This is a genomic window from Pleionea sp. WD8-19 (genome assembly GCF_055326765.1).
On the sequence record NZ_JBUZOU010000009.1, the window covers coordinates 1 to 167647 of the forward strand.

Genomic DNA, 167647 nt, shown 5'->3' on the forward strand with positions numbered 1-167647 from the left:
CACCGGTCAGCGCCTTACCTGATTGAAGTTGTTCTAATGCTTTATTAAAGTCGAATTCTTGAGTCATAGGTCATTCCTGTTTTTAACAGTTTACTGAAATGACACAGATTTCTAAACACTACCTTTATTAATTCAACTGATGGTAAAGATAAGTATAAACCAGCGCATTAACATAAGCTGCTTGGTTTAAGTTGGCTGCACCACCATGTCCGCCTTCTGTATTCTCGTAATACAAAACATCATGGCCAAGGGCTTTCATTCTCGCAACCATTTTTCGAGCATGGCCTGGATGTACTCGATCGTCACGAGTTGACGTTGTAAAAAAAGCGCGAGGGTATTCGTGTTCTTTTTTCACTTGGTGGTAAGGTGAATAAGACGCGAGGTATTCTCTTTCGTCCGCAACTTCAGGATTACCGTATTCGCCCATCCAGCTTGCTCCAGCGAGTAGCGTATGGAATCGCAGCATATCGAGTAAAGGTACTTGGCAAACAACGGCGTTAAATAGATCGGGGCGACGAGTTAGCATTGCACCCATCAACAAACCACCATTGCTCCCGCCTTGAATACCCAAATGTTTCGGTGATGTAATTTTACGTTTAATCAAATCTTCAGCAATGGCTTCAAAGTCTTCGTAAGCTTTATGCCGGTTCTTTTTTAATGCGGCTTGATGCCATGCCGGGCCGTATTCACCACCACCACGAATGTTAGCAAGCACATAAACGCCACCCATTTCTAACCAGTCCATTCCTACGGTTGCACTGTAACTCGGACGCAATGACACTTCGAAACCACCATAGCCGTAGAGCAAAGTTGGATTTTTACCATTCAGCTTTAAATCTTTTGCGCTTACCACAAAGTAGGGGACTTTGGTGCCATCTTTGGATATCGCGAAATACTGTTGTGACTGATAAGGTGAGGCGTCAAAAAAGGAAGGAAGTTGCTTTAGCTTCTCGATGGATAAATCATCACCCTTCACAAAATACAAACTGTCAGGTTGTAAAAAGTTCTCGTATGTGACCAAAAAGTCGTCTGAATCTTCGTTGACATCATTGATAGATATTCGGCCATTTTCAGGAAGTTTAACTTTTTCAACTTTAAAGTCGCCATCTTTAATGGGTGTATAGCGCTCTAAAACACTTTTTACATTGTCGAGCCAAGACACAAGAATACTTGACTGTGTAAAGCTAAGCCCTGCGACTGTTTTGGTCTCTGTGTTTTTTAAAAACAACTTGTACTTTGCTTTTCCAGCCAGCACATCGTTAATGGGTGCGTAAACGATTGAGCTTTTTTCAAAAGTTTGGCCATTAACTTTCCAATCTTCTTTTAAAGTGATGAACACATTCTTATTAAAATAACCGGAAAAGTTTGCCGTATCCGGCTTGTCAACCAATACCCATTTCCCGTCTTTTAAAATATGGGCTTTATTGGTAAAAAACGTCATAGCTTCTGTGACGAAATCGATATGCTCACCTTTACTGAACATGCGACCTGCCCAGGTACCGACCGATTCCAACTTTCCTTCAAATACCAGTTCCGCTTCCTTCAGTTCGGTTCCACGTTTCCAGCGATACGCTTTTCGAGGGTAACCACTGGTTGTCATGCTGTCCGCACCAATGTCCGAACCAATGAATAATGTATTTTCATCAATCCAAGACGCACTGTTTTTCGCTTCGGGTATATAAAAACCGTCTTTAACAAAGGATTTGCTCTTCATTGAAAATTCGCGAACAACCGTAGCGTCGGCACCTCCTCGTGATAAGTAAACCAAGCATAACTCTTGCTTGGGGTAAAGGCAGGTCATTTGTTTGTAAACCCAGTTCTCACCTTCTGCCTCAGCGAGTTTGTCGAAGTCGATCACCGTTTCCCATTTAGGCGCTTTTTTGCGATATTCTTTTAAAGAAGTTCGACGGTACAAACCTCTCTCATTCTTATCGTCCTGCCAAAAATTGTAGTAATACTCACCTCGCTTCGTGATAAATGGAATGCGATCCGTTGATTGATAGACTTTTAGGTTTTTATCGTATAACTGTTGGAACTCGGGATGAGCTTTCAACTCTTTCAAGGACATATCATTTTGTTGTTCGACCCACTGTAACGCTTTTTCACCTTCGACCTCTTCGAGCCATAAAAATGGGTCTTCTATATTATTGGCGGATAAATGTATTGGAACGACTAACGCAGCTACGAATAGCCTTAAATTTAAAGTAAACTTCATTTTTTCTCCAAATAAGCGGTTGCTTAGTTCTTTGACAGCACGACTAGTTTGATTGGTTTCAAATGGGCCTTAGTTTTCAATTGACTGGGCAGTATGTCAAGTAACAATCACCTATAAGCGATGAGTTGAGGAGCATCCGTTTTGATGGTGATAGGATAGCTTTTAATTGCTCCAAATGACTAAGAGTATTTAATGGAGATATGCAAATTTTCGACTGACGAGAATTTGTACAAAATAAGGTTTGTGTAAATTTAGATTTGATTCAACTAAAAGTCGGATTTGTTGTTAAGTTATGTTTTTCACTTAAAATGACTCCCAAATCTTTTTCTTTTCACTTTCGGGCTGTTCTTCATCTCGAAGTTTATGAATACGCCGATACTTCTCTTCTTCTGCTTTGCGGCTTTCCGAATGAGCTTCGGGCTTTTTATCAAACGCTTCTAAAAATTTATCAATTTCGCTGACGAAGTTACGATCGATTGACATGACCATTCTCAAAAGTGAGGGAGGATGCATAAGATTCTAATAGAGAATGCAAAGAATTGAAAACTTTAATCGTAACAGAAAGGCGCTGAAAGGTTGAGAAAGGCCTATCGCCCCAGCTCAGGCGATAGGTCAAGGAAATTACGCTTTCAACTTTGTAACGGTATCCACCAGTAGAGTAACAATTCGCCCAAGGTTTTGCTGGCGCTTTTCACTCACCAGCTCACCTTGCTCGTTAAAAGCTTCTGCGGCTTTGGGAATGGCGACTTGATCGGCAAGAACGGTAGTGCCTATACCACTTAACAAAATTCGCAAATGGTTCAAACTGCGTAAGCCGCCGAAAGCACCGGGTGAAGTAGCGAATATGGCAGCGTACTTGTTTTTAAAACTCTCTAAGACACTTTCTCCTTCCGCTTGTCGTGAGGCCCAGTCAACCATGTTTTTCAATACGCCAGAGTAGGAGCCATTGTATTCCGGTGAAGCGATCAAAAACCCATCGGCTTCATTCATCATTCGCTTTAATTCGAGAGCGTTGGGGTGTATGCCTTCGGAAGCTTCGTCATCTTCGTTAAACAATGGAAGAGGGTAGTCGTTTAACTCGACCAAATTAACTTCAGCGCCGGCTTGTTCAGCAGCCTTTGCTAAAATACGCGCCAATGTTTTGTTGTATGAGTTTTTACGTAAACTGCCTGCAAAAACCATGATTTTAGCTGTCATTTTATGACTCCTTAGAATTCTGCATTACCGGGTGTACGAGGGAAGGGAATCACGTCCCGAATGTTGGCAATGCCTGTGGCGTAAGCTACTGTACGCTCAAAGCCAAGGCCAAAACCGGAATGAGGCACTGTACCGTAACGACGTAAATCGCGATACCACCAGTAGTTTTCTTTTGGCAGTCCCATTTCATCAATACGCGCATCCAGTACATCGAGGCGCTCTTCACGCTGACTACCGCCAATGATTTCACCAATGCCAGGGGCTAATACATCCATCGCTGCAACGGTTTTACCATCGTCATTCATGCGCATATAAAAGGCTTTTATGTCTTTTGGATAGTTCATCAAAATGATCGGTTTGCCCACATGCTCTTCAGCCAAATAGCGCTCGTGTTCTGACTGTAGATCAACACCCCACTCCACGGGGAATTCGAATTTTTTGCCAGACTTTTTCAAAATGTCGATAGCAACGGTGTAATCCATGCGCTCAAAGTCTTGATTCACGATTTGCTCGAGGCGAGCAATTGCGGTTTTATCGACATGTTGATTAAAGAACGCCATATCATCGCCACGTTCATCCAATACGGCTTTAAATATGTATTTTAATAGCGCTTCTGATAGGTCAGCTGCGTCCGTGAGCTCAGCGAAAGCCACTTCGGGTTCAACCATCCAAAACTCGGCCAGGTGACGACTTGTATTTGAGTTTTCAGCTCGGAACGTTGGACCAAAGGTATAAACCTTAGTCATGGCTGAGCAATAGGTTTCTGCGGCTAATTGGCCGGAAACGGTGAGAAAGGCTTCTTTCCCAAAAAAGTCTTGGCTGTAATCAATACTTCCTTGCTCCGTTCTCGGTAAATTTTGCATGTCGAGGGTACTGACACGGAACATTTCTCCAGCCCCTTCACAATCTGAGGCAGTGATTACGGGGGTGTGTATCCAGTTAAACTCTCGCTCGTAATGAAAACGGTGGACGGCTTGTGCCAAACAGTTGCGAACTCTTGTCATGGCGCCAATCAGGTTGGTGCGAGGTCTAAGATGAGCATGCTCTCTCAAGTGTTCAACAGTGTGCCGTTTCGCAGCCATTGGGTAAGTAGCCGGATCGTCTACCCAACCCAAAACTTCAAGCTCGGTTGCTTTCATCTCGAAAGCCTGGCCTTTGCCTTGCGACTCAACAACTTCGCCAGTCACCGATGCAGAACAGCCAGTCGTTAGCTTTAAAACGTCACTGTCATAATTGGATAACTGATTATCGGCAACGACCTGAAGAGTATTAAAGCAGGAACCATCGTGCAGGTTGATGAACGAGAAACCACCTTTGGAATCTTTTTTGGTTCTTACCCAACCTTTTACGGTTACTTCTGAGCCAACAGGTGCTTTACCTGCCAAAAAGTCGGCGATGCTCAGTACTGTCATAACGTATTTTTCTCCAATAAATAAAATCAGTTAGCCGGGGTACTATCGTCAGTCGAGTGCTTTGAAGCTTGTAATCGATCCAGAACGTGCTGTTTTTCCGAATTGCTCATACTCGACCAGGCTGCAATTTCTGCTAACGTTCGCTGGCAACCCATGCACACATCTTGCCCCGACTCATCGGTAATCAGTCGACAAATGCCAATGCAGGGAGAGACTACTTGTTGTTGTTCTGTCATGGCTGATTTCAAGCTTAAAAACGCGCTATGTTACCTTGCCCATGGCCAATGTGCCAGTATCGGTATGCGCAGATACCCTACTTATTGAAAATCGAGTCGCTAACACCTATCCTAGCGACCGTTTTTCCATTTTTCGAGAGCGCTAATGTTCCAATCTGATGTGGATTTCAAATTGTATTATCAAGATAAACCTGGGTATTACCAAAGCCTAGCGAGTCAACTGCAAGGGTTATTATCGATCGATAAAGCTGTTGTAACCAATATGGCGCAAACGTCCGCTTTTATCTTTCAGTCGTTACCAGAATTAAATTGGGCGGGATTTTATGTGTTAGATTCAAATGAACGGCTAAAACTGGGACCTTTTCAAGGGAAAGTGGCCTGCGTTCACATTCCACTCGGTAGTGGAGTGTGTGGAAGCGCTGCAGCTCGAAAAGAGTCGATTCGCGTTGACAATGTTCATGAATTCGAGGGGCATATAGCCTGTGACAGTGCCTCTAATGCAGAAATTGTTGTACCTATCGTTGTAAACGGTCGATTGTTCGGTGTGTTGGATATAGACAGCCCAATAGTAAACCGTTTTGATGACGATGACGTTAAAGGATTTGAATTGTTGGTGGCTACTTTTCAAGAAGCCACCGATATTTAAAGGCTATCCGTTTTGTGGTTTGAAATAGAAGTTGAGTGCTTTATCCAGCGCCTCGGGAAGTTCGGGTAACGCAGAGCGAGGAATTAAAAACGTCGAAATATTGAACAAATCGCGAAAGAATCGGTTGTTTTCGGTGGTTTGACGCAAATAATCTGAACCGGAAGAGCCGCCCGTTCCAATTTTAGAACCGAGCATGCGTTGGACCATGATCACATGACGATAGCGCCAAGTAGTGAAGTGTTCATCGATTTCCAATAACGCGGTTAATAAACGAAACGGGAGTTGTAACATGGGTTCGTCTCGATAAAGATTGATAAATACGGCGCCTAACATTGCTTTTTGGCTGAAGCGAAACTTGTCTTCTTTTTTCAGTTCGTTGTATTGATTTTCATCCAAAAGAGCGTCGAAACTCGCGCGGGTGGTCGCTAGGTCTTTCAATTGAAACGCTCGGTCAGCGTCACTGAGGTATTCGTTGTTTTCGATAATGCTTTGGTCACTCTCCAGCATAGTATCGACGGCTTTACGGTAAGCATTCCAAAACTTGAACTCACCGAATTCAAAAAAGGGCATTCGCTCGAGCCACTTTTCAACACAATCGAATAAGCTTGGTTCATCTTCCAGCTTTTGCAAATGATTCCTATCTTTTTCATTCAACCGACTGTAGAAGGATTCTTTATCAAAGTTAATGCGAAACTTAGATTTCAAACCGAGTAATATTTCAATTTCTTTAAACTGAATACTTTGAAAGCCGGAAGCTGGAACCAAATAGTCTCGAAAGTCGAGAAAGTCCAATGGCGTCATGGTTTCCATTATTTGTATTTGATCGATGAGTAGCTTTTGAATTTGACCAATGCGATCCAGTCGCCCAACAATGCGTCCCAATGACTTCTCTGGGATATTGGGCTGGTTGAACTCTTTGTATACCGCATTCATTTCATGCAAAATTTGTTTAAACCAAAGCTCATAAGCTTGGTGTACTATAATAAAAAGCATTTCTTCATGGGCTTCCTTTCCATAGTTAGGGCTAACCGGGTGTTGACTGTCGAGCAGTTTATCCAACTGCAAATAGTCGTTGTAGTAGCAGGGCGTGGTATTACGTTGCATGGCACACATAGCGAATAATCTCTAAATGATATATGTCGGTTAATAAACAGTTTATCATAATGGAAGTTGTTGATTTATGGCAATTTACGACCGATTCTATATAATTCTAATACCCCTTCAATTAACCGCCAAAAAACACGGAATGGTTTAATGGTAAGAGTTTTTGGTCACTATATTCCTAGAGTATTGTTTCTACTGGTGGCGATAGAATTCATCGTTTTGTATCTGTCTGTGTACCTGGCCGCTGAAATTCGCTTGCAAGATCTTAGTGAGAGTCAGGAATTGGTGAAAAACTTTGACTTGAAAGCCATCGTATTTGCCATCACTCATGTACTCATCATGATTTCGGTAGGGCTGTATCAACGTAGCTCTCGCGACACTTTTGCCTCAGTTATCTCTCGACTGTTTTGGTCGGTGGTGATCGCTTTTTTTGTTATGTCGATTTTGTTTTACCTGTTTTCTGGGTTGTTTATCGGGCGTGGTGTGTTCGCTTTAAGTTTAGTATTAGGATTTGCCGGCTTAATTCTTGTTCGATACATCTATTTTGTGATTAATAGCAAGGAGCTGTTTCAAAATCGAATACTGGTGCTCGGAACAGGAAAGCGCGCTAAACAGATTTTAAGGTTGAAACGAAAAAGCGATTGGCAAGGGCTTAAACTGGTAGGTTTTGTGCATTTAAAAGGCGATAAAGACGAAGTTGATGATGAGTCATTAATCATTCGCTCAGATGATGGATTAAAAAGGATGGTGGATCAGTACGGTATTGATGAGCTGGTCGTAGCGGTTGATGATACGCGTAAAAACTATCCAGTAAATGACATTATTAATTTGAAGTTATCGGGTTTAAAAATAACCGATATCACTGAGTTTTTTGAGCGTCAAACCGGTCGTATGGAAATTGATACGTTATCACCCAGTCAAGTCATTTTTTTTAGCGGTTTTCATACCGATTATATTCGGGAAGTGTTAAAACGTATTTTTGATATCGTCGTAAGTAGCGTATTTTTAGTTGCTTCAATTCCGGTATGCGCAGTCTTATACATTTGCATCAAACGAGAATCGGGTTGGCGTCAACCGGTGATTTATAAACAAATCCGAACCGGTCAAAACGGTAAATCATTTACTATTTATAAGTTTCGCAGTATGGTGGTCGATGCTGAAAAGCATGGGCCTCAATACGCAGCTCAAAACGACGCACGCGTTACTAAAATTGGCGCAATTATGCGCAAAACACGGTTGGATGAAATTCCGCAGATGCTCAATGTGCTAAAGGGCGATATGAGTTTTGTGGGGCCCAGGCCGGAACGTCCAGAGTTTGTTGAACAACTCGCTGAGAAAATTCCTTATTATAATATGCGACACAGAGTAAAACCGGGGATCACAGGATGGGCCCAAATTTGTTATCCTTACGGTGATAATGATGAAGACGCTAAGCAAAAACTCCAGTTCGATCTTTATTACATTAAAAACTTTAGTTTATTTTTGGATTTGACGATTTTAATGCAAACGATTCAGATCATCGTTTGGCAAAAAGGTTCGCGCTAGAGCCTCAAGCAAGGAGAAGTAATGTACGACTCGTATTATCAATTGAAGGGGAAACCATTCCAACTGGCACCGGATCCCTTTTTCTTCTTTGGTAGTAGTACTCATAAACGCGCTTTGGCGTACTTACGTTATGGGCTGTCTCAGGGTGAAGGTTTTATTATTGTAACCGGTGATGTAGGAACCGGAAAAAGTACGCTGGTGCGTACTTTGTTTGGATCTCTAGACAATAAAAAAGAAATTGTAGCCGGTGAACTAATCAACACTCAACTTGACTCAACCGATATATTACGTATGGTTGCTGCGACTTTTGGTCTGGCGCATCAAAGCAGTGAAAAAACATCACTCATAAAAAACCTTGAAAACTTTTTTGTCGCTCGGCAAAGAGAGGATAAGCGCTGCATGCTCGTTGTTGACGAGGCACAAAACCTGCCACTGGAAAGTCTCGAAGAGTTGCGCATGCTTTCAAACCTACACTATGAAGGGAAAACATTGCTGCAAATATTTTTGCTTGGTCAGTCGGAATTTCGAGAAAACTTGGCAGTTCCACACATGGAACAGGTTCGCCAACGAATTACCGCATCTTATCATCTCGCACACTTAAGTGCTGAAGAAACACAGGCTTACATTGAACATCGATTGCGCAAAGTGGATTGGAGTGATGATCCTGTATTTACCGCTGAAGCTTACCAACAAATTTTCGAATTTTCAGAAGGGATACCGCGTCGTATTAACACAGTGTGTGACCGTCTATTGCTTTATGGCTTCTTAGAAGAAAAGCATCGTATTGACGGTGAAATCGTTAAAACGGTGGCTGATGAAATCGCGATTGAGCAGCCGGATGTCATGAAAAATCAAGTATTGTTGAAAAGGGATGAAGAAAAAGAAACCTTATCACATGCGATTGCCAACTCTACCGACTTGGAAAAGCGGGTCATGATGCTTGAAGCAGAACTCGATGCTATGAAAAAGCGATTTAGAAAAGAGCGCGAGTATATGCGTAAAATAGTACAAATCAGCTTGAACTTTGAAGATGAGGAAACGAAATAAAGGTTTCAGGCAGTTATTTGTCTTTAAATGGTTATATGAATAAAAAAGGGAGCTTGGCTCCCTTTATTACCGTGAAGAAAGTAGATTACCGGTCTTGTATTTTTATGTATTTGCGTTGTATCGGACCATTGTACATTTGTCTAGGGCGACCAATTTTTTGATTCGGTTCACTGATCATTTCACTCCATTGCGCAACCCAGCCAACAGTACGTGCTAGTGCAAATATAACCGTAAACATATTGGTTGGGATACCTATCGCAGACAAAATAATACCTGAGTAAAAGTCAACATTAGGGTAAAGTTTGCGTTGAATAAAGTACTCATCTTCAAGAGCAATTTTTTCTAATTCCATTGCTACTTTCAAAATGGGATCGTCTTTCGCACCTAATGCTTCCAGTACCTCGTGCGCGCTTTCTCGCATTACTTTGGCGCGAGGATCGAAGTTTTTATAAACACGATGACCAAAGCCCATCAATCGGAAAGGATCGTCTTTGTCTTTCGCGCGTTTAATAAACTCAGGAATATGTTTTACATCGCCAATCTCGTGCAGCATACGCAAACAGGCTTCGTTAGCACCGCCATGGGCAGGTCCCCATAAGCTGGCAATACCGGATGCGATACACGCGAATGGATTTGCACCAGAAGAACCGGCAAGACGTACAGTTGAGGTTGAACAGTTTTGCTCATGATCCGCGTGAAGGGTGAAAATGCGATCCATAGCACGAACCAGAACCGGGTCTGGAGTTTCGTCAGTTGATGGCATGGAGAACATTTGGTTCAAAAAGTTTTCCGCATAAGACATTTCATTACGTGGGTAAACGAACGGAAAACCCATTGAGTAGCGATAACACATCGCTGCAATGGTTGGTACTTTTGCAATTAATCGGAACGCACTTTTGCGACGATGTTCTGGATCATTAATATCCAGTGAGTCGTGATAAAAAGCAGAAAGTGCACCAACCACACCAACCATGACGGCCATGGGATGTGCATCGCGGCGAAAACCATTAAAGAAGTGGGTCAGTTGCTCATGCAACATGGTGTGGTTATTCAATTCTTCAAGAAAATCTTTCTTTTGTTGGCCATTGGGAAGTTCACCATTGAGCAATAAATAAGCAACCTCCATGAAGTCCGAATGGGTTGCCAAATCTTCAATGGGATAACCGCGATATAAAAGAAGGCCTTTTTCGCCATCGATAAACGTAATTTTAGACTCGCAGGATGCAGTAGACATAAATCCAGGGTCGTAAGTGAATACACCGTGTTTTACCAAAGAGGTGATATCTATTACATCGTTACCCATAGTCGGTTGATAAACCGGCAACTCAACTTCTTTTCCTGAATGAAGGGTGAGTTTGGCGGTATGTTGTGTCATTCGATGATTCCTCAGTCAAATTTATGTCGTGCTGCAATAATTTCGGGTGTAACTATAGGTGGCAGAAATATTTTGTCAATGCCACATTGTGTTTAAATATTCGAAAACGTTTAATATTTATACAAAATCGCAAAGTTTTATCGCAAAGCACAAATCCATTTGTAAACAAGCAGTTGCGGCTATATAATTTGCGCAAACTTGCGTGGGTGTTCAGCTCGCCTATAGTTAGTATAGCTTACATTATGCAGCTCACCGCTTCCTGAAAATAACCAAGAGGTTGAAATTCGAGTCTCGCAGTTGGCGTAAGTTATCTGGAACACGAAGGAGGGCGTTTGCTTTAATGCGGACGGCCTGTTTGGCTAATCATTAAAAAAGAAAGTTATCAGCCGTGAATAAGCAAAGACCTGTAAATCTCGATCTCACAACGATCAGTTTTCCGGTAACTGCTATCTCGTCGATTCTTCACCGAATTACCGGCGTATTTCTAGTTATCGGGATCCCCGTTCTACTTTGGCTTCTGGGTTTGTCACTCGAATCTAAAGAAGGTTTCAATCAAGCATCACACTATATTGCTTCTGGTTTCGGAAAATTTCTTTTCTGGGCCATATTATCCTCTCTTGCTTTCCATATTATTGCCGGTGTTCGACATTTGTTGATGGATGCAGGCATCGGAGAAACCTTAAAAGGTGGATCATTAGGGGCGACAATAGTAATTGCTCTTGGCGTAGTTGCCGCCGCAGGACTGGGAGTATGGCTATGGTAAATACAGTAACCAGCTTGGGTCGTAGCGGTCTGCACGACTGGTTTATTCAGCGACTGAGTGCGGTAGTCATGGCGGTATTCGCCATCTATTTAACTTGGTTTATTGCAAACAATCCATCGATGAGTTTTGAACTTTGGACTGCGTTTTTCCATCAGCCTTTGGTTAAAGCGTTTAGCATATTAACGCTGATACTCATGAGCTTGCATATCTGGGTGGGTATGTGGATTGTTTCTACCGATTATTTGAAACCACTCAGCATTCGTATGACTTTTCAGGCTTTGTTAATCATTTATTGCCTGATAGTTATTTTTTGGGGCATTCAGATTTTGTGGAGCGTATAAATGGGCATTCCGGTTTATACCTATGATGCAGTGATTGTTGGTGGAGGCGGAGCCGGTATGCGAGCTTCGTTACAACTGGCGCAATCCGGACAAAAAGTAGCACTCATTTCAAAAGTATTTCCGACTCGTTCACATACGGTATCGGCGCAAGGTGGTATTACCGTTGCATTGGGGAACTCTCACGAAGACGATTGGCGGTGGCACATGTACGACACTGTCAAAGGCTCAGACTACATTGGCGATCAAGACGCCATCGAATACATGTGTCAAAACGGACCGGCAACGGTTTATGAGTTAGAGCACATGGGGTTACCTTTTTCTCGACTCGATAACGGTAAAATTTATCAGCGTCCTTTTGGTGGACAATCGAAAAACTTTGGTGGTGAGCAAGCGGCTCGTACCGCCGCTGCGGCCGACAGAACCGGGCATGCATTGCTTCATACCTTGTATCAACAAAACCTCGCAGCGAACACTCAATTTTTTAATGAGTGGTTGGCGATTGATTTGGTGACTAACGATCAAGGTGATGTTGCTGGCGTCATTGCTATGTCGATTGAAACCGGTGAAACCGCCTTATTCAAAGCCCGAGCGACTGTATTTGCAACGGGTGGTTCGGGCCGTATCTACCAATCCACAACGAATGCTTTAATCAATACCGGTGATGGTGTTGGTATGGCGCTTCGTGCTGGCATTCCGGTTCAAGACATCGAAATGTGGCAGTTTCACCCAACCGGTATTGCCGGAGCGGGTGTTTTGGTCACCGAAGGTTGTCGCGGAGAAGGCGGCTACTTGATTAATAAAGATGGTGAGCGCTTTATGGAGCGTTATGCACCCAATGCCAAAGACTTAGCAAGCCGTGATGTTGTTGCTCGATCAATGACGAAAGAAATATTAGAAGGACGTGGTTGTGGACCCAAAGGCGATCACGTTTACTTGAAACTCGATCACCTAGGCGAAGAAACATTGAACAAGCGGCTGCCAGGTATTCTAGAGTTGTCACGCACTTTTGGCCATGCCGATCCAGTAAAAGAGCCGATTCCCGTAGTGCCTACCTGCCATTATATGATGGGCGGTATTCCAACCAATAAGTTTGGCCAAGTACTTAGCAAAACACCTAATGGCGAAGAAAAAGTTGTTAAAGGCTTTTATGCGGTAGGCGAGTGTGCCTGTGTTTCTGTTCACGGTGCTAACCGCTTGGGTGGAAACTCTCTGCTTGACTTGGTTGTGTTTGGTCGGGCTGCAGGTCTGCACTTAGAAGAAGCACTACGTGAAGGTTTATCTTTCAGCGACTTTTCAGATTCCGACGTTGAAAAGTCAATGTCGCGAATGAATCGCTGGGAAGAAAGTGAGTCTGGTGAAGATCCAGCGGTCATCAAAGCGGATATGCAAAAAACCATGCAAAACAGTTTTGGCGTTTTCCGTACTGGCGAGCTAATGAGTAAAGGATTGAAAGAACTCGAAGAGATTCGAGAGCGACTCAAGTCCGCTGTGTTGTCTGACAAATCCAAAGCTTATAACACGCAACGTGTTGAGTGTCTGGAACTGGATAATCTGATGGCAGTAGCCCATGCGACAGCAAAAGCGGCGGAATATCGCACCGAAAGTCGTGGTGCGCACAGTCGAGAAGATTTCCCCGATCGTGATGATGAGAACTGGTTAGTTCATACTATGTATTACCCAGAAACCGAAGAAATGGGTAAACGTGAGGTGAATATGAAACCCGTGACCATGGATCCTTTCCCTCCGAAAGTCAGAAGCTATTAACAGGCAGGTATCGAACACATGAAATTTTCAATCTACCGATACAATCCGGAAACGGATAACGCACCGAAAATGCAGGATTATGAGCTGGATATCCCAGCCGGTTCTGACATGATGTTGCTGGATGCCTTATTGCTTTTGAAAGAAAAAGACCCCACATTAACTTTTCGTCGTTCCTGTCGAGAAGGTGTTTGTGGCTCAGATGGTTTAAATATAAACGGTAAAAATGGATTAGCTTGTATTACTCCTATTTCTTCGCTGGGTAAGAAAGTCATTGTTCGTCCATTACCGGGATTGCCGGTTATTCGCGATCTGGTTGTCGATATGGCGCAATTCTACAAACAGTATGAAAAGGTTAAGCCGTTCTTGCAAAATCGAAATGAACCTCCTGCGAAAGAGCGACTTCAATCACCCGAAGACCGTGAAAAACTTGACGGACTTTATGAGTGTATTTTGTGTGCTTGTTGCTCTACTTCTTGCCCATCATTCTGGTGGAACCCAGATAAATTCGTTGGTCCAGCAGGCCTTTTACAAGCTTATCGCTTTTTGGCAGACAGTCGCGACACTGAACAAGATGAGCGATTGTCTATTTTGGATGACGCCTACAGTGTTTTTCGGTGTCGAGGCATCATGAATTGTGTCAGCGTTTGCCCTAAAGGCTTAAACCCGACACGCGCCATAGGTCACGTTCGCTCAATGCTGCTATCCAGAGGCGTATAAAAGCCGGTAATGATTCAAATTTCGGCTATTATTATTTAACAATCAACGCTTTGGAGTATTTGATACCCCAAAGCGTTTGTTATTTTACGGTTCACAACAACATTTAAAGTCTGCAAATCATGGAAAAGTCCCTTGAAGAACAGTTTGCTGCCTGTTTCTTAACTGGTGGAAGTGCTGCGTATCTCGAAGAGGTATATGAAAAGTACCTTGAAGATCCGTCATCTATTGATGACAGTTGGCGAAAGAAGTTTGATGATTTTGCCGCTCAAACTCCCGATGCCCATGAAGTCGCTCATTCTCAAATTCAAAATTATTTTCGTCAAATCGGATTAAACAAACATCGTATCGTTGACGCGTCCAGTTCTGGAGACAAATCCTTCGACGCTAAACAGGTGAATGTGCTTGAATTGATCCAATCTTACCGTGCGAATGGGCATCAATACGCCAGTCTCGATCCATTAGAGATCTGGAAGCAGGCTACTATCGATCATTTATCTCTCGAAAAGTTTGGACTGTCAAAGCTTGATTTCGATACCGAGTTTCGCACCGGTTCCATGTTTGGCGCGACGACCAAAAGTTTCAAGCAAATCGTCCATGAATTAGACACGACCTATTGCCGAACGATTGGATCCGAGTTCATGCACATTACCGATCCAGCTCAAAAAAACTGGATCCAAGAAAGGCTTGAAAGCTCTTTAGCAACACCACAATACAGCGCTGATTTTAAGAAACAAATTTTATCCGCGTTAACGGCTGCAGAAGGATTGGAAAAGTACCTGCATAATAAGTTTCCTGGTGCTAAACGATTTTCGTTAGAAGGCGGCGACAGTTTAATGCCAATGCTCGAAGAGTTGATCCAGCGAGCAGGAGGTGCAGGTGTTAAAGAAGTTGTTCTTGGTATGGCTCACAGAGGACGTTTAAACGTTCTTGTTAACCTAATGGGTAAAAAACCCGAAGAGTTATTCGCTGAATTTGCCGGTAAAAAAAGTATGGACAAAGGTTCCGGCGACGTGAAATATCATCAAGGATTTTCATCTGATATTAATACACCTGGTGGTGTAGTGCATGTCGCACTGGCCTTTAACCCATCACATCTTGAAATTGTTTCCCCAGTAATTCAGGGCTCAGTTCGTGCTCGGTTAGAGCGACGTCGAGATGAAACCTATTCGCAAGTATTGCCCATTGTTATTCATGGCGACTCGGCGTTTACCGGCCAGGGTGTGGTCATGGAAACCTTTAATATGTCTCAGGCTCGCGGGTACAAAACGGGCGGAACTGTGCATATTGTTATTAATAACCAAGTCGGCTTTACGACGAGCCGGCCCGAAGATACGCGTTCAACAACGTATTGTACGGATGTTGCAAAGATGATTGAGGCGCCTATCTTTCATGTGAATGGTGATGATCCGGAAGCCGTCGTTTTTGTGACTCAACTGGCGCTCGACTTCCGTACGACGTTCAAAAAGGATGTGGTTATTGATTTGGTTTGTTATCGACGTCATGGTCATAATGAAGCCGACGAGCCTCGAGCAACTCAACCATTGATGTACGAAAAAGTACGTAACCGTCCGACGCCTCGAAAAATTTACGCCGATCAATTAGCGAAAGAGGGCGTTGTCGACGACAGCTACGCCAATGCTTTGGCGAATGAATATCGCGATAAAATGGACGAAGGAAAAAATGTGGTGAGTAATTGGCTGCCTATGCAAACGCATGAGTTTACAGTCGATTGGCACCCTTATTTTGGGCATGATTGGCTTACTCCCGCCGTTACCTCTTTGACACGTGCTCACTTTGATACATTGGCCGAAAAAATATCAACGGTACCTGAAAATTTCGCTTTGCAGAGTCAGGTTAAGCGCTTGATGGCCGATCGAGTAAAAATGGCTAAAGGCGAGATTCCAATGGATTGGGGATTTGCTGAAACCATGGCTTATGCGTCTCTGTTAGACGATGGTTATCGAGTTAGAATTTCTGGCCAAGACAGTGGTCGTGGAACCTTTTTCCATCGCCATGCGGTTTTGCACGATCAAAAAAATGGTGAAACCTATCAACCGCTAAAGAACATTCGCAAAGATCAACCACCCTTCGTAGTTATTGACTCCGTATTGTCAGAAGAGGCCGTACTGGCCTATGAGTATGGATACTCAACGACCGAGCCTCGCTCTCTGGTTGTTTGGGAAGCTCAATTTGGTGACTTTGCCAATGGTGCACAGGTTGTAATCGATCAATTTATCAGCTCTGGCGAACACAAATGGGGGCGACTGTGCGGTTTAGTCATGTTGCTACCACATGGGTATGAAGGACAGGGACCAGAGCATTCGTCTGCGCGTCTTGAACGTTATTTACAATTATGTGCCGAGCATAATATGCAAGTTTGCGTCCCCAGCACTCCGGCTCAAGTGTTTCATATGTTACGTCGTCAGATGATCCGTAAATGGCGTACACCGTTAGTGGTTATGTCGCCTAAAAGTTTGCTACGTCACCGGTTGGCGACCAGTACAATTGAAGAAATTACTAACGGCAAGTTCGAAGCTGTAATCGATGAAATAGATGCTATTGATAAGTCCAAAGTAAAGCGCGTTGTACTTTGTTCAGGTAAAGTTTTCTACGATCTGTTAGAAAAGCGTCGAGCGGAAGAAAAGGACGACGTTGCCATCATTCGTATTGAACAGTTGTACCCATTCCCTAAGCACTTAAAAGAAGTTATTGCACAATACTCTAATGCGAGTGAATTTATCTGGTGTCAGGAAGAGCCAAAGAATCAAGGCGCCTGGTATTGCAGTCGACATAATTTTCAAGCTTCTGTGCCTAAGAGCGGCTACGTGGAGTATGCCGGACGTCCTGCTTCGGCGGCACCGGCGACAGGTCACGCTTCACAGCACGTTGAGGAACAGCGCAAACTGGTAGCGAAAGCTCTCGGTATAAAGCTTTAATTTTTTGAATTTGAAACTTGGTATAAAGGGTTAATAAACCATGTCCACAGAAATAAAAGTTCCAGTCTTACCCGAGTCGGTGGCCGATGCGACGATAGCTACCTGGCACAAACAACCGGGCGATGCATGTACACGCGATGAAAATTTGGTTGATATTGAAACGGATAAAGTAGTGCTTGAAGTCGTTGCACCCGATGACGGCGTGTTAGAAGAAATTATTAAAAACGAAGGCGATACCGTAACGGCAGAAGAACTAATTGCACGGTTTAAACCGGGTGCAACAGCTTCTGCTAAACCGGCGGCTGACAAAAATGAGAAAACGACAGCGGACAAAAATAAGTCGACCAGTGATGAAGGATCAGAAGACGTACTCAGTCCGGCTGTTCGCCGTCTTGTAAAAGAACATGGTTTAAATGTTGCCAATATTCCGGCTACCGGAAAAGGTGGTCGCATTACCAAAGAAGACGTTGAAAAGTTTATTAAGTCTGGTGGTGCCAAACCTGCTTCAGAAACGCCTGTTCACTCTGCACCTCAACTGTCAGCAGGACCTCGTGAAGAAAAGCGCGTTCCTATGACTCGCCTAAGAAAGCGTATTGCAGAGCGACTGGTTGATGCCCAACACACTGCCGCTATTTTAACGACATTTAATGATGTCAATATGAAACCAGTGATGGACATTCGCGCCAAATATAAAGAGCAATTTCAAAATACACACGGCGTAAAACTTGGGTTTATGTCGTTCTTTGTTAAGGCCGCTGTAGAAGCGTTAAAGCGTTTTCCTGCGGTGAATGCTTCTATCGATGGCGACGATATTGTTTATCACGGTTTCTTTGATGTGGGTATTGCGGTATCTGCACCACGCGGTTTAGTTGTGCCGGTCATTCGAGATGCGGATCAGTTGAGTATGGCCGAGATCGAAAAAACCATTATGGAGTTTGGGCAAAAAGCGCAGAATAACCAATTAACGGTTGATGATTTGTCGGGCGGAACTTTCACTGTTTCTAATGGCGGTACTTTCGGATCGTTATTATCAACACCGATTATTAATCCTCCACAAAGTGGAATCTTGGGCATGCATCGTACCGAGCAGCGTCCGGTGGTAGAAAACGGAGAAATTGTTATTCGCCCCATGATGTATCTGGCGTTCTCTTACGATCATCGTATTATCGACGGTCGTGAGTCGGTCGGCTTTTTAAAGACCATTAAAGAATACATTGAAGATCCAGCACGCATTTTACTGGCGTTATAAACCGTGCTGAAATGCAACGAATGTGTCGTTGCAATTGAAATTTTGTTTTACGTTTAACCCCTAACTTTGGAAGAGTACAATGAACCTTCATGAATATCAGGGCAAACAATTGTTCAGAGAATACGGATTGCCCGTCTCTGATGGAATTGCCTGCGAGACTCCTAAAGAAGCCGTTGAAGCTGCCGGTCAAATCGGTGGTGATAAATGGGTAGTGAAAGCACAAGTTCATGCCGGCGGTCGTGGTAAAGCCGGTGGCGTTAAACTGGTTTCTAATAAAGAAGAAGTTCGAGAGTTTGCCAGCAAGTGGCTGGGAAAAAATCTGGTCACTTACCAAACCGATGAGAATGGCCAACCAGTCAGCAAAATATTAGTTGAAAGTTGCACCGACATTGCCGACGAACTTTACCTAGGTGCTGTGGTTGATCGTGCAACTCGTCGCGTTGTGTTTATGGCTTCTTCAGAAGGTGGAGTAGAAATTGAAAAAGTCGCAGAAGAAACACCCGAGAAAATCCATAAAGCGATTATCGATCCCTTAGTGGGTCCACAACCTTATCAAGGCAGAGAGCTTGCCTTTAAATTGGGCTTAAACAAAGACCAGGTTAAACAGTTCACCAAGATCTTTATGGGGTTGGCGACCATGTTTACCGAAAAAGATCTGGCATTAATCGAAATCAATCCGTTGGTTGTTAAAACTGATGGTAACTTGCATTGCCTCGATGCAAAAATTGGTGTTGACGGAAATGCTTTGTATCGCCAATCAGCATTAAAAGAAATGCACGATCCTTCTCAAGAAGACGAACGAGAAGCGCATGCGGCGCAGTGGGAATTAAATTATGTAGCGCTCGATGGCAACATTGGTTGCATGGTTAACGGTGCTGGCCTAGCAATGGGGACCATGGATATCGTTGCCTTACACGGCGGCTTTCCAGCAAACTTTTTGGATGTTGGTGGTGGTGCAACAAAAGAGCGTGTTACCGAAGCGTTTAAAATCATTTTGTCTGACGACAAAGTAAAAGCTGTATTGGTTAATATTTTTGGCGGCATCGTTCGTTGCGACTTAATCGCTGAAGGTATTATTGGGGCTGTTGAAGAAGTTGGCGTTAAAGTTCCGGTTGTTGTTCGTCTCGAAGGTAACAATGCAGACAAAGGTGCCGAACTACTGGCAAAGAGTGGGTTAAATATCATTGCTGCAACCAGTTTGACCGATGCGGCTCAACAAGCAGTTAAAGCAGCAGGGGGGCAATAATGTCTATTTTAATTAACAAAGATACCAAAGTTATTTGCCAGGGCTTCACCGGTGGTCAAGGGACTTTCCATTCCGAACAAGCCATCGAGTACGGTACAAAAATGGTTGGTGGTGTGACACCTGGAAAAGGTGGTCAAACACATCTAGGACTGCCTGTTTTTAATACAGTAAAAGAAGCCGTAGAAGCAACTGGCGCGGAAGCCTCTGTAATCTACGTTCCTGCTCCGTTCTGTAAAGATTCCATTCTTGAAGCCGCAAACAGTGGTATCAAACTTATTGTTTGTATTACCGAAGGCATTCCGACACTCGACATGTTGGAAGCAAAAATTGCTTGTGACAATGCCGGCGTGCGATTGATTGGACCTAACTGTCCTGGTGTAATCACTCCTGGTGAATGCAAAATCGGTATTATGCCGGGTCACATTCATTTACCCGGAAAAGTCGGTATTGTTTCTCGCTCAGGCACATTAACTTACGAAGCCGTTAAGCAAACTACTGATGCTGGTTTTGGGCAATCCACTTGTGTCGGAATTGGTGGAGATCCCATTCCAGGCTCGAACTTTATCGACATTCTTGAAATGTTCCAAAAAGATCCTAAAACCGAAGCCATCGTGATGATTGGTGAAATTGGTGGAACGGCAGAAGAAGAGGCCGCAGCCTACATAAAAGCAAACGTTACCAAGCCCGTCGTTTCCTATATTGCAGGAGTGACTGCTCCTAAAGGTAAACGTATGGGACATGCGGGAGCGATTATTTCTGGTGGTAAAGGAACCGCTGATGAAAAATTTGCCGCGTTAGAAGACGCCGGTGTTAAAACGGTTCGTAGCCTAGCCGAAATTGGCGAAGCTTTAAAAGAAGTCACCGGTTGGTAACTTTTTAAAACAAAAAAAGCCGGAGTAAAACTCCGGCTTTTTTGTTTAACGAAAAAGTTTTTTATGCTAATAAAATGAACAAGTGTTATTTTTAATTGGTTTAAAAAATCTTTAAGTTACGGTCTTTAAGCACAACGAGTTAGGAGTTCTTTTTGTTAAGTGTACTTTTAATGAAACGAACTCACTCTTGATTGATAAGCTCTGCTAGTTAAATATACGTTCAGTAGCTTGTCAGAATGAAAGCTTAAGGAACAAACCGTAGACATCTTGGTTAACTTTGTAGTTCCAACTTCCAGTGATACCAATATTTTCCGTTACATTGTAAGTGATTTTAGCAATACCAATCGGTTCAGATTTCGTAGATTTATCAGGATATTCAATTTCAGAGTAACTGGCTTCTCCTAGTAACTCCCAGTCATGCCACAGCTTAATACTGTAACCCACACCGAGACTTTTAATTTTAGTGTAATAGTAAAGGTCTTGTGGGTGATCGTAGTTAACGTACTCTAATTTTTGCCAACGAAAGATACCGTACGCTGATGAGTTGTAAGTCACATCATAAACATAACCTACGCCATAGCCTTTATACGTGTAATTTTTAGGTAGCGGACGTTGCTCTTCTAACTCTTGTTTATCGATGGACAGGAGTAGGTTATTTTCAAGTTTATGGCTAAAACTAAACCCGATACCTTCAGCATCTTGTTCGGCTGAAGTATCATGCAAAGCGGCGGCATAGCCAATATCGATATAACTGAAGCTCGGAAGGTCTTTTTCCTTTGAAAACACGTTTAAAGCGCAGCCCCATAAAATAAGCAGGATAAAAGCTCGCATTTGTATCTCCATGAAATGTCTTTTTTAGTTCTTATTAATATACTACAAAGAGCTTAATGTACAATAAAGACTTTTATGATAGTTCTACTGTTCTTGCCTCTGATCAGACCGGGTAAATAAACATTCTCACATAATTAAAGAGTTGAAAAAGGCCTATAAAATTAATAATGAAGGGTGATAGCCAATCATAAACCTATGTCATCGAGCGTTTAAGTAAAAGATTCATTTTCTACGATGTTGGGTGTATTATTGTTGACAATAGTATATAAAATACTAAATTTTCAAGTACCTAATTAGCGAAAGGTGACGTATGTTCCTTGCTAGAAAGGAATTACAGTCGTTTTGGGGGATGAATGAAATATTTTACTTCTGCATTTTGGTTTTTCACTTTGGTAATTGTCACAGCGTGCAGTGATAGCAACGAAGATACTTTGAGCCGAGTGGAGCCCGACCGTATTGCACCTGTGGTCATTCTGCCTGAGTGGGGTTTGGCTGTTGGTGGAGAAACGTTTTCCATCACTGCAGAAGTTGAAGATTCTGATAGTTCAAATCACACTTTTTCCTGGCAGCAGCTGAGCGGAAATCCAATTACATTAAGTTCAACAAACACGGCAACGTTAAGTTTTACTCATCCAGTTGTAACAGAAACATTAATTTATACGTTTGAGCTAACGGTTACTGATCGTACTGGTGAGTCTGGGACGGCTGAAATTAATGTTGTGATCACACGATCCGATCGAGGGACGATCATTGGTAGAGTGGTGGATTTTGAAACGGGAAGTCCTATTGTTGGCGCCTCTGTAAGTAATGAGGGTGAAACGACAGAGTCTGACGCAAGCGGTTCATTTCTATTTTTTGACTTGGCTTTTAATCAGAGAACGATCGTTAACGCACAACACCCCAATTATGGCCCTCAATCTGAAATTTTTGCGGTGTCGGCCGAAGAGAAAGATTTGATTGTGACGGTGTTTATGTCTGCTTCTCAATTGTCAACGTTTGAAGCTGATGTAGGGGCAACTTTGACCGTTCCTAACACCTCCGCAACAGTTGAGATTTCCGCCAATTCGCTCGTAGACTTGAATGCCAACCCCTATGTTGGAACGGTGAATGCTAAACTGTCCGTTTACGATCCATCTCAAAACGTAAATTTACTACCCGGTGATTACAGCTCTACAGGACTCTTACCGATCGAAAGTTTTGGTGGACTCGATATTGAGTTAACGGATTCAAATGGTAATTTACTACAGCTTGGGGCTATGGATACCGCGACATTACGAGTTCCAGTCAACACGCTCAATACTGCACCGCCAGCCAATACTCCGATATACCAGTACGACTATGCAAATGGTTTATGGAGTAATCAAGCGAACGTGACCTTGGTCAATGATTATTATGAAGGAAGTATTAACCGTTTAGAAACTTATTCAACTGGGCTTCTGTACAATAATTTGTTAGTCAATGGGTGTATTAATGATCTGAACGGTGATCCTGTAAATAACATTACGGTGAAAACTCAAGGGTTGAGTTACAGTGGTACAGCGACCAATTTTTCCGATAATAATGGCAATTTTAGCGTATATGGTAAACAAAATGCTGACTTACTCGTGTACGCAAGCCGAGCTGGAACGCTTTCTAGCACTCAATTGATCAATACTGGCAGTTCCGATGTGACACTCGATGACTGTTTATTAATTGGTGATACATCAATTAAATTGACTTTGACCTGGGGTGTTGAGCCTAGTGATTTAGACACACATTTAGTTGGTCCGAATGGCGTACATGTGTATTACGCAAATAAAGGAAATTTAGCATCTTCACCGTTTGCAGAGCTTGATGTCGATGACACAACATCGTTTGGACCTGAAATCTTGACGATTACTCGGTTCGAACACGCTGGAACTTACACTTATTCCATTTATAACTTTAGTGAAGATGTTCCTCCGGGTATCAGTGGCTCACCTGCTGTGGTTGAGCTTAATGTCAATGGAGAAGTGACGGTGTTCCATCCTCCAGCAGGAGAAGGGACAAACCTTACTTGGAATGTTGTCGCATTTGATGTCGATTCATCGGGCAATTTTGTCGTGAGACCGCTTAACACTTGGAGCCCGAGCGCACCTTGAGCTTACTGTTAGCGGTTTTCGAAGCTATATAAATCTGAGATATGTGCCGCAGATTCAGGAATGCTGAACGCTTTATCAAATTTTAATAGAATTCGGTAGAAATGTTCAGCAAGCACTGTATCTCCAGATGCTTTCGCTTGATTAATATCATCTTCGAGCATTTGGTGTACTTTAAGACAACCTTCCTGCGAATTGATTAAAGACTGCGCTAACTCAATAGCAATAATAGGCGGTAAGTTTTCGTGTATGGCGATAGCTTCAACTTCTTCTTCATCTAACGAGCAAAAGCCATAACAGTCGTCTATGGTAATCATTTCCATCTCCTTGTCGCAGGTTAAATTCAGCTCACTTACCTTGCCTAAAGTTTAAACAATTCTGTCGTGTTTGCGATGAATTTTAATCGGGTATTTAATGTTGAGATGATAAATTGCGTATGACTTTATTGGGAACTGTGCCTTATAATTTTCGGGAAGTTATTCGCTGTATCTTGCGGTTATCAAAATCCTATATAGAATAGAAGCTTAATCGTTATAAAGAGTGCAAGTAACCGCGGGAATTAAATATGGTGCTGGCTAGCAAAATAAAGGTCGACTTTGGAAGAGTTTTGCATAAGTTAATTTTATCGCTTATTTTCTTGCCGTATTATGCGGTGGCAAAAAGTGTGATTTTGGTACCCGATCAATTCAATCTGTTAAAAGTTAATGATCGTCAATACGAACAAGGCCTGCTAGAAACCGAGAAACGCCTTGAAGTTGAGCCGGGAACTTATAAGTTAATTGTACAATACAATGATGTTATAGAACTGGTCGAAGGTGACTTTGAAACCGTTAACTCGAGAGAGCTAATCATTATTATTGAAGCTCAAGATAATTACTTATACCAAATCACTTCTGAGCGACCTAGCACATTAGAAAAAGCACGAGCTTTCGCTAACAGCCCTACTTATAACGTAGAGCGAATGAAAATAAGTGGCGACGATAAAGGAAAAGTCATAATCAGTGACTCGGAAATTTTGCAAAACTTGAAAGGGTTATGGCGTCAGGCGTCGGAAGAAGAAAGAAAGCTTTTCCGAGAATGGCTCAACAAACAATAGGTTGAGCCATTGATTTTCACTTTAACGAAGTGAAGCTACTTTTCCAAATATTGAAGCTTATCCGCTTTACCATCCCAGTCTTCCGCGTCTGGTAACGGGTCTTTTTTCTCAGCAATATTCGGCCACTTTTCGGCTAATTCAGCATTTAATTCAATAAAATGTTTTTGATTGCTGGGTACATCATCTTCTTCAAAAATGGCTTCTGCAGGGCATTCTGGCTCGCATAATGCGCAGTCGATACATTCGTCAGGATGTATGACCAGAAAATTTGGGCCCTCATAAAAGCAGTCGACTGGGCAAACTTCTACACAGTCTGTGTATTTACATTTTATGCAGTTTTCGGTTACCACAAAGGCCATGGTTTACTCCGTTATTTGAATGTTTTGTTGCCACTGGTAAATTAATTCGAGTGCTTCTCTGGGTGTAAGTCTATCAGTATCCAGTGACAGAATTTGCTGAAAGTATTGTTCTTTCTGTGCTGCTTTTAAGTTGCTTTTCAGTTGCTCTACCGGAGATTTGCCAAGCTGTGCATGATGCGATTGGTCCTCCAGTTGAGCCAATTGATAACGCGCCGCTTCCAAAACGACAGGAGGTAAGCCGGCTAATTTTGCAACCTGAATTCCGAAGCTTTGACTAGCGGGACCAGGTAATATTCGATGTTCTAAAATTAAATCGTCATTAAACTCTTGAGCACCAAAATGGAAATTTTCTGCTCCTTCAAATTGATCAGAAAATTCGGTCATTTCAAAATAATGGGTGGCAAAAAGTGTAAACGCACCTATTTGATTATGAATATACTCCGCGATCGCCCAAGCTAATGAAAGGCCATCGAAAGTACTCGTACCACGACCGATTTCGTCAAGCAAAATCAAGCTGTTCGGTGTTGCGTTATTAAGAATATAGGCGGTTTCGGTCATTTCCACCATAAAGGTTGATCGACCCGAAGCTAAATCGTCCGATGCTCCGATACGAGTAAATATACGGTCTACAGGGCCAATTTGAGCTCGACTGGCAGGAACAAAGCTACCAACGTGAGCCAACAACACAATTAAAGCGGTTTGCCTCATATAGGTGGACTTTCCACCCATATTGGGTCCAGTAATAATTTGAGTTCGTTGCGATTTATTTAACTGTACCGGATTTGATATAAAAGGTTGCGTGGTGTGCTCGACAACTGGGTGACGACCAGACTCTATGAGAATTTGTTTTTCTTCAATGAGCTCGGGCTTTACGTACTGGTAGGTCAGGGCATTATCAGCGAAACATTGTAAAACATCGAGTTCGGCGATAACTTTAGCGGTTTTGTGCAACAAAGAAACGTATGGTGTTATTTGCTCAATTAAAAGTGACCAGATTTCTTTTTCTAATGCTAGTGATTTTGATTTAGCACTCAACACCTGCTCTTCATATTGTTTTAACTCAGGTGTGATAAACCTTTCTACATTTTTCAATGTTTGACGACGAACAAAGTGCTCCGGGATTTGTTCACTTTGTGCTCGCGAAACTTCAATATAAAACCCATGTACCTTATTGAAACCGACTTTGAGCGTGTGCAATCCACTGGCTTCTTTTTCTTTTTGCTCCAGCTCAATTAAAAAGTTATCGGCATTACAGGAGAGATCTCTCAGTTTATCCAAGTCTTTATTATAGCCATCGGCGATGACTCCACCTTCTCGAATGGTTACGGGGGGATTCTCAACTAACGCTTGTCCCAATAGAGAAGTCAATTCGCTAAAATCTGAAACTTGCTCCATTAAGCTTGAAACTTCAGGGAGTAATTGACTTATTAACAGTGATTGTAGCTCGGCAATTGCGTATAAGCTTTGCTTCAATCGAATCAGATCACGCGGTCTGGCCGATGCGAGTGCAATTCGAGTCGAAATACGTTCAATATCGGAAATCGATTTTAACGGTTGCTTAATATCGCTTAAACCGAACTTAAGTAACTCTTCGACCATTTGGTGCCGTTGCTTCACAACTGAGCGTCGCGCCAAAGGTTGGTGCAACCAGCTTTTAAGCAGTCGTTTCCCCATTACGTTGCAGGTCGCATCAATGACAGAAAGTAAGGTATTGTCTTCGCCACCTTGCAAGTTTTGTGTTAATTCCAGGTTTTTTCGAGTGGCCGTATCAAGTCGAATACAGTCATAATTGAAGTAAGGCAGCAATTGTTTAATGTGAGGTAATGTTCCGCGTTGAGTTTCTTCAGCATACTGTAATACCGCACCAGCGGCCCCAATACCTTCATTAAATGTGTCGCAACCAAATGTGGCTAAGCTTTCAACGTTCAATTTACGGCATAAAGCTTCGCGGTTTTCATGAATATCAAAATAATAATCGGGTAATGTACGCTGACACCGATGTTGCCAAGACAGCTTTGCTTTTTCAGAAATCAAAAGCTCAGCCGGATTTAAGCGATTGACTTCGCTGATCAGCTCTTCTTCACTGCTATATTCACTTAACCAGAACTGCCCACCTGCCAAATCAAGCCAGGCCAGTCCGAATTGTTTTTTACCTTCAATCGTTGCCGCAAGAAATTGAACCGTATCGCCGGATAATAAGGACTCATCGCTTACCGTTCCGGGCGTAAGTATGCGTACTACTTTTCGTTCTACAGGACCTTTGCTGGTCGCTGGGTCACCAATTTGTTCACAAATTGCGACCGACTCTCCGAGTTTTAATAAACGCGATAAATAGTTATCGACGGCATGATAAGGTACGCCGGCCATTGGGATAGGCTCTCCCGCTGTTTGGCCACGTTTGGTTAGTGTAATATCGAGTAGGTCGGCTGCTTTGATTGCATCTTCAAAAAAAAGCTCGTAGAAGTCCCCCATACGATAGAACACCAATTGATCGGAATGGGCTGCTTTGATCGATAAATATTGGCGCATCATCGGAGTATGCGCTTTTAGATCATCTACTATAGAATGGGTCTGCGTTTTCATGGGCACGATTGTACTGAACCCACGAGGGCGAAATAAAGGAAATTCTCAACAGAAAATATAAACTTTTTGAGACTGATTAAATGACCAACGATTTTACAGCAACGCTTAATAAAATTGCCAAAGTGGCCATCCGTAAAAACCTTCAATTAGCGACAGCCGAATCTTGCACTGGCGGCTGGATTGCCAAAGTATTGACAGACTTACCGGGTAGCTCCACCTGGTTTGATTGTGGCTTTGTGACTTACAGCAACAAGGCTAAGCTACGAATGCTTGGCGTACCTGAAGATTTAATTAATGAATACGGTGCCGTTTCCAAAGCGGTCGTTGAAGCTATGTGTCATGGCGCAATTGAACATTCTGATGCTGATTTGGTAGCGGCAGTAACGGGTATAGCGGGGCCAGACGGCGGCTCTGATGCAAAGCCGGTTGGAACGGTATGGGTGGGTTGGCAGCTGCGAGGGAAAAAGGTCGTATCCCAATTGTGTCATTTTAAGGGCAGTCGTGAGCAAGTCAGAAATCAAACGGTTGCCTTTGTATTGGATAAGCTTTTGCAAACGTTGGAAGAGATGGCGGGTTAATTATTTAAAAGGACTATTCATTTGAGTAGTTATATGGAATAATCCTCCAAGATTAGAGTTGAACATTTCTGGAGATAAAAATGGACGATAGTAAAAAGAAAGCCCTCGGCGCCGCACTGTCTCAAATTGAGCGACAGTTTGGAAAAGGTTCGATTATGAGAATGGGAGATTCTCAGGCCACTCGCGACTTAGAGGTCATCTCTTCAGGCTCACTGGGTCTTGACCTAGCACTCGGCGTGGGTGGCTTTCCAAAAGGAAGAATTATTGAAGTGTATGGCCCAGAATCGTCAGGTAAAACCACAATAGCACTGCAAGCGGTTGCAAATTGTCAAAAAAACGGTGGAACAGCAGCTTTCGTCGATGCTGAGCATGCACTGGACCCCGTTTATGCAGAAAAGCTGGGGGTTAATTTAGACGATTTATTGGTTTCTCAACCCGATACCGGCGAACAAGCACTCGAAATTACGGATATGTTGGTGCGTTCCAGTGCGGTAGATATTATCGTGGTAGACTCAGTCGCAGCTTTAACACCTAAAGCTGAGATCGAAGGCGAAATGGGTGACTCTCACATGGGCTTACAAGCCCGACTTATGTCTCAAGCACTGCGTAAGCTGACCGCGAATATTCAGCGCGCCAACTGTACCGTTATTTTTATTAATCAGATCCGAATGAAAATTGGTGTGATGTTTGGTTCTCCTGAAACCACCACTGGCGGTAACGCGTTAAAGTTCTATTCGTCGATACGTCTTGATATTCGACGGACCGGCTCAATAAAACAAGGTGACGAAGTGGTTGGGAACGAAACTCGCGTTAAAGTTGTTAAAAATAAGGTTGCGCCTCCGTTTCGTCAGGCTGAGTTTCAAATTATGTACGGAGAAGGCAGTTCTTTAGAGGGTGAAATCATCGATTTAGGCGTAAAAGAAGGCTTGGTTGATAAATCGGGAGCTTGGTACAGTTATAACGGCGATCGTATTGGTCAAGGAAAAATGAATGTCATTAATTTTTTGAAAGAAAATCCGGAAATGGCTAAAGACATCGAACAAAAATTACGCGCAAAACTCCTACCCGGAAAGAAAGAAGAACAAACTACGGTAGCGGAAGAGGTTGAAAGCTAACAATACACCTAAAGACTCTGCGCGTGAACGGGCTGTTGGTCTGCTTGCGCGCCGTGAACATTCACGAAAAGAGCTCTCCTCGAAACTGTGTCAAAAAGGATTTCCTCTCGCTGAAGTTAATGCCGCTCTAGACGAACTCACCCAAAAAGGCTGGTTGAGCGATTATCGATTTACCGAAAGCTGGATTCGTCATAGAATTCACGGCGGCTACGGTCCGTACCGAATTGACCGAGAATTATTTGAAAAAGGTATTGACCGAGAACTGTCCCAGCAAATATTCAACGAGCTGGATATAGATTGGGGCGAACTGGCGTACAAAGCCTGGCAGAAAAAGTATAATAACCTGCCGAGCGATTGGTCCGAAAAGGCTAAGCAAATCCGTTTTTTACAATATCGCGGCTTCTTAAGTCAGCATATTGAAATAGTGTTTGAAACAGTTAAATCACAACAGGGTGAACCATGACGTTGATGACAAGCAACGAAATTCGTGAAGCTTTTCTGAAGTTTTTTGAGAGTAAACAGCATAATAGAGTCGATAGCAGTTCACTGGTACCTGCCAATGATCCTACACTGCTTTTTACAAATGCTGGCATGGTTCAGTTTAAAGACTGTTTTTTAGGTACCGACAAACGTGATTATGTTCGTGCTGCGAGCTCGCAGCGCTGTGTTCGAGCAGGAGGAAAACACAACGACCTGGAAAATGTAGGCTATACCGCACGCCATCATACCTTTTTTGAAATGCTCGGCAATTTCAGTTTTGGTGATTATTTCAAAGAAGACGCAATTCGATTCGCTTGGGAATTTTTAACCGAGGTACTGAACCTACCCGAAGAAAAACTCTGGGTCACCGTATATCACGAAGACAAAGAAGCAGAGGACATTTGGTTTAACAAAATAGGGATTAATCGAGAACGGTTTTCTCGGCTCGGCGAAAAAGACAATTTTTGGGCCATGGGCGATACCGGCCCGTGCGGCCCTTGCTCTGAGATATTTTATGACCATGGCGAAGGTGTTGCTGGGGGGCCTCCGGGATCACCCGATGAAGATGGTGACCGATATATTGAAATCTGGAACTTGGTGTTTATGCAGTTCAACCGCGATAAAGCGGGTAATATGACGCCCTTACCCAAACCTTCGGTCGATACAGGTATGGGGCTTGAGCGAATCGCAGCGGTCATGCAAAACGTTCACAGCAACTATGAAATTGATATATTCGTTGGTTTGATTCAATCGATCGCAGAGTTACTAAACGTCAAAGATTTAAGCCATAAATCGTTACGGGTTATCGCTGATCATATTCGGTCTTGTGCCTTTTTAATTGCCGACGGTGTTGTACCGAGTAATGAGGGAAGAGGTTATGTATTGCGCCGAATTATGCGTCGTGCCATTCGGCACGGTCATAAACTGGGAGCAGAACAGGCCTTTTTCTACAAACTAGTTAATGCCTTGAAAGTACAAATGGGTGATGCGTATCCGGAATTGAAAGATAAGCAGGCGCAGATTGAAGCTACTGTTTTACGAGAAGAAGAACAGTTTGCGCGAACCCTTGATAAAGGAATGAAAATCCTCGAACAGGACCTATCGAGCTTACAAGGAACAATCGTTTCTGGTGAAACCGTATTTACTTTATACGATACTTATGGCTTTCCGATGGATTTAACCGCAGATATCGCACGCGAGCGCGGTTTAACAATCGATGAAGCGAAGTTTGACCATTTAATGGAACAGCAGAAAGAACAATCAAAAGCAGCTGGGAAGTTTGGTGTGGATTACAACGATAATTTGGATATTCAAACCAGCACCCGTTTTGTGGGGTATGATTCTTTTGAGCACCAAAGCGAAGTTGATCAATTGTTGGCTGATGGCGAGTCAGTGCATCAGCTTGAGTCTGGGCAAGAGGGTTTGTTGATTACTGAAAGCACTGCATTTTATGCGGAGTCGGGCGGTCAGGTGGGTGACAAAGGATGGATAACATCAGCGTCTGCTAAAGCGGAAGTCATTGATACGGTAAAAATCAACAAAGCATTTGCTCATAAAGTTCGAGTGCAAGAAGGTACACTTAAAATTGGCGATCGAATTTCGTTAACGGTCGATATGGAAAAGCGAAAGGCAACTGCTATTCATCATTCGGCAACTCATCTATTGCATGCTGCATTACGAGAGGTTCTTGGTGAGCACGTTACACAAAAAGGATCGCTTGTAGATGAACTAAAACTGCGTTTCGACTTCTCTCACCCAGAAGCGGTGACAGCTGAGCAAATTGCAAAAATTGAACAACGGGTAAACGAAGAAATTCGCGACAACCACTCAGTGGTCGCAGAAATCATGTCGATGGATGCGGCAAAAGAAAAAGGCGCCATGGCACTTTTTGGTGAAAAGTACGGCAACGAAGTGCGTGTATTATCAATGGGTAAGTTCTCAACCGAATTGTGTGGCGGTACACATGTTTCACGAACCGGTGATATCGGCTATTTTAAAATTGTACAGGAGTCCGGTATCGCTGCAGGAGTACGGCGTATAGAAGCCGTAGCTGGAGATGTTGCCATAGAACAGCAGCAAGATTTAGAGAGGGCCATAAAGAGCATAAGCTTGCGATTAAAGACAGAGCCTGCAATGGTGTTGGAAAAAGTAGAACAGCTACAAGTTCGTAACCGCGAACTTGAAAAGCAGCTTGAGCAATTGAACGCAAAGCTCGCGTCATCGCAAGGAAATGATCTCGTTGGTGAAGCGCAAAGTATCAAAGGCGTTTCGGTCATCGCAAAACAGTTACAAGGCGTTGATGGAAAAGTTTTAAGAGACTTGATGGATCAGGTGAAGAATAAACTCGGATCAGGCATCGTCGTGTTTGGCGTGGAAAATCATGGAAAAGCCAATTTAATAGCCGGTGTGACCAAAGATTTAACACAGCGTATTAAAGCCGGTGATATCGTTAAATGTGCCGCGGCACATGTAGGAGGAAAAGGAGGGGGGCGACCCGATATGGCGCAAGCCGGGGGGCCAGAGCCGCAACATTTGCCAGAAGCGATTGCTTCTGTGATTCCTTTTGTTGAGAAACACCTTTAGCTAAAAGTCGTACAGAATGCCATGTTATTTCTGTGACCTCAGAGTTATCTATCCTCTAACGTGGCATTCTTATCTTATTTATTTGAGATATACCTCTTCCGAATGAATACAACTCATGCCACACTTTCAAAGATTGCAACTTGTGATTTGTCTATCTGTGAATTTAGCGCTATGTTACTGATTTAGTGAAAAAATGTATCCATTTTTTTGAGCTACTTACATATTGTATGCGGATAGACTAAACTTTAGGCAGAAAATGTACTGCGTTGTGTGCACTTTAACGATGGACATTGTATTCATGTGATTTTTCGACAGAATGGAAGCGAACAACGCACTTCTCTCGAAATAACTGCAACAATGTTCTCATTCATTCACATACAAACAGTAAACAATAATAAAACTTGCTGCTATAATGCGGCGCCTCATATCAAGTGCTGAAAAATTACCCTTTTGGAAAAGGGTATTAAAAAGGAGAAATTAGGATGCTTATATTAACTCGTCGAGTTGGTGAAACGCTTATGATTGGTGACGAAGTAACCGTTACCGTTTTGGGCGTAAAAGGCAATCAAGTTCGTATTGGTGTAAACGCACCTAAAGAAGTTTCTGTGCATCGCGAAGAAATTTATTTGCGTATCCAGCGTGAGAAAGAAATGTCTGGAAATTCAGCGGAATAAGTTTCACATATTACTTGCAATTTTAAATTATTGAGGTAATATTTGCGGCCGCTGAGAGGAGAGATGGCCGAGCGGCTGAAGGCGCTCCCCTGCTAAGGGAGTATACGGTTTGTCCCGTATCGAGGGTTCGAATCCCTCTCTCTCCGCCATTTACTTTTTAATAAAAAGTAAACTGATTTTAAATATAGAGCCGAGTCGCTCTAAATTCAAAATCAACAGCGGCATTGCTATTCGTTAATCGGCTTTAAACTTTTCGTTGACAAGCAACATTCAGATTAGCATAATAGCGCCCCTCTTAGGAGGTCAGGTTAAATCCTGATACACGACGCGCACGTAGCTCAGCTGGATAGAGTACCTGGCTACGAACCAGGCGGTCGGAGGTTCGAATCCTTCCGTGCGCGCCAAATTAAAAAAAGCCACTTCAATTGAAGTGGCTTTTTCGTATCCGATTCAAATATTTTTTCTTAATATCAACAGCGACCAATGATGAGCGTCTAATGGTTATAAAAACCGAAGAATGCTCTTATTCTTTTATTAAGCTGACGAACTGGCTCAATCAAACTCTCCGTTACAGAACTTGTCGGCTTCTATTTTCCATGTCAAAGTAAAAAGTGCGAAACGTAAGCCGCTAAAACCAGAATGATTAAAAGGTTTCGATACTAAACTTTCTTGTTCTAACTCAAGTCGCTTTGCAAAAGTTTCAAAAGTATAATCCATTTTTCATTAACGTAGCGACCAAACCTGTAAAACCTATCCGAACGCGATGTAGTTAAAGAAGAGAGCAGGCTTTTCTCCAATACATTCTGCTCACGTCCTATTCGTCAATCGTGTTGTGAATGTGGTATGCTGGCCAGCGATAAACAGTCATAGATAGCCTTAACTTCTGGGGATTACAATGAATCTCGCTCAATATCAGGACTCACTTATTATAGCCGCATTGATAGGTTTCCTTTTCCTATTGACTGTATTGATTGTACTGGTGATTAAAGTATCACGTCTTAAGCGCAATGAGTCTCAATTAACAGAACATTTGACTGAACAAATGGCTTCTATGAGAGAGTTCTATATAGAGAAATTCTCCGATGCCAGTTTAAAAAATGAAAAAGCCACTTTTGCCTCTAAGGAAGCTTTAGTTCAATCCATTAATGAGTTTCAAAGTTCTACGCAAAATAAACTTGGTGAATTAAAAGAATCTTTATTAAGGCAACAAAACCAGTTTCAATCGGTAATCGCTCAGCAGTTTGAAAATAACAAACAAGAAGTTGTCGATAGGATACATGATGGCAAGTTGGTACAACAACAATCCTTAACTGAATTTAAAGAAAGCTTGCTTTCATCTCTTTCACATATCAATGAAAGCACACGTAACAACTTGATTGAGCTTCGAGAAAAGCTTGCCACGGAACTGCGCGTTAATATTAAAGATATTCGAGAAGAGCTCAGCAAAACCTTAACGTCAAATTCAGACGCCATGTTAAAGGGTATGTCTGAATTAACGCAATCAACGGATGTCCGACTAAAAGAAATCAGTGGTCAGGTAGAAAAACGTCTTGCAGAGGGGTTCGAGAAAACCACGCAAACGTTTAACGATGTGTTAAAACGTTTGGCGTTGATTGACGACGCACAAAAAAAGATTACTGAGTTATCGACCAATGTCGTTAGCTTACAGCAAGTGTTGGCCGATAAGCGCTCGCGTGGTGCCTTTGGCGAGGTGCAGCTTAATGCACTGGTAAAAAATGTACTACCCGAGAATCACTTCGCACTCCAACATAAATTATCAAACGATAAAATCGCCGACTGTATTTTATTTTTGCCAGAGCCCACCGGTAACGTGGTGATTGACGCCAAATTTCCATTAGAAGCCTATCAAAAAATGACAGACTTTGAAGTGGGTGATTTGGAACGGCAAGCGGCTGCCAGACAGTTCAAACAAGACATTAAAAAGCATATCAAAGATATTCGAAGCAAATACATCATTGACGGTGAAACGGCTTCTGGGGCTATGATGTTTATTCCAGCAGAAGCGGTATTTGCAGAAATTCACGGACATTTTCCAGAATTAGTAGAAATTGCTTACAAGGAAAAAGTTTGGATGGTTTCGCCAACAACCATGATGGCTATACTTACTACTGCCAGTGCGGTAATAAAAGATGAGGCCACTCGTAAGCAGGTGCATATCATTCAAGAGCATTTGGGGTATCTGGCGGAAGACTTTGGGCGTTTTAAAACGAGAATGGACAGTCTGTCAAAACACATCGGCCAGGTCAGTAAAGACGTTGAACAAATCAATACTTCGGCCCAAAAAATTACCAGTCGCTTTTATAAAATCGAAAAAGTTGAGTTGCCTGATGAAGATAATCAGGAGTTATTAAATTAAACTCTTTTAGCGCACAATCAAATAAAGTGGTAAATAGTGTGAAGATTGTCATAAAAATCTCATAACTTTATCTTTACTCTTGAATCTTTGGCTATAGTTAAAGAAGTCAACAGGTCCTATTTTCGCAGATAAATTATTCATTTTATTGGATTGGAGCGGTGATGAATATACCAGCCTCTGTAACCGATTTTCTCTCTGAGCGAGAGATCCCTTATGAAGTGATTCATCACGAGCCGGAAACCACGCTCAGGCAAGTTTCCGAGCAACTATTATTACCCGAAGCGCAATTGCTGCGCTGCGTGCTTCTTCAAGGAAGTAAGTCACGAAGCCTCGCGATACTGCCCAATAGTTATTTACTCGACTTCGATGTGATTCGAAAGCTTAAAAACGATGATTTCAGTATTATAACGAGTCCTGCCTGCGATGACTTTTTTCCGAAATGTGAGACGGGGTGCCACCCACCTATCCCAGAGCTCATGGGATTGAGCGGATTGGTTGACGAAAGTGTTTTTCACCAAGAAGTCTGTTATCTCGAGTCAGGCGCTGCAGATTGTGTGTTAAAACTGGAACAACCTTCGATAGAAAAATTGTTTTCAACGTCTGAGCGCATGTCTTTCGCTTGTGGACCCGAAAAACTGCAGTCGACGCAAAGTGCCACCACAGACTTTACTGAAACGGTTAATCAATTCACACCCATTCGACTCAAACAACGCATTGATGAGACTTTTGATCTCCCCGCAATGCCAGAAATTGCTCAAGAAATCATGAAGTTACGCGTTGATCCCGGTGCAGATGCAAAGAAGCTCGGTGAAATCGTGGCGAAAGATCCCAGTCTTGCGGCTCAAATTATCAGTTGGGCCAGTTCCCCATATTATGGTTACAAGGGGACGATTGACTCTGTTGAAACGGCGATATCGCGAGTATTGGGCTTTGATTTGGTAATGAACCTCGCTTTGGGGATATCCATTGGAAAATCATTGAATGTCCCCGATGAGGGACCTTTAGGTGTTCATGCTTATTGGCGGCAATCGGTTTATTCAGCCAGCTTGGTGGAAAAGTTATGCCGAATGATCCCTGTTGCCCATCGACCAGAGCGCGGTTTAGCTTATTTATCGGGGCTTTTGCATAACTTTGGCCATTTACTTATGGGCCATTTGTTTCCTCCTCAATTTTATCTAATTAACCGCTACGTCGAAGCCAATCCCGGAATCCGAGTGGAAGATATTGAACACTTCGTGCTCGGTGTTACGCATCAGGAAATGGGGGCTTGGTTAATGAAAAACTGGCATATGCCAGAAGAGTTAATTGTCGCTGTACGTTGGCATCATCAAGAAGAGTTTTGGAGCAAACACGCCGCTTATTCTAACCTTGTTCTATTGGCCAGTCGGTTGCTTCGACGTATTGAGCTTGGCGATGCGGTGAATGAAACGTTACCTAAAAATACACTGGAGCAATTGGAGCTCGATGAAGACAAGGTTAATGAAAGTTTCAATCAATTATTGGAAGAACGTGAATCGCTTGACCTAATGTCCAAGCAATTAGTGGCTTAAGCTTTAAACGGCAGTTTTTGTTGTAAATACACCATGTAATTGTCCATTTTTTGCTGCTCATCGCTAAAATAGCGCGCGATAGATTGCTTGATTTCAGGATGAAAGTAAAAGTAAGCGCTGTGCGACCACTCCGGCTCAAAACCTCGAGTCACTTTATGTTCTCCCTGCACACCAGGGTTAAAGCCGCTCAATTGGTTATCAATGCAGTACTCAATACCTTGATAAAAACAGCATTCGAAGTGCAGTAATGCATCATCTGTAAAACTTCCCCAATAACGACCATACAATGTCGAGTTGTCTCTTAAAAACAGTGCGGCACCAACATCCTTATCCTGTTGTTGAGCCATAATAATGAGCGTTAAGTGCTTCACTGATTGCAACCATTGTAAAAAGCTGGAAAGTGAAAAATAGCCGTTATGTCCGGAGCGCTTTTGGTAAGTGCGACAATAAAACGGATAGAATCGTTGAATGACGGACTCGTCTATCTGTTCCCCCGTATATTGAATAAATCGAAAACCGGATTGATTGACTTTCCTGCGTTCTCGGCGAATTTCTTTTGCACGTTTACGGCTCAACTGACTAAGAAAATCATCAAAACTGCAATAATTTCTATTTTGCCAGCGAAAACTAATACTTTTTCTTAATAGACCACCTGACTCCATACAGGCTCGCTGAAATTTAGCGGGAATGTAGAGCATTTGAGCGGTGAAGATGGATTTGGATAGCAAAATTTCAACAAGAGATTCAATGTGTTTTGCCAAACAATCAAACAGTAAGGTGCTTTCGATTTCTAGCGGGCTAAAAGGCAGTTGCATTACCCATTTGGGGTAATAACGAATACCTGCATCCAACAAAGCATCGGCTATGGCCCAGTCGAATACATACTCTCCATAAGAATGAAACTTAAAGTAAGCAGGCGCAAATCCAGGCTCTTCCTGGTTGAGAACTAAATGAGCCGGTTGCCAACCGGTTGCTTGAGTGGTGCTGCCTCCTTGCTCAAGCGCATTAAAAAATGCGGCGTGATAAAAAGGAGAGGTCGATTGGCTCATGCACATTTGTACGTTCGATGGGCATTGAGTAAAGCTTTCGATTAAAGACAAATGTTCAGATTGCATTCAGTTATTCGATCCTAAAATTAACGACAGCATCATCTGACAAGGGGGTTGTATGAAACGACAAACTATAATCTTATTGACCATTGCCATACTACTGCCATGTCGTTCAGTCTTGGCCGAGAGCAAGTTCGAGTATGGAACGGTGCTTTCTGCAAAGCCGGTAATTGAGATTATCAAAGAATATCAACCAACTAAAGTGTGTTATGAACAGTTACCTAAAACGGAATCGAAAAGCTCTAAATCAGCACAAGTTGTCGGAGGAATTTTAGGTGCTGTCATTGGCAGCAAGCTCGGTAACAACCGAAACACCAAGTGGGTCGGAGCTACAACAGGAGCTGTAATTGGATCCAGTATAGGAAAAGAAGCGTCCAAAGAGCAGGTTAAGCAAGAGACACTGTATTGTCGCAAAGAAAACCGATTAACGGAGTACGAACGAATCGCTGGTTATCAGGTGATCTACTTGTATCAGGGAGAAAAATACAAAACGGAGTTGCCTTATGATCCAGGTGACGAAATAAAGCTAAAAGTTGAGTTTTCACCGGTAATTGACAATGACGATTAACTGTAGCAGGATCAGTAAGTTATAACATATTAATGAAGAATCCTATGAATTCCGGACAAAGATTTAGATGATAAAGCCATTAATATTCTTATTTGTAACACTGTGTCATTTGACTGCCATTTCGGCAGATGATCCGGTGCAGAACTGCAAAGTCATATCTAAAGCAAAAGCGATTTCTGCTGCGCAAAAGTCAATTAAAGGAAAAGCACTTTCCGCCACTCTTATTAAAAGCCGAGGTCCCGCGGTTTATAAAGTAAAAGTACTGCTTGATAACGGCCGAGTAAAAACCATTTTGGTTGACGGTTGTAGCGGCAGAGTGATCAATTTAAACGATTCATAGGATTTATAATGAAGATTCTGGTAGTAGAAGACGAACAGGCATTACAGGATCAACTTAAACAGGCCCTTAACAAAGAAGGTTATGCGGTCGACCAAGCATTTGATGGCGAAGACGGACTTTATTTTGCGACTGAATACCCGCTTGATTTAGCGATCATTGATTTAGGTTTGCCTAAATTAAATGGTTTGGATTTAATCAGTAAAATTCGTGAAAATGAAAAAGAGTTTCCGATTCTAATTCTCACCGCACGTTCCCGCTGGCAAGAAAAGGTGGAAGGACTTTCACGTGGCGCTGACGACTACCTAGTCAAGCCATTTCAGCTCGAAGAATTACTCGCCAGAGTCAATGCTTTATTGAGACGTTCGTCTGGCTTTGCAACTCCGGTAATCAGTAAAGGACCAATCGAACTGAACTCCAATAACAAACAAATTTACTTAAATGGAAAAGAAGTGGAGCTTACAGCATACGAATACAAAGTTCTCGAGTACTTAATGATGCACCCAGAAAAAGTCGTGTCAAAAACGGAATTAACCGAACATATTTATGAACAAGATCACGATAAAGACAGCAACGTATTAGAAGTATTTGTTCGTCGATTAAGAAAAAAAATTGATCCTGAAGGTATATTAAACCCAATAGAAACGCTACGTGGGCGTGGTTATCGTATTAACCCTGAGCTCTGAGTCAAATCATGCGAACGTCTTTACGATTTCGTCTGGTCGTAATTCTTTCTATTTCACTAGTGGTTTTGGTTACTGGCGTTGCTGTGGTTTTAGAGCGTGCTTTTGAAGAAAGTCTTGTCGATGAACTTAAGCAACGGATGCAAACGCAACTTTATATGATTTTAACCGCAGCCGAAGAAGAAGAGCCAGGAAAACTCTATATTCCAGAAGTGGTTCGCGAGTCCGCATTCAATCAGATTGACAGTGGCCGTTATGCCTTTGTTTATAACGGGCATGAAGATGAGTTATGGCGCTCATTCAGCGCAGTCGATCTCGATTTACATTTAGCTGAAATCATTGCTCCCGGCGAATTCTTTTTCGATCGTACCTCGATAAATCAAGTGGAATATTTCCGTTTACGGTATTCCGTAATTTGGGAAAGTGAGGATGAAAGTGAGCACTATTATTTGATGACTCTGTTATACGAAGCATCATTATTGAATGTTGTCATCAAACGATTTCGATTAACGCTATGGAGTGGAATGGGGTTTGTATTGGCTGCAATGTTGTTGATTCAGTGGATAGCATTACGTTGGGGTTTGTCACCTTTAAACCTGGTAGCGCGTGATTTGGAAAATATAGAGCTCGGAAAGCAGCAATCTCTTTCCGGCAACTACCCAACCGAGCTGCTTCCTTTGGCCAGTAATTTAAATTTACTAATTGATGCAGAGCGAGCGCAACGAGAAAAGTACCGTAACACATTATCAAACTTGGCGCACAGTTTAAAAACACCTTTAGCCGTACTAAAAGGCAGTCTGTCTGATTTAAGATTACAAGAAGAGCAAAGTGAACTCGTTCACTCTCAAATTCGTCGTATGGATGAAATTATCCAGTATCAGCTCCATCGAGCCGTCAGTGGTAGCCAAGGGCACATGCTGTCATCGGTCAACATAAAACATAATCTTGAGAAAACCATAGCGGCTTTAGCCAAAGTTTATCAACATAAAGGCATTGAATTTAATTTGAACTGCGATGGTAAAGCTCGATTTTATGGTGACGATGGTGACTTTATGGAAATTATGGGAAATTTATTGGATAACGCCTGTAAATGGACAAAACGTTGGGTCTCCATAAATGTAATCAGCTCCACACAAAAACGGAACAGCATTTTGGATATTCAAATCGCTGATGATGGACCGGGAATCGAGCCTTCAAAACGAGAAACGATCTTACAGCGTGGCCAAAGATTGGATGAAAAAACAGAAGGTCAGGGTATTGGTCTGTCCGTTGTCGCTGAATTGGTACACCAATATGATGGCTCCATTCATATTACCGAAAGTATTCGACAAGGTGCTCAGTTTAACCTTCGCTTTACCTTTAAACGCGTTTAAAGGCGAGGCTGCTCTTGCGAAAAATCATTCACATCGACATGGATTGTTTTTATGCTGCTGTTGAAGCACGTGATAACCCCCGGTTGCGAAATGTTCCATTAGCTGTTGGTGGGCGACCAGAGCGTCGAGGTGTCATCGCTACCTGCAATTACATCGCACGAGAGTTTGGTGTTCATTCGGCCTTATCTTCTGTGATCGCAAAACAACGATGCCCCAATCTTATAATCGTGCCTCCGAATTTAAACAAATATCGAGAGGTGTCACGACAAATCCACCAAATTTTTCAAGCGTTTACCGAACTTATCGAACCTTTGTCGTTAGATGAAGCTTTTCTAGACGTTACTAATAGTGAGTATTTTCAAGGAAGCGCTACGCGCATTGCAGAGGCGATAAAAGCTGAAATCAGCAAAAAACTTCAATTGACAGCATCTGCTGGTGTTGCTCCCAATAAGTTTCTGGCTAAAGTTGCCAGTGACTGGAATAAACCGGATGGGCTTAAGGTTATTGCCCCGCAAGACGTCGATGATTTTGTTTTTCATTTACCGGTAGAAAAAATTCATGGTGTTGGAAAGGTAACTGCAAATAAGCTGCACAATTTAAATCTAAGAACTTGTGGTGATATACAATCGGTCGAAAAAAAGACTCTGTACGAAAAGTTCGGAAGCTTTGGAGAGCGACTTTATAAACTAAGTCGAGGCATCGACAACCGTACTGTTGATGTACATAGCGAAAGAAAGTCATTAAGTGTTGAACATACATTTAGTCAAGACTTTGATACGCTAGAGGACGTACACGAACAATTATCAAAATTGCTCGACGAATTACAAAAAAGACTAAACCGTAAGTCGATCAGTGAATTTAAAAATGTGTTTGTAAAGCTAAAGTTTAAAGACTTTACAAGCACAACGGCGGAGCGTCGCGCAGAAGTTTTAATGCCACAAGTGTTCGAAGATTTAGCACGAGAAGCCTGGCTAAGAAAGCAGTTGCCGGTTAGGTTGATTGGCGTGGGCGTTCGTCTTAAACCGCAATCACAAGAAAACTTTCAACTGGAACTTCCTTTCTATTAACTTTATATTTAAGTAAATTCTGTTTAAGCAATACCTAATTAGATCCTTAAGTGAACAAAACAAAACTTTTTGCTATTTCACTGAATTTGACTTTTTGCGTTGTTCCTGATTTACTGCAATGCACAAAAAATAAATATCTCATCAAAATGTTTCGCTAATGAGATAAAGAACAGGGGAGCGGCATTAAAAATAATGCCCAATAGGACACAACATTATGCATAGCTTCAATGACGGTCTTGTATTAATGCTAGTGGGTATGGGAACCGTGTTTTCCTTTCTCACTTTACTGGTAATTGTTATCAGTATTTCTTCGAGTATTATCAGTCGTTTTTGGCCAGAGCCACCCGAAACTGTTACCAAAGCTTCCCCAACCGGACAAGACGAAACACTGCTTGCCGTGATCACATCCGCTATTCATAGCTATCGAAATAAACGCCGTTAATTCGAGGATATTCATCATGAAAGGTTCTCAGCTGAAAATCACTGACGTTGTATTGCGCGATGCCCATCAGTCGTTATTCGCAACGCGCTTACGATTGGAAGATATGCTTCCTATCGCTTCTAAATTGGATAAAGTTGGATATTGGTCGGCAGAAACGTGGGGGGGAGCAACGTTTGACGCTTGTATTCGCTACTTGGGTGAAGACCCATGGGAAAGACTGAGACAACTTAAAAAGGCTATGCCGAACACAAAAATGCAGATGTTGTTTCGAGCACAAAACATTCTGGGTTATCGCCACTACGCAGACGATGTTGTTGAAGCCTTTGTTGAGCGTGCAGCAATTAATGGAATGGATGTGTTTCGTGTGTTCGATGCGATGAATGATACACGTAATCTTGAAACCGCCATTAAGGCTGTGGTGACCAATAATAAACACGCGCAGGGAACGCTTTCGTACACGGTTAGTCCGGTACACACCACGCAAATGTGGTTAGACATGGCCAAGCGACTGGAAGATATGGGAGCTCACTCGATTTGTATAAAAGATATGGCTGGATTATTAAAGCCCTATGTCGCAGAAGAATTGGTCACTCGTCTGAAAGAAACGGTTAAAATTCCTATTGCCTTACATTGCCACGCAACGACCGGCTTGAGTACCGCGACACTGGTAAAAGCGGCTGAAGCGGGTGTCGATATGGTGGATACCAGCATTTCATCAATGAGTATGACTTATGGCCATTCGCCCACCGAATCCATTGTTTCCATTTTTGAAGGTACACCGCGTGCTACGGGTTTAGACTTGCACTTGCTTGAAGAAATCGCCGCCTATTTTCGTGAAGTAAGAAAAAAATACGCGCAGTTTGAAGGCAGCTTAAAAGGGGTAGACTCTCGCATTTTAAGCTCACAAGTTCCTGGCGGAATGCTGACCAATATGGAGAACCAATTAAGAGAACAGGGCGCTGAAGACAAGTTTGACGAAGTGCTGGAAGAAATTCCAAAAGTAAGAGCCGATTTGGGATACATTCCACTGGTAACACCAACATCACAAATCGTTGGCACACAAGCGGTTCTGAATGTACTAACGGGCGAGCGTTACAAAAGCATCAGTAAAGAAACCGCAGCGCTATTAAAAGGCGAATACGGTGCGACTCCGGCACCAGTGAATGAGTCATTGCAGCAAAAGGTTCTGAACGGTAAAGAGCCCATCACTTGTCGACCAGCGGACCTATTAAAACCAGAAATGGAAACGTTAAGCGATGAATTAGTGGAAACCGCCAACCGTGAAAACATTCCGCTTGAGGGTGAACTGATTGATAACGTTTTAATTTACGCACTGTTTCATCAAATTGGCCTTAAATTTCTTAAGAATAAGCACAATCCAGATGCTTTTGAGCCTAAGCCAGAAGCATCACCACCTGTACAAGAGTCCAAAAACTACAGTTATAACGATGAACCAGAGTCTTACCAGGTGACTGTTAACGGCCGCTCGTATGATGTTGTGGTTGCTCCCGGAGGAGAAGTAACGCAAGTCGCTGAATCACCTGTAGCAAAATCAGAACCGAGTTCTACTGCCAGTTCTGGCGAGATACTTAAAGCACCGCTCGCTGGTAATATTTTCAAAGTTCAGGTAAAGCCGGGTGAGCAAGTTGAAGCGGGACAAACGTTAGTGATACTAGAAGCCATGAAAATGGAAACCGAAGTTAAAGCGCAAGTCAGCGGTGTTATTTCCAATATTCTGGTTAATGAAGGCGATGCTGTGAAAGTGGGCGCACCACTAGTCGCTTTTTAAATGTAAAAACATCAGAGTTTAAAAAGAGAAAAATAAATGGAAGGTTTGTTAACTCTCTGGCAAGACACAGGTATTGCAAATTTTACCTGGGGGCAGGGCATCATGATTATGGTCGGCCTTGGGTTATTGTATCTTGCAATAGCAAAAAAGTTTGAGCCCTTACTGCTGGTTACCATAGGATTCGGTGGGATTATGGCCAATATCCCCAATGCCGGACTGTCATTAGATGCGGTTGAAAATGCCATTTACGCCGCTGACCCCGCCGTTTTAAAAATGATTGCCTTACAATTACAGGTTGAGTTTGAGTCTGCAGCTAACTTAGCAGAACATTACCAACACGCAACTCAATCTCAACATATAGCTGCGGTTCAAGTAGCGCGCGATGCGGGCTACGAACACGGTATGCTTTACAACTTCTATTCTGTTGCCGTTGCCAGTGGTGCTGCGCCATTAATCATTTTTATGGGTGTCGGCGCCATGACCGACTTTGGTGCTTTAATTGCCAATCCAAGAACTTTCTTTCTTGGTGCGGCTGCACAGTTTGGCATTTTTGCCACTTTGCTTGGCGCTATTGCCCTGAATGCGATTCCTGGATTTGAATTTACGCTGAAAGACGCATCAGCCATTGCCATTATTGGAGGAGCCGATGGACCAACGGCCATATTTTTAGCGTCTCGATTATCTCCGGATTTACTCGGAGCGATTGCTGTCGCAGCGTATTCTTATATGGCTCTGGTTCCTATCATTCAACCACCTATCATGAAGTTGCTGACCAACGAAAAAGAAAGAGCCATTGAAATGCAGCAACTACGGCACGTTACTCAATTGGAAAAAATTGTATTTCCAATTTTGGTGTTGGTTCTTTGCGCAGTCTTTTTGCCATCGGCTGCGCCACTTATAGGCATGTTCTGTTTTGGAAACCTGATGCGAGAATGCGGCGTCGTCGATCGTCTTAGTAATACCACTCAAAACTCGCTCATTAACATTGTAACGATATTTCTCGGACTCAGTGTTGGCTCCAAACTATCCGCGGATAAATTTCTGGCACTGGAAACGCTCGGAATTTTAGCTTTAGGAGCCGTCGCTTTTTCAATTGGTACTGCCAGTGGCGTGCTCATGGCAAAAGTAATGGCTAAATTCAGTAAGCATCCTATTAACCCGCTTATCGGTGCCGCCGGTGTGTCTGCGGTTCCCATGGCCGCTCGAGTGGTTAATAAAGTCGGGCTTGAAGCGAACCATCATAATTTTTTATTAATGCATGCAATGGGCCCCAATGTTGCGGGAGTAATCGGCTCGGCTGTCGCTGCCGGTGTGCTATTGGCGCTTGTGAGTTGAGAGTCGCAATTTAAAGAGACATACCTGAAACGTATGAGTGTTAGGCCTAATGAGCACTTTCCTTTTCGATTCTGAGCGTATTTCACATTATCAGATCGGCCATGCAGCGGCTTCGCGACTTGTCAAAATCAAAATTTAAGGCACTTCTAACCACTAATATTCAAACGTTTCAGCTATCCATCTATAATTGATTTATTAATAATTCATAACGGTATCTCTTTATGGCGATTCGAATTATCGACGATCCTTTGTATCAGATGCTCAGAAACGAGCAGGTTAAAGAGTTTAACGAAAAACGAAAGTCACTGAACACCATCGACTTTTCCAATTGTGATTTCCGAGGGTTAGATCTACGCAATATGGACGCAGCAGGAATTAATTTTAGTGGTGCTTATTTTCGAGGTGCTGATTTAAGAGGCATCGACTTTTCACAATCTAACCTGCGTGGTGCAAGTTTGGCAGGATCTCAGGTATCTGGGTGTTATTTTCCGGTAGAGCTGAAAGCGAGCGAAATTGAGTTGTCGATCTCGCGCGGCACACGCATGCGATACCAATAAATCCATCACTCTAAATTCACCTTGATTCAAACCGCCTTCACGCTATTTTCCTGCTCTGATCTGCATTAAATTAGAATTTGTCGAACTGGTGGAAAATACCATGCTGTGGTATGGTATGCGGCAAATTATAATCAGATAAAACGCCCGTAAGAGGCTGTTTTTTAATCATAAAAATGCTGGAGAGATGGGTTTGGACGCTATCAATAATTTTCTTTTAACGCTCGATGCTTTCTTAGGATCCGCAGGCTACTTTCCTTACCTTCTGCTGGGTACTGGATTATTTTTCACCATTTACTTGGGCTTTCCACAAATCAGGTATTTTGGACAAGCATTTCGAATCGTTCGCGGAAAGTACGCTAAAAAAGACGCTCCGGGCGATACCTCGCACTTTCAAGCATTAACAACGGCGCTTTCAGGAACGGTAGGAACAGGAAATATCGGTGGTGTAGCACTGGCACTATTTCTTGGCGGACCTGCCGCTTTATTCTGGATGTGGCTAACCGCATTTATGGGGATGACAACGAAGTTTGTTGAAGTCACGTTATCTCACAAATACCGCGTAAAAACACAAGACGGCACCATGGCTGGTGGCCCTATGTACTACATGGAACGAAAATTAAATATGAAGTGGTTAGCTGTTTTATTTGCCGTGGCAACCATTATCAGTTCCATCGGTAGCGGTAATATGCCGCAAATAAACAGCATTGCATCTGCGGTGGAAACTACGTTTCATATCAGTCCAGGTGTAACCGGGCTCATACTCTCCATTTTATTGGGTCTTGTTATCGTTGGAGGCATCAAACGTATTGCTCAAGTCGCAGAAGCCATTGTCCCAACCATGGCCATTATTTATGTCATTGGAGCTTTATTTGTCATTTTCACTAATGTCGAAAATATTGGACCTTCTTTTGTGGCCATTTTTTCCGATATTTTTACCGGTTCGGCTGCCGTTGGCGGGTTTCTCGGTGCTTCTTTTGCTTTCGCAATGGAGAAAGGCGTTGCTCGTGGTTTGTTTTCGAACGAAGCAGGGCAAGGTTCCGCTGCAATTGCTCACGCCAGTGCACGTGGGAAAGAGCCAGCTTCCGAAGGGATGGTCAGTTTACTTGAGCCATTCATCGACACCATTATCATTTGTACAATTACCGGGCTAGCCATTTTGTCTTCGGGAGTATGGCACCAAAAAATCGAAAATACGTTTGCTCAAACCGATATGGTATTTGTTCAAGGACAATATAACGATAATAACGAACAGGACGTTGCAAAACTGTTTGACTATTACAACGGCGGTGAGAGCAGCGTGAAACACTACGATGGCAAAATCACCCTCCATGAGGGCAAGCCAGTTAATACCGATTTCACGTTATTGAACGCAAAATCAATCACCGAAGACGTACGCTATTTAAAAGATGGCGAGCCCTTTAGTGGCGACCTAGTGATCAGTAATGGTAAACCCGCCACCGGAGAAAACGGGATCAGTATCGTCGGTAAATCACTGGTGCACTCGGTGCCTTTGACGATAGCGGCATTCAGTAGTGCAATGGGAGAATACGGCGAATACATTGTCGCGATTGGCTTATTATTGTTTGCTTTTAGTACCGCAATTGCCTGGTCTTATTATGGCGATCGCGCGGTCATTTATCTGGTCGGTGAAAAAGGCGTGTTACCTTATCGTTTACTGTACGTCGGTTGTTTCCTAGCAGCATCGATGGTGGATACCACAATTATCTGGAACGTAGCCTACGTTACGGTTGCCTTAATGACGATACCCAACCTGTTTGGTATTTTGATGCTACACAAAGACATGAAACAAACGGTGAGGGAATACTGGGACAATTTCAATAAAAGTGGAGCCGATTAAAGCAGTTGTCGCTTTCTTTGCACCATTTATCAGAATATGACAACTGATTAGACCAGTTTACATAAACATAAAAGGGCTTTAGACTAACGTCTTAAGCCCTTTCTTTTTATTTGACCGTGTCAGGAACGAATTATGAGTTATAAAGCACCTGTAGAAGATATGTCTTTCCTTTTAAAAGACGTTTTTAATATACAGCAGCAATTCGAAGGCATAGAGCGCTTCGCTGACTTTGATTACGACCTTTATAGTGCCGTCTTAGAAGAGGGGGCGAAGTTTGCTGAAAATGTACTCTACCCAATCAACCGAAGCGGTGATGAAGAAGGCTGTCAGCATAGTGGTAAGGAGGTAACCACCCCAGATGGTTTTAAGGCCGCTTACCAACAGTTTTGTGAGGGTGGTTGGCAAGGCATTAACGGTGATCCTGAGTACGGTGGCCAGGGCTTGCCAAAAGCATTGCACGTATTGATCGAAGAGATGCTCTACGCAGCGAATACATCTTTCACATTGTACCCAAGTTTAACTGCCGGCGCTTGTGCAGCGGTGGGAGCACACGCTTCCGATGAACTCAAAAGCACTTATCTTGAAAAAATGCAGTCGGGAGTTTGGTCCGGCTCCATGTGCTTAACCGAACCTCATTCAGGCTCAGATTTAGGCATTCTTAAGACCAAAGCTGAGCCCAATGATGAAGGCAGTTATAACATTACTGGAACCAAAATATTCATAACCGGTGGTGAACATGATTTGGCTGAAAACATCATACACTTGGTATTAGCACGCTTGCCTGATGCGCCAGCTGGCCCTAAAGGCATTTCACTCTTCATCGTTCCCAAATATTTCCCTAAAGCGGATGGAACCATAGGTGAAAGAAACCAAGTGACTTGTGGTTCTATCGAGCACAAAATGGGAATAAAAGCATCTTCAACCTGTGTAATGAATTTTGATAATGCAATCGGATACTTAGTTGGTGAGCCAAATCGAGGATTGGCTTGTATGTTTACCATGATGAATAAAGAGCGATTATCGATTGCGATTCAAGGGATTGGTTTAGCCGATGTCTCTTACCAAATTGCCCGACAATATGCGGAAGAAAGAGTTCAAGGTCGCAGCAGTCGTGAAGGGAAAAAAGGCGCCGCAATCATCGAACATGCTGATGTACGCCGTATGTTGTTATCCATGCGTTCTGTAACTGAAGTGAATCGCGCACTGGCCATTTATTTGGCGATGCAAATCGATCTCGAAGAACATGCAGTCGATAGCAAAATTAAATCGGAAGCTGCCCGTAAAGTCGCACTGCTTACACCGGTTGCTAAAGCGTTTTTCACCGACACCGGGTTTGAAAATTGCAACCATGGTATTCAAGTGTTGGGCGGCCATGGCTATATACGAGAGTGGGGACTGGAGCAATTTGCTCGCGATGCTCGAATTGCACAAATATATGAAGGGACAAACGGAATACAAGCGCAAGATTTGATGGCGCGCAAAGTGTGTGCCGATAGTGGTGCGGCTATCAATGAGCTGTTCAACGACATTGCGCAGACAATTTCTGAGTCGACTCATGAAAGCGTCAACGCTTTAAAAACAGACTTGCACAATCGATTACAACAAGTAAAACTACTTTCACAAGAAATTATTAAGCAAAACCAGGAACAAGGCGTTGCTGCACAAGGGGGGGCCGTAGAGTTTTTAAATGCGGTGGCTTATTTAGTTGGTGGTTGGTTATGGTTAAAGCAACTCTCTGTCATTTCTGTTTTACCCGAAATTGAGCAACAACGAAAGCGAGCCGCTGCTCAGTTTTATTTCGATCATTTGTTGGTGCGAATAGAAACGTTTACGCAATCAATTAACCGCGGCTACCAGGATATTTTTTCATTGGATGACGCTGTTATTTAACGCTAGTGAACTCCTAAGCAATAAAAAGGCGATAATTTATCGCCTTTTTTACATCTAGATAATACGGCTTTTTAGTGCAGCCATTTATCGAACATTTTTCTGACACTCTGACTGAACAATAAATGATCATTCTGACGACTTCTGGCTCGGTGATCTTTGCTTTCACCGGAATCATGTCGATTGAGTATTGAGACGACAGAGTCCGAGCTATCTTCCTGTCGGCAAAAACCAGCTTCTTTCATCGCAGTCATTAAGTGATTGCTGATGTAATCGAATTCGGTATGCCAAAGGTGATGATCGGAATGTTGTTGCATTCTTCGCTGCACACGCTTCATCAGGCTCTTTAAGCGAGGGGCATCGTGAGAGTAACAGTAGTCACCGATTAACTCATTCAGTTGATCGAATTGTGAGTGAGTGATTCTCACAGACTCGCTTTCTTTAAATCGCGGCTTGAGAGAATAGAATAAAGCCGGTATTTGTTGATACAACATAAAAGAGTTTCTCCGTATTTATAATCGATCTCATTTAAAAGATTAGCCAATAACTCACAGCTTGTAGGTTTTATCTTACCTGTTGCAAAATCCCTGATAAATTTAACTCGCTGATTTTTAAGCGGTTAAATTTCTGTTATTTTTGAAGTTCATAAAGCAGGAAATTTTTAGGAAAATAAAGTTTAAAGGAGACAAAAAAGCTTACTTTTGTTCGAATCAATCTCTTTTTTATCAATATAAAAACCTATATTATTATGCTTAGCAGTTCTATGCCCGAAACGAATGTTTTGGGTATTATTTGCGCCCGTAGCTCACCTGGATAGAGCGATCCCCTCCTAAGGGATAGGTAGCAGGTTCGACTCCTGCCGGGCGCACCAATTCACTTTATTTAGCAATAAAGCTTATGTTTCGAGCACTTTTACTTTTTGCTTTAACCGCTGTTAGCGATAAGGCAATTTCCGATGAAGTTACAGTCGCGGTAGCCTCTAATTTTAGCGCGCCAATAAAAAAAATCAGCCGACTGTTTGAACAGAAATCGGGACACAAAGTAAACCTAGTATTTGGGTCATCTGGTAAGTTATTCGCTCAGATCACAAACGGCGCTCCGTTTGATGTTTTTTTGTCCGCCGATCAGGATAAGCCTGCTCAGCTACAAAAACTCGGATTAACCGTTAATGAAAGCCGTTACACCTACGCGGTTGGACGATTGGTACTCTGGACTGCAAAAAGCGATTTTATAGATTTATCTTCGGATGTGTTAACGCAAGGGCAGTTTTCGCACCTCGCTATCGCAAACCCTCGGCTAGCACCTTACGGTAAAGCAGCAGTAGAGGTGTTAGATCATTTTGATTTAGTTGAAACGACAAGGCATAAATGGGTTCAGGGAGAAAACATTGCCCAAACTTATCAGTTTGTACGATCCGGTAATGCCGATTTAGGCTTTGTTGCTCTTTCTCAAGTTAAAATAGATCATGAAAAACATAAGGGAACTTATTGGTTAATCCCCGAGTCGTTTTATCACCCCATTTATCAAGACATGGTATTACTGAGCCGAGCAAGCGATAGCAAAGCTGCAATGGCGTTTTTAGCGTTTATTCTAAGCCAACATGGCCAGGAAATTATTATATCCTATGGATACAGCAGCGCATTGAATCGTCAAAGTTTACCTCTGATTCACTAACAACCTATCGCAATTGCGTATATCAAACACTCCCGTTATGCTTACGTTATATTTGTATTTTAAACTCTTTTTGAGCGCGATATGCACATAGAGTCATTCCATCACCAAGCCAGCGGCACCAATTGCCATATTTTAATTTGCGACAACACTCGCCAATGCGCAGTGATTGATCCATGTTATGACTTTGACTTTTCAAGTGGCCGACTCACAACCGAATTTGCGCAAAAAATCGCCGAATATATAAAGAAAAACTCATTAAGTTGCCTATGGATACTCGAAACGCACGCACATGCGGATCATCTCACAGCTGCTCAGTGGTTGAAGCAAGCGTTAGGTGGAAAAGTGGCAATTGGAGAAGGGATTAAAAAAGTACAAGCACACTTTAAAGAAGTATTTAATTTCGATGACGGATTTAAAACAGACGGTTCTCAATTTGATCATTTATTTAAAAATAACGAAGAATTCCAGGTGGGTGAATTATCGGTTCGCGTCATCTCAACACCAGGCCACACCAATGATAGTGTCAGTTACCAAGTCAATGACTGCATATTTATAGGCGATACGTTATTTGCTCCAAAGCGAGGCAGTGCGCGTTGCGATTTTCCTGGAGGGAGTGCTGAAAAACTCTATCAATCCATACAGTTACTCTATCAAGCAGGAAATGATACGCGCTTATATTTGTGTCATGATTATCCCGAAAAGTACGAAAAACCTGTTTTTTATGCAACAATTGCAGAACAAAAAGCAAACAATTCGCAAATATCCGAAGGGGTTAGTTTGCAGGATTATGTCAATAAAAGAACATTAAGAGATCAAAAGTTATCGGAACCTAAACTTTTATTCCCATCATTACAGATAAATATTGCGGCGGGGCATTTACCAAAGCCTGAAAAACATGCAAAGCACTTCCTTAAAATTCCTCTCATTGTAACCTCTTGACTTTTATCAATAGACTAAATATATCAGTATGTTATAAACGAAAATAAAACAATTCTATAAAGATGGGCTTGATTTGTTCGCACGGTTATCGTAGTTTTAGCGGCCCATTTTTGCTAATAATCAAAGCGAGACAATTGATTAAATGGTAAGTTAGTCTTACACTTATTAGGGTCTTATAAACTTTCAATAGACATCACTGCTGAATATGAAAGCTTTATAGGTCTGGTATTTTTTGTATCTATTTGTCTCAATTTTTCTAATTTTTAGGTCGGAACCTCTAATCTATGCTTACAAGTCATGAGTTTATGGTCGCTAATAAAAAGCGGCGTAATAACGATCAATCGAATCGTTCGGACAATTATGGGAACTCGAATCACCAACAGCAAAGTCAGCACAAGGGCAGTCGGCATGGGTATCAACGCCATCGTAACCAGCACAATGGCCAAAACAATGCCCAGCCAGGATACCAAAAGCCACAGCAGCAAGAATACGACAGTAACTATGTACCCGAAGTAGAAGAAGGCAAAACCTACGAAGGAATCGTGCAAAATTACTATCGTGAAAAAGGCTACGGGTTTATTCGCTGTGAAGACTTTGAAGTTCCTGCGTTTTTCCATTACTCCGAAATTCAGTTAGACGGCTTTAAATATTTGATTAAGCAACAAAAAGTTGAATTTAAAGCGCGTGTTTCCGATGAAGGAAAGTTACAGGCTTACCAAGTAACGCCTACGGAATTGGCACCAACACAAAAACGTCAGATCTTTAACAAAGATAAATCCGGCGCTTCCGAATAAAATATTGGACAAAGCTATAATTCACTCGTATATTTGCGCTGCCAAATATACGAGGTGTCCGATTGATCGATCTACCACAAGTTTTTAAATCGTTGTCTGAGCCAGTTAGGCTCAGGATATTGCTGTTGCTACGCTCACAAGCAGAGCTTTGCGTTTGTGAATTAATGGCTGCGTTGGAATTACCACAAAGCGTTATTTCTCGTCATCTTTCCTATCTTAAAAAATTGGACATTCTTAACTCTTCTAAACGAGCACAATGGGTTTTTTACCAGATAAATTCTTCGTTTGAGTATTACCCTTTATTGTCGGAAACTTTAAATTACGTTCATAATCAGAACGAATATTCCGATGACGTCGAGCGTTTACAAATCAATTTAATGAAATGTTAAAAAGGTAGTATATGACCATCAAAATCGGCATTAATGGATTTGGAAGAATGGGGCGACTCACTTTAAGAAGCGCTTTCGATAATCCTGTATTCGAATTTGTTCATATTAATGATCCGGCCAGCAATGCATTGACAAACGCACACTTATTAAACTTCGATTCCGTGCATGGTTGTTGGCATCACAACGTTGAGTCACAACTTGATTCATTGAAAATCGGTTCACAAATCATCAAGGTTTCGAGTAATACAACCATTGAGCAAACCGATTGGTCAAATTGCGATCTTGTTATTGAGGCTTCTGGAAAGTTTAAAACACGCTTGGAACTGGAAAAGTATCTGCAACAGGGTGTAAAGCGTGTTTTGGTTACCGCACCCGTTAAAGACGACGGCGTTTTAAATATTGTTATGGGAATCAATCATCATTTATTTGATGGTGAAAAACCAGCAATTGTTACCGCTGCGTCTTGCACCACCAACTGTTTGGCGCCCGCAGTAAAAGTTATTCATGAAAACCTCACCATTAAACACGGTTCAATGACAACCATTCATGATATTACCAATACCCAAACCATTCTCGATGCACCTCACAAAGACTTAAGGCGCGCCAGAGCTTGTGGTATGAGTTTAATCCCAACCACAACCGGATCGGCTACGGCAATCACACAAATATTTCCCGAACTAAAAGGCCGGCTTAATGGACACGCAGTTCGCGTTCCGCTTGCCAATGCTAGCTTAACGGATTGTGTTTTTGAAGTTGAAAAAGCAACCAGCGTTGAAGAAGTTAATCAACTTTTAAAAACAGCAGCGGAGAACGAACTGCAAGGAATTTTAGGCTTTGAAGAAAAACCGTTGGTTTCAATTGATTATCGAACGGATCCTCGTTCATCGGTCGTTGATGCCTTATCCACCATGGTCATTAATGGTACTCAAGTGAAACTGTATCTTTGGTACGATAATGAGTGGGGCTATGTCAATCGAGTATCTGAACTGGCCAGTTTTATTATGCGTACCTGATAGAGATAGCTCATTTAATCTTCGCTGTGACTAACATCAAACAATATCTCATCATCACTTTGAACTATTGGGCGTTCACCATTACCGATGGTGCGCTCAGAATGTTAATTGTGTTGTATTTCCACCAGCTGGGTTACAGCGCACTTGAAGTCGCGTCATTGTTTATTTTTTACGAATTTTTTGGCGTGGTAACAAATTTGTTTGGTGGCTGGTTAGGCGCTCGAATCGGTTTGAACAAAACCATGAACCTTGGCCTACTGCTTCAAATAATTGCTCTGGCAATGCTTTGTGTACCGGAATCGTTATTCACCGTGGCTTGGGTGATGTTTGCACAGGCACTCTCCGGTATCGCCAAAGATCTGAATAAAATGAGCGCAAAAAGTGGTATAAAATTACTGGCCAACAAACAGGTGCAAGGACAACTGTATCGTTGGGTAGCTATTCTTACCGGCTCTAAAAACACGCTCAAAGGTGTCGGCTTTTTTCTGGGAGGTTTATTACTATCATTGATTGGCTTTCAGGCAACAATCGTGTTTTTATTGAGTATGTTGTTGGTAGCCTGGGTGGTAAGCCTGTTCTTTTTAAAAGCCGAGCTAGGTAAATCTAAATTCAAACCCAAATTCATTGATGTTTTTTCGAAAAGTAGGGCGATTAACATTCTTTCTACGGCTCGCTTTTTTCTGTTTAGCTCACGCGATATTTGGTTTGTTGTTGCTCTTCCAATTTATTTACAGCAATACCACAATTGGAGTTTTTCGCAAGTAGGGAGTTTAATGGCGGCTTGGATCATTGTGTACGGGTTCATTCAGGCCATTGCACCAAAGATTCCAATTAAGTTGATCTCGACTCCCACCGGAAAGTCCACCGTTTTTGTTGCTGCTGTGCTCGCGGTTATTCCTGTTGTGATAGCAAGCTTTACACATCAACCCTATTTCGAGCAGTTATTAGTGATAGGGCTTTTTCTATACGGTTTCATATTTGCCATAAATTCAAGCATCCACTCTTTTTTAATTGTTCACTATGCCAGTTCTGAAGGTGTTTCGCTCGATGTTGGATTTTATTATATGGCGAATGCAGCTGGACGATTAGTTGGAACTGTATTATCCGGAGCCGTGTATCAACTGCTTGGTTTGGCTTGGTGTTTATGGATTTCTGGAGTTTTTGTTGTGCTCACTGCAATGATTTCTTATTGGATTCCAGCCAGGGATATTAATCACAGTACTCATGCTGAAAATTGACTTTTAGCAAATCGCTCCAGTTCTTTTGATGATAGCGGCTTACTAAAATAGTACCCTTGAATGATATAGCAGCCGTTTTCATTCAAAGTCTGCAGTTGCTCTTCTTTTTCGACACCTTCCGCTAAAACAGACATATTAAGGCTTGAAGCCAAATTGATAATGGCCTTAGGAATAATCATTGCGTTTTTCTTTCGTGCAATATCTCGAACAAATGATCGGTCTATTTTTAGTTTTTGAATCGGTAATTGATGCAGGTAATTTAAATTGGAATATCCAGTGCCAAAATCATCCATGGTTAACCGTATGCCTCGTTCTCGCAATTGCTGTAATGTTTCAACAAAACGCTCTGGTCGTTGATAGGCTATCGTTTCGGTAATTTCCAGCTCCAGATAACCTGGAGGAATCTGGGTTTCGTGCAAAATCTCATCAATCGTATCTAATATCTTACTCTGCTCCAATTGTCGTAGTGAAATATTCACTGCAATTGGCGCATCGAGCACCCCTTTGTCGAGCCAATATTTGTGCTGATTGCAAGCTTCCTTAAGTACCCATTCTCCAATTGGAATAATTAAGTGGTTGTCTTCAGCCACTGGAATAAAATACGCCGGAGAGATTGGCCCTAATTTTTCATCATTCCACCGAATCAATGCTTCAACACCAACAATTCGATTGGTTTGACTATCGATTTGTGGCTGGTAATGGAGTTCAAAGGCTTCCGTTGCTATGGCACTGCGCAAACGCGACTCTATGGATATTCGTCTTTCTATTTGCGTATGAATTTCCTGATCAAAAAACTGAAGCTGGCTTGTGCCATTACTTTTGGCATGATGCATGGCTGAACTGGCTTGCTGAATGAGTATATCAAGCAACGCAGCATCGGTAGGGTAGATAGAAATACCAATACTGGCGGTAAGAAAATACTCTTCATTACCGAGTAAGAACGGTTGCGTAAAAATATCTAACAATTTTTGTGCAATTATAGAAAGGTCAGTTGACTTTTCTATGTCTTCAAAAAGCAAGAGAAATTCATCACTGCTCAATTTAGTATACGAATCATCAGGTCTAATCACCGACTCGATTCTTTCTGCAACCTGTTCCAGCACCAGGTCACCTTTGCTTCGCCCTAAGGAGTCATTAATCAATTTAAAGTTGTCGATGTTTAAAATTAAAATACTGAGTAAGGAATGGTTTCTTTGTGATAGTGCAATAGCGCGATTGAACTGGCTTTCAAAATCTGACGCTTGCGAAGTATCGGAGTTGTCGATTTTTTTTAAGATTGAGTCACTTTTTTTAACGTTTACTTCTTGCTGCTTTAGACGGCTGACATTGGCGCGTTCTTGCTTGAGTAACGCTTTGAGTAAACTATTGCTTGTGATCACACCCAAAACACTTTTATCGTTATTCACTACCGGCAAAAATTCGGACTTGTAATTGTTAAACATATCCTGAACTTCAAATAAGAGCGTATTATCAGGAATAGCTACGGGAGGGTTCCAGACGAGATCGGCGAATATGCGTTGCGGGTATTCCTTCGTTAAATGGCCTTTCGATAACCCAATAAAACACTCTGGATCATCGATATGCTGTTCATCGCTAAAAACGATAAATACGGTATCGTCATTTGTTACACCTTTAGCCCGCGAGAAACCAGAAACCTTACGTGAATCTTTGCAAAGTGCATCTCTCGCGGTATAAATCATGGTCGTACCTTATAATCCGTCCTCTGAAATGAAAACTTCAGCTTTCAGTTCTAAATGTAAAATTTCATCTTCGCCCATTAATGGTTTTATACGACGTTTAACAAACTCAATCAGTTTATCTTGAGGAAACCTTCGTAATATACCGGAGCGAATTAAAATATCGCTAATGACCTCGTCATTTTCAATTTTAATTTGCTCGAATGGTGTCGCTAACAACAATTCCAACGCGTTACGAATAGCGACGCAACCAATAGGGGATTTTCTACCCATAACCAATCCATCTCGAATTGGCGGAATCATAAACTCACTGGCTCGAGCTTGTACCGAATGCTTACTCTGAGAAAAGATTTTATCTGACATTAAATAATTCCTTAACAGGACAGTTGGGTTTATTCTTTCAGGGCATACTAATCGAAAACTGGTTATAAAACCATGAGCATTCGGCTTAAATTAAGTATAGCCAGAACTTTCTAAAACGGTGCTTTTTTTCTTCTTTTTAGCCGTATGTCTTTAATTTTGAATATTTTTGCGGTATTGAACGAGTAACTAATTGAAAATTCACACTTTATTTCTTTACTCAACTCTCACCTTAAGCGCCAATTTAGCGCCTGAACTTGAGTAATCTCTATCAGCTTTCTATTCGTATTTCACAAGATTTTCACATAAAGCCAATTAAGCTAAGACCCAATAAAAGGAGGAACACATAATGTTTAAGAAGTTATTCATCTCAACGTTGATAGTAATTGTGGTTTTGGCTGGACTACTTTTCGGTGGAAAAATCTACCTACAAAGCTTGTTGCCGGATAAAGAGTACTTTCAAGATCTTAAGCAAACGCAAGCTACCGACTTGCCTTACTTAACGGAAAACATACCGCCTAACCGAGGTAAAATTTTAGCGGTTGTCACCAGTGTTGAGGTTATGGGCGATGGTAAAAAAACAGGGTATGAGCACACTGAATTGGCTCGAGCCTACTGGGTTTTTACGGCCAATGGTTTTGACGTCGATATCGCTAGCCCAAAAGGAGGGAAACCTCCGGTTGTGATTGACGGAGAAGACATGGGCGCCTACGACTATGCTTTTTTAAATGACACGGTCATTCAAAGCAAAATTGCCAACTCCATACCGTTAGCGGAAATCGAGCCTCTGGATTACGAAGCTGTGTATTTTGTTGGCGGAAAGGGCACCATGTTCGATTTTCCCAACAACAAAGATGTGCAGCGCATCGCCAAAACGTTATACCAAAACGGTAGAGTGGTTAGTGCAGTTTGCCATGGGCCTGCAGCACTCGTAAATGTGCGGTTGGACAACGGTAAAATGTTACTTGCCAACAAACAGGTTAGTGGATTTACCAATGATGAAGAACTGTTTTTAATCCCTGATGCGAAAGAAATCTTCCCATTTTTGCTGGAAGATAAATTAATTGAGCAAGGTGCACACTTTCAAGCTGGCATTACTTATCTGGAAAAAGTCAGTCACGACGGCAAACTGATCACCGGTCAAAATCCCTGGTCAGTCTGGGCCATGTCGGAGCTAGTGATCAAAGAATTAGGCTATGAACCTAAAGCACGGATTAAGACACCCGAAGAATTCTCTGTTGAACTCCTAATGACTTATGAAACACACGGACTCGAAGCTGCGAAACAAGCGCTTAAAGAACAACCGGCTTCGTATCAGCGATTCCTGATTGTCATGCATGCTTTGTTGGCATTTATGCAGTTTGAAACGAGTAAAGGATTCGAGATACTCGGTCTGGCAGAAGATTTAAAGGGTTTGGTTGAGTAAAGACAATTCAAATGCTTAATCGATTCTAATTTGGTTAAGAGGGCTCACGTGAGTCATGCGATTTCGCATGACTTACGATAATACTTCTCGACAGAATGTATTTTACACAAATAACAAAAATTCCTATAAAATGTAGTAGCTCAGACTTGATCTGACAGTTACCCGTTTTTCAAACGGTGGCTGTCAGTTTAGATTTGAGCTAAATTTTTCTCCGCCCAAATCGATTTCCCGTCAGTAAGGTTTCCATGGGTGTGCGCCCACAACACATTTTACCTTGATGAGTTCGGTCATTGTTATAGTAATCCATCCATTCGTCCAGATCTTTTTGTAGCTCATCTAAATCTTGATAGAGTTTTTTGCGAAAAGTAATCTGATAAAACTCATTCAGAATCGTTTTATGGAACCGATCGCAAATCCCATTCGTTTGTGGCGACATTGCTTTGGTTTTAGTGTGATCGATATCGTTTACCGCCAAATAAAGTTGGTAATCATGTTGCTCCACTTTGCCACAATATTCGGTGCCTCTATCGGTAAGAATTCGAAGCATGGGTAATTGATATTGTTCGAAAAAGGGTAAGACTTTATCGTTGAGCATATCAGCTGCTGTAATCGGTGTTTTGGTGGTATACAGCTTGGCGAAAGCTACTTTGCTATAAGTATCGACAAATGTCTGCTGATAAATACGGCCAACACCCTTTAAATTGCCCACATAAAAGGTATCTTGCGAGCCCAGATAACCTGGGTGTGCGGTTTCAATTTCGCCACAGGCTATACATCGTCTTGCTTTTTCTTCTCAAGAGCCGCGATTTGTGCGTCAGTAAGAAAGAGTGCGGCAAAACTAATGGCAGAAATTCCACGATTGCGGACGGTGGCGGCTTTCCTTATTTCATCAAGAAGTCATTAAATTTTTTTTATTCTCAGGGCGTGAAGCGGACACAACCGATGTCTGCCGTCACATGGAAGTATGGAAAGCCTGACACGGAGCCGGAGCGCATATGCTTTGTTGATTGTTACGATTTAAGTTGATTACTTAAAGATTAAGCGCAACTGCACTTCATTATTTTGACGCCAGCTCTCGGTGGCATTATCGATAATGTACTGCAAATAAAAATCACGGTTTACCTGGATATTTGGCAGTTTACACAGCAGTAGCGCAACATCCAGGCTAAGCCATCGATTACCCGAAAGTTGCGCCTGTTCGAAGGTCCGTGTGCCATAACGAATCATTGCTTCGGTTTGCTGCATCGCTTGAGCTAGTAGGGCTTTAAGATAAGAGTTCTGGGCATTGTCTGAAGCGAGGCTATCGACTAAGGCTTGCGCTTCCGTCAGCCGCTTTTGACTAATGTAGTATCGCAACAGTTGCTGGCGGCTTGACTGAGCAACCCAATAGTCTGGCGTCAAAGCGGTATATTCGAGCACTTGTTTTAAATGGGGTTCTTTATCTGAAGGGGTAGCCGCAAAAATCGCGTAATGAAATGGCACTATGGCAAAATGGTAGCTGGGGAGATGGTATGCCTTCATCTTAAGTTCCGCTTGCTGTAAATAGTGATACTTTTCATCTTCTAATCTATGTACCAGAGCCATTTTCGACAGATAAATAAGGGCATCTACCTCGCGCTCTTTATCGTTAGCTTTATAAGCCAGCAGTGCAGCCTTCAATAAACTGCTTTTAACTGCAGGGTAATCATTGTTTTGATCGTCGAGCCACGATTGCGCGTTCCAGGCATCGGCCTGGCGTTTCAAATCATCGATTTTTTCAAACTGCTCAATGGCTAAAGCAAGCTTTTGCGAACTTAAATCAAATAGTTTCATTCCAGTTAAAATTTTACTTTGATAAAGCAGCGCATTGCCTGTTTGTTGCGGACTGTTTTGCGACAGTGCGATGTTGGATAATTTATCTGCCATTACCATCGCTTTTTCGTACTCACGGGTTTCCTGATAAACACTGATTAAATTGCCGAGAACAATCAGATCTTCGGGTGCTTGTTGATGGGCAATCGACAATTTGGCTTTTTTAAGTTCAGCTGAAAGTGGCTGGCTTAACAGATCATAAATAAAAGGCTGCTGTAAGTGGGTGAGTAGCCGCTCAGTTAGCGCGTTATCTGATTCAGCCGATAGTTGCCCTTGCCAGTCTGAAAATGGGCCTTTTAATAAGAAATCCAGGTGAAACTGCTGCTTATACGAGCGAATTTCACCCGTTAAAATAAATGGATGATCTTCAGCCAAAAGAGGGTATTCTAGCTCGGCCGCAATTTGAAATTGCTCGCTATTCAGATGAGTTAACGTAGTGAAATTAAACTCGCTATTATCATTTAGGTTAAGCGCGTTAAAATTTTCAAAATCGGTATTTTTCTGTGATATCGAAAAAGGTATATAGGCGAGCTTGATAACAGGATCGGTGCTTTGCTGATTAGTGTTAATCGGCCAATACATCACCGTTATCAGGGCAAAAACAAAACCCGCTAACACCGCATAGAACCAGGTCGGTCGCTTATTAGGTATGGCCGGGTGGATTAGTTGATCCGATGCTTGAGGCAGTGTTACTTCAGTTTGAGGGAGCGAAATGGCTTCGGTTTTCAGTTGCCACTGATAGCCTCGTTTCGGGAAGGTTTTAATCGCATCGTCACCAATAATATTTCTTAAGTGACTGATATTTTGAAATACAACCTGTTCGGAAACAACCTTATCCTGCCATACATAAGATAAAATAGTTTCTTTACTTAGCACTTTATCCGGGTGCGCCAGCAATAACGCTAATAGCTTGATTTCATTGTAGCGAACCTCTAGCGGTTCGCTATCTTTTGTTAACAGCAAACTGTCACTGTCAAATTTAAAATTTTTAAACTTATAAAGCATGGTTCTATTCGATGAGCCCGGATTATGCGGTGTTTCGCCGATGCCTAAATTCTAACTTATTGTTACCTATTTGAGTAAATATTATTGGCGCAGAATTAGCACTAACCGACAGCTTTTTCGATAGGATTTTTTCTATGATCTTTCTATTTGAGCAAACAATAGAGTTTTCATAAGACTGGAGCCTTTGAAAATCCGTATCGTGTTCGAAATTAAACCGAGACATTCTTATCGAGGCATCCCTATGAGAAATAAAATCAATCTAAAACCACTAGCTTATGTTATTGCTGGTATGGCATTCGCTCCGACCACCGTTTTCGCAGGTGAGACTAGCTTTATAGCGCCGCCAATGGTGAGTATTCCTGCTGGTGTTTTCGCCATGGGCAGTGATGACGGTGGCGAGGATGAAAAGCCGGTGCGTCAAGTGTCAGTGTCCGCTTTTCAAATGGGTAAATATGAGGTGACGATTGCTGAGTTTAGCAAGTTTATTGAAGCGACTGGCTATAAAATGCCAAATCAGTGCACCCACCGTCTTGATGAAAGTTTAGGATTTCGCAATGGTGGGGACGAAAGAGTTGGCAGTTGGGATAACAATAGTCAGGCTTTGAGCGAGTTTCATCCGGTTGTGTGTCTCTCCAGGACAGATGCGATTAATTATGCCAAATGGTTATCCGCTAAAACCGGTCAGCATTACCGGCTCCCCACTGAAGCAGAATGGGAATACACGGCGAGAGCAGGAACCACCTCCCGTTATTTTTTCGGTGATGAACAAGATAGACACAAAGCCTGTGATTATGCCAATGTTATGGATTTATATGCCATGAACCGCTCATCCTCACAACCTTGCAATGACAAAGAAGTGATAACCTCTACTGTCGGCATTTATAAGCCAAATCAATTTGGCGTACATGATTTAATCGGTAATGTTGCCGAGTATCTGGCCGATTGTTATCAGGAGTCTTATGAGGGTGCTCCGATAGATGGCAGTGCTGTGACCAAAAAAGATTGTCAACGTTATGTGGTGCGCGGTGGCACTTGGCAGTTTAAAGCCTTTAGCTCAAGCATGCGTCGTGGTTTTCCAGATAATGATTGGGTTGGCGCGCTTGAAGGATTTCGCCTGGCACTGGATACCAAGGGTAAAGCCTTGCCTTCGCAAAAGGGTGACAAAGCCTTTCTTAAGAAACTGGCTATAGCTCAGGATAAAGTGAAAGCGTTGCATAAAAACATTGCAAGACAGACGACAGATAAGGACCCAAGAAATTTCTCATCAATGCTACAGCAAATCGCTGATACCGTAAACGAAAGATAGCGCCTATATTGTTAATCTAGGAATCACCAACAAGGACGGTTGCCATTACCACTGCTCGCTGTCAATTGATTGAGGATAAGGATAGTCGCCAGAGTGTTGAGAGTCTATTGTATGAGATAATGATTTCTTTGTAGTGCTAAAACTCACATCACAAGCTCTTAAGCTCGCGAAACTCCTGTGACTGACGCCGCGACATTTCCAGCGTCAGTCCATTAATAAGCGTGAAATGAGTAGTGGGCATCAAAAAATACGCGGCAGTAGTTACCTACGGATTCAAAGGCGCTGATTTGACTCAATTTTACAAACCAACATTGGTCGCCGTCTTTTAAAAAGACTTTTTCATCGCGTTTGATGGCAGTATCATTCTGATTTCGCTGCGCTTGCTGTAATTGGCGTACTTTCTAAAGGTAAAGGTGTCAAAGGTAAAGGATAAAGGTGACAGGCTTTCCGTATTTCCATTTCACAGAAAACACCCAACGTCCGCCTTGCTGAAACAGCAGCCACTCAAACCTTTAAAAATCGTGGCGAATATCGATTGTTTTACCATTTTGGGTTAATACCAAACTGTCGGAATTAAACTCGAACTCTTTAAATTTATAACGCATATATTTTTTTATATCGGCTAATCGGTCTTTCATTTCGAAGATATTCTAACCGATGAGCTTTAAGGTAGTTACCGGTAATTGACTCAGATATTCATTGAGTTAGAGCGCCTATGGAAAGGTTACTAATTACTTAACGCGCCTCAAGTTTATATTTGAGGATCGCAATTAGGTTGGAAGTGCCGGAATTGTTCTGATGATACTCGTAAATCCGTATCTTACCTTTGAAACACACCCATATTATTTAACATAATATATATTAGGCGCATTGTAGGAATGTTTATTAGTGTTGCATTTAACCAAGTGAATCTATATGTTCATTCTTTGACCAATGGACAAATAGGAAGCTTAAGGATGTTGCACTATGACCTATATTATTCGAACCATAAAAGAAGCTCGTAATTCAAGTTCATTGGCTATTAGGTCAAATAGTCAGCTTGTGTATTGGATAAATATTCATTACCAACCTTCTACATTTAGATGAATCAACCAGAACCAGTAAACTCATAAATATTTTTAGCTTTAATGAGCATGTCAGTAATCATGATTTTGTACTTTTTTATCTCTAGCTGTGTTTATGGCTAATCCTCCCATTTTTAAAAGACAACAAAAATAAAAATTACTCAGCCATCAATTAATGGCGTTAAGCCATTGTTCGATTTATGAGGTCGCTCATGATTATAAAACCAATGCCAACGGGTTGCATAATCTTGAATTTCCTCAAGCGGTTCATATAAATGTTTATTAACCAACGAAACCGTATTGTCCGACAGGGCTTCCTTAACAATTTTCACTTTAAGCTTTTCTTCTGCGTACATTTTTTCAGTCGTCGGTTTTCGTCTTCACCATTCATTATAATAAAATTAAAATGGTAACTAATAACTCTAATTATTTTTAGAGCTATTAGCTTTAATAAGCTGCAATAAGAAGTAAACTTAGATCTTGAACAGTCGCTTAATAGTTCTCACTGTACTATTTTTTAATAGCACTGAGAAAAAAAACAATGCGACCAGAAAGAATAAGAATATAATGATCCGATTAAATATCGTAACCGCTAGGTATAGCGTAAAAATCAACAGGAGAGATATATCTCAATTAAAATTCATTAAAAACAAATCATAACTTGTATATCTAAATTTCGTGATACATTATGAAATTGAGTTTGAATCGAGGTGCTTTTTATGGAAAATAATCTCTCGCCATTCACTTTGTTGCACAGCGTAATGATAAAGCCCTTAAAAACCATAGCATGCTCTGTAAATTATCTTTCTGAAAACTGGAGAATATATATTTTATTTTGGTTATTTAAAATAAACCAACAGTGAGGAAGTTATGAAATCGTAACAATCAACATAATAAGTAAACCATACGGCTGGCACGATGTAATGCTGCGCAGCTTGTTACGCAACGATTTCAAACAGGCAAGTCAGGTGGTATCAGGTTGCATAGTTAACAATTATTACAACGACATGTGAAATAAATTCCATATAAAAAACGATTGAAATATTAGCAAGACAAAGGATCTAAAATTTAACAGAGACTGTGGCTGTGATTGATGATATTTTATTGACAAATATTGACTTCTCTTATGAAACAAAGCTATGCAATCAACTTGACTATCATGGTCTAAATCCTATCAAGGTTCAACTGAGTCAATATAAAGAGCAGGTTACTCAAAATAACACATCAAAACTAATTGTCTTAGATGACACAGCCTATGCCTACGATGTTATTAAAGAGTTACAGAAAATTCAACCTGATACAAATTCACCTCCAACTGTTTTAATGCCAGAAAAAAGTAGCGACATACTCAATAATGATTTCATATTTAAGTCTACTCTATACGCCAGGAAACCTTTAACCCTTTGTAAGCTTAAGAACTGTATACCTTCAATTTTTCAATCATCAATATTTATACAGGTTGGTATTCATTTACTGACTATCATAAAACCTAATAAAGACTTGGTTGAAATGGACTCAAATAAACTTAACAGAAATAACATATATCATTGTGTAGAGAAAAACTTAGCTATCGAAGTTGCTAAATATTTAACGAATGATCTGAGCTTCAGCATTAACCTGGAAGATCTCGCAAAAAGAATGAGTAGTAATAGAAACAAACTGAATAAAGTATTTAAACATCACTTTGGTGATTCGATTTATAAATGGTTAACAAGTCAACGAATGAAACAAGCCGCGCAACTATTGTGCAACACAGCAATGTCTATTACAGAAATATCTCTTCAGGTTGGTTACCCTGACTCGAATAACTTCTCTACTGCGTTTAAAAAGTTTTATGAATTATCACCTTCAAAATACAGGGAGTTAAAAAGGGTCGACTAAAAGAAGGAAGCTAATAAATGAATCTGATTGCTTACCAATATCTGTTCTGGTCAACACCAACCGGACACTTTTCTTAGAGAATTTTCATAGTTAATTGGCGATAAATCACCGTTGCTCGAATGCAGCCTTTCTAGGTTGTAATACCTCATGTAGGCTGCGACATCTTTTTTCATATGCGCTCTGGTCGGCTGATGAATTTTTAGAATCCAATCGTGCTTCAGGCTACCAAAAAACCTTTCAACTACCGCATTGTCCCAGCATGCACCAACATCGCCCATGCTGGCTCTCATATCGTAACTCGCCAGTAACTTTCGAAAATGTTCGCTCGTATATTGAGAGCCGCGATCACTGTGAAATACACAACCTTTGCTGGGCTGCCTCAAGTTATACGCTTTAATCAAAGCTTTGCTTACCAGATCGGTTGTCATGCGCTTATCGATATGCCAGCCGACTATTCGCCTGGAAAATAAATCCATGACAACCGCCAGATACATCCAACCTTCGCCCGTTTTTAAGTAAGTCACATCGCCCGCCCAGACTTCATTCGGCGCGACTGGGTTAAAGTTCTGGTTCAGAAGGTTGTCCGCAACCGAATCACTGTGCTTGCGCTTTGTCGTAACTTTATAAGCTACTCTTTGTTTAACGACCAAATTGAGCACCTTCATCAGTGTACGAACTCGCTCACGGCCAATGTTAAAGCCTTCTTCACGCAGTTTCTTGGTCATTTCCCGACTACCAAGGCTATCTCGGCTCTGCTCAAACAGTTGCTTCATTCGACGCCGTAATTGAAGCTCTTCAGAGCTAATCACTTTAGCTGGTCGCTTGAGCCAGTCATAGTAGGCGCTTTTACTAACTTGCATAACTGAGCAGAGCCTTCTTACTGGAAAGTTCGCCGATTCATCCTTGATAAAGACAAACTTTACTTCATTTCTTTCGCGAAGAAGGCACTGGCCTTTTTTAATATTTCCTTCTCCATGCGGAGTTCTTTATTTTCTTTTCGGAGCCGTTGAAGTTCAGAGCGTTCATCTTCTGAAAGTGCCGTTCCAGCTTGCTTTTCCTCAGCCTTGTCTTTCCAGCGGTACAACAAATTTTGGTCAATCCCCAAAGACTTAGCTGCTTCCGGGACGCTGTAACCTTGCTCCACTACCAATGCTACGGCTTCTTCTTTAAACTCTTTTGTATACTGCTTATACTGTCGTTTCTTGCTCATTTTGACACCTTAATGTTTGAGATGAATTATCTCTTATTAAAGTGTCCGGCGCTATTAGACCACTACAATCCCCTATCATCATATTTAGGGCTGCGGTATTTTTTTATTTAGCCAATTGCGACATGATTAGCGGGACAATCATAGTCCACGGTCAAGACGTCTGATTTTACCTTAAAGGCCCCTTTCTTGACCCGAAACTAGATATCTTAGATGGCTGGACACTCTTAGATAAGCAGCCCTACAGGTAAATCATCGATGGGAACTTAAAATGGAACAAACTGGAAATACATTTCAGTCTGTTCATTTGTTCTCGCGGCGATCCAATTCACAATATTATCTTTAATAGGTGTAACCTGTGCAAAATCTGTCATGAACCAGCCAGAACTAGTTAAATTTGCGCCATACCAATGACCGCTATTACGTCCTCCGGTATGAATATCAATTGCTTGCAATTTAAAAAAATAATCCTTGTCGTTAAGTTCATTGGTCAATATCAGACCCGGAGTATCGAACTGTTCAGTGAATCGTGGGGCTTGCTTTTGCCAGCCGTAAGCAATCGTAATAAATGGTACGAAAGGAACCCCATCATCGCCAATACCAAAATTAAACGCTCTAAAGACACCGCTAGAGTGTGCGTTATGACCATCAAGTTTTTCATCAGTACGAGATAAATCGATGCCTGCCACCAAACGACCACCTAGCAGTCCTCCCCGAATCATCGGCGTTTCAGCAAGAATATCGCCAGCGTCTTGCAAAGAGAGTCGATGCTTTCCTCCCCCAACTTCACTTAAGTCGCAAATCATGCCTCCATAATGCCAACCACGACTATTACTTACGTACAAACTTCTATCATGATCAGGCACATCAACAACATCAAATAAGCGACGTTCGTAATGACTAAACCAGGTCTGCTCTTGTCTTTCCTGCTTACCCTCACCATTAATTAAACGACGTAGGCCAAGCTCAATATCTTCGATACCCTGTTGTTGCCCCAGTTCCTGATTGACATAGCGACCAAAATGTTGAGGAAAAAAATTTTCAATAAACCAGCCAATAGCATCTCTTATTTTATTTTTACTGCCTTGCATTAATATTTCGTCTAGCCTACGTAAAAACTGATAGCGCGGAGACTCATCTCCTTCTTCGGGATAAAAACGGAGAGCCTGATCAATCATCCACAGATAATACTGACGTTTGCGTTCATTTAAAAATAGGTTATTGAATAAACGAAATGCCCAACAGGTATTATGCATCATACGAGCATTGCCTTTTACCTGCATCCCGTCCATTGAATTATGTTGTTGATAAAATATTGACAATACATGTGCGATTTGTTGGTCATTAAATTGGCCGAGGATATGTTTATTAAAAAATGCATACCATTGTTGCTCATCATTGATTTGTAATAACTCGCTTACCAAGTCATCTAAACTTAGTTTGAGTTTAGGACCTCTGGATAAAGACGGGCTTTGCCCAAAGCTAAACGGCATTTGTTGACTGCCATTAGGAGTAACTGGCAGTGATTGTTTTTTTCCTAATGCCCTACTCATAATGCCACCAATTGTAGGTGTACCAAAATGATACTTGATAGTACGGCGCATTTGATGGGTAAACCCTGAAACAGGTGTACGAGCTTTGGTTCTTATCAATTTATTAATGCTATTGACAATATCACGGGCTTTTGAGAACACTCTAACGATACCCGTATGGCAATTGTCAAAACTCATGCCTTCATTTTTAAGCCCACTGGATACCAATATAACATAAGGAAATTGCTTGACTAATAATGCATCTCTTACAATTTCTGCCATGTCATCCTCGGTGGCACTGGTCACGTCAAAAATATATTGATTGTTACTGACTTCAACTTTTTGTAAAATTTGCTCGGGTTGTTGATAATAAGGTATCGGTTGTTGATTTACAGAGTTATCATAACCTATTGAGTTGATACAGTGGTTAACATCTTTCAGGATCAACCTCGGCAGCTCATCTGATTTGCCTTTAAGCTGTCCCTGAAAAACAGACTTTTCACTTACTGATTGCTTATCTTCTAAAATACCTTCAGTTTCATAATACATTTCACTATAGCTGACATCTTTGAATTTACCTGTCTGTTCAGCCATCGCACAACTACCTGTGACAATAGCTCGCATTCCGGTGGGTAAAACAACTTTCTTACCATAAAGTTTGTCTTCCTCAAACTCATCTTCGACTTCACTGTCAGAGCCAAAGCCATCATCATCCCTACCACTGAAGTGCGTCATCCCTAAAAGCTGGCCAAAACGTTCTTGTAACAGAGCGCCATAAGTTAAAGTATTATGTAGCTGACCTTCATCAATTTTGGCCATGTCTGCCCCAAAAATATCACAGGCATTTTTATAAACCTGTTCACGTTGTCCATGAAAAAATGTCTGTTGCCAATTTTCAATTCCAAAGGAGGTTATCTTTTTACCAAAGGAGGCTCCATTATAATGTTTGGAAAAATAACCACCGCCACCAACAAGATATTTAATGAAGTTGGTTGTAGTAATACCATTTTCAAGAAAAAAGTGCATGATGGCATTGGTAACAGAAGCTTTTGACAAAATGGTTCTGACTAGTTCTTTCAGCTTGTAAGAATTCCCTACCTTGCCTGTAAGACTGCTAAGCTCTTTGTTCAACTTTGTTTTTTCAGTTGAGGGTTGAATGTTTGGCTGAAAAATCTCGCCTTCATTCCATTTTTCACCTAGATCCACATTAATTAGTGACTGAATTATATGATTAAGCTGTTCCAGACTCGTCGCCAACACGTCAACTTGAAATTTTGTCAGTAATGGTCCAGGACTGATTCGAAATGTTTGATAACAGTCAGCCAATGTTGGATTGACATGACTAAAACTACTACGTTCAGCAATCACCAATCCTGTTTTATTTCTTATGGCATGGTAGTTAACAATAGCGGCATACACGCACATTGCCAAAGTACACCATCTTGCCGAGTCCCCCTCATTTATACCTGGCAATTGACTTACTTCTACCATCACACAAGGATAATCGTTCTCGTAAATAGCTTTGAGGTAGTTTAGTTTCTTTTGTTTTACAGCAAGAGCCAATTGTTTGCATATCAATTTAGCGCGAGCCATTTTATTTGCATAAGCTTGAGGATGATAAGGTTCAAGTTCGTCACTAGGTTTAAAAGGCTCTAACCCCATTCTGTAATCAAGAGGCAGAGCAAAACCATGCTTCATCGCATCTAGACCAGATCCTCCAAGCATTTGACCATAGACATTCGCAGAGTAAGTATCATTATAAAGAACTGTGCTGCTATCATCCTTATAAGCTGTTTGACTGCTACGCACATAACCAAAGTTGGGTTCTGAATCGAGATTCGTAAAGTCTATGACTGGATTTAATGGATGTGTTAAATAAAAACGACTAGCAGCTTGAAGGATTTTTGAGTTTAACTTTGCTACTTCACATAGCTCCTCACTTTCGCGTTCTAAAATATTGAGTAGTTGCTCTGCTAGCTTTTGAAATTCTGGCAGGTTATCACTAAACTTCGACGAGATATATTTTTTAAAATTTCTAATTCTAGTCTTACGGTTTACTAAATAATACCTAAGCTCCTCAGGATCTTCAGGTCTCTTTTCCATTGCTTCAGAAGCAGCCATAACCAATGCAAATACACTTCGGTATTGATTGGCGCCCATAATATGTTGATAGGATGCAGGATTAGCTTTACTTGTGGTTGATATTTCCATGTCCATGACTTGTTGGTAGTCAAAAATATCGACTAAAAGCTTTTCAGCGCCTTCCTTGTAGTTGGCGTAATTTCGAGGAGTGCCATCTCCATACATGGCCGAAAGTTTTTCGTGCCAACCCTGATGTGCTATTAATTGTTGGTATTTCTCTGCGCTTAACTTCCTTAATAAGATTTTCGCATCACCAATATTATCAATTGGCTTGTTATTAATACTAATGACTCGCTGTACAATGTTAGTGCTTTTAATGGGATTTAAATGTTTTTTTGTAGAAAAACCGTTACGTTGTAAATCCCTTGAAGTCGATTGCTCGAGCGGGCGAAATGTAGTACGTCCCGTTTGAAGGGCTTTGTTACCCATAACATCAGCTTCACACTCTAAAGTAGAATCATCATTTATAGACAATCCGGCAAACTGCATGGTTTGATTAACCCTGCCCTGTGCTTGCTGAACAAGATGCCAGACTTCATGCGGCAAATGATGTTCTTGCCCTGTACCCAGATAAATGTTACGACCTTGCGCATAAGCATCAGCCTGCAACTGAGCTGGTTTTGGCGAGTTATAATGGACACAAACATTATCCATCGAAAAACCAGACAATGATTCGATTCCTAGCCTGAGATCTCCTGGCAATTCACCATTTCCAACGCCAACACTTGATTGGGCATAGTTCAGATGGCCCATACTTTGTTGCAAAGCAACCTCGGGACCAGCATTAAGTTTCGTAGCCTGGGGTTGTTCTGGTGACTGTTGATTTTCCGTTGCATAGCTTGACGTCGACATCTTTTAACCCTCTGTCCGCCAATAAAATTTAGCCTATTTGTACTTAATCTCTCTGGTATTCATTCTTAGCAAAGCACCTCTTTATTTATGAGAGTAGTTTCCTTTATCTATTAGCACTCTAAATCTTTTATCCGTTTATATTTACTCTTCATCTTTCTTTTTTCCAAATCGTCGCAGCCTTGCCTGACGCATTCGCTCTCTCTCAGCCTGACTCATCCCTTGCTGATTTTGTTGTTGCGCTCTCAATTGCGAAGCACGACGACGCTGGTATTCGGTCACTGCATTTTGCAATCGTTGTTCAAACTCAGTTAAGCCTGAGCTGTGACTTTGGTCCCCGGAGAGCAATTGCGTTACCGTGCCATTGCCATTATTGTTCACCAATAGAGAACTGACGGGTTGAAGGTGAACCAAAGGGCGAACATCTTCTTGTGGTTCAACAAAAAAATGGAAACCTTGATTACGAATTTGAATAACTTGTTCATTCCCTTCAAAAGTTTCAGGAATACCATGTTGGTAATGAACGATGATGGTCGCATGAATGCCAAGTACTTGTCTGATTGCTGCAATCGTGGCGGGATCTGCAATGAGCATATTACCCAAGGTTCCCAGTCGTGCTCGAATAGCTAATAATTCCTGAATATTGGCATTGCGGCCTAAAGCTGCATTCGCGATAGCATTAATCAAACAATTGTTTTGTTGCACTAAGTGCATCAAAAACATATGAGTGGTCATCATGCTTTGAAAATTCATATGGGAAAAGGATATGGTCCGCTGTGGAAACAAAAGCGAGCCACCGGAAAACAAAGGATTCATCATAAATGGTGACATCACCCCAAAACTACCAAAAGGCATCAACCTTCCACCTAAGGAGTAAGGTAAAAGTTGTCTTTGTCTATTTGATGTAGAGTTACTTGGTACCAATTGGCGCTCAGAGTTTGAAGAAGTACTACCTGTAATACGCCTATATGCATATTGGCCTCCACGAATCCCCAACTCCGTTAAGATAGGTGAAAGTATGGCTAAGGCAAATGCTCCTCCACTTCCATTTCCTTTTTGAATGTTAAAGAGCCGCCCTAACCCTGCCGTTACCAATGTATTCAAAATACTTCGACTTGCGCTCGATAAGTACTCTCCACCAAATGATCTGAATCCTTGTGAAATACGTTGCCAAATACCGCCTCGTGAGTTGTAGGTTGTGGTGGCACCGGATATAAAAGCAGGGATAAGAGCACCTAGTAAATTTCCTCTGACTTCAGTTGCCAATGAGGGATTTGTCAGGCTTTGAACCTGTTGTTGCGCGTTATCTGCCGCATCTCTTACTCGCCCCGTAGTATTGGCCAAATGCTCAAAAGTATGTCGCTGTCTCACTCGGCCACGCCTAATACCAAGAGCTCTTAGTATTTGGTCCAGTCTTTCATGATTTCGTTCAATAAACTGGAGAGTATCATTGTCAAGAAACTCTCTAACTCTACCGATACTGGATAACGCGCTTTGTCCATACGAAGTAAAAAGAAATTCTCGTGCTAAGTTGCTACCAACTTGCCCTGTTACGCGACTAATACTGCGCCTGTCTTCTTCATCAAGTTCTAGACGAGGTACAACTCTTAATATCATATCGATAAATGGGCGAATAATTTCCGGTGTTAATGGCCCCACCAGATTTAGCAATCGCAATCTTTTAATAATTTCCTGAACAACTTGTCGCAATTGCTCATCAACAATTTGATCCAGTTGTTCTTCTAATTGATGTGCTACGTGCTCAGCACCCTTATGCGCTGCTTCACCTATAAGAATACGAATTAATATAGCTACAATGCCAATACATTGATAAACAGGTGTTTCAGAATCCGTGAGTGTAGAGCCGTAACTATCTTGTGTTATTGGATGATTCACTAACGACAAGGCACTGTTTTCCAACTCAGGATTATCATTGACAGCAAAACCATTAATAAATTTTGTTGGCTGCACATATTGGTTTTGACGTTGCGCTACATGACCCAATTCGTGTTTTAAAATATGGTTTTGTATACCTTTCTCTAGTTTATTATACCCCTTCCCTAGAAAAACCTGCTGCCCATCAGTACACGCCACGGTGCCTAATTTTTCGGGCAATGAATGATTATGGTTAATACTTACCGGTTTTCTGGATTGCCCATACTGAAAACTTGTCATTGGGCGCTGCAATGTCTCAGGCCCAATCTGATGCTGAGCACCAAGAATGGCTTGTGGTGCAGGATTATCGAGCATACTTGAAACAGACTTATGAGCCAACACTAGTCATCTTCCAGCCAACAAAACTCAGATTCAACAAACACCTTGCCTTGCTTTTCGTACTCTTGCTGAGTCGCTTGCAATAGATGTGTCATATTCACAGGTAAATTGTCAGCGGCAGACAAAAATGCTGATTTAATGGCAATATTATTTATACTCCCGCCAGTTAATACTGCTTTATATGCCAGTAATTCAAAATCAATATCCGTATCTAATGGCACAGCTTTTGGAAACGCTTTTCGCCATATTATTTGCCTTTGCTGGAGGTCTGGAAACGGATACTCTACGATAAATTTAAAGCGTCTGGTAAAAGCGTCATCAATATTATTTAATAGGTTGGTAGATAAAATTACAACGCCTTGATAACTCTCTATTCTTTGGAGCAAATAACCGGTTTGTAAATTTGCGTATCTATCATGAGAGTCTTTCGACTCCGTTCTTTTACTGAATAAACTTTCAGCCTCATCGAAAAATAGTACAATATTCATTGCTTCGGCTTGATCAAATAATATAGCTAGATTTTTTTCAGTCTCGCCAATATATTTACTCACCAATGTGGACAAATCTACTTTGTACAAGCTTAGGTGTAATTCATTAGCGATTACACTAGCCGCCATGGTTTTACCCGTCCCTGAAGATCCATGAAACAATACGCATAAATTTCGGCTTTGTTGATGCTTGGCTTCGAACCCCCATTCTTCAACGACTTGATGGCGATACCGGGCATAGTTCAGCACTTCTTGCAGTTGTTGCATCGCTTTGTCTGGCAAAACAATGTCCGACAGCGCATAGTTTTGACAGACTTTTGTAGCAATATTGTTTAGGTCTTGCTGATTTTGTTGCCGACATGATTCAGTCAAAACATCAAAGTAGTTGTTTTCCTGTTCCAACAAACTTTGGCTTTGTGCCAAAAGAACACTGGCTTGAATCTGGGCATGGCTAAACAAGTAGGCTGCTGAAAGTTCCTGTAGCTGTTTATCAGAAACAGGTAGTGACAAAGCTTTTCGATAGTGTTGCCAAATAATATGACGCAGCGCACTGTCGGGCAAAGAGAAAGGAAAGTCTAATATCAACAATTGAGTATGATTAAACATTAACTCTCTTAAGAGTACGCTTTTACCATTAAGTAATATTAAAAAACGAAAACACCCAGATAATGTAATAAGCACTTCACGCCACATGGAGAGATCATTTTTTTCAGAGGGCATGACCTGTGCATTTGTTAAAACCAGAGCCTGATTACATAGCAAAGCATCTCGGCAAGTGTTACGCAATTGTTGTGAAAATAAAAGAGGGTTTCGATTTAAAAGGGAATATTGCTGTACAATACTTCTGCAATCTAGCATCGCTGCCTGCAACCCAAACTGTCTGAGCCAAACAACGGCAACATGAGTTAATAACATTTTATCAACTCCTTGTAAATTTAAGAGCAAGGAAGCCTCTTGTTGAGAATGTAAATGCTCTGATAATCGCTGCAATTTATTTTGCTCTGATTCTTTGATAAAAAGTGTAGAGCTGTTTAAATCAGGCAGAGGTAATGATTGCCCAAAAGCCACTACTGGTGCAGCAACAGATCGAACGTAATCCGCCACGATCCGATCAACATAAAAATGAGTAATGCCATATTGTTTACTTTCGATTACATGAATCAATTGCCAGTATCGAAACACATCATTAGACAAAAGGCTGTGCTGTATTTTCTCGCTGCCGTAGTCATTAAATGCTAATAACTCACAGGCGAGAGAAACACTTAGGTCCATCTCACTTTGTTGCTCGATTTTTGATTCCTGTAACGAATAAAATATTTCCTGAAACTGTCTGTCTAATACAGGCAATAAAGCCAGCAGTAATAATTGTTGTTGTAATTTACTTAAATTAAACTGTTGTCGAACTTGTACGAATGGAATAAATACTCCTTGTTTAAATGAAGCTTGTAAGCGCGATACAATCTGAGTAAACATGGCTTGTAATGCAGTCTCATTTTCGTGAATAGCCTGTAACCATTGCTTATTAGAAAAGTTTTTAACCTGGTTAAGTAGAGAATTATCATCGCTACTTCCATCTCTACCATCTGCTTTCTGTTGCCTACACAACAACCGGTGCTGAATCACACCTTCTCCCCAAGCTAGAACATCATTTAAGAAAGATTGATTGTCTAAGTATGCAGATGTGTCAAGCATTATTTAATCCTTTGCTTTCGGATGACCTTTGCGTTTGAGACAAATAGATTTCACGATACACATCCAATAACAGCACTGCGCGTGTTGTTTTTCCATGATTCCATGCTTCATGTTCAACCGTATCGTCAAATACCAAGCATTGACCTTTTTGCCAGAATCTTTGTTGCTTTCCAACGCGAAGAGCGCTCCATCCATCACTGCATAAGGTCAGGTGTACTCTAATAACTTGATTGCTATAACCTATGTGGGGTTGTATATGGCATTGTGGTGCTAGTAGTGAAAAGCCAGCAGAATACAGTCCGCGTATCTCCTGCAATACAGCTACAGTTTCCGGGCAAAAAACACTATTTTCTAATAACATTTTTTGTTGCCAAAAAAGTTCGTAAACCAGCCACCCTTCATTGTAAATATGCCGTTCAGGCCAAGGGATAAACTCCTCAATGGGTAATGCGTTAAATTCGTGTAATATTGTTTCAAATTCAGCTTGCAAAAGTGAAGTAAACGAAAACTTAGAAGGCGAATAAAACATAATGTCTACCAGTACAGAGTTAACTGCCCATTTTGTTTAAAACCATGTCCCTGCAATGTAATACGCTCCAAATCTCCTTCATAACAATTAATCACAGCTTGATGTGTTTTAAGGCCAGAATGAATAATCATTACGCCCGGTTCATAAGGAACAAAACACTCCATTTTTCGTGGTTCACAATCCGTAAAAAAATTCAGCCCGCTACCTTCAGGCACTGTGATTGGAACAGTGAACGAAAAGGTGTTTTCACTGGCTTCTTTTTGATCAAATAAACCCTTAAATTGCAAATCCTTATGTATATGAGCGATAGGTTGTTTAAATATCTGGTGGGGTTCATATATGTGAAATCCAGGTAAGGCCAAAGATTGCTTTTGAAATACAATATCCAGCCCCGTTTGCTGAAAAAGTCCCTTTTCTACTTTTTTATAGAGCTCACTAAAATAACGTTGTAGCAACTGATTTTCACGTTCTATATTATCTTTGGTATATGGAAACTCAGCCAGTTGCTGTAAATTGCCAAATTTATCAAGATAAGAAGCTAAACCCAAGGTGTAAAAAGGAACTTGTACATGACGACGTATCCAAAATTTTTTCAACAGAAGCACCTGTAACAAGATCTGCTCACATTGATCTATCGTTAGCAAAGGTTTGCATATATATGTCAGCATCAGAGCAATGATCCTAATAGCTTTTTGATACCAGCCACTATCAAATTCCTAGCGCCTGACTCTAACTCACTACCAACATCTTTTTCAATGTGCCTAACAATATCTTTAGTGCCCTCTTCATGACTTTTCCCCTGATTAGTCACCTTATCTAATTCTTGTTTGATAAGATCTTTTGCACCATTAGTTACTGCTTTACCAACGGTAGATTCAGTCGATTTAATAAACTGAAGAAAAGGATCTTCCGAATCGCTATTGATACTTTCAGTACTCTTTGAGCCATCTTCAGTTGTAGAATCCCGTGAAGACTTCCGTACGTTAATTGTCACATTCTCTTTTTTTGCTGGAGTACTATCAGAGACTTCTTCACTTTCGCTTGCTGAAATACCGCTTGAAGAACTACTTACAACATTGGACCCCGCTGGAGTAACATTTGCGTTATCAGTCCCATCAGAGACGTTTTGCTCATGACTTCCATCTCCTACTAACCTGACTAGCGCACGTTTCAATAGCCTTTTTTGACTATCAGAAAAGTTTTCGTGAGTAGCCGTTCCAAATGCACTAATAAAGCTATCAATATTATTGTTTATCAAATCCAAATTATGTCGATTCTGGTCATTGGCATTAATCTCAACAAGTGCATTAATTCCTTTTTGCAACATTACTTGTTCAGTTGCATCAAACTTCTTCCCTGTAATATCACTAAACGTATCAATTATTTTTTTAACATCCTGTTGATCCACTTTGTTGTGTATATCTCCCGTATCCTGATCCACAGCACAAACAATTTTTCTTAGTTGATTAACAAATGCATCCTGTCCCGCTTTTTGATCACCTTGGATAGGTGAAGCTTTAGTCAAGATCTTGGTAAGATCATTCATTCTTTTATTTATGGTTGCTTGGGCGGCTTCTGGTGTATTACTACGCGAAATATTTTCAATTAACTGTTGATGGTCAGCTAACATTTGAGTTACAAAAGATTTGTTTTCTGACTTACTACTTTTTAACGCACTGGCTTTAGCAACATTAGCTGCGGGAGCAGGGCCAAGTGGAATAAACCATGATTCATTGACAGGGGTACTCAAGCCCGCGCCGGAGGGCGCTTCCATTAAAGTAATTTTCCAAGTTTCGCCATTTCTTACAGGCAAACATAATGAGCCTGAAATCCCTACAGTAACCGTTGTCGGTGAACTTTTTTTACCACTCCCTCCAAAGGTTACATCCTGTGAAAATGTAGACGCTGATGCTGTAGACGTGGGGCTGCCAAAATCACTCGGGGAAGTTGCTGTCTGGGCAACAATAGCACCAAGCTGTTGTGCATTAATTTGACCTGATTGACCAATATGTACAACAACTAAACCGTCCGTTGGCGCTGTTTCCTGATAAGACAAACTTGAAGACTTGAGAACTATTTTGTTATTACGGTCAGCAATAATGCTTACGGCTCCACCTTCATCAATAGTCGTACCTGCCACTGTCATAGAGTTAGCGAGTAAATTACCAGCGTTAACGGTTGGGGAATGCATACTTGTATCTGCAGTCACTTTATCGGGTGTATAAATAGTTCCACCAACTTCCAAAGTATTACTACCGGGCAATCCCGATTGGCTACCAACCTGTACATTATCTGTCGTGACATTAAGTAAGTTAGTGTTGCTCTCCGTACCAACGGTCATGATGTTACCACTGGTGTTGGACGATTTAAGGGTGAGCGTTTTCGTTACCGAAAGATCACCGACTGAAAGCGAGTCAAAGCTAGAACCGCCTCCGCCGCCAGTAAAGTTAACATCCCCAACGACTTGCAATGCGTATTGGCTATCTAAATTGCTTATGGGAACATTGATAGCAATAGTGTTAGGAGCCATTTCTGGATTGTTATCACCATTGGCAATGGCGATAAAAGCAGGCGGTAAAGCCTCTTGGTCGCCATCGTCATCAGGTCCTGCACCATTTTCTCCACTGGTTAACACAGAAAAATTATCATCCACTTGGTATTGCGCTAGTAGTGAAGAAGTCACCATGTAAGCAGAATCAACCGCGGTAAATTCACTTTTTCCAGCTCCACCATTTCCAACAGGTTGAAGATTTAAAGTTTGATCGTCAGTAACCTTTGCTACATGACGATACTGTCCATCGGCTGGTTTAAACGCATCGATGACAAGACTGTCACCAAGTTGTGAACTCTTAAATTTCGTGCCACGACCAATGATAGTTGTGCCATTACTGGATACCGTGCCATCCCCAACAACTGGCTGCTCTTCTCCTTCTGCTAATATCCCATAACTGGCGTTACTGACCACAAAAGGAATTTGCGTCGATATTTCCAACTGTGTATCTGAAATTATTTTGGTAATTTCCACAGGTTGTGGAACTATTTTACCGATAGTAATCAGGTTTAATTGATGGATCTCTTTAGTAAACTTTGTGTTGTTACCTAGCAGTTGCTCTGTACCATCATGACTTTTCTTATAAGTTACTACACCACTTCCGACAATAGAATGTCCACCTCCGACTGTCAAAGATGCTGGAGGATTCGTGGTCATAATACCTACATTGCCTTCGTTGTAATGCAGTTTACTGTTTTGCTGAGCAACAGACTCTTTTACCCAATAACTTAATATCGGAAGGTCTTTTAGTTTGGAGCCATTGCCTTCAAAACTCGAGGCAATAACTTTGCCTTGTGAGACGACACTTCCTTGCGCTTCAATATCACCGACAATTTTTAAACTACCAGAAGATAGAATATCGCCATTAACTTCCAACTTAGCACCAGGCGTAGCAGAATTTAATCCAATACCTATGTTCCCATTATTGCAGATTTGCAATGCACTGTAACGAGTTTCACTCCCAGAATTCTTAGCTGAATGCACGCCAAGCCCGATAGAACCATCATAATAAACACTCAATAAATCGCCATAATCATTGGAACTGAAACGTGCCAGTGTTGAACGAATATAGGTGAAGCTTACTTCATCTAAATCTGGAGAAAAAGCATTGTCTATAGTAAAGACTGCACGTCTATTTTTTATATCAATACTATTGACTTCAGTAACGATGCGGGTTTGAGATTTTCGAGTAGCCTGTTTATCGGAAGTTATGATATCTCCGACAGCTAAAAAAGGTGACATCACACCATTAAAAGTAACCTGCTGTGCGTTACTGGTTAAAGTGCCCAACCCTTTAAACTTTATTGAAGAAATTTGCAGATTTGCTTCGGGTTGGTCAATACCAATACCAACATTGGCTCGGGTTGTAAGAGCCCCCATATACTGTGTTCTTGAAGCATCTACTTCGATGTAATTACCACTACCATCGGTTTCTTTTTTAGCGGTAATGGCACTGAACCCGGTATCCTGTACCTCATCGCTAAACATGGAAAGTACACCATGATTACCATGCTGTTTACCGACACCCGTGCCTTCAGTAACCAGCTGTACTGAACCAACCACAGAGCCAACATATCGACGAACAAAGCTGCTATTACTTGCCATCAGGTCGTTCACTTGGCAATTGTTGCCAATATTAATTACTGCAAGCAGAATTTTAAGACCACTGCTATCAGGCATTTGGCTGTATTCAATTTGTGATTGCTGCACGACTTTATTGTAGCCTTTAACCCCTCCATTATCAGTTAGGTCAGCATAAACTTCATGATAATGGATTGTCAGATAGTAAGGTCCTGTTTGTAAATTATCTGCAAGTTTAATAATTTCAGGTTTAAGCAAAATAATCTCACGTCCCATAGCATCAAGCGCCATACCCGGAGATACAGATAATTGCAGACTACCCTGTTTCCATTTGACTTCTAAGCCACGAGCAATACCGTAGGTTCGTAAACTAGCGTTATTAAATCGCAATAAATTGAGGTGATATTGTTGCTCCAACTTAAAGTCATCTGTTAAAAGTGCCTGCCCTGTAAAGTAATTCAGTCGTGTAATTGCTTCGTTTTTATTCATGGTTTAACTTCCTTGTGTCGCAGCAACCCACTGAAGGCTGAATGACTTTACAGAATCAGGTAGTTTTTTGTTGGTCTTGATGCTAACGTCAAAACTACTGTCATTCACATTAGTCGATGTACAGCTGATATAACTCTGTAAGCTTGCATCGCTAAATTTGGCTGTCACTTCCACTGTAGGATTATCAGAAAAAACCGGCGCCATTGGTGTTAAATAAGTGATTGTAGTGCTGGTGCTGTCCCCTACCGCTGCTAACGAGCTTGTAGCAATATTTTCGGAACCTCTCAATGCATCATCGCTCTCATCAGGAGGTGTCGTTAATGTGATCGGTAGTTTACTACTCACGCCTTCTCGTTTATCCGTTACTTTACTGATAATGCCATCGGTATGGGTGACTTCAGCGATATGGATACAGTCGTTACTATATGGAAGTTGTGAGTCTACTTTTAATACAGCCATCATACTAACCGTATTTTGATTCTGTTGCGGCACTGGTGTTGGATATTGTAAATAAACATAACACGGGCTCACCATCGAACTGGGAACACTGATTAAATTATTAGTGTCGGCTAGTAAGCATAGATTACCATTGCCGTTAAAGCCCGAGCCTGTAGTAACTTGCACATTATTGTTAACTAAGCTCGGTTCCAGGCCATCCAAAACACCCGGATTGTACAAATATTGATTTTGCAACGCCAATTGTGTCAGGAAGTAGTTTTGCTCAGTACTCATTAACTGAGATGTTAAAAACATACCATCATGATAATTTAAACGTGTGGCACTATTGGAAAATATATTGGCCATCAGTATTGTGCTCCTACTCCTAACAAAGAGTTATTTCCCAAGTGAGCGCTATAGCCTTGGGATGTTAATTGCATTCCAGGTATTATGAATAAATCAAAATGACTACAGGCAGGCCTGAGTTTTTTAGTTAATGCTGTAATATTGGCTGCCAACTGCATAACCGTATCAATGCCACTTTGATTCATAATATAATTGGAGTTACTTAAAGAAGGTAATGAAATAATTAATTCAAAATAGCCGGGCGCGAAACCTCCGACAACAGGCATGCCTTTGGTGTATTGGTCCTGAAGTATAAATGCAGAGTTACTGTTATCTTCTACCTTGAAATCAGGTGTTTTTGGCAACTTTACATCAAGGCTTACAAGACCGGGAATTTGATCGCCATAATAATCTTTGGCGTTTTGACCATTTATTTCTAAAGGTAAATCAAATATTAAATTGAGAATTGAACTAAGCCCAAACTCTGTTCCTCGAATTCGGTATAAAGCCATGATACTGGCAATAACCTTTCGTTTTTTATCGATGGACCAAGACCGAACTAACGTCAAGTTGACCCAGGTTGCTAACCACTCTAGAAAGCCACTTAACCAATCTTCAAACTGCTTTTCCCAGGAAATATGTTTATTTTGATTAGGAATATAACCCGACATAGGGTTAGTTCTGTCTTCAAAGCCAATATACTGGTTAAACTGCTCTAATAGAGCCTCTTCTTGTTCTGGTAGTAATCCAGAAATTGGTGGAATAAATTCAGAATTGGAATCATCAAATAAAAATGAGAAACGTGGATAAAATAGCGCACCAATGACGTCTGTAGCTAAAAGTTCTTGTATGCCTTTACGTCCGTCTAACTGCTCATCGTCTATTCCGGTAAGAATTTTTTCGAATACTTTAAGATAACGGCCTATAAAACCCGTTTTATCTGTTGTTTGGTAGTTGGCTGGCAAATACTTCAAGTAGGAGGAAAGCATTATTAGTTACCTACGGTTGATGCCTGAGTGGCGATGACATCAAGACAACGTAAACGGGGAATGCCGACATAGAACATGCCCGCATCTCCGGCCGGTAAGTCCGCCAATAAAGTATTACATCCCAGTTGCGCCATTTTGTTAAGCACGACTGTTGGATAATAGGTTAGTTTTAACTCATTAATAGACTCAATACCTGGTATGCCATAAACCAATTGATATATTTGTTGAGGCTCTGGAGCTTCATCATATAACCAGCCTTCACTGTTACCACCTTTAAGTGGTAAGAAAAAATTAAATAATGCGGTAAATAATGCATTTAAGGTAATATCAACAACGGTATTGGCAGATAATGTTAACTCTAATTTAACATCGATATCGGTGTGTTGCGCTAATGATACTTCTAAGTCGGTACCAAGTAATACGCGTGGCAACAAGTGTTGTTCAGTTTGATAAACTAGACTATTCAATCGGTTTTTTGTTTGCTGCGGTTCTTCAATCAAGTCAGACAGCATCAGTGTTTTGCGAACAATGCCCGACTTGCCAGAATATTGCGAGTAATTTGGATAGCTAGGGTAAGTATAATTGAAGCTGAGATCTGGCAGAACATAGACTTTAATCCCGCCTCCGATTACCACAACATAAGCTTGACTGATATAAAGAGATTTTTGAAAATCTCCATGACTGTACTCTTTCCGTTGAGCATCCATTACAGCAATAACTTCATTGGTTTGCATCGCTACACTGTGGATATCATCGAAAGTTAATGCTTGATATGGTTTTTGGATATACTCCAGTACCTTTTTTTGTAAAGCGTATTTATTGACTCCGGGGCCAGATGGTTGTTGAAGCTTGTCGAGAAATTGCTTCATATCCAAAAAAGCATAATCATTAATGCGATCTGCATACTGACTATAGTCCGTGCTGGTACTGCTAAAAGCTAACCCCGTCACCCACCGTACAAAATTCTGTTGCGTTGTGACTGGTATCGCATTTAATTGGTACAACAATGATTCATCTATCCAGGCCAGTAATTGAACTAAAGTAATTCCTGGATCGGAATCATTGTAGTCGGTCCATTCCGTTGTGTATTGGGGAATAAGCCGAATCATTTCGGCTACCAGTTGTTGGTAACTTTTGCCGTCTAAATCAGGTAACTCAAAGGCCATTCGCACCCTCCGCGTATATCAGCGTTTGAATATCACCGGCAACAGGCAGTTGATTCTTATCAAGCGATATATCAATATTATGTTCACTATTAATCGTAATGGCCAATACGCTGTGCACACCTTTTAAAGTTTGGCAATAATTCATAATTTTCGCACTGCTTAAAACCGCACCAAATTTCCATCCTAAACCTTCGTTCCCACCGAATACCGGATGCAGAAAATCTGATAACTGTTTTGATATTGAAGCGCTCAGGACATTACGCTGATTAGCAGGCAAATCACTTGTGACTTGTACAACTAAATTAATCGCAACAAAATCGGGCGCATTTGTTATGACTCGTTGAGCCAGAGTTGCTGGACTTCGCGCACGTAAATAACTTTGTACCTGTTGCAAAAGTTTTAAATCAGGCGTTGGAATTGATAGTCGCGAAATGGGTAACACATAAACGATAAGCTGTGTTGATAATTGTTCTTCTATGGCACTCGCTTTATCTACCAAAGCACTTGATGCCAAGGCCAATGGAATTAAGTCACGAACTTGTACCACCCTGTCATTCGATTTAACTTGCGCAGCACCGTGACGTTGAATCCAATTAACATTGTCACCATCCACACCGCCACTTGCTGCTGTGGGGTTATGAACGCAGCTGATATTCGCGATACCAGGCTTTAATTCGGTTAAGGTACCGGCAGCAATATTTCCTTCTAAACCTTGAGTGTACGCATAAGATTTGGCTACAATATTATTATGGCCTTCAGGAGGAATCATACCATTCTGACCATCACCAAAAGTGATAATGCCGTTATTGGGATCGAGCGTATAAACACGATCGGTTGCATTAGCGAAAGCAAAGTCCTTCACCTGTTCCCAGGTACGTTCGATAGTTTGACTTGGTTTTATCAGGTTTTCGGCATTATCTTTCTCATCATGCATTAAACCGGTTGGTTCAATCACTACGACTTCTTCGCCAGATACAACAGGTGTATAGTTTAACTTAAACTGTTGACCAGGCATTTCATTGCTTGAACCAAGCACTTCATCATTGATATTGATTTGATTGCGCGCCCACACGGCATTGGGGTAAACACCGAGCAAGGTTATTTTTCGGACAAGTCCAGTATTTGCAATTCTTAACCAGGCAGCATAACGAGAATAAAGCAAAGCAGGTTTTATATCCGTAGGAACTTCAAAAGATACAATTCCTGAGACTGTAAAATTATGGCTTCCGTCGTCGATGTCTAAATTCTTCCAAACATCACCATCATAGTACTGCCAGCGAAACTCTTCTTTTAATTGAGTTTCATTGAGTAAAGCCATGGTTTGATTGACCTGTTTTTCATTCAAATTAAAGTACAGCGTTATTTGATTGCCAGCACAAAGGTCTTGTAAGGGTTTCGGGTCGAAACCAAGATAAAAGCAACTATTTTTTAAATCCAATGATTTAAAAGGATGATAGAAAAAACGAGTCAGCTCAAATGAGTTATTACAAAAATACTGCTGTGGACAACGTTCGTATCGATAAGTGATATAGAGCGAGCGAATAAACGGAGGGTAAAAGTGACTACGGTTAAATGTGTAGGAAAAGTTGATGCCCTCTTCATTATTCAAATACTTAATCAGCTTAGCTTTTTCATCGGCTTTCAGTACATGTTCGGGCACATTTTCAATCGTTAAAGCAACGGGTGTTGTTTTAAACCCACCTTGCTCACCGTAGCTACCAGAAATCAATACTACTCGAATCCACAATCCCTCTTGTCCAACTACTTTATGCATTTGCAACTCGGGACATAAAAAAGAAATATAGGTTTTACCATTACTATTGTTTTTTTGCAGGTTGTTGCATGAATCAACAAATTGATAACGACTTTTATTGCCGGGGTCGGAGAAAGACTGCCAGCTTTGTCCATCCCAAAACTGCCAACTCAGTGTTACAGGAAAAGTTTCTGCTACCGTTGCTAAATCAAAGTACAGAGTGACTAATGCGCCAGTTTTAGAAAATACACTGTCACAACTGACATAAAAAGCATCATCTACACCAGGTGTTTCACCAAAAGGATAAGTGCCGTTGGCAATATCCGTTTGAACGGAATTGCTGGCTGTATATTCTGGAATGATCAACTTTCCATCCATTCGACAAAACAAACTGGTTATAACGGGTAACACATCATCAAACTCAGATAAAATACGCGTTTCTGGCGCAGGTCTCACTGTTAACCAGTAATCCTCATCCTGATTTTCAGTGGCAGAGTTCGAATTGTTTGTATACTTATTCAATCCAAATGCATTAACACCACCATCTTTTAAAAACAACTTTTGACTCAATTCTGTTACAGTCTCACTTTTCGCACTGGGCAATGAATTAAACGTAACAAGCATCTCAGTGCCATGACCATTGCATACTATGTCAGTACTCAAAGAATTAAGATCGCCGTCAAACCATTGTTGAAAGTAACTGGTATCAAGCTGCTTGCCAGTTATTATCAGACTCATTCTCTGTAATGATGTGTCAGGCTTAAATAAGCTGCCATCTCCAATAAGAAACCAGTGTCCAAGCGGTATAGAATCTTTAGGATTGTCTTTATCAAACATCGTGCTTGAATGGCCAGCTTCTAATTGCGATAAGCTGTTGACAAAACTATCCTGTGATGGAAATAGTGTAAAAGCATTGCAAATTTCTGCTGGCAACACCTGTAACGATTTACTTGTTTGAAATAAAGTCGTAGAGGAATCTTTAGCGCTAACCGTAGCGCCTTGTTTCACTTCAACTGGCGGACTTCCTTTTCGTAAATTAAACACTGTAACAGCCTGTGCAGCCAAAGGATCGCGCGGAAGAACCGACATAAACTGATAAAATGACAAACGTCTTTGCAATGGAAGTAAGTTTTCCTGCTCGATACTGAACTGCATCAGTTGAGAGAATAATTTAAATAAAATTAGCCCTGGATCTTCAGCAACGGCGGCATCATCCAATTCCTCAGGCCAGTACTGAGCCCACTCGGGGCAATAGGCACGCGCTAAGGTCAACGTCTGTTGATAGATAATATTACTGTCTCGAAAATCCAGTATTGGCATAGTGGTTACTCGTCTACTTGCACGAGTCTGAGTTCTTCCAATACCTGAATGGCACCACTGATGCGTAACATGGTTTTCTGTAATTCATCAAGATTAAGTTGCAGCTGTGTTCGCTGTTTTTGCCCGGCATCAAACTCATGCCGAAGTTCAGTAATTTTCTTGTCTAAAAACTCTATCTCCACGAAAATCTCCTTCTATTATTGATTTAGAAAAAAAGGATACACTAAATTATCAGGCTGATTTTTATCTCGAATAATATAATCAAGACTAACCGTCAGCTTACTGCGGTGTGCAAACTCTATTGATGCAACTACATCCGTTACTTGCACTCGGGGTTCCCACTGTTCCACTGCTCGACGCACATAAACTTGTGCCAGTGCTTCCGCGCTTGAGTTATTAGCAGCAAATAATAGCTCGTTAATCCGGCAGCCAAACTCAGGCAACATGACCCTTTCGCCAGGCGCAGTCGTTAATATAATAATAATGGCTTGTTTAATATCTTCATCTCCCTGAGAGAACACGACTTTGCCTGCAGCGGCTGTTAACGGAAATGCCCAGCCTTTTCCTAAAAAATCACTATCTACTTTGTCATCAGTATTGTTAACCAATAAGGACATTGCTGACTCCCTTGACTTGAACAGTTGGCGGTGGTGCCTGAGGTCCTTCCGGAGGAATATCATGACAGGTCTCACAAAAGTCACCTTCACGAGCTGCGCCTTTATTATTAATTCGTACGGTTTCACTTCCCATGATAACTGAGCCAAGATTGGTTGGTGGGATTTGAAAAGTACCATCTTCCGGAATATGTGGAGGTATATTTTCAGCCATTGAACCTACGGTTGCAGCAGGCTTGCCATTAATCATCACGTTAGAACTGACAACCATGCTGATTTTTCCGTCAAATGGAAATGGTTGTGGTGTGGGTACAGGTCCTCCTGGACTGGGAACTAACACTATGTGAATATCCGCTTCGTTAATAATACTGTCACCAGTTTTCGCTGCAGGTCTTGCCATTAAAAAATCCCTAATTTAAATTAATCATGTCTGCATTCAATTTCATGTTTACACCACCTGTAATTGACATGCTTTCTTCAGTCAGTTCAAGTTTGACCGTACCGGTAGTATTCTGAATAGTAAGTTTCTCTGCTTTAATCGTGAGTTGCCCCTTTGCCGTTAGATTGATAGTGCCTTCGCTGGTAATATCAATGCTGTTATCTCCGGTTTTAATTTGCACATTGTTGTTGTTTTCATCTGTAATCTGAATGCCGCCACTTTCAGAGTCATCAAACTTAAATGATTTGCCGCCTGAAGTTTTTATCAACCGGACATCTTGTTGGACTTCAGCCGGTTCGATAGGAGGTTTTAGAACTTCGTTAAATATAAATCCCAATACGTAGGCCTGGTTATTGTGTAAAAATCCAATAAGTGCCCTATCTCCCGGCTCATCACCAGTGGCTGCCTTAGGTAAAAACAATGCTCCATGATCAAAACCAGCAAAAAAACTCATCACCTGTAGCCAGTCAGACTTTACATCTGTGCCTAATAAACTGTATTGCACCTGAACTCGTCCCAAACCATCTGGGTCGTTGGTATCAATAACTTCACCTATCGTCATGCCAACCCGCTGATTTCGTTGCATGGGTGATACACCAGAAATATTGCTGTTCATTAAGCACCGGTCCTTACTAATTGAATATCAGTTTTATAAGCCGAAGCAGAATCATAACTATGCGTAGCACTTGTTACGTAATACAGTCCATTAAACCGGCTGCTTAACCCCGTCATTTTAATATTGACACCCGCTGAAATTTCGGTGTCACCTAATAAGGAGGCATTGCCTTGAATAAAACGGTTAAGATTTTTTTGGTACTCAGCTTTTCCAACGACCTCTAATGCTTCTGGATTACTGATATCGGGTCGCTCGATTTCTATGCCTGATTCAGGAAAATCTTTAGCCGCCTGATAGCCACTTTCCTCTCCGCCCATTTTTTGTTGATAGGTTGCGTTTGAAACTTCAGCAGAAATAGCTTTGTTAGCCATCATATCCCAACCTGTCACCGTTACACTGCTGCCCATGGTCGGTACTTTCAAATTCAAATCCAGCTCACTGATATTTTTGGGGTATTGAAATGTCTTCACGGCGCTTTCACCAATAGCACTAGGTCTCACAGTGAGAGTTTTCCCTGTCATCAACATTTCATAATCAATGTCTGCCATTAACTCCAACATAAAATCGAAGTTACTGATCCCTGGCTGCAATACAGAATCACTTAAACTTCCTGGATCTCCTTCTAGCACCATGGTCAAGTCAGATTCGCTTGCTAACTGCTGCATGATGTCTGCATAAGGTTGTTCGACATAGTTTTTGATGTTGGTGCCAAACTTGAGTTGATACATCAAATCAAAACCTCGAATGATTACGCTGCAATAGTCTTTAAAACTTGGTTCTATTGCTGTGACTTTTCCCACAATCAACGATTGAACTTCTCCTTGCCCCATTAATATTTCAATATCATCCCCAGGTTTAAAGTCATCTAAATCTATATCTTGATAATTACCCTGGTCTGACATACTGGATAATGTGAAACTGAACATTGCAGGAGTATTGAGTTCCTGCTGAACCTGAACACTTTGTAATGCAGCCATTTGAGCATTGGTTATTGGTTGATTATTTTTTAAAATTTTTACCGCACCCGCTATTAGTTTCAGGCCAGAATCAGGCATTCTTTAATCCTTTATAGCTTCTCACATGAGTGTCAATGATTACGATAGTACGTCCTATATCGGCTTGTTGAGGAAAGTTAAGCGGATCATAAATATCATTAGCATCTGCAATCGCACGCCATTGCCTTGCATCACCAAAAACTTGAGCAGCTATAGTGTACAGCCGATCATTTTCTGATACCCGCCATAAACGGCGACAATTGAAATAACCCTGAGCCTCCAGGTCTTGATTTTCAGTTAACACGGATTTAAATGTAACCGATAGTTCCGCTCTAACAGGAACCCCCGAGCTAAGAAACATAGTAAATTTCTGTTGCACAGAAGTTATAACGCCCGTATACCAGACATCACTCCAACTGAACAACACCACTGGCGGTTCACGTCTTATCCCAGTGCCCTGGGTTGGGGTTGTCAATTTAACTATTTTTTTAGTTTCATCTCGTACATCTGAGCTGTTGTCATATGTATCAAAAAATAAAGATACCGTTAAATCATCCTGATTAACTCTTTGAAACTGAATATTGGATCCCTGTCCCTGCACTTGAACACTGGTGATTAAGGATAACTCCGTTGGATTATACATCACCTCAATTTCTTCCTGAGTTTCCTGCACCACAATTCTTGCTTTTTTGAGCATCAGGCGTACCCCTTTCGATATTGCTCAATTGACAGCTTCTTTTGTAACTCTTTTAGCATCGCTTGACTCAAATCCTGAAACTGTTGACGAGAAAGTAGTTTTTGTATCGCAACATCAGCAACCTGCTGCTGATGTTGCTGGTCTTGTTTAATTTCTTTGATTACTTCACGACATACTTGTCGCTCAACGTTTTTAACTTGTGCTTTAGTAAGCTCCATATCGGGCTTTCGCGTTTGTTTAAAAGTTAATTGAGCTTGCATAGAAGGCATTGATGAAACTGAGCCCATTCGTTTTATCTCAGTGTGTACACCTGCATTTGTTTTCGAACTCATGAGTTTTATTGGTGTTAGGCTATTCTTTATAGCATTGCGTTGAAATGCCTGATTAAGATCACACAACCGGGTTAAAGATGAGCTTTTAATTTTCTCTTCATGATGCAATCGAACTCTGTTCATCAAAGCGTTTATTTTGTGGTCACAAATCCTGAGTGTTTGATTAGGCAATGTAGATTCTTTAAAGCGGAAAATGGGATGAATAGATGAGTACTTATAGGAGTTTTTATAATTAAGCCCATGCAAGTTAAAATCTCGATTGTTTGAACCACCATCTTTGTTCACCTGAACATATCCAGATAAAAAAGAACGAGACTTTTCAGAAATATTTACTATTGTATTGTTTAATCGCTGAAGTACTTGCCGTTGGCTCAGGTCGGCAGAGCCAGTTTTCACATTATTTCTACATTGCATTATTGGCTGAATATGGATTAAATCATGTTGCATTTCCTTATCTTTCTTTCGAACATTAACCATCTTCACGCTTGATAAAATACGAGCGATAGACCTAACCAGGTAAAGTTTATTTTTTAAACACGATTTTGAGTTAATGGAGCGTTGATATTTAACCAAAGATGTCAATATTGGTTTTACAACCAGCTGACTCTGGCTCACATCAACTGGTTTGTGAAAAGTGTTATTCTCAGTATCACTACACGCTTTGCCAGTCAGTACTTTACTTAACCAGCGATTCGTCAAAAAATGCTCCAGATGCCGATGATATTGAGCCGCTATTCGTTTGAAAGCTTGCATTAAAATTAGCTGAGCTTGCAAACTATTACTTTTTACCAGATGTAATGATACTTTGTTTTGAAGTTGTAATATTTGAGGTTTATTTTGTAGCCAGACCAACGATGCAACTGGGGCTGAAATGCGCTCTAACCTGAAAGATTTTTCTTTCATTTTAGTTGGCAGACTTAATAGCTTTAATTCTGGACGAGCTACAATTGCATGTCGACTTAGCGTTGAGTGTAAATCGGTTATATGAGCTAGAGGATAACTTTTGCCCCTTTGCTTTATCACTTCACACAACTCCCTTGGAGGAAGAATAGATCTGCGCGCCTACACTTTTATTCAGTCCCTCATGGGTGAGTGTTATACTTTGTGTTGCTACTACATTTTGAGAAGCATCTAAAGATGGTCCCTGCCATTTACATGGCCATGCATTATAAAAATTGTACCAAACGTTGGGGATACCCTGATCGTCCAACATATAAATTGAACCATTTTTACGTTTGACTTTACCTTCGAGCGTAGAATTGTACCAATACCAAACTGGATCAATCGCTGTTAGACCTTGTTTTAAAACCAGATCACTGTATGTGATTTGTCCGTAAAGTTTATGCTCTTTATCGTTTACTCCCCCCTCTCTAACGCTTTTAACATCACAATTAAAATCCAGGCCATCAATAGAACTGAATCCACCAACTAGCATACCTTCAATTTCTATGAAAAAGTTGTAGCCACTGAATGGATTAAGTTTTACACCGCCATACCTTTGCGCTGCAGCCGCTAGAGCATTAACACCTATTACCATGTCGACTGTTCCAAATTAATTGTATTGGGTTTACTGGTATCTTCATTCATACTTTTATTCATTTGACTGATCTGTTCGCACCAGCGTCTTCGTTCCGCATGTTCCATCCCCAGAATATCGATATAAGACCAATGGAAGTGATAAGCAATAAACGCAATTTCTTGATATATGTGTTCAGGTACCTTTGGCATATTTAAAACTTTCCCACGGCACTCTCTCCCGCAACCATTGGTTCACTGCTTACCTGGTTAATTTGATTGTATAGTTCTTGTAAATAGGCAAAGTCCGCCGAGTACAAATCCTCGATAATTTTGGTTGTAATCATATCCATTGTCCCTAGTTTAAGAATCACTCGAGACAATACAATAATCGTTAGATAAGCAGGATTAGCCTGCACCCGATGATCTTTTAACGGTAATATTTCATCGCCGGCTGTTGCCAGACGCATGACACCTTCTTTATGCATGGTGCCATCAGCATCGATATATCCAAGGGGCAAAGAAAACGGTATTTCTGTACTAATTACATTACTCATTTACCTATCTACCTTTTTTATGAAGCACGAACCATGTAGTCCACGGCAATTTCAAGTGTCTCGACCATGACATCGTTACTGCTTGCGTTGAAGCCTGTTGACTCATATTTAGTTGGCCATGCATTTATGATATTCCAGCGAACTTTTTCTTCACCTGATGCATCAATTAATATAAGTGAAATATTCTTTTGCACCCCACTTCCGCCAGAGCCTTTTTCCACCACAAGATTGTGCCAGTTATACAAATCCATTGAATCTGTAACTCCTTTTTTCAAGGTTAAGTTGCCATAACTTGTTAACCCTGAAAGGGTTCGTTTGTATACCGGGTCGGTTCCTTCACGGTAGTCCGTAGTTTCAACATTAATGTCTGGAACAGATGCTTCTGAAAATGCGGCCACTTGAATACCAGAAATTTCTACTTTGAATCGAAATCCTCGATAAGGATCTGTCAATTGGGTTGCCATTCATTTCTCCTGCTAATACAAAATTTAACTCTAATGTTTTACATTCAGGAACCAGAGTCAGGCCCAGCAGTTTTTTGTGCGATACGGATTATGACAAACTCAGCTGGGTAAACCGCGGCCAGTCCGATATCAATATAAAGTTCCCCCAACTGTCGCGTTTCTGGGGGATTATTTGATGCGTTACAAGTTACAAAAAAAGCCTCGTTAGCTGTACTGCCAAACAGACCGCCTTGTTGCCAAAGTGAAGTTAAAAACGACGTAATATCTCTTGTTACTGATGCCCAGAGTTGTTGATCATTAGGTTCAAACACAACCCACTGCAGACTTTGTTTCAAACTTTGTTCAACATAAATAAATAGCCTACGTACAGCGATATACGTCCACTGAGAATCTGAAGATAAAGTTCTTGCACCCCAAATGGTATTGCCATATCCGATAAAATTTCGAATAGCGTTGATGCCTTCTGGATTCAAAGAATCCTGATCCGCATCGGTAACGGTTTCTTGTAGCATGGTCACTGTTTTCAACGCTCCGTCATAGACGCCGGCAGGAGATTTAAATACTCCCGTATTCTGATCGGTATAGGCATACCGACCTAATACGGGACCAGAAGGAGGAATAGGAACATTACTACTTGTCAGAGGATTAAAAACCCAAACCCAGGGATAATAAATTGCGCCAAACGTAGAATTAAGGGCTTGAGTATTATCGCCAGTTCCCATTTTAAAGGCCAACATGTCCTGAACATTTAAATCAAACGGCGGATCGGATGCATAAAAAATGCTGCCCAAGCCCTCACAAAATAACAGACCCTGGTTAATAATAGCTGCCTGCCCTGCTTGTGTAACTTTTCCACTGCTATCGGTTGCTATTGGCGTATCTGGCATAGAAAGTAAGCTGATACCCTCTATTTTTAATAATGCACTTAAGGTCTTTTCATAATTATAAGTAGGTGCCGATCCACCACTAAGATTAGTCGGTTTGCTAGTATTTGTTGGACGACTGGTTAATTTAGAAGCATCAGCACGAATAAAAATGGAGTTATTATTAATTCGGGTCTCTAAAGCAGTCCCTGAACTTGTAGGATCTTTTTCATTAATCGTAAATCCATTAAAGGACTCAAGCACGTAATAATTCGATTGAGAAATATTAATCGGAGAAAGCTTATTCATATCTACGTAAGCTTTAAGAAGTCCAGCACTTACGTCTAAATTCTGATCGCCATTGGGAGTAATTTTTTTCTCACTCACAAGAACACGAATATCAAACACTGGAGTAGTACCTTTTCCTGCGCTGCCATTTTTAACTTCAACACATAGGTTATTAGCCCATGTTCCTTTGCTTACGCCACTGATGCCCAGATTCCCCAGCTTTACTGTTGCTGGTTTTGCTTCTGCAGTATCTTTGGTACTTACAACGTAACAACTGGTGCCGCCTTCATTAAAGAACTCATAAACCGCCCAGGGCACAAAACTATACCAGGCTAACGTTCCAAACCGACGGGTATAGTCATTCCAGCTTGTGATGAGTATAGGCTTTTCTGTTTCACCTGTTTCTGTTGCACCTACGAAAGCAGGTACAGAAGTTGACACCCCTTCTATACTACGAGCACTGGGGATTTCTTCGATATAAATACCTGGATGTTGATAAGTTGCCACGTTATTGCTCTCTGTTTTGGGATGAATTCATTTGAATATCCAAAAAATTATTTTGATTTTTCTGGATAGATATTTTTCCTTTAACCTGACGATAACCGCTTTTTGTAAAGGTTAATTCTAGCTCATCGTTCACCGAAAACTTTCCGGCTATATGCAACGCATAGCGTCCGTTGTAACGACCAATGTTATAGCTATAACTACTGCTTTGCTTTAACTTTCCTCTAGCCGTTTGATAATCAGCAACCACTTGAACACCGCCCAATGGAAGTTCTGTTACTGCATCCGTAACTATTCCACGAACCAGAGTTGTGTTCTCAGGATATGGATAAGTAGGATTTGGTTGCAAAGTTTCGAGCTGTATATAATTTTTCAAGTTCTCATGTTGCTCAATAGATAAATTAAATACGGCAGGGAAATATATATCGCTTTTAATATGCATTTGGTAACTGCCTGCTTGCAAATTACTCAATACAAATATTCCTTCAGATTTTTTTATAGCTGAAACTGGTTTGCCGTCTAAAATAAATAGAAGTTTAACGCTACTGACTGGAGACTTTGAAAAGCCATCAAATAACTGCATTACGGCACTCAGACTAACAAAGTTTCGATGAGAGCTTGCAGTTATCATTGAAGTTTCCCTGGCATTTCATCAAAGGTCATATCCGCACCAGTAACTAAGTCAATCATTTCAGTTTTATGTCTAGGGATTCGTACAGGAGTCACCTGATATAACTGAGTAAACCGGTAGGCTTTATTAGGAAAACCATTCCAGATATTACGTAAATTATCTATCGAGACATGGTCAGAAAGTATCTCTAATTTTTTATTATCGGTGACTAGCAATGTTGGATGTAAAGCTGATGCCGGTAACATTGCATATTCATGGAATAAACCAATCAGCTTATCGGCCAGCACCAGTTCCATCTCTGTACTCTTAGAATATGGCACCATCATATAAACCAAATCCAAAGCCATAGGTGCAGGCATTGTCTGCAAACTTGCAGGCTGTTGCTTAGAAGCGTGTTTTAAGTTGTAACTGGACGGTACATTTCTCAAGAAAGGATTTTGTTGGGACTGATACAAAAAAATGCATAACTTATTTTCACCGTGAGCTTCAATCTCTGCCGGAGAATCAAATACAACAGCATCCTCAGCCGATAATTCAGAAATATTCGTTCTAACCAAAGTTCGTAAACTTTCGCTAACTGCTCTTAAGACCTGACCACTATCTGTTATTCCACTAACCAACACGTGACCCCAACTTTTTATATGGTAAATAAAGTCGAAGAACGACTAACTAATTGAGGTTGGCTTGATCCAACCTGCGCTTTAACGGTAATACCTTCATTTCCAGAGAAAGAAAGATATATGAACTGCAAATCTAAAGGATACCAAGCGATATAAGCTACGAAGGAAAAGTCAATGAGTCCTCCATGATTCTGCCCTAATCCAATTTGGAATACGATGTCACTGCTGCCATAAGAAAATGAAGATATGGGCATGGGAGTATCACTAGACGGCATTTTAATACCTTGAGCGTCAGAAAAAACTGGTCCCAAACTCCAATTAACTTTTCCCAAACCTTTTTTGGTAGCGACAGACAATACTATTTTGCTACCTTGTTTTGCCCCTGCCACAGAAATAAATACCGCACGATACTGTTCCGCTGATTTTCTTAATACAGCACTGATACGACCGTTACGCCACTCGATCTCTTTCTCATCACCAAAATTGACTAATACATGCCCTTCCCTGTTTAACGTACAATAGCCCTGCAAGTAATCCGTCCCTGGTGTGAGTTTAATGAATAAGGTCAACGAAAAATTATACAATGTACCCGTATTGCCTGATGTTCTAACGGTAAGCATGGAATGATTAAACTCTATGCTTCGAATGCAAGACTCTGGTATTACATCAGGATCATGACTAGTTAATACGTTATATGAAAAACCCAGACTATCACCAGAAGTAGCACCTAACGACCATATCGCGCCTTCGGTTGTAAATGTAAAATTGATATTAGAATTAGCCGCAACATTTTTAAATCGCAAAACAACTGGAATTAACTCGTTATTCATCTTATCGCTCCATTAGTCTAAATCTAATGCAAATGAGCTTAAACCGATGAGTGAAGAACGATCATTACGAGAGTTTAAAGTCACACTGGCACCAGGTGGCAAGTCTACTCTTCCTTTGACACTCAACTGCTCAGTCAATACGTACAGATCAACTCTAATTTCGCGGCTATCAGCATAAGTTTGTAAGAATAATTCTCGTGCATTCACCAGAAAGTTTTCGACAAATAAAGCTGAATCGACGCTTGTTGAAAGGCTAAGGCCTGACAGGCGATTGCTTTCATCACCTTCACTAAAGATAGCTTTTTGATCAGATCGAATACTTAAAAATGCTTTACTATTCGCACGTAAATCATTAAATGTGAGACTTATTCTTCGATAACGACGCAGTCGCTGAAACAATTTAGCGTTCAGCTGATTGTCCAGGTCAGCTTTTTCATGGTTGTGCAAATGCTGTTTTTGCTCAGCAGATAACTCCATTCTTTCTTGCTCAATTTGCTCCTGCACCATGTCACAAGATACAGCTTCAATTATCTCTGGCTCTGGAGTAGTATTAACCTGAGGTTCTTGCTGGTTCTTAGCTGCTCTTGAATGATTATCAGGCTTTTTCTCCACAGTAGCGGAATCTTTTGCATCAGGAATGGGTTTATTCTCAGTTGACTTTGTTTTAGATGATGCCATCGCCATGCTCTACTATGCTGTTGGAAATGGAATATCGTTATCTCCCACGGAAAGATTACCTCGTTGAGAATACCCTATAAACTGGTACGAGGCTTGAACAGCCACACCAGAAAATGGAATATTTACTTGCAAGTTAGAACTATTTGCAGTAACAGGTAAAACCAGACTCATTGCTTGACGTTGACCACTTGGATTTCCATCTGCATTAAGCGTAAACTTGTCAGCATAAAGTGAAATTGAACGCATCGGAGGAATCGATGTTACGCCGTAAGGCTGAATCACGATGTTTTCTGAGTCACTGATCAAAAAGGTATTTTTATCGGTAATACTCAAACTTGATTTTAGGCCTGCTGTTGAGGAATCCAGAACAAAATTAAACACAATGGTAAATTGCTGCACAATAAACTTCCTTTTCAAACTCAAGTTAACTGTCTTAATTGTATACCGGAGAATAAATTCCCCGGTATACAAACTAAATTAGTTTTTCGGCCACTGGAACAGAGTATCTGTTTGGTTAATGGTTTGAGGCTGAGCTGAACCAAGTTGAACCATTACTTCTACACCAGGATCTGAGTTAGATCTTAGGTAGAAAGTTTCAATGTTGGATGCGCCTACTAAGTAAGCCGACATAGTGAACGAAAGTGTGCTGCCACCAGATTGACTGCTGGTTGAAAACTTTACGTCAGACGTAGTTACATAAAAGTTTTCAAGTGGTAAGTCACCTGTTTGAGTAGTAACCTGAATACCAGCACTCCCAGAAAACTCAGGGCCAGTGCTCCATGCAACAGATGCTCCATTAGCAGTAAGCATGGTTGAAATGTTTTGACCTGGATTGGCGTTGCTTACGATGATTTTAATCGGGCAGTACTTATTCGAATCAGACATAGTTTCTAGTTCCTTGTGTTGTTACTGTTTAAAAAACCACGTGAGTTTATAAGTCATTCACACTTCCCACCTTTGCCAAATGCACCTTTTTCTTTGTTTTTAGTATTTATTGTCATCAATTCTTGAATCCAAAAAACATCTACCTTTGAGTTAAGTAAACCCTTGGTATAATTAATAACTAAGAGGGGGCATGCACGTAATTTATCATACAGATAATCTAATAAACTCTGTGGTAAACTTGCTTTGGAGGAGTGGATCGGCTCCCCCGCCTACAGCGCTTCGCAAAGCTTCTCTGTCGAGATAAGTGCTAGAAACTGAAGTTGGTTGCTCTCGAACGCCAATGACCTCAACTACCTCAAAAGTGTGCTCTCTAAGTTCGAATTCTATCTTGATATTTTTGCGCGTAACCACGCGTACACTTGGTTCATACAATGAAACAAATCCGACTTTGGCTACGTTCAAGGAGTAAAGACCCGGGTCGAGCTTCTCAACGACAATGCGTCCTTGTTCATCGTTTCTAAAGTTTGCGCTAAAGAAGTTTCCCGTTCATTAATCGCGATTTGCACGTTTGAGAGTGGCCGCTTAGTAACTTGATCTTTGACGATGAAAGTCAGCGCACCGGGCGCCTTTGCTGCGTGAGTAAAAAGTGGAAAGCCAAACAGAAGCGCCAACAAAGCGATACACGATTTCTGTTTCAATTGCCTGTACATACTGCTTTCTCTCAAAAAGTCGCTGATATGTGAAAATTAAATCAGAGTACAGCCTAAAAACATTTACTCTTTGCCTACTTAAAGCCTAACACTTCGTAAGCGAAGAGCATTAAGCACTACCGATAAAGACGAAGCCGTCATAGCGAATGCCGCAAACATAGGATCAATTAAGACTCCGAATGACGGATACAAAGCACCTGCCGCGATAGGGACACCTGCGGAATTATAAATTAAAGCAAAGAAAAGATTTTGACGTATGTTACGCATGGTGATTTGAGACAACCGACGAGCGCGGACGATACCATTCAGATCGCCTTTAACCAAGGTTAAACCGGCACTTTCGATTGCAATATCGGCTCCGGTGCCCATTGCAATGCCCACGTCGGCTTGTGCTAACGCAGGAGCATCGTTTATACCGTCTCCCGCCATTGCAACCTTACATCCATTGGCTTGCAGTTCTTTAACGATCCGAGCTTTGTCTCCTGGTAATACATCAGCCCAGATCTCGTCAATGCCTAATCGTGTAGCTACGACTTTCGCGGTACGCTCATTATCTCCGGTAACCATAATAATTTTAAAACCAAGATGATGAAGTGTGTTAAGTGCCATAGGTGCGGTTTCTTTAATCGGATCGGCAACACAAACTAATCCAGCTATCTTCCCATTAACAATCACAAACATAGTCGTTTCACCTTGATCACGACGTTGATTAGCCATAGCAGCGAATGAGTCACCTTTTAAACCCATCTCAGTCATCAATGCCTGATTGCCCAGCGCGACCTGTTTTCCATCGATAACACCTTTCACTCCTTTTCCAGTGACGGCTTCAAAATTGTTCGCTCTCAGCAAAGAAATACCGCGTTCTTCGGTGCCGGTAATAATGGCTTCTGCTAAGGGGTGTTCTGAGCCACGTTCGAGCGACGCTGCCAACTGTAATACTTCGGACTCATCGAAGCCTACTTCGGGTATAACCGCGATCAATTTGGGCTTACCTTCAGTTAGCGTACCTGTCTTATCTAGAATTAAAGTATCAACTTTTTCAAAACGCTCCAGCGCTTCTGCATTTTTAATCAGTACTCCTAATTGCGCTCCTCGCCCTGTTGCTGTCATAACCGACATGGGAGTCGCAAGGCCCAGCGCACAAGGGCAGGCAATAATCAATACAGCAACGGCAGAAACAAGCGCATAAGAAAATGCAGGTGTTGGCCCCCAAATCGCCCAAGCCGTAAAAGATATGAAGGCTATGACAATAACGGCAGGAACAAATTTCCCCGCTACTTTATCCGCCCACTTTTGGATCGGTGCCCGTGATCGTTGGGCCAAAGAAACCATCTCAATTATTTGCGACAACAAGGTATCTGCACCAACTCGAGTGGCTTCCATTATCAAAGCACCCGTGCCATTCATCGTTGCCCCTGTGAGTTTGTCACCTTCTGTTTTTTCAACAGGAACCGGTTCACCTGAAATCATACTTTCATCCAATGAAGAACGGCCTTCAATAACGATGCCATCAACCGGAACCTTTTCACCGGGACGCACCCGCAGTTTGTCACCCACGCGAACCTTTTCTAATTTGATTTCTTTTTCCGTTCCATCATCTCGAATGATCCTTGCGGATTTAGCGGCGAGCTCCAACAAAGCTCGAATTGCTTTTCCAGAGCCTTCCCTTGCTCTTAATTCCAAAACTTGGCCCAGAAGCACTAAGGCAACTATGACTGCGGCGGCTTCGAAATAAACACCTACTGCACCCGTTTTGGGATCGCGAAAGCCTTCAGGGAAAACACCGGGTAAAGCTACCGCTAAAACTGAAAACAAATACGACGAAGTGACGCCCACTCCAATCAGCGAAAACATATTTAAGTTGAATGCGCGAAAAGATTCCCAGCCGCGTTGAAGGAGTGGCCAACCTGACCAGAAAATGACAGGCGTCGATAAAACAAGCTCTACCCATTGCGAGCATTTTTCACCGAAATACTCTCGTACTTGAGGAAGTCCAACAAATGGGCCCATTGAGAGAATAAGTAATGGGAGAATAAATACCGTTGCAATCCATAAGCGCTTGGTAAAATCAATCAACTCTGGGTTGACTTCATCTACAGCCATGATTCTTGATTCAATTTCCAGACTCATACCGCACAAAGGGCATGAACCTGGCTCCGTTTGCCGAACCTCGGGATGCATGGGGCACACATAAATTGTTCCCATGGTTAACGAAGAATAGCGCTTGCTTTTCTGGTGATTACAGTCATGTGTTAATCGCTTAGAGCTCGTCAATTCACTTTGGCTTTGCATCGTTACGTGACAGGCGTTTTAAAACCTTTCGGTTTAATAGCGAGCACAGAGCAATGCACTTGTTCAAGAATCAACTCTGCAGTATTGCCAATTAATAACCCCGGAATACCCGTTCTGGCTACGGTGCCCATGACTAATAAATCTATTCGATTATCCGTCACCATTAGGGGTATTTCTTTTGATGGCACTCCTTTCACCAAATGAATTCTAGGATTAAGCGTCAACTTCAATTCACAGTTTACTATGTTATCAGCATCAATAATTAATTGTTCGATTCTATCAGAGCACTCGGAGCGTGTTTGTTCGATATAGTTATCGATTTGCTCGCTGGAAACGTTCGTAAACGCACCATATCTTAGAAAGTCTTCAGCAAAAGGCTCATAGACGCTGCCTATGTGAAATTGAGTTAAACCCGACTGATAAAACAAGGTGGCATAATCGATTACATCTAAATTTAATTGATCTTGAACATCGCCTTCTTCAATGACATCAAATGCTTGATTGACATCAACGGAGGAAAGAATATTACGAAAGGCATCATTTTTACCGGGTTTTAACATCAACACCGGACAAGGACATTTTCGTAATAATTGCATGTCGTCACTGCCAAATAGGCGGTGTACCCAATCAATATCCTCAGCACACTTTACAACAAGGTCAAACGGCTCTCTTATAACACACTGAATGACCTCTATAAAACCATGGCCTTTTATAATACGAATTTCAGTATTATAAAGGTCGTGAAACTTTGCCAACCAACCATTAAGTACGTTTCTTTTGTTTTCAACGGAGTTATTAAAATCCTTGTCGAGTTCTTCAGCATCACTTAAGGCGATCCAACCTCTAGAAAGCTTTAACAGAGATGCAACGGTTAAACAGGCATTGTACTTTTTTGCAATTGCTGCTGCCTGCAATACTGCTGAGATCGACTCTGAATCTGGCTCTACAATGCATAGTATTTTATTGATAGGTTTCATACATTTTCCATGTGTGTTTATTAAACCTGAATGATTTCACTCAATCCAGGAATATTGGCTTGCCACCCCTCCTTTTCTAGCGCATTTTTTAACGCACTTTTCGCACCCGTTTCGCCGTGAACCAAGTACAAATCAGGTTTATTTTTTTTGAAGTGTTTAAGCCATTCAATCAATTGAGCCTGACTGGCATGTGCAGAAAATCCACCAAGTGTATGAACTTTTGCTCTTACAGCAATTTCATCGCCAGCTATTCTGTAAACCTTCGCACCATCAATGAGCGCACGCCCAGGTGTTCCCATGGCTTGAAATCCCACAAAAATCACATGTGACTGTTTGCGCCAAAGATTATGTTTTAAATGATGTCGGATTCGACCGCCGTTGCACATGCCACTTCCGGCAATAATAATTGCGCCTCGGTCAACATTATTTAAAGCGATGGACTCTTCGGTAGTTGTCGAGTAATGCAGAATAGGTAAAAAGGTATGCAAGCTTTTATGTTCAGTTCTATTCTGCTTACCATATGCTTCAATGGCGGCTTTATCTTCTTCATTATAAATATCTTGATACCGGTGGTAAATTTCAGTAACGGCAATTGCCATTGGACTGTCTAGAAATATTGCTTGATGTTTAAGCTTTCCCTTTTGATAAAGTTCACCTAAACGAAAGATGATTTCCTGAGTTCTTCCAACCGCAAATGATGGAATCAAAATATTTCCGCCATTTTGAGAAGCCTCTTCAATGACTTCTTCAAATTCTTTTAATGTCTCCTCAATTGAGCGGTGATTTCTATCGCCATAAGTAGACTCTAATAGCAATACATCCGCACTTTCCACACTGTCAGGATCACGCAAGAGAGCCGCCTGTGAATTACCTAAGTCACCCGAAAAGACGATTTTCTTTTCATGCCCGTTTTCGTAGATATAAATTTCGACGATAGCAGACCCAAGTATATGTCCCGCATCCAAAAATCGAACTTCAATATCTTCTGTGATTGAAAATCGATTGTAGTACCTTACACTTTTGCACAACCGTAATGTTTTATCGACATCATCCAAACTGTAAAGCGGCCGAATGATATCTTTACCTGCCCTCCTTCGTCTTTTATTCTCCCACTCAGCATCTCGCTTTTGTAACGATGCCGCATCTTTGAGTAATACCTCAATCAAATCGCAAGTCGCTGGAGTCATAAAAATATTTTTTTGATACCCTTCTGAAACTAACAGAGGCAGTCGTCCTGAATGGTCGAGATGTGCATGAGACAAAATAACCGCATCCAGTTCTAAAACATTGAAAGGCAATGGCTCTTTATTAAACCGCTCTTCTTCTCGTCGACCTTGAAACAATCCACAATCAAGCAACACTTGGCTTTTTTCGGTTTGAATCAAATACATGGAACCGGTTACACCTTCAACCGCTCCCAAGAATATCATTTTTGCCATATTGGCTCTCCGTTCCGGCTTAAAATATTGTGGAATGCAGATGCATTATAGGGCCGTCTACTATGATTCAACTTGAGCTAAGTCAAATCTCTTCCTGTTCGATCGATATTTGTAGTTTGCTCCTCCAATGCTATTCATTTCTAATCAAAATCTGCATCCTTATAGAAATTGGCACTCAATTTATCTGAAGTTTTATTGAGCTGAATCATAGCGCTTTATCTCATCTTTTTTATTATTATCGAAGAAATTCAATGCTCACTGGAAACATTCATCGTGTAATTTCTGACTTAGTGATTGCACTATCTTCATACTCTAGTGAAATCCATCGAACTCAGTTGGTAATGAATGCATAGCAAGGCTCTGAGGAGCAGCACAGAAATCGAAAAGGCGACTATGGTGACAATAGAAACTAAATTGGAGAGCCTTTGGCACAGTATTTCTGATGAAGTGACGCTTCAAAAACAAGAATCTTCTGTTCACGGCTTAACACAAAACGATGCAGAAGCTCGACTCGCCACTCATGGTTTAAACCGACTGCCAAAAACAAAAGGCGTATCCCCGATTAAGCGATTCGTTTTGCACATTCATAACGCTTTGATTTACGTGCTGATAGGCTCTTCTTTAATTACAGCACTGTTAGGTCATTGGGTCGATACCGCCGTCATTCTTGCTGTTGTGATTGCCAATGCCATTATTGGCTATCTTCAAGAAGGTAAAGCAGAGCAAGCAATGGAAGCGATCCGTCAAATGTTGGCACTGCGTGCCAACGTTATCCGTAATGATAAGCGCATCACTATCGACGGTGAACACCTGGTCCCTGGGGATATTGTGTTGCTTGAGGCTGGCGACAAAGTACCCGCGGATCTGAGACTGCTTGCTGCTCACGGCTTAACGATTCAAGAAGCCATTTTAACTGGAGAGTCACTATCTGTAGACAAACACACCCAACCCGTATCAGAAAAGGCCAGCTTAGGCGATCGCACTTGCATGGCATACTCAGGAACTTTCGTCACAGCCGGACAAGGTAAAGGCGTTGTCGTCGCTACGGGATCAAAAACTGAAATTGGTCGTATCAGTGGCTTACTTTCAAAAGTTGAAGCGTTGGCTACCCCTCTTGTGTCTCAAATGGCAGTATTTGCTAACTGGCTCACTTTCCTTATTCTCTTTATCGCTGCAGTACTTTTGGTGTATGGACACTTTGTCATTCATTATGAGTTTACAGAAGTCTTTATGGCGGTGGTTGGGTTTTCAGTGGCTGCCATTCCAGAAGGATTGCCCGCAGTACTCACCATCACTTTGGCAATGGGCGTTCAAGCTATGGCCCGACGCAATGCGATTGTTCGACGATTGCCAGCGATAGAAACATTGGGGGCTGTATCGGTTATTTGTACCGATAAGACAGGAACGCTGACTCGTAATGAAATGATGGTTGCCTCCGTTCTCACTTATCAACACTTCTTTACGGTAGAAGGCAGTGGCTACGAGCCGAAAGGAGCTCTCATGTTAGAAGACAGTTTAGTCGCGCCATCTGAACATGAGGTTTTGGAAGAAATTGCCAGAGCTGCAGCTCTTTGTAACGATGCAGCATTGCGTGAACACAATGGATTTTGGATCGTTGAAGGCGATCCTATGGAAGGGGCACTGTTAAGCTTTGCAGGTAAGATGGACACCGACGCACGTTTGACGAAATTAAATTGGACACGGACCGATACCATACCCTTTGATCCCCAACATCGCTTCATGGCTACACTCAATCACAATCATGAGCAACATGCTTTTATTTTTATTAAAGGCGCACCCGAGCGATTACTTTCAATGTGTTCGAGTCAACGCTGCGCCAATGGCAATACTGAACCACTTAATACTAAATACTGGACTGAGCGAGTTGATGCCATCGCTGAAGTCGGACAGCGCGTGCTTGCGTTTGCCATTAAAAAAGTGGCACCACATTGTACGGTGTTAGAACACAGTGATGTCGAAGAATCTGTTGTACTTCTCGGTATGGTAGGAATGATCGATCCACCTCGAGTAGAAGCCATCACTTCGGTAAATGAATGCCTAAATGCGGGAATTCAGGTAAAAATGATCACCGGGGATCACAGTAAAACGGCGGCAGCCATTGGAAAACAAATAGGCCTCCAACATTGCAATAAAGTATACACAGGCAAAGAGCTCGATGAGTTGGATGATGCCTCGTTACGTCAAGTTGTTTTAAAGTGCGATATTTTTGCACGAACGAGTCCTGAACATAAGCTTCGATTAGTTACGGCCTTACAGTCTTATGGGATGACCGTGGCAATGACCGGTGATGGAGTAAACGACGCGCCGGCTTTAAAAAGAGCCGATGCGGGTATCGCGATGGGACAAAAAGGAAGTGAAGTTGCCAAAGAGGCGGCTGAATTAGTACTCGCGGATGACAATTTTGCGTCTATTGTTGCAGCGGTGCGCGAAGGTCGAACCGTCTACGATAATCTTAAAAAAGTGATTAGTTGGACGTTACCAACCAATGCAGGTGAATCAATGACCATTGTTGTTGCACTGTTTTTGGGATTGACACTGCCGATCACTCCAATTCAAATACTTTGGGTAAATCTGATTACTGCCGTAACGTTAGCTCTTGCTTTGGCGTTTGAACCCACCGAGAAAAACACCATGCATCGGCCACCACGTAAACGTAACGAGCCACTTTTGAACGGTGAACTGGTTTGGCATATCGTGCTTATATCCATATTGTTTCTTTGCGGTGTATTTGGCACATATCTGTACGCGATTGAACGAGGCTACTCAGTAGAGCTAGCACGTACCATTGCTTTGAACACCCTCGTTGTTATGGAAATATTTCATCTGTTTTTTATTCGAAACATTTACAGCACATCCTTAACCTGGGAAGGCATTCGAGGTACTAAAGTGGTGTGGTCTGTGGTTATCGTTATTACACTTGCGCAATTTGCGATTACCTACCTGCCATCCTTACAAGTCGTTTTTTCAACCGAGTCTGTCTTTTTTCTCGATGGCGTACTGATTATCTGCGTTGGTATCGCACTATTTGTTGTTGCCGAACTTGAAAAACAGATCCGACTCTCATTTCGACGAATGAAGGAATCACTTCCAAATTGAGTCAATGAAAATTAATAAAACCTATAGTCCTTTATAAGTTCCACGACATAAACATTTACTCTGAAATATCAACGATATAAATTAAATAATCAAAACTGCTTAATCGTGAAAGAATTTCGTCAATTCCTGATCGATATCATATAAACCGACTCCGATTCTAACTAGAATAACAAGAGCCAATTCGAGTAAATTTTGGTTCTCACAGTGGTTGAATGCATCTTGCAACTCTTGAAAGAACGCATTGTCATTTAAGGATTAAACCCTATGTACGACACATTCAGTTCATGGCAGAAATCGCTTGGAAGTATTAGAGCTCCATTTCTAATATTGACCCCTGCTTGCCTTTTTATGGCGATTGGAAGCGTCTACTCATTGAACTACAACCTGGATGTGATGAAAGTGTGTTTGATTTTGATAGCGGCTCTAGCTGCACATATCAGTGTTAATACGTTTAACGAATACTTTGATTATAAAAGTGAACTCGATAGTTTTACCGATAAAACCCCATTCAGTGGCGGCAGTGGTACACTGCAAGCCCACCCCGAACAAGCCAGTACGGTCTTAACAATAGCATTAATGAGCAGTGCAATTTGCGCAACAATTGGCGTTTATTTTTCCATTTCGGTGGGTTGGCAACTTTTGCCCTTAGGTTTTCTTGGAATGGTGATCATCGTTTTATATACGAGCTATATAACGCGCTCCCCTGCCCTATGTCTGATAGCTCCCGGACTTGCTTTCGGCCCATTGTTCTTTCTTGGAACGGGGTTTATTCTAACCGGTGAATTTCCGATGGCATTGGTTATCTACTCTTTATTTCCGTTTTTTCTTGTCAACAACCTGTTAATGCTCAATCAATTTCCGGATATTGAAGCAGATAAACGCGTTGGTCGGTGTCACTTACCCATTTTAATTGGCAAACAGGCAAGCGCGATTGTTTTTGCAATTTTTTACGCCTTAGCTTATCTAAGCATAATCGTTGGTGTATTGATTGATTGGTTAAATCCTTACTCGCTTCTCGCTTTAGCGACATTAGCGCTAGCCATTCCAACAGCCCTTGGGGTGTTGCGGTATTTTAATGACAGAAGTCGGCTTCTACACTACATGAAACTTAATGTATTAGTCAATTTACTTGGGCCTACCTTAGCCGGAATGGGCCTCATGTTTGGCTAGCCTATGCAAACGATACTTTTAGGCGTAATTGTTTTTACTTTTATTATAATGACGTTGGTTATTGTCCTCTCTATCGTTAAACAATGGCTTACAGATGGTAGTCGAATTTCCGTTAAGGTTAGCAATAATATTGAGAAAAGTTTTGAATGTGAGCCGGGCGACACTTTGCTGCAAGTATTACACGATCATCAATTATTCATTGCTTCTGCTTGCGGAGGAAAAGGCATTTGTGGCGCATGCAAAGTAAGGGTTCTTTCTGGTGGTGGTGCGGTTCTTGCGACCGAGGAGCCACTTATCAGTAAGATAGAGCAACGAAATGGCTTTCGATTGGCTTGTCAAGTTAAGGCTAAACGTAATCTTACGATTGCATTGCCTGACGAAGCACTGTCTTCGAAAAAATGGGAATGTCGCGTGTTATCAAATCAATGCGTCGCTTCATTTATCAAAGAGCTGGTACTAGACCTTCCTGAAAATCAACCATTTACTTTTCGTGCAGGGCAATACATTCAAGTTGAATGTCCTCCTTATGAATTGAGTTATCGAGCGTTTCGTATTGAAGAAAGATTCCAAGCTCGCTGGTCAGAGCAAAATCTTTGGCAATATAACGTGACGAATAGCGTTGCAACGTCTCGCTCATATTCTCTTGCGAACCCACCCTACAAGACAAAAAAACTCAGACTTAATGTGAGAATATCCCCTCCACCTTTAAACGAACCAAACGTACCTGCAGGAATCGTATCGTCCTACCTTTTTAACTTACAGCCTGGCGATAAAGTAGCGATATCCGGCCCTTTTGGCGATATGTATGTCAAGCCTAAAGAATCTGAAATAGTCTTTATTGGTGGTGGTGCTGGTATGGCGCCATTGCATTCTATGGTGCTTGATTTACTAGTGCACTGGAAAACTCAACGAGAAATACATTATTTCTATGGTGCAAGGAGTTTATGTGAAACGTTTTATCAAGAGACGTTTGAGCATCTAGAAAGACAACATTCAAACTTTCACTGGACACTTGCCTTGTCGAAACCGCAGACGGAGGACCATTGGAATGGTGCGACTGGCTTTATTCATCAGGTTGCATTTGAACAGTATTTATCTCGGCATTCAACGCCTGAAGATATCGAATACTACTTATGCGGCCCACCCGTAATGATAGAGGCCTGCTGTCAAATGCTGGATGATCTGGGTGTCGAGAGTGAAAACATTCATATGGATAAATTTGGATAAGCCATAAAGCTTTTCAAACATATTTATTTCTTTATTTTCGGTAATTGATGAACGAGCCCTTGATGACAATCGATACAGGTTTCGCCCTGTCGATCATTCCAAGCGGAGTGATGCATGCGCTGCGCCGAGCGCTTTTGCAAAGATAACTGCATCGCTTCAAAGCTGTGGCAATTTCGGCACTCTAATGAATCGCTTTGTCGCATCGAGTTCCATACCCTTTCTGCTAGAACAATTCGTTTTTCTTCAAACTTTTCCTTGGTATCTAAAGTACCCAATATCTTATGGTAAACTTCTCGAGTGGCCTGTATTTTTCGTTTGATTTTTGGCCATCCTTTTTTGGGCAAATGGCAATCGGTACATTGTGCTCGTATTCCCAATTTGTTTTTAAAGTGCGTACTTTCTAAATACTCTGCGTATACGTTATCTTTCATTTCATGACAAGAAATACAAAACTCATTCGAGTTAGTTGATTCAATGGCCCATTGAAATCCGCTCAAAAAAAACACGCCAACCAATAGAAAAAGTAGGCCTCCTACAGGTATACCTAATAACCATCGGCTTTTAGGTGTTTGCCATAGTTTTCGCCAGTAGATCAATAACCTTTTTGGTAGTCTCATTGCGTGTTCAACAACCGTATATTTGTGATTTCACTGCTTCAACCCAGATGAGTAAAAATGAATTAATGCCTCTTTTTCTTGTTCATTAAGCGCTTGAAGCTTTAATGCCATTGCCTTGGGCTGCTCCCTCTTTTTGCTATCGTACTCTTCGAGTGTTGCTATTAAATAGTGTTTCCATTGGCCTAGTAAAATGCCTGCGTCGTCTTCTTTATTGCTCCCACCATTGGTATGGCATCTTTCACAGTATCGCTCATGAACCTGCCTTCCGTGCTTTGCTTTCTGAGTGTCAAAAGGCTGCGTAACTCGAACAAAGTCAAAGGACGAATAATGATTAGCCAAATCTTTTATTTGCTCATTGGAAAGATTTTTTACAAGTTCACACATCGTTATCTTTCGCTTATGGTCATTATTATTTGGATAGGAAGACAGTGCACAAGGACGCGCTTCATCTCGAAAAACGTTCAAGTTATCTTCCAGGTAGAAAGCAGAAAATCCCGCAATAGTTGGAAAGGCTTGATATGGGCTTTGTCCATTTTTCCCATGGCACGCATCACAATCATTAATAATGGGTTCCAAGTTATTAGCATGAATACTACTTAGAGCGATAAAGAATATCCCAAACGTCATTCTAATTTTCTTAGGTACCATATCGCCCCCTTTTTTAATGGTTGCTTTAATCATAGTGCTCGATGTATTTCGTTTTACTGATATAAATCAACGAACATCAATAATTCTTCATCCATAATGACTTCATAGAGACGGAAAAACGATTCGCTACGGGGGTAACATGCCGTTTAACCTTACTGAAGATAGTGAACGATGGCATCTAGTTGCGCACTTTGTGAGTGAACCAAGCAACACCTTTCTTAAATTAGTTGCCTGGATATTTTTCGCTATAAGTTTTGGCCTAATCACGTCTTGTAATGACGGACAAGATGGCGCACGAGGGCTACAAGGCGTTCCGGGTGAAACCATTGTCATTAACAACCGCGCAGATTCCATTACCATTGCCATTCAATCCGTCGCTATTAACACTCATCCCTCTGTCGAGTTTTATGTTGTGGATCAAAATGGCGATCCTTTCACTGGGCTAACACTCAATGAATTGCGATTTAATATCGCAAAACTGATTCCCGGAACAGCAGGCGATCCCAACCGTTGGCAAAATTACATTAATCGACTCGAAGCAGCAGGCGGAATTGGCGAGGGAACGGAAGATAAAGTACAAGGCACAACAGAAAGCAACGGAACGTTCGAAAACCTACAAAACGGTCATTATCGCTATATTTTTGCAACCGATATTACTGCGGTCAATTCACCAATGGAAGTCATTTATGAACCCAGTTTAGTTCATCGAGTCGGATTGCAAGTTCGTGGTACTTTTGCGCCAATCAACGAGGTTTTTACTTTTATTCCACAATCAGGCGCAACCGATGGTTTTAATGAACGACTCATTACCAATACTGAAACCTGTAATGTTTGCCATGGTAAGCTGGCCATTCATGGCGGTGGACGCGTTGAAAACCGGTTTTGCGTGACTTGTCACAATCCCGGCTCAGAAGATGCGCAAAGTGGAAATTCCCTGGACTTTAGTGTCATGATTCATAAAATTCACCGCGGTGCGCAACTCCCCAGTGTAGAAGCGGGAAATGATTACATAATTTATGGCTTTCGCAACTCAGTACACAATTACTCAAACGTTAACTTTCCTCAAAACATTAAGAACTGTGTTGTTTGTCATGACCAAAACAATAGCAGTACACCACAAGCTTCCAATTGGCATTTGCGTCCGAGTATTCAAACCTGCGGTTCATGTCATGACGATATCGATTTTGCTTCCGGAATATCCGGAGGACACGAAGGTGGTGTCGTAACCGATAACAGCGAATGCACCACTTGTCATGCAGACGATCGCATCGCAGGCAGTGTTATCGATTCACATGCAATCCCCGAAAAACGGGATTCCTTAAAGTATTCTTTCAATATTATTGATGTGATGGATACCGCGCCGGGTGAGTTTCCCCAGGTAACGTTTTCCATTACCAACCCCCTAACCGATGAGTCACCCTATGATCTTCAGGAACCTGTTTGGACAGCAACAGGAGGTGCCAGTCGTTTGGCGATATTATTAGCGTGGGATACTCGCGACTACCACAACCGAAACGGAGGAAGAGCACCGGCATCCGCCGTTTCCATGAATGGCTTGAACGCCAACGATAACAACGATGGTACGTTTACCGTTATCTCCTCAACGGCTGTTCCATTGGATGCAATAGGGTCTGGTGCCGTCGCAATTGAAGGTCATCCGGCAGCCGATCTTGACGGAGATGGCAACTATGCGGATCGCATACCAGTCACAGGTACCGTGGATTATTTTACCATTACCGATGAGGTAACGAATCCTCGTCGCACGGTGGTTGAGTTGGCTAAATGCCAAAACTGTCATGGTGAATTAGATGGGCTTTCCTTCCACGGTAACAACCGAACAGACAATATCGAACTTTGTGTACTTTGCCATAATGCGAACAACACGGATCTTGCCATGCGACCAACCGACCCGGATGGTACAGACAACGAAGTCAATTCAGCAAGCCAAGATACATTAGAAGAACAAACCATCGACTTTAAATATTTAATACACGCCATTCATGGAGCAGAAATTAGAGAAACAGCATTAACCGTATACGGATTTGGTAATCGTGTTCATGAATACGCCAACGTAAAATACCCAAACATAATTAATCATTGCCATACCTGCCATATTGAGGATACCTATGCGTTACCGTTAGCACCGAATGTTCTTTCTACCACCATCGATTCTCAAGCAACAGTCAATAGCCAGTCGCCTTTTGGTAGTAGAGACTTATATCCACAATCCGCTGCACTCGATCAAAGCGATGATTTGAATATATCTCCTACCGCTGCCGTTTGCTCTTCTTGCCACGACAATCATTTAGCAAGAGCTCACATGATACAAAATGGCAGTAGCTTCTCAGCGCTTCAAAGTGAGTTAGATAGTGCCGTTTTTATTGAAACCTGTACGGTATGTCATGGCGAGGGACGACAGGCAGATATAAACGTTGTGCATCATATTACCGACAATTGAACGATGAAAATGAACACAACCGCGTATTTTTTCATCGCTTTCGTAACACTCGGTTATTCCATTATCGTCTCAGTTTTTGCTAACGAGAAGTTATCTTCCTCCAAGCAATCCAAAAATCAACATTACTCTAATGAAGGTGCGGATAACTGTCTAAAATGCCATGATCAAGACTCAAACTTTCCAGTAATGGCCATTTTTCAAAGTCGCCATGCGGTGAAGTCTGATCGTCGCACACCATTTGCCCAACTTGAATGCGAGTCTTGCCATGGTCCTGGTGGCGAGCATGGTAAACGCATTCGTCGAGGCGAAACTAGAGCCCCCATCAACGCGTTTCGCTCAACAGATAAACCCGAGGTCAGTAATGCACCCTGCATAACGTGCCATAAAGGCGAGCAAATAACGCATTGGTCTGGCAGTGAACATGAGCTTCAGGGTTTACAATGCGTCGACTGTCACCGTATACACTCGAGAACGGATCCGGTTACTGAGCGTGCTAGCCAAGCTAACGTTTGTTTCACGTGTCATCAACGCAAAAAAGCGGATGTGTTTAAAGTTAGCAGCCATCCAATTCGTAATCATTTAATGACTTGCAGTGATTGCCATCAACCTCACGCTTCTCAAAATCCGTTCGCCCTACGCTCATTAACAGTCAATCAAAATTGTTTTCAATGCCACGCGGAAAAACGAGGACCTTTTCTATGGGAGCACTCTCCAGCTGTTGAAGACTGCACACTTTGTCATAGCGTACACGGTTCACCTCATTCATCCCTTTTAAAAAAGCGCGCGCCGGCTTTATGCCAGCAGTGTCATATCGCAAATGATCATTCATCGTTTTCATTCACTGGAGATGACTTTCGTCTGCAACGGGGGGAGATCTTTTTTCTAGCCAATAGCTGCGTGAATTGTCATTCCAAAGTACATGGTTCAAATCACCCATCGGGAGCTTTACTCAACCGATAATAAAACACACAAGACTCTATATGAACAACTTAATTCTTATACATGTTTTTAGACTACTGATGCTTTTCCTCAGCTCGCTATCTACATTCGCTATGGAAAATGAGCGTGTAAAAGAAAAACCAAAGAGTTACCTGTGCCAATTTTGTGATTTTAAGGATTCTACGGAAACTGAGTTTAAATTCGGCATTTTCACTGTGAATAACCAATCGTCTGCTTTTTTGAATGAAGTTGGTTTAGAAAATGAAAGAATGTCCCCTTATTATTCCATTCACTGGTTCAAAGCCAATGAGCACGGTGAGCTATGGCGGCTGTTTTTTGATTGGTCTTCATCGGATCGAAAAATATTGACACTCGAACACGACATTCAAGGAGAATATCATTGGTTATTGTCCTACCGAACGTTGAGCCAATATAGTCCTTACCAATATCACCTGCCATATGTCGGAATAGGCAGTCCTAATTTACGATTGCCCGAGCAATGGTACTTCGCTGAATCTACCTCGATGATGCCACAACAAAATACACTCAGCGTTCATTATCCTAACAAAATAAATCGCGATATTACTGAATTTGCATTTGTATACCAAAAACCCAAAAACTGGACATTAGGCTGGGAGTTAATTAGCCAATCCAATAAAGGTAATCAGGTAAAAACGGCAAGTGTACTTACCTCTAGCACATTTTTACCCACTCCGGTTCAACTAACCACTCATCGATTAGAGCTATTTTGGTCATACCGACGACCGGATTGGCATTTAAAACTAGCCTATGATCTATCGCTGTTTCAAAATCAATATTCGTTTATTAACTGGCAAAGCCCATTTACGTTAGCAAACAATAATATGAACGAGCTCACTAGCCTGGAACCAGATAATCAATTCCAACAAATTTCGGCCTCTTTAACTTATTGGATTACACCGAAAACCCAGTTCTTCATCAACAGCGGCTTTGGCGTTGGCAAACAAGACGATGACTTTGTTCCAATTTCAATTGACTCATTACTCATACAAAACTTGATACCTCAAGATCGATTCGATGGATATGTTTTAACCAAAAATTGGCAAACGCGAATCGTTTCTCGAATTAACTCGAGTTGGCGACTGAAGTTTTCTTCTAGTTTCAGTCGTAGAAAGAATGAAAGCACTCAGAATTTATATCCGCAAATAGAAACGACAACTTATACTCGTGAAATTGAATTAAACCGACTCTTTAATTACCAAAAACTGAAAACACAATTCCAACTCGATTGGTTAGCAAAAAGGCAATTCCGCATAAGCGCCGGGCTTCTTCATAATCGTAATAAACGAGGCACCAACCACTGGTTCGAATACTTGGAAAACGAGCAATGGCTTCAAACACTTTATCACCCAGGAAGTTTTGCCGACTTCAAAGTCAAATTATCGTCAGGGACACGTAATCAAAAGCTAGCTTCAATCGATCATCACACCTTTCCAGTAGATGAACTTCAACACCGTCGAGTTGACCAACAAAACCGTAATCAGAAAAGTGTTCTTGCTTCAACGACTGTTAATCCTTTAGTCAATCTGAGTGTTTCCTTAGGCTACCAAAATCGTATCGAGAACTACCCAAACGCATCGTATGGCATTAATAGCTCAAGCAACAGCGAATTCTTTGCAGACACCTCCTTAATCATTGAAAATGATATGATGCTCAATATTTTCCTCAGTCGAGAAGCTTCTCGTTTTAACCTATCGTCGGGTTCGACTGAATCTTCTGTAGGATGGCTGGAGTTATCAAGCGATCATGTCATGAACTATGGTTTAGAATTTAATTACACGCCTAAAACAGCTATTAAACAATTTAAGATAGGAGTTATGAACACACAATACAAAGGGAATAGTTGGGTGACCGTTGTGGGGAACGAACAGCCTTTCCCTACGATTTCATATCAGCGCAATCGCGTTGAATTGGATACATTAATAGATATCCAAAAAGATCTTGAGCTCAATATCCGCTATCTTTATGACAGTCATGCAAGCATTAACTGGCAAAAAGAATTAAATTTCGATTCAATTAACCGAATGTTAACTGGAGTTATGTCTTCACCCAATTATAATATTCACTTGCTCGGGATAGTTTTGAACTACAAACTCTAGTTGCACTGCATAAAAGTTAGACTATGTTTGCGTTCCAATCAAAGTCTCTTTAACTAAATCATAAGAATAGGAACATAAAACAAACGTTAGCCATTCTCTAATAGAGTAAAATGAACTCATTTAGAAAATCGAACAAACCTATTATTCTCTTGATTAAACTGGAGATTTAAATCCTTCAGGTTTTAACGCTAAAACATCACAAGTGAGCGAGTCGAGTATTTTTTCGGCAGTACTACCAAAAAGTCCGGTGCGATAGGTCGTCCCCATAACCAACAGGTCAATCTTTTTACTCTCAACAATTTCTGGCAACACATCTTCCGGCTCCCCCATTTTTAGTAATCGATTTGATTCTTTAAAGCCGTATCCTTCTATTAAATTTTCAAATAAATCTTGGTGGAACGTATAAAGCCGTGTTTGATAATCATCATGCGCTGAATAAGGCGATCCGATATCTTGCAACCTGGCTTCGACTCCTCCCCATAGCTCGATTCCTATCGGCATATAACTGTGGGCAATATACGGTTCCGCGGTCAACTTTTCAGAAAATACCAAAGTCGTTTCAATAATGGTTTTGTCCAAGCCTTCGGGTTTGCCATTCGATTGAGTCGGGTCTACGGCAGCAAGTATCGATTGGTATGGAGTGTTTTCATGCTCTTTAACCAATAATAAAGGAACTGGGCAAGCTTTTAAAAGCTGCCAATCGTTAGGCGTGAAGAACAGCTTATTAATGACCGGATGCTTGTGTGTGGATTTAATAACAATATCAGCTTCACTTTGCTGTGCTTTTTTTATGATCGCTTCGTAAAGCGGCTTATGCCACACAACATCCGTAGCAACCGGTATTCTCTCATCGGTAACTCGTTTAACGTAAGTGCTCAGCCATCGAGAAACGCTTTTCAAATAACTTTTCTTGGCATGCTCAAGATGCTCACTTACCAAAAAGTTATTTCTAACAAGCTTACTATTATATATCGCTACAAATAGCTCAATGGATGCATCGTAGATTTTCGCCAGTTCAATTGCTCGAGATAAGGCGGGTTGTTCCTCTTTATTGGGATCCATATCGACCAGTATTTTCTTAACATTCATAACACTATTGCTCCAAAAAACTTCAATAATCTATGTGAGAGCTAAAGAACTCATTGATCTCACATTAACATCAATCTGATTATAATTATTGATACAAGTCAACTGATATGCCTTAAGCATTCACGACTTGGTTAGGCCCCAGGCTTTTACACACGCGGTTCCTACCATTTTCTTTTGCAGCATAAAGCGCTTGATCCGCCCTATCCATTAATTCATCTTTATCGTTATCACTAGACTGAAACACCGCTACACCAATACTCACTGTGGCATGCTCATTACCAAGTGACAGAAAATTGGTTGAAGCAACACTTTGGCATATTCGATCAGCCAGAAAAGCCGCATCGTTTAAATCGGTTTCTGGTAATACCATGCAAAACTCTTCACCACCATAACGCGTCACAATATCCGCTGCCCGCGCGCACTGAGACAGTTGCTCTGCGACTTGACACAGCACTTTATCTCCAACGAGGTGACCAAACCGATCGTTTACCGATTTAAAATGATCAATATCGATCATTAAAATACTGAGTGGCCTATCTGGCATTCGTTTAGCTTGTGCGATACGGTACTCTAGATCAGCATCTAAATAATACCGGTTCCTTACACCAGTCAATGTGTCAGTTACAGTACTCGAAATGGCTTGCTCAAGATCTAACTTTAAATTTTTAATGGCTTGTGCACGCCTTAAACCCGCTTTCACCCGAGCTTGAAGCTCATTCGATTCAATAGGTTTAATTAAATAATCGTCTGCACCTAATTCTATACCTTCAATCTTCTTACTCAACTCATCCAAACAAGTAATCACGATGATTGGCAAATCTTCGAGCTCTTTGATCGCGTGCAGTCGCTCCAACATCCTAATACCGTCACCATCAGGCAATAAACGATCAAGAAGTATAAGATCGGGCGTATTATGTTTAATATATTCAAGTGCAACACTAGACGTTGGTACGGCAGTACATCGAATATTAATGGCTCCCAAAACTCGAGAAATGCTTTTGCTTAAAAGTTCATCATCTTCTATCAGTAAAATAGTGCTTTTCATAGTTTCTTCGTTTTCAGGCAACTTCGATAATCCTGCCATGATATGTCTTCTGTGACTGAGTTCTTCATGCATTATTTTCAATCGATACAAAGCCCTCACTCGCACCATTAATTCGTTTCTATTAATTGGTTTAGTCAAAAATTCATCGGCACCCACATTAATCCCTTTAGTTCGATTCTCTGATCCGTCTAAGGAAGTAACGAGTATCACAGGAATGGCTTTTGTATCGGGATCACCCTTTAATATTTTCGTGACTTGATAACCATCCATATCGGGCATCATAATATCCAACAATATGACATCAGGTTTTTCAGAGCGCGCAATCGTTACCGCTTCCTCTCCGTTATAGGCCGTTAAAGGAGTAAACCCATCAGCCCGTAAGTATGTTGCTAATAACTTTACGTTTCTGGGTTCATCATCGACGACGAGTACTTTGTTAATCCGAGACATTACGCTTTCCTCTGCAACATGGCTTCTATTTTAAATAATAACTCTTTATAGCGAATGGGTTTCGATACATAATCGTCGCAACCTGCCTCCAATATTAATTCACGATCACCTTCCATCGCTCGAGCCGTTGTCGCTATTATAGGAACGGAGCAGGTCACTTTATTGGACTTCAAAATCCTAGTTGCTGATAATCCATCCGTTCCAGGTAAATGAATGTCCATTAAAATTAAGTCCGGGGGCGCACCAATAATCATAGGAATAGCTTCATCAGCGGTCTCGGCTTCTTTCACGTCGTACCCCGCTCGATCAAGTATTCCTCTAACCAGCTTTAAATTCGTTGCATGGTCCTCTACAATAAAAACAGTCGTCATGGCTCTATCGTCCGAATTAAGGCTTTTTCTATTTCACTTAAGAGAGTACTTCTTGATGCTTCTCTTTTCTCAGCGACTATTGCAGCTTGCCCTTTTAACGTTTCTTTTTCCGATTTACTTAATAGCTTAGCCGTTAACACAATTACAGGTATGTCCTTAGTTTCATCAGATGTTTTAATTTTATTAAGTACTTCAAAACCACTCATTTCTGGCATCATTAAGTCTAAGATTATAATATCAGGCTTATTGAGCCTAACCATTTCAAGTCCATCTATTCCACTGTACGCCGTGGCCAAATTAAAGTTAGAGCCCAGTAAGTACGACTGTACAATTTTACTCGCTTTCGGATCATCATCAATCAGTAATAGGTTGATATCTTGAATACGTTCCTTAGGTAGCACTTTTATCAAAGAGTCTATAATTCGAATCAAATCAGAGCGTTTAATCGGCTTACCAAGTACTGCGTCTGCCGCAACTGCGCTGAGTTCATTATCAGACTCGGAAGAAGTCAACGCCATAACTGGGATGTCAACGCATGACGCTAATCCATTTTTTTGATTTAAAAAATGGATAATGCTTTCGTCAGGGAGCATAAGATCAATCATTACAAGGTCCGTATGCTCGGACTGTAAAACTTGCAACGCCTCGTTTACAGTGCTCACAACGATGACTTCATAACCTGCATCCGTAATGTATAAGTTCAATAAGTCAGCTTGTGACTCATTACTCTCCAAGATTAAAATAGTGTAGTGACCGCGATTTAGCTCAACTGTTTTCGTTTCACTTGTTTTTTTCTTTTTATTTTTGCTTTTATTATCGATAACGAACTGCATTTTGCTTGATATCACTTCATTTTCATCTTTCTCAAAAACAGTCTGCTCTTCAGACTTAATATTTTCTGGAATGGTTATCTTAAAACAACTTCCTTTGCCTTCTGAACTTTCAATTTCTATGGTCCCTTCATGCAAATTGACCAGTCTTTTCACCATCGCCAATCCAAGGCCAGTTCCTTCATACTTTCTGGAAAGAGAACCATCCAATTGAACAAAAGGTTGAAACAGCAGCCCTTGTTTTTCTTCGGATATTCCTATGCCCGTATCGATAACTTTAATCACTAACTGTTTATTCTGAGTATACGATTTGAGCGTTACTGAACCACCGTCTGGTGTAAACTTAACCGCGTTACTTAAGAGATTGAACAAAATTTGCTTAATTTTTCGGCTGTCAATTTTAAATACAGATAATGATTTATCAATATCAACATTTAACGAAATATTATGGTTGTGTGCTCGCTCTCTAACTATAGAAACCGCATTATTTAACAACTCGGGTAAGTTTACAGCGTCCAGTTGCAGTTCCATTTTTCCTGCTTCAATTTTAGAGAGATCAAGAATATCATTGATTAAGGCCAATAGATGATGAGCACTCATAAATATTTCATTCACATAATCACTTTGTTCATCATTGAGATTGCCCAGCAACTGATCTTTCAACACTTCTGAAAATCCAATAATGGCATTCAGCGGCGTTCTTAACTCATGCGACATATTGGCTAAAAACTCTGTTTTCAATCGATTGCTTTGCTCTAACTGCTCATTTTTTGAGGATATTTCTTGTCCTCGCTGTTTCAGTTGTTCCGAAAGAGCCTGCAAATGTTGATATTGCATTAAGCTATTAAGTGACATTGCCACTTGTTTTGCTAGTCGCTCAATAAAAGCCAGTTCATTTTTTTGTAGCTCATTAATACTGGATAAAACCAAAACGCCAAGAACTTTGCTTGAATAAACAATTGGATTGATGACTACCGTTTTCGGTTCAATATTAAAAAGTCCCGTATCAATGGAAAATGGTACTTTATTATCCGTTTTAACAACCATTTGCTGATCATTTCGTGCACACTCCCCTATGAGGCCCTCACCTATTTCATATTGTTTTTTGAGTTGTTTCGTGGCGCCATGACTCGCGACTCTGTTTAAATTTCCTCGCCATTCATCAAAAAGATACACTGCGGAAAGCGGCATCTGATGAGATTCAGAAAGTATCTTAAGCATCTCAGTAAATATTTCTTTGCTGTCTTTAAATGTACTAAATAATGAAATAATTCTAGACTGTGTTCTTTCAAATTCAGCGATGGTAGACAGTGCTTTAGTTTTTTCAGCCAACGCTTTCTCAGCCTGCTTCCTTTCAGAGACATCGAGTTTAATTGCAATAAAGTGGGTTATTACCCCATTTTTATCAGCGACGGGTGTAATGGTTTGCTCTTCCGTGTAAAGCGCGCCATCTTTTTTCTTGTTAATCATTTCCCCTTGCCATACACGTCCTTCACTTATTGTTTTCCATAACTCTTTATAAAACACGCTAGACTGCCGTCCAGACTTTAATAGGCGCGTTGACTTACCCACGACTTCATCCGATGAGTAACCAGTTAAATTGGTAAACGCCGTATTGACCCATTGAATCACGCCTTCTTTATCTGTAATCAAAATGGCATTAGCGGCGGCTTCTAACGCACCGCTTTGTAAGTTTAACTGATCAAATACGGCCTTACGCTCGCTGATGTCTCGGACAATACCAGCAAACATAGGCTCATCATCCAACAGCATATCCTTTACCGCTAACTCCAATGGAAATATTTCTCCATTTTTACGTCTTCCGAGGACCTCACGTCCTATACCAATTATTTTTTTTAAGCCGGTTTGATGAAAATTCTTCAAATATTGATCATGTTCCGATTGATAGGGCTCGGGCATAAGCACTTTGACGTTCCTACCAATCAACTCTTCTTTCTTATAACCAAAGATCCGCTCAGTAGCAGGGTTCAGTGAGTGAATTACGCCAAGTTTATCGATAGTAATAATGCCATCAACAATCGCTTCCATTAAGGCGTCAACCATATTTATTTGATTGACTGCACTGGTAGGTTCTATTACATCGTTCACACTAAGTTCCGTTCATTTGTAATGGGTTAACAAACTCGAAATAGGTCAATGGTAACCGAAGAATTTAATGATATAACTGTTCAAATTGTTGGGAATCGACTTCTGCTAGCTCCAACAATCGAGTGAGGTTGTTAATGATCACCTGTTTCCTTGAAATGGTCAGTACCTTCCGTTTTTGCAATTTAGTGAACTCGCGGCAAACAGTTTCTATTGCTAAGCCCAAAAAATTGCCAATATCGGTTCGTCTCATTGGTAATTGAAAATGCGTTGCAGAAAGCTTTAATCGTCGCATTCGCAAAGACAAAGACAGTAAAAAGTTGGCTAGTTTAACTTCAGCTGATTTTTTATTCAGGGTTAGTTGAAGTTGCTGATCCACATTCAGCTTTTGGCTCATGGCTCGAAATAAATGGGTGGAAAATTGTGGTAGTTGGGAGCTCATACTCACGAGTTTAGAATAAGGCAAAGTACAAATGGACGAAGAGTCCATTGCAACGGCGCTATTTACGTAAGAGCCGTTATAGATACCATCGAGGCCTAAAAATTCACCGGGTAAATAAAACCCTGTCACTTGCTCTTCCCCTTTTTCAGTAACCGTATAAGACTTTATGGCACCGCTTCGAACAATGTAGATTGAGCCAAACGTTTGACCTTGGCGAAAAAGAATATCGCCCTGATGCATTATTAGTGGCTTATTCAATAAGGAATGTAATGCCTTTTTTTGACTTTGACTGAGATCCGGCGGCTGACAAAAACGCTGAATTGCACAATGAGCGCAAGGTGAAGGTTTTAGCTCAGCCATAGGAATTATTGGTTTTGAATCGAATTGCTCTAATGGATATACGTTTATTGGAGTAGCTGGCAGTTCCTGAAGCGTGGCATTTTCCATGGACCTTCTCCGACATAAAATGAGACCGATAACATCTCAGTACGTTAAGTTCACTTAAAGTGTAAAATGCCGTTTTAGAAAGTTAAATTCGAAGATATACATACCTTATTTCGGTATTTACGTATAAAGCAAAGGTTGGATAGTCCTCCAGAATTTCTTATTATTCTTTAAATAACATAGACTTAAGTTATACTTTTCATCTATTATCAACCGCTTATTCCTTTATCGGCCAAAAAGCTCATACATGACCAGCCAGAATAGAATTTTGTATTTAATCGGTGTAATGGCCACTATTGCGCTTTTTGTCGTCGCTATATCCATTTTTTTGCTGTATCAAACCAGTGTTGAACAACAAAAGTCACGACTGTCTGAAATCGTAAAAAGCCAAGCAAAAATATTGGATTCGGTTGCCAAATATGAATTGGCCTATATGGTAACCACAGACAAAGAAGCCGCTATTCAAGAAGTATTAACTCAAGTAAAGCAAGTGTATGAAGATTTAGAAGGTTTTGGTGAAACCGGTGAATTCACACTGGCGCAGAGACAAGGCAATGACATTCAATTTTTACTACCTTTACGCCATTACAAAGGACGCTTATCGATGCCTTGGGAGAGCGGCTTAGCTGAGCCCATGCATCAAGCCCTTTCTGGCCAATTTGGAGCCACCATAGGTTTTGATTATCGTGGTGAGCCAGTATTGGCAGCGTTTGGCTCTGTGCCAACGCTGAATATTGGGCTGGTGGCCAAAGTTGATATGTCTGAAATAAGAGCACCTTATTTATACACCGGAATGGTGGCCGTAATTTCAACCTTACTTATCATTATCGTTGGAATCTGGTTATTTTGGCAATTGGGAAGCCCACTGTTAACCTCAATTAGCGAAAAAGAATCACGATTGCGCTCGGTTTTGGACACCGCTGTCGATGCGGTAATTACCATAAATGCTCATGGTATTGTCGACTCCTTTAATAATACAGCAGAAAATATGTTTGGATACAACGCTCGCGAAGTGATCGGAAAAAATATCTCCATGTTGATGCCAGAATCTATTGCTCGAGAACACGATGGATATTTAGATCACTACGTTAAAACGGGGGAAAGAAAAATCATTGGAATTGGTCGTGAAGTAACAGCAATGCGTAAAGACGGCTCTCTTTTTCCAGCAAATTTAGCCGTCAGTGAGGCAAGGGTTGGCGAAGAGCTGCTTTTTACAGGCATCATTAGAGAACTCACTGCACAAAAGCAAGCTCAAAACGAATTAATTAAAGCGGAAGCCGAGGCAAGATTACATCGTGATCGATTAGCCCATGTCGATCGATTAGGATCAATGGGTGAAATGGCAACCAGTATTGCCCATGAAATCAATCAGCCATTAACGGCCATTGCCGCTTACATTCAAGCGTGCATTCGTCTGGTTAAAAATGGAGAAATGGAAAGCAAGGAGCTCTTAACTGCCTTAGAAAAAGTGGATAAGCAAGCCCACAGAGCGGGTGAAGTGATTCGACGCATGCGGTCGTTTGTCAGAAAAAGAGAAAGTAAAATAGAAACTCAAGACTGCAATGCACTGATCCGTGAAGTCGTTTCGTTAGTCGAGCCTGATGCCCGACTGCTGAATATCTCAATTAAGTTGCAATTAGAAAGCCTTTTGCCAAAAGTTTATGTTGACTCGGTGCAATTTCAACAGGTCATATTGAATTTAATTCGAAACGGTATTGAAGCAATGCAGATAAACGATAGCCCTGATAAAACAATTATAATTAAGACTGAGCAAGTGTTAAACGATACTCTAGAGGTCAGTGTACAGGATTTCGGACCAGGACTTTCTGAAGAACAAGCGAATCATATTTTTGAGCCCTTCTTCACAACGAAAGAACAAGGCATGGGATTGGGCCTAGCGATCAGCCGCTCAATAATGCAGTCCTTGGGTGGAAACCTTAATTATAAAGCTGGTATACCTTGTGGCAGTCTATTTTGCGCTACGATACCAACAATAGATAGCAGCTTTAATGACGAGGACAGTCAATGAATTCAAAAGAACACACCGTATTTATTGTCGATGACGATGAAGCCGTACGTGATGCATTGGAAATGTTAATTCGATCCGTGGGACTGAAAGCGAAATCATTTTCATCAGCAAGCGATTTTCTCGATTTCTACGAGCAAGGCATTGGTGGCTGTTTGGTACTCGACATACGGATGCCACAAATGAGTGGACTAGACTTGCAAGTAAAACTCAATGAAATGGGCAGTTCATTACCTATTATATTCATAACCGGTCATGGCGATGTTCCCATGGCGGTTGAGGCTATGCAAAAAGGCGCTATCGATTTTATTCAAAAACCATTCCGAGATCAGGAGCTTTTAGATTGCATTCAAATTGCGATCGAAAAGGATACTCAATATCGAGATAAACTGTCGGAAAATAAAAACATAAAAGACAAAATAGAGACGTTAACGGAAAGAGAAAAAGAAGTGCTTAATCAAATTATTTTAGGAAAAGCCAATAAAGTCATAGCGTTAGAGCTAGGTGTCAGTCAAAGAACCATTGAAATTCATCGCTCACACATCATGGAAAAAATGCAAACTCGCTCATTGGCTCATTTAGTGCGAATGATCTTGCAAGTGGAGTAACTCAAATGACTAACGCACCAGCAATGTATGAATCAGGGGCATAAAATGTGTGGGTAAGGCACCAAATCAAGAGTTAAATTGAGCTGATCTGAATCAACACATAAGACCTAGCGGTTCGCTTATAATCAAACCAATAGTTTATTAAATTGCGGAATATTAGGTTCAGGTGGCATCTAAATTTTTCAACAATCAAATACCTGTCGTATATATTATCGATGAAGATAAAGAACTTTATCGTGAGATAACCTTACTCTTAGAAGGCTCAGGAATTCATACACAAACTTTCTCATCGCCCGATCAATTTTTAAAATTAACCGCATATGGTAGAAATTCTTGCCTTTTAATTGAAAGTCATTTTAGCCAACAATCCGGTTTCGAAGTATTAAAAAAAATGGCATTGTCAGACTTAACTATTCCAACGATCATGACCTCCTCTTCTGGAGGTGTGGATGAAGCGGTTTCCGCAATGCAAGCCGGATGTATTGACTTCATTGAAAAGCCACTTGTGAGTCATTTAGTTGTAAGACGGATTAAACGAATTTTTGAGATTCGCGAAGCAGCTGGCCTTGTTAATCCAAGTAAACATTAATCTCAGCCTTCCTATCCGATAAAACCATTCCAACCTTTCACTTAAGAATAGGCAGCAGTTTTTCCCAAGCAATATCCACCGAATCCACGTACTGAAATAAATTCAAATCTTGTTGATCGATCACACCCGAATCAGCAAGGTACTCAAAATTAACCGCTTGTTTCCAAAAACGTTCTCCAAATAAAATAACCGGCAAGGGATTCACCCGTTTAGTTTGTAAAAGAGTTAAAGTCTCCATCAGTTCATCAAGCGTACCAAACCCTCCCGGAAATACAATGATGACTGCTGCGCGCTTTAAAAAGTGCATTTTTCGTGCTGCGAAATAATGAAAATGAAAAAGCAATTCAGCACTAATATAGACATTCGGTTTCTGTTCTTTTGGCAGTTTAATATTTAATCCTATCGATTTTTCACCTGCATCATGGGCGCCCCGATTTGCGGCTTCCATAATTCCAGGCCCTCCACCACTGACCACGGTAATCGCCGGAATTTCTCCAGACTTTGAAGCTTGTGAAACTCGGCGACTCAGCTCTCGCGCATCCTCATAGTACCGACTTAATCGGTGTGATTTTTTTGCACTGAGCAGCTCCTGTTTGGTAATGAAGGCAGTTTGGTCTTGAGAAAATGGGTCAAGAGATTGTGCATCTTGTAATTCCACTAACCGTTGTTTTGTCGCTCCAGGCGCACATATTCGTGCGCTACCGAAAATAACAAATGTTCGATTAATTCCCAGTTCATCAAGCCTTGATTCTGCCGCTAACCATTCCGACTTAAATTGCTCTGCGTGTTCTATATCGTAACTGTCAGGCATAGTATCCTCCACAACTATTATTACTTGCTTGGAGCTATTTAAATTGATTTAAATCTATAAATGAGAGAAAAATAGGCGTTAAAGTGTTCAATCAATAATGTGTAAATTATAGGCGAGTGACACGTTGTCGATTAAGCAAAGTATTCGATGGATTTCTGGAACTGTAATTTTGGCTACTGCTGGCATATGGTTATCAAATTCAGAATAGGTCTCGTTTAACATTCATGCTTTCTTCAACAATTGGATTGAGTGCCGGACTGACTCCTGCTGTGAGAGCTGTGCAGTTACCCCCTGTTGAAGCATTAAGAGCGGAGTAAATACGTTCATCCTTAACTCTTTGGTTAACTCCAAATTATCCAGCCAGCTTTTATTTGGAAATTCCTTTTTCCAAATTCGCGTAACGTTAACTTGCTAATTCTGGAGCGCACTGCTCACTAATTTCAAGCCCACAATTATCTGGTTGCAACTCAATCATTCGGCTAATAAACCAAATAAATGGCTCAACTTGACCACTTAAACGGCAAACGCCACTGCAAATAAATTGAAGCAATGCTTGTATATCCAGCGAACAAAAAGCTGAAGCTGTTCGATCATCCGTTAACAATAATGAGCAGGACGGCAGTTCAATAACTTCTTTTTTTTGAATGCTAACCTCTCGATCATTTAATACAATTGAAATTAAATGATTAGTATCGAATAATTTAACTGTCAAAGCTAAATTGGGTGACGGTTCAAATTTATTCAGCATCGAAGCTTTAAGAGAGTCGCAAAAGGACTTGGCCCACTTTTCTAAGTCGGGTAATTCCCAGTTAATTGTGAGTGTGTCCTCTTGAGTCAGCTCCTGCTGATTTTCTACCTCTCGTTCTGCATCGATTAGTGCTTCGAGTGTTTTATCAACATCTTCACGTGTATGTGATGCCGAACAGATAAATCTCAAACGCCCTCGCCCACTTTCAACAATGGGATAAGTCACCGCCGATGTTTGAATTCCTCGCTCATACAGTTCTTGAACAATGGCAAACAATTTGTCTTTCTCACCAAAATGCGGTGTAACGATTGGCCCATCTCCGGTTCCGAGGTCGTAACCCGCTTCGGTAAATCGTTCACGCATGTATCGAGTGGTATCCCATAGTCGCTCTCGTAACGAATCATCATTACTCAACTTACGTAACGAGGTAAGAGCTGCCGCAATATCCGCAGGGCTAACGGATGCTTGAAAGATATACGCTCGGGCCGATGCTTTAAGTAATTGAATATGCTCTTCTCTTGCAGCAATGACACCTCCCAAACTACCAAGAGATTTACTGAGCGTGGTCATAATAAAGTCGACGTCGTCGGTGACACCTTGAGCCGCGCAAATACCAGCACCTCGATGGCCGTAAAATCCAAACGAATGCGCTTCGTCAACCAAAACAAGTGCGTTGTATTTTTTTGCCATACGAACAATTTCTGCCACCGGTGCAGCACCCTCCCCCATGCTATACACACCTTCTAGCACTACAAGAATGGTGCGATAAGGTGAAGCTTCGGTTTCAAGTACAGTTTCCAAATCTTTCCGGTTATTATGTTGAAAAGTTCGTATTGAAGCACCGCAAACGCGCGCACCATCGACTATCGATGCGTGACACAATTGATCAATGATGACCACATCATTTTTACCGAGCAGTCCTGCAACAGCTCCCAGATTAGCGGTATAGCCTGTAGGAAATAAACAAGCCGAAGGTTTACCGACCAGCTCTGCAAAAGCCGTTTCAAACTCTGCATGAAGGTCAGTAATTCCGGATGCTGCTGCTGACGTGCCCATGCCCGTTCCAAATTTTTGAAGTGCAGAGCTGGCTTCTTTGATGACTTCTGGATCACGGTTCAAACCCAAATACAGGTTGGTTGTCCAAATTATGGCATCGCGCTCTTCTTTGGTGTGCGTATCAGCAACCTTTCCTCTAGTTGCACTTCCGCTGCGTAGTAATTTTGCATAAGGATTGCGACCTAATCGATTCACCATTCGTTGAAGCTCTTGAACCAATATCCCTTTGTCTGTCGCAGACCAACACGGAGCTTTGGCTGCTTGAAACGTCGGGTGGGTCGATTGGAGCTGCGTTTGAAAACTACCGAGAGGATTAGAAGAATAGGATGGTGCTTTTTTTGTAAACGAAGAATTCAAATGATTTCGGCCATCCACAAGACTCAAGGCAAAACGCATTAATGCCGTAGGTGTAGCGTGCTCATAAATTGTCGATGCCGGCAGTGTTCGGCCCAAAATTTTTGAGAGACGACTGCTCAATTCCACGGATGTTAATGAGTCAAGACCCATTTGGTCAAACGAACCATCAGGTTCCACTTGATCAGAATCATTAAAACTCAAAAGTGACGCGATTTCGTTTTGAATGATCGACAATAATACGGCTTGTTGATCTTCTTGTGAAGCGTTCGTTAGACTGTAGGCAAACTGACGATGAACTTGGATTTTATTCGAATGTGAGTCATCAAACATGCCGGAGAAATTATTAATGTGTGGTTCAGTTTTTTCATTTTTCGTAAGTTTTGAGAGTTGCGTGCGGTCAAGTTTACCATTGGGTAAACGAGGCAGTGTTTCAAGAAAAATGATGCGTTGAGGTACCATATACTTGGGCAGTCGACCCGCCAGATATGTACGAATGGTTTCGGCCGAAATCGTATCATCTCGACTCACAACATAAGCTACCAGCAGATTTTGATTGACGCCGCCTTCTTCAACCGAAGCGGCCACACCATCGATGCCAGGTATCAACTCCAGCACCGATTCAATTTCCTCAAGCTCTATACGATATCCTCTGATTTTAACTTGTTGATCAACTCGACCCAGAAATTCAATCTCACCGTTTTCCATCCAACGGCACAGATCACCCGTTTTGTACAAGCGTTTTTCTGGCACTTGACGACTTGGCTCACACTCGATAAATTGAGCTTTCGTTCGAGTTTCATCGTTCAAATACCCACGAGCTTGTTTAACTCCTGCCAGGTACAACTCCCCTTCTACACCATTCGCTACCGGTTGCATGTCGCCATTCAAAATATACGCACGAGTATGAAGTACCGGTTTACCAATCGTGATAGGCTCACTACCAAATGAAATCTCTTTCATGGTTGAATATACGGTATCTTCGGTTGGACCATACACATTAATTATTCGTACAGCGGGTTGTATTTTGTGAAGTTGCTGTACTAACGATCGCTTTAATACTTCACCACCAAATACAAAGCAGCGTACGTTTGCAGGCAAATGACCAGAAGACAGTAGCGCCTGCATGGCCGATGGCACCATAATGCATGTTTTTACCTGATCGGCCGACGGTAATGTCAAAAGCTCAAGTACATTCTCGGCTAACACAACAGTTCCACCCAACGACAAAGTACCTAAAATTTCCATTACGGATGGATCAAAACAAACGGAAGCAGCGGCTAAAACGCCAGAAAGTTCTTCGTCATCGAATGAGTTACGCATTGCTTGGCTGAGTGCTGTCAAACATCTGTGTTCAACGGCGACACCTTTAGGCTGACCGGTCGAGCCCGATGTATAAATCACGTATGCCAAATCGTGAGCCTCAGGTTGATTACTAAACCTCATCACGGTTTCTCGCACGTCTTGCAACCCAATCAATTCATGAACTTCATTACAAAGTGAAGCGCTATGCTCATTGTCGATTACCGCTGCCACCGCTTGCGAGTGTTTCAGCATATAATTCACTCGTTCTTTCGGATAAGTCGGATCCAGCGGCACATACGCACACCGCGCTTGCAATACGCCCAATAAAGTGGCTACTAACTCCCACGTTCGATTCATACAAACAGCTACCAGCGAACCGGGCTGAACATTACGTTCACTTAACGCTTGGGTAATCTCATTGGCTCGCTCCATGAGACGCTCATAATGAATCGTCACTTCTCCGTCAATAATTGCAACTTTTTCGGGTTGTATTTTCGCTTGCTTTGCAAACATGCCGCTAATCGTATCAGCGGTTTCATTCGCTTTTTGTGTATCGCTTAAAAACTGAGTTAATTTATCCATATATTTTTTCCTATTGCGCATTGTTAAAATCTCGGAAAGAGCAAGCAGTGAACTTTATTGAATTCACTGTAATATAGCGCCGATTGGTAAATTGTTTATTTGATTAAAAGATACTCACCCATCCTAAAACTAAAACTTCTTTTTAATCTATTTGAAGTGCCATTTTTATAAACAGGCTTGCTCACTGAATAGTGCCAATATGGTAATCGATCTGGATCGAATTAAGTTAGTATATAAGCGACATCAGGTTGAAAATTTACGCCAAAACAATTGTTTATATTAGATTTTTTTGATTTATGACGAAAAATGACCCATTGTTAGTTCATCGCGCTTAAAAACGAACTATGAAATTGCTTAACGACAGGGATAATGCTTCTGGCTAAGGTACAACTCCAATATCGTCCAAAAAAATACGTATATTTTTTCTGGAGTAAATATTAAATTAAACTCTAATAATCCATCATTTTTTATCAGAAATACCAGCGTTGTACGTTCACACTCCTTTTCTCCCGTATACGGTACTAAGTTACGCGTAATTGTCCGCCGTGGACCAGACAATCAAACTATCTACGTTCGCGTAAATGAACTTGAAGTTTACTAATCCATAAAATGAACCTCAAGTTGATTGACTCAAATATAGAGTCGGTCAGCTTGAGGGTTGACTCAGCTTGATGACTACCACTGTCTACAATAAAGTTAAACTCAGTCCATTTACCAAGCCCAACAGCTTGCTCATCTGTTTGTTTTTTTATTTCCTATTAAGAGCAATTTGAGCATATTGTTCGCTAATTACTTCGTTTAAATCTAAGCGCTTTACTTAAAAATAAAATTCAACTTGACACACTAAGTAAGATCGGTCCAGCTTTGCATAACCCATCAAGGTTGAGTTTTTAAAGATGGGTTAACACCCATCCTACCGATACTATCCTTGTCAATGACTAATCTACAAACTATAAATCATCTAATACTCAATAATATTCCACTGAATCGAACTTAAAAAGGTATAACTTTTCCCATTTATGAAGCACTTCAGTCGCTATCCCCTCACTCTATCTCAAACCGCCCTCACTCGACGCGAATTTGTAACAGGTGTTGCTGCCGGTAGTGCATTACTTGGACTCGGTTTAAGTTCCTGTAGCTCGATGCCCCGTAATAGACAATACCCATTATCCGTTCCCGTTTTAACCGGCAACACTTTCGAGCTGAGTGTCGGTTACCTTCCGGTAAACTTTACCGGTCGGGATCGTATCGCTACGGTGGTTAACGGTTCCATACCTTCACCTGTTTTACGTTGGAAAGAAGGCGACCGCGTCACCCTACGCGTCACAAACAATTTGGCTCACGACACTTCCATCCATTGGCACGGCATCATTTTACCAACCGAAATGGATGGCGTTCCCGGTTTAAGTTTTGATGGCATTAAACCCGGAGAACGTTTCGAATATCAGTTTGATGTACATCAAAGCGGAACGTTTTGGTATCACAGTCACTCGGGCTTTCAAGAACAAACTGGAATGTACGGCGCGCTTGTCATCGATCCCTTAGAGCCTGACCCTTTCACGTTCGATAGAGATTATGTGGTACTCCTATCGGATTGGTCCGATGAAGCACCAAAAAGCATATACGCAAATTTAAAAAAGCAAAGCCACTATTATAACTTTCGAGAGCGTACGGTTTTTGATTTATGGAAGGACATTCAAAATAAAGGCTTAGTAAAAGCATGGAACGATAGAGCCATGTGGAACCAAATGCGAATGAGTGTCACTGATATCTCAGATGTAACGGGTTTTACTTATACATTTTTAATGAATGGCTACACACCTGAGCAAGATTGGACAGGCCTTTTCAAGCATGGAGAAAAAATACGGATTCGATTTATTAACAGTGCCGCCATGACCCTTTTTGATGTTCGCATTCCCGGATTATCCATGACCGTGGTCGCCGCAGACGGTCAAAACATTGAACCGGTGACGGTCGATGAATTTCGAATGGGGGTCGCGGAAACGTATGATGTGATCGTGCAACCTAATGCAGACCGTGCCTACACGATTTTTGCTCAAAGTATTGATCGTACTGGTTATGCTCGAGGAACGCTTACACCCAACCCCGACTGGCATGCAGAAATTCCCGATATGGATTATCTGCCGGTATTAGAACACCGTGATATGGGGATGGTACACTCCATGGCTCTTCACGATCACGAGCCGGGTAATGGTAAGCAAAAGCACGAGCATCACAAAAGCAAAACACAAAACGTTACCGATCATTCGCAGCATTACTCCGATCATAATCATCATATTATGAAAAGTGGCCTATTCACGACCAAACCAAACGATTCACGCGGTAACAATTATCCACTGGGCAGAGCAGGTTTCGGTAGTAACCGCACCATCTCTCATGTCACTTCGGAATACAACGCCCTGGTCGATATGCGAGCCGACAACCCAATGAATGGCTTAACTGACCCCGGTATTGGTCTGCGCAATCACCAACAAAAGTATGGTCGAAGAGTACTGACTTATGCCGACATTTGTAATTTCAATCAAACAGCAGACCAACGCGAGCCGGAGCGAGAAATTGAACTGCATTTAACGGGTAATATGAACCGATACATTTGGTCAATGGACGGCATTAAGTTTGTCGATGCCGATCCCATTCAACTTAAGTATGGTGAACGCGTTCGGTTTCTTCTTGTTAACGACACCATGATGACCCATCCTATCCACTTACATGGCATATGGAGTGAATTGGAAACGGAAGCGCCGCTTTACATTCCACGAAAACATACGGTGATTGTTCAGCCCGGATCAAAAATCAGCTTTTTAGTCACAGCGAACGCAATCGGTCGGTGGGCCTTTCATTGCCACTTGTTGTATCACATGCCGGGAATGTTTCGCGAAGTACAAGTGACTTAAACGGAGCAAAATGTGAAAACACATTTATTTCAAGCAATGCTATTACTTTTGTTACTTTTTTACTTCAATTTAATACGAGCTCACGTTGAAGACGACCCCATATTAGTTTATGTTTCAGTTAACCAACTGGAGGTTAAAAACACCGATAACGATGAATTTTATAAGCTGGAAAGCGAAGCTTGGGTTGGCAAAGACTTGCATAAACTTTGGTTCAACATCAAAGCAGAACAGGAAAATAGCCACACTGAGCATATTGAATTGCAAGCGCTTTACAGCAAAGCCTTTTCGCCATTTTGGGACTTTCAAGTTGGGCTCCGTAAGGACTTTTCCCCTTCACCCAAGCGCAACTGGTTCGCAATAGGATTGGAGGGATTGTCACCTTATTTTTTTGACGTCAATAGCACACTGTTTATTGGAGAAAACAATACTTCAGCCTTTCGATTCGTGTTTGAGAATGAATGGCTTTTTACTCAGCAATTAATTCTTTCACCGGAAGTTGAGGTGAACCTTTTTGGCCAAAATGACAGAGAACGGAGAGTTGGCTCAGGGTTGTCGAGCCTTCAAGTCAATGTAAGGTTGCAATACGAACTTCACCGCAAGTTTGTCCCCTACTTCGCTTTTAACTGGAAAAAGCAATATGGCCAAACCGCTCTTTTTTCGCGCCAAAACGGTGAAGCGGCTGTTGAGAATCAATGGTCGGTCGGGATTAAATTCTGGTTTTAACGATAAATTTCCTTTTAAAGATAAATATTGACAGTACTACCAAATATTTCCCTTCATATTTTGCACATTTCCCGTCATTACTTTCAATATTTACCACCCATTTTTTACCCCAATAAAAAAGACCAATGTTTTCAATAGGTTAAAAACTGGCCTCCTATTTGCCTTATAAGATAATAGTTAGTCATTCATCTGCCGCTTCACTAGGCAACTCATCTGGAGATTACGATGAAGCTCAGTTTAAGAAAAATCTGCCCTGTATTGGTTGGCGTACTTTTCAGCTTTATAACGAGTACCACACAGTCCGGCTTGTTAGACCCAGTACTCAACGATTCCATAGAAAACACAGTAGAAAGTACCCTGTCTTTAGACAACCATGTATTAGTGCAAGGGTCAGACGTTGCCATTTTAAAACGATTAATTGACCAGGTAGGTGGTGTCATCACCCATGAACTGCCTCTCGTTTCAGGTGTCGGCGCTTTGTTGTCGGACTCTCAAATAGCTCTTCTTAATGCACTTGAGCCTTTGCTCCGAATTACCGAAAACTTACCCGTATTTTCTTTCGGTTCACTCGAAGACTGCTTAGTTTACGGCAGTCACGTCATGGAAACGAATCGTCGAAAAGTAAAGTGGAAGTTGTTTAACGCAAGAGATATTGCTGCCACTGTACAAGGGCTAGAGCTTCAATGGCCTCATCAACTTGGTAACATCGAATTCATTGAGCTCAATAGTCTTCGAATTTTTCAACATGCTGGCGAAAACCAAAACGGCGAATTGCGTGTTGATCAAAGTGAATTTTTGATGCCCTTTACATTACAAAGTTACGACAATGCTGTCATGGAAATTAAGTTTTCCAACGCGGATGCTAGTGCATACAGCCAAGCCGATTATTCATTAAACGTTCGTTTTGAAGAAAATTGTCAGCGCGCTTCTGTTAAAGGGTATGAGACTCAAACGAAAGACGGTGACAGCAACACCTACTACAACCAAGTGATTGGATCAGATGTGCTGCACGCGCAGGGTATTACCGGTAAAAACGTAACCGTCGCCGTAGTTGATAGTGGTTTATGGGCAGCACACGGAGGCCTTAAAAGAGACACCGAAGGAAACCGTCGTATAAAAAGTGCGTATGACGCGATAAACGATCAAGAACTGAATCGAAATGAAGTGACCGATGAAAACAGTCACGGCAGTCATATAGCCAGCATCATTGCCAACAGTCAGCCGGCAGTGATCAATGGGCAAAATCAGCACAGCTATCAAGGTGTCGCTCCTGATGCCGACCTGGTGATCGTTAAAGCATTTTACGAAGACGGCCACAGTACCTACCTGGATGTGATCCGCGGATTGCAATACATTGCCGATAACCATCAAGCGCTTAATATTCGAGTCGTCAACCTTTCTTTTGGTGCCTCTCCTAGCTCTTCTTACTGGGAAGATCCTATGAATCAAGCCGTCATGGAGTTATGGGCACGCGACATTGTTGTTGTCACATCCGTGGGCAATGCCGGTCCTCAATCGTTATCGGTCGGTGCTCCGGGTAATGTCCCCTATGTGATCACTGTCGGTGCAATCAGCGATAACTACACACCCGACAATGTTCAGGACGACTTCTTGATGTCGTTTTCATCCGCAGGACCAACGCACGACGGGTTTATAAAGCCGGATTTGGTTGCCCCTGGTGGGCACATTGTTGGGGTCGCTCATCCTAACATGTACCTTCCGAGCCAATACCCACAATACGCCGTTGGCAACGATAAATTCATTATGTCGGGTACTTCACAATCAACCGCAGTCGTAAGCGGCATTGTTGCGCTCATGCTGCAACAAAATCCCGATTTAACCGCCAATGATGTCAAGTGTCGATTGATGTCCAGTACATTATTTGCGTCATCTGATGGAATAATGGCTTACAGTCCGTTTCAGCAAGGAACCGGCTACATTAATGCAATACGAGCAACCGAAAGTGATAACTCGGGTTGTGCTAATCGAGGCATGGACATTCACGCGGACTTAAGTGGAGACGTTCATTATATGGGGGCTGCACGCCAGGATGAAAACGGTCACTTTTATATTATTGGTTACGAAGACCAAGTTTTTGAAGACGGTTTTATTTGGGAAAACGGCTTTATTTGGGAGAATGGGTTCATCTGGGAAAACGGCTTTATTTGGGAGAACGGGTTCATCTGGGAAAACGGCTTTATTTGGGAGAACGGGTTCATCTGGGAAAACGGCTTTATTTGGGAAAATACCTGGTTGCCTCAAGAGTAAATCTCAATAACAAATACCCCACATTGTCTGAAACAACCGAGTCTTAAAAGGCTCGGTTTTTGCTTTAACTGGAATATCTGCTGATATGGATTAGGCTTAAAATAACGCTAACTCATTGCGATAATCCATGCTCAAATACCCTGTGCTAAGTTTTATTTTGCTGGCGATTTTTAGCCTAAATGGGCAACAGGCACCGCAATTCAGCTTCAGTACCGTAGAAGCCACTAAGCAGCTCCCACAAAAAACCGTTCGGCAAATTTATCAAGATGCATCCGGTTACATCTGGCTCGTTACTCAAGAAGGATTAAATCGCTACGATGGTTATCAAGTCATTAGTTTTACCCACAACAATAACCAGGAAGACAGTATCAGCTCCGACAATATCCGCGCGGTAACCGAAGATCAAAAGCAAAGGCTATGGATAGCCACTCGAGATGGTGGTTTGAACCTGTTTCAACCCGCAAGAATGACTTTTAAAAGCTGGCTGGCCGAAAAAAGTCCATCTCCCCACTCGCCGCTTTCCAATCGCATTCAAACGCTTCATTGCGATCGTCAAGGAATGCTTTGGATTGGCTATCAAGATGGAAACTTCAGTCAATTCGATCCTGACAAACATATTTTTAATCATTATTTTATTGAGCGACTGCTTCCGCAACTCACCAACTCATCCACCATTTCTTCCATAAACGACGATAATGAAGCCGTATGGTTTGCTACGGATGGCAATGGATTATTGCGATTCGATAAACAGAGTAAAATGCTCTCAAAATATCCCAACAGCGCACAGCTCAACCTGTCAAGTGATCGGCTTTTACACATTTTAATCGATAAAAAAAATAATCTATGGATTGGATCGTACGATAACGGTTTGTTTCGACTCGATTCAAAACGTTCAAAACTCGATAACTGGCAACGGCAAGACAATCACCCCCAAAGTTTAGCCAACAACTTTATTCACTCAGTTTATCAAGACAAATACGATCGCATTTGGGTAGCAACCGAAGCGGGCGTCAGCATCTGGGATGGTCAACAGGGTTTTTATAACTTCAATACCGATAATGGACTCAGTCACAACAAAGTGTTTTCGATTCTGGAGGACTTAACTGGGTTACTCTGGTTTGGTACTTTTCATGGACTGAATCATGGTGTTGAAGTGCCTTTTCACTTCATTGAAAAAGGTTTAGCCAGTAATGTCATTATGGGATTTGCGCAAACGACCAACGCAAATGGTGATGCTCAAATTTGGGTTGCCAGTTATGGTGGTCTCACCCAACTCAACAATAATGGCGAACCACGCTTAATATTAGACAAAAACTCCACACCTGCCTTAAAAGATCCTCGAGTCATGACGGTGTTAGGTGATGGAAATTTTTTATGGTTTGGTATGCGAGGCTCTGGGTTAGGAAAACTCAACACGGTTACTGAAAAAATAGATTATTTTGCACACGACCCAGAAGAAAAAGGTAGCCTCAGTTCAAACGCCGTCACCAGTCTTCTTAAAGATCAATCTGGGAAAATCTGGGCGGGTACTTACGGCGGTGGACTCAACTATTTTTCACCGGATAAGAATCGTTTTGTTCACTTTTTACATGATGCGGAAACTCAAAACAGCCTCAACAGCAACAAAGTACTTGCAATTAAACAACTTCGCGATGATACGCTATTAATTGGAACGGATCGAGGTATCAACGTATTTGAGCCAAATGAACAATCCTTTAAGCGCATTGAGCATCAACCACAAAATAAAAAAAGTCTCTCTGCGCAAATGGCTTGGGCTTTCTATCAAGACGCGAATGGCAATGTATGGGTTGGTACCCAAGGTGGAGGCCTCAATTTTTGGCATCGCGACGATGTGCGAAAGCGCGCCAACCACTTCGAACACTTTAATCGCACCGAAGGATTGCCGAGCAGCCATGTGTATTTCATTACTGGTGACAATGCCGATTATCTCTGGTTAAGCAGTAACAAAGGTCTGAGCCGACTGTCACTAAGCGATAAGAAAATTCGAAATTTTGGAACCTATCATGGATTAAGAGACAGTGAGTTTAATTTTGGTGCTGGTTTTCGTGATGACCAAGGTACGCTTTTTTTTGGCGGAAACTCCGGCGTTGTGAGTTTCCGCCCGGAAAGAGTAATAGACAATAAACAAGCACCACCGGTCGTTTTACTTCGAATCAAAAAATTAAATGAGCAAGTCTGGTTCGATGTTCCCTATCAGCAATTGAAAGAGCTGGAGTTAACTCATCGGGACTATGTAGTATCGTTTGAGTTTGCAGCATTAGATTATAATGCGCCAGAACAAAATCAATACAAGTACAAACTGGAAGGATTCGATTCAGACTGGATTGAATTAGGACACCGACGCTTGGCTACTTTTACCAATTTGCCTCACGGAGGCTTTACGCTCAAAGCACAAGCCAGCAACAGTCAAGACGTATGGAATACCCAAGGGCTGTCGCTGCCAATAAAAGTATTGCCACCTCCTTGGAAAACCCATTGGGCTTATAGCCTTTACACATTAACCATTGCTTTAGTCCTTTACTCTATTTATCGGCGCTTCCGACTTAAGCGCGAGCAAGAAATTCAACAACGTATAAGACTCGAAAAAGAAGTTGCCGAACGGACCAAAGCGCTGCGTGAAAGCAACGAGCAACTTGAAAAAAGCATGGTCGAAACCGAAAAAGCACGCCAGGCAGCTGAGCAAGCCAGCATGGAAAAAAGCAATTTTCTTGCGGTCATGAGTCACGAAATAAGAACACCCATGAATGGCGTTTTGGGAATGTCTGAAGTACTATTGAACTCGAAGCTCTCTCCGAAACAATCGCACTTCGCACAATTGGTTTACCGTTCAGGCCGCTTATTACTCGACTTATTAAATAACATTCTTGACTACTCCAAGTTGGAGGCGGGCAAAGCCAGCTTAGAACATTTGCCGGTAAATGTTCGCGATTTGGTTGAAGATGTTTGTGACCTCTTCAGTGAAGCGGCACACAATAAAGATTTAAATATCAATCCGATAATTTATGCAAACTGTCCAACAGTGATTAAAGCGGATCCAGCTCGATTAAGGCAAATTCTTGCGAATCTTGTCAGTAACGCAATCAAATTTACTGAGCGAGGAGAAGTTAATCTTACTGTTGAAGCCGTGACGCACTCTGAACAAGATATGAATGCGGATGAGCAACTTCAAACCTTAATTTTTCATGTATCGGACACGGGCATTGGGATGGATGCCAAAAGTCAGGAAAAGATTTTCGAAATGTTTACTCAGGCGGATGTTTCAACGACGAGAAAATACGGTGGTACTGGTTTAGGCTTAGCAATTTGCAGACAATTAACGCATTTAATGAATGGGATACTCACTTTAGATTCAACACCGGGTATAGGCAGTACCTTTAGTTTACAAATTGAATTTCCGGTACTTGAAACAAAAGAGCAACTCGAAAACGACGACTTTGTCGATGTAAACGCTTATCTGTTGGGTATCGATGGTGGATTGTTCAACTCTCTGAACCAGATGTTAAAGCTGCTTGATATTAAATCTCATGCTGTTGATCATATTGATGAACGAGAAGCGCATAATCCAAAGGCTCTTTGGTTCAGCGAACTTTCTTTCGAGTCAAAGGTGAAAGCAAGCACAATAAACCCAGAACGATGGATTTGTTTATTGCCTTCATCTCAGTGGCTAGAGTATGAAGAATATAACGTATTAACCCTCCCTCCCCACTTTAAAAACTTACAGCAAATTCTTCGCAAGTCATTAGGGTTGTCTCATGAGGAACTTCACGAAACTATACCCACTCAACACAATGAGGCTATCTTCGACGCCACTGTTTTGGTGGCAGAAGATAGCCAAACCAATCAGGAAGTCGCGAAGAATATGTTAGGACTCATGGGGTGTCATTGTTTACTCGCAGACAATGGAGAACAAGCTTTAAAAGCGATAAATCACTCAATGCCAGACTTGGTTTTAATGGATTGCCATATGCCTGTTCTCGATGGTTATGCCACCACTCGAGAAATTCGTAAAAAGTGGCCTACACTTCCTGTAATTGCGTTAACGGCAGGAATGGGCGAATCATTACGACAAGAGTGTCTCGACTCGGGAATGAATGATGTCATGGAGAAACCGTTTACATCACAGCAGCTTGCGCAAATGCTAAGCCATTTCCTACCCATTCTCACCAATAGAAAAAAGGTAGTTAAAGTGGAAGTCAATCAGCCGACGAGTGAATTCAGTAGTGATTTAATCGATCGTAACACGCTCGAAATTATGCAACAAATGGGTGAAAAAAACGGAACACAATTAATGGCAAAAATACTAACCGCTTTTCAACAAGAAGCAAAAAGCATATCCGCCGATTTAACTCAATTATCACAAGATGAATCCGCAGAACCAGAAGACGTAAAGTTAAAAGCGCATGCTTTAAAGTCAATGGCTGGCAATGCCGGAGCAAAACGCCTTCATTTACTCTGCCGCGATCTTGAGTCAATGATAATGGAAAGCGACTCAGAAGATTGGCGCCAATTAGCCGCTCAAATAGAACACGTATTTAACGACAGTATAAAATCGTTGGAGCAATATCAAAATGAAAGGTCCAAGCCCCACTAAAATTTTAGTTTGCGACGACGACGTTACCGCTCGAATTTTTATGGTGGAAACTTTATCGGACGATGATATCGAAATCATTGAAGCGGAAAACGGCAAACAAGCGCTTGTTAAATTCAATGAACACACGCCGGATCTGGTTTTACTGGATGTTTCCATGCCCGTAATGGACGGATTTACGACGTGTGAGCGCATTCGCCAAAATCCAGAAGGAAAACATATTCCGATAATAATGGTAACCGGCTCCGATGATATTGTATCGATTCAAAAAGCCTACGCAGCAGGAGCAACCGACTTTATTGCAAAACCGATAAAGTGGCCGATACTCGGACAACGGGTTAAATATATATTGCGCGCTAGCCACGCCTTTTCTGAACTAATAACACAACAACAAGAACTTCATCAATTAGCGTTTTACGACAAGCTCACCGGACTACCTAATCGTCACCTGCTATTACAAGAACTGCATCGTTATTTATCGTTAGCCAAACGTAACCAATATCAGGCAGCAATGCTTTTTATTGACCTCGATAGATTTAAGCGAATCAACGATACCTTAGGCCATAGTCATGGCGATAAACTCTTACGGAAAGTCGCAAATCGACTGCAACAAAATTTACGCGACAGTGACATGCTTACTCGCTACAACGATCAGTCAGAGCCAGAGCTAGCTCGGTTAGGTGGCGATGAGTTCACCATCTTCCTGAGTCGACTAAATAATCAGGCGGAAGCCGCGTCAATAGCGGAGCGCGTTATTCTCAGTTTAAGCAAACCGTTTCAACTCGGACAATTTGAAGTGGTAATAACGCCCAGTATTGGTATTGCGCTGTATCCGGAAGATGGAGAAGATACCGAGTCTCTTTTAAAAAATGCCGATACCGCGATGTACTTCGCAAAGCAAAAAGGACGCTGCTGTTACAAGTTTTATCGAGACTCTATGAATGCAGAGTCAATGTTCAGATTACAACTTGAACAAGACTTACGACGAGCGTTGGATCAAGGTGAAATTCAAGTTTATTATCAACCGCAAATTTGTGCACAAAGTGGAAAAATGATAGCGGTAGAAGCACTTGTACGCTGGTGCCCACCCGATGGCAATATTATTTCTCCCGCAGATTTTATTCCTGTTGCAGAAGAAACGGGCGTTATTATTGAACTTGGTCAACAGGTAATGGAACAAGCGTGTATACAAGGCAAGCAGTGGTTTGATGCTGGAATGGAATTACGAGTAGCCGTGAATGTTTCTGCGTTACAGTTTAAACGTCCAGATTTTTCTCGCATGGTTCAGAAAGCACTTAAGGTTTCTGGTTTACCTGCCAAATTATTAGAGTTGGAACTTACTGAAACCGTAATCATGAGTGATGCCGGCGATAATATTGAACGGTTAAAAGAATTGAAACGATTGGGTCTCGCACTAGCAGTGGACGATTTCGGTACTGGTTACTCCTCTTTAAACTATCTGAAACGTTTTCCCATCGATACGTTAAAAATTGACCGATCCTTTATCTGCGACATAATGTCGGAGCCCGATGATAAAGCCATCGTTGATGCCATACTTGCTTTGTCGAGCAGCTTAAGATTAAGCGTAATTGCTGAAGGTATCGAAAACAAGGAACAGATTCAGGCGGTGCAAGGAGTAAACGAACTGCTTCTTCAAGGCTATTTGTTTAGTCGCCCTGTTCCTGCCGATCTTATTGAAGAGATATATAAGAGAGATTTCAAGGAGCAGATTGCCAGCAAATGAACAAGTCTGCATCACAAAGTGAACCATTGTGTAAAAATATCAAATCCATTGGTGTTCTGTTGGCGCCCGAGGTTGATCCCAATCACTCAAGTTTGGTCGAGCACTTTAATGCTATTGGCTGGCAACCGGTTTTTGAACCACTGCTTCGCGAAAGTACAATTAAATCCGGAATGATAATCCTTTGTCAAAACCTTCAACAACAAAAAGATGTAAAACAAGCATTTAACCTTCAGAACCGTTCGATAACTTGGCTCATTTTAAACGAGAGTCAAGACAATGAAATTAGTAAAGCGCCAAATACAATTTGTGATTGGCGACAATCGACAGTCCTTTCACAAGTACTAACATTATGTTCCGAAAACCAAACATTGCATGTTGCTCTAGAACGGCAAGAGCAAATATTATCTTTGCTCGCGGAAAGCCTTGGTGAAATGCTTTTGGTTTTATCCAATCAAGGTAACGTCATTGAGATAAACAGTGCACTTTGCACCCTATTAAATAAGTCAAAACAGGATATTCTGGGCAGTCATTGGAGCAACGCTTTAACCATTCCATCAAAGTCAGCCTTTAATCGAACCGATACGATATTAAAAGATAATATAAAAACACATTCATTAACTCGACTCCCTCCTTTTCCAATTGAAATAGAGCAACACGTTTTTATGGTCGATGGCATCGCTGGAACATTGAGAGGTAATCAATTTCAGCAAGAAACTCTAATAATATTACGAAAAGTTGCGGCTTGGCAAAGTGTTGAACAAACTGAACATGAAGCAGGTCCTCCCTTATCTCTAATGCTCATTACACCGGATGACTTTTCATCGTGTAATAAGTCTTATAGTAGAGAAATAGGCGATCAGATAATCAAAGAAATAGTATCCAATATTGAAAGTGTTATTCGCGAAAAAGACTTCGTGACACGCTTTAGTGGCGTGGTTTTCGCAATTCAACTCCCCGAGACAGATGCAAAACAAGGTCATGTTTTTGGCGAGCGACTCCACGAACACTTAAACAATCATGTCTACAGCCACTTAAAAATCAAACTAAACTTCAGCATCGGGTTTGCTACCCTAAACTCTAATGAGCAACAAGGAGAAAAATCACTTTTTGAATTATTTTTACGTGCCAATATGGCGTTGCAGGCCGCTCACAGTTCTGGTGGCGGACAATTAATTTGCTGGCGACCGGAGTTTGATGTAAATATTTTGGCTAACCTCGATCGCATGAGTGGTAAATACAGCGATGCAACAAGCGACGATTTTCGTTACATCATGCTTCAATGGGAACTTGTAAAGATTATTGGGCAAGCTCACGATCTTGACGCATTTTCTTATGAAGTTTGCAACCAACTTAAACATGGCCTGGATTGTTTGGAAGTGTCTCTCTTCGCGTTAGATGAGGGATTAGTTCGTTTTCTTTCAAACAGTAACCTTGTCAGCTGTAATTCCATTAAAACCAATCGTTCAAAAAGTAATGTTTCCAGTGACACATTCGCTAATTGTTTAACTGAGGAACAATTGAAAGTTGCGCAAGAGACAGCAAACCAATTAATTGTGCTTACTAAACCAGACTTTATAACGCTACCTGGTGATAATGACCCAAACGTCATTTCCTATTCAGTGCCATTAATTTATCAAGAAAAATACGTTGGCATGATATCACTTCAATGGTCGAATACAAACATGACGTTTGCAACAAAGTGCATTCCTTATTTAGAGCGAATAACACCCAATTTATCGGCCGCTCTGGAAAGACACAAAACACAACACCACGAAAAGCAATCTAAACCCAGTAATAATGAACCGGTAACGAACCAGTCTCGAAATATGGTTTATGAGTCCGGTGCAATGAAAGCAGTTGTCGAACAAATCGCACTGGTTGCACCAACGGATGCTTCGGTTTTAATTGTTGGTGAGTCAGGCACCGGAAAGGAGCTGATTGCTAAACAAATCCATAACCGAAGTTTACGTAATCAAGGTCCATTTATTACTGTCGACTGTAGCACGATAGTCGACCACTTAATCGAAAGTGAATTATTTGGTCACAGAAAAGGCTCCTTTACCGGTGCAATAAAAGACACGAGAGGACGCATACTGGAAGCCGATGGAGGCACTCTATTTTTAGATGAAATCGGAGAACTGCCTTTAGACATACAGTCAAAACTCTTGCGATTTGTCCAAGAGCGTACATTTATTCCTGTAGGTGACCAACGTACAAAACAAGTTGATGTACGGCTGATCTTTGCTACTAACAGAAATCTCGCTGATGAAGTGCAAGCCGGACGATTCCGTGGCGATCTATATTATCGTATAAATGTCTTCAATCTGGATATCCCGCCATTAAGAAAACGAGGCAATGACTCGCTATTGCTTGCGAAGCATTACACACATCTTTACGCTGAACAATACCGAAAACAGCGAATGGAATTGAGTCAGTCGGCTAGCGAAACCATATTGAATTATCCGTGGCACGGTAATGTGAGAGAACTCCAAAATGTAATGATGCGAGCCGTAATCTTATGTCAATCAAATACCATTACTCCCGAGCATATTAGAACAAATAACTTTTCCGAGGAAAGTGATGTTTCACTCAAACAAAGTATACCTAATGAGGTAAAACAAAAAACCAATCCTAATGCTAATTTAGATTCAACAATAAAAGAATTGGTTACTTATGCATGTGCTCAAAAAGAAGTATTACCACTTTCTCTTTGGCTGGAGTCATGCTTTCTTGAAGTTTGTTTAAAGCGCTGGAACAACCTTTATCAGGTTTCCAATCAATTAAATATTTCCGAATCCACATTAAGGCGAAGGCACCAAAAAGTCAGAGCAATGAAAACAATAAACCTCCCTCAAAATCTTGCCACCGCAATCAATGTGGAGCTAGAAGCCTTATTATCCAACAATATTGCAGAAAGCCCTTGGTCATATTTAGAGCATAAATTAATAAAGACAATATCTACAACAAGTCTAAATCAAAAACAACAAGCAAAATTACTGAATGTTTCTTTACCTACTTTGAGAAAAATCTTAAAGAAAAACGTTCATAACTCGAATATTTAATCGGAGCTTATTTTATTTTGAAAACTATATTCAGCATACTCGATAAATACTCGAACAAATATATTTGGTATTTAGCCTTATTTATGGTTTTAATTTTAACATTTTTAGCGGCTTTATATATCGAAACTATAGCTCTCGAGCTTTTCTACATATTCCCTATTACTATTGCTAGTTGGTATGGATCGAGAGCATCAGGCTTGCTCTTAGCACTTGCATCATCTGCATTATTACTTTTTATTAAAATATATCATGGTACGATTGAGGTAACTGCACTGTTACAATACACAATTCCTTGCCTATTATCCTATTCTGCACTTTCGATTCTTGTCACCAATTTTCGAAACGTTCATCGAGTTGAATCCGACGCAGCCGACACTGATAACCTTACTAAGATTAGCAATTCAAGAGGTTTTTATAGTGAGCTTGAAAACGAGTTAGTTCGCGCTTCTAGATATAAACACGTATTTTCACTGGTTTATTTGGATATTGATAATTTTAAGTATGTAAATGACTCTTTTGGTCATTCCGAAGGCGATCAACTGCTTGTTGAAGTGGCAAGATGTCTAAAAGAATCTCTCAGAGCAACAGACTCTGTTGCAAGGCTAGGGGGCGATGAGTTTGCTTGTTTATTACCAGAGACTGAGCAAATTGAAGCTAAAACAGCACTGACAAAAACCAGAGAACTATTGGAAAGTCGAATGAATATCAATGATTGGCCGGTAAGTTTTAGCATTGGTTTGGTAACCTTTGAAACCATGCCTACAGACATTAAAGAAGCGATGAAAGTAGCAGATGATCTTATGTACTCTGTAAAAAATAAAGATAAGAATAATATTTCCTATAAAATATGGCAGGGTAAAGTCTAAACTGTTATTGAGTTAAAGGCACATAATTGACATTGTTTTTTGTGCTTTTCTAGATATTTTCTTTGCACCTATACTTAACAGAGGCAATTTTGGGCATAGTTTGATTATCCTTTTTCAAATAGTTCATTCTTTGGAGAAAGTCGAGCTTTATGACACAGAATATCAATAGTCATACTAATGATGAAGAATCCACTAAACACAGTGCTGGTTTGCGGGTTGACCAAGAACTCCTCAGGGCAACTTTGCCTTTTGCCAAAGAATTCCGAAGTAAAAGTTGGCGACTGGTTTTATCCGTATTTACACTATTGTTAGCCTCTATGATTGGCGCAGGAGTAGCTCCTTGGCCATGGCTACAACTTATATTTTCATTGATGAGTGCGATGCTTATGGTACGGACATTCATAACCTTCCATGACTATATGCATGGTGCTATTTTGACAAACTCTTCTGTGGCATACTGGCTTTTTCGTGTTTATGGTGCACTAGTATTGGTTCCGACGAAAGCCTGGCGTAAGAGTCACAACTTCCATCATGGACATGTCGGAAAAATTGACTCCTTTGGCATTGGCACGTTCCCGATTATGACCACTAAAATGTGGCACGAAGCTTCTAAAAGACAACGTATATACTATCGATTGCAGCGTCATCCATTAATCATACTGTTTGGCTACTTGACAATATTCTGTATCAGTTTCTGCTTGTTACCTTTTATGAAAGAACCATTGAAACATTTCGATTCGCTAATCTCCTTATTATTGCATAGCGCAATCATCGCTGTACTCTGGTCATTTGGCGGATCAAGCACCGCTTTTTTTGTCATTCTACTGCCAATGAGCCTTAATTGTGCTTTCGGATCTTACTTGTTTTTTGCTCAACATAACTTCAAACGTATGACAATTGTTACACCCGAAGCTTGGTCGTATTATCGAGGGGCATTAAAGTCTTCCAGCTACTTGGAGTTGAATAAATTTATGCAATGGGTGACCGGTAATATTGGTTATCATCACATACACCATCTCAATGTTCGCATTCCGTTTTACCGTTTACCAGAAGCTATGGAAGCGATTCCAGAACTGCAAACACCGGTAGTTACGACCTTGGGGTTAGCAGAAATGTACAGTTGTTTTCAATCCAGTCTATGGGATGAAGAGTTGCAGCGAATGATTTCCTATAAGGAATCCAAACTCGTGTAATTAAACTAGGTAAACCAATGCGGTGTTATTGCCTATCTTTTATTGTTATTTACTCAAACGTTTGATTAATCGATATCTTGATTCATATGGGGACTTTGGTTGGAGCGAAGTTCAAAAGAATGGTGCCATAATATCGCGAACCCTAATAACGCAGAGAAAACAGATGCTGACAAAATACCCAGTTTTACCGAATTAATTTGATCAGGACTATAGGCTAAATTAGCTATAAATAGAGCCATGGTAAATCCAATTCCTGCTAATATTCCACCGCCAATAATCATTCGCCAAGTTAAGTCGTTCGGCAACAGTGCAATTTTCAACTGAACCGCAACCCAGCTAAATAGAAAAATACCAAGAGGTTTTCCCAACACAAACCCAAGAAAAACTGCCATCGATAACGAAATATCATAATGAATCTCCGTGAATGAAATGCCAGCATTTGCAAAGGCGAATAATGGCATTACAACAAAACCCACCCACGGGTGAAGTAATATTTCTAATCGTTCGACTGGAGAGAGTGCTTCTCTTGCTGCTGCTTCCGCCGTTTTTAAAGCTTTACGATCTGGAGTATTCCCACTCCAATGATTGCCAGGAGGATATGCAACTATACAATCCATTATTGTATGTAACCGATCATCGCTTACCCATTTACTGGTTGGTGTCATCAGCCCCAGTATCACACCAGTAACAGTAGCATGAATGCCTGAAGCGTCAACTGCCACCCATGTTATTCCGCCTATTATAAAAAACAGTGCGATACTTCGTATTCCAAGAAAATTCATTATTTTTACAACAATAAAGCCTGATAGTGCGAGTCCAATGGCTAACCAATTTAACTCTCTGCCATAGCCTATCGCAACAACGATAATCGCTCCAATATCATCCACAACCGCCAGCGACAACATAAATACCCGCAAACTTTTTGGTAGGCGTTGTCCCAATAGGGCCAAACAACCAATTACAAATGCAGTGTCAGTTGCCATAACGGTACCCCATCCCCCCTGGCCTAACTCACCATACTGAAAAAACAGATACACAAGTGCCGGTGCCAGCATCCCTCCTAATGCGGCAGAAATTGACAGCATCGCAAGTCGTAGATTACGCAATTCGCCCAATACCAACTCTCGTTTAAGCTCCAGTGCAATTAAAAAGAAAAATAAGGTCATTACGGCATCATTAATCCAGCCATGCACTGAACGCTCGAATTTAAAGGAGCCGATATTAATACCAATGGATATATGCCAAAAGTCAAGAAAGGAGTCACTGACCGCAGAATTTGCAAGAATTAAAGCCAGTACTGTAAAAAACAGTAGAACGACGCCCGCAGCGGCTTCGATTTGAACAAAACGAGTAATGGGTTGAACTACCCAGTCAATATGTTCTTTCGGCAGCTGAGTCGGATGCCCTCTTTTGAGGTATTTCACTTTTTGATTCCATTTCTCTCTATTGAAGGATCATTTTGTTTTAGGTTGGCGATATTGTGTTAAAAATCGATCTTTGCGTAATTAACCGAATCTTGTAGCGTTGCATACTGATATTTTTTGTAACGAAAAACAGATACTTGTTCATAAAAAATATTATAGCGGCTCATCATAGCCTTTTCATCATTAGTTAAATTCATTATCTTTTCTCCTGAGACTTAAACAACGATGCCAATAGTTTACTCTTGTTATAGTACTTATTAAGTTTGGATGTTATTTAACCTGTACGTTTAATCGCTTGCTTGATTTATTGAATGTCATTTAGGTATTTAAATAAATCGCTTTTTGTAGACAAAACCAATGTAGTATCGTTTGAAATTATTGTTTTATATGATTCCATCGTACGGCTAAACTCATACAGTTCAGCAGATTGTCGGTTTTGATTGTATGCTTGAGCATAAATTTCTGCAGCATTGGCATCCGCAATGCCCCTAATCTCTTCAACTTGTCGATAAGCTTCCGACTGTATTTTATTTAAATCCCGTACTCGGTCACCTCGAATTCTTGCAGCTTCTCCATTACCTTCCGACAAAAACCTCTCCGCAATTTGCCGTCGCTCACTAATCATTCGTTCATATATTTTGGGGCGTACACTCTCATTATAATTGATGCGTTTAAATCGAATATCGAGTAACTCAATACCGAACACCTTCACCTTTTCAACGGCAGCAAGAAAGATTTCTTGTTCCACCAGCTTTCGCCCTTTATTAATCGGTACTAATGTACCAACTTTCATATCGGACTCGATCTGACTTAAAAGTCCCTCATGCAGTGGCTCTCTATCTTTAGTTGTACGTATTATTTCTATAAGCTCATGTTTTGCGACTGCATTGCGAGTTTCGCTTCCCAATATATCGTCAAGTCGGGATTGAGCGCTTCGCTCGTCACGCAGTCGTAAAAAGTACTGCAGTGGATCAATAATGCGCCAACGCGCAAACAAATCAACGGATATGTAAAGCTTGTCTTTGGTCGGCATGTCTGACGGTTCTCCGTCCCACTCTAATATGCGCTTGTCGATAGCGTTCACCTCTTGTATATAAGGTAATTTCAAATTGAGACCTGCCTCGATAACCGGCTCACCTACTGGCTTACCAAACTGGGTAATGATGACTTGTTCAACTTCGCCGACGGTGTAAAGAGCACTTTTTAAAGTTATAATAGCCAACGCAAAAATTCCTAAAACAATTATCATTTTAAACGTGCTCATGGCTTTTCTCCGGTCACCCCTTTTAGATTAAGCAGTGGTAAAACGTTGTTTGTTCGTTCATCTATAATGATTTTTGATCTAATGTTTGGTAAAACCATCTGCATTGTTTCTATGTAGATCCTGCGTTTTGTTACTTCAGGCGCTTTAATATATTCAGCAAACAATGCGTTAAAACGAGCCGTATCACCTTGGGCTTCATTGATCCGTTTCAATCGATATCCATCGGCTTCTCTTATGCGTTGATCTTTTTCGCCTAATGCAAGTGGAATGACTTTATTGTAATCTCGGCGTGCTTCATTAATGAGTTTTTCTTTTTCCTGTTGTGCCTGGTTAACTTCGTTAAACGACTCCTGCACAGGCCTTGGGGGATTAATATTTTTTAACTGAACCTGATCAATACTAATACCCATTGTATATTTAGTTGATAGCACCTGCATTTTTGTCAACGCTTCGGACTCAATATCTTGACGACCCACGGTAATTACTTCGTCAACGGTGCGGTCACCTACCACTTCACGCATCACTGACTCAGAGACATAACGTAGCGTTTCGCTAGGCTCTCTCACTTCAAATAGGAATTTTACTGGATCAGAAATACGATATTGCACAACCCACTCAACCAATGCCGCATTAAGATCTCCGGTGACCATTTGTGTTTCTCGCACGCCATCATTTTTACGCGGACTTTGGTATGGGTCAGCTGCTCCAGGTGTAGAAAATCCAAACTCTTGTTTTAGTTGTCTCTTAACAGGCACTATTTTTGCCGAATCAATACCAAACGGCAACTTAAAATGGAGACCCGGTGGCACGTCATAAATGTATTTACCAAATCGTTGCACTACAGCTACTGAATCGCTAGGAACCGTATATAAAGAGGTCCAAATAAGGGAAGCAAGAAAAAAAAGGGCTAGGAGAATGATAAATATTGACGGGCTTCCACCAGGAAGAAACTTCTTTAAACGCCCAAAGCTTTGAGTGAGTATTTTATCGAGATCAGGAGGTGTTTTGTTTTCACCTCCCCAAGGAGAGTTAGGATCGCTATTATCCTGTGGCATAATATCGTTGCCTCTTAATTCAAGACAAAAGTCTTTGTCTCATACCTCTTAATGAGGTCAAAAAAATATAAATCAAGTCTGAATGATAAAAATGGCATCAATAATCTCATTAACTTAACAGTAATGGTATTCGTACACGAGTTATTTAGACTTTAATTCACGCCCCAAATTTATAGTATGTTGTAGTAATTATTGGTCAAGAATGATATTTAAACTCTATATCTACCATAATTAAACATTTAGGGTATATGTTTACTGTTTTAAACATCGTCACAAACTGTCGACATTCACCAAAACACCTTCGTTTGTAATCCAATACTAGATATTTTCGAGTCTTCTTTTAAAACATTTGGCTTACCCAAACATTAACTGACATTGATGCCCCAGGGCTACCGTAAAAACTTCCTGAGATCGGTGGTACCAATTCCGGTCGTCGAGCTACTGCAACGGCAACATGTTCAGCTCCAACGATAGTTCCTGATGTTGGATCAAATCCTTTCCACCCAGCACCCGGCAAAAACGCTTCGACCCATGCATGCGTCGATCCAGGTTGCAAAGTATTAAAATCTGAGAAAATATATCCACTGACAAACCGAGTTGCAAATCCAAGGTATCGTGCTGCCATCATAAAGAGATTGGCAAAATCTCTACAGGACCCAACCCGTTTTGCAACTGTAAATTCCGCTGTTTGAACACCTTCTTCGTCTCGACTAAAGTATTTGAACGTTTCAAAAATACGTTGATTTAAACGAAGCAATAGAGAAAATGCTTGAATTTTTTCTTCAGGATTCCATATACCATCAATCCAATTGCTTAACTCACTGTCTATTTTCCTAGACACTTTGAGATAAGCGGATAATGATATTTGGTCCTCTTTTTGATATGTAAACGGATAATCTAAAGCATAATCCGCAATTAAAAAATCATGCGGATTCAAATCGTATTTTTGAATAACAATTTCACTTTCAACAAATAGCATTTTCGTTTTGTGCTCAAATGAAGCGATTGCGATAGAGTTACCTTCCACATCCCGATACCAACGCAGTAATGAATTTGGGTAGACATTTAGTATTGATGATTCAATTCGTAACTCATGACCTTCTCGTGGTCGAAGGCGTAAAGTATGTGGCAACAATTCAACCAAATTTGTAAAGTCATATCGTGTTTGATGGATAATTTTAAATCGCTTCATTAATACAATGCTTAGCCATTATTGGCGTCCCAGTTAAGTAGTACAAATTAGAATTATCTACGCATGCATAGTATATCATGCTATATAAGAAATGATTCGAAGGTTACACGTCCAATAATAGTGAAACATCAGTTTGGGTAAGTTCTGGTAAAACGCAACTCTTTTATCATAAAGGTTTTTCTCAACATCTAATACGAACTAACTATATAAAAATCTTTTCTTATATTAGTTTAAATATAAACAAACTATGTCTTGTTTTTCTAAAAATCAACACCTCACTTTAATTTCAAAATGCCAAGATATGCTACTATTAACAAACGGCACCACGCCGTTTTTAACGGAGGTTAAATCACCATGAGCACCTGGATAATGGTTGCCGACAGCAGTCGTGCACGTATTTTAAGAGCCGACCCTTCCGACAACAGCTTGATAGAGCTAGAAGGATTTGTGAACCCTGAAGCTCGAATGAAAGAGCATGAACTTGTGTCGGATGCCCCCGGAAGCCACGGTGACAATGGTGCATTAGGCCACCACCGTATGGCTCAAAAAAGCAAAGCACGTGACAATGCTGCTCAAAAGTTTGCCCGAGATTTGGTGCAACGACTGACTCAAGGAATCGATAGGAAAGACTTCCATAAACTTTACCTGGTCGCAGCACCACAGTTTCTAGGAACACTGAGAACCCAGATACCCGATCGCATCAAAACGGTGCTTGCTGGAGAAATTGATCGTGATCTAACTGGGTTTAATGTACGCAAAATTAGAGATAGGCTGCCCAAATACCTTTAATGGCTATTCATTATGAATTAAGTAGCAGCATATGACAGGCCATTGTTATGACGAGCCGAAATGAATCCTTCACCTGCTTCATTAATGCAACAACCACTGGTGAAGCAACAACTCCTGTTAATCGTTGCTGCTTTAGGTCAAGAGCTGCATCCCGATAAAAACGGTTTTAGTCAGCTTACTATAAACAGCAACTTGGACGAGCTGGGGTTTGACAGCTTAGCTCGTGTAGAGCTGATTTCACGTATTGAAAGAAATTTTGAAATAAAATTACCTGAAGAGCTTTTTGCGAGTATCGAAACACTCAACGATATTTTTCTAGCAATACTTAACAATACCCATCAACCTCCTAAAATAAGTCAGCAAAGTTTAGCTCCATCACCTTTAGCAACCGTTTTAGATTCGCCAGAATTAGCCTCAACACTCATAGATGTTCTGGAGTGGCATCTCGAGAGACACCCTACTCGACCACACATCGAAATTTACCAAGATACCGGACACGGAGAGGTCATTACTTATGAGAAACTTGCCACTGCCAGTCGTCGAATGGGTTGGGGTTTAACAGAGTTAAATCTGTCACCTCGTGCACGCATCGCAATTATGCTACCGACTGGCCCCGAATACTTCTTCAGCTTTCTCGGTGTCATTCAGGCGGGCTGTATTCCGGTTCCAATTTATCCACCGATCCGAATGACTCAAATTGAAAGCTATATTCGACGACACCAGGTTATTCTTGAAAACTGTCGCGCAGAAGTTTTAATCACCACACAGCAAATTAAGCATTTTTCTCTGTTACTCAAATCCTTAGTTCCCAGCTTAAAGCAATTGGTGTCCATTGAAGACTTCGAACATTGCGATACTCATTCACTGCCAATACAAACGACAGCGGACAGTATCGCTTTTATACAGTACACATCGGGTTCGACTTCGGAACCGAAAGGTGTGCAATTAACGCACGCTAACTTGTTAGCAAACATTCGCGCTATGGGTAAAGCAATGAATGTTTCTTCACGCGAAGTCTTTGTCAGTTGGTTACCGCTCTATCATGACATGGGACTGATTGGTGCATGGCTGAGTATTTTTTATTTCGCCGCCAATTTAGTTGTCATGTCGCCATTAGCGTTTTTGACACGACCTCAACGGTGGCTTTGGGCCATCCACAAACATAAAGCGACACTTACGGCTGCACCCAACTTTGCCTACGATCTCTGTGTTCACAAAATCGAAGAAGAAGAGCTTAAAGGATTGGATTTAAGCAGTTGCCGTATGCTTAATGGTGCAGAGCCAATAATTCCTGATACCGTCCGAAACTTTTGCGACCGTTTTAAACAGTATGGATTTAAAGCTGAACACTATTGTCCTGTATACGGGCTAGCAGAAGCTTCAGTTGGCCTGGCTTTTCCTAAGGAAATCCAGGTACCCAAAATTGCAAAAGTAAACCGAACAAAATTTATGACAAAGGGCATCGCGGAGCCAGTAAGATCGAATAGTATCGATACTTTAGAGTTTGTTGCCTGTGGTTATGTACTACCCGACCATCAAATACGTATTGTTGACGATAACAACCAAGAGCTACTCGATCGCCACGAAGGACATTTACAATTTAAAGGACCATCAGCCACTCAGGGGTACTTCGAAAATCCGAGTGAAACAAAAAAGTTAGTGGCTGGAGATTGGTTAAATACGGGGGATCTTGCCTATATTGATGATGACCAACTTTACATTACTGGGCGTTACAAAGACGTCATCATCCGAGGCGGTCGTAATATATACCCTCACGAAATCGAAGAGGCAGTAGGTTGCTTAGCAGGTATTCGACGCGGACGCGTTGTTGTATGTGGTATATCACAAACGGGCAAACCGGAAAAGCTGGTAGTCATTGCCGAAACACGAGAAACGAGGACTAGAAAGCAACAAAAATTAAGACAAAAAATCAATCGAATTTGCATAGACCGAGTATCCGTAGGTGCTGATGATATCGTTTTAGCACCTCCTAACACGATTCTTAAAACATCCAGCGGAAAGCTTCGACGACAAGCTTGCAAAGCACTTTACTGTAGTGGGAAGCTGGGTAAAGCATCATCTCCTCTATGGTGGCAACTGACAAAAATTGCGTTTTCAGGTATATCACACCGCGCCCGTCAGTTTCTATCTCTCATCAAAAACCTATTGTATGGCAGTTATTGCTGGTTACTTTACTTAGTAACCGCTACTGTTGTCATTCCATTATTTTTTCTGATTAACTCGCGAACTTTACGAAAAAAAATCGCTGGTGCAGCTTGTCGTTTTTGTATTTACGCCTGCTTCATTAAATTTCAGATAAAATACGAGCAGCCGCTAAATCAAAAGCACAACTACATATTCGTGGCCAATCACAGCAGTTACCTAGACGCCTACTTTGTTATGGCGGCCTTACCCGTAGACTTTATATTTGTCGCTAAAGCAGAGTTAAAACAAAAAAAATTGATACGATGGCTATTGAATCGACTTGATGTTGAGTATGTAGAGCGCAGTGACGTGGAACACGGAGTTGCCGATACCGATCGCTTAACCAACACAACTCAATCATTATTTTTCTTTCCAGAGGGAACCTTTACTCGGTTTTCAGGACTCAATAATTTTCATTTAGGTGCATTTATTATTGCAGTTAAAAGCAATCGGCAAATAGTACCCGTAACCTTAAAAGGAACAAGGCAATTGTTACCGGAAGGCAGCTGGTTACCTAAACGCAACGCCATTGAAATAATCGTTCATCAACCGCTCACAATCGATGCTCAAGAAGACGATTGGAACACATCCAACCATTTAAAACTTAAAGCGAGAAATATTATACTGGCAGAAAGTGGCGAACCCGATTTGAGCAATTAGCGACGTTGCCACATTCTAACACTCTTTTTTTTGAAGCCACGCTCTAAGAACGTGGCTCTTGGTTTTCTTGCATATCTCCCATGGCAACCAATATTTTGCGCTCTCCCTTAAAAGGCAATCGAGCATGCGCCATAATCATATTGTCAAGCATGAGTAAATCACCTTTTTGCCAAGAAAACTTAACACAGCTGTCGTTATAAATTTGATATACGGTTAGTGCTTCTTCATCGGTAATTTCTGTTCCATCACCATAAAAGACATTCCTAGGCAACCCATCTTTTCCAAATAACGCAATTAAAGCTTCTCGCTCATCCGCATCTAAAAATACGGGGTGATGAAGTTGATATTGATTAAAAAATGTTGGCTCATCGGTTATAGGATGAATAAAGTCGCAGCGTACTTTTTTAGATATTTTCAAGCCATCTCCAGGCTTCCACTCGAACTCCATTCCATCGTCAATGCATCGTTTTTCAACTTCCGATTTTTCCTGAGTCTTAAAGAAATCTCTCCAATCAACATCTAATCCTTGAATGAAGTTTCTTACATAAAGTAAGCCTTTATTTTCAAATTTCCCTCTAATAGTCGCTGGTAATTTTTTATATATTTCTCGGCAGTCCACTATAGGTGTTTCCCCTCCTTTTTCGCTCGGTTGCACACAGGCAAAAAACTGCCGCAAAGGCCACTGATTCATATGCGAACTTTCATTGTGAAAATAGATTGTTTTATCTTCAGGATAAGGTGTTGATGAGTAAATTCGATTACTTCCCTTTTCCTCGGGTAAATCCGCGTAATTGGTAATTAACTTATTGCAGGCATTTTCTGCAAACGCTTGAAATCGCTCACGGTCGCCTAAATTAAAACCTCTAAATAAAGCAGCTCCGTGCTTTAATAGCATCTCATCAACAAGTGGTTTATTGACTGAAATCCAATTCAAAATATCAATATCATCAGATGCCGCTTCAAAGATCAAAGGATAATTTGATCCCGAGTGCACATAACATTTTACTTCATTCAACGCCAAGCCAATGCTTTCATTGATTAGATCATTCATAACACTTCCTAATTCAATACATGTAGTAAATTCGCTAAATCAGTAATATCTAGGTATCGCCAAGAATTGAAATGACGATACCTACCCAGTCTTTACTCATATCTTAATGCGAAAGACGGCTCATTTTTTAGATTACGTTTAATCGGTATAAATGCAGCAATTGCAATCATTAGAGAAACCAAAACAATAATGAGTGCAAATACGCCGATTGAAGCTAATGCTAGTTTAATATCACTGACCATATTATAAAGTACTATTCCAGCTGGCAAACCAAGCAAAATACCGATAACCAGTTGTTTTGAGCATAATTTAAGAAAATGCGAATACACATGACCATCATCCGCACCTAGAGCTCTACGAATGCCAATTTCTTGTGTTTTTTGAATTATCGTATTCGACATGATTCCATAAATACCACTAAACGCTACGAACAAAGAAATCGCAGTAAAGCAAAAGAACAATATTCCCATAAAGTTCGTGTATGAAAACGTTGCACTTTTAAAATGCTCAATGGTCCCGAGTCTTTCTGGTGCAATTTCAGGGTTAACTTTAAAGCCAACTCTGCTTAATATTTCACTTATTTGGTTTTCGGGTAATCCAGATCGAATCACCATGGTAATCCAGGGAGTTGGCTTTTGTTCATTACTGATAAAAACACTCGGTCTTTCAAAAGATTGCTTAATCGGCGGTCCATGAATAACCTTATTCGTCACTCCAACAATTGTGTACCATTCATTGCTGTCGTCATCGAGTCTAAATCGTGTGCCAATAACAGGGTTTCCGTTATTAATTTTCTCTGCAAAATTTTGAGAGACTACAGCGGATAATGGCGTTCCAATTCTATCTCTTGAGTCAAAAATTCGACCCTCAAGTAATTTAATATTGACATCTTTAAAGTAATCGTGAGATACCCTAACAATCGCCGCCGATGGATATGATGAGTTATCGCCATAGTCCGAAGTCTCTGTAGCTATACCAAAAACTCGAATCCAACGACTAACTGCTTCCATTTCAGTGAATGAAATTGCCTCTATTCCAGGCTCTTTTTCTAGCTCAAACTCTAAGTCTTTATAATATTGTATCAGCGCTTGATCGGTTTCAAATCCCGGCGGACGAGCGTCCACTTTAGAAATATAATAGTCTTCAAGTTGTAAGCCATAATTCGTTGTTAACTTATCTATTACTGAAATTACAATTGTCGTCGAGGGAAATAAAAGAGCGCATGCAAGCCCTACTTCAATAATGAGAATCGCGCTGCTCAACTTTACAAATTTTTTGCTCTTCGCCCCTCGCGTTCCTTCTCTTAATTTATCGGAAAAAGACTCGCCTGTCGCTTTCCAAGCGGGGAGAAATCCAGTAATAAAAGAAGTAAACACAATGACAACGATACCAACCGCGATCATCTCACCAGATAAATGTAAGTCCCACCAAGAAGGTGCTCCTTCATAAAAACTATTTCCTAGTTGAGTCAGTCCAATTTCAATTCCCCAGTCAGCAAAAAATAGCGCAAGGAGGCCGGATATCGTACAAATTAACACATTCTCAACCATCATTTGTCTGATCAATCTTCCTCTAGGTGCACCAAGTGACGCTCTAATTGCCGTTTCTCGGTTTTTTTCCAAGGCTCTAGAAAAAAGCAAGTTAATGGTATTCACGCAAGCCAAAAGAAAAATCAGCACGATACAAATTTTCATAGGAGAAATAAGGTGTGAATAGAAGTGGACAAAGCTTTTTTGCAGCGTCGTCACTTTAGCTGACGTATTCGCGCTTAGCTTTGGAAACGATTCTTTTATATTATCGGTAATCTGCTTTAAATCCTTTTCAGCAACTTCTTCACTGACATTTGGCTTCAATCTTCCATAAACAAAAACTCTTGGTTGGCTCGATCGTGCGCCATCGGATCGGAAGTTGAATGGAACAAATATTTTTCGCGGTCGAGGAAATTTAAAAGTAGATGGCATCACTCCAACAATTGTGTGAGTCACATTATTGATGCTCAATGTTGCACCGAGTATATCTGGAGAAGATGCGAATAAATTTCTCCAAACATCTTCATTCACAAGAGCAACGGGTTCAGCGCCATCTTTTGTATCTGCCTCTTCAATTAAGCGACCTAGAACGGGCTTCCCCTGAAAGACATCAAAAAATGTAGGGTCTACATATATGCCAAAGTTTTTTTCAACTCGGTCCGTTGTTCTAACATTAAAGTTTGCATATCGCCACGCCCCGAATACCTCGAAAGAGTTTTGGTACTGACGAAGATCTTCGTACTCCGCCAAGCTAAACGTTTCTCGATCAAAATTGTTCACAACTCTAACCCTTTCCCCGCCCTTAATATCAAGAGGTGCCATGATGGTTGTGTACAGGAAAGAGATCATGAAAATAAATAGAGCAAAACCAAAAGTCATTACCATTACGGTTAATGCAGTGAACTTCCAGTTTTTACCCATCGTTCTTAATGCGTAATTTAAATCACCTAATCCTTTCACTTGAATTCTCCTATACCAACTCTGACTCTAAAGAGTTTTTAGCAGAATCTGTTTTCAATTTAGCTTCAGCTTTGGCTTTGCCGCTTACGGTATCAGACAAAATTTTCCCATCTAACATTTCAATTTTTCTGCTAGCTCGCTCCGCACTTCGAGGATCATGAGTTACCATACATATCGTCGTGCCTTCTTGGTTCAATTTTTCTAATAGTTCCATTACAAGTTCAGCATTATGAGAATCTAAGTTTCCAGTTGGTTCGTCAGCTAAAATAATTGATGGATTGCCAACCAAGGCTCTCGCGACCGCTACACGTTGTTGCTGACCGCCAGATAACTGAGAGGGATAATGCGAAGCTCTGTGTGTTAACTCTACTTTTTCTAATACGCGCTCTACTCTTTCCGCATATTCTTTTTTATCAATATCGGCTCTATAGGTTAAAGGCAATGCTACATTTTCACCGATTGTTAAATCACTGATGAGATTAAACGATTGGAATACAAAGCCAATTTCTTTCCCTCTAATTGCGGCTCGTTGTTTAGCGTCAAACGATGAGACCTCATGACCTGACAGAAAATATTCGCCAGAAGACGTTTTATCAAGAAGCCCTAGTATGGATAGCAAAGTTGACTTACCACAACCGGAAGGACCGGTTATCGAAACATATTCACCATCAGAGATACTTAAATTCACTTTGTTTAGTGCATGCGTTTCTACTTCATCAGTCGAAAATACCTTGCATATATCTACTAATTTAATAATATTATTCATCTTTATACCTTCCCACTCAATTTAATTTATTAATATTCTTGAATACTGTTCAAAGTCGCTAATTTCAGACACAATTATTGAGTCGCCTTCGTTAACACCATTTATTACTTGAATATCAAGATTAGATGATATCCCAAATTTAATATTTGTCTTTTCAGCGTACTTTTTGGCTTCATCAAGTTTAAAAACAGACATAATTTGATTGGCTTGAGAAAATGCAGGCCGCCGAACATACAAACTATTATTTTGATGGGCAATAACGACTTCACCATCGATGGTTAAATCAGCTCTTGCCTCTTCAGGCAATGGTCCAGTAAGCTCTACGTCGACTTGCACAGTTCCTGAAATAACGGTTGGATCAACTCTCGATACTTCACCGTCGATAACGTTATAGCGGGTTTTGACTTTTACCTTTTGTCCAACACGTATATCTGAAGCTTTAAATTCAGGCACATTCAACTCGGCAATAAGATCGTCTGCTTTTGCAAACCTTGCAATGTTATCCCCAATGACAACCCGCTGTCCTAATTCAAGTGGCAACAATTGAAGCACTCCTGATACGGGTGCCTTAACTTGTAATGACTCCAGTTGAGCTTCTACTCGAGACAATTGATTTTTTTGACGGCTCAAACGGGCAGATTGCGCTTGATATTCCGACTGCAACGTCATTTTTAATTGCTCTAAACGAGCTTTATCCATCTCTATATTCTTCTTTAATCGAGCAACACGTAACTTTCTTGATCGAAAGTCGAGCATAGAAATAGTAGCGTTACCCGACTTAATCAATCCATCTTCCGCATCTAACCTTATTTTTTCTTGGTTATAGAGCATTTCATTATCGAGTAACTGTGCTTCTGCATCGAGCAAGCGAGTTTTATGTTGTTCTTGGAGTGCCTTTAACTCCGCTTTCATCGCATCCAACTCCCACTCAAGTTCGGTTGCTTGTTGCGCTAGTTCAGGATTAAGCAGTTCTACGATAAGTTGATCTTTATCAACGAAAGCACCTGGCTTCACCAGTATTCGTTCTACTTTACCTTCTACCGCACTTGCAACCCAACGAATATCTCTTGAAGCCAATGTCCCTTGAGCTGAAACTTTTACCACGAAGTCACCCTTTTCTACTTTTGCCGTCACAATATTATTGGCAGACACTTCGTAAGTACCAATATTAATTTGAGTACTTATTAGTATCAAACTAAAGGCCACTGCAACAAAAGAAACTACGATAAACGCTTTCTTTTTATAGAATGGTTGACTTTTCTTTTTGATTATATCCATAACAACTCACTATTATTAAAACTAACTACTATCTGTATGCGCACATACCTTAAAACATGAAGCTGCTGACTTCATCTAATGCTTCAAAGAAGTTTTCAATATCACTTGGTTTATTGTAGAGGTAAGTAGAGACTCTAATGACTTGCGACTTAGCTTCACTATCAATATAGGGTTGAGCGCAAAGATGACCATTTCTGCACATCATACCATAAGAGTCGCTCAACACTCTCGCAACATCATCTAACTTATTTTGAGTTGGTATCTTGAAGCTGATTACCGCTCCTCTATCCTGTTCGGGAGTCTTATTAATAACCTCTAAATAATCACGCTTTCCAGCTAAGCTGTACATCAAGTTCGCCATTTCTTTATCATGACTTTCCAACTTATCGAAACCAATTTTATTCAAGTAGTCGATTGCCGCACCCAACCCATAAGCACCTGCAATATGTGGCGTACCCGCTTCGAATCGATGTGGAATTTTCCTTAGCCGATATTCTTCTAAACTAACCCAATCAACCATGCCTCCACCTAAATTTAAAGGAGTCAGAGACTCCAGCATGTCCCTTTTTCCGTATATCACCCCAATTCCAGTGGGCCCTAACATCTTATGCGCAGAAAATGTTAGAAAATCCACATCAAGTTCGTGAACATTGATTTTTCTGTGAGGAACCGACTGAGCTGCATCAACAACAACAATTGAACCAGCTTCCTTCGCTGCCTTTGTCATTTCTTTGAGTGGGCTATAGACCCCCGTTACATTAGAACAGTGTGTGATCGCAACAACTTTGGGTTTTTGCTTGAGCAGTTCATAGTATTGTTCTAAATCGAGTCCGCCATACTTGTTAAAGCCGACAGCGGAAATAGTCGCATGCTTCATCCAGGGTAATAAATTTGAATGATGCGAATCCGAAAAAACTAAGACATTATCATCTTTATTTAGCTCTAACCCGGATGCTACTAAATTAATTGCTTCTGTTGTATTTCTTAAAAAAACAACCTCATTACCAGAGCAGGAAAGTAACTCCGCAACTCGATAGCGCGCTTGTTCATAACGATCAGAAACTTGTTCTAATGTATAGTTTTTTCCTCGATGTACATTAGATGAAATACCAAGGTAATACTCATTGATTGCTTCAACCATTACTTTAGGCTTGAGTGTCGACGCTGCGCTATCAAGATAGGTAACTCGAGTTCCATCGATTTCTTTAGAAACACCCGGAAAATCTTCAGTTATTTTTTCGTAATAATTATTATCAAACATTTTAGCTTAAACCTTTAACCGATTGAAATTTGCCCGACCGTTCTGTCGCAATATAATCCACAATACTGGTAGATACCTTTGTATCTTGCCCTAAAACATCTTGTAACTTATCAATAAAAACAGATTCATTACCTTCTTGGTAATTTTCATTAGTAATTATTTTAAATAAAAACTCATTATCTTTAACTTGTTCTAGCTGATATTGATCAAGCCAATCTGCAAATCCTAAAAGCGAATCTGCCTGTTGCGGAGATAAAATAGGCTCTCCATTTCGCGTAATAAAATGTGAAACTTTACCTTCCATGATAACCGCTTGCCGATCACTTCCGCACGCACAAGGCTCATCAATCAAGGTTACAATATCGCCCGTTCGATATCGCAAGTGTGGAACCGCTCCTTGATCAATACTGCTGATGCAAAGTTCATGAAACCTTCCACCCATCACAGATTCAATTTCTAAAGGAATATATTCAAAGAAGTAGCTTTCTTCATTTAAGTGAAGTTTTTGATGAGGGCACTCCATAGCTACCCAACCAAACTCTGTTGAAGATAAAAGTTCGCCATACTGGCTATCTAATGGATAAAACTCTGAAATTTGTCTTTTACTGACTCTTGTTGCACCAGTGTATGAAGTCATACAGGGAATATTGGGCGGAGTTAAGCCTCGTCTTTTGTACTCTCTTAACAAAAAAGCAAAGTGAGTGGGATCAACGTAAAACATATTCGGTTGATACTCTTTTATTTCGTCAATTGCCCGCTCAATCATCTCATTAGAAGTGGTTAATAAATCATGATATACAGGTAAGACCAGCGTAGCATCCGATAAAATTCGGTCTTCTATGCCGCTATTAGGGTTAGCACACTCAACGTCAGAACAATTCGGCGCAGCATATCGAGCAATTTTTCGTCCTGTTTTACTGAATGCTTCGAAGATAGCAGGGTTAACACGTGCACAAGAAATCGCTCTTTGCAATAGATGCATGCCGATTTCGATGGTAATCAGTCGCTCACCTGTTGTTCCTGAGCTTCGGCTACTGGTTAGCATCGGATGATTTAGAGGAAACCCTTCTGCTAGAACACCTTTTGGAAAATTTTTTCGATAATCTACCTTTGCGGTAAAGGGTAGTTTATCAATGTCCTTTTCACTTTTAATATCGGAAGGGTCAACGCCCATATCATTCAGTTTTTTATAATAAAATGGGACATTCTTATACGCATACTCAACTTCTTTCAAAAAACTATTAAACTTTCCCATAATTAACCTATTTCTTGTTATTTAATTAAAATAAATGTCACTTTTTATACAACTAAGTCTTTATCGAAAGCCTTTTTTAGTTCAAGCCTAAGTTTATCGATTACGCTATCCACGTGAGGAGGTAACATCATGCTCAAATGACTGCCCTCAACATCAATACTTCTGACATTTCCTTGGGTACATTGTTTCCAGTTCGTCATTTGAGATGGCACCAACTCTAAGTCAGAATTCGACTTCTGGGTAGCCCTAAACAAAGAAATATCTATTTTTGAGTTTTTAGACTGATCGCTGCCTACCATAGAGTCAATATTGCAGAAAAAGTGCAAATACTTCTTCCACATATTTTCATCAATCCAATCAATCTTTACATCACTTTGTTTCATTTCATTTAATAGGTAATTAATACCATTTTCTTTGTCGTAATTTGATATCGCATCCCAGTCTAACTTCATATCAAAATCTAAATAGTCGTTAAAGGCTGACTTTATCGAATCATGCCAAGAACGACCTTTTACAGAAGGCAGTGGAAATGGACTCGTATCAAGTATTCCTAAATAATTAATTTCACTTCCCATTTCAGTAAGCTGGCAAGCGATTTCATAAGCAATGCCTCCCCCCATAGAAAAACCTAACAGGTTATAAGTCCCTTTAGGCTGAATAAGCTTTATAAGCTCAACATAAAATGATGCTAAATCTTCAATAGATGAAGGTTTAAAATCAGTAAAAAGTTCTGGCGCTTGTAACCCATAACATACGCCATAGTCTGAAATTCCATTGGCTAAATACCGGTATGCCATCGTACTGCCGGAACGTTCATGCAGGCAAAAAATATTATTGTCGCTCGAAGAGTCATTAAGCTTAACAATCGTGTCATTGTATTTGTCAAAGACATACTCTAGCGCATCGGAAAATCCTTTATTCTCGTGAGAAAGAAGAAGTTTAGAAAGGTGCTTAATCACAGGCTGATCAAATACTTGTTTTACTGTTAATGCGACCTTAAATGATTTTTTAACGTCTATGATCAACTGTAAAACCAATAATGAGTGTCCGCCAAGCTCAAAGAAATTATCCGTTATGCTGATGTCTGCTTCTGGACGTTTTAACAACTTCGACCAAATAACAACCAATTGTTGTTCGATGTCATTGCTCGGCGCAACGTACTCTCTTTGCACCGAAGTAAACGTGTGCTGCTTCAAACTTTTTCGATCCAGTTTGCCATTCGCAGTCAAAGGAAAAGCATCCATCACCACGAACGCTGATGGCACCATATAAGCGGGCAATGTTTCATTTAACTTGGCTTTTAATTGCTGCACCAAAGCCACTTCATCTTCACACGCCGGCGCCTCTACGTAACCCACCAGTTGTGATTCACCCGCCTCGCTTTTCTGAGCCATCACCACACTGCTTTGCACCTCCGGCTGCTGCGTCAGTTGATGTTCTATTTCTCCCAATTCGATCCGGAACCCT

128 protein-coding genes, 3 tRNA genes and 2 pseudogenes are annotated in these 167647 nt (G+C 41.2%); 62 read left to right on the forward strand and 71 right to left on the reverse strand.

Annotated features, from left to right (window positions below):
* Positions 1 to 127 precede the first annotated feature (127 nt).
* The 5 genes from ACTUJY_RS12100 to ACTUJY_RS12120 all read right to left on the reverse strand — a co-directional run bounded on the left by ACTUJY_RS12100 (position 128) and on the right by ACTUJY_RS12120 (position 5060).
* Entirely contained in the window at positions 128 to 2215 is a 2088-nt protein-coding gene (locus tag ACTUJY_RS12100; RefSeq protein ID WP_463616356.1) for a prolyl oligopeptidase family serine peptidase, read from the reverse strand.
* A 303-nt stretch (positions 2216 to 2518) separates the two neighbouring features.
* The gene (locus ACTUJY_RS12105; RefSeq protein WP_463616357.1) at positions 2519 to 2698 is read right to left on the reverse strand and encodes a CBU_0585 family protein; all 180 of its coding nucleotides are present in this window, start codon (positions 2696 to 2698) and stop codon (positions 2519 to 2521) included.
* Positions 2699 to 2836: 138 nt separating this feature from the next.
* On the reverse strand, positions 2837 to 3412 hold the full coding sequence (locus ACTUJY_RS12110; RefSeq protein WP_463616358.1) for an NADPH-dependent FMN reductase: 576 nt from the start codon (positions 3410 to 3412) through the stop codon (positions 2837 to 2839).
* Positions 3413 to 3423: 11 nt separating this feature from the next.
* Entirely contained in the window at positions 3424 to 4824 is a 1401-nt protein-coding gene (asnS, locus tag ACTUJY_RS12115) for an asparagine--tRNA ligase (protein WP_463616359.1), read from the reverse strand.
* Positions 4825 to 4850: 26 nt separating this feature from the next.
* The gene (locus ACTUJY_RS12120) at positions 4851 to 5060 is read right to left on the reverse strand and encodes a DUF1289 domain-containing protein (RefSeq protein ID WP_463616360.1); all 210 of its coding nucleotides are present in this window, start codon (positions 5058 to 5060) and stop codon (positions 4851 to 4853) included.
* A gap of 145 nt (positions 5061 to 5205) precedes the next feature.
* Here ACTUJY_RS12120 and ACTUJY_RS12125 point away from each other — a divergent pair, with 145 nt between their 5' ends.
* Positions 5206 to 5706 (forward strand): GAF domain-containing protein, encoded by a 501-nt coding sequence (locus ACTUJY_RS12125; protein WP_463616361.1) that lies wholly within the window; start codon positions 5206 to 5208, stop codon positions 5704 to 5706.
* 3 nt (positions 5707 to 5709) lie between these two features.
* Here the strand turns inward: ACTUJY_RS12125 and ACTUJY_RS12130 are convergent, their stop codons facing one another.
* The gene (locus ACTUJY_RS12130) at positions 5710 to 6810 is read right to left on the reverse strand and encodes a tryptophan 2,3-dioxygenase family protein (protein ID WP_463616362.1); all 1101 of its coding nucleotides are present in this window, start codon (positions 6808 to 6810) and stop codon (positions 5710 to 5712) included.
* A gap of 150 nt (positions 6811 to 6960) precedes the next feature.
* On the opposite strand from ACTUJY_RS12130, the gene ACTUJY_RS12135 reads away from it, so the two are divergent.
* Both ACTUJY_RS12135 and ACTUJY_RS12140 read left to right on the forward strand, forming a co-directional pair.
* Positions 6961 to 8355 carry a TIGR03013 family XrtA/PEP-CTERM system glycosyltransferase gene (locus ACTUJY_RS12135; protein ID WP_463616363.1) on the forward strand — a complete coding sequence of 465 codons (1395 nt, stop codon included), beginning with the start codon at positions 6961 to 6963 and terminating at the stop codon, positions 8353 to 8355.
* Positions 8356 to 8376: 21 nt separating this feature from the next.
* Complete coding sequence (locus ACTUJY_RS12140; RefSeq protein WP_463616364.1) at positions 8377 to 9402, forward strand: XrtA/PEP-CTERM system-associated ATPase; 1026 nt, start codon at positions 8377 to 8379, stop codon at positions 9400 to 9402.
* Between the two features lie 85 nt (positions 9403 to 9487).
* On the opposite strand, the gene gltA is transcribed toward ACTUJY_RS12140, so the two are convergent.
* The gene (gene gltA / locus ACTUJY_RS12145) at positions 9488 to 10777 is read right to left on the reverse strand and encodes a citrate synthase (protein ID WP_463616365.1); all 1290 of its coding nucleotides are present in this window, start codon (positions 10775 to 10777) and stop codon (positions 9488 to 9490) included.
* A gap of 388 nt (positions 10778 to 11165) precedes the next feature.
* Here gltA and sdhC point away from each other — a divergent pair, with 388 nt between their 5' ends.
* From sdhC to sucD, 8 genes are all read left to right on the forward strand, one after another.
* On the forward strand, positions 11166 to 11540 hold the full coding sequence (sdhC, locus tag ACTUJY_RS12150) for a succinate dehydrogenase, cytochrome b556 subunit (protein ID WP_463616366.1): 375 nt from the start codon (positions 11166 to 11168) through the stop codon (positions 11538 to 11540).
* Positions 11534 to 11881 carry a succinate dehydrogenase, hydrophobic membrane anchor protein gene (gene sdhD, locus ACTUJY_RS12155; RefSeq protein WP_463616367.1) on the forward strand — a complete coding sequence of 116 codons (348 nt, stop codon included), beginning with the start codon at positions 11534 to 11536 and terminating at the stop codon, positions 11879 to 11881. The genes sdhC and sdhD overlap by 7 nt, the downstream gene beginning before the upstream one ends.
* A complete protein-coding gene (gene sdhA / locus ACTUJY_RS12160) occupies positions 11882 to 13645 on the forward strand; it encodes a succinate dehydrogenase flavoprotein subunit (protein WP_463616368.1) in 1764 nt (587 codons plus the stop codon).
* An 18-nt stretch (positions 13646 to 13663) separates the two neighbouring features.
* The gene (locus ACTUJY_RS12165) at positions 13664 to 14362 is read left to right on the forward strand and encodes a succinate dehydrogenase iron-sulfur subunit (RefSeq protein ID WP_463616369.1); all 699 of its coding nucleotides are present in this window, start codon (positions 13664 to 13666) and stop codon (positions 14360 to 14362) included.
* 119 nt (positions 14363 to 14481) lie between these two features.
* Positions 14482 to 17298, forward strand: a complete 2817-nt coding sequence (locus ACTUJY_RS12170; protein ID WP_463616370.1) for a 2-oxoglutarate dehydrogenase E1 component — start codon at positions 14482 to 14484, stop codon at positions 17296 to 17298.
* Between the two features lie 40 nt (positions 17299 to 17338).
* Positions 17339 to 18547, forward strand: coding sequence for a 2-oxoglutarate dehydrogenase complex dihydrolipoyllysine-residue succinyltransferase (odhB, locus tag ACTUJY_RS12175; protein ID WP_463616371.1), 1209 nt, complete (start codon positions 17339 to 17341; stop codon positions 18545 to 18547).
* Positions 18548 to 18626: 79 nt separating this feature from the next.
* The gene (gene sucC / locus ACTUJY_RS12180) at positions 18627 to 19793 is read left to right on the forward strand and encodes an ADP-forming succinate--CoA ligase subunit beta (protein ID WP_463616372.1); all 1167 of its coding nucleotides are present in this window, start codon (positions 18627 to 18629) and stop codon (positions 19791 to 19793) included.
* Positions 19793 to 20665 (forward strand): succinate--CoA ligase subunit alpha, encoded by an 873-nt coding sequence (gene sucD, locus ACTUJY_RS12185; RefSeq protein ID WP_463616373.1) that lies wholly within the window; start codon positions 19793 to 19795, stop codon positions 20663 to 20665. The genes sucC and sucD overlap by 1 nt, the downstream gene beginning before the upstream one ends.
* 231 nt (positions 20666 to 20896) lie before the next feature.
* Here the strand turns inward: sucD and ACTUJY_RS12190 are convergent, their stop codons facing one another.
* Positions 20897 to 21496, reverse strand: coding sequence for a hypothetical protein (locus ACTUJY_RS12190; protein WP_463616374.1), 600 nt, complete (start codon positions 21494 to 21496; stop codon positions 20897 to 20899).
* A gap of 353 nt (positions 21497 to 21849) precedes the next feature.
* Between ACTUJY_RS12190 and ACTUJY_RS12195 the strand changes: the two genes are divergently transcribed.
* Complete coding sequence (locus ACTUJY_RS12195; RefSeq protein ID WP_463616375.1) at positions 21850 to 23616, forward strand: PKD domain-containing protein; 1767 nt, start codon at positions 21850 to 21852, stop codon at positions 23614 to 23616.
* Positions 23617 to 23624: 8 nt separating this feature from the next.
* Here ACTUJY_RS12195 and ACTUJY_RS12200 read toward each other — a convergent pair whose 3' ends face one another.
* Complete coding sequence (locus ACTUJY_RS12200; RefSeq protein ID WP_463616376.1) at positions 23625 to 23930, reverse strand: hypothetical protein; 306 nt, start codon at positions 23928 to 23930, stop codon at positions 23625 to 23627.
* Between the two features lie 248 nt (positions 23931 to 24178).
* Between ACTUJY_RS12200 and ACTUJY_RS12205 the strand changes: the two genes are divergently transcribed.
* Positions 24179 to 24709 (forward strand): DUF2057 family protein, encoded by a 531-nt coding sequence (locus ACTUJY_RS12205; RefSeq protein ID WP_463616377.1) that lies wholly within the window; start codon positions 24179 to 24181, stop codon positions 24707 to 24709.
* A 35-nt stretch (positions 24710 to 24744) separates the two neighbouring features.
* Here the strand turns inward: ACTUJY_RS12205 and fdxA are convergent, their stop codons facing one another.
* Both fdxA and mutS read right to left on the reverse strand, forming a co-directional pair.
* Positions 24745 to 25068: a ferredoxin FdxA gene (gene fdxA, locus ACTUJY_RS12210; protein ID WP_463616378.1), complete on the reverse strand. Its 324-nt coding sequence runs from the start codon at positions 25066 to 25068 to the stop codon at positions 24745 to 24747.
* A 3-nt stretch (positions 25069 to 25071) separates the two neighbouring features.
* Positions 25072 to 27651 carry a DNA mismatch repair protein MutS gene (mutS, locus tag ACTUJY_RS12215; protein ID WP_463616379.1) on the reverse strand — a complete coding sequence of 860 codons (2580 nt, stop codon included), beginning with the start codon at positions 27649 to 27651 and terminating at the stop codon, positions 25072 to 25074.
* 80 nt (positions 27652 to 27731) lie between these two features.
* Between mutS and ACTUJY_RS12220 the strand changes: the two genes are divergently transcribed.
* From ACTUJY_RS12220 to ACTUJY_RS12260, 9 genes are all read left to right on the forward strand, one after another.
* On the forward strand, positions 27732 to 28229 hold the full coding sequence (locus ACTUJY_RS12220; RefSeq protein WP_463616380.1) for a CinA family protein: 498 nt from the start codon (positions 27732 to 27734) through the stop codon (positions 28227 to 28229).
* An 80-nt stretch (positions 28230 to 28309) separates the two neighbouring features.
* Positions 28310 to 29344, forward strand: a complete 1035-nt coding sequence (gene recA, locus ACTUJY_RS12225) for a recombinase RecA (RefSeq protein ID WP_463616381.1) — start codon at positions 28310 to 28312, stop codon at positions 29342 to 29344.
* Positions 29334 to 29807 (forward strand): regulatory protein RecX, encoded by a 474-nt coding sequence (locus ACTUJY_RS12230; protein ID WP_463616382.1) that lies wholly within the window; start codon positions 29334 to 29336, stop codon positions 29805 to 29807. The genes recA and ACTUJY_RS12230 overlap by 11 nt, the downstream gene beginning before the upstream one ends.
* Before the next feature lie 5 nt (positions 29808 to 29812).
* Positions 29813 to 32407, forward strand: a complete 2595-nt coding sequence (gene alaS / locus ACTUJY_RS12235; RefSeq protein WP_463616481.1) for an alanine--tRNA ligase — start codon at positions 29813 to 29815, stop codon at positions 32405 to 32407.
* A 482-nt stretch (positions 32408 to 32889) separates the two neighbouring features.
* Entirely contained in the window at positions 32890 to 33081 is a 192-nt protein-coding gene (gene csrA, locus ACTUJY_RS12240; protein ID WP_109763634.1) for a carbon storage regulator CsrA, read from the forward strand.
* 57 nt (positions 33082 to 33138) lie between these two features.
* A tRNA-Ser gene (locus ACTUJY_RS12245) sits at positions 33139 to 33230 on the forward strand.
* Positions 33231 to 33408: 178 nt separating this feature from the next.
* Positions 33409 to 33485: transfer RNA gene (locus ACTUJY_RS12250), tRNA-Arg, on the forward strand.
* Between the two features lie 491 nt (positions 33486 to 33976).
* Entirely contained in the window at positions 33977 to 35458 is a 1482-nt protein-coding gene (locus ACTUJY_RS12255) for a DNA recombination protein RmuC (RefSeq protein ID WP_463616383.1), read from the forward strand.
* 161 nt (positions 35459 to 35619) lie between these two features.
* The gene (locus ACTUJY_RS12260; protein WP_463616384.1) at positions 35620 to 37008 is read left to right on the forward strand and encodes an HDOD domain-containing protein; all 1389 of its coding nucleotides are present in this window, start codon (positions 35620 to 35622) and stop codon (positions 37006 to 37008) included.
* On the opposite strand, the gene ACTUJY_RS12265 is transcribed toward ACTUJY_RS12260, so the two are convergent.
* Positions 37005 to 38123 (reverse strand): GNAT family N-acetyltransferase, encoded by a 1119-nt coding sequence (locus tag ACTUJY_RS12265; protein WP_463616385.1) that lies wholly within the window; start codon positions 38121 to 38123, stop codon positions 37005 to 37007. The two genes, ACTUJY_RS12260 and ACTUJY_RS12265, sit on opposite strands and share 4 nt — an antisense overlap.
* Positions 38124 to 38175: 52 nt before the next feature.
* Between ACTUJY_RS12265 and ACTUJY_RS12270 the strand changes: the two genes are divergently transcribed.
* The 11 genes from ACTUJY_RS12270 to ACTUJY_RS12320 all read left to right on the forward strand — a co-directional run bounded on the left by ACTUJY_RS12270 (position 38176) and on the right by ACTUJY_RS12320 (position 50016).
* The gene (locus ACTUJY_RS12270) at positions 38176 to 38685 is read left to right on the forward strand and encodes a glycine zipper 2TM domain-containing protein (protein WP_463616386.1); all 510 of its coding nucleotides are present in this window, start codon (positions 38176 to 38178) and stop codon (positions 38683 to 38685) included.
* 67 nt (positions 38686 to 38752) lie between these two features.
* Complete coding sequence (locus ACTUJY_RS12275; RefSeq protein ID WP_463616387.1) at positions 38753 to 39025, forward strand: PepSY domain-containing protein; 273 nt, start codon at positions 38753 to 38755, stop codon at positions 39023 to 39025.
* A gap of 8 nt (positions 39026 to 39033) precedes the next feature.
* The gene (locus ACTUJY_RS12280; protein ID WP_463616388.1) at positions 39034 to 39708 is read left to right on the forward strand and encodes a response regulator transcription factor; all 675 of its coding nucleotides are present in this window, start codon (positions 39034 to 39036) and stop codon (positions 39706 to 39708) included.
* A gap of 8 nt (positions 39709 to 39716) precedes the next feature.
* Complete coding sequence (locus ACTUJY_RS12285; RefSeq protein ID WP_463616389.1) at positions 39717 to 41078, forward strand: ATP-binding protein; 1362 nt, start codon at positions 39717 to 39719, stop codon at positions 41076 to 41078.
* Between the two features lie 14 nt (positions 41079 to 41092).
* Positions 41093 to 42145, forward strand: coding sequence for a DNA polymerase IV (gene dinB, locus ACTUJY_RS12290; RefSeq protein ID WP_463616390.1), 1053 nt, complete (start codon positions 41093 to 41095; stop codon positions 42143 to 42145).
* Positions 42146 to 42359: 214 nt separating this feature from the next.
* Positions 42360 to 42587, forward strand: coding sequence for an OadG family protein (locus ACTUJY_RS12295; protein ID WP_463616391.1), 228 nt, complete (start codon positions 42360 to 42362; stop codon positions 42585 to 42587).
* Positions 42588 to 42603: 16 nt separating this feature from the next.
* The gene (gene oadA, locus ACTUJY_RS12300; protein ID WP_463616392.1) at positions 42604 to 44376 is read left to right on the forward strand and encodes a sodium-extruding oxaloacetate decarboxylase subunit alpha; all 1773 of its coding nucleotides are present in this window, start codon (positions 42604 to 42606) and stop codon (positions 44374 to 44376) included.
* A 36-nt stretch (positions 44377 to 44412) separates the two neighbouring features.
* Positions 44413 to 45711 (forward strand): sodium ion-translocating decarboxylase subunit beta, encoded by a 1299-nt coding sequence (locus ACTUJY_RS12305; RefSeq protein ID WP_463616393.1) that lies wholly within the window; start codon positions 44413 to 44415, stop codon positions 45709 to 45711.
* Between the two features lie 221 nt (positions 45712 to 45932).
* Positions 45933 to 46268 (forward strand): pentapeptide repeat-containing protein, encoded by a 336-nt coding sequence (locus ACTUJY_RS12310; RefSeq protein ID WP_463616394.1) that lies wholly within the window; start codon positions 45933 to 45935, stop codon positions 46266 to 46268.
* Positions 46269 to 46458: 190 nt separating this feature from the next.
* Positions 46459 to 48126: an alanine/glycine:cation symporter family protein gene (locus ACTUJY_RS12315; RefSeq protein ID WP_463616395.1), complete on the forward strand. Its 1668-nt coding sequence runs from the start codon at positions 46459 to 46461 to the stop codon at positions 48124 to 48126.
* 132 nt (positions 48127 to 48258) lie between these two features.
* A complete protein-coding gene (locus ACTUJY_RS12320) occupies positions 48259 to 50016 on the forward strand; it encodes an acyl-CoA dehydrogenase family protein (RefSeq protein ID WP_463616396.1) in 1758 nt (585 codons plus the stop codon).
* A 71-nt stretch (positions 50017 to 50087) separates the two neighbouring features.
* On the opposite strand, the gene ACTUJY_RS12325 is transcribed toward ACTUJY_RS12320, so the two are convergent.
* Positions 50088 to 50507, reverse strand: coding sequence for a hypothetical protein (locus tag ACTUJY_RS12325; protein ID WP_463616397.1), 420 nt, complete (start codon positions 50505 to 50507; stop codon positions 50088 to 50090).
* 300 nt (positions 50508 to 50807) lie between these two features.
* Between ACTUJY_RS12325 and ACTUJY_RS12330 the strand changes: the two genes are divergently transcribed.
* The 7 genes from ACTUJY_RS12330 to arsJ all read left to right on the forward strand — a co-directional run bounded on the left by ACTUJY_RS12330 (position 50808) and on the right by arsJ (position 56060).
* Positions 50808 to 50884 (forward strand) — tRNA-Arg (locus tag ACTUJY_RS12330).
* Between the two features lie 26 nt (positions 50885 to 50910).
* Positions 50911 to 51687 (forward strand): molybdate ABC transporter substrate-binding protein, encoded by a 777-nt coding sequence (gene modA, locus ACTUJY_RS12335; RefSeq protein ID WP_463616398.1) that lies wholly within the window; start codon positions 50911 to 50913, stop codon positions 51685 to 51687.
* Between the two features lie 81 nt (positions 51688 to 51768).
* Positions 51769 to 52626: an MBL fold metallo-hydrolase gene (locus tag ACTUJY_RS12340; RefSeq protein ID WP_463616399.1), complete on the forward strand. Its 858-nt coding sequence runs from the start codon at positions 51769 to 51771 to the stop codon at positions 52624 to 52626.
* A gap of 284 nt (positions 52627 to 52910) precedes the next feature.
* Entirely contained in the window at positions 52911 to 53420 is a 510-nt protein-coding gene (locus ACTUJY_RS12345; RefSeq protein ID WP_463616400.1) for a cold shock domain-containing protein, read from the forward strand.
* A 62-nt stretch (positions 53421 to 53482) separates the two neighbouring features.
* The gene (locus tag ACTUJY_RS12350) at positions 53483 to 53809 is read left to right on the forward strand and encodes an ArsR/SmtB family transcription factor (protein WP_463616401.1); all 327 of its coding nucleotides are present in this window, start codon (positions 53483 to 53485) and stop codon (positions 53807 to 53809) included.
* Between the two features lie 11 nt (positions 53810 to 53820).
* The gene (locus tag ACTUJY_RS12355) at positions 53821 to 54822 is read left to right on the forward strand and encodes an ArsJ-associated glyceraldehyde-3-phosphate dehydrogenase (protein WP_463616402.1); all 1002 of its coding nucleotides are present in this window, start codon (positions 53821 to 53823) and stop codon (positions 54820 to 54822) included.
* A gap of 26 nt (positions 54823 to 54848) precedes the next feature.
* Positions 54849 to 56060, forward strand: coding sequence for an organoarsenical effux MFS transporter ArsJ (gene arsJ, locus ACTUJY_RS12360; RefSeq protein ID WP_463616403.1), 1212 nt, complete (start codon positions 54849 to 54851; stop codon positions 56058 to 56060).
* On the opposite strand, the gene ACTUJY_RS12365 is transcribed toward arsJ, so the two are convergent.
* Positions 56045 to 57760, reverse strand: a complete 1716-nt coding sequence (locus ACTUJY_RS12365; RefSeq protein WP_463616404.1) for an EAL domain-containing protein — start codon at positions 57758 to 57760, stop codon at positions 56045 to 56047. The genes arsJ and ACTUJY_RS12365 overlap by 16 nt on opposite strands.
* Positions 57761 to 57769: 9 nt before the next feature.
* Positions 57770 to 58120, reverse strand: coding sequence for a hypothetical protein (locus tag ACTUJY_RS12370; RefSeq protein ID WP_463616405.1), 351 nt, complete (start codon positions 58118 to 58120; stop codon positions 57770 to 57772).
* A gap of 346 nt (positions 58121 to 58466) precedes the next feature.
* Here ACTUJY_RS12370 and ACTUJY_RS12375 point away from each other — a divergent pair, with 346 nt between their 5' ends.
* The gene (locus ACTUJY_RS12375; RefSeq protein WP_463616406.1) at positions 58467 to 59543 is read left to right on the forward strand and encodes a type 1 glutamine amidotransferase domain-containing protein; all 1077 of its coding nucleotides are present in this window, start codon (positions 58467 to 58469) and stop codon (positions 59541 to 59543) included.
* A gap of 188 nt (positions 59544 to 59731) precedes the next feature.
* Here ACTUJY_RS12375 and ACTUJY_RS12380 read toward each other — a convergent pair.
* Together ACTUJY_RS12380 and ACTUJY_RS12385 are read right to left on the reverse strand one after the other, a co-directional pair.
* Positions 59732 to 60371 (reverse strand): annotated as a pseudogene (locus tag ACTUJY_RS12380) (integrase core domain-containing protein); the annotation flags it as partial.
* A 198-nt stretch (positions 60372 to 60569) separates the two neighbouring features.
* On the reverse strand, positions 60570 to 62399 hold the full coding sequence (locus tag ACTUJY_RS12385) for a winged helix-turn-helix domain-containing protein (protein ID WP_463616407.1): 1830 nt from the start codon (positions 62397 to 62399) through the stop codon (positions 60570 to 60572).
* 241 nt (positions 62400 to 62640) lie between these two features.
* On the opposite strand from ACTUJY_RS12385, the gene ACTUJY_RS12390 reads away from it, so the two are divergent.
* A complete protein-coding gene (locus tag ACTUJY_RS12390) occupies positions 62641 to 63705 on the forward strand; it encodes a formylglycine-generating enzyme family protein (RefSeq protein ID WP_463616408.1) in 1065 nt (354 codons plus the stop codon).
* A 512-nt stretch (positions 63706 to 64217) separates the two neighbouring features.
* Here the strand turns inward: ACTUJY_RS12390 and ACTUJY_RS12395 are convergent.
* Both ACTUJY_RS12395 and ACTUJY_RS12400 read right to left on the reverse strand, forming a co-directional pair.
* A complete protein-coding gene (locus ACTUJY_RS12395; protein ID WP_463616409.1) occupies positions 64218 to 64343 on the reverse strand; it encodes a hypothetical protein in 126 nt (41 codons plus the stop codon).
* Positions 64344 to 64930: 587 nt separating this feature from the next.
* A pseudogene (locus tag ACTUJY_RS12400) lies at positions 64931 to 65062 on the reverse strand (integrase core domain-containing protein); the annotation flags it as partial.
* A gap of 787 nt (positions 65063 to 65849) precedes the next feature.
* On the opposite strand from ACTUJY_RS12400, the gene ACTUJY_RS12405 reads away from it, so the two are divergent.
* Positions 65850 to 66650, forward strand: a complete 801-nt coding sequence (locus ACTUJY_RS12405; protein WP_463616410.1) for a helix-turn-helix domain-containing protein — start codon at positions 65850 to 65852, stop codon at positions 66648 to 66650.
* Between the two features lie 50 nt (positions 66651 to 66700).
* Here the strand turns inward: ACTUJY_RS12405 and ACTUJY_RS12410 are convergent.
* The 32 genes from ACTUJY_RS12410 to ACTUJY_RS12565 all read right to left on the reverse strand — a co-directional run bounded on the left by ACTUJY_RS12410 (position 66701) and on the right by ACTUJY_RS12565 (position 104941).
* Positions 66701 to 67860 (reverse strand): IS3 family transposase gene (locus ACTUJY_RS12410; RefSeq protein WP_463616411.1). Its coding sequence is split into 2 segments (ribosomal slippage): positions 66701 to 67611 and positions 67611 to 67860, totalling 1161 coding nucleotides; the frame shifts between segments, so codons are not numbered across the junction.
* A 263-nt stretch (positions 67861 to 68123) separates the two neighbouring features.
* Positions 68124 to 72383, reverse strand: coding sequence for an eCIS core domain-containing protein (locus ACTUJY_RS12415; RefSeq protein WP_463616412.1), 4260 nt, complete (start codon positions 72381 to 72383; stop codon positions 68124 to 68126).
* 141 nt (positions 72384 to 72524) lie between these two features.
* Positions 72525 to 74657, reverse strand: coding sequence for an eCIS core domain-containing protein (locus ACTUJY_RS12420; RefSeq protein ID WP_463616413.1), 2133 nt, complete (start codon positions 74655 to 74657; stop codon positions 72525 to 72527).
* Positions 74657 to 76834, reverse strand: coding sequence for an ATP-binding protein (locus ACTUJY_RS12425; RefSeq protein ID WP_463616414.1), 2178 nt, complete (start codon positions 76832 to 76834; stop codon positions 74657 to 74659). The genes ACTUJY_RS12420 and ACTUJY_RS12425 overlap by 1 nt, the downstream gene beginning before the upstream one ends.
* Complete coding sequence (locus tag ACTUJY_RS12430) at positions 76827 to 77363, reverse strand: aspartyl/asparaginyl beta-hydroxylase domain-containing protein (RefSeq protein ID WP_463616415.1); 537 nt, start codon at positions 77361 to 77363, stop codon at positions 76827 to 76829. Before ACTUJY_RS12430 ends, ACTUJY_RS12425 begins: the two co-directional genes overlap by 8 nt.
* Before the next feature lie 5 nt (positions 77364 to 77368).
* Positions 77369 to 77959 carry a hypothetical protein gene (locus ACTUJY_RS12435; protein WP_463616416.1) on the reverse strand — a complete coding sequence of 197 codons (591 nt, stop codon included), beginning with the start codon at positions 77957 to 77959 and terminating at the stop codon, positions 77369 to 77371.
* A gap of 71 nt (positions 77960 to 78030) precedes the next feature.
* Positions 78031 to 81984, reverse strand: a complete 3954-nt coding sequence (locus ACTUJY_RS12440) for a hypothetical protein (RefSeq protein ID WP_463616417.1) — start codon at positions 81982 to 81984, stop codon at positions 78031 to 78033.
* A gap of 3 nt (positions 81985 to 81987) precedes the next feature.
* Positions 81988 to 82788: a hypothetical protein gene (locus ACTUJY_RS12445; RefSeq protein ID WP_463616418.1), complete on the reverse strand. Its 801-nt coding sequence runs from the start codon at positions 82786 to 82788 to the stop codon at positions 81988 to 81990.
* The gene (locus ACTUJY_RS12450; protein WP_463616419.1) at positions 82788 to 83756 is read right to left on the reverse strand and encodes a phage tail protein; all 969 of its coding nucleotides are present in this window, start codon (positions 83754 to 83756) and stop codon (positions 82788 to 82790) included. The genes ACTUJY_RS12445 and ACTUJY_RS12450 overlap by 1 nt, the downstream gene beginning before the upstream one ends.
* 2 nt (positions 83757 to 83758) lie before the next feature.
* Positions 83759 to 84922, reverse strand: a complete 1164-nt coding sequence (locus tag ACTUJY_RS12455; RefSeq protein WP_463616420.1) for a hypothetical protein — start codon at positions 84920 to 84922, stop codon at positions 83759 to 83761.
* The gene (locus ACTUJY_RS12460; RefSeq protein ID WP_463616421.1) at positions 84912 to 87995 is read right to left on the reverse strand and encodes a baseplate J/gp47 family protein; all 3084 of its coding nucleotides are present in this window, start codon (positions 87993 to 87995) and stop codon (positions 84912 to 84914) included. Before ACTUJY_RS12460 ends, ACTUJY_RS12455 begins: the two co-directional genes overlap by 11 nt.
* A gap of 5 nt (positions 87996 to 88000) precedes the next feature.
* Positions 88001 to 88177, reverse strand: a complete 177-nt coding sequence (locus ACTUJY_RS12465; RefSeq protein WP_463616422.1) for a hypothetical protein — start codon at positions 88175 to 88177, stop codon at positions 88001 to 88003.
* Between the two features lie 15 nt (positions 88178 to 88192).
* A complete protein-coding gene (locus tag ACTUJY_RS12470) occupies positions 88193 to 88612 on the reverse strand; it encodes a GPW/gp25 family protein (protein WP_463616423.1) in 420 nt (139 codons plus the stop codon).
* Positions 88596 to 89009 (reverse strand): PAAR domain-containing protein, encoded by a 414-nt coding sequence (locus ACTUJY_RS12475; protein ID WP_463616424.1) that lies wholly within the window; start codon positions 89007 to 89009, stop codon positions 88596 to 88598. Before ACTUJY_RS12475 ends, ACTUJY_RS12470 begins: the two co-directional genes overlap by 17 nt.
* 10 nt (positions 89010 to 89019) lie before the next feature.
* Positions 89020 to 89664, reverse strand: a complete 645-nt coding sequence (locus ACTUJY_RS12480; RefSeq protein ID WP_463616425.1) for a phage baseplate assembly protein V — start codon at positions 89662 to 89664, stop codon at positions 89020 to 89022.
* Positions 89664 to 90719: a phage late control D family protein gene (locus tag ACTUJY_RS12485; protein ID WP_463616426.1), complete on the reverse strand. Its 1056-nt coding sequence runs from the start codon at positions 90717 to 90719 to the stop codon at positions 89664 to 89666. The genes ACTUJY_RS12480 and ACTUJY_RS12485 overlap by 1 nt, the downstream gene beginning before the upstream one ends.
* Complete coding sequence (locus tag ACTUJY_RS12490; protein ID WP_463616427.1) at positions 90712 to 91356, reverse strand: CIS tube protein; 645 nt, start codon at positions 91354 to 91356, stop codon at positions 90712 to 90714. The genes ACTUJY_RS12485 and ACTUJY_RS12490 overlap by 8 nt, the downstream gene beginning before the upstream one ends.
* Positions 91356 to 92711 carry a hypothetical protein gene (locus ACTUJY_RS12495; RefSeq protein ID WP_463616428.1) on the reverse strand — a complete coding sequence of 452 codons (1356 nt, stop codon included), beginning with the start codon at positions 92709 to 92711 and terminating at the stop codon, positions 91356 to 91358. Before ACTUJY_RS12495 ends, ACTUJY_RS12490 begins: the two co-directional genes overlap by 1 nt.
* Position 92712: 1 nt before the next feature.
* Positions 92713 to 93225, reverse strand: a complete 513-nt coding sequence (locus tag ACTUJY_RS12500) for a phage tail protein (protein WP_463616429.1) — start codon at positions 93223 to 93225, stop codon at positions 92713 to 92715.
* A complete protein-coding gene (locus tag ACTUJY_RS12505; protein WP_463616430.1) occupies positions 93219 to 93416 on the reverse strand; it encodes a DUF6760 family protein in 198 nt (65 codons plus the stop codon). The genes ACTUJY_RS12500 and ACTUJY_RS12505 overlap by 7 nt, the downstream gene beginning before the upstream one ends.
* A gap of 2 nt (positions 93417 to 93418) precedes the next feature.
* Positions 93419 to 93760: a hypothetical protein gene (locus ACTUJY_RS12510; RefSeq protein WP_463616431.1), complete on the reverse strand. Its 342-nt coding sequence runs from the start codon at positions 93758 to 93760 to the stop codon at positions 93419 to 93421.
* Positions 93761 to 93777: 17 nt separating this feature from the next.
* Positions 93778 to 94224 carry a phage tail protein gene (locus ACTUJY_RS12515; RefSeq protein WP_463616432.1) on the reverse strand — a complete coding sequence of 149 codons (447 nt, stop codon included), beginning with the start codon at positions 94222 to 94224 and terminating at the stop codon, positions 93778 to 93780.
* A 44-nt stretch (positions 94225 to 94268) separates the two neighbouring features.
* Entirely contained in the window at positions 94269 to 95882 is a 1614-nt protein-coding gene (locus tag ACTUJY_RS12520) for a phage tail sheath family protein (RefSeq protein ID WP_463616433.1), read from the reverse strand.
* Between the two features lies 1 nt (position 95883).
* Positions 95884 to 96510, reverse strand: a complete 627-nt coding sequence (locus ACTUJY_RS12525) for a hypothetical protein (RefSeq protein WP_463616434.1) — start codon at positions 96508 to 96510, stop codon at positions 95884 to 95886.
* A complete protein-coding gene (locus ACTUJY_RS12530) occupies positions 96507 to 97133 on the reverse strand; it encodes a Pvc16 family protein (RefSeq protein ID WP_463616435.1) in 627 nt (208 codons plus the stop codon). Before ACTUJY_RS12530 ends, ACTUJY_RS12525 begins: the two co-directional genes overlap by 4 nt.
* Positions 97134 to 97147: 14 nt before the next feature.
* Positions 97148 to 97960 (reverse strand): hypothetical protein, encoded by an 813-nt coding sequence (locus tag ACTUJY_RS12535; RefSeq protein ID WP_463616436.1) that lies wholly within the window; start codon positions 97958 to 97960, stop codon positions 97148 to 97150.
* 12 nt (positions 97961 to 97972) lie between these two features.
* The gene (locus ACTUJY_RS12540) at positions 97973 to 98638 is read right to left on the reverse strand and encodes a hypothetical protein (RefSeq protein ID WP_463616437.1); all 666 of its coding nucleotides are present in this window, start codon (positions 98636 to 98638) and stop codon (positions 97973 to 97975) included.
* Positions 98639 to 98650: 12 nt separating this feature from the next.
* Positions 98651 to 99037, reverse strand: coding sequence for a hypothetical protein (locus ACTUJY_RS12545; RefSeq protein ID WP_463616438.1), 387 nt, complete (start codon positions 99035 to 99037; stop codon positions 98651 to 98653).
* A gap of 78 nt (positions 99038 to 99115) precedes the next feature.
* A complete protein-coding gene (locus ACTUJY_RS12550; protein ID WP_463616439.1) occupies positions 99116 to 99523 on the reverse strand; it encodes a hypothetical protein in 408 nt (135 codons plus the stop codon).
* 788 nt (positions 99524 to 100311) lie between these two features.
* A complete protein-coding gene (locus tag ACTUJY_RS12555) occupies positions 100312 to 102525 on the reverse strand; it encodes a copper-transporting P-type ATPase (RefSeq protein ID WP_463616440.1) in 2214 nt (737 codons plus the stop codon).
* Between the two features lie 2 nt (positions 102526 to 102527).
* Positions 102528 to 103502 carry a universal stress protein gene (locus ACTUJY_RS12560; RefSeq protein WP_463616441.1) on the reverse strand — a complete coding sequence of 325 codons (975 nt, stop codon included), beginning with the start codon at positions 103500 to 103502 and terminating at the stop codon, positions 102528 to 102530.
* A 20-nt stretch (positions 103503 to 103522) separates the two neighbouring features.
* Entirely contained in the window at positions 103523 to 104941 is a 1419-nt protein-coding gene (locus tag ACTUJY_RS12565) for an MBL fold metallo-hydrolase RNA specificity domain-containing protein (RefSeq protein WP_463616442.1), read from the reverse strand.
* Between the two features lie 393 nt (positions 104942 to 105334).
* On the opposite strand from ACTUJY_RS12565, the gene ACTUJY_RS12570 reads away from it, so the two are divergent.
* The 3 genes from ACTUJY_RS12570 to nqrF all read left to right on the forward strand — a co-directional run bounded on the left by ACTUJY_RS12570 (position 105335) and on the right by nqrF (position 110455).
* Positions 105335 to 108058 (forward strand): cation-transporting P-type ATPase, encoded by a 2724-nt coding sequence (locus ACTUJY_RS12570; RefSeq protein WP_463616443.1) that lies wholly within the window; start codon positions 105335 to 105337, stop codon positions 108056 to 108058.
* A gap of 264 nt (positions 108059 to 108322) precedes the next feature.
* A complete protein-coding gene (locus ACTUJY_RS12575; protein WP_463616444.1) occupies positions 108323 to 109228 on the forward strand; it encodes a prenyltransferase in 906 nt (301 codons plus the stop codon).
* 3 nt (positions 109229 to 109231) lie between these two features.
* Positions 109232 to 110455 carry an NADH:ubiquinone reductase (Na(+)-transporting) subunit F gene (gene nqrF, locus ACTUJY_RS12580; RefSeq protein WP_463616445.1) on the forward strand — a complete coding sequence of 408 codons (1224 nt, stop codon included), beginning with the start codon at positions 109232 to 109234 and terminating at the stop codon, positions 110453 to 110455.
* A 23-nt stretch (positions 110456 to 110478) separates the two neighbouring features.
* Here the strand turns inward: nqrF and ACTUJY_RS12585 are convergent, their stop codons facing one another.
* Entirely contained in the window at positions 110479 to 111072 is a 594-nt protein-coding gene (locus ACTUJY_RS12585; protein ID WP_463616446.1) for a NapC/NirT family cytochrome c, read from the reverse strand.
* A gap of 30 nt (positions 111073 to 111102) precedes the next feature.
* The gene (locus ACTUJY_RS12590; RefSeq protein ID WP_463616447.1) at positions 111103 to 111753 is read right to left on the reverse strand and encodes a c-type cytochrome; all 651 of its coding nucleotides are present in this window, start codon (positions 111751 to 111753) and stop codon (positions 111103 to 111105) included.
* A gap of 106 nt (positions 111754 to 111859) precedes the next feature.
* On the opposite strand from ACTUJY_RS12590, the gene ACTUJY_RS12595 reads away from it, so the two are divergent.
* From ACTUJY_RS12595 to ACTUJY_RS12605, 3 genes are all read left to right on the forward strand, one after another.
* Positions 111860 to 114178 carry an OmcA/MtrC family decaheme c-type cytochrome gene (locus ACTUJY_RS12595; protein WP_463616448.1) on the forward strand — a complete coding sequence of 773 codons (2319 nt, stop codon included), beginning with the start codon at positions 111860 to 111862 and terminating at the stop codon, positions 114176 to 114178.
* A 9-nt stretch (positions 114179 to 114187) separates the two neighbouring features.
* Positions 114188 to 115138, forward strand: coding sequence for a DmsE family decaheme c-type cytochrome (locus ACTUJY_RS12600; protein ID WP_463616449.1), 951 nt, complete (start codon positions 114188 to 114190; stop codon positions 115136 to 115138).
* 194 nt (positions 115139 to 115332) lie between these two features.
* Entirely contained in the window at positions 115333 to 117255 is a 1923-nt protein-coding gene (locus ACTUJY_RS12605; RefSeq protein WP_463616450.1) for an MtrB/PioB family outer membrane beta-barrel protein, read from the forward strand.
* 153 nt (positions 117256 to 117408) lie between these two features.
* Here the strand turns inward: ACTUJY_RS12605 and ACTUJY_RS12610 are convergent, their stop codons facing one another.
* The 5 genes from ACTUJY_RS12610 to ACTUJY_RS12630 form a co-directional block, all read right to left on the reverse strand.
* On the reverse strand, positions 117409 to 118344 hold the full coding sequence (locus ACTUJY_RS12610) for a universal stress protein (protein ID WP_463616451.1): 936 nt from the start codon (positions 118342 to 118344) through the stop codon (positions 117409 to 117411).
* Between the two features lie 112 nt (positions 118345 to 118456).
* On the reverse strand, positions 118457 to 119839 hold the full coding sequence (locus tag ACTUJY_RS12615; RefSeq protein WP_463616452.1) for a response regulator: 1383 nt from the start codon (positions 119837 to 119839) through the stop codon (positions 118457 to 118459).
* Positions 119839 to 120210, reverse strand: coding sequence for a response regulator (locus ACTUJY_RS12620; protein ID WP_463616453.1), 372 nt, complete (start codon positions 120208 to 120210; stop codon positions 119839 to 119841). The genes ACTUJY_RS12615 and ACTUJY_RS12620 overlap by 1 nt, the downstream gene beginning before the upstream one ends.
* A complete protein-coding gene (locus tag ACTUJY_RS12625) occupies positions 120207 to 123104 on the reverse strand; it encodes a PAS domain S-box protein (protein ID WP_463616482.1) in 2898 nt (965 codons plus the stop codon). The genes ACTUJY_RS12620 and ACTUJY_RS12625 overlap by 4 nt, the downstream gene beginning before the upstream one ends.
* Positions 123105 to 123213: 109 nt before the next feature.
* Positions 123214 to 124035, reverse strand: coding sequence for a cyclic nucleotide-binding domain-containing protein (locus ACTUJY_RS12630; protein ID WP_463616454.1), 822 nt, complete (start codon positions 124033 to 124035; stop codon positions 123214 to 123216).
* A 244-nt stretch (positions 124036 to 124279) separates the two neighbouring features.
* On the opposite strand from ACTUJY_RS12630, the gene ACTUJY_RS12635 reads away from it, so the two are divergent.
* The 3 genes from ACTUJY_RS12635 to ACTUJY_RS12645 all read left to right on the forward strand — a co-directional run bounded on the left by ACTUJY_RS12635 (position 124280) and on the right by ACTUJY_RS12645 (position 127255).
* Positions 124280 to 126061 carry a sensor histidine kinase gene (locus ACTUJY_RS12635; protein WP_463616455.1) on the forward strand — a complete coding sequence of 594 codons (1782 nt, stop codon included), beginning with the start codon at positions 124280 to 124282 and terminating at the stop codon, positions 126059 to 126061.
* On the forward strand, positions 126058 to 126666 hold the full coding sequence (locus ACTUJY_RS12640) for a response regulator transcription factor (protein ID WP_463616456.1): 609 nt from the start codon (positions 126058 to 126060) through the stop codon (positions 126664 to 126666). Before ACTUJY_RS12635 ends, ACTUJY_RS12640 begins: the two co-directional genes overlap by 4 nt.
* 166 nt (positions 126667 to 126832) lie before the next feature.
* On the forward strand, positions 126833 to 127255 hold the full coding sequence (locus ACTUJY_RS12645; RefSeq protein ID WP_463616457.1) for a response regulator transcription factor: 423 nt from the start codon (positions 126833 to 126835) through the stop codon (positions 127253 to 127255).
* 37 nt (positions 127256 to 127292) lie between these two features.
* On the opposite strand, the gene ACTUJY_RS12650 is transcribed toward ACTUJY_RS12645, so the two are convergent.
* Positions 127293 to 128066, reverse strand: coding sequence for an LOG family protein (locus tag ACTUJY_RS12650; protein WP_463616458.1), 774 nt, complete (start codon positions 128064 to 128066; stop codon positions 127293 to 127295).
* Between the two features lie 403 nt (positions 128067 to 128469).
* Entirely contained in the window at positions 128470 to 132111 is a 3642-nt protein-coding gene (locus tag ACTUJY_RS12655) for an amino acid adenylation domain-containing protein (RefSeq protein ID WP_463616459.1), read from the reverse strand.
* A gap of 1019 nt (positions 132112 to 133130) precedes the next feature.
* On the opposite strand from ACTUJY_RS12655, the gene ACTUJY_RS12660 reads away from it, so the two are divergent.
* The 8 genes from ACTUJY_RS12660 to ACTUJY_RS12695 all read left to right on the forward strand — a co-directional run bounded on the left by ACTUJY_RS12660 (position 133131) and on the right by ACTUJY_RS12695 (position 149491).
* Entirely contained in the window at positions 133131 to 135026 is a 1896-nt protein-coding gene (locus tag ACTUJY_RS12660; protein WP_463616460.1) for a copper resistance system multicopper oxidase, read from the forward strand.
* A 12-nt stretch (positions 135027 to 135038) separates the two neighbouring features.
* Positions 135039 to 135749, forward strand: coding sequence for a copper resistance protein B (locus tag ACTUJY_RS12665; RefSeq protein WP_463616461.1), 711 nt, complete (start codon positions 135039 to 135041; stop codon positions 135747 to 135749).
* A gap of 225 nt (positions 135750 to 135974) precedes the next feature.
* Entirely contained in the window at positions 135975 to 138017 is a 2043-nt protein-coding gene (locus ACTUJY_RS12670) for a S8 family peptidase (RefSeq protein WP_463616462.1), read from the forward strand.
* Between the two features lie 127 nt (positions 138018 to 138144).
* Positions 138145 to 142629: a hybrid sensor histidine kinase/response regulator gene (locus ACTUJY_RS12675; protein ID WP_463616463.1), complete on the forward strand. Its 4485-nt coding sequence runs from the start codon at positions 138145 to 138147 to the stop codon at positions 142627 to 142629.
* A complete protein-coding gene (locus ACTUJY_RS12680; protein WP_463616464.1) occupies positions 142607 to 144370 on the forward strand; it encodes a two-component system response regulator in 1764 nt (587 codons plus the stop codon). The genes ACTUJY_RS12675 and ACTUJY_RS12680 overlap by 23 nt, the downstream gene beginning before the upstream one ends.
* A complete protein-coding gene (locus ACTUJY_RS12685; protein WP_463616465.1) occupies positions 144367 to 147432 on the forward strand; it encodes a sigma 54-interacting transcriptional regulator in 3066 nt (1021 codons plus the stop codon). Before ACTUJY_RS12680 ends, ACTUJY_RS12685 begins: the two co-directional genes overlap by 4 nt.
* Before the next feature lie 17 nt (positions 147433 to 147449).
* A complete protein-coding gene (locus tag ACTUJY_RS12690; RefSeq protein WP_463616466.1) occupies positions 147450 to 148298 on the forward strand; it encodes a GGDEF domain-containing protein in 849 nt (282 codons plus the stop codon).
* 149 nt (positions 148299 to 148447) lie between these two features.
* Complete coding sequence (locus ACTUJY_RS12695) at positions 148448 to 149491, forward strand: fatty acid desaturase family protein (protein ID WP_463616467.1); 1044 nt, start codon at positions 148448 to 148450, stop codon at positions 149489 to 149491.
* 65 nt (positions 149492 to 149556) lie between these two features.
* Here the strand turns inward: ACTUJY_RS12695 and nhaA are convergent, their stop codons facing one another.
* The 4 genes from nhaA to ACTUJY_RS12715 all read right to left on the reverse strand — a co-directional run bounded on the left by nhaA (position 149557) and on the right by ACTUJY_RS12715 (position 154426).
* Positions 149557 to 150915, reverse strand: a complete 1359-nt coding sequence (gene nhaA / locus ACTUJY_RS12700) for a Na+/H+ antiporter NhaA (RefSeq protein WP_463616468.1) — start codon at positions 150913 to 150915, stop codon at positions 149557 to 149559.
* A 304-nt stretch (positions 150916 to 151219) separates the two neighbouring features.
* The gene (gene hflC / locus ACTUJY_RS12705; RefSeq protein ID WP_463616469.1) at positions 151220 to 152179 is read right to left on the reverse strand and encodes a protease modulator HflC; all 960 of its coding nucleotides are present in this window, start codon (positions 152177 to 152179) and stop codon (positions 151220 to 151222) included.
* Positions 152176 to 153234, reverse strand: coding sequence for an FtsH protease activity modulator HflK (hflK, locus tag ACTUJY_RS12710; protein ID WP_463616470.1), 1059 nt, complete (start codon positions 153232 to 153234; stop codon positions 152176 to 152178). Before hflK ends, hflC begins: the two co-directional genes overlap by 4 nt.
* A gap of 340 nt (positions 153235 to 153574) precedes the next feature.
* Positions 153575 to 154426 (reverse strand): transglutaminase family protein, encoded by an 852-nt coding sequence (locus ACTUJY_RS12715; protein ID WP_463616471.1) that lies wholly within the window; start codon positions 154424 to 154426, stop codon positions 153575 to 153577.
* Positions 154427 to 154780: 354 nt separating this feature from the next.
* On the opposite strand from ACTUJY_RS12715, the gene ACTUJY_RS12720 reads away from it, so the two are divergent.
* Together ACTUJY_RS12720 and ACTUJY_RS12725 are read left to right on the forward strand one after the other, a co-directional pair.
* Positions 154781 to 155215: a host attachment protein gene (locus tag ACTUJY_RS12720; RefSeq protein ID WP_463616472.1), complete on the forward strand. Its 435-nt coding sequence runs from the start codon at positions 154781 to 154783 to the stop codon at positions 155213 to 155215.
* A 60-nt stretch (positions 155216 to 155275) separates the two neighbouring features.
* Positions 155276 to 158080 carry an AMP-binding protein gene (locus ACTUJY_RS12725; RefSeq protein ID WP_463616473.1) on the forward strand — a complete coding sequence of 935 codons (2805 nt, stop codon included), beginning with the start codon at positions 155276 to 155278 and terminating at the stop codon, positions 158078 to 158080.
* A 43-nt stretch (positions 158081 to 158123) separates the two neighbouring features.
* Here the strand turns inward: ACTUJY_RS12725 and ACTUJY_RS12730 are convergent, their stop codons facing one another.
* The 7 genes from ACTUJY_RS12730 to ACTUJY_RS12760 form a co-directional block, all read right to left on the reverse strand.
* On the reverse strand, positions 158124 to 159095 hold the full coding sequence (locus ACTUJY_RS12730; RefSeq protein WP_463616474.1) for a TauD/TfdA family dioxygenase: 972 nt from the start codon (positions 159093 to 159095) through the stop codon (positions 158124 to 158126).
* A gap of 128 nt (positions 159096 to 159223) precedes the next feature.
* Positions 159224 to 161620, reverse strand: a complete 2397-nt coding sequence (locus ACTUJY_RS12735) for an ABC transporter permease (protein WP_463616475.1) — start codon at positions 161618 to 161620, stop codon at positions 159224 to 159226.
* Between the two features lie 10 nt (positions 161621 to 161630).
* Positions 161631 to 162386, reverse strand: coding sequence for an ABC transporter ATP-binding protein (locus ACTUJY_RS12740; protein WP_463616476.1), 756 nt, complete (start codon positions 162384 to 162386; stop codon positions 161631 to 161633).
* A 21-nt stretch (positions 162387 to 162407) separates the two neighbouring features.
* Positions 162408 to 163664 carry an efflux RND transporter periplasmic adaptor subunit gene (locus ACTUJY_RS12745; protein WP_463616477.1) on the reverse strand — a complete coding sequence of 419 codons (1257 nt, stop codon included), beginning with the start codon at positions 163662 to 163664 and terminating at the stop codon, positions 162408 to 162410.
* A 49-nt stretch (positions 163665 to 163713) separates the two neighbouring features.
* A complete protein-coding gene (locus ACTUJY_RS12750) occupies positions 163714 to 164925 on the reverse strand; it encodes an aminotransferase class V-fold PLP-dependent enzyme (RefSeq protein WP_463616478.1) in 1212 nt (403 codons plus the stop codon).
* A gap of 1 nt (position 164926) precedes the next feature.
* Complete coding sequence (locus ACTUJY_RS12755) at positions 164927 to 166180, reverse strand: phenylacetate--CoA ligase family protein (protein WP_463616479.1); 1254 nt, start codon at positions 166178 to 166180, stop codon at positions 164927 to 164929.
* A 44-nt stretch (positions 166181 to 166224) separates the two neighbouring features.
* Positions 166225 to 167647: thioesterase domain-containing protein (locus ACTUJY_RS12760; RefSeq protein ID WP_463616480.1), on the reverse strand; the 1423-nt coding region annotated here is incomplete at its 5' end.

What these genes read in the sequence shown, in the direction of transcription:
- ACTUJY_RS12610 (WP_463616451.1), bottom strand. Translation starts at nt 118,344, where the DNA reads ATGAATGTTAAGAAAATACTGGTCGATATGGATCCCAATAAAGAGGAA.
- ACTUJY_RS12260 (WP_463616384.1), top strand. Translation starts at nt 35,620, where the DNA reads ATGAATATACCAGCCTCTGTAACCGATTTTCTCTCTGAGCGAGAGATC.
- ACTUJY_RS12565 (WP_463616442.1), bottom strand. Translation starts at nt 104,941, where the DNA reads ATGGCAAAAATGATATTCTTGGGAGCGGTTGAAGGTGTAACCGGTTCC.
- ACTUJY_RS12685 (WP_463616465.1), top strand. Translation starts at nt 144,367, where the DNA reads ATGAACAAGTCTGCATCACAAAGTGAACCATTGTGTAAAAATATCAAA.
- ACTUJY_RS12660 (WP_463616460.1), top strand. Translation starts at nt 133,131, where the DNA reads ATGAAGCACTTCAGTCGCTATCCCCTCACTCTATCTCAAACCGCCCTC.
- ACTUJY_RS12355 (WP_463616402.1), top strand. Translation starts at nt 53,821, where the DNA reads ATGACCATCAAAATCGGCATTAATGGATTTGGAAGAATGGGGCGACTC.
- ACTUJY_RS12100 (WP_463616356.1), bottom strand. Translation starts at nt 2,215, where the DNA reads ATGAAGTTTACTTTAAATTTAAGGCTATTCGTAGCTGCGTTAGTCGTT.
- ACTUJY_RS12555 (WP_463616440.1), bottom strand. Translation starts at nt 102,525, where the DNA reads ATGCAAAGCCAAAGTGAATTGACGAGCTCTAAGCGATTAACACATGAC.
- ACTUJY_RS12570 (WP_463616443.1), top strand. Translation starts at nt 105,335, where the DNA reads ATGGTGACAATAGAAACTAAATTGGAGAGCCTTTGGCACAGTATTTCT.
- ACTUJY_RS12525 (WP_463616434.1), bottom strand. Translation starts at nt 96,510, where the DNA reads ATGATAACTGCAAGCTCTCATCGAAACTTTGTTAGTCTGAGTGCCGTA.
- ACTUJY_RS12550 (WP_463616439.1), bottom strand. Translation starts at nt 99,523, where the DNA reads ATGTCTGATTCGAATAAGTACTGCCCGATTAAAATCATCGTAAGCAAC.
- sucD (WP_463616373.1), top strand. Translation starts at nt 19,793, where the DNA reads ATGTCTATTTTAATTAACAAAGATACCAAAGTTATTTGCCAGGGCTTC.
- ACTUJY_RS12625 (WP_463616482.1), bottom strand. Translation starts at nt 123,104, where the DNA reads ATGGTTGACGCCTTAATGGAAGCGATTGTTGATGGCATTATTACTATC.
- ACTUJY_RS12615 (WP_463616452.1), bottom strand. Translation starts at nt 119,839, where the DNA reads ATGTCTCGGATTAACAAAGTACTCGTCGTCGATGATGAACCCAGAAAC.
- ACTUJY_RS12680 (WP_463616464.1), top strand. Translation starts at nt 142,607, where the DNA reads ATGAAAGGTCCAAGCCCCACTAAAATTTTAGTTTGCGACGACGACGTT.
- ACTUJY_RS12675 (WP_463616463.1), top strand. Translation starts at nt 138,145, where the DNA reads ATGCTCAAATACCCTGTGCTAAGTTTTATTTTGCTGGCGATTTTTAGC.
- ACTUJY_RS12450 (WP_463616419.1), bottom strand. Translation starts at nt 83,756, where the DNA reads ATGCTTTCCTCCTACTTGAAGTATTTGCCAGCCAACTACCAAACAACA.
- ACTUJY_RS12165 (WP_463616369.1), top strand. Translation starts at nt 13,664, where the DNA reads ATGAAATTTTCAATCTACCGATACAATCCGGAAACGGATAACGCACCG.
- ACTUJY_RS12695 (WP_463616467.1), top strand. Translation starts at nt 148,448, where the DNA reads ATGACACAGAATATCAATAGTCATACTAATGATGAAGAATCCACTAAA.
- ACTUJY_RS12640 (WP_463616456.1), top strand. Translation starts at nt 126,058, where the DNA reads ATGAATTCAAAAGAACACACCGTATTTATTGTCGATGACGATGAAGCC.
- ACTUJY_RS12270 (WP_463616386.1), top strand. Translation starts at nt 38,176, where the DNA reads ATGAAACGACAAACTATAATCTTATTGACCATTGCCATACTACTGCCA.
- ACTUJY_RS12505 (WP_463616430.1), bottom strand. Translation starts at nt 93,416, where the DNA reads ATGCCAAAGGTACCTGAACACATATATCAAGAAATTGCGTTTATTGCT.
- ACTUJY_RS12535 (WP_463616436.1), bottom strand. Translation starts at nt 97,960, where the DNA reads ATGAATAACGAGTTAATTCCAGTTGTTTTGCGATTTAAAAATGTTGCG.
- ACTUJY_RS12460 (WP_463616421.1), bottom strand. Translation starts at nt 87,995, where the DNA reads ATGCCAATACTGGATTTTCGAGACAGTAATATTATCTATCAACAGACG.
- ACTUJY_RS12425 (WP_463616414.1), bottom strand. Translation starts at nt 76,834, where the DNA reads ATGCTTGACACATCTGCATACTTAGACAATCAATCTTTCTTAAATGAT.
- ACTUJY_RS12585 (WP_463616446.1), bottom strand. Translation starts at nt 111,072, where the DNA reads ATGAGACTACCAAAAAGGTTATTGATCTACTGGCGAAAACTATGGCAA.
- ACTUJY_RS12375 (WP_463616406.1), top strand. Translation starts at nt 58,467, where the DNA reads ATGTTTAAGAAGTTATTCATCTCAACGTTGATAGTAATTGTGGTTTTG.
- ACTUJY_RS12575 (WP_463616444.1), top strand. Translation starts at nt 108,323, where the DNA reads ATGTACGACACATTCAGTTCATGGCAGAAATCGCTTGGAAGTATTAGA.
- ACTUJY_RS12510 (WP_463616431.1), bottom strand. Translation starts at nt 93,760, where the DNA reads ATGAGTAATGTAATTAGTACAGAAATACCGTTTTCTTTGCCCCTTGGA.
- sucC (WP_463616372.1), top strand. Translation starts at nt 18,627, where the DNA reads ATGAACCTTCATGAATATCAGGGCAAACAATTGTTCAGAGAATACGGA.
- ACTUJY_RS12725 (WP_463616473.1), top strand. Translation starts at nt 155,276, where the DNA reads ATGAATCCTTCACCTGCTTCATTAATGCAACAACCACTGGTGAAGCAA.
- odhB (WP_463616371.1), top strand. Translation starts at nt 17,339, where the DNA reads ATGTCCACAGAAATAAAAGTTCCAGTCTTACCCGAGTCGGTGGCCGAT.
- ACTUJY_RS12600 (WP_463616449.1), top strand. Translation starts at nt 114,188, where the DNA reads ATGAACACAACCGCGTATTTTTTCATCGCTTTCGTAACACTCGGTTAT.
- ACTUJY_RS12515 (WP_463616432.1), bottom strand. Translation starts at nt 94,224, where the DNA reads ATGGCAACCCAATTGACAGATCCTTATCGAGGATTTCGATTCAAAGTA.
- ACTUJY_RS12750 (WP_463616478.1), bottom strand. Translation starts at nt 164,925, where the DNA reads ATGTTTGATAATAATTATTACGAAAAAATAACTGAAGATTTTCCGGGT.
- ACTUJY_RS12305 (WP_463616393.1), top strand. Translation starts at nt 44,413, where the DNA reads ATGGAAGGTTTGTTAACTCTCTGGCAAGACACAGGTATTGCAAATTTT.
- ACTUJY_RS12480 (WP_463616425.1), bottom strand. Translation starts at nt 89,664, where the DNA reads ATGAACAGCAATATTTCTGGTGTATCACCCATGCAACGAAATCAGCGG.
- ACTUJY_RS12275 (WP_463616387.1), top strand. Translation starts at nt 38,753, where the DNA reads ATGATAAAGCCATTAATATTCTTATTTGTAACACTGTGTCATTTGACT.
- ACTUJY_RS12195 (WP_463616375.1), top strand. Translation starts at nt 21,850, where the DNA reads ATGAAATATTTTACTTCTGCATTTTGGTTTTTCACTTTGGTAATTGTC.
- oadA (WP_463616392.1), top strand. Translation starts at nt 42,604, where the DNA reads ATGAAAGGTTCTCAGCTGAAAATCACTGACGTTGTATTGCGCGATGCC.
- ACTUJY_RS12110 (WP_463616358.1), bottom strand. Translation starts at nt 3,412, where the DNA reads ATGACAGCTAAAATCATGGTTTTTGCAGGCAGTTTACGTAAAAACTCA.
- ACTUJY_RS12485 (WP_463616426.1), bottom strand. Translation starts at nt 90,719, where the DNA reads ATGCCTGATTCTGGCCTGAAACTAATAGCGGGTGCGGTAAAAATTTTA.
- ACTUJY_RS12190 (WP_463616374.1), bottom strand. Translation starts at nt 21,496, where the DNA reads ATGCGAGCTTTTATCCTGCTTATTTTATGGGGCTGCGCTTTAAACGTG.
- ACTUJY_RS12445 (WP_463616418.1), bottom strand. Translation starts at nt 82,788, where the DNA reads ATGGCCAATATATTTTCCAATAGTGCCACACGTTTAAATTATCATGAT.
- ACTUJY_RS12500 (WP_463616429.1), bottom strand. Translation starts at nt 93,225, where the DNA reads ATGGTAATAGGTGTTAATGCTCTAGCGGCTGCAGCGCAAAGGTATGGC.
- ACTUJY_RS12745 (WP_463616477.1), bottom strand. Translation starts at nt 163,664, where the DNA reads ATGGATATAATCAAAAAGAAAAGTCAACCATTCTATAAAAAGAAAGCG.
- ACTUJY_RS12415 (WP_463616412.1), bottom strand. Translation starts at nt 72,383, where the DNA reads ATGTCGACGTCAAGCTATGCAACGGAAAATCAACAGTCACCAGAACAA.
- fdxA (WP_463616378.1), bottom strand. Translation starts at nt 25,068, where the DNA reads ATGGCCTTTGTGGTAACCGAAAACTGCATAAAATGTAAATACACAGAC.
- hflC (WP_463616469.1), bottom strand. Translation starts at nt 152,179, where the DNA reads ATGAGCACGTTTAAAATGATAATTGTTTTAGGAATTTTTGCGTTGGCT.
- ACTUJY_RS12370 (WP_463616405.1), bottom strand. Translation starts at nt 58,120, where the DNA reads ATGTCAGATAAAATCTTTTCTCAGAGTAAGCATTCGGTACAAGCTCGA.
- ACTUJY_RS12595 (WP_463616448.1), top strand. Translation starts at nt 111,860, where the DNA reads ATGCCGTTTAACCTTACTGAAGATAGTGAACGATGGCATCTAGTTGCG.
- ACTUJY_RS12265 (WP_463616385.1), bottom strand. Translation starts at nt 38,123, where the DNA reads ATGCAATCTGAACATTTGTCTTTAATCGAAAGCTTTACTCAATGCCCA.
- ACTUJY_RS12630 (WP_463616454.1), bottom strand. Translation starts at nt 124,035, where the DNA reads ATGGAAAATGCCACGCTTCAGGAACTGCCAGCTACTCCAATAAACGTA.
- ACTUJY_RS12280 (WP_463616388.1), top strand. Translation starts at nt 39,034, where the DNA reads ATGAAGATTCTGGTAGTAGAAGACGAACAGGCATTACAGGATCAACTT.
- recA (WP_463616381.1), top strand. Translation starts at nt 28,310, where the DNA reads ATGGACGATAGTAAAAAGAAAGCCCTCGGCGCCGCACTGTCTCAAATT.
- ACTUJY_RS12455 (WP_463616420.1), bottom strand. Translation starts at nt 84,922, where the DNA reads ATGGCCTTTGAGTTACCTGATTTAGACGGCAAAAGTTACCAACAACTG.
- hflK (WP_463616470.1), bottom strand. Translation starts at nt 153,234, where the DNA reads ATGCCACAGGATAATAGCGATCCTAACTCTCCTTGGGGAGGTGAAAAC.
- ACTUJY_RS12340 (WP_463616399.1), top strand. Translation starts at nt 51,769, where the DNA reads ATGCACATAGAGTCATTCCATCACCAAGCCAGCGGCACCAATTGCCAT.
- ACTUJY_RS12310 (WP_463616394.1), top strand. Translation starts at nt 45,933, where the DNA reads ATGGCGATTCGAATTATCGACGATCCTTTGTATCAGATGCTCAGAAAC.
- csrA (WP_109763634.1), top strand. Translation starts at nt 32,890, where the DNA reads ATGCTTATATTAACTCGTCGAGTTGGTGAAACGCTTATGATTGGTGAC.
- gltA (WP_463616365.1), bottom strand. Translation starts at nt 10,777, where the DNA reads ATGACACAACATACCGCCAAACTCACCCTTCATTCAGGAAAAGAAGTT.
- asnS (WP_463616359.1), bottom strand. Translation starts at nt 4,824, where the DNA reads ATGACAGTACTGAGCATCGCCGACTTTTTGGCAGGTAAAGCACCTGTT.
- ACTUJY_RS12130 (WP_463616362.1), bottom strand. Translation starts at nt 6,810, where the DNA reads ATGCAACGTAATACCACGCCCTGCTACTACAACGACTATTTGCAGTTG.
- ACTUJY_RS12385 (WP_463616407.1), bottom strand. Translation starts at nt 62,399, where the DNA reads ATGCTTTATAAGTTTAAAAATTTTAAATTTGACAGTGACAGTTTGCTG.
- ACTUJY_RS12440 (WP_463616417.1), bottom strand. Translation starts at nt 81,984, where the DNA reads ATGAATAAAAACGAAGCAATTACACGACTGAATTACTTTACAGGGCAG.
- modA (WP_463616398.1), top strand. Translation starts at nt 50,911, where the DNA reads ATGTTTCGAGCACTTTTACTTTTTGCTTTAACCGCTGTTAGCGATAAG.
- ACTUJY_RS12205 (WP_463616377.1), top strand. Translation starts at nt 24,179, where the DNA reads ATGGTGCTGGCTAGCAAAATAAAGGTCGACTTTGGAAGAGTTTTGCAT.
- ACTUJY_RS12490 (WP_463616427.1), bottom strand. Translation starts at nt 91,356, where the DNA reads ATGCTCAAAAAAGCAAGAATTGTGGTGCAGGAAACTCAGGAAGAAATT.
- ACTUJY_RS12325 (WP_463616397.1), bottom strand. Translation starts at nt 50,507, where the DNA reads ATGTTGTATCAACAAATACCGGCTTTATTCTATTCTCTCAAGCCGCGA.
- ACTUJY_RS12320 (WP_463616396.1), top strand. Translation starts at nt 48,259, where the DNA reads ATGAGTTATAAAGCACCTGTAGAAGATATGTCTTTCCTTTTAAAAGAC.
- ACTUJY_RS12220 (WP_463616380.1), top strand. Translation starts at nt 27,732, where the DNA reads ATGACCAACGATTTTACAGCAACGCTTAATAAAATTGCCAAAGTGGCC.
- ACTUJY_RS12295 (WP_463616391.1), top strand. Translation starts at nt 42,360, where the DNA reads ATGCATAGCTTCAATGACGGTCTTGTATTAATGCTAGTGGGTATGGGA.
- mutS (WP_463616379.1), bottom strand. Translation starts at nt 27,651, where the DNA reads ATGAAAACGCAGACCCATTCTATAGTAGATGATCTAAAAGCGCATACT.
- ACTUJY_RS12620 (WP_463616453.1), bottom strand. Translation starts at nt 120,210, where the DNA reads ATGACGACTGTTTTTATTGTAGAGGACCATGCAACGAATTTAAAGCTG.
- ACTUJY_RS12475 (WP_463616424.1), bottom strand. Translation starts at nt 89,009, where the DNA reads ATGGCAAGACCTGCAGCGAAAACTGGTGACAGTATTATTAACGAAGCG.
- ACTUJY_RS12655 (WP_463616459.1), bottom strand. Translation starts at nt 132,111, where the DNA reads ATGGATAAATTAACTCAGTTTTTAAGCGATACACAAAAAGCGAATGAA.
- ACTUJY_RS12345 (WP_463616400.1), top strand. Translation starts at nt 52,911, where the DNA reads ATGCTTACAAGTCATGAGTTTATGGTCGCTAATAAAAAGCGGCGTAAT.
- ACTUJY_RS12105 (WP_463616357.1), bottom strand. Translation starts at nt 2,698, where the DNA reads ATGTCAATCGATCGTAACTTCGTCAGCGAAATTGATAAATTTTTAGAA.
- ACTUJY_RS12720 (WP_463616472.1), top strand. Translation starts at nt 154,781, where the DNA reads ATGAGCACCTGGATAATGGTTGCCGACAGCAGTCGTGCACGTATTTTA.
- ACTUJY_RS12125 (WP_463616361.1), top strand. Translation starts at nt 5,206, where the DNA reads ATGTTCCAATCTGATGTGGATTTCAAATTGTATTATCAAGATAAACCT.
- ACTUJY_RS12590 (WP_463616447.1), bottom strand. Translation starts at nt 111,753, where the DNA reads ATGATTAAAGCAACCATTAAAAAAGGGGGCGATATGGTACCTAAGAAA.
- ACTUJY_RS12255 (WP_463616383.1), top strand. Translation starts at nt 33,977, where the DNA reads ATGAATCTCGCTCAATATCAGGACTCACTTATTATAGCCGCATTGATA.
- ACTUJY_RS12200 (WP_463616376.1), bottom strand. Translation starts at nt 23,930, where the DNA reads ATGATTACCATAGACGACTGTTATGGCTTTTGCTCGTTAGATGAAGAA.
- ACTUJY_RS12365 (WP_463616404.1), bottom strand. Translation starts at nt 57,760, where the DNA reads ATGATTTATACCGCGAGAGATGCACTTTGCAAAGATTCACGTAAGGTT.
- sdhA (WP_463616368.1), top strand. Translation starts at nt 11,882, where the DNA reads ATGGGCATTCCGGTTTATACCTATGATGCAGTGATTGTTGGTGGAGGC.
- alaS (WP_463616481.1), top strand. Translation starts at nt 29,813, where the DNA reads ATGACAAGCAACGAAATTCGTGAAGCTTTTCTGAAGTTTTTTGAGAGT.
- ACTUJY_RS12470 (WP_463616423.1), bottom strand. Translation starts at nt 88,612, where the DNA reads ATGTCCTTATTGGTTAACAATACTGATGACAAAGTAGATAGTGATTTT.
- ACTUJY_RS12140 (WP_463616364.1), top strand. Translation starts at nt 8,377, where the DNA reads ATGTACGACTCGTATTATCAATTGAAGGGGAAACCATTCCAACTGGCA.
- ACTUJY_RS12170 (WP_463616370.1), top strand. Translation starts at nt 14,482, where the DNA reads ATGGAAAAGTCCCTTGAAGAACAGTTTGCTGCCTGTTTCTTAACTGGT.
- sdhD (WP_463616367.1), top strand. Translation starts at nt 11,534, where the DNA reads ATGGTAAATACAGTAACCAGCTTGGGTCGTAGCGGTCTGCACGACTGG.
- ACTUJY_RS12635 (WP_463616455.1), top strand. Translation starts at nt 124,280, where the DNA reads ATGACCAGCCAGAATAGAATTTTGTATTTAATCGGTGTAATGGCCACT.
- nqrF (WP_463616445.1), top strand. Translation starts at nt 109,232, where the DNA reads ATGCAAACGATACTTTTAGGCGTAATTGTTTTTACTTTTATTATAATG.
- ACTUJY_RS12740 (WP_463616476.1), bottom strand. Translation starts at nt 162,386, where the DNA reads ATGAATAATATTATTAAATTAGTAGATATATGCAAGGTATTTTCGACT.
- ACTUJY_RS12395 (WP_463616409.1), bottom strand. Translation starts at nt 64,343, where the DNA reads ATGAAAGACCGATTAGCCGATATAAAAAAATATATGCGTTATAAATTT.
- ACTUJY_RS12285 (WP_463616389.1), top strand. Translation starts at nt 39,717, where the DNA reads ATGCGAACGTCTTTACGATTTCGTCTGGTCGTAATTCTTTCTATTTCA.
- ACTUJY_RS12560 (WP_463616441.1), bottom strand. Translation starts at nt 103,502, where the DNA reads ATGAAACCTATCAATAAAATACTATGCATTGTAGAGCCAGATTCAGAG.
- ACTUJY_RS12540 (WP_463616437.1), bottom strand. Translation starts at nt 98,638, where the DNA reads ATGGCATCATCTAAAACAAAGTCAACTGAGAATAAACCCATTCCTGAT.
- ACTUJY_RS12430 (WP_463616415.1), bottom strand. Translation starts at nt 77,363, where the DNA reads ATGTTTTATTCGCCTTCTAAGTTTTCGTTTACTTCACTTTTGCAAGCT.
- ACTUJY_RS12755 (WP_463616479.1), bottom strand. Translation starts at nt 166,180, where the DNA reads ATGGGAAAGTTTAATAGTTTTTTGAAAGAAGTTGAGTATGCGTATAAG.
- ACTUJY_RS12650 (WP_463616458.1), bottom strand. Translation starts at nt 128,066, where the DNA reads ATGCCTGACAGTTACGATATAGAACACGCAGAGCAATTTAAGTCGGAA.
- ACTUJY_RS12715 (WP_463616471.1), bottom strand. Translation starts at nt 154,426, where the DNA reads ATGAAGCGATTTAAAATTATCCATCAAACACGATATGACTTTACAAAT.
- ACTUJY_RS12390 (WP_463616408.1), top strand. Translation starts at nt 62,641, where the DNA reads ATGAGAAATAAAATCAATCTAAAACCACTAGCTTATGTTATTGCTGGT.
- ACTUJY_RS12135 (WP_463616363.1), top strand. Translation starts at nt 6,961, where the DNA reads ATGGTAAGAGTTTTTGGTCACTATATTCCTAGAGTATTGTTTCTACTG.
- ACTUJY_RS12120 (WP_463616360.1), bottom strand. Translation starts at nt 5,060, where the DNA reads ATGACAGAACAACAACAAGTAGTCTCTCCCTGCATTGGCATTTGTCGA.
- ACTUJY_RS12670 (WP_463616462.1), top strand. Translation starts at nt 135,975, where the DNA reads ATGAAGCTCAGTTTAAGAAAAATCTGCCCTGTATTGGTTGGCGTACTT.